The following is a 230,686-nucleotide window of genomic DNA, read 5'->3' as shown; positions in this document are numbered from 1 at the left end:
GCATAACGGCGTTTGATTGGGCGCAATCGGATATCGCGCATCATGAAGGGGACGACACGGTTTTGCTGGCCGGCAGCTTCAGCTTTGAAGCGTCGGATGCACAATTGCTTCTCGGCTCGCTGCCGCGTTTTCTGCTGATACCGGCCCGCAACCCTTCGGCATCGGTTATTCGCTCCACGCTGCAGATTCTCGACCATGAGATCCGGGGGACGCAGATCGGCACCGCCGTCCTCACCGACCGGCTGGCCGACGTCCTGCTCGTCCAGGTGCTGCGTGCAGCGCTGGATCAGGGAAACGGGGAGGATTTCGGCTGGCTGGGCGCGTTGGTGGATGTCAGGATCGGTAAAGCCATCGGACTAATGCATGGCAATGCCGCTTACCCCTGGACGCTGGAGGTATTGGCCAACACGGCGGCCATGTCGCGATCCGCATTTTCAAAACGGTTCAAATCCATAGTCGGCCTGTCGCCCCTTGACTACCTGCTCCGCTGGAGAATGCGGTTGGCGCGGGATATGTTGCGACGCGGTTCAACGGTTGCCGCGGCGGCCTTCCGGGTGGGATACTCCTCCGAGAGCGCATTCGGGCACGCGTTCAAACGCGTTTATGCCCTCGCCCCGAAGCAATATTCGCGCTCAAATATTCTTTCTAACACACCACGCCGACGGTAATAATAAGATTAGCGAATCGTTTCGCTTCTCCCGAGGCGATAACCAGCAGCGTGTCCGGCGATTTGGCGGCGGCGTAAAATTCATTTCTGCCGACGTAGGCAATATCGGTCCCCGCCGGCAGAATGGCTTTATATTCCGCTTCAATGGTATTGTCAAAATCGGCGGGATATTCCATGAAGGTCACCGTTTCGATATTAATGTATTTTAGGATTTTCTCTAGGATCACGGTGCTTCGTATCATTCCGGGCGCAAAATTAAGATAGATAATGGTGGCATGAGGCGCCGAATTGGTGACAAAGGAATAATTACTGTCGGCAATGACAATATTGGTTTTATGTCCGCATTTTGCCAGGCAGCTTAATAATTCAGGATGCAATATTTCAGATTTGATCATGATTTTTCCTAAGGCAGATGCCAGACGTCATACCGTCTGGCATAGGGTAGTCTTGTCCGTTCCGCCGGCGATACATCACATACGGTAAATGCCGCCGTTAATATCTATCGTGGCCCCTGATACGAAACCATCGTATTCCGCGGCCAGGAATTTAATCACCCGCGCAACATCTTCGGCAGTGCCGGCCCGGCCCAGCGGAATCGCGCTGATGGTTTCGTCGGCGGATTCTTTGGTGGTGTGCTGATTGTGGAACCGGGTACCCAGAATCAGTCCCGGCGCAACCGCGTTAACCCTGATGCCATACTGGCCCAGCTCGGCTGCCAGAGAGCGGGTCCAGGCCAGCACGGCGCCTTTGGTCGTGGAATATGCCAGCGAGCCCGAGTGGCCGCCCGACCGCCCGGCCAGCGAGGCCAGGTTGACGACGCTGGCGCCGTCCGGCGCCTGTTTTAAATAAGGCAGCGCGCTTTGCGTAACGTTCAGCATGGTGGTCATATTGACGTCAATGACCGTTTTCCAGAACTGGCTATCTATTTCTCCCAGCCATTTCCTGGCGATAATGCCGCCGACGTTATTAACCAGAATGTCGACGCCGCCTAAAAACTCCGCCGCCGCCAATACGCATTTTTTCGTGTCGTCTTCATTGGTTAAATCAGCATAACCATAAGCGGCCCGTTGCCCTAAAGAGGTGGCCAGGCTAACGAGTTCTTTGGGGCCCTCTTCATTGCTGAAAAAATGGATATAAATATCACAGCCCGCTTTGATCAGCTCTATTGCCGTCGCTTTGCCAATGCCTTGTTCGGCGCCGGTAATAAATACTTTTTTTCCTGACAAACTGCCCATACCGATCTCCTGTTTTTCAGTGTGAAATGTGTTCGAATGACGTAGTGCTTGCGAGTGAATCCGTTATTGTCTCAGGTGCGTTCTCCTGCGCCGGGCAATAGGAGACCCTGCCATAAATGGCTGAATAAATTTCCCCGGGCCGGCGACATTATTGTGAGCCCGGGGGCCTGCTTAAAAAATCAAGGTTCAGTGCTATCGATTACCGAATGACGAGTAATCAACCGGGGCGGAAATAAAAACTCTCCCGGCGTAATCGACGGATTTTCTATTCTGGCCAACAGCCTTTCCACCATTACCGCCACCATTTCCGTTAATGGCGGCATGACGGACGTCAGCGCGGGGTGGACGAGATCCGCAAGGGGAATATTATCGATGCCGATAACGGAAATATCCTGCGGAATACGGACGCCGGCGTCCCGCAGCCCGGCCATCAGCCCGATACCCAGCGCATCGTTGATCGCCACAATGCCGTCGGGCCGGGGAGCTTGTTGCAATACTTTGGCCGCCAGGGTGCGCCCTAGCTCGGTCATTTCGGTATCGCCATAAGCCGCCAGGGCTTTCCCTTCGATCACCCTGGCGCTGTCCGTCAGACCGTGGTCCCTGACCGCGGAAAAAAAGCCTTCGATTTTATGCGCGCGGCTGATGGTCAAGAAAGCTTCCGTGACGAATGCCAGCTGCCGGCATCCTCGCTCTATCAGGTGTTCCGCCGCCATCCGGCCGGCCGCAACGTTATCCATCGATACGCTGTCAAATGGTAGGTTCCCCAGCAGCGCGTCGCTCGGCATCCGGCTGTCGTAGTTCACCATTACCAGCCCGAGCCTGGCGGCATTGGCGAAGTGCGGGCGCTCCATGGCGCTGGCCGCCACAATCACTCCCTGCACGCCGTGCGCGAACATATCTTCCAAAAAGGCCTGTTCTTCGTCTTCCTGGCGATAGGTATTGCCTAACAGCACCCGGTACTGGCGCGCTTTGGCGGCCCGGTCCACTTCACGCGTCAAAACCGCAAAGCTTGGGTTGACGATGGACGGAACCAGTAAACCAATCATTTTGGCCTGCCCGGTTTTAAGCTGCTGCGCCACCCGGTTGGGATGATAGTTTAACTCCTGCATGGCCTGCCTGATGCGTTCCAAGGTCGCCAGGCGCATTTGATCGGAGCGGCCGTTCAGCACATTGGACACGCTGCTTACTGAAACCCCGGCGTGACGCGCGACATCCCGAATATTTGCCATACCTTCCCTCATGACTTTGCAATTGATTCTCTGCGTATCCTGGTTAATCCGGCTTCAATAACCGGCCAATCGGGGCAGCCAGGTGCTGATGGTTGGCACCATGGCGACGACAATAATCCCGAACAGCGAGACAGCCAGGTATTTAATCATCGGCGGAATAACATTTTTCATCTCCACCCCGCAGATTGCGCAGGTGGTGTATAGCCCTAAACCGATGGGCGGCGAGAACAGGCCGAACCCCATGGCGAGAATCATCACAATGCCAAAGTGCAGCGGGTTAAATCCAAGCTGCGTGGCGATAGGCACCAGAATAGGCGCGAAGATGATCAGCGCCGGCGCGCCTTCCAGCACGGCGCCGAATACGATCAGCAGGACAATCGTCAGCATCAGGAATACCCAGGCGCCCTGCTTCACACCGATGCCCACCAGAAATTGCGCGATTTCCTGCGGGATCATCTGGATGGTCAATACATAGGAGAGACTGGTGGCGCAGGCCACGATAAACAGCAGGACCCCCGACATGGCGGCCGTATCCACAAACATCTTCACCGTTGCCCGGAAGGTCAGTTCGCCAAAGGCCAGCCGGCCGACGACGATGGCGTATACCACGGCAAAGGCGGAAATTTCGGTGGAGGTGGCAATGCCCATCATCACGCCGCGGCCAATCATGAAAATCATCGCCAAACCGACAATGGCGCCAATCCACAGCTGCAGCAGCGGGCGCATCTTCGGGTAGGCTTCCCTGATATTGATTTTGCCGCCGAAGCGGTTAGCCGCTATCAGCATCAGCACCAGCAGGCAAGCGGCCGGAATCAGTCCGGCGAGAAACAGCGCGCCTATGGAGATATTCGCCACGAACCCAAGGACAATCAGGTTGACGCAGGGGGGAATGGTCTCGGAAATCACCGCGGAAGCGGCAAATACCCCGGCGGCCTCTTCACTGTTCTGATTAGCGCGGCGCACGGCCGGCATCAATACCCCGCCCACGGCGGCGACATCCGCCAGCTTGGAGCCTGAAATCCCGGAGAAGAACGCCATCGACAGCACGGTGGTCATATTCAGCCCGCCGCGAAAGCGGCCCATGCCGCGCACCACCAGCTCAACCAGCCGGGTCGACATGCCGTTGATTTCCATTGCGGCGCCGGCCAGCAGAAAAAACGGAATCGCCAGCAAGACAAAGTGATCCACGCCGGAGATAACCTGCTGGGAAAAGAATACGAACGGCAGCGACGGATCGCAGATAAAAAATACCATCGCCGACATACCGAGCGTAAAGGCGATCGGCACGCCGGCAAAGATGCCGAGCACAAAACAGATCAGCATGAATCCCGCCGCTGCGCTTGAAGGATCGGGCATCATGGAAAGTTTCAAGTAGCCCAGCAGTGCCAATACCACAATCCCCGCGCCGCTGACCAGCACCACTTTGGCGCGCTCGCGCAGGGCGTGTTCAAGGGCCGCCACCATCATGACCACCGAACCAATGATGACCGGGATCACGTAGATGACCTGCGGCAGGCCGGTTTCCGTGGTTTGCAGCCAGGACGCCTGGCCCAGATCATAACTGGAAATCACCAGCCCGACGGCCACCAGAAACAGCACCCAGCGGCTGGCGTGTACGATATAAGGGCGTATTTGTTCAGGGATAAACCGCAAAAACAGGTCGACCCCGATATGCCCGCCGCGGCCGGTAGACGTGGCGACCCCGAAGAACACCAGGGCGATCATCATGGCGCGCGCCACTTCTTCCGCCCACTCGATGGGGGAATGCAACATATAACGCCAGATTACCGAGAGAAACACCACCAGCACGTTAATCAGCAAAACCAGGGCGCCCGCCCAGGAGGTTATCATTGTCAGGAATTTACTGAGCCGACCGAGATGAACCAGCGGTCCCGTATGCCCTTTTGTCGCCATAGATGTGTCTACCATGTTGAACCCCTCAATGGTTCCTGTCAGAAGAAGGCCGGCCTAAAGCACGGGGTACAGGAACGTTACTGCGCGCCGGCAGACGATCCGGCAGCATTGATTTCATCCACCACGGGCTTCATTTGCGGGTATTTGGCCAGAAAATCATCCCAGACCGGTTTGACTTCGCCGCGCAGATAGTTCCGGTCGATTTCGCGGAAAACCATGCCTTGCGCTTTCAGTTGTTCCACCGCCTTCTGTTCGATCAGGCCGGATTGCCGGCGTTCATACTGGGTGGCTTCTTTCGCCGCCGCCAGCAGTTCGGGGCGCAGCGGTTCCGGGATCTGCTGGAAGCTGCTGTTATTCATGGCGATCATGATGGGGTTGTAGATGTGCTGCGTCAGCGTGGCGTTTTTGGCGATTTCATAATATTTGTTGGCCAGCACGGTTGCGGAATCATGTTCCAGGCCGTCGATCACGCCCATTTGCAGGCTGGAATAGACTTCCCCGCCCGGCATCGGTACGGCGACCGCCCCCATGTGGTTGATGGTGGCGATAAAATTGGGCACCGGCAACACGCGTATTTTAAGGTTTTTAAGATCCTCGGGTTTCTCAATGGGTTTTTTGGTGTAGATATTTCTGGCGCCAAGGTTGTATGCGTAGCCAAGCACAACGACGTTGGATTTTTTAAGCATCAGATCGGACAGCGTTTTGCCCGCCGGCCCGTCCAGCGCATTGCCCACCTGGTCGAAGTTCTTAAACAAATACCCCAGGTCCAGTACGCTGATTTCCGGCACCAGCGTCGCCCAGATGGAGGTTCCGGAGATCATTACGTTAATGGCGCCGATGCGCACCTGTTGGATGGCATCGGCCTCTTTGCCCAGCATGCCGTTTGGAAAATAGCTAAGTTTAATCTGGTCTTTCAGTTTCGCATTGCTGTCGATATTGGCCTGAAAACGCTTAAACCAAATGTAGTGCGCCGAGTTATCGTCCGCCGTCAGTGACGAGTAGACGCGCAGATTGACCGCAGCCTGCGCCTGGGCCGCCGCGCCGCCCGCGGCGAACAGAACCGAGCTTAAAAAGGTACAGACCAGTACTTGGTGTAACATAGGGTGCCGTTGAGTGTTCATCATCATGATCCTTCAGCGTGGGCATGCAAAATTATCGTTCCCGACGAGTCAAAAAGGGGGATGGCGGGAGCAAGGGATTTTAATAATCGTTTTTTCTGTAACGTTACACTAAAACGTCACAGCGGACGATATAGAGGAATTTTTACCCGATCAACATCTGGTTGGGCTTAAGGGGCAGTGAAAGCGTGATTTTGTGAGACAAGCCGGAGCGGCGATGATGTAATGGAAAAAAAGATACAACGTCTAGTTGGTGTTTAGTCACAGTTTATTGTGTGCCGTGATTTCATGATAGGCGGCTATGTCAAGATAACGCCGGCGGCTTGCAATCTCCATGGCCGTCAACGGCACATTTGAACAACTGAGGGAAAACCGATGAAAAAGTCACTTGGCTGGGGCGTTCTTGCTACCGGATGGATTGCTGAGTTATTTACCCGCGATCTTGTCGCGTCCGGACTGAACGTTGCGGCGGTCGGGTCGCGATCCGGGAAAACGGCCGATGCTTTCGCCCGGCGGTTCGGCATCCCCCGCGCACATGGCAGTTACCAGGCGCTTGTCACGGATCCGGACGTTGATATCATCTACGTGGCGACACCCCATCCGCAACATGCCCAAGCCGCCCTGCTGGCGCTGGAAGCCGGCAAGCACGTTCTTATCGAGAAGCCGTTCACGCTGAATGCCGATGAGGCCAGGACGGTAGTCAAGCGCGCGCGCGAAAAGAACCTGGTCGTACTGGAGGCCATGTGGACGCGCTTCCTGCCGCACATGAAGCGTATCCATGAAATCATTGATTCCGGTGTCTTGGGTGAATTGCGGTCGGTCACTGCCGAACACCGCCAATTCCTGTCGACGGACCCAAAGCATCGTCTCAATGCGCTGGAACTTGGCGGCGGGGCCCTCCTTGATCTGGGCATTTATCCCCTCTCTTTCGCCTTCGATATTCTCGGTGCTCCCACCTCGATAACGGCGACGGCCCGATTCAAGGATACGGGTGTCGATGCTGAAATCGCCACCATCATGCAGCATCGGGGCGGCGCTATTTCAACGAGCGTGTCCGCCCTTGACTGCGCCGGTCCCAATGCCGCCGCCATCTATGGCTCCAAGGCGCGCATCGTCATCGCACCGGTCTGGTACGCGCCCACCTCATTTCGCCTTGAGGACTATCAGGGCAACGTACTCGAAGATTACGCCGAGACGGTGGCCGAACGCGGCATGCAGTTCCAGGCATTTGAAATGGAACGCCTGGTGAGAACAGGAACAGCCTCGGCGATTATGCCCCCTGACGAAAGCGTACTCATCATGGAAACCCTGGATACGATAAGAAAGCAGATCGGGCTCGTCTATCCAGGTGAAGATCCAGGGAAAGATCGCCAAGTTCAATAAAAAGGTCAGTGAAAAAGGTCAGGGAGCCAGCGCACTACCTTGAGTCGGCTCACTTCAGCCGCAGCGAGAGCTCCACGTCTCCGGCAAAGGGGACGGACAGATAACCCGCCGCCGGCGAACGCACGTAAGCCAGGTAGTCGGGGCTGAAGTCGGCGTCGTCGGCAACGATGAACGCCCCGGGCCGTAAGCGGCTTTCCACCAAATTCAGAATGTCCGGATACAAAGACTTGGCGCCGTCGAGCAGCAGCAAATCGATGGAATCAGGCAGATCCGCGGCCAGCGTGCGCAGCGCATCGCCTTCGCGGAATTCCACCAGATCGATGAGGCCGCCGGCGGCGAGATTTTTCCGGGCCCTGGCGACTTTCGACGGCTCAAACTCTGTGGTGATAAGACGACCGCCGCCGTTGTCCCGCAAGGCGGCGGCAAGATGCAGGGTGGAAATGCCAAACGAGGTACCGAATTCAACAATGGTCCGCGCCGCGCCGCCCCGTGCGAGCATATACAGCAGCGCGCCGGTTTCGCGGGAGACGGGAAGCCAAAGGTCCTTCATTTTCCCATAAAAATCAAGATACTCCGTTTTGCTCCGCATCAGGCGCATCCGCTCTTCACGGGGAATACTCATCGCTACGGGGCTGGTCGCGGCGGCGGCTTCGTCGAAAAGATGGGCCAGCAGCGGGGCAAGGGGGGATGTCGTGAGTGTAGTCATTTTAACGCCTTTAACGTTGTGATGTGCCTGGACGACGCGTCATGACAAAAAAGATACCCGCTAACCATGGTTGCATACAGTGCATCTTTATTATTATATTAATGCATTATTTGCATTCCATTCCGAGGCGCACCCCATGACACCGCCCTCCTCCACGCCGGCCCTCGACCTTAATCTGCTGGTCGCCCTGGATGCCCTGCTGTCCGAAGGCAGCGTTGCCGGCGCGGCTAACCGAATGAATCTCAGCCCCCCGGCCATGAGCCGGCAACTTGCCCGTATCCGCCATCTGCTGGACGATCCGGTGCTGGTCCGGGCAGGCCGGGGACTGGTGCCCACACCGCGCGCCGAAGCCCTGCGCAGACAGCTGCGACAGCTTATCCAGGACGCGGAAAACCTGGTGCGCGGCGATGGCGAACTCGTTCCGGCGCAGATCGATCGCACCTTCACCCTGCGGGCCAGCGACGGTTTTGTCGGCACCTTCGGCGCCGCCATCGCTCAGGCCATGATTGAACAGGCGCCGAAAGCCCGGCTGCGTTTCGTAGCCGAAGGCAACGAGGATGTCGACTCGCTGCGGGATGGGAGCATAGACCTTGACATCGGGGTCATTGACGCCGCCATGGGACCGGAAATCCGTTTACAAACGCTCTTTCGCGATCGTTTTGTCGGCGTGGTGCGCCCCGATCATCCGCTGGCGCGGCAGGCGGTTACCGTTGAAGCCTTTATCGCCTACCCCCATGTGTCCATTTCGCGACGCGGCCGCTTCGAGGGCCCTGTGGATGCGGCCCTGGCGTTGCAGGGCCTGCGCAGAACCATCTCCGTCGCCGTGGCGAACTTTGCCGACGGGCTCGCCATCGTTGCCAAGTCAGATCATATTGTACTGGTGCCGGCCCGCTCCTCGGGCTGGTATCGCCGGGATTTCCACGCCTTCGAGCTGCCGGTGAAGATCGATGCGCCGCCGCCGATCTCCATCGCCTGGCACCCGCGCTACGAGAAAGATGCCGCCCATCGCTGGCTCCGGGCCCGCGTGCGAAGCGCTTGCCCGGACTTATAAATGCATATGATGCATTAATACTCTTCGTGATATGCACTGGATTGCATCTATCAGGAAGAAGATGATATCCCCCCAAAAGGAGATCATCATGCATACAACTAATCGAGGGGCGCCCGTGGTGCGCAACCCATCGACGCCCGACATCACGGAGGCGGATGCGCCGCCCGCCTCGCCGGAACCCGTCGCCCGGCGCAAGGCTTTCCTTGCGGTCATGGTCGGGTGCGCCGCCCTGGTTTTCGGCCTCGGCGCCAGCCTCAACCTGGCCATCGGACGCATCGCCACCAGCCCGCTCCATCCTTCCGCCACGGCGGTCCTGTGGATCGTCGATACCTACCTGGTGGTCTTCGGCTGTCTGCTCATCCCCGCCGGCGCCATTGGCGACCGGTATGGCCGCAAGCAGACCATGCTGGCGGGCCTGGCCTTATTGGCGTTCGGCTCCCTGCTGTCGGCCGCGGCCGCCGGCGTGCCGGCGCTGCTGGTTGGCCGGGCGGCGGCCGGCGCGGGCGCGGCATTGATTCTGCCTAACAGCCTCGCGCTTCTGGTCCAGGTCTATCCGCCGCACCAAAAATCCCATGCCATCGCCATGTGGACCGCCATGACCGGCTTGGGCGGCGCGCTGGGGAATATCCTCGGCGGATTGGTGCTGCAGTTCGCACAATGGCAAGCCATTTTCACGGTAGCGGTACCGCTGGCGTTGGCCGGTCTGGTCCTTACGGCATGGCTGGCCCCGAGGCTGGCCGGTCATGAACATCCCTTGGACCTTATGGGCGCGGCCATCCTCATGCTGGGTATCTTCTCCCTGCTGACGGGCCTGATTGAAGGCCAGGAGCTTGGCTGGCTTTCAGCAAAGGTTATCGGCGCCTTTTGCTTGTCGGGGCTGTTCCTGGCTATCTTTGTCTGGATGGAGGCGAAGCGAAAGCATCCCCTGCTGGATCCCGGCATCTTCCGCGCCCGCGGCCTGTGCGCCGGCATGCTGGGCATGGCGGTTTCCTTTATCGGCATGTATTCGATGTTCTATCTCAACGGCCAATATCTGATGAGCATCAAGGGCTACCCGCCGGCGCTGGCCGGCCTTGCCATCCTGCCCCTGGTGGCGGTCGTGTTCTGGGTGTCGCCGCGCAGCATCAAGCTTGCCCAGCGTATCGGCCCACGGCCGGTGGTGGCGGCCGGACTGGCCGCGCTCGTTGCCGGGCTGGGCCTGCTTCGCCACTGCGGGACCGACTCGCCCTACTGGTTTTTCGCACTGAGCATCGGCGTCGTCGGCATGGGATCCGGTTTATCCAATCCTCTTCTTTCGAGCGCTATCATCGGCTCGCTACCGCCGCGCCAAGCCGGCGTCGGTGCCGGCATCAACAGCTTCACGCGTGAAATCGGCGGCGCGTTGGGCATTGCCCTTTTCGGCAGCCTGCTGGCGACAACCTTCCCGTCACGTCTGCCCCCCGCCCTGGCGCAGGCGCCCGGTGCGACGACACAATCCATTGGCGCGGCGTTAGCCTACGCCCGGTCAACACCCGGATTGAGCAGCCAAATTCCCGCGGTGCGGCAGGCATTCGTCGCGGCGACGGCGCAGTCCCTTTTGCTGGTGATGCTGGTGCTGGCCGTTGCCGTTATTCTGGTGACGCTTTGGTATCCGGCCTCGGCGAAGGCGACTGAAAAATAGCGCCGCGTTTCCTACCGGTTCCCGGCCGCCAGATCCGGGACCGGCGGTATCGCCTCGGCGTGTTCAAGGCTGTCGGGGTTTAAGCGAAACGCCGGCGGATAGTACTCAGGATCAGACCGGCGCGGCGGCTCGGTCGTGCGCCAGGTGTACAAACAGCTCTCGCACTGAAACACGGTCCATACCCCCTGGACCGGGCTTTCATACAACACGCCCGTCTTAGGATGCCTGCAACGAGGACAAATCATCATGTTTTCCTTATCTGTATCGGTTCAATGGTTTTTCGCCATCAGCGCATTCAGCCGGCCGATCCATTGCGCGGTCTCGGGCAGATCGCGCACCGGCAATCCGTAATTGCCCCGCGTGTCCGGAGCGACCGGGGTGGTGGCATCAATAACCAGCTTATCGGTCACGCCGGAGGGCGATGATCCGGGGTCCAGCGCGACGACCGACATATTGGGCAGTTGCACCAGGTCCCCGGCGGGGTTCACCTTGGTGGACAGGGCCCACATGACCTGCGGCAGATTAAACGGATCCACGTCCTCATCCACCACGATCGCTATTTTCACATAACCCAGCCCATGGGGCGTCGTCATGGCGCGCAGCCCCACCGCTTTCGCGAATCCGCCATACCGTTTTTTGGTGGAAATTATCGCCAGCAGGCCGTGGGTATACATGGCATTGACGGCCTGCACCTCGGGAAAATCAGCCTTGAGCTGCTTGTAAATTGGGACGCAGGTCGCCGGACCGATCAGGTAGTCCACTTCCGTCCAGGGCATGCCGAGATACAGGGACTCGAAGATCGGCTGTGTTCGGTAAGAAATCCTGTCGATCCTTATCACCGGCATTCTGTGTCCGCCCGAATAATTTCCGGTGAATTCGCCGAACGGCCCCTCCAGTTCGCGCTTGCGGCCTTCTATCACGCCCTCGATAACGACCTCCGAGCCCCACGGCACGTCGAACCCGGTCAGCGGAGCCGTCGCTACCGGATAAGGCGCCTGCCTAAGCGCCCCGGCCATCTCGTATTCCGACTGGTCATAGCGCAAAGGCGTCGACGCCATCAGCGTAATGATCGGATCGTTACCCAGCGTGATTGCCACCGGCAGGTCCTCGCCCCGTTCTTCCGCCGCCTTGAGATGAATAGCGATATCGTGGACCGGCACCGGCTGGATGGCGAGGCGGCGCTTGCCCTTGACCTGCATGCGATAGATGCCGACGTTCTGTTTGTTGAAATTGCCGGGATCTGCCGGGTCCCGCGAGACGACGGCGGCTTTATCCAGATAAAAGCCGCCGTCGCCGTCATTAAGGCGAAACAGCGGCAATATCTCAAAGAGGTTGATATCGTCGCCTACGACGCAATTTTCCCGCCACGGCGGATTTTCACGGTGCTGCACGGGCACGGGGAATTCGTCCCAGCGCCGGATGAATTCCGCCACCTGGTCCTTGGTTGAGGTGCCGGGATCCATGCCCATGGCGATAGCGTGATTAGGCCATGAACCCAGGGTATTAAGCGCCACCCTGGCGTCGGTAAAACCCTCGATATTATCGAAATACAACGCCGGCGCCTTATCCCCGATCCGGCCGGCGGCATTGGCCGCCGCCGCCAGATCCGGCTCGGCCTGGACCTGTTCTTTCACATGCAGCAGTTGGCCGTTTTCATCAAGCGCCTTCAGGAATTGGCGCAAGTCGTCGAATATCATGTTAAACCCCTATTCATTATGAAGAGGCGATCGGCGCCAGAGATAACGCAGGGGGCCGCGCGATCGAAGTAAAGAGATAGATTATTGTTCGTATACGTTCTATATATGCGAGCATGCTTTTCTTAAAGATACTTCCCGGCCAGTGTATTTAGTTCGTATACGAACGTCAAGCCGGCCCAGCGGTCATCCCGGGATATGCTTGTGCCGGCCGCACGCAGCGGCAATAATACCCCTCCGCCGCCGCACGGGCGTAAACGGAAACATACTGGATAGGATAGAGTGGATGTTTGACAAGACGTTGTTTCACCTTATGCGCGTCGTCCTGCAGGAGCATACCGCCAGGTGGACCTCGCTGATGCCCGATCTCACCAAACCGCAATATGCAGTGCTGGAGGCGCTGGCCCTCTCGCCGGACGGACTCGATCAAGCCACGCTCGGACAGGCGAGCGCCACCACCAAGGCGACCCTGGCGGAAATGCTGGGGCGCATGGAAGCACGGCAGCTCATCGCCCGGCGCGCGGATCCCGCCGATAGCCGCCGCCGTCTCGTCCAGCTCACCGAGGAAGGCCGCGCTATGCTGGCTATAGCCCGGCCGGTGGCCGAACGGGTCTCGAACAGCTTGCTGCAAACGCTGTCCGCCGAGGAACGGGAGGCCTTGGTTCAAGTAATGGCAAAGATGCGGCGAGGCATCCAATCTAAGGATGTCTAGAATGGAACAGCTGGGGTAACATTGGCTGCATAAGGAGCCTTTTGGGGAGCACGTCTCACGGCCTGGACAGAAATCGGCTCCCTGCTGACATCCGTAAAGACAGGTTTCGGCAAGGTTTACTGTTGAATGCGGATAAATGTATGATTATGTTAATAGAACATTAAAAGGACAAAAGGTTATGGAAGTTCGCGCACTTAAACTCACTAACCTGGGACCATTTGACAAGCTCATGGTTAAGTTGGCGCCGACCGACGAAATGAAGAGCAATGTCACGGTATTTATCGGGAATAACGGTGCTGGCAAAACCTCAATATTAAAATCTCTGGCGACCAGCTTAAGTTGGTTTGTTGCAAGGCTGCGTAGCGAGAAAGGCAGTGGAAGTCCTATCCCCGAAGAGGTCATTCTGAATGGCCGGATTTCAGCCTTCATTGAGTTAAGTATTTTTGACGAACGGGGAGATGAAACCAGCCCTGAAGATGAAAACTGCAATTCTCTTTATGTCTGGGGGCTTGCGAGAACGGTCAAAGGTAAAAAAGCAGCTATAACGTCCAATTTGCATGAGGCCAGCAGGTTAGCTGAATTTTATAAAAACAAATTTACCGCACAAAATAATGCATCCTTCCCTCTTATCGCGTTTTATCCCGTTGAACGCGTGGTATTAGACGTTCCTTTAAAAATAAGAGAACGTCACAATTTTTTGCAACTGGATGGTTATGATAACTCCCTTAATCAGGGTATCGATTTTAGACGTTTTTTTGAATGGTTTCGCGATCGTGAAGACTCTGAAAACGAATCCGGATTGCCACAGGATGTGTTGGAGAAATTACTTGAAACACTGAGCGATAATCAGGAAATTTGGAGCAGGTTGCACACATTAATGGCCTCTTCTAGAGATAGACAGTTAACGGCTGTCAGAACCGCCATTGCCAATCTAATGCCGGGGTTTAGCAATCTAAGAGTACGACGTAAACCGCGACTGCATATGTCAATTGATAAAGATGGCCAGACGCTGAATGTCCTGCAATTATCACAAGGTGAAAAGTCTCTGATGGCTCTGGTTGGAGACATCGCACGACGTCTGGCTATGATGAATCCTTTACTGGAAAATCCATTGCATGGTGATGGTATAGTCTTGATTGATGAAGTGGATATGCATTTGCATCCAACATGGCAGCGCAATATTATTGAGCGCCTGACGACGACGTTCCCGAATTGTCAGTTTATCTTAACCACCCATTCGCCTTTAGTGATCAGTGACTGCAAGGATGTACTGGTCTACTCTCTGGACGATGGCGAGCTTGCCCTCGTTCCTTCGCAATATGGCCAGGATGCCAATGCGGTTCTTTTGAACGTAATGAATACCCACATTCGTAATGCCACCATTACTGAAAAGCTTAACGACCTTCTTGATCTGATTCAGGGTAACCAGCTTGAAAAGGCTAAAAATATATTAGCTACTCTTGAGGCCGAACTTCCTTCAAATAATCTTGAACTCGCGAAGGCTAAAATGCTTTTGCGTAAACAGGAAATCAAACATGCGAAAAATCACTAAAGGACAGCCGCCTGATAGTTTTCTGAATTGGGTCAGATCAAAACCCGCCAGCAAAAATGAAAACCAATGGTTTCAGGAACTTTATACACAAAAGCAATGGGGAATTATTGCTGACCTGAGTAATAAATGTGCACAGGAGCAATTCTATATCTGTGCTTATTGTTGCGATCACATAACAGGAGCAAGTACCGATACAGTCAACGAGCACGTTGAAGCAAGAGCAATAGCTCAGGCAAGTAGTCTGAAATACACAAATATTGTCGCTAGTTGCAAAACCAAAGGTCAATGTGATGCATCGCATAAAAGCCAACACCTACCGCTAACGCCCTTGATGGCTGAATGCGAAACAGAGTTCAAGTTCAAAATTAGTGGCCGAGTGGAAGGGACAACATCAAGAGCCGAAAAAACCATTGAGGTTTTAAACCTTGGTGACAATGAACGTAACAATAAGGCCCTGATCGAAAAGCGCAAACAGCTTACCGATAATTTGCTGTGGACAAATGGCATTAATCCCGAGGAGGGGCTGGAAGATGATGATTTACTGCAGGACCTGGTAGAAAATTTATTAATCCCAAAAGAGGGAAAGCTGGATCCCTTTGCACCCGTTGTTGCCAATATCTTAAGAAGCTGGATTGCAGCCTGATGTATTTTGTCAGCCGCCGCCGTCTCGTCCAGCTCACCCAAGAAGGACGCGCTATCCTGAACATTGCCCGGCCGACAGGAAACAACGCATGCCATTCCGGACAACATGCCATTCCGGACAACATGCCATTCCGGACAATCGGAAATCTACGCTTTAACGCTACGCCTGGATTCGTTTTGCCCATTCGCTGATATCATCGCCGCTGCTGATATCCGGCTGCACAAGTCCGTTTATCATAAACGTGGGCGAAACATGGATACCGTTTTGCCGGGCATATTTGCAGTGCCATTTGACCTCGGCTTGCAGCTCGGGCCGGGCGAAAGGCGCATAGGCATCCACGCCGCTGTAGCGCTTCAACCGGGCCAGGATATCATTGGGCGTGGCGTCCATATTGGGGCCGGCGCAATGATCGGTGAACTCGAACTCTTCCCGGTGTAAGGCCACGGCCTTCAGTACCGCTTTGGCATCGGCTTTACCCGCCGGCAGCGTGGAAGCCGCCAGGATATAACGAACGATAACGCCGGAATACATATGCCATGGCTGGGATTGAAGGCGGATTTTAAGCGTCATCTGGTCTTCGCCCACTGCCGCCAGCAAAGCATCGAGCTTGTTAAACGCCTTCACCGAGAACGGACAGGTAGGCTCAAGGAAAACTTCGAAAACCTTCGGTCCGTGTCCCCAGACCAGCGGGTCGGCATGGAGTGTTACTGTGTTATTCATGGTCATTTCCTATTAGCGTGTTTATTGCGTGAAGAGTTTTAACCGCTATTTTACCCTAAGGCAAAAGAAACGCACTCCGGGGCCGGCACCGCCCCGGCCAAGCCGCCGATGGGTGCGGGTACGATGAAACAGGCGCTAGGGGACAGCAAACCAATCAGCAGGAATGACTCCGCCGGGGCAATACCCATGCGCTCGGCAGAGGACTTATGGCTATTAGACTGTAATGCGCGTTCCGCACCCTGATGACTGTTCAATAGCCGTTAATAAGCGGTGCAATCGCACCGCATCACCAAAATCGGGGGCGGTGTGCCTGCCGGTCTGTAGATCCGACGCCAGCCTGCTGTACATTCTGGCCACATTACCCGGAATCACATCCGCGGGACAGCCCTGTAAAAAGGTTTCCGGCACCGGCACCGGCTTGAACGCGGTATCGCCAAGCAGGCAGCATTCAATCTGCAGAGGGACCATTTGCGTATGTCCCGACGGGCCGGTAATCCTGATAACGCCTTTTGTCCCGTTCAGTTCCCAAATCAGGCCATGGCCGTCCGGCGCTGTTCCGCCGCGATAGTGGAGAGAGAACAGGATATTTTTTTCAGTCACGCCGTTAACCAGCACTTGATCCGGGGCGGTCATGGCGATGGATTTTCCATCCTGTAAAGAAAGCACTGTGTTGCGCCGGTTACCGATGATGGATGAAACCTGTTTGATGCCGCCAATGATATCCTGCATCGCCGCCAGCGTATGGCCCATCGGGATGGATAACATGGTGGCACCGTTGGTTTTATCCAGCAGGTAGCTTTCCCTTTTCTCGTCGCTGATGGTGGCGCCCCAGCCCCTGCCATAGGCTAAAACAGCAGACGAAAGTATTTCGCCCAAATATTCCTGGTCCATAAGCCCGCGCAGGTAAAGCATTTCGGGCGCCAGTCGTGCCTGGGTACCGATAACGGTTTTGATCTGGTGTTCCGCCGCCATTGCGGCGAGCTCTTCGGCTTCACTAAGATCCCTGCCAAGAGGCCATTCACAATAAATGGACTTACCTGCCTCAATGGCTTTTCTGACCACCTCTTTATGATTGGGAACCCTTACCGTCACCGTGACGATATCCACATCCGGGGAATTCACCAGCTCATCCACGCTGGAAAAAGCATGGAGGTTATAGGCTTTTCCGGCCTCTTCGGCGCTTGAGCGACTTCTATTAGCCACTCCCGCAATGTCGAACCGGTCCGGCAAGGCCCGCAGAGCGGGTATATGGGCCCGTGCGGCCCAGCTTTGCCCGGGCTGTAATCCGATAATACCGACCCGCAACCGATGTTCACTCATTGCCCCTTCCTTATTCAAAAGCGTACCTGACCTTTATGAAGTCTAAAATAGCCGCTGTACAGTCCGTGATAAGGCCAAAAAATGCTGTCGCGGCAATTTTTAGCAATCAGCAATCAATAAAACGCACGATGACTTTTCATCTGGGTTAACAAGTTAATTTCCTCACTACCATTTGAAATTAATGAAATTTTTATTATTATAATTTAAGTATTTTCTCAAAATAGATTAAGCGCAATGTATTCTAAAAGTCGCAATTGCTACTTTCGATAATGAGAGGTAGCTTAAAACGATACCGGTGATAAATAAACTTTTAAATATATTCTAAAGCGACTTTATAAAACATAATGATTTTAATTTTATCAAACTTTTTTATCTCGCTGGTTTTTATCATACCGAGATTATAAAACACACAGCTCATTATTAGGTATACATATTATGATCAGAAATTTAACTTCAATTATTTTTGGCGTTTTTATCATGCTTTTTTCCGGTTGCGCCTATTTTAATTTCACCCCTGGCGATAAGCCCTCTGCGACTTCGCCTAAGCTTGTTAGCCCGCCGGGTCAAAAACAGTTTTGGAATAACGCAAAATTATTTGGCCCCGTCCCCGCGATGTATCAGGATGAGGGAAATAAAGAGTGTGCCGCACAAGGCGACGGTAAAGCCATCGGTTACCATCCCGATCCGAAAGATTATTACGGGAAGTCCATGGGTAAGAGAGGATACCTGTGTGCTGTTTTCTAAAAAAGTCCTGATGATTTCCGGCTCCCGTTGCGGGAGCCGGAGAGGATGGTCCTAACCTGGCAATGTGTACAGGACAATGCCGCGGACAGGCTTAAGGCAAGGCATAAGCCAGAACGTAATCCCCCGAGCGGGTGCCCAGTCCGGCATGGCCCCCCGCCGCAATCACGATGTACTGTTTACCCCCCACCGTGTAAGACATGGGGGTGGCTTGTCCGCCGGCGGGTAAACGCGCTTTCCATACCACCTTGCCCGTGCGTTCATCAACGGCGCGCAGATAATCATCCGCCGTGGCGCCGATAAATACCAGCCCGCCTTTGGTCACCATATTGCCGCCGATATTAAAGATACCCGTTGGCAATGGAACATTGGTGTGGGTGCCGAACAAGCCGGTATCGCGGGTGGTGCCGATGGGATGCTGCCAGATGATCTGGCGTTTAACCAGATCGATGGCGGTCAGGGTGCCCCACGGCGGCGGGTTGCAGGGGACACCTATGGGGTCAAGCCAGGGATGGACTTTACCAATATAAGGCGTGCCGTACTGGGGGGAAAAATTCCCCTTCACCGGCGGTTCATTGCCGCTGCCGTTCCATTTCTGTACCAGGCCTTGCTGTTCCGCGGGACCGCGGGGCGCCAGGCTTACCATAAAGGGTATGTAATTGGCATTGGCAATCAGGATCTTGTGCGTGGGATCGATGCTTGCGCCATGCCAGTCGATCACGCCGTCGAAGGCGGGATAAACAATGGTATTTTTCAGCTGCGGCGGAGTGAACTGGCCGTGATAGACGGAATTACGGAACTGGATCCGGCATACCATCTGATCAATGAGGGTCGCGCCCCACAGCGAGCGCTCGGTCAGATCCTTTGGCGCCAGAGAAGGCATGCCCACCGAGAAGGCTTGGGTCGGCGAGGTATGATCCCCCGGCACCGCGCCCTGGGGCACTTTTTTCTCTTCCACCGGCGCAATGGGCTGGCCGGTCTCGCGGTTCAGCATGAAAAACTCGCCCCGTTTGGTGGTTTGCACCAGCGCAGGAACCGGGTTGCCATCCGGACCGGGCAGATCCACCAGCGACGGGCCCACCGGAACGTCAAAATCCCACAGGTCGTGGTGAACGTTCTGGAAATGCCAGCGAGGGGCGCCGGTGTTGATGTCCAGTGCGACGGTGGAGCTGCTGTATTTTTCGTCAAACGGACGGCGTTCGCCGCCGTAGTAGTCAGGCGTGGCGTTGCCGGTGGGCAGATAAACCAGCCCGAGTTTGGGATCCGCCGTATATACGCCCCAGGCGTTGGGCGTACCGCGCGTCAATTCATCATTCGGACCCGGTGTCCAGTTTTCCGGATTATGACCTATGTCCCAGGCCCAAATCAGCTGTCCGTTGATGGGATTAAAAGCGCGTACCGCGCCGGAGGGCTCATTGGTCGCTCGATTGTCAAATATCCATCCGCCGAGAATGACCCGATCGTTTACCACCATCGGCGGCGACGTGACAAAATGGTAGCCGGCGGGGACATGGCCGAGATATTGCGTCAGCGAAACATAGCCGTGATCGCCGAAATCCTGGCAAAGCCGGCCGGTCTTGGCGTTCAGCGCCATCATGCGCGCATCCAGCACCGGGGCGATAATACGCTCCGGACAATCCGTAACCGTCCCTTCGGGAGCCTTGTAGTAGCTGACCCCGCGGCAGGCCAGATAGACATCCGCCTTGGTATCGGCGTTAGGATTGAATTTCCAGTTAACTTTGCCGGTGGCGGCATCGATGGCTTCAACCCAGCTGTGGCCGGTACAGACATAGAGGGTATTGTCGACTTTGATTGGCGTGTCTTCAAAGTTAAATTCATGCCCGGCATCGGTGCCGCCCTGATCTTCACCGGGCTGCATGGTATCGCCGGTGCGCATGCTCCAGGCGAGCTTGAGGTTTTGCACATTGCCGGCATTGATTTGATCGAGGGGGGCAAAGCGATCGCCGTGCGCCGTGCGGCCATAATAGAGCCAGTCGCTGTCGGGCACCGATGTATCATGGGCATCCTGTGTCCGGGCGGTGAAGTCCGCCGTGCCGGAAACGCCTACCGGCCGGGTTGCGGCAAAGATCATCACCAGCACGGCGGCGACCACGGCTATCCCCAGTGCCAGTCCCGCCGCCCGGGTGGCGGGAAATAATTTGCGGCGCACCCAAGGAAGCAGCAGCAGGATGCCGAGCACCGTCACCATGACCAGGCGCGGCTCAAGCTGCCAGAAGTTGAAGCCCACCTCATAGAGAGACCAGATTATGGTGGCCAGCAGAATAAGCGCCATAACCCACAGCGCGGCGCTATGCCTGCGCCAGGCCAATCCCGCGTCTATCAGCAGTGCGATGCCGGCCAGCAGGTAAAACGGCGAGCCGCCCAGCGCGGTCAGCCAGACACCGCCAATCGTCATCGCCAAGCCTATTAACAGCAGTAATAACGCGATGAGCCAGGGGCGTTTTGGATGTATTGTGTTCTCCATAGAATAACCCTGTATTTGAAAATGTGTATGAAGGAGCAGACAGCCTTTAAGAGTGATCCGGGCCGACGGTTTGCGGTTGTCTTTCTTTTTATTTACATCAGAAAATATAAGGATTAATGAGAAGCAGGCACGAGAACCTTGCGATGCTCCAATCCCTTTCTCTGACAAATCCTTGCCATAAAAATATAGACTTAAACCGCCGGCCGGGAATCGACGACGGGGCGACAGTCATATTTAATTACGATTAATCAATAAATTTTACTTAACTGACTTCAACCGCCTAGGGGGCCTTAGGAGGGACGGTGATGGCCAGCAGGCTGCCGGCGCGGTATGTGGCGGAGTCGGTAAATACCCGGTGCCAGCCCCTGAGCCTCTTTTGGTCCATGTGTGCCAGGCGCGCTTGTGCCTGCGGCGTGGTGAGCGCCAGGTCAAGGGCGAAACACTCCTGGCCGGCGCGGATAAAGCGGTTTGCATCCCGGTGGGCCAGCATCCGCCAAAGCGTGGAGCGCCGCTCTGCCAGCCGATCCGCCGGCATCTCGCCAAGCCGCTGTTCCATTCGCCGCAAAAATGACAGCGTGCGCTGAAACAGTTCTTCACCGTTAAGATGCGGTGACTGCAGCGCAAACAGTACGCCTTCATGCCAGACCGTATTATAAAAGCCGCAGCTGGCCACATAGCCGATATTCTGTTCCACGCGCAGCTGTTGGAAGAACAGCGGCTGGTAAATCAGCGCCAGCAGACGCCAGGCCAGCCGGGTGTCGACGTCGGCGGCCGGCGGCGGGCAAAAAAGTATCATGGCGTTATCTCCCCGGTCCTGCGTCAGCGTATAGCGCGCCGCGGCCGGTTGCCCGCGGAATGCGCGAGCCGGCGCATCGCCGGATGCAAGCGCGGCGAGGGGAGGAAATGCGGCAGCGGATGAACATGCCGCATCCGCCGTGGCCGGAAACGACACAGCCGTAAAGGCGCCGGGGAAACGGCGCAGCATGCGGGACAGCGTTTGGCGCAGCCCGTCGGACCCGCCGTAGAGCGTCCCCTGCCAGGAGATTTCCGTCAGCCGGCGGGAGGCGCCATCCTCTTGCTCCGGCCCCTGCTCCGCCCCGGCACCGTCCGCCGTCCGCAGCCAGCGCGGCAGTTGGCTCAGCAGCCGGCGCACCGGGATTTGCCCTTGCTCGTGCCGCAGTTCATGTTGCCGGGCGCGCCGTCCCTGGCGGATGACCGCCTGGGTCAGAACCCGCAGCCGTGCGCTTATCGCCTCCAGCGCGGCGGGCATTGTCCTCTCATCGGCACCAAGCTGTAACAGCCAGACATCCTGCCGCCGCTCGATGCGCAGCTCTCCCCCGATATGCACCAGGTTCCCCCCTTGCGCCCGCAGCGCCGCCTGCAGAATATGCCCCTGCACCTCGGTAAAATCACTGCCGGGCGCCGGATAAAGCATCAGTACCGGAGCCTCATCCGCCGCTATGTGCCGCAGTGGGACGGACTCGGCCGGCAGGGCGTTCGGCGATACCGGGGGCGTCCATGGCAAGGGTGGCGTCCGGGGGGAGGCGTTGCCGGCATAAAAACGGAGCGTCGGCGGCCGAGCGGGCGTCACGGCAGGCAAAATGAACGGGGCGAGCCGCAGGTCGAAACCCCGGCTACGCACCGGATCCCCCCTTACCTGCCCGGTTATCCACAAACGGCTGACGCCGTCCGGCCGGAATCGAGATAGCCAGCGCTGCCAGGCAGGAGGGGCGATGCAGCGCAGCGCGGGGGCATCAAAAGCCAGGTCCCGCAGCTGATCCAGCGGCGTTTGGCTGTTCAAGCGCCGCTGCGCCAGCCGGGCATAATGGCGCAGCTGTTGATCCGACAGGGCGGACAACTGTTGTAGCCAAGACAAAAACCCCCGCTCCACCTGCGCGCCGACGGCGGGTTCGTCCCGGGTTAAGGTAAATTCCACCGCCGCGATGGCCGCATCCTGACCGCGCCAACTGAGAATAAGGCGTGCGCCGTCGCACCACTCGCACTCTCGCAGCCAGGCCATCAGGCTGCCGTCCGCCTCGTCATTCAACAGCACGCGCAAAACGCCAAACCAGCCGGCATCACAATCCCGCCAGCCGTTCAGGGCAAAACTCAGCCGCAGCCGCGGGGGACCCGCGGCATTCAGCATGGCGTCGCCCCGCGCCGTCAGCCGTAGCGCCGCCGGGGGGTCGGGCGGGCAGACGCTGCCACTGCCGGACCCGGTATTCAGCATGTCATCGCCCGGCGCCGTCAGCGCCGGGGCGGCGGTCCGGGCCGCGGGCAGTTGGACGCCGCAGCTGCCGGCCAGGGCGCGCAGCTCGGCCAGCGGCTGCGGCCCCTGCAGCCACAGCGTCATGCTGCCGGCGTGGTAATGGTTTTGATGAAACTCCCGCAATCCGCGGAGCAAAGACGGCAGGTCCGTGCCGAACCCGGCGCGGCTGCCCACCTGAAAACGCGCCAGGGTCGGCGTCCCCTCGAACAGGGATAACTGCGCCGCGTCGCATAGGGTATCCGCATCGTTCATCAGCAGCCGATACTCGGCCTCGATGACGTTTATCTCCTGTTCGAGGGCGGCAGGATCAAACAACGGCGCGGCCAGCATATCCACCAGACGCGCCAGGCCCGGCGCCAGCTTCGGAGGATCGACGGCAAAAAAGAAGGCGGTCCGGTCGCCGCGGGTGGTGGCGTTCAGCCGGCCGCCCTGCGCCGGAATCCAGGCTAACAGACGCTGCTGCTGCTGATAGGCGCCGCTGCCGGCGAAAAGCAGATGTTCCAGCAGATGGGCCAGGCCAGGCCAGGCCGGCGGTTCGTCATCGCTCCCCGCGTCCACCCGCAGCAGCGCGGCGGCCTCTGTCGCCTGCGCTTCATGCCGCAGGCAGAGGCGTAAACCATTCGGCAGCCGAAGCTGCTCTTCCTGCCGGTCCCCGTTCACGTTCATGGGCTGTTTTTGAAGATCAACTGCGAGTTGACGCGGTTGCGGAACTGCAGCTCATGGATCTGCGTCCGCGTGCGGTTGGCCGCCTCGCGCGCGGCGAGGATTTTGTCGTGGTGAGATGATTTTGCACAGACCGGATCGGCATTGTCGGCACTGCCGGTCAGCATAAATGCCTGGCAACGGCAACCGCCGAAATCCTGCTCCTTTTCATCGCAGGAGCGACACGGCTCCGGCATCCAGTCGAAACCGCGATAGCGGTTAAAGCCAAAGGAGTGGCGCCAGATATGGTCCAGGTCATGCTCCAGCACCGAAGGGAATTTCACCGGCAGCTGGCGCGCGCTGTGGCACGGCAGCGCGGTGCCCTCCGGCGTGACGCTGAGGAAGATGGCGCCCCAGCCGCCCATGCAGCCCTTGGGGCGTTCTTCGTAGTAATCGGGCGTAACGAACAGCAGATTGGTCAAACTGCCGCTCTGCGCCATGCGTTCACGATAGCGCTTCACGACCTGCTCGGCGCGCTCGATTTGCTCCCGGGTCGGCAGCAATCCTTCCCGGTTCAGCTGGGCCCAGCCGTAGAACTGGCAGGTGGCCAGCTCGACATCATCCGCTTCAAGCTGGATACAAAGCTCAATGATGCGGTCAATCTGATCGATGTTATGGCGGTGCAGCACGAAATTGAGCACCATGGGATAGCCATGGGCCTTTACCGCCTTTGCCATCGCCAGCTTCTGCCGGAAGGCTTTTTCCGACCCCGCCAGCGCGGCGTTCAGGCTTTCATCGCTGGCCTGGAAACTGATCTGGATATGATCAAGGCCGGCGTCGGCGAAGGTCTGCAGCTTTTTCTCCGTCAGGCCGATACCCGACGTAATAAGGTTGGTATAGAAGCCGAGACCGCGGGCGGCGCCGATAAGCTCCGCCAGATCTTTGCGCATCAGCGGCTCGCCGCCGGAAAAACCGAGCTGTACGCTGCCCATGGCGCGCGCCTGCTTGAACACCTCGATCCACTGGGCGGTGGTCAGCTCGTTATCCTGCGACGCGAAATCGAGGGGATTAGAGCAGTACGGACACTGCAGCGGGCAGCGGTAGGTGAGTTCCGCCAGCAGCCAGAGCGGCGGATTAACCGCCGGTTTTTGATCATTCACGAAAGATAATCCATTTTTGCCGGTAGGCCTGGCCGAAAAATTCGCTGACGTCATCGCCGAGCCCCTGCGCCTCGGGAAACCGGGCACAGAGATCGGCGATAATATCGCCAAGGGTGCGCTTGCCGTCCACCAGTTGCAAAATGGCGGCGGCGCTGTCATTGAGCTTCGCCATGCCTTCCGGGTAGAGGATCACATGGCTTTGCTGCGTCTCTTCCCACTGCAGGCGAAAACCGCGCCGGAACACCGGCGTCTGCGATAGCGTCGGCTCCATCATACCAGCCTCGTTTTGTGCCAGGCCGACCCGGTGGTGACGGTATGGTAAGGGGGACGTTTCAGTTCATACGCCATGCTCATGGCATCCAGCATGCTCCAGAGAATGTCCAGTTTGAACTGCAGGATTTCCAGCATGCGCTGCTGTTTCTCCACGCTGTCGCAATACTCCAGCGCCAGCTGCAGCCCATGCTCCACGTCGCGGTTCGCCTGGCTCAGCCGGCTGCGGAAGTAGTCATAGCCTTCCGCTTCGATCCACTGATAGTGGCCAGGCCAGGTATCGAGGCGCGCCTGGTGGATCTGCGGCGCAAACAGCTCGGTGAGGGAGCTGCACGCGGCCTCCTGCCAGTTGGCGCGGCGGGCGAAGTTGACATAGGCGTCCACGGCAAAGCGCACGCCCGGCAGCACCATGTCATCGGACAGCAGCGCTTCGCGCTTTAGGCCTACGGCCTCGCCGAGGCGCAGCCAGGCCTCGATGCCGCCGTCGCCGCCGCCGTGGCCGTCATGGTCCAGGATGCGTTGCACCCATTTGCGGCGCACGTCCGGATGCGGGCAGTTCGCCATGATGGCCGCGTCCTTCAGCGGGATGCTGGTCTGATAATAAAAGCGGTTCGCCACCCAGCCCTGGATCTGTTCACGGGTCGCCTGGCCGTTATGCATGGCGATATGGTAGGGATGGTGGATATGGTAGTAGGCGCCTTTGTCCCGCAGCGCCTGTTCAAAGGCCCGGGGAGACAGCGGTTGCGTCTGTGTCATGGCTATACCTCAATCAGCATCCCATCCCGGCTCACTTCGATGCCTTGCCGCGTCAGACTTTGCCGTTCAGCGGAGTCTTCATCGAGGATGGGATTGGTATTATTGATGTGAATCAGAATCTTGCGCTGAGCGGGCAGCGAGGCCAGCAGCGCCGCCAGCCCCTGCTCTTCCCCCAGCGCCAGATGCCCCATGTCTTTGCCGGTATGCCGGCCCACGCCGGTGAGGGCGAGTTCGTTATCACGCCACAGCGTGCCGTCAATCAGCAGACAGTCCGCCTTGCGCAGCCACGGCATCAACACGTCGTCCGGGTCGCCCAGGCCGGGCGCGTAAAGCAGGGTTTTGCCGCTGCGGCCGTCTTCAATAAACAGCGCGATGTTATGGCCCGGCAGCGGACGGTCGCGGTACGCGGAATAAGGCGGAGCATTGCTCAGCAGCGGAATAGGCGTAAATTGCAGCGTCCGGCTCACAGCGACGCTGAACGGCCGCCCGGGCACTATAAGGTGATGCTCAAGCCCGCCGTTCCAGTGCGAAAGAATATTGAACACCGGAAAACCGGAGGTGAGATCCTGATGGACCTCGTCGGTGCACCATACCTGGTGCGGGCAGCCTTCCCGCAAATTGAGCAAGCCCGCGCTATGATCGATCTGGCTGTCGGTAAGGATAATGGCGCCGATGCCGGTACCGCGCAGCACGCCGGGCGGAGGCGACAATTCCGGGGTCGCCAGGATTTGATGGCAAATATCGGGGGATACATTGCATAGCACCCATTCCGTGCCGTTATCGCTTACGGCAATGGAAGATTGCGTCCGCCGGGAGGCTTTTATCGTGCCGGCGCGTACGCCCCGGCAGTTTTCACAATTGCAGTTCCATTGGGGAAATCCTCCGCCCGCGGCGGAGCCTAACACTTTTATCTGCATAAGCTGACCGGGAATTAAAAAAGAATATGCCCGCAGCAGCGCGGGCATCAGAGATTAACGGTTGGAAATGTACAGAGTCACTTCCAGACCCAGACGCAGGTCTACGAACGTCGGTTTTGTCCACACAGTCATCATGTTTCTCCTCTTAGCGTTAAAATGAAGGATCACTGACCCCCGTACTCTGGGGGGTAATCCGAAGAACAACAAAAATTCTATTCCCTGCTAAGACCAGGTGCGCTTCAACACCCTGAGCCAGTTGCGCCAGGCGAGCTTTTCGCGCAATGCGTCATTGATCCCCGCACGGGCCATCGCCTCCAGCAGCAGCGGCATGCCCGCCACATCACCCAAGGCGTTCGGCACGTTGACGCCGTCGAAATCGGAACCGAAGCCCACCCTGTCTTCACCCACCCGGTCCATGAGGTAGCACAGATGCGTGACGATGTCGGTTATCGGCGTATCGCCTTCGCGCTTGCCGTCCGCCCGCACAAATGCCGTGCCGAAGTTGACGCCCACCAAGCCATCGCTGGCGGCGATGGCCGCCAGTTGGCCATCGGTGAGATTGCGCGGCTGCGGGCAAAGGGCATGCGCATTGGAATGGGTCGCCACCAAGGGCGCGTCGCTCAGTTCGGCGGTTTGCCAGAACGCCTTTTCATTCATATGCGACAGATCGATCAGAATCTTTTTCTGATTACAGGCATGAATCAGCGCCTTGCCTGCCGGCGTCATGCCGGGACCGCTATCAGGCGATCCGGGGAAATCCCCCGTCACGCCGGCGCCAAACTGGTTTTGTTCATTCCAGAACGGGCCGATGCTGCGCAGGCCCTGCTGGTAAAATTGATCCAGCAACAGCAGGTCCGGATCGAGGGCTTGCGCCCCTTCAATATGCAACACCATCGCCAGCACGTTGTGCCGCAGGCAATATTCAATTTCATCCGTTGAACCACACAGACGGGCCCGGCCCGCGGAACCCTGCGCCAGTTGATGCAATATCGCTATCTGCGCCGTGGTAATGGCCAATGGATCGCTCTGGGTTGCAACGGCGGCTGACGCCCGTTTGCGCATCTGGGCCAGATAGGCCGCCGGCGGTACAAATACCGCGAACAAGCCGCCGGCAAAACCGCCGCGGCCCATGCGCGGATAATCGAGATGCCCCGGCGCCAGGCCGGCGAAAAAGGCCTCCGCCGGGTTGGCGCCATGATGCAGCCACAAATTCAGCAACAGATCGTTGTGACCGTCAAAAAAACGTTGGGGCTTATCAGCATTCATTGAGCCAGGACCGCATCTTTACTTTCACCAGAAATTATTCATTAGTCACAGTATTACCTTTCAGCGTGATTTTTGCGCCGGTCCGGCGCCGAAATTTTGTAACAAAATTGCTGTTTATCAGTGGCTGCTATGTTAAAGCGCAGGTCAATACACGCCATTTTCATTTAACGGGACTGCTCAAAACCCCCCTGATAATCGCGGCGATTTTGTCCTTAAATAGATAGAAATTGTCTCCATTTAATAAATAAAGACAGATCAATTGCATGATAATAAGCCCCAGTTCTTTGGCGCATTACTTTTGGTAAAAAAACGTCATGTCTCTATTCATCACCCGTTTTTCTCAGCTGCTCCGTGCGTTTTTACTGATTTATGCTTGTTTATATGCCGGAATCGCTATTGCCGCCGTATTACCCGTCACGCTGCCGGGCAGCATTATCGGCATGCTTATCCTGTTTATGCTCTTGTCGTTACAAATCATCCCAAGCCAATGGGTAAAACCAGGATGCCATCTGTTGATCCGCCATATGTCGCTGCTGTTTGTGCCCATTGGCGTCGGCGTCATGCAGTATTTTGATTTATTACGGGCGCAATTCGCCCCGGTGGTCGTTTCCTGTTCCGCCAGCACCCTGATTGTACTTATTACGGTGAGTTGGTGTTCGCACGCCATACACCGGGAAAAAGCATCGCTGGTCAAAGCCGATGGCAAGAAAGGAATAAAACATGCTTCATGATATCTGGTGGTCGCTACCGCTGACGCTGGTAGTGTTTTTCCTGGTTCGCCGGCTGGCGGCACGGCTGAATAATCCGTTATTCAACCCGTTGCTGATTTCGATGATCATACTGATAGTTTTATTAATACTGGCAAAAATACCCTACACCCGTTATTTCAAAGGCAGCGAGCTGCTCAACAGCCTGCTTCAGCCCGCCGTCGTGGCGCTGGCCTATCCGCTGTATGAGCAATTGCACCAGATCAGGCGGCGGTGGAAGTCACTTATCAGCATCTGCTTCCTCGGCAGTCTGGTGGCGATGATCTCCGGCACATGGATTGCGCTGCGGCTGGGCGCCACACCCGCCGTTGCCGCGTCCATCATGCCCAAATCCGTCACTACGCCCATCGCAATGGCGGTGGGCAACAGTATCGGCGGTATTCCCGCCATCAGCGCGGTTTGCGTGATCTTTGTCGGGATACTGGGAGCGGTATTCGGACATATTCTCCTGAACGCGATGCATATCCATACCAAAGCATCGCGCGGCCTGGCGATGGGCTCGGCCTCCCACGCGCTGGGTACCGCCCGCTGCGCCGAACTGGATTATGAAGAAGGGGCGTTCAGTTCGCTCGCGCTGGTCATTTGCGGGATCATTACCTCGCTGGTGGCGCCCTTCCTGTTCCCGCTGCTGATTGCCATGCACTGATGGCAAAGGCGGCGGGTCAACCTCTAATAGCGGGTCGGCGGTACGCCAAACATCTGCCGGAAAGCATAGGAGAAAGAGGCGGTGCCGGAGTAGCCGAGGTCCAGAGCCACTTGGGTTACGCTGCGATTATTTTTCAGCATGATCACGGATTCCAGAAGCCGCATCCGTTTCTTCCATTCTCCGAAGGCGACGCCGGTTTCTTTCTTGAAACGGCGCGAAAAGGTCCGTACCGACATGCCGGTGTTGGCCGCCCACTTATCAATATTGTGCTCCTCATCCGGCTTTTCCTGGATTTCCCGGCACACCCGCATCAATGTCTGGGAGACCGGCCACGCTAGTGAAAAACCGGCATCCGGCAGTTTCTGGATCTGCGCGCTCAGCACATTGACCAACATGCCGTCATCCCCGGCGCTGTCGTACTGTTCCGGCACATGTTCCGTCGCATGATGGATGAATTCCCTGACGAAGCTGCTGATCACCACCACCCGGCAGTTATTGGGATTGATCGTGACGGAATCCTGTTCGATATAGAGGCTTTCCAGCAGCACATCGCTGGTGGTCAGAAGACGATGGGGTACATTCGCCGGGATCCAGATGCCGTGGAAGCCCGGCACAATTAGCGCCTTTCCTTCGATCTCTACGCGCATCCCGCCTTCGCGGGCGTAGAGAAACTCGACAAATGGGTGCTGATGCTGGCTGATGAGCACGCCTTTTGGCAAAAAGCAGGTGCGGAAAAAAACGGAACGGGGCAGAGTCAGTCGGTCAGGCACCGCGACCAGCTGAATCATCGCGTCCTCATGGAGGGGCAAACGGGACGGGTATGGCATGGAATGGCCGTTAATCTACATAGATTGTCCTTTTATGATAACACGGGCCTGCGTGATTTGTTCGATAATAAATCCGTCGCATCCGCGATTGCAAATAGCCTCTAATTTATGGCCTGTTACCGTGAGCGGTTAGCGTCGTCATTTAAGATTGAACCAGGATGACATTATGAATGATATAAGCGTGGTCAATAGCCGCGGTAATAAAAACGAATGGCGTCGTATTGCGGACAGTATGCTTAACCAGGCCGGCATTAGTATCAATGGCTCAGAGCCCTGGGATATTCAGGTCAACAATTCGCTGTTTTTCAAACGGGTATTACAACAGGGATCCGTTGGGCTGGGCGAAAGCTATATGGACGGCTGGTGGGAGTGCCGCAGGCTGGATATATTCTTTCAACGACTATTAAGCGCCCGTCTCGATAAAAAAATGCCGTCTCGCGTTCATGATATACTGCGCATTGCCATTGCCCGGCTAACCAACCTCCAGTCAAGGAAACGCGCCTGGATCGTGGGAAAAGAGCACTATGATCTGGGCAATGACCTGTTCTGCCTCATGCTTGATCCCTACATGCAGTATTCCTGCGGGTACTGGAAGCGGGCCGACAACCTGTATGATGCCCAGCGGGATAAACTGGATATGATCTGTCACAAGCTCCGGCTCCGGCCGGGTATGACGCTGCTGGACATCGGCTGCGGCTGGGGCGGACTGGCGGCCTACGCGGCGCAAAACTTCGGCGTCACCGTTCATGGCGTAACCATCTCCGCCGAGCAGCAAGCTTTTGCGGCCAAGCATTACGGCGGACTGGACATCCGGATTCTATTGCAGGACTACCGTGATATACGGCAGCAATATGACCGCATCGTGTCCGTGGGCATGTTTGAACACGTCGGCCCGAAAAATTACGACGCTTATTTCAAGGTTGTCGACCGCTGCCTGAAATCGGACGGTATTTTTCTTCTGCATACTATCGGCGCCAATCAAACAACCCATAATGTTGATCCTTGGATTAATAAATATATCTTCCCTAATGGGTGCCTTCCCTCGATAAAACAAATTGCCAACGCCAGTGAAAAACGCTTTGTCATGGAAGACTGGCATAACTTCGGTTCAGATTACGATAAAACATTAACGGCTTGGCATGAGCATTTCCTGGCGGAATGGCCTCAGTTGAAAGTGAATTATTCCGAACGATTCAAAAGAATGTTTATCTATTATCTTAATGCCTGCGCAGGGGCATTTCGGGCCAGGGATATTCAATTATGGCAAGTGGTCTTTACCCGTGGTCTCCAGCCAGGGCTAAGGGTCCCGCATTAACGTATATACCCGCCATATTTCCCGTTGCCGGCGCGTTGGCAATACCCGCCCCCAGGTCCTCGCTCCGACGGGGCCGCTGCAAGCAGCGTTGAAATCCGCTCCAGGCAGAATTGTCGCTGCGTCGCCGCCTTCCTGCAAATCCAATTGTTCAGGGGATAAAATATGGCGATTATTGGCGGCTGGGTACCAATTTTGGCGCCGTCGTCTTGGTTGCGCCGGTGGTTATTGGTTATCCTTGGGTGGCGATGACGTTCTGATAAACGGCCGGGCCGCAGATACGCAAGCACGAAGGCATAGGTCATTATCCATCACCGCAGCCGGCCCGTCGAAACGGCGGCCTGGCCGCGGCAAAATGAACAAGATGTCGCCATTGATATTTCCCGAGGATCCCTGGATGAATGGCGACAATACAATAACGGATGAAGTGAGCGAAAAATGTCGAATAAACCGTTCCATTACCAAAACCCTTTTCCCTCTTCCCACGAGGACACCGAATACTATCTGTTAAGCCGGGACCATGTTTCCATCACTGAGTTTGAGGGGGTGGAAATGCTGAAGGTTGCCCCCGAAGCCCTTACGCTGCTGGCGCAACAGGCGTTCCACGATGCCGCGTTTATGTTGCGTCCTGCCCATCAGCAGCAAGTGGCGTCCATTCTTGATGACCCGCAGGCGAGCGAAAACGACAAATACGTTGCGCTGCAATTTCTGAGAAATTCTGAAATCGCCGCGAAAGGCGTGCTGCCCACCTGCCAGGACACCGGCACCGCGATTATCATGGGTAAAAAGGGCCAGCGCGTGTGGACCGGCGGCGGCGATGAGGCCCGCCTGGCGCAGGGTGTCTATAACACTTACATCGAAGATAACCTGCGCTACTCACAAAACAGCGCGCTGGATATGTATACAGAAGTGAACACCGGCACCAACCTGCCGGCGCAAATTGACCTCTACAGCGTGGATGGCGACGAATATAAGTTCCTGTGCATCGCCAAAGGCGGCGGCTCGGCGAACAAAACCTATCTCTACCAGGAAACCAAGGCGCTGCTGAGCCCCGGGAAGCTGAAAACCTATCTGGTGGAAAAAATGCGCACATTGGGAACCGCCGCCTGCCCGCCATATCATATCGCGTTTGTGATTGGGGGCACTTCAGCGGAGAGCACGCTGAAAACCGTCAAACTGGCATCCGCCCATTATTATGACGGTCTGCCGACCGAAGGCAATGAACACGGACAGGCCTTCCGCGACGTGCAGTTGGAGCAGGAATTGCTGGCGGAAGCGCAGAACCTGGGGCTGGGCGCACAGTTCGGCGGCAAATACTTTGCCCATGATATCCGCGTGGTCCGCCTGCCGCGCCACGGCGCCTCCTGCCCCGTGGGCATGGGCGTGTCCTGCTCCGCCGACCGCAATATCAAAGCCAAAATCAACCGTGACGGGATCTGGATTGAAAAACTCGAACACAATCCGGGCCGCTACATTCCGCAGTCCCTGCGCCAGCAGGGTGAAGGCGACGCGGTGAAGGTGGACCTGAACCGCCCCATGAAAGACATTCTCGCCCAGCTTTCCCAATACCCGGTATCCACCCGCCTTTCACTGAGCGGTACCATTATTGTGGCGCGGGATATTGCCCACGCCAAGCTCAAGGAGCGTATCGATAACGGCGAGGACCTGCCGCAGTACATCAAGGATCATCCGGTGTATTACGCCGGCCCGGCCAAAACCCCGACCGGATATGCTTCCGGTTCGTTGGGGCCGACCACCGCCGGGCGGATGGATTCCTATGTGGATTTGCTGCAATCACGGGGCGCAAGCATGATCATGCTGGCCAAAGGCAACCGCAGCCGTCAGGTGACGGACGCCTGCCATAAACACGGCGGCTTCTACCTGGGCAGCATCGGCGGCCCGGCGGCCGTGCTGGCCCAGCAGAGCATCAAGAGCCTGGATTGTATTGAGTATCCGGAGCTGGGAATGGAAGCCATCTGGAAAATTGAAGTGGAAAATTTCCCGGCATTCATTCTGGTTGATGACAAAGGCAACGATTTCTTCGAGCAAATTCAGCGCAACGCCTGTGCGGATTGCCTAAAGTAACCGTCAGACTGCAGACCCGAGGCTTGCCTGAAAGAGCAAGCCTTTTTTATTGGGAGACGTAGCCAGCCTGTTCAATGCACCGCCCCGCGCTTTCCCCCCGCTTCCGGATATTTCCTGCACGCCATGATTATCACAGCAGTGATCGCGGCCATATATTTGCAACTGACGGGTCGACAAATACTAATGTAAAATATAGCATACTTATGTATGTGCTGAGCGGTGGATTTCCGGACCGGCGCAGCGTAAAGAGGGCGCCGTTAGGAGGAGATGATCGATGCGTAACATTCTGTCGGACCGTCAGCTCAATTTTCTGGCCGCGGCCAACGTGCTGGTGTTAGCGGCCGGCGTGGCGTTTGCCGGCGCCAACTTTATCACCCTGTACAACTTTCAATCCATGTCGGCGCAGGTGCCCGAACTGGGGTTGCTGGCCCTGGGCGTCATGCTGGCGATGATTTCGGGCAATGGCGGCATCGACCTGTCCGGCATCGCCCTGGCCAATCTGGCCGGCGTCCTGTCCTATCTGCTGGTGCGCCACTGGGTGTCGGCTGATGACGCCCCGCTGCTGTTCGTTTGGGCCTTCGCGGCCGTCGCCCTGCTGGTGGGGCTGGCGGGGGGCATGCTTAACGGCTTTTTGATAGCCCATGCCGGCCTGACGCCGATTATCGCTACCCTGGGCACGCAGATGTTCTTCACCGGCATCGCGGTGGTGCTGACCAACGGGTCGGCCATCAGCATCGGCTATATCGAACCGCTGGACGATTTCGGCAATTCGCCGGTGCTGGGCCTGCCGCTGTGCTTTTCGCTGTTTCTGGCGGTGGCGCTGCTGCTGGGCATCGTATTGCGTTTTTGCCCCTTCGGCCTGCGGCTCTATCTGATGGGCAGCAATGCCAAGGCCGCGCGGTACGCCGGCATCGCGCTGAAAAAGATGCTGTTTCTCACCTACACCGCCAGCGGCGTTCTGGCCGGTATCGCCGGCATCGTCATCGCCGCCCGCACCTCCAGCGTGAAGTGGGACTATGGCAGCTCCTATGTACTTATCGCCATCCTGATTGTGGTGATGGCCGGCGTGCGGCCGGACGGGGGCTACGGGCGCATCGTCTGCGTCGTGCTGTCGGCCACCGCGCTGCAGATGCTGGCCAGCCTGTTCAATTTCCTGAATATTTCCAACTTTTTCCGCGACTGCGCCTGGGGCCTGCTGCTGCTGCTGTTCCTGGCGGTGTCGCGCGTCGATATCCGGTCTTGGCTTGCGTCACGAACGTGACGCGTTTTATCGCCGCCGGCGTCTTATCGGCGCCGGCGGCGAACTCTTACCCTACGTGCAACACAACCATAATGAGGAAACGTTGATGCCAATGATACGTAAACTTACCGCCCTCGCCGTTGCGCTGGGCGCCCTGTGCGCGGCGCCGCCCCTGCTCGCGAAAGACGCGCCGTCCATCGTGACGGTGGTAAAGATAACCGGCGAGAACTGGTTCACCCGCATGAATGAAGGCGTCGTTGCCTACGGCCGGGACAATCCCGGCGTCACCACCAGCGAGATCGGCCCGGCCAAGGCCGATGCCGCCCAGCAGGGACGCCTGATAGAGGATCTGGTGGCCAGGAACGTCAGCGCCATCGCCGTGGTGCCGATGGACCCCTCGGCCATTGAAGGCGTGCTCAAACGCGCCATGGATCGCGGCATCAAGGTCGTTACCCATGAGGGGGACAGCCTGAAAAACACGCTGGTGGATATCGAGGCGTTCGATAATACCGCTTTCGGCGCCCACTTCAACGAACAGCTGGCGCAATGCATGGGCAAAAGCGGGAAATGGACGTCGTTCGTCGGTTCCCTCGGCAGCCTGACCCACGTGCAGTGGGCCGACGGCGGCGCCGAGAACGCCAAGAAGTACCCGCAGATGCAACTGGTGTCCCCCAAGAATGAATCCTTCAACGACGCCAACAGAGCTTACGAAAAAGCGCGCGAAATCCTGCGTAAATACCCGGATATCAAGGGTTTCCAGGGCGGTTCCGCTATTGATGTCATCGGCATCGGCCGCGCCGTGGAAGAAGCCGGCCTCTCCGGCAAGGTGTGCGTCATCGGGCTCGGCCTGCCGAAGGACACCAGCAAGTATCTGGAATCCGGCACCGTGCAGAGCATCTCCTTCTGGGATCCCAAGGATGCCGGCTACATCATGAACAAGGTGGCGCAGATGCTGCTGGAGGGCAAGCAGGTTACCGACGGCATGGACCTGGGCGTACCCGGCTATAACAAGGTGTCGGTGAAAAAAGGTCCCGGCAAGGGCATCATCGTCACCGGTCAGGCCTGGGTTGACGTGAACAAGTCCAACTACCGGCAATACCCGTTCTGAGTCTCAAAGTCCATAGAGAGTGCAACGGATCGGCGGCCGGCCGCCGGTCTCAGACTGCTGACAAAGTACTCAGAGTTAATAGGGAGGGATAGGCTGCCAGAAGAGTAAACCGTCCGCGCCAGGGATGGCGCGGATCGAGCCTCCAGGGATGGATTCACGGCGTGTTTACGATCTGGCAGCCTATCCCGACCAGGCACTTTGTCAACAAACTCGGATCGGCGGCCAGTTGCCGATCCCCACCCGTAAACCTGCCTGGATAAAAGCCATGCCCGTGACCGTTCAAGCCGATACCTCGCCCGCCGGCAACCCGGCGCAGACCGTGCCTTTTCTCGAGGTGCGCGAACTGCAAAAACACTTTGGCGGCGTCAAGGCGCTTAAAGGCATCAGTTTTGTTATCGAACGCGGCCGCGTCTATCACCTGATGGGGGAAAACGGCTGCGGCAAAAGCACGCTGATCAAAATCATTTCCGGGGCGCAGCCGTCCGACGGCGGCGAATTGCTGATTAACGGCCGGCGGGTGGACAAGCTGACGCCGGTGGGCGCGCTGGCCGCCGGCATTGAGACCGTCTATCAGGATTTGTCGCTGCTGCCCAATCTCAGCGTGGCCGAAAACGTCGCGCTGACCCGCCAGCTGGTGGCCGCCGGCGGCAGTCTGGCGCGGCGCCTGGACCTGCGCATGCTCAAGGACACCGCGGTGCGCGCGCTGGCCAAGGTCAACCTGCCCGCCGATGCGGCGTTTCTCGACACGCCGGTGGAAGAACTGCCGATAGCCACCCGCCAATTGATTGCCATTGCCCGGGCCATTGCGTCGGACGCCGGCCTGGTCATCATGGACGAGCCCACCACCGCCCTCACCCGGCGCGAGGTGGACAACCTGATTGCGGTGGTGGGCAAACTGCAGGCGCAGGGCGTATCGGTGCTGTTCGTCACACACAAGCTCGACGAGTGCAAGGCTATCGGGGGCCGGGCCATCATCATGCGCGACGGCCTGAAGGTCACCGAATGCGATGTGGCCGGACAGTCAAAGCAGCAGCTCGCCTTCTGGATGACCGGCAAGCAGCTGGATGACACCCGGTACCGCGCCGCCTTTGACGGCGGCGAGGCGCTGCTGGGCGTCGACGGCCTCGGCCGGCGCGGCGGCTACCGGGACGTGTCCTTCCAGCTGGCGCGCGGTGAAATCCTCGGCATCACCGGGCTGCTGGATTCCGGCCGCAATGAACTGGCCCTGTCCCTGGCGGGCATTTTACCGGCGGACAGCGGCCGGATAGCGCTGGACGGCGCCGCCATCACCCTCGGCAGCCCGGCGCAGGCCATCGGCGCCGGCATCGGTTATGTGCCGGAGGACCGGCTGTCCGAGGGGCTGTTCCTGGAGAAATCGATTAAGGAGAATATCATCGTGGCGATGCTCGACCGCCTGCGCGGCTCGTTCGGCCTGCTGGACGGCAAACGCAATCACGCCGCCGCCCAGCGGACCATCGATGACCTGCAGATTGTCACCCCCGACAGCGACAACCCCGTCATGTCGCTCTCCGGCGGCAATCAGCAGCGCGTGCTCATTGGCCGCTGGCTGACCATCGAGCCGCGGCTGCTGATTTTGCACGGGCCCACGGCGGGGGTGGATGTGGGCTCGAAGGACACCATTTATCGCATCATCCAGCGGCTCGCCGGCGACGGCATGGGCGTCATCATCATCAGCGACGACCTGCCGGAACTGCTGCAAAACTGCGACCGCATCCTCGTGATGCGCCGGGGGGCCGTGGCGGCGACGTTCGCGGCGGATAACCTTGAGGAAGGGGCGCTGTACCGCGCCATGGCGGCGGAAGAGCGCCCGGAGACGCCACAATGACCGATATCGCAACACAGCATCGCCGCGACGGCACGGCAAGCCACGGCGTACGCCTCAGCCGCTGGTTCATTCATCATCCGCCGGCGGTGACGCTGCTGCTGATAGTCCTGGTCTGCCTGGTGGTGGGCACCCTCAACCCCGCCTTTTGGCAGGTGTCGAACCTGTTCGACATGGCGCGCTCCTCCGTGGTGAGCGGCCTGTTTGCGCTGGGCGTCCTGGTGGTGCTGGCGGCGGGCGGGCTTGACGTCTCCTTCACCGCCATCGCCGCCCTGGTGATGTACGTCATCACCAAACTGGTGACGGACCTGGCGCCCGGTATGTCCATGGCGCCCATCCTGCTGATGGCCGCGGCGGGCGGCGCGCTGCTGGGGGCGGCCAACGGCCTGCTGGTCAGCGCCCTCAGGGCGCCGTCGCTGATTGTGACCATCGGCACGCAGTATGTGATCCGCGGCTTCCTGCTGACCTTTGTCGGCACGGCGCTGTTTATGAACATCCCGGCATCGATGGACGCATTCGGCAAATATGCGCTTTTCCATCACCAGAGCGCCGGCGGCGGGACGTCGGCGCTTCCCGCCTACGTGCTGGCGCTGGCGGTTGCCGCCGTCGCCACCTGGTACCTGCTGCAGCGTACGCTGATGGGCCGGGCCATCTATGCGGTGGGGGGTAATGCCGACATTGCCCAACGGCTTGGCTATAACCTGCGTAACGTGCGGGTGTTTGTGTTCGCCTATGCGGGCCTGCTTGCCGGCATCGCCGGCATTATGCATGTCGCCAGCAACCGCCTGGCCAATCCCTTCGACCTGGCGGGTTCCGAACTGGAGGTTATCGCCGCCGTTATTCTCGGCGGCGCCCGCATCACCGGCGGCTCCGGCAGCGTGCTAGGCACCCTGCTCGGCGTCATCCTGATCACGCTGGTGAACAACGTACTGATCCTAGTGGGCATCCCGAGCACCTGGCAACTGGCCATTATCGGCGCCTTTATAGTACTGGCCGGTATGCTGTTTTCCATCAAACGCACCCGGTGAACCATCCGGTGGCGTTCCCAGCGTATGCAAAGGCTATCATTTCCGCTGGCACGCCCCTGACAGAATTCGAACGGCAATGAGGCATGTTCCACGGAGGCCCCACGGCAGAGGGCCATCAGCCGGCGCTTTGCAGCAGTTTGATGCCTTCTTGCATATCGCGCAGCACAAATTCATCCGTTTGCTCAAACGGATAGATGATTTCCAGCAGGTATGTCTGATGGGTTAAACGCTGATCGCGCCAAAATGCGCTGAGGCGCTGCGGCGTGACAATGCCCGGTTGGGTAAAACTCCAGTGGCGATCGAGCAGGCCATCCGTTTGCTGGATATGGTAGGCGGAGATATAGTTTCCGCACTGCTTAATCCAATGTTCCATATTGGCGTCTTCGCCGAAGATCGGTTTAAACAGCGCATGGCCCCAGTCCACCAGCAGCCGCACGGGAATATCCGTCGCGCCGTCAAGATCGGTCATCAAACGCAGCGCATCCCGGGCGGATGACGGGAACTCGGTGGTCAGCGGCACCGGCTCAATCAGCAGCGTCGACAGACCGCGGCTTTTGGCATGACGGGATACATCCACCAAGGATTGCAGCGCTCGCTGATAAATGTCTTCCCGCCGGCCCGGGTCAAGGGCGTCCTGCGCCGAATAGGAACCCAGGGGCATGCCCGCCGCCGGAACCCCCATTTCAGCGGTCATGTCGATAGCGCGCATGAAGTGTTCCTTGCCCAAATCGCGAAGGGTCTCGGTGGGCGCCAGGAAATGGTTATAGGTATAGGAAGCCAACCCGCCGAAGGTGCTTTCGATGGTGATGCCCGCGGCGCGAAAGGCATCGGCATACTCTCGCGCAACGGCGTCGCGCGCTGCCGCCGGCCACCAGGGATCCACCAAATCCCAGGTAAACTGGACCCGATCCATGCCCAGTTCATGCTTCACCACGTTTGCCAATTGCCCGCCGCCAAGCCAACGCTTGATGGCAAAAGAGAGGTTTAATCCGAGTTTCATCTATTCCTCCTCGTATTCGTCAACGCCTGGGACCAGACCCGCTGCCGCGCGGGTCGCCAGGTCGAATCACTCTTCTTTACGGATATAGCGCCGTGAAACGGCATCAAATGAAATGGCGACCACCACCAGAACGCCGCTGACGATGCCTTGCCAATAGGGCGATACGCCGTAAAGCACGATAATGTTTTCGATAATGCCGATAATGGTGGCGCCGATAATGGCGCCAAAGGGAGTACCCACGCCGCCGGTAGTGGCGACACCGCCGATTACCGCCGCGGCAATCGGCGGCAGCACCCAGCTTTCACCGATGGAGGGCTGTGCGGTCCCCAGGCGTGCGACCATCAAAATACCCGCCAATGCGGCCAGAAAACCGGCAAAGGTGAAAACCCAGATACGCACCCGATCGACTTTGATTCCCAACATCCGGGCTGCCGGGCCGTTATTGCCGATGGCATACATATAACGGCCGAACGGCGTCTTGAGCGTAATAAAGGTCGCAATCGCCAGCACCGCCAGCATGATGACAAACGGTAAAGGCAAGCCGAGGATATCCCCGCGGCCGAAATACTGGATACTGGGCGGAATGCCGGTGATGGCCACTCCCTTGGTCAGCACCAGATTCGCGCCGCCGAAAATTCCGGCGGTACCGATGGTCAGCACCAAGGAATGCAGCCGCAGCTTGGTTACCAGCAGGCCGTTCAGAAAACCGAGCACGGCGCCAAGCGCCAGCGCCATAACGCAGGCGACGGCGGGTTCAATGCCGAAGTTCACCATAAAGATGCCGGCGATAACCCCGCATAGCCCGCCAATTACGCCAAGCGACAGATCAAGCTCGCCAAGAATAAGCAGCATTGACTGCCCGACGGTTATCAGTCCGATAAAAGCCAGGGTTCTCGCCACCACCGACATATTGTAGGGCGAGAGGAAATAGGGCGAGATTAACGACGACAGCACAAAAATGATCACGAGGGCCACCATGACCCCGGCCAGGGGATTGGTGGCGAGAATGGAAAAACGGCTACGCTGCATAATGGTTCTCCGTACCAAAAATCGCCCGGACAAGCGTTTCGTTATCGGTGGTGGCGGTGGGGAAATCGCCGGTAATCGCACCGTTATGCATGGTGATAATCCGGTTCGCGCATTTATATAACTCCTCCATTTCCGATGACACGAGAATAATGCCGACGCCGCTTTCACACAGCGCCCGCATGATTTTGTAAATCTCCGCCTTGGTCATGACGTCAATACCTTTGGTGGGTTCATCAAAGATAAGAACGTCCGGTTTGGTGGCCATTGCGCGTCCGATAATGGTTTTTTGCTGATTGCCGCCGGAAAGAAAGGCAATTTTGGTTTCCATATCTGAGGTTTTGACGTCATAGGCCTTGATCACCTCCAGCACCAGCGATTTTTCCTTGCCGGCGGAGATCCCAAGCCATGAGAGCGTTTGTTTGATGACGGAAATACCGATATTTTCCCGTACGCTCAGCATGGGCAGAATGCCGTGCAGTTTTCGCTCTTCCGACAGGTACAGCATACCGTTTCGCACCGAAAACGGTGGGCTGCCCAGCTTCCATGCACGGCCGTTAACCGTAGCGCGCCCCCCGGTGGCCGGCAGATAACCGAATAAGGTCTGCATGACTTCGCTGCGCCCGGCCCCCACCAGTCCGGCAAACCCCAAGACTTCCCCGCGCTTAAGCCGGAAGGAAATGTCGTTGAAACGCCGCCCGCAAAGATGTTCAACCTCGATAATCGTCTCCCCCTCCCCAGGGCCGACAACAGATGACGGACGGAAATGTTCGTTGGTTTTCATATCGGCGCCGGACATTGCTTTGATAAGGCCGGCTTCGGTGGTGTCTTTTATCTTGCCGCTTTCAATTTTTTCGCCGTTGCGCAAAACGGTATAGTCGTCGCCAATGGCGAACAGCTCATCCAGTTTATGGGAGATAAACAGGATGGCGTGGTTACGCGCCTTCATGTCGGCGATAACCCTGAATACCCGCTCGACTTCGGTCTTGGTCAGCGAGGAGGTGGGTTCATCAAGAATCAGCACCTTCATCTGCTTGTTGGTGGATGCCCGGGCGATTTGCAGTAATTGCCTGTCGGATATCGAGATATTGCGCACCAGCTCATCCGGTCGCGCTTCTATGGAGAAGGTGTCCAGGTAACTCTGCGCCGCAAGGTTGATAGCCTTATAATCCACATACCGGCCGGCGAACCCCGAGCGCGCGTAGGGGATAAACAGATTTTCCGCCACGCTCATATGGGGAAATAGATTGAGCTCCTGCGGAACATAGGCGACACAGTTAAACAACTCTCTGTTTTCCAGCGGATCCCGGCCATCGATCCTGATCGTGCCGCGGCTGGGGGTATAGGCGCCGGTCAGCACCTTGACCAGGGTCGATTTACCCGCGCCGTTTTCCCCGGCAAGGATATGTACCCGGCCGAGGTCAAAGGCCAGATTGACATTATTCAGTGCCGTGACGCCCGGAAAGTCGCGGCCCAGGTTTTCAACTTCCAAAATAGCCATGCTGTAAGGTTCCTTGGTCAGGGAATAATCAACGACATCCTGAAAGGACTGTCCGGCGGCCGGGTTATTTCCCAACGTTGTCCTTGTTGATTATCGCGATACCGGTATCGATATATTTGGGGGTGGGAATGCCCATGGCCTTTTGCCACATGGTCATGACCGCCCAATACCCCTGCATTTCCGGCTTGGTGGACGAGGTGCTGTCGGCGACGCCGTCGCGGATCAATTGCAGCATTTCCGTCAAATCATCCAAACCCACCATCAACACCTGATGCGCCTTATTGGCTTCTTTGATTGCCTGGCCGATACCGATGGGACCCGCCGCATCCGATGCCACCCACCCCTTGAGATTCGGATGTGCCTGCATGATGGCGGCGGCCTGTTTTTGCGCCGTTTCTATATCGTCGTTATCGATACCGGTAGCCACCACCTTGATACCGGGATAGGTGGCAAAGGTTTTCTGATGGCAGTCGGCGCGGATGGCATGGTTCGGCGCGCTGGGGACGCCCATCATGATCGCCACTTCCCCTTTACCGTTCAGCAGCTCGGCCAAACGACGGGAGGCGATTTGCGCCTGTTCGCAAAAATCATTGCCGATGCTGGTGAGGTTCATATCGGCCGGGGCGACGGAGTCAAATATCGTCACGGGAATCTTCTGGCCCACCGCTTCCTCCAGTGAAGCCCGATTGCCCTTCTCGTCCAGCAAATCGATGGCGATACCGTCCGGGCGTGTAGCAATGGAGCTTTCCAGAATCTGGTTTTGCAAAACCACATCGGCCTGCTGCGGCGCGCTGTAGATAATCTGGACATCGGAACCGGTCTGAGCCTTGATGACGGCGGCCGCCTGCTTGGCGCCGTTATTCACCTTGTCGAACCAAGGGTGGACGACTTTGGGGATGATAACAAATCTGTAACTATCTTTCTTTTTAAGGCCGGCCTGATCGTCCTGCGATGAAGCCACGAACGGTAACATCAAAGCGGCGGCGGCCATAATACCCAGAGTAATTTTATTCATAGTTCACTCCATAGAAAAAACGTTATCCGCATGGGGAGGTTGAACAACCGATGATCGATAAAGAGCGTCTTAAGCTCTGCGAAAAAACCCTGCTCAGATGCCTGGAGATAAAAATCGTACATTTGTAAAATTTAAAATACATTTATCTCTTACCTTCGTTTTCTCATTTTATTTAGGCTTAATCTGCGGCCAAGCTCACATAAACCGCATTGTCAACGCATTCGGCTTAATAGATTTGAACTCTTCCGCCAAATAAAAAAATGCAGGGAAATTTATACTGGGAGGTGAATCGATTCCGCCGGTGGCTGAAAGAAAGAAGCCGCGACAAAGGTGAGTTTAATTAGCAGGTTAATAATAACGTGATAACAGAGAGATGGGGCGCTATTACCCTTTGAAAAAGAAGCCATTCAGCGTTGCCTATTAATAACGGCAGCGCCGGCAACGGCGCCGAAGGATAATCTTCCGGTGGGCTTACATTGCACCGATCATTATAGAATGTTAATCATCCCGTTCTATTAATAGCTGGCGGGCAACATCTTCATCCGTCACCAGTCGGTTGATATATTTACCGCGCAGGATAGCGCGAATGATTTTGATTTTATTGCGCCCGCCAGAAGCCAGAATGGAAACGGGTTTTTTCCTTAATTTCTCCAGCGGAAGCGCCATAATGGATTCATTGACATGGTGGGAAATAACGCCGCCATCCTTATCCAGGAAACACCCCAGGATTTCCCCGATGCTGCCGAGCTCGATTAATTCGGCCAAATGTTCGCGCACAATGTTTATCGGGGTAATGGGCGACCGTTCCGACAAATCGCCGCAGGAAACCAGCACCACCTGCGCATCCTCGGCCCGGCGCATCACCTCGGCCAGTTCCTCATGCATCAGCAGCGTCGCGCGGCTTTCCATGGAGTGGCAGTAGATAGGCGCGGTGAGATAGTGGCATTCCACATCCAATGCCCGTGCCAGCGCGGTGGAAACCTCGAAGGTATTGGTGCCGGATCCACGGGTTACGCCGCCCATCAGCCCCACCACCCAGGACCCCGCCGGCAGTTTGGCGGTAATGCGGCGCACGCTGAAGCTCAGGGTCCTGCCCCAGCCGACGCCGATTCCTTTATAACCCTGGATCAGCGTATCGAGCATCATGCCCGCCGCCTCGCCGATGGTGCGCTGCTGTTCGATATAATCCGGCATGGAGGGCGTCACGCTCACATCCTCGAGATTGAATTTTGCCTTGAGTTTTTCTTCGAGGTCGATACAGTCCACCAACGGCATGCGCAGTTCCACCAGTACGCTGCCGTCAGCACGGATTTGCCCAATGGTTTTATTTACCCGCAGGCGCGTGATACGCAGTCGGTCGGCAATTTGCTGCTGCGTGAGCCCGCCGACAAAATAAAACCAGGCGATACGCGCCCGCAAATGGTCATTTTCCGTTTCTCCGCTGAATTCTCCCTGCACGCTTCCCCCTTTGAACGCAATAGCAAACGGCGACATTATATCACTGATGAATGGCAAACTCGCCAGGCCAGGAGGTTAATCCCCCGACGACCCGGCTTTCACTCGAGGTTGGTATGGTTGCCGGACATCACGGCAGAGGAAACGGCCAGTTTTTGCTGCAAGTGGACAATCATGCCCTCAAACAACAGGTATAACGCGCCTTCATATAAAGACCCCAAGGGCAACACCGATTTCGCGGCGCTCTGCCCGTCGGCCATGGTTTGCGCCGGCAGGGTAATCACCCCGTCGGCCTTCGCCGCACAGGCGCCGGTGCCCTGGGCGGTGATACAAAGCGTCGCCGCGCCCGCCCGACGGGCGGTGGTCAGCAGCGCATCAACGGTGGAAAACCAGCCCGGCCCGGCCGAAACTATCAGCAAATCGCCTTGGCTAAGAGGGGGCGTGGTCATATCCCCCACCACCGCGGCGTGGAGTCCAAGATGATAAAGACGCATGGCAAATCCCTTTATCTGGAGTCCCTCGCGACCGACGCCGTAGAGGGCAATACGCCGCGCCTGTTGGATAAGATCCAGCCCCTGCTGCACCGAGTTTCCATTCAAATTTTCAAAGACGATTGCCAGTTCCCGCAGCGCCCGTTCATAAAATGACGTCATGGCTTGCCTCTTCTGAAATCTTCCGAAAATGATATCGCCCGCGGTGCTGTTTATCGCTGTCTGTGAGGTGGGCGCTTGCCTGCCGGCGGCGGAGGCTGGATCTGATAATACATATGGATAATTTTTTTTACAATTGTTTGGGCGGGCTTTTTTAGACAAACGTGATCTTTATCAGGATTTCTGGCGCGGCGACAGCACTCTTTTCTTCGGTCCTTGGTTATCGATGATATGTGATAAATACCGCATTCTTATTTCATTATATGTGTTTTAGTAACCAAACATAAGTTCATGCATTGAACTTATGAACAACTTAACGATGCAATAACTACCATAGATTTCGAATTAAATCGAGGGTGGACCATGACTCATTCCATAATAAGCCCGTCAACACCGCCACAAAAACCAACCCATTTTCGCTGGGTTATATTTACAACAATGTTTTTCCTGTTGGCGGTTAATTTAATGGACCGTATTACGCTATCAATAGGAATGCCTTATATAAAAGAGGAATTTAGCCTTTCTCCTACCATGCAAGGTCTTATCCTCAGTAGCTTTTTTTGGACATATGCATTATTGCAGGTTCCCGGCGGATGGATGCTGGATCGCTTTGGACCTCGGAAAGTTATTACCGGCGCGCTGATAGGCTGGGGATTTTTTCAGGCAATCATCGGTTTGGCCACCGGCGGAATATCCCTGATAATTGCCCGGCTCGGCTTGGGCGCAATGGAAACCCCCGTCTCGCCGAGCGGCGCTAAACTCAGCTCGACCTGGTTAACTCAATCGGAAAGAGGACGAGGCGCCGTTATCATGGATGCGGGCAGCCCGTTGGGCGTGGCGGTGGGCGGTATAGTGGTGGCGCACCTCATTGTATTATTCGACTCCTGGCGTATCACGTTTGTTATTGTCGGCCTTTTTACCATGTTATTAGGCGCCGTCGCCTGGAGAATTCTAAGGGACCGTCCGTCACAGCATGCCAAAGTCGATAAGGAAGAATTGGCTTATATTACAGCGGGGAATATCGTCGCCGGTGATGACCCGAATGATACGACACCGACAAAAGGGTTGGGTATCAGCTGGTTTACCATGATCGCTATTATGGTGGGCCGCGCATCATGGGGTATGGTTTATTGGGGATTGCTCACCTGGGGACCAAGTTATTTGGCACAGGCGCAAGGTTTGAATCTGGCGTCTATCGGAAACTCGACTTTCCTCATTTTTATTCTGGGGGCATTAGGGTGTTTATTCAGTGGCTTCTTTGTTGACTATCTGGTTAAACGGGGCGTAAGCCATAACGTGGCGTTAAAGAGCCTGTTGTCCCTATCCGGTATTGTGGGTTTGGGTGTGTTATTTGCCTTGTCCACCATTAAAGATCCGGCGCTCGCCGTCGGTTTATTATCAGTCGCCGCCTTCTTTATGATGTTCGGTAGCCTGTATTGGAGTTTCCCCGCCATTCTGGCCCCCAAGGACCGCGTTGGGTTGATCGGCGGAATAATGAATATGGCTAACAGCTGCGCCGGCATACTGGTCCCTATTTTGGTCGGGGTCATTCTGCAGGCCACGGGCAGCTATGAGAGCGTGCTCGTCTACTTCGCGGTTTGTGCCGGGTGTTATACGTTAGGAACGTTATGCATCAATTTTAACCGACTGCCGACGAAAAAAGGCCAATTGCTTTATCAGAAATAGCCAAGGGGTCACAGCGACTTTTCAATATTACGTTGATTTTTTATAAACAACACAGCGGGATATCACTATGCCGAACGCCATTTTACGAGTAAACAAAGTGCCTGATGCGTTAGCGGAGCTCGTGTCATCGCATTACGATCTCTATGAGTATCTTAAAATGGGCGCGGAAGAATTCAACGCGATCGCCAATGATATTCAGGTCATATTGGCCAGCGGGGAATCAACGGTTGACGCTGTGCTGATTAACCAATTACCCAATTTGCGACTCATCGCTGTTTTTGGCGTCGGCTATGACGGCGTGGATACACATGTTGCATTCCAACAACAGATACAAGTGACCAACACGCCGAATGTATTGACTGATGATGTTGCCGATTTAGGAATGGCGTTAATGCTTGCGGCGTCCAGACAAATCTTCGGCGCGCAGCGGTTTATTGAAAACGGAGAATGGCACGGCAAACCCTATAAATTGGCGGCCAAAGTCAGCGGACGCCGCTTGGGTATTGTGGGATTCGGCCGGGTGGGCCATGCGGTCGCCAAACGGGCAAAAGGGTTTGATATGCCTGTGGGTTATTACGACAAATATCCCGCTGACGATCCGGAATGTACGTTTTTCCCCTCTATTATGGAATTAGCGGATAATAGCGATTTTTTAATGATCTGTGCCAGCGGCGGGCCGGATAGCCTGAAATTAATCAATCACGAGGTATTAGCCGCGCTGGGTAAAAACGGCATTCTCATCAATATTGCCCGCGGGAGCATTATCGATGAACCCGCGCTGGTTGCCGCCATTGAGAACGGAACCATCGCCGGGGCCGGATTGGACGTATTTGCCAGTGAACCCGACGTACCGCAGGCATTATTAAAACGGGACAATGTAGTGCTGACGCCGCATATCGGCAGCGCAACACAGCATACGCGCAGGGCGATGGCCGAACTGGTCTTAGGCAATATAACGGCTTTTTACGCCGGCGAGCCCCTGCCGACCCCCATCGGCAAATAACCGCAGCGGCCCGGCTTTCGGGATCAGCCGGGGTTTTCCGCGGCGGCCAACGCCCTCTGCAGAAATGCGCGGCATTGCCGTTCGTTATCCCATAAATCATCCCCTTCACCCGTTCGCATCTCAACGGCGATGGAAATTGCCTTTAGTTCCGGCGACAGCGGGAGCGCCAGAGCAGTCCGGATGATGCGCTCCGCCACCCCGGCGGTTAAAAATCCCGGTTCACCGAACTTCATATGATAATCCCCGTATCCCTGCGCCTGCGGGTCGAGGATGGCATTGGCCAAATGCATCTGCGACATGATAGGGGCGGCAAGCTTCAGGGAGTCCGCCAGGTCCTCCTGGTTCAGCGCGACATGGGCACTGTCCCAGGCCAGATAAAGACGCGGACAGTCGGGGCGCAGGCGCATCATCCATTCCACCGTCTCGCCGGTGGGCCCTATCAGCTGGCGCTTGTGGGCGAAGCGATCCAGCGACTCCACCTGAACCAGCATGTCCGGGTATTGCCGGGCGGTCTCGCCTACCCGCACCAGCGCTTCGGCAAATCCCTTTTTGGCCTCTTCCCGTCGCTCCTCTCCCGGATCGTCGCCGCTCACCAGCGACAGCTTACTGGTGCCGCAGGCCGCCGCCAGATGCACCAGTTCGCAGGCCCGCTTAATGGATTTTTCCCGCAGGGCGGTATCGAGGCTGCTAAGGTTAAGCCGGTCTTTCAGCAGCTCAAACGTCAGCCATTGCGTTACGTTTAACCCATGTTGCCCGGCGATGGCGCGGATCGTTTCGGCAACAGGCGGCTGATGGATGATGCCGGTTTCAAATCCACGATAATACCCCCCGTCGGCGATGCGCCGAACCACCTGAGCCACGGCGTTTTCATCCCGGGTTAAGGGGAAAAAAAGCTCGGCGATATGCGCGGAAGGATACAGCCTGTGGGTTTTGGTCATGGCGCCCCCCTATAAGGTAAAACACGCGGCTATATTCGTCATACTTCAAGTTGCAGGCGCATTGGCTTTCCCGTAACTCGAAGGATTGAAGTATATATACATATGTTATATGCATGAACATGTGTATAAAAATGACATGGAACGTAAAAAATAAACTTGAGGCACATCTCGTTTTGATTTTTGCGGCGAAGGCAGCCGCGGCGAAGCCGCTCTATAAAAAAGAGCATTTGTCCGGAGATGGCGTCCAGCAAGAACTTTTGTTCAATGATTGATATTTTTATTAAGCCTATTGATACGTTTCAGTTAACAATTACGTAGCTTCCATGCCCTCCACAGCCGGTTTTTGCGACTTATCTCAATTTTTTAATAATAAAAATTAACTATAAAAATGAACAAAAGTATCACATATGTTCTTTTGTTTTGGCCGAGTATCGGCGTGTTATTCATCAATCAGGGCTGCGATATACCGGAGCAGCTCAGCCTTCTGGAGAAGCCATGCTACCTATTGCTATCGGCGGCGATGATGCCGCTACGGGATTAAAAGATACCCTGGTGGAATTCCTGCGTAATAAAGGACTGGAGGTAAAAGACTATAGCGATACGGGTAATATATATCCGGATATTGCGGTTTACCTGGCGGAGCAGATCGTTAACGGCGCGCATGAGCGAGGTATTCTCTTGTGCGGCACCGGTATCGGCATGTCTATTTCCGCCAATAAAGTGCCGGGTATCCGTGCCGCCCTTTGCCACGATAATTATTCCGCGGAACGCGCGCGCAAAAGCAACAATGCGCAAATCATCACCCTGGGGGCCCGGGTGATCGGCCCCGAACTGGCAAAAAGCATCTTAACATCCTGGCTGGCCTCGGAATTCGAAGCCGGCGGCTCGGCGCCGAAGGTGGAACGCATCCAGTATTACGACAAAAAATTTCATAAGCACACCGCTACCGGTAATTAAGTCATTGAATACAGGGACAGGTTAATTGGCCGCATATTTAAGATCGTCGGGTTTTCATTATTAAAACCTCGTTAATGTCATTAACGATAAACCTGACGCGAATATCTTTGGACCTCTGTGGAGTTGGTTATGAGAAAACCCAAAAAATTACTGAATAACCCCATTGATGTTTGCCGGGAGCAGTTGGAAGGGCTGATCGCCGCCTGCGGCGGCAGTCTGCAAAAAATCGATGGGATCAGCGCCGTGGTGCGCGCGGGATTACGCGATGAACAGGTGCTGGTATTGACCGGCGGCGGCAGCGGGCATGAACCGATGTTCGCCGGCTATGTGGGCGACGGGCTGGCGGACGCCGCCGCCCTGGGAGACATATTCACCTCCCCGGCCCCTAACGTCATCATGGACACGGTAAAGAGCGCCAATCGCGGCAAAGGGGCGCTTTTTATCTACGGCAACTACGCGGGCGATAACATGAACTTCGATATTGCCGCCGAATTGCTGGAAGAAGAAGGCATTCCAACACGCACGGTGCGGGTCAATGACGATATGGCCTCGGCTCCCGCCCATCGCATGCAGGACAGGCGCGGCGTGGCCGGGGACATGATGGTGCTGAAAATCGCCGGCGCCGCCGGGCGCCATAGCCGCGAGCTGGATGAAGTTTACCGGCTGGCGGCAAAGGCCAATGATAATACCCGCACCATCGGCGTGGCGTTATCCCCCTGTTCGCTGCCGCAAACCGGGGAGTTTAACTTCGACATCCCGGAAGATGAGTTTGAGCTGGGCATGGGCATTCACGGCGAGCCCGGCGTACGCCACCAGAAAATGGTTCCCGCCGACCAACTGGTGACCGAACTGGTGGACAGCCTTTACGGGGATCTGGCCCTGGCCACCGGTGATGAAATCTGCCTGTTGGTAAACAATCTGGGGGCGTCAACCTACAGCGAACTGCTTATCGCCAACCGCAAGGTCCATCAACTGCTGGCGGAGCGCGGTATCCGTATCCACGATACTTTGATAGGCAGCTATTGTACCTCGCAAGAAATGTCCGGCTACTCCATTACGTTTTTCAAGCTGGATGACGAACTGAAATCACTCTATGACGCACCTTGCCATAGTTTTGCCTGGAGGAAATAAGCATGAACGCCACTGAAATGTCATCCTTGCTTCGGTTTGTCGCCAATAAAATGATTGCCAGCGAACCGGAACTCACCCGCCTGGATATGGCGGTGGGCGACGGCGACCATGGTGTCGGCATGCAGCGCGGTTTTACCGCGGTGGAAAAGCTACTGTCCCAGGCGCCGGGGCAGGCCGAGGATATCGGTGTGCTGTTGACCCGCGTGGGCACCGAACTGATGTCCAGCATGGGCGGCGCATCGGGGGCTATTTTCGGCACCCTGTTCCGCGCCGGCGGCAAAAGCCTGACCGGAGAAACCTTCCTGACCACGCCGCTCTTGACCCGTTTTCTGAGCAGCGGATTGGACGCGGTATGCAAACGCGGCGGCGCCAAACCCGGTGATAAAACCATGGTTGACGCGCTGGCGGCGGCGGCGGCGGCCTCGCAGTCGCTGGGATCCGAACCGCTGTATGCCGCACTGCCTAAAATCGCCCGGGCGGCCGGCCAGGGCGCCGAGGGGACCAAACAGATGGTGGCGGCATTCGGCCGCGCGAAAGCCCTCGGCGAACGCTCCATCGGCCATCCCGATCCCGGCGCCGTTTCCATGTCGCTTATCCTCTCTTTCATGGCGGAAGGCATCAAACGACATGAACCGGTTGCCCTGTAACAACGCCGTGGCGATCCCCAATGCATTGGCCAGCCACCGCCGGATCATGAGGAATTATCTATGACACACCCGTTAATCGTCGGCGTAAATACCGCCATGTTCGACGGTATCGACCAGGAAACCACCTTTCGAATCGTGCATGAAACAGGCTTTAACATCATTGAACTGGCCTATAACCAAGGTTATGTCGGCAATCTCGACCCGGCGCTGTTCGGCGACGAGAACGCCGCCAGGGTCAAGGCGCTGTTTGATAAATATCGGTTACGCTCCGTGGCGCTGGGCTGCACCATCAACCTGGCGGGAGAGGATGCGGTGGCGCAATTTAGCAAACGTATTAGCTTCGCTTCTAAAATCGGCGCGACCTATTTGAATACCTGCACCGCCAAACGAGGGGATTATGACCGGCTGGTGCATAATTTACGGGCCCTGGCCCCCGAAGCCGCCGATCACGGCTGCGTGATATGCGTGGAGAACGGCGGCGATCCCGATTACGATGCGTTTTCAGTCGCCCAGGAAGGGCGGCAACTGCTGGAAGATGTGGGACACGACGCCGTCGCCTTTAACTTCGACGCCGGCAATATGGTCTCGCTGCGGCCGGACGTGGCGCCCATTGAGCACGGATTTGAGATGCTGGGAAACATGCGCCATTGCCATATCAAAGATATACGGACCCAAAACGGCGAGTTCTTCTTCACGGCTATCGGCCGGGGACAGTTGGACTACCGGCCGCTGCTGCCGGCGCTGGCGCAGCACAATATCCCATGCAGCCTAGAGATCCCGCTGCGTATGCACCGCCAGGCCAACACCATGCCGCTGCGCGGCGCCAACCCTGTTCCGGTGGAACAAAGCCGCGAAGTCTTGCTGCAATCGCGCCAGGCGCTGGAAACCATGCTGGGCCGAGCGTTCGGATGATTCGTCTGTGCCCCGCCCCTCCGATGGGGGGGGCGGCACGGCGGCGCCGGGCACCGTGGGGGCAATCTAACAACGCGTTGCGATAGTTTTCAGCAGTTGCAGATAAGACGCCCCGTCCCACGCGGCCCGGCCGATAAACAGGCCGTCCACGTGCGGCAAAGAGAGCAGCGCCGGCGCATTGTCATGGTTAACGCTGCCGCCATAGAGCAGCGGTACCCGATGGGCAATCTTCCCGCCGTAGCTCTCCTCCAGGGCGCGATACAGGCGCTGATGCATTGTCCGCGCCTCGTCGTTTGTCGCCGGCACGCCATGCTCCCCGATGGCCCAAATGGGTTCGTAAGCGATTATCACCCGCGCCACGCTTTCGGGCGCCAATCCCGCCAGCGCGGCTTTCATCTGGCGGACGACCGTCTCTTCGGAAACGCCCCACTGTTTCTCGCGCAGGCTATCGCCGATACAAATAAGCGGCGTCAAACCGTGGCGCAGCGCGGCGGCGGCCTTAAGCTGCACCGTCTCATCGGTTTCGCCGAAAAATTCCCGTCGCTCGGAGTGACCTATCTCCACAAGGGTAGCGCCGGTGTCTTTCACCATCAGGGGTGAGATCTCACCGGTAAAAGCCCCTTGATCGGCAAAGTGCATATTCTGCACACCTGTTAAACAATTGATGCCCGCCTTTTTGAACGCCTGGGTCACCTCTCGCACCAGGGTAAAAGGGGGAATAACAAACGGCTGCAACTGATTGGGCAGCGGCGCGCCCTGCGCCAGAGCAGCACAGTAATCCAACGCTTCAGGAAGCGTTTTGTTCATTTTCCAACTGGTACCGATTAATTTTGCCGCCATGTTCGCTCTTCAATACTTGTTCATATGAACAAATATTGAACTATTGCTCAAAAAAATTATGCGCCATAAATCACAGGATCAAAAAACATCCTGGAGCGGTCTTCACCGCCTCGCTCCTATTTTGAATACTAAAAAATGAGACAGGCTTGATGGGAAAATAAAAGTTGGTATCAGGTTAAAAAGCCGTGAAAGGGACCGGTTGACGTGGCGTGCCACACTGGCAACATCGACATGGTTGTCTGTCAAATATTGCCGCCCCGGATAATAGATCACGCCCTCACCGCGTAGGGTGAAATTAAGCACCTACCCCTTCATTGCTGCCGGGGGATCGATGAAATCATCTTACGGCCCCTGCTCATCAATCTCATCAACGGAGGTCAGTCCGGCCATCAGGCCGGCGGCAATCCGGCCTGTCTTCCCTCAATAGCCAAGCGCATTGCCCATGATAATCGCGGTGATCACGCCGGTGGCGGCGGCGACCATGACATAGCGTCCATCAATATAAGCCCAGTAATGCCCGCGCGGCGGCGACTGAAGACCGCGGTGGCGCCAGTCGTGCACGCGATAATAATCTCCCCGATAAGGCGGCGGCAGCGGATAACCTCTTCTGAACTCATGCCCGCGCCAGGCAAACCTGTCATGATAGCCGCCCCGATAGCCGTGGCCTCTGAAATCCCCGCGATCGTGGTGCCAGCCGGGCCCGCCATGGCCATGGCCCCGGTCCCACCGCGGTCCGTGACCATCGTGATCCCGACGTCCGTCGGCATAGGACCCGGTTGAAAACACGCTGCCGGATGCAAAGAGGGTGAGCACCAGCATCAATGTTGTCTTTTTCATCATGCCTTCCTTAATGGATAACGGCATAAGCAAGCCCGTTTTCCTTAATATCGCCTACTCTGCGCCAACCCCCTATAGCTAATTGTCTCAAAGAAGCGTTCCTGACGATTATTTTTGCCTAAGGCAAGCCTTTTTATGACAGCATAAATATAATCACCCTTTTGGTTACAATCCCCGCCACCGCGGCAACGGTAAATCAAACGGGGCCGCTCACCGACTGATTGTGTCCATAGCGAATCAGCAACCCCTCGATGAGGTCTTGCCGGAAGGTGTCATCCAGAACCAAATGCGCCGCGCCGTACAGCGCGCTGTCGCCGTTGGGTTTCGCGGGCAGGATTTGCAGTTCCCGGGTGGCCAGGGGCAGGCATCGCTGGTAGACAAGCTCGCGCACCCCTGAAAGAAGAAATTCACCGGCCGTGGCCAGCGTCCCGCCAACCACGATCAGGGCCGGGTTAAGAATACTGACGACATCGGCGATGACTTCGCCGATGATCTGCCCCGCCCGCCGCACCAGCATAATCGCTTCAGGACGGTTGTTTTCCACCAGTTCAACCACGTCCAGAGCGTTGCCGGCGGTGTAACCCATCGCCGACAGGTCGCGGGCAATGGCCCAGCCGCCGGCCCGCGCCTCCACGCAGCCGAACTTGCCGCAGCGGCATAGCGGCGGCGTCTCCATGGTGAACTGGATATGGCCCACATCTCCCGCCGCCCCCTGCGCGCCCCGGAAAATCCGGCCATCGGTGATGATGCCGCTGCCGATGCCCGTACCCATTTTGATATAGAACATGTCTTTCACATGGGGGAAGTTATGGCGATGTTCGTAGATAGTCATGAGGTTGACATCGTTTTCCACGTAAATGGGGGCATCATAAAACTTCCCCAAATAGCTTTTTATATCAAACTCGTCCCAGCCGGGCAGCACTGAGGGGCCGACAACGCAGCCGCGGTTGAAATCCACCGGGGTCGGCATACTGAGACTGACGCCGAACAGCAGCCGGTGGGCCAACCGGTTGGCCTCCAGCAATTGCCTGAAGGCGTCATGAATCTGATCAAGGGCGCCGCCGGGACTGCTCTTGGCGGTAAACGGCAGCGTGGTTTGCGCCAGAATTTCAGGCCGCAGATCCATGACGGCAAGATGGATAAAGGCCTCGCCGATATTGGCGACGAGGATAATTCCGGCGGCATCGTTCACCGTAAGCACCCGTGTCGGACGCCCGCCGCTGGGTAATGTCTTTTGCGACTCTTCAACCAGTCCGGCGGCAAGCAGCGCATTCAGGCGATGGGTGACGGTAACGCGGGATAGCCCCGAGGCTTCAAGCAGCGCCGCGCGGGATGATGCCTTGCCGTGGGCAATCAGCAGCAGGATTTCTGCGGAATTGACCAGCGTCGCCCCCTCGGTATTTCCTGCTTTTTTCATGTTTTCAGTCGGCCTTTGGGAGGTATTCATATTTATGTTTAATTTTATACAAAATTAAGCAGCCTATCAACTTTTACAGCCAAGAACACCGATGTGGCCGCAGCGCGAATTTTTGCTCATATAGCAGGCAATATGGCGCTCTAAGCCCGATGAATAGCTGCCGGATTTAGTGTGATCGCCGGCACATATTAAGGATAATTTTATACATATATATTGATCCTTTAAGATAAATATAAATATTATAAATCTCCAGAGTATCAATGTGACGATGCATCATAATGCAGGCCGAAGCCGTTAACCGTGCGGCAGCAAGGTTTATTTTGGCTGCTCAACGATTCCACGGGAGTGATTTATGCCGAATTTAAGATTGATAGCCGCAGCGTGCGTTATGGTGCCCTCCCTGATGGCGCCACTACAGGCCATAAGCAAGGATAAAATTGAACTGACCTTTATGAGCTGGGAGGCAAGTCCCCTTGAATCGGCCAGTATTCGCGCCGGCTTGAAGGATTTCGAGCAGGCCAATCCCGATGTGCGGGTGAAATATGTGACCTCGCCCTTTGCCCAGCACCATTCCAAGCTGCGAACAATGATGGCGGCGGGCACGGCTCCGGATGTCTTCTATCTCAATCCCGACTACCAAAGGGATTTCGTCGCCAATGGTCAACTGCTCGATTTAACCGATGCCTTCCCGAAATATTGGGACCTCAAAGATTTCACGCCGGGCTCGCAGAAAAAGATCCAGCTTGAGGTGGACGGGAAAAAACATATATACGGCGTGGATGTCTGTAATGTCGGCCCGGTTTTCTTCTACAACAAAAAGCTGTTTGACGAAGCCGGCGTGCCCTACCCGCCCACCAAGCTTGCGGATCAATGGAGCTGGGATCAATTCGTCGGCTATATGCGAAAACTGACCAAGGTCCAGAATGGCAAGACGCTGCAGTACGGCACGGCAAATTTCGAAGAGGGGATGAACCTTTACACCACCCAGGAGATGCTGGCGTCCAACGGCGCCACATGGTTTAACGCCGATTTCAGCAAAGCCGAGGGAATGGATTCCCCGCAAACCAAGAACACGCTGGAAAAAATCAAGGCCCTGCGTACCGACGGCCTGGCGCCCAATCCCGCATCCATCGGCCTTGATACCACCAACTCCCCGACCCAGCTATTGCTCACCGGCCGGGTAGCGACGCTGTTTATGGGCTCCTATGGATTGCAGGAACTGGCCGCTTCCCACATGGAACTGGGCGCAGGCCTGCCGCCGAAAATGTCCGGGACCTTTACCCCGATGAGTTCCTGCAATATGGATGCCGTCTGGTCCGGCACCAAGCATCCGGAGGAAGCCATCAAACTGGTGACTTTCCTGACGTCGATGAAATTCGCCATCCCGCTTTACAAGGCCGGCCTCTGGATGCCGAACCGGCTTTCCATGTATCAGCCGGATAATCTCAAAAGCTGGTATGACCCGGCGGTTTATCCGAAAGGCTGGATTGATATGCAGAGCCTGTGGACCCATAGCGATCTCCGCTGGTTCGATCAGATAAGGCATACCGACGAAGTCTACAACATCATCTCCGATTCGCTGCAATCCTACCTTTATTCGGACGCGAAGCTGGATGACGTGCTGCCGGCCATGCAATCAAGGGTCAACGAGGCGATGCAGCAGCAGTAACCCCCGGGTCTTCATCTGCGGCAGGATACCCATCGTCCGGTCCATGACCGGTCCCCGTAACCGGAGGAAAAAAAATGCACAAAGCAGCCAAAGCATTACCAAGGGGCGCTCCCACCGTGCTCCCCTCCCGTATCGGCGCACGGCGAAGCAAAAGCATCACCCGGCGGCAATGGTTCTGGCCGGCGGTTTTTCTGGCCCCGGCGCTGGTGGGCTTTTGCGCCTTTACCCTGTTCCCGGCCGTTGCCTCGCTGGCGCTGAGTTTCACCAGTTGGAACCTTAATACCCTGCCCAAGTGGATAGGCCTGGACAACTACGTCAAAATGGTCAGCGATCCCACCGCCATCAAGGTGTTCTGGAACACGGTTTATTTCACCGTGGTCACGGTCCCGGTGCTGTTGGTCATTCCGCTGCTGCTCGCCATCGCGTTGAATCAAAAGATTGCCGGAGTCCGTTTCTTTCGCGCCGCCTATTTCCTGCCGGTGATCTCCTCGATGGTGGCCATGTCCATGGTCTGGCAGTGGATGTACAACGCCGACTTCGGCCTTATCAACTACTGCCTCGATCTGGTGGGCATTAACGGCCCCAAGTGGATGACCGATGAACGCTGGGCAATGCCGGCGGTAATGATCACCAGTATCTGGAAGAGTATCGGTTTTAACATGATGCTGTTTCTCGCCGGCCTGCAGGGCATCTCGTCGTCCTATTACGAGGCGGCTGAGATCGACGGCGCGAACGTCTTCCAGAAGTTCTGGAACATTACGCTGCCGTCGCTGCGTCCCACCACGCTGTTCGTGACCGTTATCACCATCATCAATTCGTTCCAGGTATTCGACCAGGTAATGGTCATGACCGGCGGCGGTCCCAACAGAAGCTCCTCGGTGCTGGTGCACTATATCTATCAGAATGGTTTCCAGTTTTATCGCATGGGTTATGCCAGCGCGCTGGGCTGGGCGCTGACGATTTTTGTTCTGATATTGACCCTGGTGCAGTTTCGTCTCAACAAGTCTCAAGGGGATTGATTGATGACCACGATAGATACACCGCCCCGCCGCCGCTACTCCAGTAAAAAACGCAGCCGGCGTATCGGTAACGCCGTATCGCTGGTGGTGCTCAGCATCGGCGCCGTCGTGATGCTGCTGCCGTTTGTCTGGATGATAGCCACATCGTTAAAACCGGCGGGCGAAGTGTTCCAGTATCCGCCGACCTTTTTCGGCAGTGCCGTCAACTGGAACAACTACCGGACGGTGTTGAGCGGTTCGCCGTTTCTCTCCCAGCTGTGGAACACCGTGTTCATCTCGGTGGTGACGCTGATTGGAACGCTGGTCACCAGCGCCATGGCGGGCTTTGCCTTCTCCTGGGTATTTCGTTTTCGCGGCAAGGACGCGCTGTTTGTGATCGTGCTGGTGTCCATCATGATCCCTTACCATGTGCTGCTGGTGCCTACCTTTGCCTTGTTGCGGACCATGGGCCTGCTGGACTCTCCCTGGGCGATCATTTTGTCCACCATGGTGTCGCCGTTCGGCATCTTCCTGATGCGGCAGTTCTACATCGGCATACCCAAAGAACTTGCCGAAGCCGCTACCCTGGACGGCTGCTCGCCCTGGGGTATCTTCTGGAAGATCTTCCTGCCGCTTTCCAAGCCGTCGCTGACTACGCTTGCCATCTTTACCTTTGTCGGCACCTGGAATGATTTTCTGCGCCCGCTGATTTTCCTCAGCAGCAATGAAAACCAGACGCTGACGCTGGGGATTTATACCGCGCAGGGCCTGTTCGCCACCAATTGGCCCGTGTTGATGGCCACGGTGGGTCTAAGCCTGCTGCCGGTGGTCATCATGTTCCTTTGCCTTCAGGATCTGTTTGTCAAGGGCGTTGCCCTGACCGGCCTGAAATAACGTCCGGAGAATACCTGTGTCTGAAGATCTGCAAAAGCTTGTCGATACCGCCGAGGCATCCATCCGCGCCGCGGCCGTGGTTGCCGAACAGGATGCCAGCCGCCCGCTCTATCACTTCAGGGCGCCTTCGCAGTGGATGGACGATCCGAATGGGATCATATTCCATGACGGCATGTACCACATGATGTACAGCCTGAATCCGCACAGCGCCGAGCACCGCGCCGGCATGGTCTACAAGACGGCGGTGCGGGTATGGGATGTCAACAGCGAAGACTGGACCGGCGGCATTACCGTTTGGGGGCACGCGCGCAGTAAAGACCTGGTGCATTGGGAACATCTGCCCATCGCGGTCTACCCCTCCATCGACAAAGGCGAACATTTCGTCTGGTTCGGCTGCACGGTAATCAATGACGAAGGCGTGCCGATGGCGGTCTATACCGCCATCGGTCCCGACATGCGTCCGGAAGACACCGCCGAGCAATGGGCCGCCCTCGGCAGCCCGGACCTGATGACCTGGCGGCCGCTGCCGTCCAATCCGCTGTTGACCGGCGCGGTGCACGGCGATCGGGTGATTGGCGAGTGGCGCGATCCCTTCCTGTTCAAGGACGCCGGCCGAACCTTTATGGTGCTTGGCGGGCGTTGCGACGGTAAACCCGTGGTGGCGCTGTATGAAGCCACCAACCCCGGCTTCACCGCCTGGACCTATCGCGGCATTATCTTCACCCATCCCCGCGGCGGCGTGCCAAGCGCCGAATGTCCCAACCTGTTCAAGCTCGGCAACAAATGGGTACTGCTGGTATCCCCTCATGCCGAGGTGGAATATTACGTCGGCGAACTGGATCCGGACCGTTGCACCTTCACCATAGAGAACTCCGGGATTGTTGATTACAGCCGCAATTTCTACGCCACCAACGTGCTGTTTGACGATCGGGGACGCGCCCTGGCCTGGGGGGCGCTGGTGGGTTTCAAAGAGACAAAGGGCTGGAACTGCTGTGTATCGCTGCCCCGTGAATTCTCCCTGAGCGCCGACGGCAAGCTGCTTCAAAGCCCGGCCGCGGAACTGCGGGCGCTGCGTGGCCCCCGCCTTGATATCCATCATTCCACGGCCAAGGGCCCCGTTGTCATCGGCCGCTTGGCGCAGGGCCAGTGTCTTGAATTCGAGGCTGAATTTGACCATACGGCAACAGCGTCCTTCGGGCTGAGCATTATCCACCAGGACGGCAGGCTGGACATTGAACTCTCACCAGACTCGTTTCGGCTGGGCGGCTTCACCGCTCCGCTGGCGCGCCGGGAAAAAAAGACGAAGCTGCAGTTATTCATCGATCGCACCGTGCTGGAAATCTTTATCGACAACGCCGCCTGTGCGGCGCAGGTCATTCCCCTGGTGAGGGGCGCGGTAGAGATAGGCCTCTACAGCAACGGGGGCGAGGTGGCGTCCGCACATGGCAGCGTCTGGCAGTTGCAGGCAGAGGATCTTTTCACCCGTTTCCAAGGGTGAGCGGGTTGATGCCGGTCCGGTGCCGAACCGGACGGCAAATCGGAGCAAAAAGAGGCCGGTATGGCAAATGTATCTATCAGGAATGTACGCAAGGCATACGGGAACGTTGAGATCATTCCACAGCTGTCGGTTGATATCGAGGATGGGGAATTCGTGGTTCTGGTAGGGCCGTCCGGCTGTGGTAAATCCACGCTGCTGCGCATGATAGCCGGCCTGGAAGATATCACCGCCGGCGAAATCGCCATTGACGGCGACGTCATTAATGACGCGCCGGCGAAAGAACGCGATATCGCCATGGTATTCCAGAACTATGCGCTTTATCCCCACATGACGGTGGCCGAAAACATGAGTTTCGCCCTGAAGCTGATGAAGCGGCCCAAGGCGGAAATAACCGAGCGTGTCGGCCGTGCCGCGGACATCCTGGGATTGACACAACTGCTGGCGCGTTATCCCCGCGAGCTGTCCGGCGGCCAGCGCCAGCGGGTCGCCATGGGGCGCGCCATCGTGCGGGATCCGAAAGTGTTTCTCTTCGACGAGCCGCTGTCCAACCTCGATGCGAAACTGCGCGTGCAGATGCGAACGGAGATCCGGGCGCTGCACCAGCGATTAAGGACCACCACGGTTTACGTTACCCACGACCAGATCGAAGCGATGACCATGGCGGACAAAATCGTGGTGATGAACATGGGCAATATCGAGCAGGTGGGATCGCCCCTCGCGCTTTACGACCGGCCGGATAATCTGTTTGTCGCGGGATTTATCGGTTCTCCCGCCATGAACCTGTTTGAGGGGAACGTCTGTGGCGACGCAGCCTGCGTGCGCACCGAACAGGGTCTGGAATTGCCCATCCCGGATAACCTTCGCGTCGCCGCGGGGCAGTTGGTGGTTTATGGCGTCAGGCCCGAACATTTTGCGATAGCCGAACGGGGCGGATTCGTCTGCCATGTTGAGGTTATCGAACCCACAGGCTCCGAAACCCTGGTGACGCTGAGATCGGGGGAGAGCCAGATCGTTGCCACCTTCCGCGAGCGGCTGAATCTCGATCCCGGCGCCGCCGTCCGGCTGCTGCCCAACGTGGAGGCGGTCCATCTGTTTGATGCCGCCAGCGGCCGGCGCATCGAAACCACCGCCGGCAAAGCCGGGTACACCCTTTGAGAGCGGCCTTGCCACAGACAGCGTCCTACGCCTACGGTGAACCTATATGAGTGACAATTATCTTATCGGACTCGACTACGGGTCTGAATCGGCGCGCGGAGTGCTGATCGACACCGTCAGCGGGCGCCAGATCGCCAGCCACACCCATGCCTACCGCCACGGCATCATGACCCGGCAATTGGCCGGCGGCACCCTGCTGCCCCACGGCTGGGCGCTGCAAAATGCGGCGGATTATCTGGAAGCGGCCGAGATTATCCTGGGGAAACTGGGGCGCGGTCGCCGGGTTGCGTCAATCGGCGTGGGATTCACCGCCAGTTCGCCGCTGCCGGCGACCAGGACGGGCATTGCCCTTTCCCGACTTCAGCCCGATAACCCCCATGCCTATGTAAAACTCTGGAAACACGGGGCGGCGCAGCAATACGCCGACGCGATTAATGCGCGCGGCGGGGCCTTTCTGGCGCATTTTGGCGGCCGGCTTTCCGGGGAGTGGCTGCTGGCAAAGGCGGTCCAGATAGCCACAGAATCCCCCGCTACGTGGAAGGCGACCGATAAGTTTATCGAATCCGGCGACTGGCTGGTCTGGCAACTCACCGGCAACGAGGTAAGAAGCCTTGGTTTCGCGGCATATAAAGCTCAGTACCTCGACGGTGAAGGGTATCCCGACGGGATCCTGCCCGATCTCGGCTCCCGGCTAACGGCCCCGAAGCGTATCGGCTCGCCCGCGGGTAGCCTGACCGAGGCCTGGCGCAAGAAAACCGGCATAGAGGGTAATGCCGTGGTGGCCGTGGCCGTTATCGATTCTCACGTCGTCCTGCCCGCTATCGGGGCGGTGAAGACCGGAAGCCTGGTGGGGGCGCTGGGCACCTCGGCGGCCTATCTGTTGCTGAGCGAGCAGTATCAGCCGCTGCCGGAGGGCATCGAGGGAGTGGCCAGGGATGGATCGATTCGTGATTTATGGTGCTACGAGGCGGGTCAGGCCAGCTTCGGCGACACGCTGAGCTGGTTTGTTAAACAGTTTCCCCGCGCGGACACGCCCAGTGAAAGCTTTCGGCTTTATAATCACGAGGCGGCATCCTATTATCCGGATAAAAACCCACTGGTGGCGCTGGACTGGTGGAACGGCAATCGTGTTCCGCTGGCGGATTCCCGCCTCAGCGGCATGCTGGTGGGCATCGGCATGGACACGACGGCAACAGCTATCTATCGCACCCTCATGGAATCCCTCTGTTTTGGCGCGCGGTCAATCGTCGAATTGTTTGAAGCGGGAAAAATCGAAATCGACAGAGTGTTGATGACCAGCGGGCTGGCACAGAACAATCCCCTGCTGGTGCAGATCATGGCGGACGTCATGGACCGGCACATCGACGTGCCGGCGCTGGACAATCCAACGGCGGTAGGCGCGGCCATTCACGGCGCGGTCGCCGGCGGGGTGGTGGCCGACTATCACGAAGGCGCCGCTCGCTTCGGTGCCCGCGGCTACCGACAGTACAAGCCCGATAAGACCCAGGCGGCGGCCTATGCGCCGCTTTACCGGATTTACCGGAATATGGCCGCTTCCACCGACGTCCGCCGGGCTATGCACAGCTTGCGTTCCGCTGATGTTTAGCTTGATAGCAACGCGCGCGCGTTCGCCCCTGATGTTGTTTAGCAGCGTGCGCGCCGGGTGGATTGGCTGGGATAACAAAAGGTTAGATTATAGCTAATTTCACATAAAAGACGGAAAATACTGAAATGGCAATATTCACTACTTCATCTTAACCTAACTGAAATATGACAAAGATGATTTTGAAAATCATATAAATCCGACCCCCAGATAAGTCCAGCATCTTCTCCTATGTAAAACGCCGCCCCGTCGCCGCCCGCCCAACGCCTTTAATTCGCAGGCTAAGTATGTCAACCTTCGAAAGCAAACGATCCCAACCCATTGATGGGAATGGTTATTTTCCCATCTCTCTAACGTTATCGAATATAAGGAAAAGTAATGAAACGGTTAGTGATTGGTACTTTTACGTTATTATTTTTAATGACTGCCGCAAACGCTGCTGAAACCACAGCCACAGCGCCGGTAAGCGGCGGAACAACGTCCGGCGCGGTGGGCGGTTCCGCCGCCGGGGTCTCCGGCGCGGCAATGTCGGTAGGCACCGCCACGGTAATCGGCGTCGGCGCCGTTGCCGCTGTTGCCGGGGCTGTCGCCATAGCATCCAATACCGGTGATGATTCCCATGGCGGGAGTTCATCCTCATCGCCATCAACCACCACCTCAACGGCTCAATAAGCGGTTTCACCGAGCCGGCGGCACCAGAGTTTCATCAGCAATTCCCACCGGTCATCTTATGTATGACCGGCTTTTTTTCAGGATCCATGACACCGAAACCTGCCCATTGGCCGCGATGGCCATCGCGGTTCCCATAATCAGCTACGATCTTATTATCTCAGGCAAAAAAACGGACTATTAAAACCATATACTAGTATGGTACTATGGCAAAAGATCATTACCCGTTTAGCGATAAAAGGTGGACGTAAACATGCAAATGACAATGCGCTGGTTTGGGCCGGATGAAGATAAAGTCACTCTGGATTATATACGCCAGGTGCCCGGAGTGGAAGGCGTGGTAGGTGCGTTGTACGACGTGCCGGTAGGCGAGGTCTGGCCAAAGGATAAGATTGAAAAATTGGTTTCACTGGCGCATCAGGCCAATCTGACGATGGAAGTCATCGAAAGCGTCAACATCCATGATGATATCAAAATCGGATTACCGAGCCGTGACGGATATATTGCAAATTATAAACAAACCATCCGTCATTTGGCCGAGTACGGCGTCAAGGTTATCTGCTATAACTTCATGCCGGTCTTTGACTGGATGAAGACCGATATGAACTATGTGCTGCCCGATGGTTCCCTAACCATGGCCTTTGAGAAAAAGGGCATCGACAAGTCGCTGGAAGAAGTGGTTAAAGAGGTCCTGGACAACTCAAACGGCTTTGCCCTTCCGGGCTGGGAACCGGAACGTCTGGCCCAGGTGCAAACGCTGTTTGCCAAATATAAAGATGTGGATGATAGCAAGCTGCGTGAAAACCTGGCCTATTTCTTAAAAGAAATCATCCCCGTCTGTGAAGAAGTCGGCGTGAAGATGGCCATTCATCCCGACGATCCGCCCTATTCCATTTTCGGGCTGCCCCGCGTAGTCAAAAACCGCGACGACCTGGACTGGATTTGCAACGCCGTCGATTCAGAAGCCAACGGTATTACGCTCTGTACCGGCTCCATTGCCGAAGACCCGACCAATGACGTCTACCAGATTCTGGAAGAATTCACGCGCCGCAAACGTATTCATTTCGCCCATGTCCGCAATATCAAGCGAATCAAGGATAAAGACTTTTATGAGTCGGCCCATTTATCCCGCTATGGTTCGCTGGATATGTTCAAAATCATGAAAGTCCTGCATGACAACGGGTTTGATGGTTATATCCGTCCCGATCACGGGCGCTTTATCTGGGGTGAAACCGGCCGTCCCGGTTACGGTTTATATGACCGCGCCATAGGCCTGAGCTATTTGCTCGGCATGTGGGAAGCCCTTGAGAACAATGCCTGATTGGCGGTAAACATCCTGCGGGGGTTTTCACCGGTTTGCCGGAAATAATCCCCCCGGTATGGGGGCTGTTGATATTAATCGCCATGTCATGCCCTTGCGGGGCGCTCCGTGGCGAGGCAGCGGATAAAATCAGCCGCCGCTCCCGGTATGCAGCGCATTCACCGCCGGGGCGGCCTGCTCCGCCTGGTACTGCTTCAGCAGGCGGGGAATCATCAGCGCGCCGGCCAATCCGCACAAGGCCGAGAGGGTTAGCCATACCCCCGGCATGGATTTATCCCCGGTGACGTGAATAAGATAGCTGCAAACCGCCGGCGTAAATCCGCCGAACAGGGCCGTCGCCAGGCTGTAAGCCATGGAAAATCCACTGGCGCGCAGCTGTACCGGCATCACCTCGGTCAGATAAACCACCATGGCGCCGTTATAGCCGGCATACAGAAACGACAGCCACAGCTCCACTTCCAGCAGATGATCAAACGAGGCATCCTTTACCAGCCAGCGCAGCGACGGCCAGGCGGTAAACACCATCAGCAGGGTAAAGAAAAGCAGCAATGGCCGCCGGCCGACCCGATCGGAGAAAGCGCCCATCACCGGCAGCCAGAAAAGATTGGAAATGCCCACCGCCATGGTGACCAGAAAGCTCTGCCGGTCGCTCATCATGAGCACGGTCTTGCCGAAGGTGGGGGTAAAAGCGGTAATCATATAAAACATTACCGTGGTGGTGACCACAATCAGCATGCCCGCCAGCACCAGCGCCCAGTGACCCGCCACCGAACGCATAATCTCTTTCATGGAGGGGTGATGGGTGCGTTTGCTGAACGCCTCCGTTTCCTCCAGCATGCGCCGGATCCAGAACAGAAACGGCACGATAAGGCAGCCCACCACGAAGGGAATGCGCCAGCCCCATTCCGTTACCTGATCCCTGCTTAGCAGGTGATTAAGCATCAACCCCAGCAGGGCGGCGAAAATCACCGCTACCTGCTGGCTGCCGGACTGCCAGCTGACATAAAATCCCTTGCGGTTTTTTGGCGCGACCTCGGCCAGATAAACCGACACGCCCCCCAGTTCCACCCCCGCTGAAAAGCCCTGCAGCAAACGGCCGAGCAGAATCAGAATCGGCGCGGCGATGCCCAGGGTGGCGTAACCGGGAATGCAGGCGATGGTCAGGGTGCCCAGGGCCATCAGTCCCAGCGTCAGGAGCAGGCCCTTGCGACGCCCGTGATGGTCAATATAGGCTCCCAGCACGATAGCCCCCAGCGGCCGCATCAGAAAGCCGGCGCCAAAGGTCATCAAGGTGAGCATCAGGGAGGCGAAGGGATTTGTCCCGGGGAAAAAAGTCTTGGCGATGGCGGTGGCGTAATAGCCAAACACCATAAAGTCATACATTTCTAGAAAATTGCCGCTGGTGACGCTGAAAATCGTTTTGGCCCCGCGTTGAGGCAACTTGGCCGATGCAGACATTGAATTCATGGTGGTTTCCTTGGAAGGCGCGACCTCGTAGACCGAATCATCAGATAAAATGTGGCACGTTTTTCAGTGTAGTTTACAAATCCCTGACAAAGGCAACCGCATATTGCCTTTGTTGTTACGGGCTGAGAGCTGGCGCACATTTTTATGTCGACGCGCCGATGGAGCGCTATGCCTGATGTCTGGCTGCAATACTGAAATAAAAAAACATTGCACCACATGCCTAATCCATTACCGCTTATAATCAATTAACATCCCAAGATTTATTGATAAAAGGTTTAAAATGAAAAAAGTCATACTGTGTCTGGCTATCATGTTGGCTACGCTGCCGGTCGCCACGGCGAGCTTCGCCCAAAACATACATAATGAACGGGTAGTGGTTGCCCATCGGCATCACCATTACGTCAAAAAGCACGTCATAAGAAGGCATCATCCGATTCACCATCGGGTTGCTATCCGCGAAGCCGGGCGCAACCACTAACAGAACGTCCATCGCGGGCAAAAACAACTGTTCGCTAACGAATATCGCGATATTCCGATGTGGCGGGTTTATTGCGGATTGCCTCGGACATAAAGTTGATGACATAACGAATGGCGGTAGTGACGAAGCCTTCTTCTTTCAAGCGGCGCGCCGAGGTTTCCATGACCATTTCCAGATCGAATTGCACCCTGCCCTCGACGGACAGCCGCCGGGCGATATTGGTATCTTCCCCGTAAAAGGGAATGGACGTATCGAATCCGCCGATACGCAGCAGGGCCTGTTTACTGGCGGCGAAGTTGCCGCCCACCGCCATATAGCCGGTGAACCAGTAGGTAGGTTTGGCCAGCAGCAGCCAGTAGAGCTTCACCAATAAGCCTTTCACGCCCGGCAGATCGAAATAGCGATACGGGCCGCTGATACACACCAGATCGCTCCTTTTCTCATAGGCATCCAGCACTTTACCCAGCCAGCCGGACGGCATACGCGTATCGGCGTCGATAAAGGCCAGGATATCCCCCGAAGCCGACTCCAGCCCCTTTTGCCGGGCGCGGGTCAATCCTTTAATGGGCTCGTATACCACGCGTACATTGTCAAATCCGGCCGCAACGGCCGAAGTCCGGTCAGTGCTGGCATTATTGACGACGATAATTTCAAACTCACCGGGTGTTGCGTGCGCCGTCAGCTCCTTCATCGCGCATTGCAGGCAGGTCGCAAGATACAGCTCTTCGTTATAAGCAGGTATTATCAGACTGAGTTTCACGATTACGCTCCTGAGATACGCGACATTTCCTCGGGTACTGCCAGACTGATCCGGGCATAAATCTCTTCCCAGCGGCTTGTCACGGTAGTGATGGAAAATGGTTTAGTCTTTTGGGCGGCATGCTCGCCCATTTGTTTGCGCAACGACGGCGAACGCAGCAGGTGGGTCAGCCTGCGGGCAAAATCTTCACTGTCTCCCGGCTGCGCCAGAAAACCCGACTGTGCGTCAATGTATTCCGGCAAAGCACGCCAGCGCGCCCCCACCACAGGCAAACCGGCGCTCATTGCCTGAATCAATACCATACTTTGTGTTTCAGACGTGCTGGCGATGGCGAAGATATCCGCCGCATGAAAAACGTCGGCCAATGTCGCTTTATCCAGGGTGCCCGGAAATCTGATCCGTTCCCGCACCCCCAAATCCCGCGCCAGCTGTTCAAGGTGATGGCGCGCGGAACCGTGCCCCGCCAGCACCAGCATCACATCGGGCATCTCTATTGCGATAAGGGGCAGAGCGCGAATCAGCACATCGATTTTTTTTTCGTCCGCCAGGCGGCCGGCATAGACGATGGTTGAATGACTGAAACCGTATGAACGCTTGAGGGCCTCGCGCTGGGCATCCGGCATCAGGCAAAACCGAGCCGTATCCACCGGGTTGGATATGACACAGTGCGGACGGCGCAGCCCGAACGCGCACATTTCGTCGATAACGGAATGTGAAGGGCCTGTCACCATATCGCAGCGGTTGTAATACCGGGTGACCCCCCGGACGCTGATTTCGCGGAAAAAATTGGCTGAAAAAGGAGTGTATCCGCTGAATTCGCCGATAGCCCAGTGATTGGTCCCTACCACCGGGACATCAAGGCGGCGAGCGGCGCTGAGCGCCTCAAGGCCGGCCCCCAGAAAGGTATGGGTGTGGATGATATCCGGCGAGAAAGACAATAGCTGGCGCCAGCGCCGCCCGGTAGGCACCAGCAGACGGGACTGCCCGGTGGAGCTGGGCACCGGCAGCGAAAACAGCCGCCGGATCTCGACATTGCCCCCGGCGTCCACTTCCCGCTCGGGGACGCCTGCTACGCTAAAATCATGGCGGGTGGCGCGGGGAGCGAAAATAACCACCTGATGGCCGCGTTTGCCGAGCTCCCGGCATCCGGACAACACCGAGTCCTGGATCCCTCCCAGCTCAGGATAAAAACTGTCTGTAAATACAGCGATACGCATGCAATTACCCTCCTGGCAGCACCGAACCGGTGATCCTACGCAGATAAACGACAAGAGTGATGCAGAACACAGCCAGGAACGAACAGGAAAAGATCCACAGCCATAAATCGATACGCTGCCACGCGGCGCCGGCAAAGAACCCCAGCAATACAAATAAACCGCTTTTGGGTAAGGTCGCCAGCAGGTTAAACCCCAGGAAACGCCAGAGCGGAATTCTCGCCGCGCCCGCGCTCACCAGCACGACAAATCCCGCCGCGTGGGTCAGCTTTGCCGTGACCAGGATACGTCCGGGGTGGGCGCGAAACCGCTCCAGAAGCGGCGCCGGCTGCCAGCGGCCAAAGTCGATACGGCGGCGCCACGGCAAAATCGCGATGCGGCCGCTCATGCCAAGCCCATAAAGAATCAGATCCCCGGCCAGATCCCCCGCCACGGCGATAGCGTAGACGCCGCCGAGATGCAGCAGCCCTTGGGACGCCAGAATCGCGCCAAAGAGCGTCGCCATCGGGCCTTCAATCAGAGCGGCCACGAACAGTGCTGCGTATCCATAGTTGGAAATGGCGGACAACATCCATTCCGGCATAATCCCTCCAATATCCTTGTTATCCGCAGGTTGCGAAAGATGCGTTCAAGGCTGGGGTTATTCGCTCAGGCGGCCGACATTCCCCGGATCCAACCTTTTACTGGCATCCTCAAACTCCCAGGTCACGGAACCTGCTCCGCGTTATAGATGCTGAAATCATACGTTCGGGATGTGACTAGAATCTTACTGAAAATCTGAATTTGAATATTTGGTATATACGACTTGTGTCTAAAATCAAAAGGAAATATGTGTAACATTATGATAAATAATTTGTTTAAAGATATTGATTTAATCAATGCCCGCTCGCCTTCGGTTGCCTTCAGTATAGGCGCCAGAAACATTCCTGCCCATACTATTGCCGGCGGCTAAGAAGGCACACATATCCGGCAAAAAAGGACATTGCCTGATAATAATCATATATTTTAAAATTTGTTTAATGAATGAGCCGCGCAAGGGCCCTCTCACGCTAGCCGCCGGGCAAGTTAATAATCTGCGGGCCAAGCTCATCAAGGGCGGACTCGAAAAAACACGCAAATATGAATCATCAATCTTCGTACTGTTTACTATAAACTTCACCATGTAATAGGTGTTGATAATAACTCCATTGTTAAATGCGTCGGCGTGGTATTTTAACCGTCCATAGGCTATTTTTAGCAAAGACTGCCTATTCCATAACCGAGTCTGATTACGTCGTTGGCAGCCTGTCTGGCATGGTCTGTACGGCAATGCCCTTCCTGTGCCTATCCAGAGAGCTCTCATCATGACAACGAAAAAAATTTTAATGCTGATCGGCGATTACGTCGAAGATTATGAAACCATGGTGCCTTTCCAGGCGCTGCAGATGGTCGGCCATCGCGTGGATGCCGTCTGTCCCGATAAACGTAAAGGCGATTATGTTTTAACGGCCATTCATGATTTTGACGGCGCGCAGACCTATAGCGAAAAGCCCGGCCATCGTTTTGTGCTTAACGCTGATTTTGCCCAAGCGCGGGCGCAGGACTATGACGCCCTGGTTATCCCCGGCGGACGCGCGCCGGAATATTTGCGTTTGAATCCGAATGTGATAAAGCTGGTGCAGGATTTTGATGCCGCCGGTAAACCCATCGCCGCCGTATGCCATGGACCGCAAATACTGGCGGCGGCCGGTGTATTAAAAGGACGAACCTGCAGCGCCTATCCCGCCTGCGCGCCCGAAGTTCGCTTGAGCGGCGGCCAGTTTGCCGATATCGGCATCGACCAGGCCTATGTGGACGATAATCTGGTCACGGCGCCGGCCTGGCCGGCCCATCCGCAGTGGCTGGCAAAGTTCAATGAACTCCTGTAGGCCGATACGCTAAGCCGCACTGTTATCCGGCCTGCCGCACGGCGCCGATAATCCCGCTTAACAGCTGAGTGAGGCTCTCCCGATGCCCGGTACGGGCGGCGGGGGCGGTGTCGTCAGAGGTCATCACCACGGTCAGAGCCAGGCGCGGCACGATATACAGCATCTGGCCGCCATACCCCCAGGCGTAATGCACCTCCTCGCCGCCAATCTGTGTCTGGAACCAGCCGTAACCGTAGCCATCGCCGGTATGGGGCGATTGGGTGCGGGAGTGCCAAGACGCGTCAATCCATGCCTGTGATATCAGCCGCTTGCCTGAAGCCGCTACTCCGCCGTTACGGTAAAGTTCGCCAAAAGCCAGCAGCGAACGCGGGCTCATCGCCATTTCGTTGCCCCCCAGATATATTCCCTGCGGATCGCGTTTCCAGCCGGCAATGGCGAAACCGTCCTGCGGCCCGAGCCACTCGCGCGCCAATTGCAGCGTAGGGCGCCCGGTTCGCCGGGTAAGGATAGCCGACAGCAAATGGGTGGAGCCGGTGGAATAGATCATGCCTGCGCCGGGGGAGTCTGCGAAAGGCCGGGCCAGCGCCGCCCGGACCCAGTTCCGGCTGTGGGCCCAGGCTCCGTAGCCGGGACCGGAGGTGGAGGCCAGCCCGGCCTGCATAGACAGCAGATTGCCGATGGTTATCCGGCGCAGGCGGGGGTCGGGTCTGGCGGGAAGCTGGTCCGCCAGAAGCGGCGCCGCCGCCTGATTGGGGCCGGTGAGAAAACCTTTATCGATGGCAATGCCCACCAGGGCCGATATCACCGATTTCGATGCTGACTTGATATCGGTGGGCGCGGTGGTTGAATGGCCGCGATAGCCGCGCTCGGCAACAACATCACCTTGCCAGGAGACAAGCACTGTCTCAAGCGGCCGGAGGCCTTGCGCCTCATCGAGCAGCGGCGCTAACGCCGGCACCGGCTTTGCGACGCAAACCGGCGTTGGCAAAAAAAGCAACATGATGCATAAAACCAGCCCCCGCCTGATGCCTAACCGCCCGCTGGCGGCGGCAATATTGCCGCGGGATTGCCTATGTCCGGCGTTTATATCGTCCGCTATCCGTTCATTCATACAATTTTTTTACTGTCCGCGTCGGTACGATTTGTATGAATTGTATCCTTTGCCGGCGCTGTTTCAATGGCTCCATAGTCTGCTTTAGTAAAAACGGCAGCACATGCGCCGACGTTTTCCTATAGTGGTAAGAGATGCCTGCCGGGGATAATATCCCTCTCATTAAGGCGAATCCCGGTTAACGTTTAACGCAGGGGGTGATGGGATGGCAAGTCTCACAAGACGGCAATTCTGCCTGGCGGGCGCGGCCATAAGCCTGCTGGGCGGGCGGGCGATGGCGCAGCCGGAGAGGTCCGGCGTGCCGCTGCCGGACGGCAGTAAAGCGCCGGCCCTGGGCCAGGGCTCCTGGCATCTGGCCCAGGGCCGCCACCCGGCCGAAGAGGAGGAGAATGCCCTGCGAACCGGCATCGCACTGGGTATGACGCTCCTTGATACCGCCGAGATGTATGGTAACGGCAGCGCCGAGCGGCTGATCGGACGCGTCATCGCCGGGCAGCGCGACAAGGTGTTTCTGGTATCCAAAGTCCTGCCCTACCACGCCACGACCGCCGACGGGATCCGACAGGCTTGCCAGGCCAGTCTCGCCCGGCTGGGCACGCATTATCTGGACCTTTACCTGCTCCATTGGCGCGGCGGCGTGTCGGATCTCGGCGTGGTGGTCAATACCTTCGAAAGCCTGCGCTCGGAGGGACGCATCCGGCACTGGGGGGTGTCGAACTTTGACGTTGGGGATATGGAAGACCTGTTCCGCGTTCCCGGCGGCAATGCCTGCGCCACCAACCAGGTGCTTTATAACCTTACGCAAAAAGGCATCGAAGGGGATCTGCTTCCCTGGTGCGTACAGCACAAAATGCCGATTATGGCCTATTCGCCCCTCGGCATGACCGGCGGACTCCTGGGCAATACCACCCTCAGGCAGGTCGCCGCCAGGCACCAGGTCGGCCCGGCCGCGGTGGCCCTCGCCTGGACGATGCGCAGCGGGCATGTCATTCCCATTCCTGAATCCGGTTCGCCGGATCATGTGAAAGAAAATGCCTTGGCGCTGTCGCTGCGGCTGACGGAACAGGATGTCAACGAACTGGCACAGGCTTTTTGACCAAAGGCTAAACAGAGGGTAAATAGCATAATGCCTTTTAAAACCAGGGTATCCGGCCTGTTGAATCGGCTCGTTTCGCAACCCCGGCGCTTCATCAACGTCCGCCCGGCGGAGATGCGCATGCTGGCCTGGTCCTGGCTCTATATTTTCGCCCTGTTCCTGGCCTACTATGTGCTGCGTCCAATCCGGGATGAACTCGGCGTTGCCGGCGGCGTGCGGAATCTGCCCTGGCTTTTCACCGGCACGCTGCTGGCCATGCTGGTGACGAACCCCGCCTTCGCCTTCGCGGTCCGGCGTTGGCCGCGCGAGAAGTTCATCGCCATGACCTACCGCTTCTTTATGCTGAATCTCGTGGTTTTCATGCTGCTGCTGGCCCTGGCCACGCCGGCGCAACATGTCTGGATCGGACGGATATTCTTCATCTGGGTATCCGTATTCAACCTGTTTGTGGTGTCGGTGTTTTGGTCCTTCATCGTGGATGTGTTTGACGCGGAGCAAGGCAAGCGGCTGTTCGGTTTCCTGGCCGGGGGGGCCACGCTCGGGGGCATCGCGGGCTCGGCCCTGACGTCCGGCTTTGTGGAGAAGCTGGGACAAAGCGCCCTGCTGTTCGCTTCGCTGGTGCTTCTCGAGGTGGCGGTATTCGCCTCAAGGCGTTTGTCGCGGCTAAACGATGCCTTCAGACGGCCGCTGCCCGGCGACGATCCCGGCAAACCCGTGGGCGGCGGCATCTTCACGGGGATGACGCACACTTTTCGTTCGCCCTATCTACTGGGTATCGCTTTTTTCATTCTTTTTTACTCCACCACCTCTACCATCCTGTATTTTCAGCAGGCGGCCATCGCCGCAGCGCATTTTGCCGATCGCGGGGCGCGTACGGCCTTCTTTGCCGATATCGATTTCTGGGTGAACGTGGTCACGCTGGTATTTCAGCTTTTTATTACCGGACGATTGATGAAATGGGCCGGGGTTGCGGTGACACTGTGCGCGCTGCCGCTTTTCAGCGTGGCGGGATTTACCGTGCTATCGGCCTCCCCCGCCGTCGGCGTATTCGTGGCGGTACAGGTGGCGCGGCGGGTGAGCAACTTTGCCCTGGCCCGCCCGGCCAGGGAAGTTCTGTTCACTTCCGTGCCCAAGGAAGATCGCTACAAGACAAAAAACTTTATCGATACCGTTGTCTATCGCAGCGGCGATCAGCTGGCCGGCTGGTCCTATGCCGGGCTGCTTGCCCTGGGACTCAGCATCACCGGTATTGCCATCCTGGCCATACCCCTTTCCGCCCTGTGGCTGGCGTTGAGTTTCTGGCTGGGCCGCAGGCAGGAAGATTTGGAGCGCATACGACGAGAGGAAATCGCCTTGCTATCTCCGGGCAAAGAATAGAATCCGCCTTTCGCACCAGCGGATAACGGCCAAAGGGATCATAGGCCCCATGCACCGGATTGTTGCGTTGCTTGGAGCTGCCCCGAAGGGGCGATGCTTACGGATGAGCCGAGTATTGCCGACACATGCGCAACTTGAAGAATGGCGGGTATATCGTTAATAGGCTAACGGCATTACAATAAGGCTTCCTGTCATCGGAGCCTTTATTTTTATTATGACCGAGCCTTTGAAAACCCTGCCTGTTGATGTGATATCCATCCAGTCGCAGGTCGTCTACGGATGCGTGGGCAACAGCGTTGCCGTCCCGACGCTGCAGAAAATGGGGTTGAACGTTGTCCCTGTTCCCACGGTTATGTTCAGCAATACTCCGCATTATCCCACCCTCTACGGCGGCGCGCTGTCGGATGACTGGTTCAGCGGCTATTTGCAGGGACTGCACGACCGCGGCGTCACCGAGCAGGCCAAAGCCATCCTGGTGGGATACATGGGCGGCCCCTCACAGGCCGGGATTCTGGCCGAATGGTTAACCCGCCTTATCGCCGTCCGTCCCGATATACAGGTCATCATTGATCCGGTTATCGGCGATTACGATACCGGCATCTACGTCAATCCTCTGATGACGGCGGCCTACCTTGACCGTCTGCTGCCCCTGGCCCGGGGTATGACGCCCAATTGTTTTGAGCTTGAGTTGTTAACCGGACGGCAAATCACCGATATAAACAGCGTGATTGCCGCCGCCCGGACGCTGCTTACCGGCAGGACGCAGTGGGTCGTGGTCACCAGCGCCGCGCCGGGGAGCAGCGGCGGCAGTGAAAATGAACTGCGCGTCATTATGGTGACCCGGCAAAAGGAGCAGGTCTTTTCGCACCCGCGCATCGCCATTTACCCGAAAGGGACCGGAGATTTGTTCAGCGCGGCGCTGACGGGCTATCTGCTGAAAAATCAAACCCTGCCGGCGGCAATCGAAGGCTCATATGGTGACGTCATGGCCACCCTTGAGCGCACCCGCAGGTATGGCTACGGCGAGCTGTTGCTGCACGATCGCTGATATTTACCGGCCGGCATGCCGGTCAAACACATTCATGCGTCCAGATAAGACAACCCGGCGGCCACGTTGCGAGCGCAGTTCGTCCGCCGGAATGGCTTATACACATTTCTTTACACTTTACGATGTGTTTCATTACTCTTCACGTTATCTCTACTTCCTGATTTTGAATGTTAATGGTATTAATATTCATTCGTATTTTACCCCTAAAAATAATTGAAAGAGGTCCAAAACGTTAGCCACTCTCGTGATAGGCCTGCGTGAAGGCCTGGAAGCCGCGCTGATAGTCGGCATTATAGCGGCGTTTCTGCGCAAGAACGGGAAACGCCTGACGGCCATGTGGATAGGCGTTGTTTTAGCGGTGATACTTTCCATCATCGTCGGCGTCGCCCTGGACCTGGCCGAGCAGTCTTTGCCCCAGGCCCGCCAGGAAGGTATGGAGTCGGTTATCGGCGGCATCGCGATCTTTTTCGTCACCGGCATGATAGCCTGGATGAATGCCCACGCGCACAACATGCGACAGCAGTTGGAGGCGGAAGCGGCGAACGCCTTAAGCCAGGCCAGTGCCTATGCCCTGGCCAGCATGGCGTTCCTGGCGGTGTTGAAAGAGGGTTTCGAAACCAGCGTATTCCTGCTGGCGACGTTCTCGGTGGCGCAATCGGCGCAAATGGCCGTCGTGGGCGCCGTGATCGGACTACTGATGGCCGTTATTATCGGCTGGGGCATCTATATCGGCGGCGTGAAAATCAATCTTTCACGCTTTTTCAGCCTTACCGGCGCCTTCCTGATTCTGGTGGCCGCCGGGCTGGTGATCTCTTCCCTGCGCACGGCCCATGAAGCCGGCTGGCTGAATGTCGGCCAGCAGACGGCGCTGAACCTGTCATGGCTCGTTGCCCCCGGCACCATACAGTCGGCGCTGATTACCGGCGTACTCGGTATACCGGCTGACCCCAGACAGATTGAGGTCGCGGGCTGGCTGATTTATCTCATCGCCGTCGCCCTGTTTGTCTATTGGCCGTTATCCCTGCGTCCAGGGCCGCGTTTATCCGCCCGGCTCCGGATCACCGCCGCCGCCGCGCTCGCCGCCGTGGCGCTGGCTATGTTCCTGCTTTATCCGGAACCCCGTCCCGCTATAGCCGACCAGGCCACGATAGTCGCCGTGGCGGACGCCGATCCCCAGCCCATCGGCACCCTTCGCCTGGACGCGGCATCCGCGGATTCACCGGCCACCCTCGAAATCTCTACCCGCGACGGGCAAAAGAAAACGCTGATCTTACGGTTAGACCAACGCCAGCAGGAGAACTATGAAGGCATCGAGGCCTCCGTATGGACCCTTAGCGACGCCAGCCGGATGCCGGATTCGCCCTCCTCGGTAAGTCTCGATGACGTCGTCGCCCTTAATGGCGGACGGATCCCCATCGGTCTCAATCCCCAGCAGCATCCGGGGCCTTACCGCGCGGATCTGTCGATGAACTGCTCCACGCGGGTCTGGATTGCCGATGGCGTGCTGCTGGACGCGAACACCAGCGCCAGTAACGTACTCACGCTGTCCGGCAGCGGTCTTCAGACACCTCGTACGCTGATGATCAACGATACCGGCGCCCCCTCCTCCGCCTGTCACTGGCAGGTGGAGGAGGCCTACCGGGACCAGGCCGTCGCCGCGCTGAATCTTCTTGCCTCCGCGCGGGATGAGCGGCAGTTCTGGGCGGTCGCCGTGCCGGTCGCGCTGGCTATCGCCGCGATCCTCCTTATTGTTTCCGCCGGCCGTATTCTAATCCGGCTGTGCCGCGTCGCCAAAGCCGACACCGCCGATTCAAAACCACCGTGCAGTCTTAATGCCGATAATCTCGATTAATAAAGGAGCAACACATGCCGCGTACCCACCTTCCGTCACGTCCGTTCATCGCCACTGCCGGTCTTACGACGCTTATCCTGTTTTCCAGCGGCATCTATTCCATTGATGCCTTAGCGGATACTTCCCCGGCGCCGGTAAAAAACGGCGTCTCCCAGGTGAAGATCACCATGACCGGGGACAATGACGGCACCTGTGTTCTCGACCATAGCGTCGCCAAGGCCGGTCCGGTGACCTTCTCGGTCACCAACAAGACCGCCACTTCCATCACCGAGGTTGAACTGCAAAGCAACAACCGCATACTGGGGGAGAAAGAGAATCTCGCCCCCGGGCTGCCCACCGTCAGCTTTACGCTCACCCTTGACGGCGGCGCTTATCAGATTTATTGCCCCGGCGCCAAACAGGAAATGGTGAACTTCAAAGTCACCGGCAAGAGCGCCGCGCGGCCCACCGGCAGCACGGCATCGATTCTCGCCGTCGGCACCAAAGGCTATGCAACCTACGTAAACGGCGTGGTGGATGATATGAAGACGGCGGTGGACCGGCTGAAAACCGACATTGACGCCGGCGACCTCGACAAGGCCAAAACGGATTATCCGCAGGCCCGTCCGTTCTATGAACGCGTTGAATCGGACGTGGACGGTTTCGTTCTGCCCGGCTTCAAAGCCACCGACAATGCGGGTAATCTCGATTACCTCATCGATATGCGCGCCTCCAACCTTGATCCCAAGGTAGGCTGGCACGGCTTCCACGCCATCGAACGTGACCTGTTCCAGAACGGTAAGATAACCGACGAGACCAAACAGCTGGCGGCCGAATTGCAAGCCAATGTCATCAAGCTCGACAATGTCGTGAAGTCCCTGAACTACAAGCCCGAAGATCTCGCCAACGGCGCCGCCGACCTGCTTGAAGAGGTACAATCCACCAAAATCAACGGCGAAGAGGAAGCCTTCAGCCATTACGACCTGGTGGACTTCGCCGGTAACGTCGAAGGGGCGCAGCAGGCCTTCGCTTTTCTGCAACCCGGTATGGAAAAAATTGACCCCGACCTGACCAAACAGGTCAACGCCCAGTTTGCCGCCGTGCATACTCTGCTGGAAACCTATCGCGACCCGAGCGTACCCGGCGGTTATAAACTCTATACCGACCAATTGAAAGCCTCCGATGCCACCAAACTCAGCAAGAGCATCCAGGCCCTGCAGGAACCCTTGTCCAAAATTTCCGAAAAAGTCGCCACCGCAGGCAAGGAGCATAAGCTATGAGTGAAAAAGACGCCCCGGCCGATAAGCCGGCCGGGGAGTTTTCACGCCGCGATGTGATCCGCGGCGCCGTCGTCGGCGCCCTGGGCATATCCAGCTACGCAGGCGCCGCGCAAGCGGTGCCGTCCTCTTCGGAGGACAGCGTGGACCTGTCCCGGTCCCACGCCTTTTACGGCAACGCCGAACAGGCGGGCATCCGTACGCCCCCCCAGCGCTACACCTTCTTTATGACATTTGATTTGACCACCACGCAGCGCACCGAGCTGCAGGTGCTGCTGGCGCGCTGGTCGGCGGCCATCGCCCAGTTGACGAAAGGACAAACCATCGGACAGGTGGAACCGGTGCGGGATTATGGCGTCGGTTTCGATACCGGCGAGGCCTTGGATCTCGGACCCGCCTCCCTGACGGTGACGGTGGGCCTCGGGCTCAAGGTCTTCACCGATACCTATGGTCTGGCGCAGCATAAACCCCCGCTCCTGCGCGAGCTCAAGCAATTGCCCAGCGATGCCATGAAGCCGGAACTCACCGGCGGCGACCTCTCATTGCAGGCCTGCGCCGACGACCCCCAGGTGGCTTATCATGCCATCCGCGATCTGGCCCGTATCGCCAAGGATACCGGCGCCGCGTCAACCCGCTGGACGGTGATGGGATTCGGCCGCGCCTCCGCCGGTAAAGGCCAGTCCACCCCGCGCAACCTGCTGGGATATAAAGACGGGACGCGCAACATTATGGAAACCGCCGACTTTGAAAAATTTGTCTGGATTAAGGATGGACCGGCCTGGCAACGCTATGGCAGTTATCAGGTGGTGCGCAAGATTCAGATGCACATCGAGAACTGGGATACCGACCGGGTCAGCAACCAGAATGACGTCTTCGGCCGCCACAAGGTTTCCGGCGCCCCGCTCTCCGGCGTCAAGGAGTTCGACACGCCGGATTTTCAAAAGACCGGCGCCGACGGCAACCTGGTGATCCCCGCCACCGCGCATATTGCGCTGGCCGCCCATGAGAATAACAACGGCTTGAAAATTCTGCGGCGTTCATACAATTACACTGACGGCATCAATAACGTCGGGCTGCTGGATGCGGGACTGCTGTTTATCAGCTACCAAAATGATCCGGCCGCCTTCGAGACGCTGCAAACCAAGCTGGGTGCTTCCGACGGCCTGAATGAATATATCTCCCATATCGGATCGGGGATATTTTTCGTCCCCCCCGCCCCGCCCGTGGGGTCCTATATCGGCGGTAGTCTGTTTGCATAACGGCTGGCGGCCCTCTCAGGCCGCCAATCTTTCTGACCACGCTTACGGGCCCGGCGCCACAAGGCAGCCGGGAGGCGAATGTTCAACCACCATTGTCATCCCGCCGCCGGATTCGCCGCCGATGCCTTGCAAACGGCGCAGCAGCAGCAACATATATTCCTTGCTGTTCATAACCAGGCCTCCCTTTGAGCAGCCGTAGACAGGGAATCATGAGATACAGGTTCCAGGCGCTTAATTTTCATCCAGGGAACACCCCCCGCCCCCGACGGCACACATTCCCTTGCACCCTCCTCACCCATCCACATCATCCTACAAAATCCCGTTCTGTGCGCTTGATCTAAAATCTGTTCCGAATAATAAGATATATCTACTTACGCGATATATCTTAAAACGTCGCTGCGCGTTGTCTTAGTCAGTAGTGGCAACGCCATATCCCTATAAAGGTGAACCGGCCCGAGATATTCGCCGGATCCGAAAACTGACGTTGTATTCACTGAAAGAGAGAGCCTAACCATGCAGCAGATCATGCAGCAGATCGACGATGTGGTCCTGAATCCGCCCTTTAATGTGACACGGGCCAGTCACGTGGTACTTAACGTCCGCGATCTTGAGGCCAGCAAGCACTTTTACACCGAACTCGCCGGCCTGGCGGTAAGCGACGAGGACACCTCGGCCGTCTACCTGCGGGGTCTGGAGGAGCGCGGCCACCACAGCCTGGTGCTGCGCAAATCAGCTGACAACACTTGTTCCCGCATCGGCATGCGGGTCCAGAGCGACGACGACATTCTCAAGGCGCGTGACTATTTCGGCAGCCGCGGTATCGAAGCCCGGCTGGTGGAGGTGCCCTTTCAGGGAAAGACACTGCATGTATCCGACAGCATCGGCGTTCCGCTGGAGCTGTGCGCCGCCATGGAACCGCGCGAGCGCCTCTTCAAGCAGTATTACCGCTACCGGGGCGCCGGCGCCCAGCGCCTGGACCATTATCAGCTTCAGGCCGCCGATGTGCGCAAGGCCTTGCAATTTTACCAGCCCCTGGGATTTCGCGTCAGCGAATACACCTACTCGAAGACGGATGACGGCGGCGAACATCTCTGGGGAGTCTGGCTGCAGCGCAAAGGCAATCCCCATGACATTGTCTTCACCCATGGCCTGGGACCGCGTCTGCACCACTTCGCCTATACCCTCCCCGACACCAACGACATGATCCGCGCCTGCGACGTAGCGGGGTCGCTGGGGTATGCGGCCCGTCTTGAACGCGGCCCCGGCCGCCACGGCATCAGCGGCGCTCTGTTTATCTATTTTCGCGATCCGGACGGACACCGTATCGAACTGTTCAATACCCACTATCAGCACATTGACCTGGAACCGGCGGTGGGCTGGGATCTGGCCAACCCGAAGCGCGCTGATCAGTGGGGCATGCCGGCACAGAATAAGTGGTTCGCCGAAGCCACGGCGTTTACGTCCGTCACTCCCGAGCAACCCGACGTCAAGGTGGATCCGCCGACGCTGGAGCGGTTCCTTGGCATGGCCAGCGATGCATGAGCATCCCGCACCGGGATCTATAGCCTGGATAATTCGATGACGGGTACCAACGGAGCTGAGCGCTTTCAGCTGCTTATCATGATCTCTATACGGCGGTGGAAAGCGGGCGCAGATAATAGCAACGGGGATAAAAGATCATGGCGACGTTAATAAAGAGTCCGATTTTCAGAATACTGGTGGCCTACGCTCTGGGGGTAATGGCCGCGATGACCGTGAGCGAGGCCGTTACCGAACTGGGCTCTATCGCCCGGGAATTCCATGTCTTTGAACACGGCCAGATTGGCCTGGTTATGTCGCTGCCGTCGCTGATGGTGGCCTTGGGCGCCTTATTGGCCGGTTATATCGTGGACCGCGCCGGTGACCGCATCGTGCTGCTGTGCGGCGCCATGGTTATGGTCATCGGCAACGTCTGCGTAGTCTCGGCGCCGGCCTTCAACCTGCTGCTGGCGGGCCGGGCCATCACCGGCATCGGCTATGTGCTGACGGCGGTGGCCGCCGTTACCCTGCTTATACGCATCACCACGGGCAAGCAGCGCACCATGGCCATGGCATTGTGGTCTACCTTCGTCCCCGCCAGCTTCCTGTTGCCGTTTCTCTCGGCGGGTCTGGCGGCGCATTTCGGCAATTGGCGGGCCGCCTTTATCGCCCACTCGTCGCTAACACTGATACTGGCTTTTTTGGCCCTGATAAGCCTGCCGCGCCGAACGGCGGAGGAAAAAAACCAGTTCTCCCGCACCCGGGGCCTCAGAACGGTATTGAAAAGCCCCCTGCCGTATCTGCTGGGGATCTCCTTTGGCGCCGACGCCTTTTTACAAACCGGCATGATCTCCACCCTGACGCCTTACCTGTCGAGGATTTACGGCGTCAGGGAATTGGAAGTGGCCCATTGGAACGCCGTGGCCATGGTATGCAACGGCATCGGCTGTCTGATGGTGGGCGCCTTGCTGAACCGTGGCATTCGAGCCGTTGCGATAGCGTCTGCCGGCCTTTTGCTGGCTTGCCTGTCGGGGCTGGCCCTTTATACGCTGCAAACGGGCTTTATCTTTTCCATTGTGGCGTCCTGGGTATTCATGTTCGGCAGCGGCCTGCTGGTGGGCATGTGGGCCCTGGTGCCCGTTGTCGCCCCTTCCCGTGAAAGCATCGGCGCCACCAGCGGTCTTATCACCCAGCTCACCCTGGTGGGCGTTTTCCTGGGGCCGCCATTGTTCATTGCGGCGCAGAATGCCGAGACCCCATATGCCTCGGCGATACTGGTTATCGCCGGCCTGGCGGTATGCCTGACGGGCATACCCATCTGGCTGCGGGATCTCCGCTACGGCGTCCCCGCCGGCGGCAATGCCCCTGAGGGGGGAACCCTTAAAGGGCACAGCTGACCGCGCCGAGTTTCATCCGTGCCTGGTCTTATAAAAGACGTGTTTCATAAGCCCTGTCTTTCTTGAGCAAGCGCTCTTTCAAGACAGCGCCTATCAAAAAACCACAAGAGGAAGCCATCATGTTGGATATCGCCATCATCGGCGCCGGCCCGGCCGGCCTGGCCACGGCCCTGCGTCTGCATCAGAAGGGTTTTCGGCCCCGGATTTACGAAGCCGTCCCCGAGCTCAAGCCCTTGGGGGTCGGCGTTGACATCAAACCTTATGCCGTCAAGGAAATCACCGAGATGGGCCTGTTGGAAGAGTTCAAGGCCGTCTCGGTGGAGGCCAGGGAGTCGATCTTCTACACCGGCTACGGCCAGCAGATTTTCAGCGAACAGTGCGGTCGCTATATGGGCTACGAACATGATCAACGCTTCGTGCACCGCGGCCGGCTGCAGATGATGCTTTACCAGGCGGTGCTGGACCGGCTGGGCAAAGATGCGGTTACCCTGGGCTGCCGCTGCACCGACTTTGAGCAGGACGGCGGCGGCGTGACCGTCCATTTCGACAACGCCCTCAATGCCGCGGCGCCGAAAAGCCTGCGCGCCGACGTGGTGATAGGCGTTGACGGCATTCGATCGGTGGTGCGCGGCAAGCTGCTGCCGGAGTCAGAACGCACGTTCTTTTCCGGCCTGACGCTGTATCGCGGCGTCACCGTCATGCCCCCCATCAAGACCGGTGGCAGCATATTGCATATCGGCGATCCCATCCGCCAAGGCACTCTAATAGTCTATCCAATCCAGGATAACGTCGACGGCAATGGCAGCCAGCTCATCAATTGGGTGGTGGAGCAGGACGAGAAACCCCAGAGCGAGGAGGATTGGAACCAGGAGACGGGCGTTAAGGACATCGAACATGTCTTTGACGACTGCAAACTGGATTTCCTGGATATTGGCGAAATGATTCGCAACGCACGGGAATGCTATTTATTCCCGCTTATCGATCACGACCCGTTGCCGCAATGGACCTTCGGCCGCATTACCCTGCTGGGGGACGCCGCCCACGCCATGTATCCCCGCGGCGGCAACAGCGTCTGCCAGGCGTTTGTGGATGCCCGCGTGGTGGCTGAGAAGCTTGCCGACATCACCGACCCGGCGCAAGCCCTCAAAGCCTACGAAACCGAACGCCGCGAAAAGGTGAACTGGCTGGTAATGGCCTCTCGCGGCGAAGGCCCGGAAGTGGTGCGCCGTATCGTTGAAGAGCGCAGCGGCGGTAAGCCTTTCGACGACATCGAGAACATCTTCCCGTACGAAGAGGCCCTGTCCATATTCAGCGAATACCACGCCAAGGCGGGGATGAAGATTCCCACCCTGAAAGACGGCGTTGAGCCCGGCAAATACAAATCGGTTTTTAACACACAACAATAAAACAAAAATTTCAATGGATTTCCCAAAGGTAAATCAGTCATTCACTCAAGAGAAAGGATGTTGTTATGAGCAAAATTGTAGATTCCAACATGCACTGGCTGCCCGGCGACCTGTTCTCCGATAAGAACCTGCTCGACTCGTTCCTCGATTGCGTGCCCAAGCAATACGGCGTGCATACCCGGGTGGAGCAGATAGAAGGCAAAAATCTTCGCCAGCTTATCATTGAGCAACCCAAGGGCTACCAGAATCTGAACTATGCTGAAGGCCAATACACGTTGGAAAGCCAGCTCGCGGATATGGAAAAGGCCGGCGTGGACCACGCTATTTTCCGTTTGCCGGTGTGGCAGGAATGGCTGGATCTTGAGACCTGCAAAAAGGTCAACGACCGCATGGCGGAATACGTCAAACGCAGCGACGGCAAGATGTCGGCCCTGGCGGTGGTGCCGCCCTGGGGCACCGACGGCGCCCTGCGCGAAGTTGACCGCTGCCTGAATGAGCTGGGCTTTCGCGGCGCGCAGATAGTCGCCCACTATGGCCAGATCTACCTGGATGATCCGGTATTCAGGCCCTACCTCAAGTACCTCAACGATCTTAACGTGACGACGGTGGTCCATCACACGCCGCTGCCGGTGGATTATCACTCGGTGCTGCCCTATACCAACCAGCGCCGCCAGTTCGGCCGCTGCATCGACCAGGCAACCGCCGTAGGCCGCGAGCTGTTCAGCGGCATGTTTGACGAACTACCCAACCTGAAATTTATCCACTCCATGCTGGGGGGGGCTTTTTATGCCTTCGCCGATATGCTGGTGCCGCCGAAGAAAGAAGAGTTCAAAGACGCCGTGGATCGCTTCCAGGCAGGCACCGGCAATCTGCGGGATCATCTGAGCAACAACATTTTTTTTGATATTTCCGGCGCGCCGCAGTGGGGCAAAGCCCAATTGGAAGCCGCGGTAAAAGTGATCGGCGGCAAGAATATCCTCTACGGCAGCTCCTATCCCATCCGTAAGGACTGGTTCTTCCAGGGAATCGAAACCATACAAGGACTGGATATTTCTGAACAGGACAAGGCCGACATCCTTGGCGGCAACGCCGTGCGCATGTTCAATCTGTAAAGGCCCCTCCCGCCGCCAGGCGGCGGGAGGGGATGCCTAATGGCATCGCCACGGATCCTGACCGGTACAGCACCTCACTATGGAGGCTTATTTTGCAGCAGCCCAAATTCGCTACCTTCTCCTGGGCCAATGGCCGTTATACGGGTTATGGCCTGGTCACCCGCCAAGGAGTGATTAATCTTTATCAGCGCGTCGGCAAGCGCTGGCCGACGCTCAAGGACGCCATCGCCGACGGCGCCCTGCCGCTGCTGGCCGGCGAGGCCATGGGCATGAGCCCGGATCACGCCTTGGACGATATCCGGTTTGACAAACCTATTCCCAACCCAGGTAAGATTTTATGCGTCGGCGTCAATTACCCCAACCGCAATGCCGAATACAAGGACGGCCAGGCCGCGCCGGACTATCCGTCGCTGTTCGTGCGTTTTCCCAGGTCTTTGACCGGCCACCTGCAACCGCTGCTCAGGCCGCCGGAAAGCGAACAGCTCGACTATGAAGGGGAAATCGCCGTCATCATCGGCAAGGGCGGCCGCCGTATCGCCGCAGGCGAGGCCCTTTCCCATATCGCCGCCCTGACGCTCTGTAATGAAGGTACCGTCCGCGACTGGGTGCGCCACGCTAAATTCAACGTGACCCCGGGCAAGAATTTTGAAAGCTCCGGCGCCATGGGGCCCTGGCTGGTGCCCTATTCCGACCCGGCCCAGCTCGCGGATATCCGCCTCACCACCAAAGTAAACGGCGAGCTGCGTCAGGATGACCGCACCAGCCGCATGACCTTTTCCGTTGCCTGGATTATCGCCTACATTTCCGCCTTCACCACTCTTGAGGCGGGGGACATCATCATTACCGGTACGCCCGCCGGCGCCGGCGCCCGCTTTGATCCCCCCCGCTGGCTCAGGCCGGGCGATGTGGTGGAGGTGGAAGCCGAGGGTATCGGCGTGTTGCGCAACACCGTTAGCGACGAGGAGTAGGACATGCTGAGCCAAATCCAGATCCAACGCGCCGTGGAAGCGCTGGACCATGCCGAAAGGAGCCGGGTGCAAACCGGACTGCTCTCCCTGCAGCACCCACAGATGACCCTGGACGACGCCTACGCCATCCAAGGGGCCTGGGTGAAACAGAAAATGCTTGCCGGCCGCAAGGTTTTCGGCTGGAAGATAGGACTGACTTCCAAGGCCATGCAATCTGCCCTGGGCATCGACACCCCGGATTCCGGCGTACTGTTCGACGACATGCTGTTCGAGGACGGCGCCGCCATTGCGCCGGAACGCTTTATCCAGCCGCGCATCGAGGCGGAAGTGGCCTTTGTGATGAAAGCACCCCTCAAGGGGCCCGGGGTCGGCATTATCGATGTGCTGAACGCCACGGCCTATGTGGCGCCGGCTCTTGAAATCCTCGACACCCGTATTCTGAGAAAAGATCCGGCCACCGGCCGGACCCGCACCATTATGGATACGGTGTCCGACAATGCCGCCAACGCCGGCGTCGTGCTGGGAAGTCAGTCCTTCAGGCCGGACAGCGTGGATATGCGCTGGATGGGCGCCATTGTTTCACGGAACGCCGCCGTGGAGGAGACCGGACTGGGGGCCGGGGTGCTGAACCATCCGGCCCGCGGCGTTGCCTGGCTGGCAAACCGCCTGGCCCGGTATGGCGATAGCATCGAAGCCGGACAGTGGGTGCTGGCCGGCTCGTTTATCCGTCCGGTGGAAGCCCGCCGCGGCGACACTATCATCGCTGACTTTGGCCCCCACGGCACCGTCAGCTGTTTTTTCCAGTGAGGTCTCCCATGTCAGCCCCCATCAATACCTTCAAACAAGCCTTGGCGGAAAAACGCCCCCGGCTGGGACTTTGGCTGGCCCTGGCCAGCCCCTACACCGCCGAAATTTGCGCCGGCGCAGGATTTGACTGGCTGCTGCTGGACGGCGAGCACGCCCCTAACGATATACCTCTGCTGATGGGCCAACTGCAGGCCCTGTCCGGCGCCCCCGTCCACGCCGTGATCCGCGCCCCCATGGATGCGCCCTGGCTTATCAAGCAACTGCTGGATATCGGCGCCCAAACCCTGCTGATTCCCATGGTGGAAACCGCGGAACAGGCCCGTGCGCTGGTGCGGGCGGTGCGCTATCCGCCGCTCGGGATCCGCGGCGTCGGGGCGGCCCTTGCCAGGGCATCAGCCTTTAACCGACTTCCCGATTATCTGCAGACCGCCAATGATCAGATTTGCCTGCTGGTGCAGATTGAGAGCCGCGCCGGCCTGGAGAATCTGGATGACATTGCCGCCGTCGAGGGGGTGGACGGAGTGTTTATCGGCCCGGCAGATCTCGCCGCCGACATGGGCTATCTGGGCCGGCCCGGCGCGCCGGAGGTACAGGACGCGGTGGAAGCGGGCTTGAAACGCATTTTATCCCGGGGCAAAGCCGCCGGTATTCTCACCGCCGACCCGGAATTGGCGGAGCGCTATCTGGCGCTGGGAGCCACCTTTGTGGCGGTGGGCAGCGACGTGGGCCTGCTGGTGAAGGCCACCGGCGCCCTGGCCGCCTATTTTCGGGACAGACTGAGCGCGTAATCTTCTTGCAGACCATCTCATGCCGGCGGCTCGCCGGCCATTCCGCCCTACGCTTTCGGCATGGTCCGGCTTTGGCGCCAATTCACTTCCAGCACCTCGCGCACCGCCGCTTCCTCCAGGTGGCGCACCATGATCTCCTGCATCTCCTCCAGTTTTTCCTGCCGGGAGGAGGTGACCGTTATCCTGAAGACGCCGTCCATCGCCTCCATGCGCACCTCGCCCATGCTCATCCGGAACTGGCCGCTGGTTTTATCGGTTACCACCGGCGTACGGTGCTGGAAGTGGCTGCTCAGGCGGCGCAGGAAACGATCGGCATTGGGAGTGGCGATATCGGCAACGCTCATAAGGGTGGCCTCGCCCAGCGGCGGGGCATTGAGCAGCTCTTCGAGCTGATCGGCGGCGGCATGAATGACGGCCGCCATTTTCTCCACCACCCCCTCGCCCACCGGCGCCAGCTTGATGCGCAGACTCAGGGCCCGTTTGAGGTGATCCATGGCATCGACGATCTGCTCGGGGGATTTGCCGTTGCCCTTGGGCACCACCCGAGCCAACAGCATTTCGGTCACCGCTTTATTGGCGGCGAGAAACGATCGGCCGCCGTCGGTAATGGTGTAGCGCTTGCGCCCGCCCTTCTCCAGATCGATAACCGTATAGCCCCGGTCATAGAGCCAGGTCAGCGTCGGGTAGATTACCCCGGGACTGGGCTTGTACAGACCGCCGAAGCGCTCTTTTACTTCATGGATAAGCTCGTAACCGTGGCTGGGCTGCTCGGCCAGCATGGCCAGCAGCAGCAGGCGCAGTTCCCCATAGTCGAAAACCCGGCCGCGATGGCCGCTTTTGCCGTTCTTTTGTCCTGCCGCAATGGCTTCCTCATCGCCCTGACCGGGTGTGGTCATGGCGGAGCGGCTTGTCTGCACCATCTTGCCCTCCCTTTAAAATCCTTAAAATATAACTGGATATTAAATATATCTAAAGGCTGTGTATACCTTGTTATAGCCTTTTCAGTCATTTTTCGAGATTTCACTCCCTTGTTTGACGATAGCTCAGCGGGCCAGCACCGCGATAAAATCACATTGGAACCTGATATTGCCGGTAAAAGTACCGTCCAGGGCATGGCGCGCCGGACGCGATTGAGGGTCGGGAAACAGTTGTTCCCAGTGGCGGTTGACGATGTCTCGCTGGGATTTGTCCTGCATCCACAGGGTGACCTTAACGATATCTTCCAGGCCGCCCCCCGCCGCCTCAACGATGGCGCGCACGTGCCCGAACATCAGGGCGCACTGCCGGTCCGCATCCGCCGGCACTTCCTGGGTCTGCGGGTCCCGACCGTAAATCACCGCGGAATAAAGCATCTGTTCGACCCGGCAGGCGGCGGGAATGGGGTTGGCATGGGGAAACCCGTCCACATAAATACTTTGTCTTCTCGGCATACTCGCTTTCCTCCAGTGCAAAAGGCTCCGCTTCCCCCCGATGAAAATAAACCGCGGCGCAAGCGGAACCGGTGCGGGCGTCAGTAATCGCCCTCGGACATCATCTTGCCGAATTTATATACCAGCCTCAAACGCTCGGAACGGTAATTACCCGTGACTTCGTTGGGCGAATGGACGATGTCATATTCGAACTCCAGATGCAGCCGTTCGGTGATGTTGTAGCCGAGGATCATAAAGGCGGCATTGACGTTCATGGCCGGCAGCGGGTAATAGATGCCGGGGGAATCCTTCAGCTCCAGCCGGGTCACGCCCAGTACCGCCAGGGCTTGACGGGTATGGTAGGCGTAGCGTAACGCCAGGGCGGTTCCGGGCTGGTTAACGGTGACCATGGACACCAGGGGCTGTCCGCTTTCCAACGGCGTATTGTCGTAGATACCGAAGGTGTAGGGCGCGAAAAAGCCGCCGTTCAGGAAGGCGCCGTCCCTTTCAGGCACCCGGCTGGCGACAAAATAGACATCATGGCTGCCCGATCGCGCTCCTATCCTGGCCGAATAAAGACTGGTATCAATGTTCTCGTAGGGAAATGCCTGATCCGAGGCATCCCATTCATGAACATATTGGGCGCCCCAATAGGGCGTCCAGGAACCGACTTTCAGGCTTTGCACCGGGATTTCGGCGCCGGCGAAGGCCAGCTGGGCGCGTTTGTCGAAGTTGTAATACCAGGCTTCGGCCTTGGCATGATAGAGCTGTCCATAGCGCAGCCCCAGGGTGGTAAAGCCATTACTGTCCACTGAAGGGATGCTGGTATCCGTGATTTCCGGCGACCCGGTATCCCCCCGGCCAAAGTAATCGGCGCTAAAAGGCTTGAAGCGATAAATTCGATAGCCATAGAATTTAATGTCCGGATTGATGGGCAGGCTGTAGCTGCCGCCAAGCCCCTGATAAAGGGCCGGGATCATGGTCCACCCCTGCCCGCTGTTGGCAAAGGGGGTATCCAGATTCATGCGGCCGGCCTTCAGATCCAGGCCATAGCCCTGATAACGGAGGTAGGCCTTGCCCAGCACGGTGACATTATCCGACGGCAGGTAAGGTTCCACCTGGGCGGTGTCCGACGGATTCAAGCCCAGGTTATAGGCCCCATACCCCGCCAGACCGAAACTGAATCCCTGGAACGCGGGGCTTTGATATTGAATATCACCGCCGAAAGAATGGGTTCTCCTGTTTGACATCTCGCTGCTGCCGTATTCCTGGAAAAAAGTCATGGTCTTCCCCTCGCCATACAGCGATCCTTGGGATAACCAGTCGCCAAAGGAATCAGCTTCTGTCGTGGGGGGTGACGCCTCGGCAAAACAACGACCGCAAAACAGTGCCAGAGGAAATATAATCAATGCCGCAACCTTGGATACTCTTTTAATCTCCATTGCCTGAACCTCGTTAATGGTGGTTTTGGTGATTTTCAGCATTCATTTCTTCATTACTGCCCGGTCTTTTTGCGGCATGGGGAAGCCGCCAGCTTCGTTATGGAAACTGGGTTTTCCCTTATAGTTGTTATCCGGACAAAACGGCGTCGTCCGGTACGGCATTGAATTTCAGGCCGTCCCGGCCTGGGATCATCCTCGGTAACGGGACAGCAAGGCCTTGCCGTAGTCGTTGCCGTTGGGGATGCGGGTAATGGTATGAATATGGAACCTGGCCGGCTCTTGGTTGGTCAGCCACATGCCGCTGTGGTGGTCAAACTCCAGCATCACCACGGGACTCTGGATGCGGTAATAAAAAACGTCGTCATCCCGGCATCCGCCGATCCAACTCCACCATGTTTTATCCAGGTAGGTGTTTATCAGCGCCAAACGCGCGGCCCGAGGGCCATCCGGCAGGAAGTCGAGAAAAGTTTCCATGGCCGCCAGCAGCTTGCGGCGCTGTCCGGCATTGAATTCCGCCGCGCAGATCCCTTCCAGGGGAATAATCCGGTTATCCTGGAAGGCGCCCCCCAGGTGGCGCTGGTCGGCAAAGTTGAAGCGATCCGGCGGCATGGCCGGGTCTTCCATTAGCCTGTAGACGGTGGCCCGCTCCTGCTGGTCCCGGCTCAGGGACTGCATCAGCGCAAGTCCCAGGCGCTCCTCCTCGGTAAAAAGAGTACAGTCGGAGCCGTCGCCCCGATCGATGACGTTGGGCTCCACCCCCATGAACGTGGGGGCTATCACCAGCTGGCGGCCCAAAATAAAGCAGCAGAAAGCCACATGGTGGCCATAGATGCTCCATCCCCAGGGCCGCGAGGCGGAGGGCTCGCCGAAAATCATGAAGTGGAAACTCCAGCGGTTCATGATGTTGTTAAGATCGTAGAGTTCCCCCAAGAAATGGTTGGCGTCCATTAATTGCCGTACCTTCTCAAAGCCCCTCGCGCTGGTGCAGCTTTGCAGCAGGCCCCAAAATGCCTCCTGCGTTCGTCGAGAGGTGAATTCCAGACGCACCCCGAAATCATTAAAGGGGATTTCCGGGTTGTACCAGGCCCGCCACTCCCGAGCATCGATGGGATGGAGGATTCGCGTGCGCTGGCTATCATTGAGGGTAGCCAGCAGCGCCTCGGCGGCGGCCACCGCCCCTTGCGCCGCAAAACCCTCATCCCTTAATTCAAACAGGTCCGGCCGCACGCGTCCGTCGGCGGTAATGCCGCGGAAGGTCTCGTTCAACAAGCCCTGCCAGTGCGCCATAAGGTTCCTGGCTTTTTCCGTGGCCAGCATCCGCTCGCCGTAGGTGTATACATCGACGCCGCGGGCGGCGGCGATACGCGGCGAATCGTCCGGCATCAGGTAATCACGAAAATTCTGGCTGACCATGAAAGCTCCTTGCATCTTACTGATGCCGGGCGGGTTCCGCCCACGGGTTGTTGTTTATTCCCAAGCGGATTCCGCCGCCACAAAATTCTCTATAAATCCCAAGCCTTCAATCTCCAGGCGCATCACATCACCTTGTTTTAGAAAGGTGCCGGTAGGCGCGCCGATACCGGACGGCGTGCCGGTGGTTAAAATATCCCCCGGCTCCAGGGTCATCACCGTGGACAGGTATTCAATCTGCTGATAAATGTCGTAGATCATATCGCCGGTGCCGGATTGCTGGCGCAGTTCGCCGTTGACGGTGAGTTTCATCTCAAGGGCCATAGGGTCCGCCACCTCGTCGGCGGTAGTCAGCCAGGGGCCGATGGGTCCGTGAGTATCGAAGGATTTCCCCAGGGTGAAGGTGGGCGACCTGTGCAGCCAGTCCCGCGCCGAGACATCGTTGACAACAAGATAGCCGGCGATAACCGCCGCCGCGTCGCCGGCCTTGACGTGGCGGCAACGGCGGCCGATCACTACCCCCAGCTCGATTTCGTAGTCCACCTTGTCGCTGGCGCCGGGTTTCACCACCGGATCGAAAGGCCCGTTGATGCAGGAGACTTGCTTGTTGAACCACAGCTGGCTTTCAGGAATGGGAATGCCGGCAAGGCGGGCCTCTTCGGCGTGCTTGCGGTAATTCATGCCGATGCCAAGGAACTTCTGCGGGTCGTTAACGGGCGCCTCTAGACGTACCGCTGACAGCGCAAAGGCCGGCGCTTGAGCCTTCTGCAACGCCGGACGCAGCCGCGGCAGATCGGTAAGCAAGCGGCGCATGGAGTCGCCTACGCCTTCGATGCCCGACAGATCGATAACCCATTCGCCGTCCACTTTACCGATACGGGTTCGTCCATTCTCAGTAAAACGCGCAAGTTTCATGGTATTTCCCTCTATTAAAAAATATGCCGGCTCAAGGCTGATGCGGCGTGAGCTGCGATAACACTATCTGCCAGCCCGGGGCCGAACGGCGCAATACCAGGGTCAGGAAGCCGAAACGGGTCATCACTTCGCCGGTCTTAAGGGAGCGGACGCGATTGCGGGTATCGCCGGTGAGAATAGCCACCCCTCCTTCCAGGCGGATTTGCGGATCGTCCCGGTCAATGGACACAAATCCCCCCATTCGCCGCACATGCTCCAATAGCTGCTGTTTGCCGTGTACCATGCCGGTGCTGTGCACATGCACCAGATCATCCGCCAGCATGGGGGCCAGGGCGGCGATATCGCCGGCCACCAGCGCCCGCTGCCGCTGTTTTTCAAAGGCCAGCAGTCCGGCGCGGCTGTCATCGTGGTCATAGGTCATGGTGCTGTTCCCCTGGTTCAAAAAAGACAACCTGATTCAAATCAGGCCGCCGTAGGAGCCGCCGTCCAACTGCAGGTTCTGGCCGGAGATAAAAGACGCCTGCCGGCTGCATAAAAAAGCGCAGGCAGCGCCGAATTCCTCAGGCCGGCCATAACGCCTGGCGGCAATGGACCGGGCGTTGCGTCGGCGCGCTTCTTCCCGGTCGATGCCCTCTTTATCCATCAGCCGTTGCAACATGAATTCCTGGCGCGGGGTATCGATCCGTTCGGGCAACAGGTTGTTGATGGTCACATTATCCGCCGCCACTTCATGGCTGATGGCTTTGCACATGGCGGTCAGGGCGGTGCGGGCCGAAGTGGACAGGCCCATCATGTAGTGCGGGGATTTGACCATGGCCGACGTGATGTTAATCACCCGGCCAAAACCCCGTTGCTGCATACCGGGCAGATAAGCGCGGATAAGCTGCACGGCGGGGATGAAGTTGGCTTCCATGACGGCGCGCAGGGCGTCTTCGTCCCAGTCCCTGAGCTCTCCCGGCGGCGGACCGCCGTTATTGGTAACCAGGATATCCGCCTCAGGCAGCGCGGACAGGATGACGGAACGCCCCGCCGGGGAGCCGAGGTCTGCGGCGATATGCGCTACGCTTATCGCCGGAAAGTCCCGGCGCAGCAGCCGGGCCACCTCCGCCAGCTTGTTCCCGTCACGGCCATTGAGGATGACATCCACCCCTTCAGCGGCCAGCGAACGGGCGCACGCCAGCCCCAGCCCCTGGGATGAACCGCAGATAAAAGCCTTTCTCCCCCTGATCCCCAAGTCCATTCTTCTCTCCCGCCGGTAGGTTCAGCGCCTGCGGCGGCAGAACCATAAGAGGTTTGTATGTAAGTCGGTTCAATATAGATATATCCACAATTACGATATGTCTAGATACCCTCTGTCCCATTGTGATAAAAGTCAGAGGCGTGTCACGAAATAAATGCAGTGCGGTACCGGACACAGCGCTTTAGATAAGCGCCCTGTCCGCAGGCGGTTAATGGAAGGGGTTTTGCAGGTAAACTCGCCGGGAAATTAACGGGGAGAGGCGCGATGGCGACGCTCGTTCCCGAGCGCCATGGCCGCCGCATGGGGGGACGTTAAGGCGTATGCACGGCGGCGGCGGTTCAGATAAACCGGCTCAGGAAAGCGCGGGTGCGGGCGTGCCGCGGGTGCACCAGCACATCGTCGGGGCTGCCCTGCTCAATGATGTTGCCGCCATCCATGAACACCACCCGATCCGCCGCCTCACGGGCAAAACCGATCTCATGGGTCACCACCACCATGGTCAATCCCTGTTCGGCCAGGTTGCGCATGGTGGAGAGCACCTCCCCCACCAGTTCCGGATCCAGCGCCGAGGTCGGCTCGTCAAACAGCATCAGTTTGGGACGGATGGCCAGGGCGCGGGCTATGGCCACCCGCTGCTGCTGGCCGCCGGAGAGATGACGCGGGTAGGCATCGGCCTTATCGCTCAGCCCCACGGTGCGCAATAATTCATGGGCATACCGCTCCGCTTCGCCTCGGCTGTGCCCGTGCACTCCTACCGGCGCCTCGATGATATTCTGCAACACCGTCATATGTGGATAAAGATTGAATTGCTGGAAGACCATACCGATATCACGGCGCTGCCGGGCTATCCGCTTAGGCGGCAGATGATAGAGCTTGCCCCGCCGCAGCTCATAGCCTATCTGCTGATCCCCTATCATAATCGTCCCCTGGTTCATTTCCTCCAGGTGATTGATACAGCGCAAAAAGGTGGACTTACCGGAGCCGGACGGCCCGAGGATGACCACCACCTCGCCGGGATAGACATCCAGATCGATGCCTTTAAGCACCTCGTGATTGCCGTAATTCTTATGCACGTTGCGCGCTCGCACCAGAGGCTGGTCATTCATCGCCGTTCTCCTCCTTGCCGGCCGCCGGCGCCGGCGCCGTTTGCTGGCGGCGGGTGCCACGGGCGTAATAACGTTCAATGGCCGATTGCGCCACGTTGAGTACCGTGGTGATAATCAAATACCAAATCACCTCCACCATAAGCATGGGGATAATTTCAAACGTGCGGTTATACACCGCCTGGGCGGAATAGAGCAAATCTCCCATGGCGATAACGCTGACAAGGGAAGTGGCCTTGATCATGCTGATAAGCTGGTTGCCGGTGGGGGGAATAATCGCGCGCATGGCCTGGGGAATAACGATGCGCCGCAGGGCCCGTGCGTGACCCATGCCAAACGCCTGGGCGGTCTCCATTTGGCCGCTGTCAACCGAGAGCAAACCGGCGCGGATAATCTCCGCCATATAGGCCGCCTCGTTCAGCGCCAGGCCGGCGATAGCCGCCGTCAGCGGCGTGATCAGATCGTTAGTGTTCCAGTGGGCAAAGAAGGGGCCGGTGACGGGAATGCCGAGGGAAAGAGTGGGAAACAGGGTGGACAGGTTATACCAGAAAATCAATTGCACCAGCAGCGGCGTACCGCGAAAAAACCAGATATACAGTCCCGACAGCCACTGCAACAGCCGACTGTTCGACAGCCGCGCCACCGCCAGCGCCAACCCCAACGCCATCCCGATGGCAATGGAAACCAGGGTCAGGCCGAGGGTTACCCCCAGTCCATGGATGATACTCGCCTCGGTAAACCACTGCGCTACCACGTTCCATTCGAAATTGGCGTTAGTGCACAACACCCAGAGCATATTCAGCGCGATGACCAGTACCACAACCCAAGACAGCCAGCGTCCGTAGCCCGGTGAATGGTGAGCGCCGGCGACATCGCGCAGCCGCCACTCCGGTGACTCATCGGAAGCTGTCGCGGCGGCGGCCCGTTTCATTTAGCCGCTCCTTTCGCCAGATTGACCCCCGGCGCCGGAAGCTGGTTTCCTTCCAGATGCCATTTTTTCATAATGGCGGCATAGGTGCCGTCGTCAAAAAGCTTCTGGTACGCCGCCAGCATCACTTTACTTAAAGCGGAATTCTTCGGCACCACCGTGCCCTGGTAAATATCCCCAAAACCGTTGGCTTTGCCGGTGCCGGTCAGCTCCAGCTGGCCGTGGGATTGCTGGACAAAATAGACCAGCGGCGCCTGGGATGAGAAAAAGGCATCGGGGCGCTTTGAACGAACCGCCAGTATAGAGGAAGGCTGATCGGTGAAGGACTGGACGGTGACCGCCGGCTTGCCGGCGCCGGTACAGGCCGCGGACTGGCGGCGAATGACCTGTTCGGCGGAGCCGCCGGCCATGACGGCGATACGCTTGCCGCAGGTATCTTCCAGGCCGTTGATGCCCGCGGGATTTCCCTTGGGTACCGCGAACACCACATACTCTTTCACAAAATCGATAAAATCGTTTTTCGGCTGGCGATCGGGATAATCCCCAATGGGGCCGATGGCCAGTTGATAACGGCCGGACTGAATACCGCTTAACAGCCCCGATAAACCGCTGACCGAGGCGTCTTCGATTTTAATACCCAGCAATTACCCCAGCGCCACGGCCAAATCCGCGCTGGCGCCATCCTCGGAATGAGAACCGGTAACGATTTCATAAGGCGGGAAGGAACCGTTATTCACCGAAATCATGCGGCCGGACTGTTTAATCCCGTCCGGCAACTGGTCATGCAGCGCCTGATCCATTTTCGGCACCGGCAGCGGGTCAGCTCCGTACGCGCCGACGCTGCACAAGGCCATCATCGTTGCCATTATCATTTTTTTCATCAATTGCTCCCTGGTTTATTCAGCATTGAGCCGCGGAGGAGAAAAACGGCGGTTTTCCAACACCGGCAGATGATGCCGCGCATGCGCAATACGCGCGGCATCGAGACAGGCAAACACCAGCGCCGGCGCTTCCGCCCCACGGGCGATGGCGACGCCCAGCGGATCCACCGTCAGGCTACAGCCGATATTGCGCGGGCCGCATTCCCCCACCGCCACCACATAACAGGTGTTCTCCAGCGCCCGGGCGGTCACCAGCACTTCCCAATGCATCTCTTTTAGCGGCCCTTTAACCCAGGCGGAGGGCAGCACCAGCACATCGGCGCCGTCCAGCGCCAGCCGCCGTGCCAGCTCGGGGAACCGCACGTCGTAACAGGTCATTAGCCCCACGCGCATTCCGGCCACCTCCACCAGCGGCGGCACCTCGTTGCCGGGGGTGACGTTGTCAGACTCCTGCATGGAAAAAGCATCATATAAGTGCAACTTGCGGTAACCGGCGATAATTTCGCCGTTGCGCAGCGCAATCAACAGGTTCCAGGCCTTTCCCCCCGGCGCGGGAACATGCACGCTCATCATGGTGGTCATGCCGTTGCCGCGACTGGCGGCCAGCAGCTGCGTGACAAACGGACCGTCCAGCGGCTGCGCCGCTTTAAGCACCAGATCGGGATCGGCGATATCCCGCGCCAGCACGCCTTCCGGCAAAACCAGCAAATCGGCGCCGCCCTGACGCGCCTGGTTCATCAGGGCGATACAGGTTTCGGCATTGGCCTGCCATTCGCGGGCGACCATAAACTGACCCATGGCGACTTTCATCATCGAACTCCTGTGGCAATGGACGGAAACCGTTCCGCCGGTGTGACGCCATTATACCCGGCCTCCGGAGGAGGCGGAGTCCTTTCTGGCCACCCGGCTGCCGGACAGGCTGGATGACATCGGCGCGAGGCGCTGCCGATCTCGTTGCCTATTGATATAGCAACACTAAAACAGATGAATATTACTACAAATAAGTAAACTAATAATTACAATATAATTATTTCACCATGTTTATGTTATTCAACCATTGTCAAAGTAAAAAAGTTATTATTTAAGCGTTTGTTTAGAAAACTTAAATAAAAAAACGCGTATCCTGTTAATTCACGTTTATTTATTTAGGACACCATTATGATTCCCTGCATTCAAGCGACCAGCGCCGCGCACCATACCATTTTTAACAATCAGAGCGAGACGCAAAAAATCGCGGATATCGGCTTCATCCGCGTGAAAAATGTTCTTATTGAACTGACGTTAATAGCGCCTCAAATTATTGAAAAAATATTTTTTTATTTGGGAAAAGACGATTATACGAATTTACGTGAATCAATTTTATCCGACAACATTGAACCTCCTATGCGCGCCTACGGCGAGCTTGAGCGCTCATTGCAGGAAGGCAATTACGATATCAAAAGCCTTAAGCCGAAAGAAAGGGGATTTTATCATGAACTGCTCGTAAAGCCTGATAATGACAGCGCCAGTGTCATTGCTTTGCTTAATGAGAAACTGGCGGTGGGCAATAATATCCACAAAGACTTTTTTTCTGGTAGAAGTCATAAAGAGATCATGATAGCGTTTCCGTCCTTTTCCGATGAGAATATTTTTCCTCGTTTGCATAACCTTCTTTATAAAATTAATACAGGCCTTCATGCAATGGAGCCTAGCAAGACGATTGTCTTCCAACAGGGTCCGGATCCGACTTACAGATTTAAAGCCATAGACAAACTCATTTTTCCCCGAAATTTATTCAATGAGCAGATCACAGCTCATAAATCCCTTCGATGTATCTTGGAAGCCGCAGATAGCATTATCAAAACCCAGAGCGGCAACGCCAGGTTTATGTGCGCCTTAAGTATCCATCATTTGCTTGATTGCTTGAAAAATGAAAAGTTATCATCGCTAACCAGCGAGACAATTGATGCTGTCTCACAAGAATTCCCCTATATAGCTAATCTGGGCAAGGCGCTGGTAACGCTTTATCCAGAACTGCAGACAAATAAGGAAAATAACGCCAAGGCATAAGCGTCATGGTTGGCCGTGAGTCTTATCCGGAATGCGGCGCCACCCGAATTTCCTGCCTGGTTGACCCAGCGCAGGATTTTTGAGCCGGCGACCCGTGAATACACTCGCACCCCGGATATCCTGTTGTCTACCCCGTACAATGATTACCCCTTGAAGAAGCGCCAGCCTCGTCGTTCATCATCCTATTGGTGAAAACTCACGGGCAAAACCGTGGGAAACATAATTTTCCGATTATAAAATCCAATATAATTCATAACGATAATACACCTCAACGCACGTTTCTTGCGCTTTATCCCTCTCCCCTCTGGCTAATCCTTAGCTATCTTAGTAATGTCTTATATAACAGCGTGCAGGCTTGCTCATGAAAAGCATTTATCTATACTGACATATCTTGTTTATGAGGAGTAGGTTATGAAAAAGATCGGTATCAATGGTTTCGGCCGTATCGGACGTCTGGTGTTGCGCCGGATTCTGGAAACCAACAGCGACGTGGAGATCGTTGCCATTAACGACCTTACCTCGCCCAAGGTTCTGGCCTATTTATTAAAGCACGATTCAAGCTACCGTGACTTCCACGGCACGGTGGATTACACCGATAACGCCATCATCGTCAACGACAAGAAAATCGCCGTCTATGCCGAAAAAGAGGCAAAAAATATCCCCTGGGGCACGCTTGGCGTCGAGATTGTGGTGGAATCCACCGGCTTTTACGCATCAGAGGAAAAAGCACAGGCCCATTTAGACGGGGGCGCGAAGAAAGTGCTGATTTCAGCCCCTGCCGGCAATATGAAAACCATCGTTTTCAACGTGAATTGCGACACCATCACCGCTGAGGACACCTTCCTTTCCGTGGCATCCTGCACCACAAACTGCCTGGCGCCCATGGCCAAGGTCCTCAATGACAGTTTCGGCGTCAAAATCGGTACCATGACTACCATCCACGCATACACCGGCACCCAGTCGCTGGTTGACGGACCGCGGGGCAAGGATTTGCGTGCCTCGCGCGCGGCGGCGCAAAACATTATCCCCCACACCACCGGGGCGGCTAAAGCCATCGGCCTGGTTATCCCTGAACTCCAGGGCAAGTTGAAAGGGCATGCCCAGCGCGTGCCGAACCTCACCGGTTCCGTCACCGAGCTGGTTTCGGTACTGGATAAAAAGGTCACCGTCGATGAAGTGAATGCAGCGATGAAAAAAGCCGCCGAAGGCAATGAATCATTCGGCTATACCGAAGAAGAAATCGTCTCTTCCGATATTGTCGGCACTCATTTCGGGTCGGTTTTTGATGCCACCCAAACCGAAGTCTCAGAGGTAGGCGATCTGCAGTTGGTGAAGACCGTCGCCTGGTACGATAACGAATACGGCTTCGTTACTCAGCTGGTGCGCGTATTAAATAAAGTCGCGGCCTATTGATTGCTGGCCGCCTTGCGGTAAATCGCGGCGGCCGGTAAAAACGCCGCGGTCTGCATGGCCTTCTCTGCGTGGAGAAGGCCGTACGATGAAGCGGATTCATCATGTTGTTAACCCCAACATACCTTAATTAAGCAGACAAAATTACTCTCAACCGGTAATGTTTATAACCAGCTTTCCTAAGCTACGAAAATTAAATACTGCTCCAGAAATAATTGATTCCATTCGGTATATTATTTAAAAATTAACAATTAAATACCGAATACATTCTTTAGAAAAAAATTAAATTTTCCGCAAAATAATAATGTAAAAACTATTTTTCCTTATAAAAGAATAAACTTTGCCGAAGAAATATATCACTTCAAGCAAATATCTACCATTAATAATTGGAAATAAAAAATGTATTAATCATATATTTATAGGAGTCAGGAAAATGAAAAGCCTCTCATGCGCCAACAGCGCTTACCCAACCACCGCTATCCCCCTGCAGCAACTCGTCGAAACTCGGTTAACACAGCCATCCATAGCAAAAAGCAGCGTCGGCAACGCTTATGTAGCATACGGCAAAAAAAAGTCGTTTAATAACATAGCATCCTGCTCCCCAAATAATGTCTCTCAACATCTCGATGCGGAAGAGATAAAAGCGGATAGATTATTTTCCTGCGTAGAAGAGTTAAATCGCCATCCCGATAGCCTGCTAAGAACGCATGGAAGCAAATATATCACACTGCATTTTGAAGAAAAAAGACGTTCGGTATTTACCAAAATCGTTGCCCTACCCAGCGGCCGGGAAATATACGTGGGGAACCTTTCAGGCAAGATGATAATTTCCGACGGCGAGATCTATCATTTGCCGCCAAGCAGCGTCAATCATTACAACTTAGGCTGTTCATTGATGCTGGCCTGGGCCGGCTTAAGCACGGCGTATTGCCAGCCTGCGCTACAATACGGTTCACCTTTGCGCGAGACCGACGGTCATCCGGGAGGTTATCCTCGCCGCCAGACAGAAACCACGTCATTGTTCGCCACGCTACAGTTCGCCGGCAGGTCTTGGATCCCTTTATTGACGGTTTGGAAAAATATACTTGCGGGGCCCGTCGATAACCTGCTCAAGGCCTTTACCCTGCCCGGGGCGGCTGCGCAGGAGACACCGGTAGACCAGAATGATGTTTTTGAAGAGGAGTGGCCCAATGACATTAAAGATCTCATCAATGATGAAATTACGCCTGTCCCCATGCTCAACGGATGCAATCCATCCCCGGGCGAGCCTTACGACGAACAGTACTTTCTTGTCCATAAAACGTTGACCGTGGTTATCGATGAAATCAAAACCCGGATCTCCATGCCCCATCATGACGCTCAGCGGGAATTAGAGCATGTGTTGTCCGTGTTTCAACTAAGCACCGGCTCCGCTTCCGAATCTCTCGACATGCTATTGTCTTTTGATAAATATGTAGGGGAAAAAGTCCAAGATATTTTTGATAAAGGTAATATATACGCAAAAGAGACTAAATGTGTTCATCTTATCTTGCTAAAAGGAAAAATTGAAAAAATCATTAATGAATGCAAGGAAAGACAACAAGCCAGCGTGGCTACCCGCGATGCGATAAATAAGTATGAAAAAAGTCAGATTAAAATAAGAAATTTTCTCAAGCTTGATATTGATAAATTAATGTTTTTACATGATGATCCAGACAAGGAGAGAATTTATGAAACAATAGAGTATAAAAAAGGCGTCACATTTTCTGAAGCGAAAAACAATATACATATGTTATATAAAAATGTTATTTATGAGCAAAAAGAAAAATATGTAAAGTATTATAAAACGTTGCTATTGATGGAACACGCCAAGCTTGATTATTGCAATGAGCTTTATGTCGTTCCAGGGTTTACCGTCCTGGAGCGAATCCTTTACAAGAACGACATGCAATTACTGAAGTCGTTATTGCAGGAAAACAATGAAAGAATTGACAATTTAATCAAAAAAAGATATTTCTACAAATTATATGATTTTACCAGAGAAAATGGCGTTAGTTTACAAGGCGAAAACCTTCTCATCCCTGGCGAATTATCAAAATTCAATGTGCTATTTGATGTACCGGAGCATGAAATTGATGAAATTGAATTTTTAAACACGTTTACAAGCGAAATTACCAATTATTTGAGCCTACGCACCGAACATGGCTCCATTTTAGGTATAACGCTAAAAGTTATCGAACTGCTCAGAATAACCGACGATCCAGAAATGGAGCAGCATCAGTGGTATGAGGTAAATATCAAGCCATTTTACCAGGCTAAGAAATTATTTCAAGACATTATACATCTCAGCTTAAATAGAAATATATACACACGTATGCCGGCAACATGGAATAACGACCACACTTCACAACTAATAAAAGACAAAATGTCTTTTATTTATTCTGATATTTTAATATCTTTTCAAATGGACTTTAATAAAATCGTAAAGAATATATTACAAGAAAACAGGTTCATTGTGGTGGAAACTGAAGAACAGCGAATAACCGAAGCAAAGTTCGCCGCGGTAGCTCAGTTTGCGCCAATAGATTTTGAGAATGACGATTATGATTCGCGCCTGATATATTACAAGAACATGATTGACCAAGGGTATATCATTTTGTTGCTATGGGCATCAGCTTATTGGTATATATCAAAGATCAAAGCAGAAAAAGTGTCTCATCGACTGCTTGATGTTCATGCTCTGAACGTCGCCCGTCAATTTATTGAGCAAGAGAACAATATTGCCGCAGAGCTCAACATGGCCGGTAAGGCAACATTTTCCAGCCTGTATACGTTAAAACCTTCCAGTGAATTTGATGATAAGCGTGATTATTATGATCAATTCATTTATTATAAAATACTTACGATTAATAAAGAATCAAAGTTCAAAAGTTTTTTCGCCATTAAGAATTCCCTTATAGGCTATTATGATCTCCTTTACCCCCCCCAAGAGGCCTATACTTTCAAGGTTTATTCTCGAAAATATTTACAAAACACCTTGGCCAATGCCCCTAGCGTATCGATACCCGTGACTAACCTGGGTTTCCTGTCTATCGTTAAAACAAAGACTGACAGGCTGGTCCTTATTTCTACCTTAGCGGATTTCACCTATATTTCCATCATTGACGAGCTTTATAGTACTGAGTTGATCTCAAGGCTTATGTCTCAATGGAAGAGCGCCCCTAATGGGCTGCAAGCGAGAAGCCGCGCCAAATTTTCAGTTAGTATGAGCGAGTTGCAGCTGCTGTTTTTTTTAAACCAGCCAGACGACCGTGATAACCCTTTGGATATGTTACTGGTTACGCCGGAAGAAAATGATTACTCCAACCCAACGCCTGAAATCACCTTTGCGGCTTTTAAGGAAATCGATCTCGAACAAAACCTGCGAAGCTTCATTGATACACTGAATTTTAAAACATTGTTGGAAGTTAGTATGGGATTGAAAACCTCTTTATTGAGGCCGACGTGGATTGATTTTATTACAATGCATATTCCATTTTATCGGACTATCGAGCGTTATTGGCAGGATAACGATATGACGTTGAAATTCGAAGACGTCGTTTTTGATATATTTGATCTCATAATAGCTCTTATTCCCACGGGAATTTCATTGAGCAGAATTCCGCAAAATTTTATAGCAATGATACTCAAATCGGCAAAAGATCAAAATATCCCCAAGCACATGTTAAAACAGTTTTTTATCGGTGAATTCATAAAATTGGCACCACAGATGTCTTTTTCATCAGCAAAGAAAATTTCAGGCGATCTCTTGAAATTTATCAATCCATTGCCTTTAACCGTAAGAGGCGTGGGTAATTTACCAACGCTATGTTATAATGGTATAAAGAAAAACATACAATTCGTCAACTCCCGTACCAAGGCACAAAAATTTTTTCAGCAAAATTTGCGAAAAGAATGGAGTATGAAGATCGGCCCCGATAAATTAAAACCCCTTTGGGATGGCATCTATACGGACAGTGCATTAATTAAAAATACCCGGCATTATATAAAGGATAGAGATGACATATTCCAAGTACAGCGCGATGAGATAAAAGAAGTTTGGCGAGTACTGGATCCCAACAACGACGATATTATGGGCACTGCCATAGCGGTTGTGCCGCACGGTAAAGATAATTGGGAAATCAGCCCGATAGACGTAGGCATCGAATCCCCTATGATTTTAGACCAGTTCTCCCCCCTGGCGACACAAAACGTCATACCGGATATTCGATTTGAAAGCGCGGTCTCCTTGCAAATGCCGTCAGCAGACGAAGATTTTCATTCGGAACAGTGCCAAAAGATACTGACCTTTTTTATGACTGAAAATGAATATTTCCTGAATGATATGTTATCTTCGCATTTCAGCAAGGATGATATTCTCTTGGCACTGGCCGACCGTCTAACGGGTAACGTCCCAAAAGACGATGTTTTTTCGCGAGGAGGCTATACCACGCTACAAGATCTCATGATTCATGAATTTTACAGTCTCCCTGCCAAATTCGAGACCGCTATCAGTTATCGGGCAATCAATTTCTGGGTCGACAAATGGGATAACAATCCTATAAATCATTTTTTAATAAAATATATCATCGGTAAGAATGCTTATATTATTGACCTGCAGGCAATCAGACCACCAAAGAATTTAAATAACAGTAATTCCCAGGTATATTCAGAACAAGAATGGTTACGAAAATACAAAAACGACGTACCACCAGAGTTTGCTTTGATAAAATACAAAGATTACAGCGATATTAAAGATGCCTTGCAGTTTTCACAAAATAAAGACTTATCGCCATCCGCGACAACCGAGGACAGTTATTTGATCAGAGAGCCGGCGTGGTATCAAAGCACGGTACTCCAAAATAGTCAATACGCACTAAAAATGAAATATCCTATTTTCTCCGTGGATACGCCTTCATTTCGTGTTATTTGCCGGAAGGCTATCAGAAGGCTTTATGGAAAAACGCCCTTTGAAGCCCTTCCGCCCAAGATTTTAGCAGAGGCAAACCATATTGATGCTGAACAGGCGGAAGCGCTTTTAAATCATTTGACTGTTTCCAAATCCAGCATCCTGCCGGCCGGCACTATTCTGGACTCTGGCTTGCTGGTGCCGAACCTTGACATCCTCACCCGCATTAATCCGGGCAAATTGGTACTGTTTTATGATCAAAAGGGCCTACTGATGCATTCCCAGGTCAGTATCGGCAATGGGCGTTTCGCCAGCGCGGACAATACTTTTTTTGATCCCCGGTTACCCGATCATCCGGCCATTCTCGTGGCTGAGGAACTAGGCATATTTCGAGGCGTAAACTTAAAGCTCAGGCATAATGATATGGAATTGAGCGTTATAACCGGTAATGTAAAAGGGGTTGAGGAAACATCCTCAACGATCGCATCGCCCCTTATGAAGAAAAAAATTCTGGCCGTAAAAGGCGATGACCCGGAACCGGTTGAGAAATGGGTCCCTGTGTCAAGGGAAGAGTCATTACTGGGTGAACATTGGGAAATTATCCCCATGGGCGGGCTAAAAAGCCATATTCAAATCAAGGTACATGGCATGCCGTTCAATGTTAATTACATGGACGCCACCGAGTTCTCCCATGTAGTCCGCGGCCTGATGTTGAGCAAGCCTGAGGTGTATAATCTGTCTCAATTAAAACATATCGATCTTTACTCTTGTTTTAGCGGATTTGGCGGCAAGTATTCCATGGCGCAAGTTCTGGCGAATGAACTGCAGGTTCAAATTAAAGCCTATCCCTATTATATCAGTCAAGCCATCGAACGAAGGCATCCTTCCTGGTTTACCACCTACCGGCCTATGGGCGCCGACGACGCCGGCAATAAAAACCGTTACGTTTACGCCCGGCACAATACTCAGTTGCAAAGCATTATCACCATGCACACCCATCTCCATGACTTTATCGCTTATCTGGCGCACTTACGAAGAAAATTCCGGGCTCTCCGGCAAAAACGCTCACGCGCAGGCGATCCGCCGTCCGCTAGCTTACCCTATATACCCAGCATACAGACCGATTTAGCCAAATTGATCCTAGGAGAACGGCCTTTGCATGAATTCATTATTGATTTTGACATCGGCCGGGAAACGGAATCGGCCCTGCGAGAATTGTTAACCGAATACCTATTCGATGAAGAGAGAACGGATGACGTTTTTTTCCAGGTTTATTTTGATATCATTTTTACCATTGAACGCTTCAGGGATATCGGCAACGTCTGGCAAAGGTTTACCACTGACTGACCGGCCCAAGCCGGCTCGCCTCTTTTACCCTGGCGTATAGGATAGCTGAGATGGGAAAAGGGGGCGCAAGCCCCCCGACACTTTCGCAGCAACGGATATGCGCTTTACGCGACCTCGCTGGTCGCCTCGGCCTCGGAAACAGTCCCCTCTGCCACGCCGTTAACTATTGTGTCTGCGGGAGAGCTCTCCCCCATTGCGTTGCCGGTTACCACGCCGGCCGGCACGCCGCCGTCTATTGCACCATCAATGGCGCCCTCCCCGGTCTCGCCGCCGGGCGCCACAGCCTCCGGCAAGCCGGCTGGTATCGTGTCGGCAGCAACTCTGCTGATTATCGGATTACCGGGTACTGCCCCTGCCAGCGCGCCGTCAACCACTCCGCCGGTGATCGGATTGCCGGGCACTGCCCCGGCCAGCGCGCCGCCGGTAGCTCCGCCGATTATCGTACTGCCGGCTGTTCCACCCGCCGTTCCGTTGCCGATGAACCCGCCGATAATCCCTGTTGCCAGCACGCCCCCCGGTAGCATACTCAAGGACAAGGCTCCACCGGCCTGCAAAACGCCGGGGTACAGCTTCTCAATCAAGCCTGCCAGCGGAGTATTGGCAATGTACAGCTTCAACGTGGCTGATAAATTGGCGGGCAAAGCCGCCAGTTGGGTATTGTTGGCTTGCAAAATCTGAAGACCCGCGGGCAAAGGCATCGGAAGTTCGCTCACTTGAGTGTTGTTCACATTCAGGTTTGTTAATGATGAAGGCAGCGTGGGCAGGCTGGTCAATGGCGAGCCGCTCATGCTGAGAACTTCCAAGCCTGCAGGCAGAGCGTTCGGCGACAGGCTGGATATCTGGGTACCGTCTAGGCGCAACGCCTTCAGCCCGGGGGGCAGCGGGCCTGTCAGGCCGGTCAGTTTGGTCCCGCCGGCAAATAGCGCTTGCAGGCCATCCGGCATGGCGGGCAGGCTATCCATAGGAGTGTTATCCAGATGCAGCGACTTCAATTCCGGCGGCAGGCTGTCAGGAATGGTTTGCAGCTTGGTACCGCTTAAATGGAGGTGATGCAATGTCGGCGGCAGATTGCCCGACAGTTCCTCCAAGGGTGTATTATCAACATCTAATTCCTCGAGACCCGGCGGCAGTTCTTTGGGCAGGGAGGTGAAAGCGTTGCCGCTGGCCTTTAGATTCAGCACGCTCGGGGGCAGTTCATCCGGCAGGCTTGAAAGATGCAGACAGTTCAAATTCAAATAGGTGGCGCCCCGTTCCATACAATCGCGCAGGCGTTTTACCGCTGTGTCGCGCTGTTCCGAGCCGCCTTCTGGAGCCTGCTTAGCCCAAGTGTCCCACTGGTTGAAAATGTCTATATTTTGTCTATTGTCGTGGTCAATTGTATTTACTGTGTTTGGAGAAAGGGTTGAGGTTGGGGAGATATCCATATATTTCCTCTTTTAAGTCCATCGAATGTTTGGCACTGAAGAACTCTCAGCTCTGTTTGTATTTAGCGATTCACCCGAAGCCATTCACCGGGGATATATTGCACCGTCTGCCGACCCGGCCTCGGGACTCATTCTCCGGCCATAGGCGTCGCTAAACACACAAAGCGTAGATAGAAATTTATGGAGTAGTTAAGTCATTATAGTGAAAGAGATAATAAACATTTATCGCTTTAAAAATCGGAGTGATTTCCATACCCTTCATGGGAATCCCCACCTCATTGCCCTACCTGAAACCCCGGGGCGCCATGGCGTTTATGTCCTCACATCGCGGCAGCATTGAAAAAAATGTTGAAGCAGGGCTCGGTCTGGAGTTATACAGGACCAGTAAAGCCGCTCTCAAAATTCCGGCAAGAGGTATTTATGCCCATATCAGGGAACTGAGCCATAGCGTTTTGTCCATTCATCCGGGCTGGGTGCCACCACAATGGGCACCCTGGACGGCGCTGTTGACGCGGAAATCGACGTTGCTGCCAGCGTGAACGGCATGGCCAGGGTAATTGAACGCTATCGCGATTCGGGGCGGCACCATTATCTGGACTATCTCGGTAACCGCTGGCCCTGGTAAAGGCGATGATTGGCATCGCCTGCGCTACTGCCCGCGGACGGATTTTAATAAGGAAAAATGATGGATTTGAAGATTGCGGGCAAGGTGGCTTTGGTGAGCGGCGCCAGTACCGGTATCGGTTTTAGTATCTGTGCCGAGCTGGCTGATAATGGCGTGCATCTCGTCATGGTGGCGAGAAACGCACAGCGATTGCTGTCCGCCGCCCAAACGCTGGAAAATAAATATGGGGTGAAAACCCTGGCCATTGCCGGCGACGTGGCCGAGCCGGCATTTCCCCGCGCGGTCGTCAGCGAGGCGCTGCGCCATTTCGCCGGCATCGATTTACTGGTCAACAATGCCGGGCGGGCGCACACCGGCACCTTGCTTACCACCTCGGAGGAGGATTGGCACAGCATGACGGAAGTGAAATTTTCGGCGATGCGACGATTTTGCCGCGAGGTTATCCCCGGCATGCAGCAGCGCCGGTGGGGCCGTATCGTGAATATTTCCTCCATCGGCGGCATTTTTCCCAATCCGCCGCTGACGGTGTCTCACGCGCTGAGCGCCGCCATCAATAACCTGACGCGCAGCCTGGCGCTAGATGTCGCCGCCGACGGTATTCTGGTGAATGCCATCGGCGTGGGCGCGGTGGCCACCGAGAACTGGGCGCATAATATGCTGCCCGGCGTCCGGGCGCGCAGGCCGGAGCTCAAAGGGAGCGGCGATGAGGAGATCATCGCGCGGCTGGGCCGGGAGAGAACCCCGGTTGGCCATTTTGGCCAGCCGGAGGATATTGCCGACATTGCCGCCTTTTTGCTGTCGGCCCGCAATAATTTCGTCACCGGGCACACGGTGGAAGCGTCCGGCGGGGCGGATCGCTTTATGTGATCCGTTTCCGTAACATCGGGCCTTGGAACAGCCGTCATGCCCGAGGGCACAGTATCAGCGCGGCAATCGGCCGGAGCTTAGGCCGGTTATGATGCGGCCTCGGCCAGCGCGGTTCAGAACACCAGCGCCTGGCCGTCCTTGCGGGATTCGCTGGCGGCGATGTAATGCCCCTGGGGATGTCGCTGTATTATTTGCGAACCGCCGAACAGATGGTTAAGCTGCGCGTCCTCAACTTCAACCTGGTGGCCGAGGGCGCGCAACGCGGTAAGCAGATTACGGCCCAGGGTATTTTCCACCATCACCCGTCGGCCCCCGACTATGCGCCAGCGCGGCGCGTCGATGGCGGCCTGGGGATTCTGTTTGTATTGCATCACCCTCAAGGCTACCTGCAGATGGCCCTGCGCCTGCATCGGGCCGCCCATCAGGCCAAAGGACATCAGCGGTTGGCCGTTTCCATCCAGGGCAAACGCCGGGATGATGGTATGCAATGGACGTTTGCCCGGCGCCACGCAATTGGGGTGGCCGGGTTTCAGTACGAAACCGGCGCCCCGGTTCTGCAGGCTGATACCGGTTCCCGGCACCACGAGCCCCGACCCGAACCCTTTGTAATTGGATTGAATATAAGACACCATCATGCCATTACCGTCGGCGCTGGCGAGATATACCGTACCGCCCTCGCGGGGGGTGCCGTAGCTGAAATCCCCCGCCTGCCGGGGATCGATTAACGCCGCCCGCTGTCTGAGATACTCATCGCTCAACAGCATATCAGCGGGAAACCGCATATGGTCGATGTCGGCGATATGGTTATCCAGATCCGCCAGCGCCAGCTTCATGGCTTCAATGGAAAGGTGCAGCACCTCAATGGAATCGGGAGAGTACCGGCCGATATCCAGCTGCTCCAGGATACCCAGGGCGATAAGCGTGGCAATGCCCTGGCCGTTGGGAGGCAGTTCGTGTACCGAACCGCCGGCAAAGGCCCGGGACAACGGTTTGACCCAATCGGTCCGGTGGCTGTTCAGGTCCTCGAGCGTCATGGCCCCGCCGCACTGACGGATAAAAGAGACGGTTTTTTCGGCCAGTTCACCACGATAGAAGGCCTCACCCTGACTTTCGGCAATCAGCGACAGCGAGCGTGCCTGATCGGGATTTTTAAAGCATTCTCCGACGCGGGGAGCACGGCCATCAGGGGCGAAGCAGGCGCTGAATCCCGGTTGGTCTTTGAGCACCGCCAGATTTTTGTGCCATAGAAAACTCACCAGCGGCGAGACGGGAAACCCCTGTTGCGCATAATCTATTGCCGGCTGGGCCAGCGTGGTCAGCGGCAGGGAACCAAAGCGCCGCGCCAGTTCCACCCAGGCGGACACCACGCCGGGTACGGTTATCGAATCGTAGCCCCGCATCGGCATCTCGCTTCGGCCGGCGAAATAGGCTTCGCTCCAGGCCGCCGGTGAGCGTCCCGAGGCATTCAGGGCGTGCAGCTGCTTACCGTCCCAGACCATGGCGAATGCGTCGCTGCCGATACCGCAGCCGGTAGGCTCCACCACCGTTAACGCCATGGCGGTGGCAATGGCCGCATCCACGGCGTTCCCCCCCTGCATCAGCATTCTCATCCCGGCCTGCGCGGCCAACGGCTGAGATGTCGCCACGGCGTTACGGCCCATCATGGCCGGCCGGTAAGAGGGATAGGCAATATTGAAATCAATTTCTTTCATCGTATTATCCTGATTTATTCAGATCGGGGATCGAGAGCATCGCGCAGCCCCTCGCCCAGTAAATTAAAGCCCTGTACCGCGAGGAAAATAGCCACCCCCGGTACGATGGACATCCATGGCGCCTGTTCAAGAAAGCTTTTTGACGAATTGAGCATCGCGCCCCAGGACGGCTGCGGCGGTTGTTGCCCCAGCCCCAGGAATGACAGGCTGGCTTCGGTAATAATGGCGTGGGCTATGGACAGAGCGGTCTGGACCAGTATGGGGGACAACACGTTCGGCAAAACGTAACGCGCCAGGATCCAGCGATCCGGCAAGCCAATCGCCCTTGCGCCTTCGATATATTCCTCATTACGGATAGCCATGACCTGGGAGCGTGTCAGCCGGGCAAATATGGGCATTGCCGCCACGCCGATGGCAATCATGACATTTCCCAGGCTGGGTCCGAGAAATGCGCCCAGGGCAATGGCCAAGACCAAAAAGGGGCATGACATCAGGGCATCAATAATCCTTGAGATCACGCTGTCATAAAATCCCTGCCAATAGCCGGCTATCAATCCCAGCGGCACGCCGATGGCAATTGCCAGGGCTATGGAGAGACAGCCGGCGAGCAGGGAGGATCGCGCCCCCCAGATTACCCTGGAGAGAATATCCCGGCCCAGTTCGTCGGTGCCGAGCCAGTGGATAAGGGACGGCGCCTTGCGTATCGCCATGAAATCGGCTTTAACCGGATCGAAAGGGGCAATCAGCGGCGCCAGTAATGCCATCAGCACGAAACACATGATGATTACCGCCCCAACGATGGCTCCTTTGTTGGCGAAAAATTTATCAACTACCCGCCCACGGCGCTTTTTCTTGCCCAGGCCAATAGCCACGGCCGTCGTCAATTGGCTCACGTCAGGCCCTCCTCATGCGCGGATTGATGACGATATTGAGCAGGTCGGCCAATAAATTAAGCAGGATAAAGCCCACCGCCACCACGATCACCACGCCCTGCACGACCGCGTAATCCCGGTTAAATACCGCATCAACGATGAGTTTGCCGAATCCTGGAATGGTAAACACCTGTTCGGCCAGTACCGCCCCCCCCAGAATTTCCCCGAACAGCAGGGTACAAAGGGTGATGATGGGAACCAATGCATTGCGCAAGGCATGTTTCAGTACGATCCGCAGCGGCAGCAATCCCTTGGCTTTCGCGGTGCGGATATAATCCGCCCTTAGCACGCCAAGCATCGCCCCGCGGGTGTGGCGCATCAAAATCGCCCCCAGGCCGGAACCCAATACCAGCGAGGGCATCAATAGGGTCCTGAGATTCTGCGCAAGATCCATCGACGGCGGGACATAGCCTGAGGCGGGCAGCCAGCGTAGCTTCACGGCAAACAGCAGGATCATCAGCATACCTAGCCAGAAATGCGGAATGGATATACCGGTGAGAGAGAGCGCGTTCATCCCATGATCCAGCCAGCTCCCCTTGCGCACCGCGGCCAAAATGCCGGTGGAAATGCCGATAATCATCGCGATCAGCAGCGACAACACCGATAACTCCAGCGTGACGGGCAATTTGCTGGCAATCAGGCTCAGCACCGGCTCCTGATTACGCAGCGAACTGCCCAAATCTCCCCGAACCGCACTGGTAAGCCAACGGTAATATTGCACCGGGAGAGGATCGTCCAGATGGTATTTCGTCCGCAACGCCTGAATAACCTGGGGATCCCGCTCCTCGCCGGCCATGGCCAGCACCGGGTCGCCGGGCAGCAATTTTTGCAGGCAAAAGGCCATCACGGTGACCAGCAACAGTGTCGGTATCGCCAGGATCAGGCGTTTACAAATGATCTCTAACATAAGGTATCCTCGGCAGTACGCCCGTGATTCGCTGCACTCATTGACTCAGGGTCACATCCGCCAGTCGCAATAAGGCATCGGGATAAGGAACGAATCCCTTCACCTTGGCGCTGATGGCAAATATGCGCGGTTCAAAATAGAGATAGGCCACCGGCATGTCGATTTGCAGTTGCCGAACCACGTTGGTGTACAGCGCTTTTCGCTGGTCCTGGTTATTGATTTGCCGGGCCGCCAGCAGCCATTTGTCCACCTGTTCGTTGCTATAGCGGCCGTCGTTCAAGGCGCCGTGGCTTGAAATAAACGAATAGATATCGCCGTCCGGATCCGGGCGTCCGGACCAGGAAGACAGCGCCAGCTGGAAGTCGCCGGAGGAAAGCCGGCTCAGCAGCGTGGCATGCTCCGTCATCTGCAGGCTGACATCAAAACCCGCTTCGGCCTCCATGGACTGGATAACCTGGGCGACTTGCTGGGCCACGGGTTCGTTCGGCACCACCATGGTGACATGCAGCGGCGAGGTCACCCCCGCCGAGGCCAATAATGCCTTGGCCTTAGCCACATCACGGGACGGAATCGGCAGCGGTACATGATAGGGACTGGCATCGGTAAAGGGCTGGTTTGCCGGCGTGTACTGCCCGGCAAAAACCACTTGATTGAGGGCCTGCCGATCGATGCCCAACGAAAAAGCCTGCCTGACGCGCGCGTCGGCGGCCAGCGGACTGGTGGGTTTGTTTTGGCCATTGCCGATATTGAACACCACGCTCATGTATCCCAGCGGCGTGGGTTTGGCCAGGGTCAGGTGGCTGTCAGACGTCACCGTGCCCACATCGCTGGCCGAGACCCAATCAATGAGATCCAGGTCGCCGGCGCGCAAGTTGGCCAGCCGCACGGAAGCGTCGGGGACCGGTAGAAAGACAACCCGGTCAAAATGATAAGGTTTGGGGTTCCAGTACTGATTAAACTTTGTCAGTACTATGCGATCCTGCTGCACCCGACTGTCGAATTGATAGGGTCCTGAACATACCGGGTGGGCGGCGACATTTCCTTTGGCCGTGGCGCCGGGGGCCAGCATGGCGCCGGCACGATCGGTTAACTGGGATAACAGCGCCGCGTCGGGATTCTTAAGATGCAAGACAACGGTATAGGGATCCACCACCTCCACCGAACTGACGGAAGAAATTTCGCTTTTACGGGTTGACCCCGGCAAGGTGAGATCCCGTTCGATATTATATTTGACGGCGGCGGCATCGAATTTTTCGCCGTCATGGAACACCACGCCCTGACGCAAACGCAGGGTCAGCGCTTTATTATCCGCGCTCCAGGACCATTGGGTCGCCAGGCCCGGGACGATATCCAGATGCGCATCGATATCCACCAGCCGATCGCACAGCGCATTAAAGACGAATCTGCCGGTATAGGAGCGCGACGTTGCCGGGTCGAGCTGATCGGGATCGCTGCTAAGACCTACCCGAAGCATGGTTTCCGCCTGGGCAATGCCGCTCGCGCCGAGCAAAATCAAACCACTAAGACCAAGAAAAAACCGGGCACATATTTTCATCGGGAATTTACCTTTAGGATTGACTGTTGTTAATGGAAATCTGGCGTTCAAAAAGCTTATGGCGTCTTAAAAAAGCCTCGGATAAGGGGGCGGCCACGATAGTCCCCGGCTGCTGCAATTCCCGCCAACGATGGCATGAGACCTGGCGGCCCTCACCTACCGGCGTCAATACCGGTTCCCAGTTGCGGCAAACGTCGCGGACATGGGGACAGCGGGTGTGATACCGGCAGCCCTGGGGCACGGAGCCGGGGCCCGGCAACTCCCCCGTCTCTATCGGCAGGTCGCGCTGTCCTCCCGGGGCAAGCCCGGGCGCGGAACGTATCAGCGCCTGGGTATAAGGATGCAGCGGGCTGTCGAACAACGCGCCGGTGGGGGCCGATTCAATGATTTGTCCCAGGTACATGACCGCGGTGCGATCGCTCATATGACGAACAACCGCCAATCCATGGGCGACGATAATCATGGTCAGTCCAAACTGCTGTTTAAGTTTTGCCAGCAGATTAATCACCTGGGCCTGCACCGAAACATCCAGCGCCGAAACCGGCTCGTCGCCCAAAAGCAGTTTGGGACCGCAGGCCAGCGCGCGCGCGATGCCGATGCGCTGTCGCTGGCCGCCGGAAAATTCATGGGGATACCGGTCTTCAAACACCGCGGGCAAACCCACCGTGTCCAATAATTCCCTGACCCGTTGCCGCCGTTCCTCCTGTCCGACGTTTTCATGCAGCCAGATCGGTTCGCCGATAATCTCCCCTACCGTCATGCGCGGATTAAGGGAGGCGAAGGGATCCTGGAAAATAATCTGCAATTCGCGCCTGAGCTGGTTGAGCGGCTTTTTTTTCAAGGCACAGATATTGCGGCCCTGATACCAGACCTCGCCCTCGCTGGCGGGGAGTAACCCCAACAGCAGACGGCCCAGCGTGGATTTTCCCGATCCGGACTCACCCACTATTGCCAGCGTTTCCCCCGGGAATACGTTCAGTGACACCCGATCCACGGCCAGCACGCCGGATGAAGTGCGAAACAGCGTTTTGGCGGCGTTGAAGCGTTTGGTTAACGACAAAGCCTCCAGCAACGGCGGATGTGGACTATTCATTGTGCAACCTCCGCCGATATGTTTTCTTCCAGCGGGGCTTTGAAACACGCCACCTGATGTTCAGGGGTCAGATTTTCCAGCTGCGGGCGGTGATGGCGGCAATGATGATCCGCAAAGGGGCAGCGGGTGGCGAAACGGCAGCCGGCTGGCATCTCATGGAGCTGGGGCACAGTGCCGGGAATGGTGGACAGCTTTCCCCCGTGGGCGGAGAGCATGGGGATGGAACCCATCAAACCGATGGTATAAGGATGCTGAGGATCGTTGAAAATCTCCAGGACAGCCCCCTGCTCGACAATCTGTCCGGCATACATCACCGCGACATGATGGGCCATCTGTGCTACGACACCCAGATCATGGGTAATCAATAATATTGCGCTACCGGTATCCCGCTGTAATTGGCGTAACAGCTGCAGAATCTGCGCCTGGATGGTGACATCCAGCGCGGTGGTGGGTTCATCGGCAATGAGCAGACGGGGGCCGTTGATCAGCGCCATGGCAATCATGATCCGCTGGCGCATTCCTCCGGAGAGCTGATGAGGATAATTGCCCATACGCGCTAACGGATCGGGGATCTGGACTTTTTTCAACATGTCCAATGCCAACGCTTTTGCCTGCGGGCCGGTGAGCGCCTGATGGCGCAAGGCCGCCTCCATAAGCTGATTGCCAAGGGTAAATGACGGATTAAGGGACGTCATGGGTTCCTGGAATATCATGGCAACCTGCCGCCCCCTGAAATCGGCGAACTCACGTTCGGAAAGTTGGGTCAGATCCGTGCCGTCCAATTCCAGGTTGCCGGTGATGACCTTGGCGTTGGGCGGTAATAATCCCATTAACGCCAGCGAGGTAATACTTTTACCGCAGCCAGACTCTCCCACCACCGCAAGTGTTTGCCCGCTCTTGATAGCCAGAGATATATTATCCAGCACCGGCATTGGCGCATGGCTAAACTGAACTTGGAGGTTGTCGACATTTAAAACCATGGATTCCTGACACATTGAAGCTGTCATGAGCATTTCCTGTTCGTTATTCAAGACTGGCCTGCATTGACCAGATAACAACGTTATTCGCCAATTACCTGGTTCTGAAATAGTATTTACATGTGGCAGTTTTGATATCCATCTCACGAACTGCGCCGGCTATCTTATTTCTGTACGTTATCTGAAAAAAAGCAGCTTATTGAAATAACGCCAGCAAATAATAAAAAAATGATAAAAAAGGGATGAACGCTTTGATTAATAGTATCGGTGCAAACAGACGCTTTAAACGTCTTTCATAACTTTACACAAATAAGCATAAAACGTACCACAAAAAAAGAATTTATTAAAATAATTATTCCTTTTATAACAATGTAATAGCATTGAATCCATGGGCGGAGTAATAATACGTTATTGTCTGGTCAGAAACCTGCCCTAATTAAGTGCATAGGAAAAACAACATAGTGCAGTTATTTTAACATTCTTGGGGCTCTCTCGTTGAAAAGGTCGATGATTATATATAAAAAAACACTACACCGTTTAAAACACGCTCTTAATTCCGCAATCTATAGCATATATCAGCAGACATTTATCATATCGTTTTCTTATTGTATGACAATTTCCATCACACCTATTCCTTCATTATCGGTTTACGCGCGCCGGGTGTTTCGTACCCGTGGCCAATACCTGTTTCGCTTTATTTTTATATCTTCTTGCTAATACAGCGCACAGCATTAACTGAACCTGATGGAATATCATCAAAGGCAATACCATTACGCCTACGCTTGCGGCCGGGAAAAGTATGTTCGCCATAGGTATGCCATTGGCCAGACTCTTTTTTGAACCGCAGAATAATATGGTAATTTCATCTTCCCGGTTAAACCCCAAACGCCTGGCGCACCAGACATTGAAAATCATGATGATCGCCAGAAAACCCAGGCATGACGCCAGAATCAACGCCAGTGCGCCCGAACTGACGCGATGCCATATACCATGCGTTACCGCTTCGCTGAATGCCGAGTAGACCACCAGCAGAATCGAAGCCCGATCGGTTTTCCCGACGATGTTTTTATGACGTCCCAACCAGCCGGCAATCCAGGGGCGCATCAGATGGCCGGCGACAAAAGGCGCCAACAGCTGCAGCATTATGCTGCCGAACTCATGGAAATTGCCGCCGGCGCCGTGGACATGCATGACCAAACCCACCAGTAACGGAGAGATGAACACGCCGAGCAGGCTGGAAGCCGATGCGCTGCATACCGCCGCCGCGACATTGCCGCCGGCCAGGGAGGTAAATGCTATGGCTGACTGCACGGTGGCCGGCAAAATGGCCAGATAAAGAAAACCATCATATATTTCCCGGCTCATCGGTACCGGTCGCCACCAGCTAAAGAGCAGCCCCAACAGAGGAAACATGACAAAGGTGCTGCCCATGATCCATAAATGCAGACGCCAGTGCGAACTGCCGACGATGATGGCTTCTCGGGAAAGTTTAGCGCCGTGCATGAAAAACAGCAGCGCGATGGCGGCGGTGGTCAATGCCTGAAAGAACTCCACCAAATCGCCGCGGGCGGGAAATATCGAGGCAAGCAGCACGGTGCAGACCAGGGACAGCGTCATGGGATCTAAATAATCGGGCAGTTTCATCAAAAATCCTGTCGAAAAAAAAAGCATAAGCTATTGTGCTTAAGCTGCTTTAAGAAATAAAATTGATTTATCTAATCTACTTATGAATTTTATGCATGAACTATTCTCTACGTCAGCTGCGCGTTTTTGTCGCCATTGCCCGCCACGGCAGCTTCAGCCGCGCGGGCGAAACCATTGGTCTGAGCCAGTCGGCGGTAAGCCATAGCATTAAAGAACTGGAAAAAGAGGTGGGAGTCACGTTACTCGATCGCACCACCCGAGAAGTGGTGTTGACCGAAGCCGGACAGCGTCTGGTCAGTCGCCTGGAACGCGCATTGGATGAATTGAACACCACCTTGCAAGACGCCCGGCATTATGGGCAGCAGCGCAGCGGTAAGGTCCATGTCGCGGCAAGCCCGACCATCTCCGCCCATCTGATGCCGCAGTGCCTGTCGGTGAGCGAGAAGCTGTACCCCGGCATCAAGGTGCGGTTACGAGACCGGCCTCAGCAGTGGGTGCTGGAGAGTATCCGCAATGCCGAAGTGGACTTTGGTATTGTCATCGACCCGATCCAAACCGCGGACTTATATTGTCAGCCGGTGTTGCTGGAACCTTTTTTGCTTTTATGCCGCAGCGATCACCCGTTTGCCGAGCAAAAGCAGGTCTCCTGGCAATCCCTGAACGGCTGCCGTCTGGTCTTACAGGATTATGCCTCCGGCAGCCGCGCCCTGCTGGATGAAGCCCTCAGGCAACAGGGCATCAACGCCGAGATAGTGCAGGAGATAGGCCATCCCGCCACGCTGTTTCCCATGGTGGAAGCAGGTATCGGCATCAGTATCGTACCGGCGCTGGCCCTGCCGCTGCCGGCGGGCAGTTCCCTGGTGGTCCGGGCGCTGCAACCGGAAATCAATCGTTCGCTCATGTTGGCCCGGCGTAAAAACCGAACGTTATCACCCGCCGGGGAAGTGATTTGGGAGGTCGTTCAGCAACAGGCGGCATTGTTGACGCAACGGCGCGCGCGGCATCCTTTTTATTAGGCTAGCGCTGCCTGAACCCTTTCCTCGGGCATCACGCGGATATATTTCCCGTGCGGTCCGTACTGTCCGTTTTCATTCGGCCGGTTAAAAATAATTACCCCCTAAAGCTATTATTCCACTATCTTATGCCGGCTTACCGGCGTTCGCGCCGCACAGATATCGGCCAGCAGAGCCGAAACAATATCACCGACAGGAATAAGTCTATATGGTTGAGCAATCAACAGAAAATCTATTAGCTGAACAGAGCCCGGAGAAACTGCAGCGCAATCTCCATAATCGCCATATACAGCTGATTGCCATCGGCGGCGCCATCGGCACCGGACTCTTTATGGGTTCCGGCAAGACCATCAGCCTGGCCGGCCCGTCCATCATTTTCGTCTATCTGATCATCGGCTTTATGCTGTTTTTCGTGATGCGCGCCATGGGGGAACTGCTGCTTTCCAATCTTGAATACAAATCTTTCAGCGATTTCGCCGCCGATTTGCTAGGCCCCTGGGCAGGTTATTTTACCGGCTGGACCTACTGGTTTTGCTGGATAGTCACCGGCATCGCCGATGTGGTGGCCATCAGCGCCTATTTTCAGTTCTGGTTTCCCGATTTTTCAATCTGGATGAGCGCACTGCTGTGCGTTGGGGTGTTTGTTACCTTGAATATCGCCACCGTCAGGCTGTTTGGCGAAATGGAATTTTGGTTTGCCATTATTAAAATCGTGGCGATAGTCGCCCTGATTGTCGCCGGCTTCGTGCTGGCGGCCCTGCATTATCCCTCACATGCCGGCGATACGGCGGCCCTGTCCAATCTCTGGCGGCATGGCGGTCTGTTTCCTAAAGGTCTCAGCGGCTTTTTTGCCGGTTTCCAAATCGCGGTTTTTGCCTTTGTGGGTATCGAGCTGGTGGGAACCACCGCGGCGGAAACCCGCGATCCGCACAAGGTATTGCCGCGCGCCATTAACGCCATCCCTCTGCGCGTCATTATGTTTTATGTGCTGGCGCTGATAGCCATTATGGCGGTAACGCCCTGGGACAGCATCGCGCCGGATCATAGCCCGTTTGTGTCCATGTTCATGTTGACGGGGCTGCCTGCCGCCGCCGGCGTGGTGAACTTTGTCGTGCTGACCTCGGCGGCCTCTTCGGCCAACAGCGGCATGTTTTCCACCAGCCGCATGCTCTACGGCCTGGCGGAACAGGGGTCGGCCCATCGCCGTTTTGCCCATCTGTCGCGCCGCGCCGTGCCCACCAACGGTCTGATGTTTTCCTGCCTTTGCCTGTTAGCTGGCGTGGCCCTGATTTACCTGATTCCCAACGTCATGACGGTCTTCACCCTGGTGACCACGGTGTCGGCAATACTGTTTATGTTCATCTGGACCATTATCCTTTGCTCTTACCTCGCTTATCGTAGGAAATACCCGGAACGGCATCGGCAATCGCGCTTTAAAATGCCGCTGGGTAAAGGGATGTGCTGGGTATGCATGGCGTTTTTTGTGTTTGTCCTGATCCTGCTGGCGCTCCAGGAAGATACCCGGGAAGCCTTGCTGGTCACGCCGCTCTGGTTCATTATCCTGGCCGCCGGCTGGGGGCTGAGAGGCAAAAAAGCGGCGTAATGCGCGCCGGCGGGCCGCGTATTGTTCATACATGCTCTAGACGAGGATATTATGAAGAGACTGACGGGAAAGTGTTTGTGCAAAGATATCCTTTTTTCGGTGATGCTGAATGAATACGGGGATGCCCCTGAAATCAGGCCAACGCAATAAGCTCGCGCAATTGGGCCGGGGAGAGCGCCGGGCCGGAAGCCGCCGCCGCGTTTTCCGCCATGTTCTTCGGATTGCCGGTACCCGGTATCCCACAGGTTATGGCCGGATTGGCCAATATAAATTTCAGCGCCAATTGTGCCCATGAAACGGCCCCCGCCTCCCCGGCCCAGCCGGGCAATGGCGTTGAAGCCAGGCGGCGCAGCAGGCCTCCGCCGCCGAAGGGGGTATTGCAGATGACAGCCACGCCTTTATCCCGGGCCAGCGGCAACAGCCGCTTTTCGGCGGCGCGGTCATCCAGTGCATAATTGATCTGCAGGAAGTCCAGAGGCGTGGTATTCAGCACTGATTCAAGGGCATCGTAGGCCGAGGAGGAATAATGCGTGACGCCGATATAGCGGATGCGGCCGGCCGCTTTCATGTCGCGCAGCGTCGGCAGGTGCGTCCGCCAATCCAGCAGATTGTGAATCTGCATCAAATCAATGATGTCGGTTTGCAGCAACCGGAAAGAATCATTCATCTGCCGGATACCGGCCTCCCGGCCGGAGGTCCACACCTTGGTGGCGATAAACGCCGCTGGGCGGGGGTGCCGTTCGCTTAATAGCGCCCCCACCGTGCGCTCCGCCAGACCATACATGGGGGAACTGTCGATAACCGTGCCGCCCGCGGCGAACAGCGCATCCAGCACCGCCGGAAGCCGGGCATAATCGGCGCCGCCGGGACTGACATCGAAACCGCGATAAGTACCGAGGCCGATAACCGGCAGCGCCTCGCCGGAAGAGGGTATTATTCGGGTCGGCATGGTTTTTCCTCCGGGTAAAGGTTGCCCGCCGGCGGCGGCCGATGCGCCGACGGAGACAACACTGCCCCCCAGGACGCCGCAGGCTGCCCATGCGGCCCCCAGGCGCAACATCCGGCGGCGGGATAAGGATATCATCGCCGGCCGGACGGGTTGCTGCAGCGCATAACTGGAAAACCGGGCCGTTTTTTCATTGAACCCCCCCGCCCCTCTGTCGGCCCAACGGCCTGAAGAATGATAATCCTACCTATAAAATAGCCGACAATGCCCCCTCAGCCAAGGCGATATGTTGTGGTCCGCGTGCCGTTGATATAAAGAGGGCGATCCTCGCCGGCGGGCAGTTGAAGCGTCAAGACATCCCAGGCCGGGCGGTAATCTCCCTCTTGCTGGAAACGGATATCTATCCGGTCAGCCTTGCTGTGCATTTCCCAGCGCAGGCAAAGGGCATGCCCGTCCCGCCAGCCGAAGCTCTCTCCGTCATCCTCATACAGCAGCCCGGTACCTGAGCCGATGCCCGACAGGGGGAAAAGCGCCAGCCGGCGCCGGTCATCCGCCGCGCTGTCCTGGCAGTGATAATGGCCGGAAAGGGGAATCGCCGCGCCGGCCCGCACCAGCAGCGGCAGGCGTTCAAGGGGGGCATCCAGCACAATCTCCTGCCCGCCGGTGAAGTACTGTCCGCTATGCCAATCGTACCAGCCGCACTGATTGTCGGGCAGGTAGACCCTGCGCCGACGCGCCCCCGGATCGACAACGCTTGCCACCAGCAGGTCTCGCCCCAGCATGAAATCGTCGGTTTCCGCAAAGGTACGTTCATCCTGTTCATGATCGAGAAACGTCGGGCGCAGCATCGGCTCATCTTCACTGCAGGCCAGCCAGAACAGGGTATAAAGATATGGCATCAACCGGTAGCGCAAGCGAATGGCTTCGCGTACCGCCGGGGTGGCCGCCGGATACATCCAGGGTTCGTTGACGGTGCCGTCATCGTTCCAGGAGTGAATGGTAAAGCGCGGGTGCATCACGCCGTTTTGCACCCAGCGGACGAACAGCTCCGCATCCGGCCGTTCGCCGGAAAAACCGCCGACGTCGTGACCGACGTTATATAACCCGGACAGGCTCATCCCGATGCCCATGCGGGTATTGAAACGCAGGGTTTGCCAGCTGGTGCGATTATCTCCGCTCCAGGTCTGTACATAGCGCTGCATTCCCCCACAGCCGGAACGGGAGATCAAATAGGGCCGTTTATCCGGCGCGAACCGCAGCTGTGCCTCAAACGACGCCCGCATCATCAGCAGCGGCATCACCGGCCGGATGTGCTTGATGGCGATTTCCCGGCCAAATCCATGGCAGCGGGCTTCCCCGTCCCACAGTTCATACTCGTTGTTGTCATTCCACGTAGCATCGATGCCCATGTCCAGCAGCTGTTGCCGGACATTTTTTTGCCACCAGGCGACCGTGTCGGGATTGGTAAAATCCAGGCTGGCCCCCTCGTCATCCCAGAAAACCGAGCGCGCCGGGCCGTCAGACTGCGAATCGCGGATAAACAGCCCTTGCGCCGCCGCTTCGTCGTACTGCGGATGATCCAGCAGCAGGCAGGGTTTGATATTGGCCGCCAGTTTCAGCCCCGCCTGATGGAACGCACGGGTCATATCCCGGGGCCGGGGAAATTTTTCAAGGTTCCAATTGAAGACATAACGCTTGTCATTAATAGAGGTATAGCCGGAGGAAAGCTGAAACGAATCACAGGGGATAGCGTGTTCCCGGCACAGCGCGATAAATTTCATCAGTTGCCGCTGGGCATCCGGCGCGTCGGTATAATGCATGGTGGACCCGCTGTAACCGAGGCTCCATTTCGGACCAAACAGGGTTTTACCGGTCAGCCGCACGAATGCCTTGGTGACATCCAGCACGCGCGGGCCAAGGAACAGGTAATAGTCAAGATCCCCCGCCTCGGCGCGATAGCGGCGGTAAGCCGGATGGTAATTATCCAGTTCATTGCCCAAATCAAACCAGCTGCTGCTGAGGTTATCGTAGAAAACCCCGAAACTGGCATCGCTGCGCTGGGTGATGGTGAAAGGGATATGCTTGTACAGAGGATCGGTTGAGGCGGCGTTATAGCCCATGGCATCCAGATTGCGCATTTCATAACGCCTGCCGAGGCGATTGAGGTCGCCGGCCTTTTCTCCCAGTCCGTAATAACGTTCCTGCCCATGGCGCCGCTGGTAATGTTCAATGCCGTCGCCGTGGGCATTGAGCAGATAGGCCCCGGTGGGACGATCGGCGGCCAGCGGCATCCACCGGTCCTGCAGGCGGTATTCCCATTCCAGCCATAGCGGCTGATGTACCGTCACCCTGAGGGTCTGGGTACAAACGCGCAGCGTATCGCCGTCCTGCTCAAGCTGATAGCCCGGCCGGGAGAAATCGCCGACATATTCGCGCTCGCGTCCTTCCCAGGGGACGTCCTGCTTTGGCGCGATACTCCAGGTGCGATCCAGCGCCAGCGTGCCCTGCCGTTTGATCAACACCCGGAACAGGCCGTTTTCCAGCACATACAGGCGAAAAATATGCAGAAAGTCCACCTTAAGCTCAACGAACGCATCGGTTTGCCGCGACAGTATCCAGTTCTTCAATGTTTTCATGTCATTTTGTTCCTTTTACGTCAGGCCGGCACGCCGGCGCGGCGCTGCGCAATAAACATCACCAGAAAAATAGCGCCAATCAGGTCAAAAAAGCCCATGGCAATAAAAAGCGGTTTAAAACCGAAGGTATCGGCGGTAACGCCGATAATCAGGGAAAAGGCGAAACTGGCCACCCAGGCGCATGAACCCCGCATGCCGTTTACCGTCGCCATTTGTCCCTTGTCGAACGTTTCCACCACCAGCGCGCTGAGCATGCAGGAGATAACCTGATGGCCGAAACCGCCCACCGAGATAAGCAAAATAGCCAGCCAAGGGGTTTGCACCAGCGTCATCAACGCCAGCGACAACATCAGAAACGCGCCGGTCATTGAGCTGGCCACCACCGAATTAATGCGGGTGCAGCCAAATAAACGGATATAGAGATGGGTGAGATAACCGCTGGCGATACTGCCTAAATCGGCGGCGAGAAACGGCATCCAGGCAAACAGGGCAATTTGTTTGAGATCCATGCCCCGTTCGTTCGCCAGGTAGAGCGGCACCCAGAAGCTCAAGACCCCCCAGGCGGGTTCCGCCAGAAACGCGGGAATGGCGATGCCGTAGAAACGTCTGTCCTTTGAGATATTTTTCATTGACCGCCAAAACGGCTGCCTGACGGGGACGGGATCGTTATCCTGCAGGATGAAGGCGCGCTCGCTTTCGGTCAGGTTAGGATGCGTGGCCGGCGATTGATACAGCCACCACCAAAGCCCCACCCACAGCAGGGCCAGACAGCCCGACAGGAAGAAAGCGCCGTGCCAGCCGAAAGAGGCGTGGGCGGCATAGATAATCGGCGGCGCCAGCATAGCCCCGATGGAAAACCCGACGCCGGCCCAACCCGCCGCCACCGGGCGCTCGTTTTTCGGAAACCAGTCGCCGATGGCCTTGGCATTGGCGGGAGTGGCCGCTGCTTCCGACGCCCCCATAAAAAAGCGCAGCACCGCCAGTTGAATCCAACTGCCGGCTCCGGCATGCAGCAAACACATCAACGCCCAAATTACAGCACAAATCAAAAAACCCAATTTCAGGCCGATCACATCAATGAGCCAGCCGCAAAACGGCTGAAAAATGGTGTAGGCCAATTGAAAAGCGGCAACGATCCACGAATATTGCTCGGTGGTCATATGCAGGGAATTTTTTAATTCAGGAGCAAGTATTCCCAGGGCATTACGCGTGATGTAATTAACGGTAACCCCGAGCAGAAATAAGGCCAGCATCCACCAGCGTAAATGTTTTACCGCCCGTTTACCTGCCTGGGTTACCGCTTTGGAATGATTAACGAGACTCATGACTTCCTCTACGTATCGGTTGGCTATCATCCCGACAGTAAAAGAGCCAAAAATGCGAGTCTATGCCGTTTTTTGCAAAAATTTTCATGACATAATAAATAAAGCGTTCTATTTCCCCGCGGGCCTGCTAAAAAACGGCAAATAAGCTCATGAAAATTTTTGCATGGGCAAATATGATGAAGATCACAAAATGAAAGAAAAATTAAATATCACCGCCCTGGCCCGTGAAACGGGGCTTTCCATCAGCACCGTTTCACGGGTTTTGGCGGGAAAGGCCAATACCAGCGCCACGGCGCGCAGTCGGGTATTGGCGGCCGCCCGCCAAAAAGGCGTGATGAACGAACTGTCGAACGGCCGGCTGCTGCTGAACGGATTGCTGGTCTTTGCTCCGCCCCGCGCCTTCGACGTGCGCACCGATATTTTTTATTACAAGGTCATCCAGGGCATCAGCCAGGCGCTGACGCAGCACGAGGTACGATTGCGCTATTGCGGACTGGAGGAAAACGACAGCGACGCCGCGCTGTTTCTGGAAAAAATGAGCCTGCCGGAAACCGAGGCCGCGCTGATTATCGGCATTGACGACCCCAGAATACATACCTTAGCGGCCGAGCTGCATAAGCCCTGCGTGCTGATTAACTGTCGTGACCGCCGTATGAGGCTGCCCTCGGTTTCGCCCCATCATCAGCTCATCGGCGAATTTTCAATAAATTATCTGTTCGAGCAGGGGCATTGCAATATCCTGACGCTGCATTGCCTGCGACGCTACACCATGGAACTGCGAATGTACGGTGTGCGGGAGGCCTGGAACATGCGCAATCTCGCTTTCAGCGAAGAACGGCATCAGCTTATAGCGCAAGGTTTCGGCGCCGCGGAATCCGAGCGCCTGATGAGCGCCTTTTTGTCGTCCTGCCCGCCTTCGGAGCGGCCGAGCGCTATCCTCGCCGGCGGGGACTTTATGGCGGTAGGGGCGATGAATGCGTTGCAGAAGGCCGGCTTACGCGTGCCCCAGGATGTATCAGTGATGAGCATGGACGGTTTCAACCTCGCCGCCATCCATGATATTCCCCTTACCTCAGTGCATGTGCCGCGGGACGAGCTGGGCGCAGAGGCCGTCAGAATGCTCCAGCAGCGACTGCTACGGCCTGACGCCCCGGTGGGTAGCCTATTGCTGAACGGCACGCTGATAATCAGGGACTCCGTACGCCGGATCCGTGGTCGTAAAAACTACTGTGCGGTGGATCGGGAGGGCTTATATGATTAACGGATTTGAACCGGCGGTTCAGTACAGCCCATTGTACTCGCTGCTTAAAAAGCCGTGCGTAATCTCACAGAATTGATCTGTGACCGTCCCATTATTCTGCCGAAATAGCCATTTTTGATATTGCTCACATAATTTAACCCCCCGCAAGACAACACTGATTCCATTACACAAGACCGGAGTCCAGCATAATGGAAAACAGCAAAGTCCCGGCGTTGACACGCGCCATTGATATCCTGAATGTTATTGCCCGGCGCGGCCCCTGCTCCGCCGCCGATATTATCGCCGAGCTGGGACTGCCTAAAAGCACCACGTATTTAATATTGGCTGAATTAAAAAGGCAGCGTTTTATTACGCTTGATGTTCGTGATAATTATTGCCTGTGGACTAAATTGGTGGAATTGTCCGAGCAGGCGCTAGGCAAAATGGATTTACGGGATATCGCCAAACAGCGGCTGACGGAATTAATGGAAGATACCGGATTATTATGCCATCTGGGTATTATCGACGATCAGAATGCCTATTATATTTTAAAAATAGAATCTACTTCCACCATTAGCGTCCGGTCCCATGAAGGCAAAAGTCTCTCCCTGTATCGCTCCGGAATAGGCAAATGTTTGCTGGCCTGGCAGGACGAGCGCCAGCAGCAGAAGATCATGAATAATATCCGGTTCATCAGCAAAACCCCCAGCACGATTATTACCCTGGCCGCCCTCAAAAAAGAGCTGGACGGCATCCGCCGCCAGGGATGGAGCTTTGACAACGGTGAGGATTACGCCGATGTACGCTGCGTGGCCGCGCCGGTATTCAATGCCCGCAATGAATTGGCCGCCGCCATCTCGGTGGTGGGAACCGGCCAACAAATCACGACGGATAACCGCGATCTGCTGGCCGGCAAAGCCATTGCCTGCGCCAAAGATATTTCCCGGCGGCTGGGCTGGAAAAGCCCCTTCGAACGCAAGGCTTCCTAACCCCTTTTAAGGAGACATTCTCATGATCCTACCGAAAATCAAACATGTCCGCGCCTGGTTTACCGGCGGCGCAACCGCGGCCAAAGGCGCCGGCGGCGGCGATTACCACGACCAGGTCGGTCAGCACTGGATTGACGACCATATCGCCACGCCGATGAGCAAATATAAGGAGTATGAACAATCCAGGCAGTCGTTCGGCATCAACGTGCTGGGCACGCTGGTGGTGGAGGTGGAAGCGGATAACGGCCAGACCGGCTTTGCGGTTTCCACCGCCGGCGAAATGGGCTGTTTTATCGTGGAAAAGCATCTGAACCGTTTTATCGAGGGGAAATGCGTCAGCGACATTAGGCTTATCCACGACCAGATGCTCAATGCCACCCTCTATTATGCCGGTTCCGGCGGCCTGGTCATGAATACCATTTCCTGCGTCGATCTGGCGCTGTGGGATCTTTTCGGCAAAGTGGCCGATCTGCCGGTATATAAGCTGCTGGGCGGCGCGGTCCGCGATGAAATACGGTTCTACGCCACCGGCGCCAGGCCCGATCTGGCGCAGCAGATGGGCTTTATCGGCGGTAAGATGCCGACCCATCGCGGGCCCCATGACGGCGATGCCGGGATACGCCAGGATGCGGCCATGGTGGCGGAATACCGCGAGAAATGCGGTCCGGACTTCTGGCTGATGCTGGATTGCTGGATGAGCCAGGACGTCAATTACGCCACCAAACTGGCCTACGCCTGCGCCCCTTACAACCTGAAATGGATCGAGGAGTGCCTGCCGCCGCTGCAGTTTGAAGGCTACCGGGAGTTAAAGCGCAACGCGCCGCCGGGAATGATGGTCAGCAGCGGCGAACACCACGGTACGTTGCAATCATTCCGGACCCTGGCGGAAACCGGCATCGATATCATGCAGCCCGATGTGGGCTGGTGCGGCGGCCTGACGACGCTGATTGAAATCGCCGCCATCGCCAAATCCCGCGGCCAGCTGGTGGTGCCCCATGGCTCATCGGTCTACTCCCACCATGCGGTTATCACCTTTACCAATACGCCCTTCAGCGAATTTCTGATGACCAGCCCGGACTGCGCCACGCTGCGTCCGCAATTTGATCCGATTCTGCTTAATGAACCGGTGCCTGAAAACGGCCGTATGCATAAATCAGTGCTGGATAAACCCGGTTTTGGCGTTGAGCTTAACCGCGAATGTAATTTGCAGCGGCCTTATACCCATTAATGGCGATATATACCCGACATACTTCAAGTTGAAGGTGCGTAGGCTTTCCCGCAACTCGAATTATTGAGGGTATAAGACCTTGGCCGGTAATGTTTATTTGCCGGCCAAGATAATAACGAAAACCCTCCGCACAGGAAGACACGGCCATGAATACGCTCCTTGAAAGCGCGATAAAAAAGAACCGCGCCAGATTAATTCCTTTTATGCTGGCGCTGTATATATTGGCTTTTCTGGATAGATCGAATATCGGCTTCGCCAAAGAAACCTATCAGCTCGACACGGGGCTCAGTAATGAGGCCTATGCGCTGGGAGCCGGCATATTCTTCGTGGTCTATGCAATTCTGGGCGTGCCCGCCAATTTATTGATGCGTAAATTCGGCGCCCGCAGCTGGATTGGCGGCACGACGCTTATTTGGGGATTGTTATCCGCCGCCATGGGGTTTGCCGATAGCGAAACCAAGTTCCTGGTGGTGCGCACGCTCTTGGGGGCGGCCGAAGCCGGTTTTTTCCCCGGTATGATTTATCTGACGTCCCAGTGGTTTCCGCAAAGTAACCGCGCGGGCATTATGGGACTGTTTTATATGGGTGCGCCTTTGGCGTTGACCCTCGGCTCCCCTTTATCGGGGGCGCTGCTGGAAATGCACGGTTTCATGGGCCGGCCAGGCTGGTTCTGGATGTTTATGATTGAAGGAATATTGGCGGTGATCGCCGGCATATTCACCTTCTTCTACCTGGACGACACCCCCGCCGCCGCGCGCTTTTTAACGCCGCAGGAAAAACAGACGCTGCAAACCCAATTGGAAAGCGAGGAGAAAAACAAAACCGCCACCCATTTGCGCGATGCCGTCATCCACGGCCGGGTTTGGCAACTGGCCCTGATCTATATGACCATCCAGATTGCGGTTTACGGCCTGATTTTCTTCCTTCCCAGCCAGGTGGCGCAACTGATGGGCACCAAAGTGGGTTTTGTCGCATCCCTGGTCACCGCCATCCCCTGGATAGCCGCCCTGTTCGGCACCTGGTACATCCCGCGTTATTCCGATAAAACCGGCGAACGCCGCCTGATTGCGGCAGCGACCCTGCTCTGCGCCGGGCTGGGCATCGGCATCTCCGGGCTGGTCAGCCCGCTGGCGGCCATTATTGCGCTCTGCGTGGCCGCCATCGGCTGCATTGCCGTACAACCGGTGTTCTGGACCATGCCGACCCAGCTTCTGTCCGGCACCGCGCTGGCGGCGGGCATCGGTTTTGTCAATCTGTTCGGCGCCGTGGGAGGCTTTCTGGCCCCGCTTATCCGAGTGAAGGCGGAATCCGGTTTCGGCAACGGCGCGGCGGGCCTGTTGACGCTGGCGGCCATTGCCATTGTGGGCGCGCTGGGCATCCTGACGCTGAAAGTGGCCACGACCAAACCGGGCATCAATACCGCCAATAATCTCTCCAGTAAATAACCGCTAGTAAGGATTTTACATGAAAGATATTTTAGCCAACGCCTTTAAAGCCGGATTACGGCGCGGGGAAGTCCAGATAGGACTCTGGTTAAGCAGCACCAGCGCCTATATGGCGGAAATCGCCGCCACGTCCTCTTACGACTGGCTGTTGATTGACGGCGAGCACGCGCCGAACACCGTGCAGGATTTATATCATCAGCTGCAGGCCATCGCCGCCTATGACAGCCAGCCGGTTATACGCCCGGTGGAAGGCCAGCGGGCGCTGATAAAGCAGGTGCTGGATATCGGCGCCAGAACCTTGCTTATCCCCATGGTGGATACGGCGCAACAGGCGCGGGATGTGGTGGCGGCCACCCGCTATCCGCCGGACGGGACGCGCGGCGTGGGGGCGGGGGTGGCCCGCGCCGCCCGCTGGGGACGGGTGGATGCCTATATGAAAAGAGCGAATGATGAGCTCTGCCTGCTGATTCAGGTGGAAAGCAAGGCTGCGCTGGATAATCTGGATGAGATTCTGGCGGTGGAAGGTATCGACGGCGTGTTCATCGGACCGGCGGATCTGTCCGCCTCCCTGGGCTACCCGGACAATGCCGGGCATCCCGCCGTGCAGCGCATTATCGAAGACAGCATCCGGCGCATCCGCCAGGCCGGCAAAGCCGCCGGTTTCCTGGCGGTGGATGTGGACATGGCGCGCAAAAGCATCGAATGGGGCGCCAATTTCGTGGCGGTCGGGGTGGATACCATGCTGTATACCGAGGCCCTGGACCGGCGCCTGGCGCAGTTCCGGTCGGAATCAACGGCGGGACCAACGGATAAAGGCAGCTACTAACACCCGGCGGTTCTCAGTCTCCGTGCCGGCATTGACACGTTGCAGCGATAAGCCGGCGCGGGCCGGCAGACGGCCCATGGACATGGGCAGGCATGAAATAGCTGACTCGAGTTAGCGAATACGTTACACTTTTTCTACGATGACATTTCAGGATCGCATTATTCATGGTAAAAACGGTCGAGCAGATTGCCACGGCGTTACATCTCTCCATTACCACCATTCGCCTGGTGCTGAACGGTAAGGCTGAGCAGTATCGTATCAGCGCCAAAACCCAGGAACGTATCCATAACTATGTGGCCGAGTTCGGCTACAAGGTCAACCACACGGCCCGCAGCCTGAAACTGAATAAAACCGATACGCTGGGACTGATTGTGCCGCGCCTGTCCAATCTGTTTTTTTCCACCCTGGCGGAGAAGCTGGAAATACGCTGCCGTGACGCCGGGTACCAGTTGATGATCGGCTGCACATACAGCGACGCCCGCCATGAAAATAAACTGGTGGAGGCGCTGCTGCAGCGCAATGTGGACGGTCTGTTTGTCGTGCCTTCATCCCTCCAGTCGCAGAATCACCATGCCAAACTGGTGGAAAGACGGCCGTTGGTGCTGCTGGACCGCGACTTTGGCGAGACGGGGGTCGCATTGGTGGTGAGTGACAATTGCCAGGGCGCCGAGCAGCTCACCCGCGTCATGATGGCCGCCAACGGGTCGGCGCCGCTCTATTTTCTGGCGGGAGATACGGAACAGCCGGCGATTAAAATGCGTTTGCAGGGTTACCGGCGGGTCATGGGCGAAAACCCCGGCCAATGGATACTGGAGGCCGGCCATAACCGCCAGGAAGACGGGAGCTTGATGATGCGACAGTTTTTCCAGCGGCACCATCGGGCGCCCCAGGGTTTTATCGCCTCCTCGCTGCCGATACTGGAAGGCGCGCTCAGCGTTTTGCGTGAACAATACGGCTATATACCGGCGGAAATCAATATCGGCACCTTTGACGAACATGCCATGCTGGGGTTTTTATCCAACAATGTCTGGTCGATGCGGCAAAATGAGGATGCCTGGGCCGAACACGCGTTTACCGCGATGCAAACCGCGCTGAGCGGTGAAGCGCCGCCGTCGGGTAAAGTGATGATCCCCATGACGATGATCCATCGCCAACGGGCGTTTGCCGGCGAATAATCGCCATAACCGGGACGGGGGATGGAGTGGCCGTCATCGCCGGTTGGCGGCATGTTTATCCGGGTATCACGCCGCTGGATTCGGACGCAAACTCGCCGAATAGGGGATCCCACTCGGAGATGGTCAAACTGACGATGAGCCGTTGGATCGAAAAAGGATCTTTTTCAATAAGGGCCTCCACTTCCTTACGGGAATCAGCTTTGAATATGAGAAACCCGGTGCGCAGCGGTGAATTTTTCACCGGACCGGAGGCACGGAGAACGCCCGTTTGAACCAGCGTTTGCAGATAGGCTATATGGGCGGGAAGACGTTTTTTCCAACCATCGCCGTCGGGGTGCGTCATGGTCACGATAAAAAAGGGCATTGCGATAGGCTCCTGATCGTATGTTAAGACCCAAGGGTTACCGGACAAGAATATAGGATAAAGGTATGGATGCCTGCTGTTTGTTCATTATTTTAACAAAAGCGATTTACATCCGATGGTTATCCTGAAGACAATTCCCCACCCCGGAACTTCCCTTGTCATCACGGCCATGGTTAAACTGGTGGCCGCCACGTTGAAAAACTTGCGGCGCGGATTCTTTTAGGCTCGAATACAGGGAATGGCCATCCGGACCGTTTCATCGAAGAAATCATGGATGCGTTTTTCGGTTTACCGTTCTCACAAGCGCGACTGAAGGTATAAATGGGTGACAACAGCAGTAACGAGAAGCTTAGGGGCAAACACCCTACGGAAGAAATTATTTACCAGCGCCTGGTTAATGCCATTATCGATAAACGGCTTCGCCCCGGCCAGCATCTTAACGAGGTGAAGCTGGCGGAAAGCTACAATATTCCCCGTTCACGGGTACGGCGGGTGCTGGAACGGCTGCGAGACGAGGACGTGGTGGAAATCCGCCTGCATCATGGCGCTTTTGTTTGCCGCCCGACGGTGGAAGACGCCAAATATGTCTTCGAAGCGCGTCGCCACCTGGAGGATGTGGTCATCAGCCTGGTGTGCGAACGGGCCACCGCCGAGGATATAGAATCGCTGCGGGCGCTGCTGGTGCAGGAACGGTCCGCCTTTGAAGCCCATCGCAACGACGTTAACCGCATGGCGGCCGAGTTCCATATCCTGCTGGCGCACATTGCGCGCAATCCGGTGATCGAACGCATGGTCGGGCTGCTCATCCAGCGGTGCATTCTGGTGCAATCGGTTTATGAAACCAAGGAGGGGGTGCTCTGCCTGACCAATGAACATGCGGATCTGGTGGATAGCCTGGCCGTGGGCGATATCGGCGGCGCCCAGGAAAAAATGCACCATCATTTCGATCATATTATTTCCAGTCTCGATCTGAGCGAAGCCCGCCGCAGCGACATCGATATCTACGACTTTATCTGACCGGGTATAACCGGGCAATCGGGACGGTGGCCCTGGCTGGGCAACGACCGGCGGGCCGTCCGCCGCCGGGTGCGCCTTTTGCTCGCTCCCTGGCTTGCCTCTTCCCCGCCGGCTGTTTCATCCCCGTTCCACGGCCTTGATGCATCGTCCTGCCACGCCATATCCGCATCTTACTCTTTGCCGCTTTTTTAGCCATTCAGGCGCAACGCGGGCGCTTTTATAGTGCATCGCGTTCGGCTTCGCCGTCCCCCATTCCTGGCTATTTTTTATTTAATTAATTGTTTTTATTTGTTTTTATCTAAAAATCGGTCGGCATTTAAAAAGTGGCGGAAAAATTGCACACATTAATGTCTGCATTTATTCGTTACCCATCACAGGAGCCCCATCCATGCAAACCCATGATCTGGTGATCCGTCATGCCCGGGCCGTCACGGCCAGCGATATCTTCCACTGCGACATCGGCATCAGCGACGGCCGCATTACCACTCTGGGGCAACACCTGCCGGCTGGCACGCAAGAAATCGACGCCGCCGGACGTTTCGTCACGCCCGGCGGCATCGACAGCCATGTGCATCTGGATCAGCCTACCGGCGACGGTTCGGTTATGGCGGACGACTTTGCCAGCGGTTCGCGCTCGGCCGCCTGTGGCGGCACCACGACCCTTATTCCGTTCGCCTGCCAGCAAAAAGGCGGCAGCTTGCGGGACGCGGTGGAAGACTACCATCGGCGCGCCGGTACCGATAAGGCGCTTGTCGATTATGCCTTCCATATGATTATCACCGATCCGACGCCCGCCGTGCTCAACGAGGAGCTACCCCGGCTTATCCAGGAGGGTTACTCCTCATTCAAACTCTATATGAGCTACGCCGCCCTGATGCTCAACGATCGGCAAATCCTGGAGGTGCTGGCGCTGGCCCGCCGGGAGCACGCCATGGTCATGCTGCATGCGGAAAATCATGACTGCATAGGCTGGCTCACCGAACAACTGCTGGCGGCCGGTCTTACCGCCCCGCGCTTTCACGCCGCATCCCGTCCCCGGCTGATTGAACGTGAAGCGGCGCACCGCGCCATCTCTCTGGCGGAGCTGGTAGACGTGCCCATTCTGCTGGTGCATGTCTCGGCCGGGGAAACCATCGAGCAAATCCGCTGGGCCCAGGGCAAGGGCCTGAACGTATATGGCGAAACCTGCCCGCAGTACCTGTTCCTGACCCGTGAATCCCTCGGGCTGAGCGACGATTTCGAGGGGGCCAAATGCATCTGCAGCCCCCCGCCCCGGGATAAGGGCAGCCAGGAAGCGGTGTGGCGCGGCCTGGCCAACGGCACCTTTTCGGTATTTTCTTCGGATCATGCGCCCTTTCGCTTCGCGGGCACCGACGGTAAGCGGGCCCATGGGGATAACCCCGGTTTCCATCAGGTGGCGAACGGCATACCCGGCGTGGAAACGCGCATGGCGCTGCTATGGTCCGAAGGAGTCTGCCGCCGGCGCATTACGCCGCAGCGTTTTGTGGAGCTGACCGCCACCAATGCCGCCAAGCTGTATGGCCTTTATCCCCGGAAAGGCAGTATCGCCGTGGGCGCCGATGCGGATCTGGTTATTTGGGATCAGGACAAAAAGGTCACGGTCACCAACGAGATGCTGCACCACAACGTGGATTATACCCCGTACGAAGGCATGGAATTGTCGGCATGGCCGGCCATGACGCTATCCCGGGGCGAGGTGGTATGGGACGGCTCCCCACGGGGAACGCCGGGACGCGGCCAATTTTTGCGCTGCGATCGTCCGCTGCTGCCCGGAGCCGATGACAGCGATCGCGGATATACCGATTATGCCCCGCTGTTCGACAGATAGGGCCGGATCGCCGGTTGCGGCAAAAGGGTTGCCGGCGCTGCGCATACCCAAAATGGGGCAACGCGCACCGAAATCGCGCGGCCCGGACCGGTATGCCCCCCTGATTTCAATCGGTAACCCGCTGATTTTAAACCGTTGCGGGAAGCCGGCACTCTTGGCCCGGCAATTGCTTTATTATTGTATCAATAATTGCATGCAATATTGCAGACAAAAAAATGAGGTTATCATGTCCGCTGACGCAAAACCCTATCCGCCGCGTGATTTAATCGGCTATGGCAATCGCCGGCCTTCGGGACGCTGGCAAAATGGCGCCCGTCTCGCCATCAATGTCGTGGTGAATTATGAAGAGGGTTCCGAACGCTCATTCGCCATGGGCGATGGCGATCAGGAACCGATGACCGAATGGGGCAGCTACGCCTTTCCCGCCGATATCCGCAATATGGCCATGGAATCCATGTATGAATACGGTTCCCGGGTCGGGGTATGGCGCATTCTGGAAGCGCTGGATGCCGCGGCCGTGCCCAGCACTTTTTTCGCCTGCGCCCTGGCCTTTGAACAGAATCCCGACGTGGCCCGCGCGGTGGTAAACAACGGCCACGAGGTTTGCAGCCATGGCTACCGCTGGGAAGAGGTGTTCCGGCTGACCCGCGAACAGGAAAAACACCATATCGACCTTGCCGTCGCCTCGTTCGAAAAAACCTGTGGTAAACGCCCGGTAGGCTGGTACTGCCGTTATGGCGCCAGTATCCATACCCGCGAATTGATTAGCGAGGAAGGGGGTTTCCTGTATGACTCCGACGCCTATAACGACGACATCCCTTTTTTTGTCGATGTCAAAGGCCAGTCGCGGCTGGTACTGCCCTATACCTGCGATGTCAATGATATCCGCTTCTGGAATTCCCCCGGATTGATCCAGGCGGAAGATTTTTTCCAGTACATGAAAGAGAGCTTCGAGGTGCTGTACGCCGAGGCGGCACAGGGCCCGCGCATGATGTCAATCGGCCTGCATCCCCGGATGGTGGGCCGTCCCGGGCGGATCCGCGCCCTGAAGCGGTTTTTCGATTATGCCGGCCAGTATAGCGATGTCTGGTTTACCACCCGTGAGGCCATTGCCCTGGACTGGCTGGCCCGTCAAGGCTCCGCGGATGCGTAACATCATTGCGCTGCCCATAACCCCGGCCCTCTTCGCCCCGTTCGGCATCCTGCTGTCGACGGACGGGCTGCGGGCGGAGCACCGGCACAACGCACCGCAAAGCCAGACCTACATCGAAACCCTGTGGGCGCCGGCGCAATCGGGTCATTGCGACATTCAACGGATGGAAAGGCACGGGTTTTCCACCCAGACCTTCTTTCCGCTGGATGTGAGCCGGTACCTGGTGGTGGTGTGTCCCGGCGGCGACGGGGATCGGCCGGATACCGCCCGCGCCCTGGCGTTCGTCGTGGACGGGCGCATGGCTCTCCAATACCACCGGGGAACCTGGCACTGCAATATGGCGGCCCTGGACCGGCCGGGGCTGTTTGCCAATCTGGTGCAGAAAAACCACGGCGAGGATGATTGCACCGTTATCACTGTCCCCCCCTTTCGGGTGACGTTACCGAGCTGACCGCTCACGGCAAGGCCCAACGGTCTCTCAACCCATTGTTTAGCCGTTTTACGACTGAGGGAAAGTAACATGACCATTTTGAACAAGCATTCATCCATCCTGTCGGCCGCCGCGCTGCTCTGGCTGGCCTGCGCCGGACCGGCAAACGCGCAAACGGCGGCTGAAACGCTGCTGGTGGGCGGGCCGCGCACGCCGGAATCGCTGGATCAGGAATACCCGCCCACCGAGGCCGGACACGAAGCACGCCGCAATATCTTTGAACGTCTGCTGGCCTACGGCAGTAAAACCGACCCGGCCAGCGGCGCACGGGTGGAGGATTTCAGTAAAATCGAAGGGGACCTGGCGGAAAGCTACGCGCTGTCGCCGGATCATCAATCCATAACCTTCCATCTGCGTAAAGGGGTGAAAAGCGCCGCCGGCAATGAAATGACCGCCGACGATGTGATGTGGACCTTCGAACGGGGCTGGAATATGAAAGCCACCTTCTATTGGTATATGACCCAGATACTGAAGGTGGCCGATTTCAGTTCATTCCAGAAAGTGGACGCCTATACCGTCAAGGTGAGCATCCCCCATCCGTCGCTGTTGCTGGATCGCCTGTGGGTCAATAACGATTTGGGCATCATCGACAGCAAGGATATCAAAAAGCACCTGACCGCCGAGGATCCCTGGGGCGCCCGCTACCTCTCCTCCCATTCCGCGTCCTTCGCCCCTTACTTTATCAGCCGCTTCGCGCCGGGCCAGGAAGTGGTGTATGAGGCTAATCCCTACTACTTCCGCGGTCCCGCCGCCATCAAGCGCGTGGTATTTCGTGAAATGCCCACCTCGTCCAACCGCCTGGCGGCGCTACAGGCCGGTTCCATCGACGTGGCGGAATGGCTGACGCCTAGAGAGATAAGTCTGGCGGACAAGATACCCACGGTAAAAGTATGGAAGGTTTACGGCAATTACACCCACCGGCTGGAAATGAACAACAATACGCCGCCGTTCGATAAGGTGGAAGTCCGGCAAGCCATGAACTACCTGGTACAGCGGCCCGAGCTGGAACAAAGCGTATACATGGGTACCGCCCGTCCCACCAAGAGCCCGGTGGCGGAGATCTACCCGGCCTATACCGGCGACTATTTCCCCTACACCTTCGATGTGCAAAAAGCCAAGGCGCTGCTGGCCAAGGCCGGCTATCCCAACGGTTTCAAGACCCAAATCGGCTACCGCACCGGCGAGCCCATCGAAGAACAACTGGCGGTGGCGCTGAAATCCACCTTCGCCCAGGCCAATATCGATGCCCAGTTGGTGAATTTGCCCTCTTCCAGCCTGGTGGAACGTTATTCCAAAGGCCAGATGCCGATGTTTTTCATCCGCGATATGGCAATCGTGCCGGACGCGGCCTACGGCGCCAATTTGTTTATCAATAGTAAATCCATGGTCAACTACTCGCACTACAAAAACCCGCAGGTGGACCAGATGATCGATAACGCGTTGATCTCCACCGATAACGCCGCCCGCGATGCGGATATGAAAAAAGTGCAGCGGACCGTGATTGAAGAAGCGCCCTGGGTTTTCCTGTTCAATCCCGGCTATCAGCTGGCGGTGAGCAAAAAAGTGACCGGCTTCTCCTGGTATACCCCCAACAGCAATAGTTGGTACGACTTTCGCAAGGATTAACCAGCGTTAAGCGGGCCCGGCGCTGCGCTGGCGCGCCGGGATGTTTTTTATATTGCAGAAGGTGCAGGTGATGCTTGCCACTATTCAGAAACAGTGGGATATCCTCCCGCGTTGGCTGCAGATTATCCTGGGGCGACTGGTGCTGGTGGTGCCGCAGATGTTCGGGGTGCTGCTGGTGACGTTTTTCCTGATCCGGCTGTTGCCCGGCGATCCGGCGGTGCTGCTGCTGGGCAATATGGCGACCCCGGAAGCGGTGGCGCAGCTGCGCGACCGGCTGGGATTAAATCACAGCATATGGGTCCAGTTCGCCGACTATGTTCGGCATATTTTCCAGGGCGATCTCGGCATCTCTATTTTTACCTCCAACCCGGTTACCGTCGATTTGCTCGACCGGGCGCCGGCCACCCTTGAGCTGATAGGTTATGCCCTGGTGCTGATGGTGGTGGTGGCCATCGCGCTGGCCATCGCATCCGTGGTGTGGCGCGGCGGCTTTATCGATCTCTTTGCCCGCGTATACGGTCTGGCGGCCGGGGCGATACCGGATTTCTGGATCGGCCTGCTGCTGATCTTCTTTTTCTACAGCGTGCTGGGCTGGGCCGCGCCGCCGTTCGGCCGCCTGGACGCCATCCTTTCGCCGCCGCCCTACGTGACCGGTTTTTATACCATCGACAGCCTGCTGGCCGGCTCACTGGAAACATTCCGTTCCAGCGTCGGCCGGCTGATCCTGCCGGTTATTACCGTGGCGGTGGTGAACGCCGGCGCGCTGATGAAAATGACCCACAGCGTGTTTTCGGGCGTATGGCGCAGCGAATTCGTACAGCACGGCCGCGCCAGCGGCCTGTCGGAAGCGCAGCTGGTGCGCATGGCGCTGCGCAACAGCCTGCCGCCCATTATCACCATTGTCGGTTTCATCACCGGCTTCCTGCTCGGTTCGGCGGTGCTGGTGGAGACCATTTTCTCCTGGGGCGGCCTGGGACAATATGCGGTACAAGCGGTGATCAACAGCGACTACCCGGCCCTGCAGGGATTTATCCTGGTGGCCGCGGTGTTTGTACTGCTGGTTTACCTGGCGGTGGATATTCTGTATGAACTGGCCGATCCGAGGATTCGCACATGAGACGCCTTCTTTTCATCCTGCACCGCCCGGCGGCTCTGTTTGGCCTGCTGCTGATGGTATTGCAAATCGTACTTATCCTGTTTGCTCCGCTGCTGATGCCGTTCGACCCCATGCAGGCCGATCCGTTGGCCAGCCTGCAGGCGCCCTCGGCCGCGCACTGGTTCGGCACCGACATCAACGGCATGGACGTGCTGTCGCGCGTTATCTATGCCACGCGCATTAATCTGCTGATAAGCGTTGTCTCGGTGTTTATCGCTTTTGTCGTCGGCGTGCCCCTGGGGCTGCTTATCGGTTATTACCGCAACCCTTTTTCCCATTTTGCCATGCGGGTTTTCGATTTTATCCAGTCTTTCCCGATCTTTGTGCTGGGCATGGCGCTGGTATCGGTCACCGGCCAGGAAATCTGGAACGTGGCCATTGTGCTGGCGGTACTGTTTATTCCGGTCTTCGCCCGGCTGATCCGGGCCGAAGTGCTGTCGCTGCGCGATCGTCCGTTTGTGGCGGCGGCCCGCTGCAGCGGCGCCGGCGACCGTCATATCATGTTTTCCCATTTACTGCCCAACGCCATGCTGCCGGCCATGATCCAGGTTTCCATTTCCATCGGCATGGCGATCCTGCTGACCGCCGGACTGTCGTTCGTCGGCGCGGGGGTGCGGATGCCCACCCCCGAATGGGGGCTGATGGTGGCCGGCGGCGCACAGCAGATGATCCTGGGGGTATGGTGGGTTTCGCTGTTTCCAGGCGTGGCCATTGTCTTTTCGGTGCTGAGTTTCGCCCTGCTGGGAGACGCAATCCGCGATTGGCTTGATCCCCATAAAGTCCGCCGCAGCGGCAGCCTCGGCGGCAAGGGGATTGCAAAAGCCGTTCCTCTGCCGGAAGAGACCCGGCAGGCCGCGCCCCGGCAAAAAGCGCACCGCCCGACGGAGGCCCTCCATGATTCGTCGCCAAACTGATAACCCGGCGGTCATGACCGTTGAAGACCTGACCGTGACCATCGGCGCAGCGCCGTCCGCCGATACCGTCCTGGACGGCGTCAGCTTTGAATTGCTGCCCAACGAAATACTGGGCATCGTCGGCGAAACCGGCGCCGGTAAATCGATGCTGGCCCGGGCCCTGATGAACCTGCTGCCGGAGGGGGCCGTACAGCGCGCCGGTCGTATCGCCCTTGGCGGCAAAACCATCGGGGAGATGAGCCCCCGGGAACGGCAAAAAGTGCGCGGCGGCAACATCGCCCTGATAGGCACCAACGCCAAGGCGCTGCTGGATCCGGTACAGACGGTAGGCCGGCAGATCGTGCGGGTCTTGCAGCGCCATCGTCCGCAGCCGAAGGCCGATGCCTGGCAAACCATGGTAAACCTGCTGACGGAAGTGGGCATTGTCGATCCCGCCAACCGGGCCAACGCTTACCCCCATGAGCTCTCGGGCGGGATGGCGCAACGGGTGGTTATCGCCATGGCGCTGGTGGCCGAGCCGGCCATTTTGCTGGCCGACGATGCCACCCTGGGCCTGGATGCCACGGTATCGGTCCAGGTATTGGATATGCTGGTATCGCGCTGCAAGGCCCGCGGCCTGTCGGTGGTGCTGATAACCCACGACCTGGGCATTATCGCCCATTACTGCCAGCGGGTGGCCATTATGCGCCGGGGACGCTTCGTGGAAATCGACGACGTCAACCGTTTCCTGGCCGGCCCGGCCCTGCCCTACAGCCAGGCATTGCTGGCCGCCGCCCTGGCCCGCCCGTTGCCGGCCACGCACCGGGACAGCGGCGATCGGCGCCCGCTGCTGGAAGTCACCGGGCTGGTCAAACTGTTCCCGGGCAAACGGCCGGGGCAAACGGTACGCGCGGTGGACAATGTCTCGTTTGTTATAGAGCGCGGCCAGACCTTGGCGCTGGTGGGTGAAAGCGGCTCCGGCAAAACCACCATCGGACAATGCCTTATACAGCTACTGCCCATGACAAGCGGTATCGTGACCTTTGACGGCCAGCATATCAGCGCCATGGAGCCCAGGCTGTTCCGGCCGCTGCGCAAGCGTATCCAAATGGTATTCCAGGAACCCTACGTAGCGCTCAATCCCCGTTGGCAGGTACGCCGTCTGATGGATGAACCACTGCGTATGCTGGAAAACCTGTCGGCGCGGCAGCGGCGGGAACGGGTCGCCCAGGGATTGGACCTGGTCAATCTGCCGGCCCATTACGCCGAATGGTATCCCCATGAACTCAGCGCCGGCGAGCAAAAACGGGTGGGCATCGCCCGCGCCCTCATCTCCCGGCCCGATTTTGTGATTTTTGACGAACCCACCACCGCCCTGGATATCCGGGTACGGGCGCAGATTATAGATCTTATCCGCGAACTGCAGTCCAGGATGCATCTCACCGCGCTGTTTATCACCCACGATCTCAATTCGGTGCGGTCGCTGGCCCACCACGTGGCGGTCATGAACAAAGGCCGCATCGTGGAACAGGGTCCGGTGGACACCATCTTCAACGCGCCCGCGGATCCCTATACCCTCAAGCTGCTGTCGGCGGAACTGTCCATCGAGGGTAAACCACCGGCGGCAGTACCGCTGCCGTCTTCCGGCGAGACTTTATCATGACTGACGAATCCATCCTGATCACCGGTGCCAACGGTCTGATTGGCCGGCATCTGCTCAACCGCCTGGTACGGGAAGGCCGGCGGGCAATCGGTATCGATCTGGCCGCCCGTGACGCCCCGGATCGGGTGTTGGCCTGCGATATTACCGATATCCATCGCCTTTACGGCCTGGCCCGGCAATATTCGCTGACCGATATTATCCATTGCGGCGCCATCTCGGGTCCGATGGTAATGCTGGACAACCCTTACGGCATTATCCGCGCCAATGTCGACGGCACCGCCAATATCATGGAAATGGCCCGCGTCATGGGCCTGAGCCGCCTGGTGTTCTGTTCCTCCACCAGCGCCTATGGCCCCACCGACGATACCGGCGCGGGGATCACCGAACGGGCGCCGCTGCGCCCCGGCAGCGTCTACGGCGCCAGCAAGGTGGCCTGCGAGCAGCTATTGGCCGCCTACCGCCGTCAGCACGGCCAGGACAATGTCGCCATCCGGCTGTCCTGGGTCTATGGCCCCGGCCGTACCACCGATTGCGTTATCCGCTCCCTGATTACCGCCGTACTGCGGCGCCAGGCGGTGGAGTGGCCGTGGGGCGCCGATTTCCACCGCCAGTATATTTATGTGGACGACGCGGCTTCGGCGCTGCTGGCGGCGCTGGATGCCCCCCGCTGTCCCGACGGCGTTTATACCGCTACCGGAGGCAGCTACCTGACCCTGGCCGAGGTGGCGGAAACCGTACAGCAGGTGTTGGGACAGGGGCAGATCCGGTTCGCCGACGGACCCGACCCCCTGGATGATGTCCAGCACCGTTTTGATATTTCCGCCATCGCCGACGGGCTGGGATTCGTTCCCCATTATTCATTGTCACAGGGCATCCGTGCCTATGCCGACTGGCTGGCACCGCTGATATCACAGGAGATACACCCATGAATGTCTTTAGTCTTGAAGGACGCCGCGCGCTGGTGACCGGCGGCAGCCGCGGCATCGGAGCCGAGATCGTCGCGCTTTTCGCCGAACAGGGCGCCAGCGTGGGGTATTGCCAGTACGGCGACGACGACAATGCCCTCGCCCTGGCGGAAAATATGGCGCGGCGCGGCCTGCCGGTAGTCCACACCCGTTGCGACGTCGCCGACGAAGACCAGGTCGCGGCCATGGGCCGCTGGGCCGGCGAAACGCTGGGGGAGGTGGATATTCTGGTCAACTGCGCCGGCATCGGCGGTGATTTGCTGTTCCATGAGCTTAGCGTCGCGGCTTTCGACCGCATGATTGCCGTTCACATGCGCGGGACCTTCCTGGTGACCCGCACGTTTTTCCAGGGCATGATCGACCGGCGCTGGGGCCGGGTGATTAATTTTTCCTCGCAGCTGGCGTTTAAAGGCGCACCCGGCCAGGCCCACTATTGCGCGGCCAAGGGCGCGATAGTGGGTTTCACCAGGGCCTTATCCTATGAAGGCGCCCCCCATGGCGTCACGGTGAACGCCATCGCGCCCGGGCCGGTGGAAACCGATATGCTGATGGGATTGTCCGACGCATGGCGCGCCATGAAACAGGCGCAGCTTCCCATCGGCCGTTTCGGTTTTCCCCGGGAAATCGCGCCCACCGCCCTGCTGCTGGCTTCCGAAGCCGGTTCCTATTATGTGGGGCAAAACCTCTCCCCCAACGGCGGCGATGTGATGATCTGAAACAGGGTCCGCCGCGGAGGAACGTGGGTGTCTAACGCGTGAGGGGAGAGATTAAAAAGCCGGCCAATAGAGGCTATTGGCCGCAGACTGCTGACAAACGTACTCGGCGTTGATAAGGAGGGACAGGCTGCCAGAAGAGTAAACCGTCCGCGCCAGGGATGGCGCGGATCGAGCCTCCAGGGATGGATTCACGGCGTGTTTACGATTTGGTAGCCTGCCCCGACCGGACACTTTGTCAACAAACCCCGGCCAATAGAGGCTATTGGCCGGCTCCGCTGTGAAGGTGGCGGGACTGTTAACGGACGGGTTAAAACTCGGCGTTGATATCCACCACCGACACCAGCTTGTGGTTAACGAACTCCTTGATGCCGAGCCCGATAAGCTCGCGTCCATAGCCGGAGCGCCGAACGCCGCCGAACGGCAGGTCCGCTTTCACCCGGGTGGGATGGTTGATATAAACCATGCCGGTGGAGAATTTCCGCGCCAATTCCGCCCCATGCTTGGCATCAGCGGTAAATATCGAGCCGCCCAGGCCGAAGGGGGAATCATTGGCGATGCGCAGGGCATCGTCCTCGTCTTTGGCGCGAAAGATCATGGAGACCGGGCCGAAATATTCCATGGAATAGGCCGGGTTATCCTCCGCCACGTTGGTCAGGATGGTGGGCTGAACAAACGCGCCCTGCGCAGGGACCTTCGGGCCGACTTCCGTGGCGGTAGCGCCATGTTCCACCGCCAGACGGATTTTTTGTTTCACCTCATCGGCGGCTTCCTGCGACGACAAGGGCGCCAGGGTGGTGTTTTCCAGCAGGGGATCGCCGGCGCGCAGCGCCGCCACGCCTTGGGTATAGCGGGTCAGGAAATCATCATAGACGTCGTCAACCACGATCATGCGTTTAGATGAAACACACACCTGGCCGCCGTTCCAATGCCGTCCGAAGACCGCCCATTTCACCGTAGGCTCCATGTCGGCATCCGCCAGGACAATAAAGGCATCCGCCCCGCCCAGTTCAAGGGTGGATTTTTTCAGTGCTTTCGCCGCCTGCTGGGCCACCAGCGCGCCGGCGCCTTCCGAGCCCGTCAGCGCCACGCCCTGGACATGGGGATGGTTAAGGATAAGCTCGATCTGCGAGCGGGTGGCATACAGATTGGTAAACGCGCCGTCCGGCAATCCCGCTTCATGCATAAGCTGCTCAAAAATAGCCGCCGCCTGGGGAACGTTGGAGGCGTGTTTCAGCAGCAGGGTATTCCCGGCTGAAAGCTGCGGCGCAATGATACGGGCTATCTGGTAATAGGGGAAATTCCAGGGTTCGATGGCCAGCAGCACGCCCAGCGGCTCATGATAAACCACCGACTCCGCTTCTTCGGGTTTCGCTACGGTGAGTTTTTCCGGTTCCAGCAGGGTTTCGGCATTGTTGGCGTAAAACTCGAAAATCTGCGCCGACAGTTCCACTTCGGCTTTCGCCTCGGACAGTATCTTCCCCATTTCCAGGGTCAAGATTTTGGCGTAACGCTCGCTGTTGTCGCGCAGAATATCCGCGGCGCGCTGCATGATTTTACTACGCGCCTGGAAAGACTGGTCCTTCCAGGAGAGAAAAGCTTTGTGCGCATGCTCTATAGCAGTCAACACTTCTTCATCGGTTGCGTCGGGAAAGGTTTTCACTACCTGGCCGGTAAACGGATTCTTGGTTGCATAAGCCATTACTGTATTCCTTCACATTTTATTTACATCACAGAAGCATTTGATAATACTCCTCGCAACTTTATTTTACAGCAACGTTAATATTTCGACACAAAATAGCGGTTAATTTGGCTGGAATGCTGAAAACAACTGGCATATCGGATGGATGTTGGCACAAAAAACTTTTGGATGGTGGTCCCCCCGTGCATCGCTTTGACACCGTCCGGGGGGACCCTGGTATTACGCGAAGCCGTGCCGCCGTTTGCTGGCCTGCTCCTGCGCGCTGAATTGATTAAAACGCGGCAGGAACTTGTCCCAGTCGATAAGATGTCCGTCGATTTCCGGACCATCGATACAGGCGTGTTTGCGCACCAGCCGGCCATCGATGTTGACCGGCACCATACAGGCGCCGCACATGCCGGTGGCATCCACCATGATGGAGTTCAGACTGGCAACGGTCTTGACGCCGTACGTGCGCGTCAAGTCGCACACCGCACGCATCATCAGCGGCGGGCCGATGGTGACGACTTCGGCTATCTCCCTGCCGCTCCCTTGCCGATTGGCTTTAAGCAGCTCTTCCAAGGGGCCGGTAACGAAGCCTTTGACGCCGTAACTGCCGTCGTTACTGGTATAGATGACGTCCAGCAATCCCGGATAACGCTGCTGCAGCTTGCCGATGCGTTCGTCGCCGCGGGTCCAGAACAGCAGGGAATCATTGCGGAAACCGGCAATAAGCGTGACATGGTTACCGGCGCGTAAATGCTCCCGCATAATGGGATAGACCGGCGGCAGGCCGACGCCGCCGGCGGTGAACACCACCGTTTCGCCGGTCCCATAGGCGTGCAGGACGCTGGGCCGGCCGAGAGGACCGGCGATGCCGGCGAAGGCATCCCCTACCTGCATCCGGTTAATCGCCATACTGCTGCTGCCCAGCCCCTGCACCACCAGGCAGAGGGTGCCTTTCTCCGCATCCCAGTCGGCCAGGGTCAGGGGGATCAGTTCGCCGTTGGCCCACGGCAGTACGCGGACAAATTGTCCGGCGCGGGCGGCGCGGGCGATAAGCGGCGCATGGACGATAAACTCGACGATACCCTCCGCCAGTTCAATTTTCTCCAGAATGGTTTTCGGGGCGGCGCCCAGCTTGGAGTAGCTCCCGGCCAGGCTTACCCTGGACCGGATATCCCCGGCGGACAGGTTCATGTCGCCGAGAATTTCACGGGCCGCCGCCTGGCCGTCGCCGGCGGCATTGATGGCGGTGGAACCTCCCCGCGACGCATCGCCCCCGGAATATACGCCGTCGAGGGAGGTTTGCTGCGAGCCCCGGCCAAGCTCGACGGTGCCCCAGCGGGTGGTATGCAGATCCGGCTCCGCGTCTTTGATAATGGGATTGGGGGAGTTGCCCAGGGCCATAATCACCAGATCCACCGCCATAGGCTCTTTCTCACCGGTGGCCGCCGGGCTGCGGCGGCCGGAGGCATCCGGATCCCCCAGGGCCATGACATCGAGCATGGCCTGCCGGACGAAATGGGTCTTATCGTCGCCGATAAACTCGCAGGGAGCGCGCAGGACCTTAAGCACAATGCCCTCCTCCTGCGCATGCCGCAGCTCTTCCACCCGCGCCGGCATTTCACTCTCGGTGCGGCGATAGACGATGGTAACGTCGCCCCCCAGGCGCAGAGCGGTACGGGCCGCATCCATAGCGGTATTGCCGCCGCCGATAACCATCACCCGCTTGCCGCGTATTTCCGGTAGCGGCGTTTCATAGCCTTCACGGGCCCCCTGCATCAGGTTGACGCGGGTGAGAAACTCGTTGGCCGACATCACGTTAAGCAGATGCTCGCCGGGCACGTTCATAAAGCGCGGCAGCCCGGCGCCGGTGCCGACGAAAATCTTCCAGAATCCGGCGTTCTTCAGATCTTCGAGGGTGGCGGTTTTACCCACCACAAAATTGGTGACAAATCTGCCCCCCAGCAGCGTTATCTTGTCCACCACATCGTTAATCAGTTCATTGGGCAGCCGGAACTCCGGAATGCCATACCGCAACACCCCGCCCAGGGCGTGGAACGCTTCGAACACCGTCACCGGAAATCCCTCCGCCGCCAGCAGATAGGCATTTATCAGTCCGGCGGGCCCGGAACCCACCACCGCGATAGGGGGTTTCACCGCCTGCAGCCAGGGATCGGAAGGCGGGAGGGAATCCTCGGCGGCGCCGCCGGCGAACAGCTTATCCCGCTGGGGCAGGTACCATTCAAGCTGGCCGATTTCAATCGGCCGCTTTTGGTGGGTGCATACCCCCTGGCACTGCAACTCCTGCGGGCAGACCCGTCCCGTGACGTTGGGCAGGGGATTGCAGCTTTGTATCAACTCCATGGCCTGGCGAAAGCGGCCGGTACCCAGCAGGCTGAGCATTTGCGGAATATGGATTTTTACCGGGCATCCGCCTTTGGGCTCCGGCCGGCCGGGCTCCGCGAGACCGATTTCACAGGGTTTTTCCTCGCACTGCTTGTCGCGCAGCGCTTCGAGCCAGACCAGCAGTTCCACTTCCCGTGCGCTGTAGCCCACATTCATATACCCGAGGTAACCCTGATTCACCAGTTCAAAATCCCGCGCGCGCAGCTGCGGGTCGCGAATATAGGGCGGAATGGCGTTTTCCGCCGGCCAGTTCTCCGACAATCCCAGGAACACCGGATATCTCTGCGACAGATGCCGGTCAAGGGCGCGAATGAATTTACGTTTGAGCTTCAGGGGAACATCCCAGATAAAACGCATCAGCACCCTGCTGGCGTCATCGTCCCGCAACAGCAGTTCCCATAAGACATGGGTAAATTCAGCGCCCAGTTCCTCCTGCCGGAACTCCCAGGCCACCGCCTCGGTCCCGTCGGCGATGAACATGTCGCGAAAAACCCGCGGATCGTTTTGCAGCCGTCGGCCCAGGAGCTCCATTTGCCGGTGGTAGGTCTCCACCGGCTCCGTCTGTTCCAGCGCCTCCAGCTGCGCGCGCGTATTTTCCAGCGCGCTGCCGGCCTTGAGATAGCGGTGCAATACGCTCTGCGGCGAACCTTCCTGCGTTGATGAAATCGTGTTTTCGCTGCTCATTGTATGATCTCCGCATCGCAGTTGGCCGCCACCCGTTCAATACGGCGTTTCAGCTCCGGCGTGATGGTTATGCGTTCCAGCACGCCGGGGATCATATGGGCGACTTCCCGGCTTTCACCGTTGAAAGCCACCAGGGTTCTTTCGAAGATCTCGGGCAAATCCTGATAGCAGGTTTTGCAATTGGTGCATTTCTCCTGATCTTCCGGGGAGAGCGTTACCGGCGCTTCGCCGCCGGCCGCGGCCGCGGGAGACGCGCCGGGGGATGAAGCATCGTCCACCATACTGATGGGAATGGTACCGGCGCCCGCCGCCGGCGCCTTGCTGGACGTCGCCAGCCGGGACATGGCGCGGGCAATGACGTCCATGGCCGTGTCCCGTTGCCGCAGGGAAGCCTCATATTGCGACTGTAGCGCACTGATGGCGGCATCATGTTCAGCCGCCATTTTTCCGGCATGCCGGCCGGCAAGATATTGCAGCATCCGCCAGTACTTACGCCGCTCCTCCACCAGTTCGATGAGGGACGGCGAGACACCCAGCTTGATCAGATGCCGATTGGCGTCAACGGAATAGACAAAGGCAATGCTTTGCGCCCGTTCATCCGGCGGTAGATCGATATAGTCCTCCACCGCCACCGTAGACCGGCCATCGGTATTATCGATAGCATGGAATTGCTTCCTGAAGCGGTTTTCCCCCAGGGCGAAGACCGCCGGCGTCAGCGCCATGTTGAGCAGTTGCAATCCGCCGTTTTCATCAAGGTATTCCAGGGTGGTGCCGGCCCAATCCTTGTCCGTATCGGGATTACCCTCCAGGGAGAACCACTCGTGCAGTGAAGCGCCGCGGCGCGTATCGTGCACAAACACCGGGTTCATCCGGCTTTCCACCGCCAGCCGGCCATGCCGGGCGGCGGCGGCGTCGGTAATGCCGTGTTCGCTCTGGCAAGGGGTATAGATATCCATCACCGCCGGTCCCCCGCTATAGCGGAGGAACTCCAGCGTATTTTTGAGGAAGTGCCCCGGCAGCGCGGTGGTGCTGGAACAGACAAACACATCCGGATGGAAGGAGGCAATCAATCCCAGTTCCTTGCGCGCTTCATGCTTGCCGCCCTGGGCCTTGCCGATACGGGCCAGGTCGGCGTCCTGGCCGATAAAGCTGGACGTGGAGGCCTGGCCGCCGGTATTGGAATATACGCCGGTATTGAGCACTACTACCTTGAGCGGCGTGCCGCTGGTTAAAATGCGCGATAGCGCGCCAAAACCGATATCGTAGGTGGCGCCGTCTCCGCCGATGGTCATGACCGTCGGCAGCAGGGCCAGTTCGTCAGCGGTGAAGCCGGTCCAGTCCAGGTAGCGGAGCGCCGCATCGTGCTGCTCCGGCAGGTATTGATCCGCCAGCTCAAGACGGGCCAGGCGCAGCGCGCGGATATCGTTCACCGACTGCGCGGCAAGCCCTTCGAACATCCCTTTGGCCAGGGGCTGGGCATCCTGGAACAGGCTGTTGACCCAAGGATCGTTATAGCAGTTGTACGGGAAGGTCGAGGCGTAAACGCTGCTGCAGCCGGTGGAATTGGCGATAACGGCCCCCGCCGGGCCATTGCCGCCGGGGCCGCCTTCGTAGAGATACAGCCTTTTTTCCAGCGTGCCGATAAGACCGTCCAGGCGCTCGCGCCGGGTTTCTTCGGCAGCGGGCAGCGCGCTCCGTTTTTCGTTCAGACGGGAAATAAGGTCTTCCAGCTCACGCCGGTGATCCTGCTGACGCTTATGGGTGACGGCATGGTTGGCGGATACCACCAAACGGATGGCCGTTACCTCGCCGCAGCCGCGGCACCCGCCGTGGCCGCCGGTGGTGGCGTAATAATTACCGGGATCAAGCAGCAGCCGCTTGATGTCGCCATCGGGCTTGAGCGCGTCGGCATAAAAACGCGCCGGCGTTTTCGGCAGCGTGGTCATAAATTCAAAGCGGGCCTGCAGAGTCTGCTGCAACGGCGCATCCTGGAAACGCTCACTCAGCGCGCCGGGCCCGCAGACGCTGATGCATTCAAGGCAACCGGTGCATTTCCACGGATCGATGACGGCGGCATACAGGCCGCCGCCGGTACCGTTTTTTTCCGCCGCATCAAAGAACGGACGGGTCCGCGCCACGGGATAGGCCGCCAGTACGTCGGCCAGTTTGGCAAAGTCGGTTCGCAGGGCCGCCGCGTCGATGACCAGACCCGCCGCCGCATCGGCGACGACTTCATGAAAAGGCCGCGGCGTTTTGCTTTGACGATAGGTTTCCCGCACCGCATCCGCCAGCGGATAAAGATGTGCCGCCATGGCCTCGCGCCGGCTTTCGGCCAGGCCGAGGCGGCGGATACCTTCCAGCAGCAGTTCATGGATATCATGTACCGAATTCGGAATCGCCGCATCCGGGCAAACCAGCGCACACTCCATACAGCCGGTGCATGCCTCGGCGTGAAACTCGGGCACGGAACGGCGGAACAGTCCTTTATCCTTCGCGCTCGCGGTGCCGGCGGGCATAAACAGCCCGGCGCCGGGCAATACAGGCGCTTCGCCGATGGTGCCTTCCCGGAAGGGACGCGCGACGGTTTCTTCATAATAGTCATGGTCGAAAAGACCGTTCAGCACCGATGTTTGTGCCGAGTGTTCCCCATCGGCGGACAACGACAGCCCATACGGATTTGCCGACAGACGTTGGCCGTCGGCGTCGGCAAATTCAGCCGAGGCGTAATCGACGCGTTGGGTGGCTGCAATGCCGTCGTGGATTACCGCCATATTGCCTTCAACCACCGCGCCGCCCTTGGCGCCGAACTTCTTGCCGATTTGCTGGCGGATTTTCGCCAGGATGGCGTCGGCGGATGATCCCGCCGAGACCCGCTCCACATGCCCCACCACCGCGCCGATAAAGGCGATGCCCATCATGCGGGTTTCCAGTTCCGGCGTCGGCGCGTGTTTTTTTGCGACGGCAAACGCATCGATTATCAGAAAACGGATAGCCTTGTCCCGCAGGGTCTTGCGGGCCGAAGCCGGCAATTCCCGCCAAACCTCTTCGGCAGCAAGATTGGATTGCATGATAAACGTGCCCCCGGACGTCAGACCGCGCAGGGGGTTGGTATGACTAAAGACCTTATGGTCCGGCGAAATAACGATTTCCACATCTTCCAATTCAGCATTGGTGATTTTTACCGGCTCCGGACTGAGGGTGATGTAATAATTGGTGGGCGCGCCGCTCTTTTCCGAACCGTATTTCGGCGCCGATTTGGAGTGCATGTCCAAAGCGCCCGCCAGAATGTCGGTTAACAGTTTACCGGTGGCGATGGTGCCATAGCCCCCCACCGAGTGGAAACGGATACGGAAAGCGCCTTCCGGCAACAAATTCGGGTTCGGCCCGGTATTAAGCGCCATCCGTTCGGTTTCAGGATATGCCCCTTTCAGGCGCGCCTGGAGTTTATCCAAATAGGGGGACGGCGTCGGGGAAAAGAACTGTGAACCCAGATAGATCAAAGGCGCACCCTGCCCGTCCGACATATTCTTGAAGGCGGCAATCAAATGCCGCGGCTGCAAATCGTGCCCGCCAAGGCCGAAAATGGCGGTGGTAAGCGTCGGCATGGACTGGAGAGCGGGAATTCCCGCGTGGCGCACCCCATCGGCATTTTCCCGTGCCTGGAACAGGGCACGGGTCACCCGGACGGTAAGTTCCGTCTGATCGGAACGTTCCAGCACCGTCACGGCCCGCTTGCCCCGCAGGGCCGCCACCACTTCCGCATCCGGGAATGGCTGCAGCAGCTTAACGGCCACCAGCCCCACTTTTTGTCCCTGGCGGCGCAGATACGCCACCACGGCTTCGATGTCATCGGTAACGGATCCCAACGCCACCATGACGTCCTCGGCGTCTTCACACATAAAGGTCTTCACCGGCTGGTAGCGGCGTCCGGTCAACTCGCCGTATTCCGCCATCGCCTGACGCACCAGCGCCGGCACGTCGCTGGCGAAATGCGTGCGGTGATCCGCCGACCCGGCCTGGAAATCCGGCTGGTTCTGCACCCCGCCTGTCAGACCCGGATTATTGACGTCGATTAACGCCGGCACTCGCTGCCGGGTACCCCGTTCAAAGGCGTTCAGCCACTGCCGCCGCCAGGGAGCATGCAGCTCAGCGGGCAGCCAGTCCAGGGTCGGCGCCATCAGGAGGCCTTGCAAATCCTGTTCGATGGATTCCCCGTGAAGCTCCAGGTAGCTTTGCAGCATAGTCCGCTCATCGGCGGCAATGTCCGCCTGGTGACGGGAGAGGTACGCTTTAAGCTGAAATACGCGGCCTTTGGCGCCATAGAGCATCTCCTGCGCCGCGGTCGGCGCCTTGATGCGCCCGGCCGGGTCCCCCAGATATTCCGCCAACAGCGCCGGCTCCGGCAGCAGCGCTTCGCACAGCATATGGCTGGTGGAAAATCCGTCCATGGCGTTGGCGACCGGAATGAGGGACAGTGAAGAGACCCGGTAGGCTATGGCCGCCAGATCCGCCGCTTCCTGGGGATTCGCGCCGAAAAGGATAGTGTATCCGGACGGGAGCAGCGCGTAGACATCATCATGGCCGGCCATCACGTTTAACGAATGTTTTGACACCACCCGCGCCGCCACCTGCAGTACAAAACCCCCCACCTTCTTGCCCACTGTGACGTAGTGGGATTCCATCGCATAAAGAATGCCTTGGCTTGACGAGGCGTTCGAGATGAATTGCCCGCCGGTCAATGCCGCCCCGAGCGCACCGCTCTGGGCCGAATGCTCCCCTTCCGGGCTGAAGAAAAACGGATGCTTGCCCCAGACGTTGACGCCGCCCTCAGCGCGGGCGGCTTCGAAAATCTCTGCAATTTCCGTCGACGGGGTTATGGGATAACCGATAACGCCGCCACAAACGTGATTCATGATGTAGGCAACAGCGCCATTGCCATGAATCACACTGGGAATGCCTGGATATTTCACTTTATTGTTTTTCATAATGACTTGTCTGTAGGGTGGGTAATATATTAAGCCGTGCTAACCTGCGGCGGCGCCTTTATAAAACATCACGTTTTGATATCGTATCTCTGCGTTACATTAAATACGTTTAGGCTACCGGCTACACTCACAAGACCTTAATACATCATACGAAACTAATGTCCCGTTTCCCCTCTATCCCCCGCGGGTTATAACCCCAAGGGAAGACCGGCAGACGCTTTCATGTCCCTCTCCCCGCCGCTGAAAGAGACAGCGCCGCCGGGACGTGCATCCGGGCAACGGCTTTTCAGATACGGCGGCAGAGCGTAAAAACCCTTCTTCTTATATGGTTATACCCAGAGAATGTAGCCGATTTTTGCCGATAAAAAGCGGCCTTATATCACGCGGCGACGCTTTTCCCGATCGCAACTGAACTGCCCCCCAAACCGTGGACAGATCCTGTCCTCACGATGAGGCTCGTTCAAAGGACTCGGGATTGATTTTGCCCAGATGGCTGTGCCGGCGGGCGCCGGTCTTTGGCAGCGGGGAAAGCGAGTTCGACGGCATGCGGGGCACGCCCGTACCGTTCCAACGTCGGAGGGAAAGGGGGCGGGCCAGGGCGAATGCCGCAGGTAGCAAAATTCAGAACGTGAAAAAACGAACTAGAAGGCAGCGCTGTTTAGTTTTCTCGCCTTATTGATACCGGTAACGGCAAAACCCACTTTTTTATAGAGATTACGCGCCGCCAGATTATCCGGATCTACGCGTAACGTAATGGCGGTATTACCGTTTTGCGCCAGCTGATAGAAGAGTTCCGTCAAGGCCTCGGTCCCCAGCCTTTGCTTTCGATACTCTGGCAAGATATAGAAATCCATGATGAATGCGGTATTATCCTTCGCAGAAGACAAAATCCAGATATATCCCACGTTATGCTGGGCACCCTCAAGGCTTTTTACGATACGGTATAAGACATTGTTATTTTTTCCGGCCTCAGCCAAAAATGAAGAATCGATGATATTGACCGCTTTTTCATGGGCGTCATAGTCGCTGAGCTTGTGATTCCGTACCAAATCCATTTCATATTCATAAATAAATAGGGTCCGATAAGCTTCAAATTCTTTTCCGTGACCTTTTATAGGGACTAACATATCTGTGCCTTTTTCAATCTTGCGAATTATTTGTCCTTAAAATACTCGCAAAAGTGTAAAAAAAGTACCTAAAATATTTATCACCCCCCTGGCTGCCATGCTGTAGCGCAGCAGGAGAAACGCCATCATCTCGACCGCGCTGGACTGGTGCTCGATGAGGCAATAGACATATCCCTCTCCTTCCGAGGTTTTCATACTGTAGAGCATATCTGAGTACTGGGTGATCGTCCTCGACAAAAGAGCCAAAGGAAATGGACAACGAGCCAGAATATAAATGCCATCTGGAGCGAACAGCATAGAGAATAAATTTTCATGGAATTTCACAATTCTATGAAATACGACCTTTTGTTTCTTTATATTGGCAGCCACAATTGATTTATGACAATAAACTGAAACCCATGCGGTATTTGAAAAGAATAATTATCAGGATTGGTTATTCTTCTCCCGTTTAATTTATATCACACTCTTTTACTGTTAAATATTCTGTGGAGACCCAGCGATTAGCTTCTTAACGGACAACACTCAACGCAGAGAAGCGCGGCGATAGCGGGTTGCGCCCCGCTACCGCCGCCGGCAATTCTGGATAATCAATGGATTAGAGCGTATCCGCCGCGCCCTCTTTAAAGCCCGCCTCGTTATCCAGCCGCTGGCGGCGCCGCAGATTGGGGAACCAGGCCATCCACAGTCCCACCACCAGCAGGGTGCCGATCCCCCCCAGCGCCGCCGCCGGCACCGCCCCCAGCCACGCCGCCAGCATGCCCGATTCGAATTCGCCGAGCTGGTTGGAGGTATTGACAAATATTGAATTAACGGCGTTAACGCGACCGCGCATCTCGTCGGGAGTATCCAGCTGTACCAGCGCGCCGCGAATCACCATGCTTATCATGTCAAACGCGCCGAGGGCGAACAATGCCACCAGCGACAGCCAAAGCACCGTGGATAACGCAAACACCAGGGTGGCAATGCCGAAACCCGCCACCGCGCCGAACATAATCATGCCCACGCGATGCTCCAGGGAACGGCGGCTCAGCCAGAAACCCATCAGCAGCGCCCCTACCGCCGGCGCGCCCCGCAGCAAACCCAGGCCCCAGGGGCCGGTATGCAATATGTCCTTGGCGAAGATCGGCATCAGCGCCGTGGCGCCCCCCAGCAGCACGGCAAACAGATCCAGCGAAATCACCCCCAGCACATCGGGGCGGGCGCGGATAAAACGCACGCCGGCGAACAGGGTAGAAAAGCTGGCCGGCTCGCGGCGCGGCGGCGACTGTTCATAGCGCAGCAGGCCCACCATCACCATCGACACCAGATAAAGCAGACCGGTTACCAGATAGACCATACCGGCCCCCGCCACATACAGCAGGCCGCCCAGCGCGGGACCGGCTATCATCGCGGCCTCGCTGGAGACAGAGGTCGCGGCGGTGGCGCGCGCCAACATGGACGGCGGCACCAGCGCCGGCACCATTGACTGAAGGGCCGGCGCCTCGATGGCCTTGGCCACCGACATAAGAAACACCAGCCCCAGGATAATGATTTCATCCACAAAGTGCAGCAGGGTTAACGCCGCCAGCATGATCACGGCGAGCCACTCGACGACTTGGCCGAACAACACGATACGGCGGCGATCGTACTGGTCCGCCATATGGCCGGCGGGCAATGCCAGGGCCACCGAAGGCAGGAACTGCGCCATACCTATCAGCCCCAGATCCAATGCGCGGCCGGTGGTGGCGTATATTTGCCAGCTCACCACGATGGACAGCATCTGAAAACCAAAGCTGGAACCGGTACGGGCCAGCCAGAAAGCGACAAAAGAGCGATGGTGCAACAGCGAATCCGCGCTGGCGGAAGCAGAAGAAGACATAACCAATCCTGATATCTATTATTACGGTCTTGCCTGACACGCGGCGCTGTGCATTCTGCCGGTTAGCAATTTACCCCTTTTCACCGGTACTTTTCACAAGTGCTTAACAGCAACTTATCATACATACCGGTATTGCTACCATACCAACCAATGCTGTCGATACCAATAGTCTTCTAATCAAATATCACCACATTCGCGAGGAACATGACGCCAACATGGCCTTACTCCCGAAAAGATGGTTTTGCACCATGAGATTGCCACAGGCCGCTACATCCAGGCAATGATAAGCAAGCAGATGATACGGTTCATCCCCGATTTGATCCTTTTTGCGCGCTTTTCCCCAATAACAAAGATAATCTGGTGTTGAATTGTTAATCATTTTTATTTACACCTGATAACGAATATCACTGAAAACAAAATAACTAATACTTAACAATTGTCATAATAGTAAGTAATCAATAGTATATTGAACACTACTTAATTTTTTATTGTTGAGTATATTATTTAAGCTGGTTTTGCCTTTGTATTTTCAATGACGCTTAGCGCTGTCATGTCGCTAGTGAATACTATAAAGAATAGAATATGCTAAACATTGAAAATAATGTCGGGCGTCTTAAAATCAATATACGCTACTTGATTAACAAATAAATAATTTGTGATAAAAAATATTTTCAGCGCCAGGGATGTCGCCACGATGCCACCTGAGCAAAGTTTGAGCTGCCACGACTATGTTAGGGTAAGGCTTTTTCAGATTATGCTATCGTTGACATTGAACTATCCCCAAGTTAGGGATATTCTATCTTCAGCTTAGGAGCAATTTTCACATGGATGCTGTTTTTATTGAGCTGCCGCCATTCGAACGGCTGCGCAAAACTTATCTTGCTGATGATGAGTATCGGTCTTTTCAGCAAATGCTGCTCAATAATCCACAATGCGGCGTGGTTATTCAGCACACGGGGGGTTTGCGAAAGGTGCGTTTTGGCGATGTTCGGCGCGGCAAGGGAAAACGTGGCGGCATCAGGATGATATATTATTGGTGGATAGAGAAAAGCCATTTTTTACTTTTCACACTTTATGACAAGGATGAATTGGATGATCTTAGCAAGCCGCAGCGAGAAACCTTGCGGGAGATGCTGGAAAAACTGAAACGAGAGGCAACACTATGAGTAAGCGCGATATTTTTAATGAGCTTATCGAGGGGATGCAGGCGTGGAGCGATATGAACGCCGGCAAAATAACCCTCAAATCCCATCGTGTCGCGATCAATAAACATACTTCGATGAGCCCCGATGAGCTGAAGGCAATCCGCGATAAGCTTCATTTGTCCCAGTCAGTTTTCGCTCAATATCTACGCACCGGTACCACGACCTATCAGAATTGGGAACAAGGCAGAGCAAAACCAAATGCCCAAGCTGTCTTGCTTATTAAAATGATTGCGCATAATCCAGAGAATTTGCATACATTGGCAGCGTTGTAATCGCCTACCTTTCTACCCCCTCTGGCCCTTGGATAAGTTTATCCCCGCATTCGCGGGGAACAGGGGCAAAATCTATGTCGGCTACGAGCCAAAAACGCTTTATCCTCGAGTTCGCGGGGAACAGATGATCTGCTGGGCCGCCACAAATCCGGCGCCGGTTTATCCTGTTGACCCAGGGTAACAACCTATTCGCCTGCGACGCCACCAGCTCTGGTCCATCATTCTCTGCCGGGATGAACCCCTATAACCACTGCCCCTGCTTTTTCCTTTCCATTATCCCCTCTTTTTATGCTAAAAAGTCACCCCAACCCCATGCTTAACGGATCAGTCCCATGCCATCGTCTCTCGCCCACCGGCTTGTCCCCTTTCTGCTGGTGCTGGGCTCCATCGTTTCATTGGGTATCGGGACGTCGCTGGCGAAAGAGTTTCTGTTTCCCTTGATTGGCGCAGCCGGCACTTCGGCGCTGCGGACGGGATTTTCCGCCATTATCCTGTTGGTGTTGTGGCGGCCCTGGCAGGCGGCCATGACCCGCCGGGAGCTGGCATTTACCGCCCTGTACGGCATGACGCTGGGAGTGATGAACCTGTGCTTTTATCTCGCGTTGAAGACCATCCCCTTCGGCCTGGCGGTAGCGATTGAATTTATCGGTCCGCTGACGGTAACGGTGCTTTATTCGCGCAAATTAACCGATTTTGTCTGGATCGTGCTGGCGGTTGGCGGCATGTTGATGATATTGCCCCTGCGGGGCAACCAGAGCGGCCTGGATTTGACCGGCGTGATATATTCCCTGGTCGCCGCCTTTGGCTGGGGGCTTTATATTGTCTTCGGTAAAAAAGTAAGCCATCGCCACTCCGGGCAAACCGTGGCCATCGGACTGGTATTTGCTTCCGCCGTAACGATCCCGGTGGGTATGACGGATGCCGGCGCCATTATCTCCCACCCTTACCTGCTGCTGGTGGGATTGCTGGTGGCGGTGATTTCAAGCTCGTTGCCCATGACGCTGGAAATGGCCGCCTTGAAAAGATTACCCCACAAGACCTTCGGCATCCTGGTGAGCATGGAGCCGGCGGTGGCGGCTGTCGTGGCCTTTTTCCTGCTGGCGGAAAACCTGACGCTTATCCAGATACTGGCCATTGCCCTGTCGGTGACGGCGGGAATAGGCAGCGCGATAACGGCCCGCCCTAAGACAGATGCGCTGGTGAATTAACGGAAATTGCGTTGCGCGATCCTGGCAAGCCATTCATTTCAATGAGCTCGATTAACATGGTTTAGGCGGTTGATCCGTTGACCCGGTTAATTGCGTTGACGGTCAATCCAGTATGCAGGGCACGATGATATTGCCCTGCGCCGGCTCGCCGTTGAGCAGGCTCACCAACTGGCGCGCCGCCGCTTTACCGGCGTTGGAATAGCCGAGATCCACCGACAGGGTGTCGGGGAATAAAAAGCTCAGCAGCGGCGTATGGCCGATACTGCACATCTGCATCGGCGCGATGCGGTGCTGTTGCAGATATTTGATCGCCCCAAGGGCGATGGTGTCGGTGGCGCAAATCAGCGCGGTGGTGTCGGCGGTGATAACCTCGCCGGCCAAATGAAAGCCGCTTTGATAGCCCAGGTCTCCCAGCGCCGCCGCCGGGGGGATTTGCATGTCGCCGCAGGCCCGCAGATAGGCCTCGTAGCGCAGTCGTCCGGTGGTCTCATCGCTGACGTTCACGCCGATGTAACCGATATGGCGATGCCCCTGCCGCCGCAGGCGCTGCATCAACAGGGTGACCGCGCCGGCATCGTCATAGCGGACCGAGGAGAGCCCGGCGTACTCCCGCACCATCACCACCATTTTATCCTGCCACTGTGCGAGCATATCGTTTTGCAACCCGGTGAAGCCAAACAGGATCACGCCGTCGACGTTGCGCTGGAAGAGTACCCGCAAATGTTCTTTCAAACGGTCGAGATTGAGCAGGCTTTCCATCAGAATGGAGTCGTAGCCCTGTTCGTACAGCAGCGGCAAAATGGCCCGCACCGCCTGGTTCTCCGAGGGGGAGTCGAGGCGGGTGACGATAATGCCGATAATTTTGTCGCTTTGTCCCCGCATCACCTGCGCCGATTTTGACGGCACAAAACCGTATTCGCGTATTACCGCCTCCACGCGCTCGCGGGTTTGCCGGCTGACCTTGCTTTCATTATTCAGCACCCGTGAAACGGTGGATTTACCGACGCCGCTCAGGCGGGCGATATCCTTGATGGTGAGACGGTTCTGTAGAGGTTCCATTCATTAACTGCCAAGTATCATCCGAAAATGGGCTGCTTATCCTAGTGTAACACCATAGCGGCCCGCCGGTGCCTTCCCGGCGTGTTTCGGCAGGCTTTGCCCCCTGCCCTGCAGATTTAATGTGATCATAGTCGAAAATGGGAACGTTCCCACTTTATCAATAAGGCTATTAGCGTTATTTTCCCGTTGCTCACCAATACCTCGGGATTCCATAACAATAAAGGTCGCCGAAATGAAGAAAATAAACCCACAGGATATCGACCGTTTGATAACGCTGGTTGGCGGCAAAGAGAACATTGCCGCCGTCAGCCACTGTATTACCCGCCTGCGTTTCGTATTAAACAATCCGCAGGCGGCGCAACCGAAAGAAATTGAGCTGCTGCCCATGGTAAAAGGCTGTTTTACCAATGCCGGTCAGTTTCAGGTAGTGATCGGCACCGACGTCGGCGACTGGTACCAGGCGCTCATCAGCGCGGCGCAGCTTAACGCCAGCGACAAGGAGAGCGCCAAACGCGCCGCGCGCCAGAACATGAGCTGGCATGAGCTGGCCATTTCCCATTTTGCCGAAATATTCTTTCCTCTGCTGCCGGTACTGATAAGCGGCGGTTTGATACTGGGGTTTCGTAACGTTATCGGCGACGTACCGCTGTTCGGCCATCAGCCGCTGATTAAAAACTCGCAGGTCTGGCAAGCCATATACGATTTTCTCTGGCTGATCGGCGAAGCGATCTTCTTTTATCTGCCGGTGGGCATCTGCTGGTCGACGGTTAAAAAAATGGGCGGAACGCCCGCCTTGGGCATAGTGCTGGGGGTTACCCTGGTATCGCCGCAGCTGATGAATGCCTATCTGCTCGGTCAGCAAACGCCGGATGTGTGGAATTTCGGGCTGTTCAGCATCGCGAAGGTGGGTTATCAGGCGCAGGTGGTGCCGTCGCTGTTGGCGGGCATGGCGTTGGCGTTTATCGAAACCCGGTTGAAACGGCTTGTGCCGGATTATCTCTATCTGGTGGTGGTGCCGGTGGTGTCGCTTTTGCTGGCGGTTTTCCTGGCCCATGCGATTATCGGCCCGTTCGGCCGGATGATTGGCGATGGCGTCGCCTGGGCGGTGAAGGGACTCATGACCGGCGGCTTTGCCCCCATCGGCGCGGCGCTGTTCGGTTTCCTCTACGCGCCGCTGGTGATTACCGGCATCCATCAGACCACCCTGGCCATCGATCTGCAGATGATCCAGACTCTCGGCGGTACGCCGGTTTGGCCGCTTATCGCCCTGTCCAATATCGCCCAGGGATCGTCGGTGCTCGGCATCATCCTTATCAGCCGCAAGACCAATGAGCGGGAAATATCGGTACCGGCCGCCATCTCCGCCTTCCTCGGGGTGACGGAACCGGCCATGTACGGTATCAACCTGAAATACCGCTACCCCATGCTGTGCGCCATGATCGGATCGGCCTGCGGGGGGCTTATCTGCGGACTGTTCGGCGTGATGGCCAACGGCATCGGCGTCGGCGGACTGCCGGGTATCCTGTCAATCCAGCCGCAGTACTGGCAAATATACTCCATCGCCATGATGGTGGTGATTGTGGTGCCGCTGGCGCTCACCATGGCCATTTATCGGCACAAGACCCATGTGAATACCCTACCGGTGGTATAGGACTGACTTCGCACGGGCCTGACGGACCTCACGGCAACGGGGTCCGCCATTGTCCCGCGGATTAAGGATAATAGGCATGAACAATATCGACACTCCCTGGTGGCAAAACGGCGTCATCTATCAAATCTATCCCAAGAGCTTCCAGGACAGCACCGGCAATGGCATCGGCGATTTGCCGGGCATTATCAGGCGGCTGGATTATCTGCAGTGGCTGGGGGTCGACGCTGTCTGGCTCACGCCGGTCTATGTCTCGCCCCAGGTGGACAACGGCTATGATATTGCCGATTACTGCGCCATCGATCCGCTGTTCGGCACCCTGGGCGACTTCGAGCGGCTGGTGGCCGAGGCGCGCCGGCGCCATATCCATATCGTGATGGACATGGTATTCAACCATACATCCACCGAGCATGCCTGGTTCAAGGCGGCGGAAGATCCGGCGAGTCCCTATCGCGATTTTTATATCTGGCGCGACGGCGTCAACGGCGGACCGCCCAATAACTGGCGCTCGAAATTCGGCGGTTCGGCCTGGCAGCTGCATGACGCCAGCGGGCAATACTATTTGCACTCCTTTGCCGTAGAGCAGGCGGATCTCAATTGGGAGAACCCCCGCCTGCGGGCCGAACTGAAAAAAGTGTGCCGGTTTTGGGCGGACAAAGGCGTCGAGGGGCTGCGGCTGGATGTGATTAATCTGGTCTCCAAACACCCCGGCTTCCCGGACGACGATGAAGGGGACGGCCGGCGTTTTTATACCGACGGTCCGAATATCCATCAGCTATTGCAGGAATTCAGCGAAGAGGTGTTTACGCCCGGCGGACTGATGACCGTGGGGGAAATGTCCTCCACCACTCTTGAGCATTGCCGGCGCTACGCCGGTCTGGACGGAAAAGAGCTGTCCATGACCTTCAATTTCCATCACCTGAAGGTGGATTATCCCGCGGGCGCCAAATGGACCCGGGCAAAGCCCGATCTGATCCTGCTCAAACGCCTTTTCAGAGAGTGGCAACAGGGCATGCATGGCCAGGCCTGGAATGCGCTGTTTTGGTGTAACCACGATCAGCCGCGCATTGTTTCGCGGCTGGGGAACGACGGCGAACGGCGGGAGGTCTCGGCCAAAATGCTGGCGATGGTGCTGCACGGCATGCAGGGCACTCCCTTTATTTATCAGGGCGAAGAAATCGCCATGACCAACCCCTGTTTTGAGGATATCGGGCAATATCGCGACCTGGAAAGTCTGAATATGTTCTCTGAGCTGCGCGTCCAGGGGAGGACCGATGGAGCACTGCTGGCAATCCTGGCGCAAAAATCGCGAGACAACGGCCGTACGCCGATGCAGTGGGACGCTTCACGCAACGCGGGCTTCACCGAGGGCGACAGCTGGATAGATCTGGCGGCGAACTACCGGGAAATCAACGTGGAACGTGCGTTAAATGACGGGAATTCGGTCTTGCATACCTATCAGCGGCTGATTGCCCTGCGTAAGCGGTACCCGGTTATCACCTGGGGGGATTATCTGGACCTGGCGCCGGAACACCCCGCCTTGTGGTGCTATCGGCGGCACAGCGGGGAACAGACGCTGCTGGTGATGGCCAATCTGGGTGCGGACGATCTGCGGCTGGAAGAGGACTACTTCGCCGGCAAGACGAAATGGTCGCTGCTGCTGAGCAACTACGGCGACATTGACCGGACGCCGGACTCCGGTGCGCTGCGTCCTTATGAAGCGGTCTGGTGGCTGCTGAACGAAACAAAATAAACCCGCCGCCAACAGAAAACCGGCATGACATCTCCATCCCGTCACTGCCGGTTTCCCACGGTTTGCGGTGCGAAAATCAGACTGCCGGCTATTGCCGCATTTTCAGCAGGCTATCCGCGTTTTGCGGCGTCACGACGGTCCAAGGGATTTCATACATTTTTGCCTGGCCGTCCTGCCACGCTACCTGGTCTTTATATTGATCCCAGATGGCGGACATGGGTTTGTAATCCTTGCCCTTGACCGCGCGCAAGGCAACATCGATGGCGCCCTGCATCTGCGCGTTGCCGTCCTGGAGGATTGACATCATATCACCGGTTTTGACCAGACGCAGCGCATCGGAAACGCCGTCCACCCCGGCAATGGCGAAGTCCTTCACATTCAGGCCCGCGCCCTTGATAGCCTCAATGGCTCCCAGCGCCATTTCGTCGTTCTGGCCAATAACGCCGTTGATTTTGCCGCGGTGTTTCTGCAGCCAGTTTTCCATAAGCGGCATGGCTTCGGCACGGGACCAGTTGGCGGTCTTTCTTTCCAAGACGGTGATTTTGCCCGGGCCGCACTCCTTAATGGCCTGGTCGTTACCCTGACCGCGCTGTATCTGACCGGATATGCCGATGGGGCCTTCGATAATGACCACATTGCCCTGGCAGTGCATTTTATTCAAAACCGCTTTCGCTTCCAGATAACCGCCCTTGACGTCGTCGGAAACCACTTCGGGCGCCAAATCGGTATTCAGGCGGGAGTTGGAGACGATGACCGGGATGCCGGCTTTTTTCGCCATGGTCACCACATCGACATTGGCCTCGAAATCCACCGGGTCGATGATGATGGCGTCGTAGCGGGTCCGGATCGCCGTTTCAGCCTGGTTATTCTGTACCAGCGCATCATAGCCGCCGTCAAAGACCGTCAGCGTGGCCACGCCCTGCTTAACCGCGGGATGCTCCCGCCCGGATTTCTCCATTAATTGTACGAATTCGGCTTTCATGCCGTACATCAACACGGCAATTCTGACAGGGGCGGCCTGGACGGCGGCTGAAAAGGACAACGCCAGCGTCGCCGCGAGCAAGCCTATTTTGAATTTTTTCATGTTATCTCCTTTGTAGGGCAGCTGTCTTATGATTAGTATTAAATTGCAGGGGAAGTCATTCCTGCGTTAGTCACGCTGTTGTTTACGGGATGGATCGAGCATTACGGCAAATACAATCAGGGCGCCTTTGATAATTTGCTGGTAATAGGATTGCACCCCGAGTAAATCAAGTCCGTTGTTCATCACGCCGATGATCAGTACGCCGAACAGGGTGCCCCGCAGGGTGCCTATCCCCCCCACCATGCTGGTGCCGCCGATAACCACCGCCGCAATGGCGTCCAGTTCATAAGAGGCGCCCGCGCTGGTCTGCGCGGAACCGGTGCGGGCCGTCAGGATAATACCCGCCATGGCCGCCAGAACGCCGCACAGGGTATATACGATGACTTTGACCCGCAGCACGTTGATACCGGAGGTGCGCGCGCTTTTTTCGTTGCCGCCCACGGCGTAGACATAACGGCCGAACGTCATTTTGTTCAGGACAAACCAGGCGATGGCGAACAGTACGACAAAGATCAGCACCGGTACCGGAATACCCAGTACGTAGCCGTTGCCCAGCCAGCGGAAATTGTCACGCAGTTGTGAAACCGGGTTGCCGTCGGTGGTCAGAAGGGTAAGTCCCCGCGCGGCGGAGAGCATGCCCATGGTGACGATAAAGGGCTGCAGGCGGTATTTGCTCAGCACGATTCCGTTGAGAAAACCGCAGACCAGGCCGATGCCCACCGCAACGGCAATGGGCATCAGCAGCGGCCAATCATTGCCGCCGATGGCCATTGAATTGCTGGTGGTGGCGAAACGCGCCGCCACTATACCCGCCAGCCCCAGAACCGAACCAACGGAAAGATCGACGCCGGCGGTAATAATGACAAACGTCATGCCGATGGCTAAAATACCGTTGATGGAGATTTGACGTAACACAATCAGCGTATTCTCTTGGGACAGAAAATAGTTCTCGGTCCAGAGTCCGGTGGCCACCGCCCATTCTCCGGCGACGGCAATAACAACGCATAGGGCAATAAAGGCTAAAATAATCCCGTATTGAACCATTGCTTTTTTAAATTTTCCGCCACGGGCCTGGTGTAGCGTAGAGGATGAATAACTGCTCATATTGTTTTCTCTCAGAAAATTATAAAAATATGAATCAGGAATTAAATTACACTGCCAATGACATTAATTTCGCCTGGGTCGCTTCGCTTCTTGCCAGCTCACCCACAACCTTTCCTTTATTGAAAACAAGTATTCTATCGCTCATGCCGATAATTTCAGAAAGTTCAGAGGACACCATCACTATGCCTTTTCCCTTGAGCGCAAATTCAGACATATAACGATAAATCTCTTTTTTTGCGCCGACATCAATACCGCGGGTGGGCTCATCCAGCAATAATATTTCAGGGTCCAATAATGCCCAGCGACCTAATACCACTTTCTGCTGATTACCGCCGCTGAGATTCATGACCTTTTGCTGCTGTCCCGGCGTGCGGATATTAAAGGCGCGAATCATCGCATCGGCACGGCGCCGCAGCTTGCCCTCGTCAATAAACCGCAGTCGGCTGATGGCCCGCAGGGAAGAGATATTGATATTCTCGGAAACCGAACTGCTTAACACCAGCCCGGTATCCTTGCGATCTTCAGTGACATACGCCATGCCGGCGCGGATGGATTTTCCCGGATTATGGCGCAAAAGAACCTTGTCGCCGATTTGTATACTGCCGCTTTCGGCGTGCTCAATGCCAAAAATCAAATTCAGCAGCTCACTGCGCCCTGAACCCACCAAGCCATAGATACCTAAGATTTCCCCACGCCTTAACGACATGCTGACATTATTAACCCGCCCCTTCCAGTTCAGGTCGGTGACCTTAAATATCACTTCATCGGTGGGCTCATTGTATTTGGCGAATTCGCCGTCAATTTCCCCGCCGATAATTTGTTCAATCAAATGCTCGCGGCTGATAGAATCCGTGGGGCCTTCGCAAATATAGCTACCGTCGCGAAATACCGTATAGCTATCGGCAATCTGAAATATTTCAGAGAGCCGGTGGGAAACATAAATGATCCCTTTGCCCAGGGAAGCCAGCCGATGGATTGCCTGAAAGAGTTTCTGCACATCCTCTTCCCCCAGGGCGGACGTCGGCTCATCCATGATAATGATATCGGCGTTGGTATGGGAAAGCGCCTTGGCGATTTCCACCAATTGCTGTTCGGCCACGCTGAGATTACGCATCTTCGCTTTGGGTGAAATGGCAAAACCCAGCTCATCAAGCAGCGCCTGCGCCCGTTGATTCAGCTGCTTGAAATCCACCACCCCGAAACGCCTCGGCTCGGCGCCCAGATAAATATTTTCCGCCACCGACAAATCCTGCACGCCGCTCAGTTCCTGCTGCACGATGGTAATGCCGGCGGCCAAGGCCTGGCGCGGTGAATAAAAATCACAGCGCTCGCCGTTAATGAAAATATCCCCTGCATCCGGTCGGATAAACCCCATCAACAGACTGAGAAACGTTGACTTCCCGGCACCGTTACAGCCGCAAAGCGCATGGATGGAACCGCGCTTAAGGCAAAATTCCGCATTTTTCAGCGCGACAACATCACCAAACGTTTTTTTCAGGCCGGTCACCTCTAACAGATAAGCCGGCTCTTTAGCTAACGACGCACGTTGACTCATATCCGCACACTCCACATGAACATCAATGAAACAAATGCACACTACGGACTACGTCTTATATCGTCTACAACTACGCATAGAATTCGTTACATGAGTCAAATAAAAAATAAATAATGGCAAAAATAGCACGATCATCGCATCATTTTTTTAAAAAACGTTTCATGGCCCTATGTAACGAGTGGTAAAAAACAAATCATATGATTTACATTTGTTCATTTGAACATCCAGGGGCGGCACGCATTATGCCATTGTGCGAATGGCATCGAGAGGACAAGGACGGTAGGCGCAGGCGTGCAGCGGCTAAGCGATCCGCAGGAAAATTTGCCGGTAGGGCCAAGCCGGGAGGCTTAGATTACCTGTTTAAAAATACAGATCCGGGGTTGGCGGCTCAGCCGTACAAGAAGTTTTCCAGGCATCCAGGGTTAACCGCGCGAGCTTCGCCACCCCCAGGTACAGCGAATGGCCGGCGTGAATTTCCAGCAGTTCAAGAAAACGAAAGCACCAGGGGAAAAGATGCTGCGCCAGCAAAATATCCAGCGATTCGTCCTGCCGCTGTTCCGCCAGCCAGGCGCTTAATAACAGCAACATGCCGATATGGTCTTCCGGCTCATTGCCGGATTGCTGCATGGTTATGCCGTTTTCCCGCAGCCAGCGCCGCAGGTTGAGCGTGGATTCACCGAACAGCACATTTTCTTTATCCAGATAAACCGAGCCCCAGGGGGGGGCCGGCAGTGCATAAGGACCGATAAACAGGCGCTGGTAGGCCTCGGCCGGGGATTCGCCCACGCCTTGCGCCAGGCCCGCGGCCACCAGGTCGGCAATAGTCTGCAGTTCCCCGTGCTCCCCATAAGGCCATTCATCGATCCAGCCCGGCGCCGCCATGGCGGCGAACAACGGACGGTCTTCCGCGCCATCAGGGGATAGGGACAGCAACGTTCCCAGCACGCGTCCGGTGAGGGCAATTTGCGATAAACGCGCTTGAGTCGTTTTGGTCATAAACAGGTTCCTTAGGGCATGTCGGCACTGTCATGGCGGGGAAAATCCGTCCGGCCCATTGGCAGAGGGTCATAATATAAACAAATATCGCCGCCAGAGCCATGGGCGTTAAAAATTGACCTCAAACCCAGGCGCACCTTCTGTTAGCAGATTAATCTGCATCTATCGCATTTTCTTATAATTAATAAAAGTCAAGAAAGAATTCTTGACCAAAAAAAGTACATGTGTACCATATGTAACATCACTGTTGCTATATATGGAACATTTATGAGTTCTCTCGATACCGGCCTGCGAATTTTATCCCTGTTTAATAAAGAACGGCCGGTACTGCGGGTCGGTGAGGTCTGCCGTGAATTGGATGTGCCGAAAAGCACCGTATCCCGTCTGATGAAAACCCTGTGTGACGCCGGCTTCGTGGAACGCCGCCACAACGAAAACGGTTATGTCGTGGGGCATGGGGTTCTCGCCCTGGCGGAGCTCTATCTGGAAGGTAGTTCATTGATTGATGAACTCGACGCCGCCCTCGAAAGGCTGTCCGAACAGTACCATTTCGTCGGTTACGCGGCGGCGCTGTCGGATATCGATATCGTCTTGCTGAGAGTCAAAATTGGATCCCATCCCCTGCGTTTAGTGCATGAAGTGGGCGCCAAAATGGCCGCGATGCCCACCGCGCTGGGATTGGCCTTGTTTGCCTGTGAGCCCGATGAAGAGGTGTTGGCTAAATTGGGATCAACCTTGACCAAAGGCGCCGAGCAAAAAAAGTTTCTCAATGTGCTCAGCAGCATCCGGGAAAAGGGGCTGGTCAGCCTGGTAAACGGTTTAAATCCGAGTATCTCGGCGATGGGGCTCGCCATACATGACATCTGGCATAACGAAAAGATCGCCATGTCCATTTCGTACCCGGTTGCCGCTGCGGACGCGGATTTAATCAAAAGCATGCAAAGAAGTCTTTGGCAAGAAGCGTGCGCCATCGGTAATCGGGTGGGGGATCCGTTCTGGTCAAGACAGACGGTGTTCCCGGACATTGGCGCAACGTCGATTTCCATGGACTCTGCGTATCTTATTTAATTTATTTAATCACACTCAACAGGGGGGAATTAGCGATGGGAATGACCAGACGATCGTTCAGTAAGTTATTGGCCGGGTCGATGTTTTTAACAACGCCGCTGGCATCCATGAAGTTGGCGTTTGCCGCCGAGCCGGGAGTATTGACCATCGCCCAGGGTTTCGATCCGGTTTCGCTGTGGCCCAATTTCTCCACCACCCAGGAACAGATCAATGCCGGGAATCTGGTCGTCGAACCCCTGTTTTGGATTGAACCTACCGCCAGCCGCTGCGTGCCGGTGCTGGCGGAAAAATATGAGCAGATGGATCCCCTGAAGGTAAAAATCACCCTGCGTAAAAATATTTTGTTTTCCAATGGGGAAAAATGTGATGCGGATGCGGTGATGTTCTCTTTTCAAACCTTTATGAACGTGACTGTCACCCCCGCCTATGGCCAGTATTCGCAACTGATGGACAAGGTGGAAAAAGTTGACGACCTGACCCTTATCCTGCATATGAAATTCCCCTACCCGGCCCTGGAGCTGGCGCTGAGCCAGGTCTTTATCCTGCCGCCAAAATACTGGGCGCAGGTGGGGGGCGCGGATGGTTTTGGCGCAAAACCCATCGGCACCGGTCCTTTCCTGCTCAAAGAGTGGGTTCGCGACAGCCGGATTACCTTTGCCGCCAACCCGCACTATTGGGGCGAGGCGCCGAAAGGAATAAACAGCGTTGTGCTGCGCACCGTGCCGGATGATATGTCCCGTGCATCCAGCCTGCTGAACGGCGAATGCGATATCGCCACCAATGTGCCCATTATGGCTGCCGCGCAGATCAAGAATCAAAACGGTTTGAGCCTACAGGAAGTGCCGAGCTACCGCATTTTTACCCTGGATCTGTCCAGTTTGCCCAATCAAAAAAGTCCGGTGCAGGATCGCCGGGTTAGGCAGGCCCTCAACTATGCCGTGGATAAGAAGGGCATTATCGACGGCCTGTTCCAGGGCAACGCGCGCTTGCTGCACGGTCAGCTGCTGCGGGCCAACGAATTGGGCTACAACCCCCATCTTGACGACTATCCCTTTGATCCGAAAAAGGCCAGGCAACTGCTCGCCGAAGCCGGTTATCCCAACGGATTCCAAATTGACTTCAAGTTCCCCACCGGGCGTTACGCCCAGGACAAGGAAGTGGCGGAGGCCATCGCCGGGATGTTCGCCGATGTCGGCGTGAAGACCAATATGATTTCACTGGAACCGGGAGAATTTCTGCGTCAGTTGAGTAACCGCGAGCTGGAGCCAATCGGCCTGGTGGGACTGGCGCCGGGCGACGATCCCGACTTGCAGATGGCGCAGTACCGTTCGGACTGGCGTTATTCCTACGTGGATAATCCGCAGCTCGATAAGCTTATCAATGCGGGGGCCCATGAAACCGATCGCGGCAAGAGGGCTGAAATCTATCAGCAGGCCTCGCAGGTGATGTTCGACGACGCGTCGGTACTCTATCTGTACCAGGCCACGGACCTGTATGGCGTGGCCGGCAGGATCAAAGGCTTCACGCCACGGGGCGATCAGCGTTGGGTCATCACCGGCATGTCCATAGGCTAAAAAAAGTGCTCTTGCCGTTGAGGGCAAGAGCACCATCCGCGTCTTCTCACTGACTTTACGCAGGTTAATCATGGCAAATTATATCCTGCGTCGGATCCTTTATATTATACCCTCATTGCTGGGCATAATTGTAGCCTGCTTTTTTATTACCCGGTTAAGCGGCGATCCGACGACACTCTTCCTGCCTGTGGACGCAACGGAGCAGGCCAAACAGGCGTTTCGCATCAAAAACGGCCTGGACCGCTCGCTGTTCGAGCAGTTCATCACCTTTGTTTTCAAGGCGTTCCACGGCGATTTCGGCAACTCGCTGCGCTTTGGCGAGCCGGCCGTCAGCCTGCTGTTCGAACGGCTGGGGGCCACCCTGGAGCTGGCGGTTACCACCCTGGCCATTGCCCTGGCGGTGGGTATCCCGGCGGGGATCGGCTCTGCCTATTATCGCAACAGCTGGATAGATTATCTTATCCGCGGCATTGCCGCGCTGTCACAGGCGGTGCCGACCTTTTTTCTTGATGTGGTGGCAATCCTTATCTTCTCCGTCACCCTGCATTGGCTGCCCACCGGCGGCATGGGCGGGGTACTTCATTTGATCATGCCGGCGGTTACGCTGTCCGCTACGCTGATAGCCCTGCTGGCGCGCGTGATGCGCTCCACCACGCTGGATGTTTTACGCCAGGATTTTGTCCGCACCGCCCGCGCCAAGGGATTGAGCGAATTCCTGGTGGTCACGCGCCACGTGGTGCGCAATGCCTTTATCCCGGTGATGGTGGTTATCGCCCTGCAGTTCGGCGTCCTGATGGGGGGCGTCATCATCACCGAAACCGTGTTCTCCTGGCCCGGTATCGGCCGCCTGGCTATCCAGGCGATTTATGCGCGGGATTATCCGGTGGTGCAGGTGGTGGTGTTCTTCTTTGCGGTGATTTTTATCCTGGCGAATTTTGCCGCCGATGTGCTGTCCGCCCTGCTTGACCCGAGGATCCGCCTGAAATGAGCACTGAACCCATGGTCAACGCCATCGCGCCATCCCCGAAACCGGCAAGGTTTACCGGCACCCGGCTTTGTTCGCCCCTTAACCTCATCAGCGTGATTATCCTCCTTATCGCGGTGATATGGGCCATCACGCCGGGGCTTTTCGCCCCGCAGGACCCTTTCCAGCAAAGCCTGCTGCGCCGGCTGCTGCCGCCGGCATTTCTGGGCGGCAAGGAGGCCTGGTGGCTCGGTACCGATCAGTTGGGGCGCGATGTCTTCAGCCGCATTGTCTATGGTGCGAGAGCCACGTTATTCGTCAGCGTGTCGGCGGTGGTGATCTCCTGCGTTATCGGCACTTTCGTCGGGCTTATCGCCGGCTACAACGGCGGCTTTACCGACGCGCTGGTATTGCGCCTTATCGATATGCAGCTGGCCTTCCCCATCATCCTGCTGGTGATTGCCATTGTCGCCGTCATCGGCGCCTCCCTGCCGGCCCTCATTCTTATCATGGGCATCTCGGGCTGGCCCCAATTTGCCCGTATCGTGCGGTCATCGGTGATGTCGGTACGTAACCTTGAGTATGTGGACGCCGCGGTGTCCATCGGCGCCAGTCCGCTGCGGGTGATTTTTCGCCATATCGGGCCGAACGTCCTGTCGGCCAGCATCGTGATGGCCACTTTTCAGCTTTCGGACATGATTCTCACCGAAGCCACCCTGAGCTTTCTGGGACTGGGCGTACAGCCGCCCACCCCCACCTGGGGCGGCATGGTAAGCGAAGCCCAGAATTATCTCAGCGTTTCCTGGGGTGCTTCGGTATTTCCCGGCATCGCCATTGCCGCCGTGATCCTGGCCATCAATATCCTGGGGGATTTTATCCGCGATGCCCTCGACCCGCGCTTGTCCGGCGAAGGGAGGAGATAACCATGCATGCTTTAACCCCATTACCCGCACCTGGGCAACCGGGCGACGAGGTCATACTGGACATCAAGAATCTGCGGGTGTCGTTCGGCGGACGGGAAAACCCGGCGGTTATTCTCGATGATATCAACCTCTCGGTCCGGCGGGCTGAAACCTTAAGCATTGTCGGGGAGAGCGGCTGCGGCAAGTCGATGCTGTCGCTGGCCATCATGGGATTGGTGCCGCCGCCGGGGGTGACGACGGGCACGATCGAGTATGAAGGCGCAAACCTGCTGGCCCTTCCGTCCGCCCGGATGCGCGGCATTCGCGGCGGCAAGATAGGCATGGTGTTCCAGGAACCGATGACCAGCCTCAATCCTCTGCTGCGCGTCGGGTTCCAGATAGTGGAGGCCATGCGGGTTCACGACCGGGTATCCTCGAACCGCACGCTGAAAGAACGCGCCATCGCGGCCATGGAGCAGGTGAGGATCCCGGGGGCGGGGCAGCGTTTCAACGAATATCCCCATCAGCTATCCGGCGGCATGCGCCAGCGTATCGCCATTGCCATGGTGATTGCCTGTGAACCGGATATTCTTATTGCCGATGAACCCACCACCGCCCTGGATGTCACGGTGCAGGCGGAGATTCTTCAGCTGCTGCGTGAACTGCAGCGAAAAAACCATATGGCCATTATCCTTATCACCCACGATCTCGGCGTGGTGGCCCAGATGGCGGATAACGTTGCGGTGATGTATGCCGGCCAGCTGATTGAATACGCCTCATGCCGGGCGCTGTTCGACGATCCCCGCCATCCCTATACCCTGGGCCTGCTGGGCAGTATTCCCCGCATGGAAGAGAAAGAGACCCGGCTGCTGGCCATCGAGGGTTCCGTCCCCCCGGCGGCGCAAATGCCCGCCGGCTGCCGTTTTCACCCCCGCTGCGTCTTTATGGAACAGGACTGCGTTCACCGCCGCCCCTTGCCGGTATCCCGGCAGGATGATCATTTGACGGCCTGTTTTCACATTCCCCTCGCAGGAGAACTGCCATGAGCCGCGCCATTTTGCAGGTCGACAATCTCAAAAAGTATTTCACCCTGGCGAAGGGCCGTTTCGGCAAGGAGGATACCGTGGTCAGGGCCGTGGACGGCGTCTCGTTCGAGATGGCCTACGGTGAAACCCTGGCGCTGGTGGGGGAAAGCGGCTGCGGCAAGTCCACCACCGCACGCCTGGTGATGAAGCTGCTTGACCCCACCGCGGGAACCATCCGGCTGGCGGATACCGAGCTCAATGGACTTCGCGGCGGCGCGCTGCGGGATTTTCGCAAACAGTTCCAGATAATCTTCCAAGATCCGTTTGCCTCGTTAAACCCGCGCATGATAGTCCATGACATCCTCGAAGAGCCGCTTATCATCAACCGCATCGGGGCAGCGGAACGGCAGCGGCGCGTCGCCGACGTGCTTCAACAGGTGGGGCTTTCCCCCACCCATGCCCGCCGTTATCCCCATGAGTTTTCCGGCGGCCAGCGGCAGCGGGTGGGCATCGCCCGGGCGCTGATGCTAAAGCCGTCGCTGATTGTCTGCGATGAACCGGTATCGGCCCTGGACGTTTCCATCCAGGCGCAGATCATCAATCTGCTGTCGGATCTGCAGCGGGACCTGAACCTGTCTTACCTCTTTATTTCCCACGACCTGTCGGTGGTGAAACATATCTCCGATCGCGTAGCGGTGATGTACCTGGGCAAAATCATCGAAATCGCCCCGAAAGAGGTCTTTTTCAACGCCCCCGCCCACCCCTACTCCCGGGCGCTCATCTCGGCCATTCCCCGCCCTGATCCCGGCAATCGTCCCGCTAGGCAGGCGCTGTCCGGCGATGTCTCCACCACGGTCAACCTGCCGGAGGGATGCCGTTTCCATCCCCGCTGTCCCTACGCCGTGGATAAGTGCCGCCATGATGAGCCCCTATTGAAACCGGCGGGAGACGGCTCGGCCGTCGCCTGCCATCGACGCCTGGAATTGCCTCTATGGCAGGAGGTGTTCCAGGACCCCAGTAAGCTCTCTCCCATCGCGCAAGCACGGCTGCGGCTTTATGCCGACCGCCGCCGGGAAAGACTTAACGTAGTAAATCTATAAAAGAGGTTATCCATGTCTTCTCACACAACATCCTCGCGCCCGCTGGTTATCGACGGCCTGAATTGCGCCGGCCTGACCCGCGAACAGCTTATTCGTACCCGCGAGGGGGGCGTATCCGCCATCAACCTGACCGCCATCCATCCCGATGCAACCCTTGCCGATGCACTGGTCCAGCTGGAGGAAGCCCGCGGCATTATCGAGGCCATGCCCGATGTCGCCACGGTGGTGAAAAGCGTCGCCGAGATACAACAGGCCCACGACGAGCATCGGGTGGGCGTGATATTCGGCGCGCAGAATACGCTGATGGCCGAGCCGGACGTGCGCATCCTGGCCTCGTTCAAACAGTTGGGCATGCGGATCATCCAGCCCACCTACAACGAAAAAAACCGGTTCGGCTACGGCGCGCCCTTTGTGGGGGATAGCGACCAAGGCATGACGGACGATGCCTATGACTGGCTGGGGGAGATGGAAGAACTACGCCTGCTGGTGGATCTTTCCCATTGCGGGCACCGCACCAGCGCCGATTTCGTCAAGGCGGCAAAACGCCCGCTGGTGATAAGCCACGGCAATGCTTACGCCCTATGTCCCAGCCCGCGCAACAAACCCGATAGCTTGATCCGGGCGGTGGCCGAAAACGGCGGCCTGGTGGGGGCCGTGTCATGGTCCCCCATTGTCCGTTGGGATAAGCGCCCTACCCTGGACGATCTGGTGGCCCACATCGCTTATATGGTGAAGATAGGCGGTATCGACCATGTGGCGTTCGCCAGCGATCTGCCGGAAGCCAACGGGGAAACCGAGGAGGAGTGGGAAGCCCGCTGGGGTAAAAACGGCCTGTATCCCAACATTACCGGCTCGCTGGGACCCTGGTATCGGTTCGGCACCCATGTGACGCAGGGATACGAGTCCATGGCGAAAACCCCGGCGGTTTGGGATGCCATGAGCAAACAGGGTTTCCATGAAGGGGAAATCGAAAAAATCATGTCCGGCAACTGGCTGCGGGTACTCAAAGAGGTCTGGTAACGCGCGTTTCCCCAGTGTCCGGCCGCCTGTTCCGCGGCAAAAGACATGCCTGTCCCATTATGACATTCCCACCATGCATCACGGGGGCGGAATCGAATTCGCCATCGCCGCGGCAACCGTTTTGCCTGGAGAATGATAAGGATCGCAAACTAAAATGAATATTGAAATCGATGTGGTCTCCACCGCGCCTGAAGAAGATGCCTTCGGCCTGCAAATCCAATGGGACCGCCTGATTGCCATGATGGACGAGGTGGACGCCATTTTGCTGCGGACCGCCTTTTCCACCATTGTCAGTGAATCCCGTGATTACGCGGTGATTTTATTGGACAGTCAGGCGCGCTCCATCGCCCAATCCCAGATATGCGTGCCCGCGTTCACCTGCTCGTTGCCGTCGGCCACCCGTTCGATGCTGGACATCTTTCCGCCGGAGACCTTGCGGGAAGGGGATATCCTCATCACCAACGATCCCTGGCTTTGCCATGGCCATCTACCGGATTTTTATATTGTCATGCCGATTTTCCATCGGGGCGGCATCGTCGGCTTTATCGCTTCCGCCGCGCATATCTCCGATATCGGCGGCAGCCATGACGAATTAAAAGCGCGGGATCTGTATGAAGAGGGGCTGCAAATCCCCCCCAGTAAACTCTATGAAGCCGGCGCGCCCAACGTGCAGCTGATTCGCATCATAGAAGCGAACGTGCGCTATCCCAAGCTGGTGCTGGGGGACGTCGGGGCCATTGTCGGCGCGGCGCGCATCGGCGCCGAACGCTATAACGCCATGCTGGAGGAGTACGGCAGGGAGAAAATGGATGCGGTGGCGGATTTCATTTTGCGCCGCTCCGCCAACGCGATGCGCGATGCCATCGCCGCCATCCCCGACGGCGAGTACCTCGGCAAGGCGCTGTGCGACGGGGTCACCAGCCCGACGAACATTGTGCTCAAGATTACCGTCGCCGGCGATACCCTGCATCTGGATTATACCGGCACCAGTCCGCAGAACCCGGACACCGCCGTCAACGTGGTGATGAATGCCACCCATGCCCACTCGCTGCTGGCGCTCAAATGCAGCCTCTGTCCGGAATTGCCCAATAACGAGGGCCTGTTCGTCCCCATCACCAGCTATGCGCCGCCGGGCTCTATTCTTAATGCCCAGCGTCCCGCCGCGGTGCAGGCCCGGTCGCGCACCAGTTTCCATACCCATACCGCCATTTACAACGCCCTGGCCAAGATCATCCCGAACGCCGTGCAGGCCACCAGCGGTTCTTTCTGGTTTATCCGCTTTATGTGCCAGGACGATGAAGGGGCGCCGTTCGTGGTGCATATGCTGCCCAACGGCGGCGAAGGCGCGTCCATTGGCATGGACGGGCATTCCACCATCGCCTTTCCCGGCTGCTCGATGGTAACGCCGATGGAAATCATCGAAGCCAACGGCCCGGTATTGATCCGCGAGCGCGCTTACCATCCGGATTCCGGCGGTCCCGGCAAATATCGCGGCGGCCTGGGCTCCATTATGCGCATCGAAACCAAATCCGATAAGCCGGTGCATGTCGCCGTGCGGCCGGACCATACCCGCTATCCCTCGGACGGATTGCTGCAAGGACATCCGGGGGGATTAGGCGCGGTGCTCCTTGACGGCCGGCCTATCGAGCCGGACCCCTTCGCCCTGCAGCCCGGCCAGATGCTGACCCTGCACCTGCCCGGCGGCGGCGGCATCGGCAATCCCCTTGAGCGCGACCGCGCCCTGGTGGAAACCGACATCGAGCTGGGTCTGGTGAGCCGTCGGGCCGCCGGCGACATATATGGTTACGCCGGAAAATAATCCGGTCTCCGTTAATGGTTATGAGGATATTCCCTAAATAATTCGAGTTGCAGGAAGGCGGCGACGCAGCGACGAATCTGTCTGGAACAGATTTGAACAGCGCCTGCAACTTGAAGTATGACGGGTATACCGTTCGTATTAGATAATATGGGACAACATGATGACAGCCAAATATCGCCTCGGTTTTGATATCGGCGGCACCTTTACCGATTTCGTCCTGACCAACGAAACCACCGGAGAAATGTTACTGGAGAAGTGCCTGACCACCCCGGACGACCCGGCGCGGGGCGTCAACAAGGGTCTTGATTTGCTGTTCAGGAAAAGCGGCCTCGACGGCGCATCCGTTGAAGTGGCCATTCACGCCACTACCCTTATCACCAACGCCCTGATTGAGCGGCGCGGCCTGAAAACCGCCCTGGTGGCCACCAAAGGCTTTCGCGATACCCTGGAGATGGGCAGCGAAGTCCGCTATGACCTGTATGATCTGTTTATGGTTAAACCCGCGCCGCTTATCCCGCGGGATCTGCGCTTCGAAATAGACGAGCGCATCACCAGCGACGGAGAGGTTCTCACCGCGGTGGATGAAGTGCAGGTAGTGGCCCTGGCCCGGCAGCTGGCCGCCCTGGAGGTCCGTTCGGTGGCCATTGCCTTTATGCACGCCTACCGTAATCCCGCCCATGAACGGCAGACGGCCGCCATACTGGCGCGGGAACTGCCGGGTATCGCCATCAGCACGTCTTCGTCCGTGGCGCCGGAAATCCGCGAATACGAACGCACCAGCACCACCGCGGCCAACGCCTATGCCAAACCCATTACCGCCAACTATCTGGACCTGGTGTCCCAGACCCTGGCCGACGTCGGTTATCGCAACAAGCTCTATATGATGCTGTCCGCCGGCGGGGTGACCGGCGTGGACGTCGCCAAGGAATACCCCATCCGCATGCTGGAATCCGGGCCGGCGGCCGGGGTGCTGGCGGCGATTTTCTACGCCAGGCAGATGGGCATCCCGAGCCTGGTGACCTTCGATATGGGCGGGACCACCGCCAAGGTGGGATTGGTCAAGGACTACGAAGCGGCCAAGTCGGGCACCTTCGAATTCGGCCGCGTGGCCCGGTTCAAGAAAGGCAGCGGCCTGCCGGTGAAAATGCCGATTATTGAACTGATTGAAATCGGCGCCGGCGGCGGCAGCATCGCCGCCATGGATAAAATGGGCCTGCTTAAAGTGGGACCGCGCAGCGCCAGCGCCCAGCCCGGGCCCGCCTGTTACGGGCAGGGCGGCCGGTTGCCCACGGTGACCGACAGTAACCTGGTGCTGGGTTATCTTAATCCCGGCTATTTCCTCGGCGGCGCCATGACGCTGGATGAGCAGGCCGCCAGGAGCGCCATAAAGGAAAATATCGCCAATCCCCTGGCTATCTCCGTGGAGAAGGCCGCCGCCGGCATTTATGAAATTGTTAACCAAAGCATGATATCCGCGATGAAAGTGCACATTGCCGAACGGGGGGACGACCCGAGAAAGTTCTATCTGTTTGCCTTCGGCGGCGCCGGTCCGGCTCACGCCTACGAGCTGGCGCGCTCGGCGGGCATGAAAGGCATTATCGTGCCGAACGGCGCGGGCGCAGCATCGGCCATGGGACTGGTGACCTCCGGCATCTCCTTTGATTATGCGCGCTCGCTGGTGGTGGAGGTCACCGGGCAAACCTGGCCGCATATCGCCGCGCTGTTCGAGGAAATGGTGACGGAAGGCACGGCGCTGCTGGCCGGGGTCAAGCTGAGCGCGCAACCCGAGGAGATAAAAGTCCAGTATCAGCTGGATTTGCGTCACAAGGGCCAAGGCCATGAGATGACCTTGGATATCCCGGAGGAATTGGTAAAGGCCGGGGATTACCGTGGCATTTGCGAGCTGTTTTATACCACCCATCGGGAAAAGTTCGGCCATGAACACCGGCACCTGGCGGTGCAGTTGATCACTTGCCGCGCTACAGTGAGCGGCCATGATCCCGATATTCGCCTGCCCAAACTGCATGCCCCCCGGAATACGCAAAGAGAGAAAGGCGCGCGCCGGGTCTATTTCCCGGAACTGAAGGACTTTATCCAGACGCCCATCTACGATCGCTACGCGCTGGGGGCGGGCTTGTCGTTCGACGGCCCGGCAATTATCGAGGAGCGGGAATGTACGATTGTCGTCGGCCCTTCCGGTCGGGTGAGAGTGGATGAATTCGGCACTATTTTCATCGATATCGTCTCATCGAAAGCATAATCATCATTCGGCCTCTGCCTCTATAGTCGCTGCGACAGCGACTATAGAGAATAGATGTCAGAACTGATACACCAGGGCAACAGCTACGGTGTCGCCCGAGGAATAGCCCAGCGGGTTGTCTTTATTGAGCACATTGATGATGTAGTCAACATAGGTGGAGAGGTTTTTGTTGAAGAAGTACGTCGCGCCGAGTTCATAATATTTGAACAGGTCGGCATCGCCGATGCCTTCCACATCTTTCGCTTTGGACTGGCCGTAAGCAATGGATGGACGCAGACCCCAATCGAACTGGTACTGGGCCACAATCAGGGTATCCTGGGTTTTGTTGGCGAAACCGGACAGGTTATCGCCGGCGGCATTGGTTTGCAGATTATTCGACAACCAGGTTGCATTGTGGGTTTCAGCATAGGTAGCCGCCAGATAGATGTTGTTGGCATCGTATTTCAGCGAGGTCGACCACACCTCCGCCCGGTCGCCCCGGCCGTAATCACCGGCATTCTGGGCATCGGTGCGATCGGATGACGCATACGCCCCTACGATACCCACGCCGATAGGTGAAACGTACGAGATTGAACCGCCGTAGCCATCGCCATTGGAGCGTTTCGGGTCGTCGGAACGGTCATTTTTGCCTTGATATTGCACCGCAAAGTCAACGCCTTTAACCAAGCCGAAGAAATCGGTGTTGCGATAGGTGGCCAGTCCGGTGGAGCGGGCGGCCATGAAGTTATCAGTGTAGGCGGTATCGCCGCCGAATTCCGGCAACATATCGGTCCAGCCAAGAGAGTCGTATACCACGCCCCAGTTACGGCCGTAATCCACAGAACCGTAATTGGCGAATTTCAACCCGGCGAAGCCCACGCGGGTATGGTCGCCGTCAACGTGATCCGGGCCGCTTTCGGTATCATTGCCGGCGAACTCGTAAATCCACTGGCCGTAGCCGGTGAGTTGGTCGTTAATCTTGGTTTCGCCCTTGAAGCCGGTGCGGACATAGGTTTGATCGCCATCGCCGGCAAAACCGCCGTCGCTGGCGCTGGAGAAGTAGTGCATGGCGTCGATTTTGCCATACAGATCCAATTTGTTGCCGTCTTTATTATAAATCTCCGCCCCATGAACAGCTCCCGCGGTCAACAAGGCCGGAATTACCATTGCTATCACATTGCGCTTCATCATTATTACCCCATCGATTTATTTAGACATTTACCTCTACCGTATGCTCTTCGGGTTGATGTTCCATTCAAGCTGTTGGTGCCCAAACCGGCATAGCAGCGCCGGCTGGACGCCTCTCCTGCGAACGCGGCGGTTACTGTTTCAACGTGCCGGTCATTTTTTGCATTATCTGATTGATATCCTTAACCCCTTCCAGGTTCCAGCATTGCTCAACCAATGCCACCGCGCTCGCCGGGTCCATCAGACCGCTTGCCGCCGTGGCAAGTTTGTCCGTCAAGTCATGATCAAGCAGCGGTGCGTCCGGCGTTCCCCGGTTACGCTGCACTTCATAATCGGAACTCGTGCCGTCGGCCCAGTGAATGACCAGCTTGCAGCCGCGTTTATCCATGGTCGTCTCCGAGACGATACGCACCAGGGAACGCAAATGGGTGATAAAGGGATCCCGCAGCGTGGCATCGTCGAAATCTCCCAATCCCAGGCCATGATGCGCCAGGGCCACCGCCACGCAATGGGGGGTGCTGAAACGGGCTTCCGGCCCGGTGGCCGGATGCACCAGCGCCGTCACCGCGGAGGAGAAAGGATGCAGGTGCAGTTCAATGCCGACAATGTCCCCTTTGGCCGCCAGATCTTTCGACGCCGCGATTCCCGCCTCAATGGGCGCATGGGTCAGCGACGCCGTGGGATACAGCTTGTGGCCGTTATTCGGCAACTGCCACTGGCTGTTAAGCCCCGCCACCAGCATCTCGTTGTCGGGATCTTTGCTCACCGCCTGCAGCAATCCGCGCTGGCCTTCGATAGCTGTATCCGTGGAGGTGAATCCCGCTTCGGCCAAAAGCGCCGACATGACGCCGTCCATCGCCGCTTTTGCCGGATGCAGCGCTTTGGAATCGCTGCCGTAGATTTCGCGCACGCCGGCGGCCTGGGTGGCGCTGCAGCCCAGGGCATGGGTGGCGGCTTCCGGTGAGAGCTTAAGGGCGTTGGCCGCCGCCGCCGCCGCCGCGACGTGGCCCATGGTGCCGGTTACATGCCAGGCGCTTTGATAATGGCTCGGTCCCGCCGCCTTCGCGACCCGCGCGCCGGTTTCAAAACCGGCGACATAGGCGGTGATCATGTCCTGGCCGCTCAGCCCGCGCAGTTGAGCGATGGCCACCACCGCCGGCCAGACGCATGAGCTCAGGTGAATGGTGGTTTCGATGGGATTGAACACATCGTCATAGTCCAGCAAATGAGAGGCATAGGCATTGCACAGCGCGGCATAAGGCGCATTGGCGGTCAATAACGTACCGATAATATTCGCCGGTCCGCCCTGCCCAAGGGCCGAAATGACTTTCTGGAGCTTGCGCGCTCCCGGCTCTCCCGCGCCGGCAATTGCCGCGGCGCTCCAATCCACAAAGGCGCGTTTGGCATAATGAATGACTTCCGGCGGCAGAGCGGAAAAGCTGAGCGAAGCCGCAAATATACCCAGTTGACGCGTTTTGGTGACTGGCCGCGATACTTCAGTCATATCAACAGACATATCATTTATTCCCCTTGAGCAGCTTGATCAATTGTTGAATGTCCTGGCTGTATTGGTCTAACGTCTTGTTTAAATCATCGCCGGTCACAAACAGCGTCCTATCGCCTTCCTCTTGCATGTACTTATCCCAGTCGGGGGTCTTCACCAGTTTGGCGAAGATATCCCGGTAATAGGCCACGGTTTCCGGTTTCATGTTTGCCGGTCCCGCGATACCGCGAAATTGCAATTGATCGGGAATGCCCTGGGTGGGGATGCCCTGCTCGGCCAATGTCGGCACGTCCGGATACTGCTTGCTGCGCGCGTCGCCCAATACGCCTATCAGGCGCATCTGGCCCGCCGCCACCTGTTCGGAGAAATCGGTTTGCGCGCCGATCATGATCTGCGCGTCTCCCCGCAGCAAAGCGGTGATACGCGGACCGCCGTCGGCAAAGGAGAGATATTTCCAGCTGGTGCCGGTATTCTTCTCAATCTGCAGCGCGGCGAGGTTATCCACGGATTGGTAGGCGCCCCCCACCTGTACCAGCTGGCCGGGGTTTTGTTTGGCCCCATCAAGGAATTCCTTGAAGGTGTGATAGGGTGAATTGGCCGGCACCGCCACGATTTGCTGCTCATCCGCCAGCAAGGCGATAACGGTCAAATCCTTGACGGTGGTGGTAGCGTTAGGTTCGGTATAACCGCTGGAAATCCATTTTGAGGTAAAGGCCGCAATGAAGTTGGGCTGCCCTTTCTTTTCCCCCATGAAATTCATGGCCCCTAATCCGCCGCCCTGCGGCCGCGACAGCACCGGCCAATTGTCATCCATAATTTTGTTCTGACGGGCTATCTTCACTATATTACGGGCGAACAAATCACTGCCGCCGCCGGGGCCGGTATCTACCACAAACTGCACATTGCTGGGTTTAGCCGCATCATTATCATCATTACACGCCGCCAGGGTGGTCATCAGTAAACCCGCGACGGCAAGATAGGCAACTCGACGTAATATCATCATTTTAATTCTCCTGTTATTCAGGCGGCTCTGCGGACGCCCGTTAATACGACCCATTGCTCTAGCGCGGGGACAAGACCTTGCTCCGCTGTTTCATCCGACTGTATACAGAGAACAGCACCACCAGGACGATGGCGCCGAGAATGCCGGCGGATATCGGCCGTTCGACAAAAATCGACAATCTGTTATTGGAAAGCATCAGGGATTGCCGGAAAGCGAGCTCCGCTTCGGGGCCCAAGACAAACGCCATCAGCATGGGCGCCGCCGGTACTCCCAATCGCCTGAACAGGTAACCGAAAGCGCTAAAGCCCATCAGGAGCCACACATCAAAGATGGAACCCCTGACGCTATAGGCCCCCACCACCGCCAGCAGCAGAATGATGGGATAGAGCAACCAGTAGGGAATACGCAGTATCTGCACCCAGACCGGAATCATCGGCAAGTTAAGGACCAACAGTGCGATAGTGCCCAGATAGAGACTGGCGATAACCGGCCAAACGATTTCCGGGTGATTGGTGAACAGCAGCGGTCCGGGCTGAATGCCGTATAACAACAGGGCGGCCAGCATCACGGTGGTGCTGGCGCTGCCCGGCAAACCCAGGCTTAGCAGCGGGATCATGCTGCCGCCGCATTCGGAATTGTTGGCCGCTTCGGGACCCGCCACGCCTTCAATCACGCCGGTGCCGAATTTTTCCGGATGTTTAGAGGTGTTTTTTACCATGGCATAGGACACAAACGAGGCGATGGTGGAGCCGCCGCCGGGCAGCGAGCCGATGAAAAACCCCACCAGGGTGCCGATGGCCATGGCCAGGCGCGACTGTTTAATGTCGGCCCAGGTGGGTAAATATTCCCGCAGGTGTTTGGGCGCCGCCATCGGATTGGCCTTTTCCATGGTTTTGCCGGTATTGATTAATACCTCGCCCACCGCGAACAGACCCAAGGTCACGACCAAAAATTCGATGCCGTCATACAAATTCACGCTGCCGAAGGTGAACCGCTGGGCGCCGGAGAATATATCCGCCCCCACCGTGGACACCAGCAGTCCGCAGAACATGGAAATAAGCCCCTTTACCGGGGATTTGCCCGCCAAGGAGATAACCAGCAGCAGGCCGAAAATCATCAACATGGCGAATTCCGGCGGACCGAACTGTACCGCCAGCCGGGCGGCTACCGGCGCGGCAAAGGTCAGGCCGATCACGCCGATGGTGCTGGCAATGAATCCGGAAATGGCGGACATCCCCATCGCCGCGCCGGCCCGTCCCTGCTTGGCAAGCTCGTGCCCGTCATAGCAAAGCACCACCGACGACGTCTCGGTGGGGATATTCAATAAAATCGCCGTTGTGGCGCCGGCAAATTTCGAACCGTGATATATACCGGCCATCATGATAAGGCCGGTGGTGGGCGGCAGCCGCAACGTCAGGGGCAGCAGAATGGCCAGCGTCGCCGCCGGATTGCCCAAACCCGGCAGGATGCCGATCAGGGTACCCAATAATGCGCCGATCACTATCCACATCAGATTCGTGAAGGACAAGGCCGCCACGAAACCGTCGAGCATGTTATAGAGTAGGGACATGATAGTTCTCTCTTATTATCGCGTCAGATGCCAAGAATTCCGGTATTGAGCAGGCCGGTTGGCAGCTCAATGCTGAGGACCTGGACGAATAGGAGGTAAATTGCTATGGGTACGGCGACCAGAGCGATATACGATGCGACGCTGCGCCGTTTTTCCACATAGAGCAGCAGATACGCCATCAGCAATACCCCCGTCAGGACGAACCCGATTGAAGCGAAGAGCGGAACTGCGACCACATATCCGATAAATACAGCCACCGTCTTTTTGGGGAAAAAATGCGGCGCGATTTCTTTAGGATCCGGTTTGCCGTGGGTTTTGGTTTCGATAGGATTTACCACCCCTATCGCACGGACTTCCGGTATTGAGGGACGCAGGCTTTGCGCCACAAGAATCACTCCCAGTATCAACAAGACAAAGGCGATGATTCTGGGCAGAAAACCTGGACCAGGGACATTGTTCAAATAAAAAGGCATTTGCCAGGCCATTATCAATACGGCAGCCGCCACTATTGCAACCACGCTTCCGAACGCAACATCAGCACGACGCATTCCATACCTCCGTATACCAGACATTATTTCTTTTCTATAGACATCATTGCCGAGATATAAGAGAAATTGAAGCGGGCGTCAAGAATAGTTGCAGGTTAACTTTCCACAATGTGATGGAGGAATCTTTTCCGTTGCCGGAAGGACCAAAATCGGGCCGGAAGGTGTCAAAAATGTTACAAAAAAAAACGGCATCACCGATATGTCATCCAGTCATGCCGTCCCGGGCACAGGGCGATAATCCCGCCTTATGCTGATTCATATAAAATAAATCAAACCGGCAGATCGCGGAACTGCTGCCGTACCTCCTTCAAAGCCTTGACAATATTGGCCTGCATCTCAGGCACCAGCCTGGTCACGGGCACCGCTACCGCCATGGAGGCCACAGGCCGATTGGCCGCGTTCACCAGGGCGATGGCCACCGAACCCACTCCCTCTTCGCTTTCTTCATAATTGGTGGCGTAACCCAGGCTGCGCACATCGTCCAACGCGCTTTCCAGGGCATCCATGGACTTGATGGAGCTGGAGGTTTGCGGCAGCAGTTTCTTATTAGCGTACAAAGTGCGAACCTGTTCCGGCGTCAGTTCCCCCAGCATCGCTTTGCCCGCCGAGGTGCAGTGGGCATAGAGGATCTGGCCTGTGCGGGCTATCACCCGCAGCGTCCGATCGCTCTCCACCGCGTCGATATAACGCACCTTGTCCCCCTCCAGTGTCACCAGATGGACAGTTTCTCCAAATTTGGCCGCCAGTTTTTCCAGAAACGGACGCGCATGCATCCTGACATCCATTTTTTGCACCACCGCCAGCCCGATCTCAACCAGCATCGGCCCCGGCCGGTACGCCCTGGTATCGTCCTGCCGGACGAACCCCCGATGAATCAGCATCGCCAGCAAACGATGAGCGGTGGAATGGGCCACCCCAAGATAGTTGCAGGCCTCGGTTAGGCGCATACTCTGTTGCTCGCGGAACAGCAGCAACAGGCGAAGCGCATTATCTACCGAAGAGATGGGGTAGCTAGGCTCGCTGCCACCGCTGGAATTTGGACCGTCGCGCACATATCACCCCTTTGTTATATTCTGTATGCCAGACAATATTGTCAATTTTGTGATCTTTTGTCCACAACAAGAACATCTCAGTCTTGACTTCATGCAAAGTACGTTGCAATATCCAGCTTGTCCTTACGGAGGACATAGTTTCCTTATAGAAGACATTGTCAGTATAGAGGAGAGATGGGATGCGTATTCGCCATATAGGTGTAGTAACCAAAGATCTGGAAAAAGCCGCCACTTTTTATGAAAAAGTGCTCGGCTTCAAACGACTGGGTCCAGCACGTACTCCAGGTCATTATCCGGGCAGAGCTATCGACATGAGCGACGGTGAAGTTAACTATTCGCTGCTGTGTCCGGATGAACGCGTGGAATTCGCTCCATGGGCTCAAGGTACTTTAGGCCCAAATCACATCGGTGTCGAAACCGATAACATCGTCGGCGTCATGGAAGCATTAAAGGAATACGGCATCCAATGGTACGGTGAAGATAAAGAGCAAGTGCCGCCGCGTTTCTTCAAATTCCTGGATCCGGACGGCGTTGAAATCGACATCGCCACCATCGATCGTAGCTGGAAATTCTAGGTTTAAACATCGCCGACAGTAGTCACCTGGATAAGAGAGGGGGCAATGCAAAGACGACGGACCCAGCATCGTCACCCCTTGTCCGGTGCCTTGGCAGTGTTGGTCGTCTTTGCAAAAATAGGCTCGACCGCGTTTGGCGGCGGAAGCGCTACCATCGCCGCCATGCGCCAAGCCTGCATCCGCCACGGCTGGATGAACGAACAGCAGTTTCTCGATATCGTGGTGCTGTCGCGCCTGACTCCCGGCATCAGTATCCTGGCGCAAACCCTGCTTGTCGGCCGCGCGGTGGCCGGTGTCCCCGGCATGTTCGCCGGACTGGCGGGACTGCTGACGCCCGCACTCGCCATCACCCTCGCCCTGTCGAAACTTTATCAATTCATCAACGGCCTGCCCTCCACCGTCACGCCCCTGCACGCCATCGTTGCCGCATCGGCCGGCTTCGCCATTGCGATGACGCTGCAACTGCTGCGGGACTCTTTTGCCGGGCGCCGTGTTGTGCTCACCACGGTCATCGTGATGGCTTACACCGGCCTGGCGTTTCTGGTGGCCAATCCGCTTATGGTCATGGGAATAGCCATCGTACTTGCATTGCTGTTGCCCGGCCTGTTCAATAAACTGGAAAAACACCCCCCGGAGGAGTCTTCAGGGGAGCGACCTGAACCATGAGCCTGGAGCGGATTTTTCTGGTAGTACTGGCGGCAAATCTTATCGGCTTCGGCGGTCTTAGCTCCCTGCCCATCCTGCGCGGCCAGATCCAAAGCGCCGGGCTGCCGGCCGACAACCTGCTGCTGCATGCCCTCGCCATCGGCAATATTTCACCCGGTCCCAACGGTCTCTACCTGGTGGTGGCGGGTTACTTCATCGGCGGTATCAAAGGTGCCGGCGCGGCCACGCTGGCGCTGGTTATTCCCCCCTTTCTGGTTATCATACTTGAAAACCTCCGCAGCCGACTGTTACATCTGCCACGCTTTCGCGCGGTTATGCACTCCCTGAGCCTGTCGGTCATCGCGCTGCTCATTCCCTCCAGCGCGGCCCTTGCCGCACATGCCGCCACGGATCTGCTGGGCGTGGCGATGGTTATCATGGGCGCGATAGTGTTATCGTGCCGCGCCTCGCCTCTGGTGGGCATCGGCATTGCGCTGGTCATCGGACTGGTGGTGAGGTAACGGCTAAACCCCGCTATCCGGTGATCCCGCAAATTTAATGACATGAAGCATCGTTTATTCGTTTCAGATCATCTCTTTTTCTTGCGGGAACGAACTGCTTAATAACACAAAGCGCTCCATATTCAACATCATTTTATTATTCTTATTACAATCATATTACTTAATATCAAAAATATTGACGGCCGGTCTGGCTGGCGGAGATATGTGATTTATTTCACATAACCCGCAATCTATTTTATTTATAACCTCACCTAACATTAATTATTGTATTTTATTAATACAATACTGTATCAGCGTCAAAGCTCCAGGACATCCATGCCGGCTCCAGGTCCTTTGACTTAAGACAGGATTTTTTCTCAATCAAGTTTTTCATGAGGGTCACCATGTCCAGCGGAAATTTTATTCAATCGGCTAACGAGACCGCCATTGATTTCAAAAAAATCGTCGACACCCTGGAGTGCCCCATCTACATCACTGACTCAAGCGGCGTCACGGAATATATCAACCAGGCTTACCTACGTGAAAATCCCATCATAGACGCTGAGGCGATCCTAGGCCGAACTATCGACGATATCATTAAAGAAGGAAAATATTTCAAACATGCGATTACCACAGAAGTGTTGAAACAAAAAAAAGAGGCAATGGCTTTTTTCGTCCATCATCTTTTGCCCGAAAAAATGGCTTTTGTGTCCGGCATGCCGGTGCTCGATGAAGAAAACGAGATTGAGCACGTGGTTTCCATTCTCTATGCAGAATCCTTTTTTCAAAAATTACACGCCAAATTTAATTATCCAATTTATTCCTTCGATTCTTATCATGATTTGCTGGGAAAAAAGCGTTTACCTGCCCCCCCGCCCGTTGACAATTTAATCGGTATCAGCAAGCCCATGGAAGAGCTGAAGCGGATCATGTTAAGAGTCGCAAGAACAGACGCGACTATTTTAATTAGTGGGGAATCCGGCACAGGTAAAGAAGTGGTTGCCGAGAATATCCAAAGATTGAGCTCACGAGCGGGCAGACCCTTTATCAAACTCAATTGTTCGGCGATACCGACCGCCCTTATAGAAGGAGAACTGTTTGGTTATGAAAAAGGGGCGTTCACCGGCGCCACGTCAAGCAGAGCCGGCTTTTTCGAGCAGGCGAACGGAGGAACAATATTCCTTGATGAGATTGGCGATTTGCCTTTTGAGGCCCAGGCAAAACTATTGCGCGTCTTGCAGCAAAAAGAGATCGTTCGTTTGGGCGGCACGAAGCCTATCGGCTTAAACATACGGATCATTGCCGCGACTAATTCAGATCTGGATAAAAAAATTGCTGAAAAGCAATTTCGTGCGGATCTATTTTACCGACTTAGCCTTATTCCCATCCACCTTCCTCCCTTACGGGAAAGAGCGTCTGACATTCCGATATTGATTGAATACTTTCTGCATAAATTTGATGCCGTTTATAACAGAATCATCAGATTCACACCACAAACATTGAAAACATTAGTTGATTACCCTTGGCCTGGAAATATCCGAGAATTGGAAAATATCATTGAATATTTGTACATTTGTTCCGAGGAAAACTTTATCACGGAAGAGATGATCTCGCCGCTGTTAAATAAAAACAATCACCTATCGTGCACCGATAGTATCGACGATGAGCTATTCGATTTTTGTGCAAAACAAATGCAGGATAACAAATCCCTGGCGGACATTATGTCGTCCGTCGAAAGGACCGTGCTGATGTTGGCAGTGGAAAAATATAAAACCACCTATCTTATTGCCGCCGCCCTGGGGGTTTCCCAACCCACAATCGTCAGGAAACTGCAATCCCTGGGCATCGGGCGCAGACGATCCAGCCATGATACGGAGCCGGTCTGCTATCAGGGATGATAGCGGTAAACATGCATTGCCGGCGCCAGGCCGCGCCGGCAATATCGCTGTCCGCCCCGGTCACAAACCCAGCAGTTTATCCAGCATCACGTTGACCTGAAGCCAGAATGTGTAGCCATTCTCCGATTTGACGTTGGTATAGGGATACTGGAAGTTGGTGTTGTTCCAGACACGAGAGCCGGTCATCGTCAAATTGACCTCCGGCGTCACCATAAAGGACGCATCAATGCTCAACTGCTGCTCGTTGCGCGGCACCGACCAGCCCGTTCCGCCCTGGGAATCGAACATATCCTGCAAGTAGCGGTGTTCTCCGTCCGTCAGCCTGCCCCAGCGGAACGTCAAACCATAGCTGTCAAAGGGGCGGCTCTGCCAGGGTCCCGACCAGATAAGCCCGGCGTCGGCCAGCGTGGCTATCCCCGTGTAGGCATCCGATTGCAAGGTTTGCGACCAACTGCCGTGCAGGCTCACGGCGCTGGGCGCGGGATTGCGGAGATCGGCTCCGCCGTCACGCCGCCATAAGGCTTTTTTTGCCGTGAGATAGAAGCCGGAGACGTTTTTGTGGGTGAGCACCGCGGCGCTGCTGTCGTATACCTTTGAGGTGCCGTTCACCGTGGAGTAGGCGTCGTTGTATTGCAGATTGTTGTGAAACGCCAGCGCCTCCCAGTTGAAGGGATAGGGTTCCTGCTGCCAGCTAACGCGCCGCGCTACGTTGGCGACCCACAGGGTACTACCGGAATCGTAGTCGTCGTCCCATCGTTCCCAGCCGTTGGTGAACGGAAACGCCTGATAAGTGCGCCAGACGCCAATGTTAGACTCCAGCTCCGGCGTAAAGTGGTAGCTGGCATGTGCACCCCAGCCGGCATAAGGCGCGGGTGCAAAACCCGCCGTTTTATTAAGTACGGTATTGACGCAGGACGACTGTACATTACAGTTGGTGAAGCCGACAAACTGGCCGGGGTTGCTCTTGCCGACCTCAATGGACAGCCGGTCGTTGAACAGTTTCTGTTCATAGCCAAAACGCAGCAGGTGCGCCACCTTGGGGATATAGGGCGGCGGATCGCCGGCCAGCATGCCGCCGGCGTTATTGCCATATAAGGTATTACTGCTAAAGGGCACCCACAGCTGCATGAAGTGGACGGTGCCGCCGGGAATCAGCCCCATGCGGTCCAGATCGAAATCCGCGCCGGCGAAAAACATCGTATATGATTGCTGCTCATTGGTTGAGGTCCCCGCGCTGGGATTGCCCAACCAAAGCTGGGACGCCATGATATGCGGGGTGACGCCGTGCTCAGACAGCCATGCCCCCGCGTCGGACAACGGGCGGTCAGAAGATTCCGCGTCGCCGGCGGCAAGCGCTGTGCTGCTCGTCAGCACCATGCCGCACAGGATCGCGCCGGAACATAGCATTCTGGTAAATATATTATGATGTGTGATTTTCATTGTTCTATCCCATTGAGGTAATAGGACGGAAACGGCCGAGTTATCAGCGCGTTTTTATCCGACTCTGGTTATCATTTATAAGGTACGTCTTGCTAAAATCATTAGGTCATCATGCCCAGCCGGTGTTACCGGCAGGCTGGATTATTTATTGTATTGCCGCATTTTTTATTTCTGCGTCCTTTGAATAAAAATATCGCCATCATTTTTATCCAATCGTAAAAAAATGAAGCAACATAAAAACAGCCCCAGGCTCATTAATAAAAATGACACATGGTAATTTTCTAACCCCCTTGCATTATCTGCGTAATTAACATAACGAAGCAACGCGAATGTTAACGTAACGCTTATTATGATTGAAAGTAATTGACTCAATATAAGCAGGCTATTGCCGTCGTTATAGGTTTCATCCGTCAACTCACTGAACGTCAAAGTATTCATGGTGGCATACAGCACAGAGGTAAAAATCCCCAGCACAAATATCAATACAACAATACTATCCAGCGAACCGTTCAAAGGCGAAAGGGTCAAGGCGTAAATCAATGTCGCGCTGGCCGTCGTCGCAATAAGCAATAAACACCGATAGCCGCACCACGCCAATGCCGGTCGCAACAGGAACCTGGCGCTCAGCGATCCTGCCGCCAGTGACAGCATAATGATACTGACCCCCGCCGGTGAATATTTAAATTCCAGTTGCAGCATCAGCGACAGCACCAAGGGTATCGACGCTAAAAAAATCCGTACGCAAATATTACTGGCGATGCCCACGGCAAAGGTTCTGTGCCTAAACAACGAAAGCGTAAATAAAGGCTCAAGTGTTTTGTCCTGGTGATTTTTATAACTGTATAACAACACCACTGCCAGCAAAAAAAATGTTATTACCCATATGCTGGTAAAATATTGTTTACCGATACCCAATAAACCCAGCAAGATAAATAATAATGCCGGCACCACCAGCATAAATCCTATCGTATCGAAGCATCCCCGCCCTTGTGACCTTATTTGTTCCGGCATATATTTTTTTGCCAGGACAAAACAAATCAGGCACAAGGGTATATTGATCAGGAAAATCATTCGCCAGGAGAAGGCGGTGATCAGGAACCCGCTTAACGGCGGTCCCAGCAGCGTGCCCCCCAGTCCCAATAAAGTGATTTTATTCAAGGCAGATAGCTTTTCCGCCGGCAAGGTTGTTTTCAAAATGACAACCCGCATCACCGGCAGCATTAACGCCCCCCCGATGCCCTGTAAAAAGCGCGCCAGAATAAGACCGGTTAACGTATTAGCCGAGGCGCACAAAAAAGACCCCAAAGTAAACAGGCCCAACGATAATAGATAGATTCGCCGATAGCCATAGGTATCCGCCAGCCATCCGCACACCGGCGTCAATATCATCACCGTCAGCATATAAGAAACAACCACTATCCCCATGCCCAGAGAGGACTGGTGTAATGCCTCCGCTATGGAAGGGATAGCCAGATATAGCATGGTGGTATCCAGTGATTGCATGAAAAAAGTTAATGATGCAATGCTCAGAAGCCAGGTTGAGTTATTCATCTATGCCATTACCATCTGTCCCGCATACAATATAAACATGCGGAGTATGAACACGCTGCAAAGTCCGATAGCGGACATCGTCACCAGGTAGGCCTTATTGAATTTGATACGTTCGCTGCACAACAATTTTAGGGCGATGGGTAATAAGATCCCCAGCCCCATAACACCCAGCCAAAAAACGGCGCCCCAAAATCCCCTTAACGCGGTGGCGGCCGCCACTTCCTTCTGCCCGCCGCCAAAGATCAGGCCAATAAAAAAAACCGCCAGCAGACCGAACTCCATAATGATAAGCGGCAGTTCCAGTTTATGAATAAAGGCCAGTGACGGTGAATGGACCGATTGTTTATAAAACATCAGGCCGCATAAAATCGCCATGGCAACGGCCGACGTCAGGCCGGAGGCCAGAAAAAGCAAAGGCAATACCGGATTGTTCAGTAACGGGTAGGATTTTAAGGCCAACAGGAGAAAGCCGGTATAGACGCCTAACAGGACGGCCAAAAAGATCATAATGATATCCAGCCCGCGTTCCCCTTTGGCGATGAGGCGCACCAGCCGGCTTACCCAGGCTAGATTGATGATATCGCTGATCTTTGCCTGATAAATGGCGATTATCCACAATATCAACACCGCCATATAAATCTGAAACAGCATCACCCCCAGAGACATAATCGAATGGGGATTATAAAACACCATCAAATACCAAAAGGTCCATGAGCGCGCCAAATGGAAAATAAGGATCACCAGCCCCAAAATGACCGTCAACGGCGCGATAATGGTCGTCGCTTTGATAACGCCATCGTCGGCGGCATTCGCCACGAGGATATATCTTTTAAGCAAAACGGCTATTATCACCATGCCGGATGAAATACCTATCAATAACAGGTAAACCGCTATCGGCCAATCCCAGACCAGGGTATCGAAATGAAAGGCAGTGTTCATCCTCGTATCTCTCCGAATTTACCGGCAATATGATAAAGCTTGGGGGAAGTGCCTAAATACAGCTTGTTTCGGTATACGGTTTTGCTGGCGATAAGTTTGGCGATATCACTGTCGGGATCGTCCAGATTACCGAAGGTCAACGCTTTCACCGGGCAAATCGCCACGCAGGCGGGCGGTTTGCCAGCGGCCAGATTGGTATCCCGGCAGAAATTGCATTTATCAGCCGTTTTCGATAGCGGATGGATAAAACGCACATGATAGGGGCAGGCGGCCAGGCAGTACCGGCACCCGACACAGCGATCGTGGTGGACATCCACAATGCCCGTTTTGGGATCCTTGTAGGACGCGCCGGTGGGACAGACCGCCACGCACGGCGGGTTATCGCAATGCTGGCAGGATTTACGCACAAACTGCCGCGAGTTCTTGTTCAGCTCCCGGTATGTTCCGTTATCCAGGATATCCAGCCGCGTGACCTCCGCCGGAACCTTGTTCACTCTGTGGCAAGCCAGAATACAGGCACGACAGCCGATGCATTTTGTTTCATCATGCACCATGCCGTAGCGGATATTACCAATGACGAGAGTTTGCGGATTAATGACCTCCGCCAGAATACGGTTAATAGGATTGGCCGCCAATGCGGCCCCGCCTATTCCCATAATAAACCCGCGACGCGAAACGCCCATACCAACCCCTTTAATAGAAATAACGCGGGAGCAATACGACATCTTTTCACCGCACTCCTGCGGCAAACGATATTGCAGCCAATTTCAATAATAAATTTTTCAATAAAACAACGTTATATTTAATAACTGGCCGGGGCCGGGGAAATCAGCCATTCCCCGTTTTTTTCCCTATTGCGCTAAGCGCGTCCAAGAGCACCCCGGCTAATTATCAATGCGCCATAGCGACGGCTTTAGCCGCGTTTTCTCCGGCAATACGACCTGAGTTCAGGGCAAAGCCGTTGGCTAAGCCTTCATAGGGGGGATAGCCCGGACCACTGTAAAAACCTGCGGCAACATTCCCCACCGCATATAATCCCGGAATGGGTTTGGCGTTGATATCGGTGACCTGTAATTTGGCGTTCACCCTCACCCCGCCGATACTGCTTAAACTGACCACCTGGGTTTCGAACGCATAAAAGGGACCGGATTTCACCGGATAAACCAGATATTCGGGCTTTTTGCCAAAATCCGGGTCTGCTTTGGCTTTGATCAAATCATTATAATGTGAAACGGTTTTTTCCAATTGCCCGGCTTCCACACCCATATTTTTCGCCAATTCTTCGATAGTCTGGCCTTTGAAGATATTTTTACTTTTACCGCCGTCAACCGCGGCATCCGCCAGCGCCACAAAATCCCCGCCTTTGGGTGGATTGGCCGGTCCCGCGCCGGATAAAGCGAAGGGGAATGATTTCTTGGTATAGGCATTCAGCGTCTGGCTATCGAGGACTATGTAATATTTACCGCCCACCGAATACGACACGTTGGCCCAATAGGCCGTATCGTAGACCAGGCCTTCATCGCCAAAGCGCTGACCATTGGCGTCCACCCATAATAGCGGTGATTTCAAGAGCCAGATAAGCGGACTGTCGTTTTCGGCATTTCCTTTATCCGCCGTAGCGGATGAGGTAATGCCCACCAATTTGCAGGCATGAATTAATGCGGAATGCAGGTTCCATTGCGCTCCGCCCGCCGCCCAGGCCATCCTGGTGCCTTCACCCTGATTCGGCCAGGCCAATACGTGAATATTCGGCGTATTCATGACTTCCCGCACCATTTTTTCATTACCGCCGAATCCGCCGCTGGCAATAATAACCGCTTTGGCATGAACGATTAACTTGCCGCCGTCCGCTTTCTTGGCAATGAGGCCGGTAACCTGGCCGTCCTTTTCCTGAATCAGCGACGTCGCGGCGGTATTCTTCAGCAATTCCCCGCCGGCCTTCAGGAAACTGTCGTACAGACTTTTATATGCGGCGTTGGTATCGAGATAGTGATGATATATATCCGACTTAATGGGATCATCCCGATGGGCCTGCTGTTCCTGATTGGTATCTTTAGCCGCCGACTTGATATCAAACTTGACGCCGTGCTTTGCCATCCAATCGGCCGTTGAACCGGATTTATTCACAATGGCTTCGGTGAGGGGGCCATCGGATAGATAGTGGTTGTATTCCAATAGCCTGTGCGTCAGCTCCGAGGCGGTATACTTCATGCCTTCGGATTTTTGCAGCGAAGATTCCACGGCAAAAAAGCCGCTGGCCATATTGCCGCTGCCGCCCACTACCGCTGATTTTTCCACCACCAACACCTTGGCGCCTTTTTCCTCCGCGGCCAGCGCGGCGGCGGTGCCGGAAGTCCCGCCCCCCATCACCACGACATCCACCGTTTTCTCTTCATCGGCCACCGGAGCGGCGGTTCTAGCCGATACGCTGGTATATTTGCCGATATCCGCGCCGGCCTTTAGCAAGGCGGCCTTGGCGGCTTGCTTTACGGCATCGCTGGTTTCGGTGGCGCCGGTCATGCCGTCTACGTCCAGGCTTTGATGATCAACGATGGCCTTGGCGACCTGGGGTCCGGCTACGCCCCCCAATTCAGGCGTTTCTCCGGACGCATCGGCGACGACATTTTTAATCGTTCCCGCTTGATCAATGGAAACCGTGACCTTGACATCGCTTTCCAGGCCTCTGGCCGACGCCGTATAATCGCCGGCGGTAACGGCCGCATTGGCAAAAAAAACCTCGGAGCAGCCCAGAATGAGCGCAACAAAAGCCGGTAATCTTTTTTTCACATAATCGTTTTTCATAGAATATCGATCCGCTTATATATGTTTTATTTACCAACGATATTGAGCAAAGTTGGTGCCAATATTAATCCGCATCCGATTTTATCGGCTACATAAGGTAAAATAATTGCAATTAGTTCTATTTCACGCCATTTCCAACTTCACCGCGCCTATTATGCTAGGTCGGGCGTCTATCCCGGATATAAAAAGACTCGTCAAGATCCGGATATAACACTGGCCCGCAAAAATAATAACCCTGTATTTTTGAATTAATAATGCATTTATGAATTAAAGCCTGCCCATTTGCCTGGCAATATTCCCTCTATCATTATTTTTTAAAAGCCAAAACCTTTCCCTTTAACGGCAAGTCTGCAGTCAAAGGCGTTCCACCACCACCGCCACACCTAATCCCCCGCCGACACACAGGGTCGCCAGACCGAAGGTTTTGTCCCGGGCCGCCAGGGCATAGAGCAGCGTTACCAGGATCCTGGCGCCGGACGCGCCGATAGGATGGCCCAGGGCAATGGCGCCGCCATTGACGTTGGTCTTCTCCTCGTCCAGCCCCAGCTCATGGCCCACCGCGGCGAACTGCGCGGCAAAGGCTTCATTGGCCTCGATCAGATCAATATCACCCATGCCCAGGCCGGCCTTCTTCAGCGCCGCGCGTACCGCCGGCACCGGCCCGATGCCCATAAAAGCCGGATCGACCCCGCAGGTGGCATAGCCCCGGATCCGCGCCAAGGGCCGGATATCCAGCGATCGAGCACGGGCTTCGCTCATGACCACCAGCGCGGCCGCGCCGTCATTGATGCCGGAAGCATTACCCGCCGTGACGCTGCCACCCGGCGTAAAGGCCGGACGCAGTCCGGCCAGGCCCTCGGCGCTGACATCCCCGCGGGGATGTTCATCCGTATCGAAAATGATGTCGCCTTTTTTGCCGTGCAGGATAACCGGCAGGATTTCATGGCGAAACGCGCCATTGCCAATGGCCGCCACCGCCCGCTGCTGCGAGCGCAAGGCAATGCTGTCCTGTTCAAGCCGGCTGATGCAATAACGGGCGGCGACATTTTCGGCAGTGATTCCCATATGGTATTGATTAATACTGCAAAATAGTCCGTCATGCACCATGCTGTCGGTAACCGTCCCTTCCCCCATCCGGTATCCCCAGCGGGCTTTATCCAGCAGATAGGGCGCCGCCGACATATTTTCCATCCCCCCCGCCAGAACAATCTGCGCATCGCCCGCAGCGATAACCTGCGACGCCAGGATCACGCTTTTCAAGCCGGATCCGCAGACAACGTTCAGCGTGGTCGCCGGGGTCTTTTCATCGATGCCGGCATGCAACATAGCCTGGCGGGCCGGGTTTTGGCCCAATCCCGCCTGCAGGACATTGCCGAGGAAAACCTCGTCGATCATACCGGGCTCGATACCGGCACGCCTGATACTCTCACGCGCTACCAGCGCCCCTAGCCGGGGAGCCGCCAGCGAAGCCAGACCGCCGCCAAAGCTGCCGATTGCGGTACGTACGGCGCTGGCAATAACAATTTCCATCATAGCGACCTCTTGATGAATAGCATTTCATTGCTCCCGGGAAACCTGACTGGTAAACGACAGAGTTTCCACGGGCGTCACATCGGTTTGCCAAATCAAAATCAGCGTCACGGCGCCTACCGCCACCAGCAGGAAATAGGCTCCGGCATATCCCCCCAAGTAGGTCAACCCCACCGCCAGAATGGAAAAAGCGAAGCAGCGCACAATGGACTGGATCGGCGCGATAATGCCGATAGCCCGGATATAGGTTCTGCGCGGAAATTTAGTGGCTATCAGCGCGGTGCTTAAATTAGTGGCGCCCGCCAGGCTAAAGCCGATCATCAGCAGGGAAATCCACAAGGTCAGCGCGTTGTACTGGAAGATGTTGATAACCACCGATACCATCCACCACAGGGTGTAAATCATGATGGCCGCTTTGATCCCCACCTTTTGGTTCAGCCAGCCCCAGCCATAGGCGCCCAAGGTACCGAACAGCGCAGAGAGGGTCATATAGAAGATGGCTGTGCTCAGTGCAAAGCCCATGCCCATCAATCGGGGCACTATCTGGCTCACCACCCCCACCAGCATGATATAGATACCGCCGGTGGCGATGCCCATAAACCAGACATCCTTCATGCGCAGCAATTGGCCGGTGGTAACCGGACAGATATAGTCTTTATGCTCGCGGACCCGTTCGGCCAGTTCCTCGGCGGTAATGGGCGCATTGTCCGGCGCACAGCCGATATCTTCCGGTTTGTTGGCGGCGAATAGCGCCACCAACAGCGCGGTGGCGAACATCAGCAGCGACACGCCCCAAAATCCATTGTGAACGCCGAACCACGAGAAGAAACCGGCCAGCACCGGCACGAAGAAGGCGCTGGAAAAGGTCTGTCCCATGGTGCACCAGCCCAGCGCCAGGCCCTGTTTACGGATAAACCAATTGGCGATAAGGGCGGTGCCGCCCATATAGGCGAAGCCGGTACCGAAAAAGCAGACCCCGGCAAACAATACGGTGAATCCGGTTAGCGTCCCCCAGTAACCCAGCAGGCCAAAACACAGCCCGCAGGCGACAAGGCAAAAAACGATATTGAATTTGGGACCCTTCTTTTCACACAATCTGGCGCACAGGGGACCCGCCAGGATTGAAGCCCAGGAGGCGGGGGTCGCCAGCGCCAGCAGCGCGTTGTAATCCAGCTGAAAGGTTTTGGACAAGGCGGGCAGGATCACGTTCAGACCGTGGGTGACGGCACCGGCGGCAAGCCAGAACATCAGGGCCTGAAAAAAAATAATGGTCCATCCATGGGGCCCGAAACTGCTTTTGGTGGCGGAAAGATGATCGTCTCTACCGGTGCCGCGTTCGATGGCCTTTGGTGGCAGCGCCAGATATTTTTCTTGACCAGTCATAATGGTAAGCTCGTTGTACGCAGTCGGGCCACGCCCGGAGATGCGTAATGGGTTTATCGGGATGGTCCGCAGGTTTTCCAACATTTCGGCATAGGTTTGTCGCTATCCCCCGCGCCGCAAGCCAGCGCTGGTTTACCGAAAGCGTCTTTCGCCATGAGATCCTCCTGGCATCATATTTCCATGATTTTCAAGGAATCTGACACAATCAGCTTCGGTTCCACCTGGCGCTGGATGTCCTTCGGGGTCAAGCCTTCCAGCAGCTCCACCAGCACCAGTCCGTCCGCGGTCACGTCAATTACGCACTGTTCCGTGACGATATGGTCGACACAGTGTTTGCCCGTCAGGGGATAACTGCAGGCGTTGACGATTTTCCGCGCGCCGTCTCTGGCGCACAGCTCCATGGTGATAATCACCTGCCGGGCGCCGTTCACCAGATCCATCGCCCCGCCCATGCCGAAAACCCGGCCGGGCTGCGCCCAATTGGCCAGATCGCCGTTTTGCGCCACCTGCAGGGCGCCCAGCACCGAGGCCGCCAGTTTGCCGGAGCGGACCAGCCCGAAGGATTCCGCGCTGTCGAATGCGCAGGCACCGGGCACCGGCACAAAACGCATGCCGGTGGCATTGCAGAACCCTTCCACCGCCAGCAGTCCCGACGTCAGCGGACCCATGCCCACCAGACCGTTTTCGGTATGAAACATCACGCCGGGGGCGGCATAGTCGCCGCACAGGCTGGGAATGCCGATGCCCAGATTGACCACATCGCCGGCGGAAAAATACCCGGCGGCGCGTTTTGCTATCCTCAGACGGGCATTCATTTGTTTTCTCCTTGGGTTGTCAGGATCTTGTCCACATACACGCCGGGGGTAACGATGCGATCCACGCCGTACTCATCCACATCCACCAGCATGTCCGCGTCTACCAGGGTCATCTGCGCCGCCTTGGCTACCAGGGGATTAAAGTTACGCATGGTGCCGCGATAGGTCAGGTTTCCCAGCGGATCGGCGGTGCGGGCGCGCACCAGGGCGATATCCGCCCGCAGCGCGGTTTCCAGCAAATACACTTCACCGTTCACGACCACCCGGTGTTTCCCCTCCTCCACCATGGTGCCCAGGCCGGTTTTGGTGAGAACGCCGCCCAATCCCGCGCCGCCGCAGCGGATGCGCTCCGCCAGGCTGCCCTGGGGCACCAGCTCCAGTTGGATTTTGCCGGTCTCCACCAGCGCCACGGTTTCGGTATTGCGGCCGATATGCGAGGCGATGAGCTTATCCACCAAACCATGATGAATCAGACGGCCGATGGTGAGATCGGCGTCGCCGGAATCATTGGAAATCAGCGTAAAGTGCCTGGCGCCGCTGTCGATCACGCATTGGATAAGGTGATTGGGCACACCGCAATTGGCGAACCCTCCGCAAATCAGCGTCTGGCCGTCTTCAAACAAGCCGGTGATTTCATCGGCGAAAGCAAATTTTCCCGGCATGATCAGCTCCTCGTCAGCAATACCGCCACGCCCTGGCCGCCACCGACACAGAAGGTGATTACGGCGTTGTTCAGGTTGCGGCGTTTCATTTCATACAGGGTTTTCGCCGTCAGGATCGCCCCGGTGCCCGCCAGGGGATGCCCCAAGGCAATGGCGCCGCCGTTGGGATTGACCCGCGCGGGATCCATGCCGATTTCCCGGATACAAGCAATGGATTGGGCGGCGAAAGCCTCGTTCAACTCCCATAAATCAATATCGCCCACCGCCAGACCCGTCTGCTTCAAGAGCTTGGCGGTAGCGGGAACCGGCCCCAGCCCCATCAGGTTGGGATCCACTCCCGCCGCCGCATAACCGCGAAAGGCCCCCAGGATCCGGCGGCCGCTTTTCTCCGCCAGCGAACGCTCCATCAGCACCATAGCCCCGGCGCCGTCGCTCATGGGAGAGCTGTTGCCGGCGGTCACCACGCCGTCCGCTCTGAAACTGGGCCGCAGGGAAGCCAGGGCTTCCAGGGAACAATCGGAGCGCAGCGGCTCATCGCGGGATACCGTGGTTAACCGGCCTTTTTTATCGGTTACGGGCACCGGTACGATCTGCTCGTCAAACCGGCCCGTCTGCCAAGCGGCGCTGGCCAACCGGTGGCTGCGCAGCGCGAACTCGTCAAGCTGGCGGCGGGTCAAACCATACTTGGCGGCCACATTTTCGGCGGTGATGCCCATGGGCGGATTGCCCAGGCTGTCCGGCGAGGTATGGATATCCACAAACCGCGGCGGTTGTACCGAATAAGCGCTATCGGTTTTTTCCAGCGACCAGGTACGGCGGGAATCGCTTTCCACCCCGCCGGCGATAATCACCTCGGCAAAACCGGCCATGATCTGGATGGCGCCATAGGCCAGCGCGTTCAGCGACGCGGCGCACTGGCGATCGAGGGTAATTCCCGGCACGGAAACCGGCAGCCCGGCTTCCAGCGCCACCATCCGCCCCATGTTATTGATTTCGCTATTCATCAGGTTGGCAAATATGACATCATCAATGCTTTCCGGCTCGATGTTTGCCCGCTTCACCGCTTCTTTGACGGCAAGGGCGCCCAAAATATGCGCCGGTACCGGCGCCAGCGCGCCGCGGCATTTGCCCACCGGGGTACGGACCGCGGATACTATGACTGCTTCTCTCATAACAACCTTCTTTTGCATGCCTGCGAGCCCCTCAGGAGGGGTCCGGCGATGGCCTTGTTCATAACGGCCGGAGCCCCAGCAGTTTCCTTGCCCGTTCCGGTGTAGCCACCTCTTTGCCGAACAGTCGGATCGCCTGTGCGGCGCGTTCCACCAATTGCGTATTGGACGCTTTTACGCCCTTGCTGAAATAGACGTTGTCTTCCAGACCCACGCGGACATGTCCGCCCAATGCTATGGCGGCGTACAGCATGGGCATATGGGCTTTGCCGACGCCGAACGCCGACCAGGTGGCGTCGGGGGGAATATGCCCGCAGAGATAAAGCAGGTTCTCCACCGTGGCGGGCATTCCCCCCGGCACGCCCAGGCAGAATTGGTAATGCAGCGGCCTGGACAGCTTGCCCTGCTGGACAAAATAGTCGGCGATGCCCAGCATGCCGGCATCGAAAATTTCCACTTCCGGTTTGATGCCCCGGCCGGTGAGCACCTCCCCCAGCGCACCTAAAAACTGCGGGGAATTGATAAATACGCCGCCGGGCATCCAGTTAAAGGAGCCCGCGTCCCAGGAAGCCATTTCGATTCCGTTCAGGTTGGCCACATGTTCCTGCCGCTGCTTATCGCTGGCCCGATGGTCGCCGGACGTGGTGCAGTTGATAATCACATCGCAGTCATGGCGGTCGCGCAGCAGACGGATGGTTTCGGCGAATTTATTGCTGTCCATCGTCCCCAGGCCCCCGTCGTCGCGCATATGGAGATGAACGATGGCGGCGCCCCGCTGCCAGCAGCGGTAAGCATCGGCGGCGATCTCTTCCGGTGTCAGCGGGATATTTTCATTGATGTCTTTTGGTGTCACCGCGCCGGTCAATGCGGCGGAAATGATGACGTCGTTGCCAATATTCATGAACCTGTCCCGTTTACGAGTTGTATGAATTTTCTGCCGGTAAAAGGCGGCCCGGATGCACCGGCATCCGGGGCGTTACGCCCCGTTCCGGCCGATGACGGCCCGGTTACTTGATCTCATCTTCTTCCTGGCCGCCGTTGACACGCGGCCGGATAACCTTACCTTTCTTCTCCGCCGCCTTGACCAGTTCGGCTTCTTCGTGCGCCCAATGCCAGTAATTGACTTCGTGGGGACTGTGCTCGGTAGCGGTCACGAACATTTCGGTGGAGAAGGCATTGCGAAGCTCATTGGCGATATCCTCCTTCCAGGCCTTCCGCAGCTGCTGGGTGGTGATGCGGCGGGTGACACGGGTACCGGTCCGCATGATGAGCTCGGCTATTTCCCTTGCTCTGGCATAGCAGGATTCCGTATCGGGGCAGATTTCGTTGACCATACCAAGGGCAAGGGCCTTGCGGGCGGTGATGATCTCGCCGGTCAGTTCCGCATAGGCATACCGCTTGCGGCCCATCAGCTCCCGCCAGGCAATGCCGATGCCGTCGCCGGGAACCATGTTGACCCGGAAGTGCATATCCGTGGTCCACGCATCTTCGGTACAAAGGGTAAGATCGCTGAAAAGCACCAGATCGGTGTGGAAAGCGGCGCCGTTCCATACGCCGATAGTGGGCACTTCCACATCGAACACCTGGCCTTCGATGTCATTGGTGCCGTCATAATATTGATATTCATACATCTTCCAGGCTTCTTCCGGCGCGGAGTTAAACTCGGTTGCGGGACCCCAATTGCCCTTATCGTCAAGCCGGCCGATACCCTTCATAAAGTCCTTTCCCGTCCCGCCGAGGATGATGATCTCGTTGTCCGGATCCCTGCCGGCCCAGTCGAAAAAGTAATGAAGAGCCTGGTGCGCAGGCGCGCCCCACTGCAGGCTGTCGCCGTTGGTATGCAGCCGGGCTTCAAGAATTCCGTTTTCCCGTTTCATGGTGAAGCAGTGTTTTAATTTTTCCGAATACTCCTCAAAACGCATATGGGGAATAGTGCCCAATTCCTTATGGGACATTTCTTTGCGTTTTCCGGCATCGGATTCATAATTGGCTTTAATCGCCATGGTTTACTCCTTTATGGCTTAACGAGAATTTATTAAAAGCAATCCAGGTTTAAGTGGTGTGAGTCACATTTTTGCCCTGATGCTTTCTGGCAATAAAAACGTACCATCGCCCCCTGAGCGGGGGAAATTCTTTTTATATTTTCGGTTATGCATTTCCCACATAACCATTTTTTTCGGCGTTTGATGAAACCGGAAATTTTCAATGAAAATATGTGACATCACTCACAAAAAATAAGATAAAAATTATCCAAATATTATTCACAAGGGGACCACTGGCCTTCTAATATAATTAAACCACCCTGTAAAAATTCGGCTTAATGTAGTCTAAGGTATAACCGTGGAGTTTTAATTGAGAATGGCAATTACATATATATACGGCTGAGTTATTAAAATATATATATAATAAAAACTTTAATCAGAGTTTGACTGCAATCGATAATTTCATTTATATAAATCTACGGAGGATGAGGGAGCAATATCTCAATTTATTGCTTTAAAAAATTCTTAAACTCTTTCAAAAATATGGCCACCGTGGGATTGGTATTTTTATTATCCCAGACCAGTTCCAGATTGAACCAGCAGTCCTCTTCGGCAATGTCCAGCATGACGCAGTTCTGGCCCGCCAGATATCCCCGGTGCCTGGGCATCAGGAGCACCGCACGATCGGTGAATTCCAGGTTGAAACAGCAGGTCTTCAGATTGGGGTATTCCCTGTCCAGGGTGAAATTAATGTTATGGATGGTTAAAAATCGGGTGCTGTATTCATCGGACAGGGTAAACTCACGGGGATCAACCCGCATTATCGGCCATTCACCCACCTCACGCAGGGAGACGCTGCCGCGCCCCGCCAAGGGATGACATTTATTGACCACCGCACACAGCGGATCGGTTTGAAAAGGCAGCGTGCAAAATTTCGATTCATTGATCATAAAACTGGGCCGGATTAGAAATCCCATATCGCTGGTGTGGTTATCCAGTAAAGCAAGGGCTTCATCCAGCTCGCTGTCACGGCATTCTATAGCGATATCGCTATGTTTGGCGCGAAATTGCGTCAGGAAAGTTATCAAGACTTTCTGGATGGCTTCTCCCAGAAAAGTAATTGAGAGCCGGCGTCGGCTTTTACCGGTAAACGATTGGATCGCTGAAACCGACGTTTCATATTGGAATAATATTTTGCTCGCTTCCTCAGAAAATAATTTCCCGGCGCTGGTCAGTTCAACCTTATGCGTGTCGCGTTTAAAGAAACTGACTTCAAAATATTCCTCCAAATATTTCATATGCCTGCTTAATACCGGCTGAGTAATATTCATTTTCTGCGCGGCTTTGCTAAAATTCAGTGTTTTCGACAATAATACAAATTCATGCAAAAGTTGTATTTCCACGATCGTTCTCTTTTCACTGAATAATACCTATTTTTATCATACCGAAAATTGACCGGCTAAACCGTGAGAGCCATCAAAAGGCTTGGCGTTAATGACGCTTTAGCCATGCTGTCTTGATAGCATGGCGCTGTCGCGGCGGCCCGGCGTGCATGGATCGTTATAATGTGGCCCTTAGCTAAAACAGGGCCTGATTGCCGCTGTCAGCGTAAAAACTTTCCTTCGATACGGCGCATGCGGGCATCATCCTGCAATTCAATAATCTCTTTTACCGCGGGCAGCGTTTTATCCACTTCACGGATACCGCCGTCCCGGCGGATTTGCGCAAAAACGCTGCGCATGGCGCCCACCGCCGCGCGGATGGCGTGATTACCGTAAATCACGATACCCACCTTGCCCAGGGCGGCAATGTCGGCTTCGGTGAGCTGCGGATAGGCGGTGGGTACCAGCACCAAGGGAATGCTCCCCTGCCAGGCGGCGATAAAAGAGAGGATTTCATCCGGCGTGGTTTGCTTTGAGTGAATCAATACCGCATCGGCCCCCGCTTCCTGGTAGGCCAGGCCGCGTTTTTGCGCTTCCGCCTGGCCCAGGCCGGCTATCAGGGCTTCCACCCGGGCGATAACCATAAAATCCCGGTCATGCCGGGCGCTCACCGCTGCGGCCACCTTGCCCTGGAACTCGTCAACGCGCACCAGCTCCTGGCGGCCCCCGGCGCGCAGGCTGGTATCCTTGGGGAAGGTTTTGTCTTCAATGACGACAGCCGAGGCGCCGGCGGCCTCATACTGCGGAACCACATAGCTGACGTTTACCGCATTGCCGAAACCGGTATCGATATCGGCTATCAACGGAATGGCTGTTACCGATGCGATGGCGCGCATCATCTCCAGATGGGTACCCATGGAAAGAATATTGGCATCGGGTACCGCATAGCTGGCGGACAGTTCGAAACCGCTGCCCCAAACGGCGTCGAAGCCCGCTTCTTCCGCCAGCTTCGCCGCCAGGGGATTATGAGCCGCCATGGCGGTAAGGAGTTTCCCGCCCGCGAGGGCATCACGCAGGATACGGTTTTTGGTCATCTGTCTGGCCGCTACATCGCTAACAATGAAAAGTTTTTTATCATCCCGGCGAGGAAAGCGCAATGAAGTTAAACCCGCTGCGACAATATCACGTCCAGCAAGCCGGGGAAGCGGGTCTGCATATCTTCACGGCGCAGCTGATTCATATGGGTGGTGCCGACGTTTTGAGTATGGACCAGCCCGGCATCGCGCAAGACGCGGAAATGGTGGGAAACGCTGGATTTAGGACGGCCGCCGTCCAGTTCGCCGCAGCTGGCCTCCCCCTGGAGGGCCAGGCGCCGCACGATGTCCAGACGCAACGGATCGCTCAGGGCGTATAGCACGCGCTCGAGGACGAATTCATCGGCGGTAGGATGTTTGAAAGGTCTCATGGGCTAACTATACCTAAAAGGTTGCCTGAAATCCATTATTCGATTAATATCGAAATATAGAATTATCAGTAAATGCGATCCCACTTTTAAAAAGGAAGTCTTTATGTCAGCACTTTTTCAACCCTTCAAGCTTAAGGATGTCACACTTCGCAACCGCATCGCCGTCCCGCCGATGTGCATGTACTCCGCCGATGACGGCCTGATCAACGATTGGCATCAGGTACATCTGGCCGCCCTGGCCCGCGGCGGCGCCGGACTGGTCGTGGTGGAAGCCACCGCCGTTGCGCCGGAAGGCCGTATCACCCCCGGATGCGCCGGCATCTGGAACGACAAGCTGGCGCAGGCCTTTGTCCCGGTGGTAAAAGCCATCAAAGCGGCGGGAGCGGTACCCGGCATCCAGATAGGACACGCGGGGCGTAAAGCCAGCTCCAATCGTCCCTGGGAAGGAGACGATCATATCGCCGACAGCGATCCACGCGGCTGGCAGACCATCGCGCCCTCCGCGATTGCCTTCGGCGCCAATTTACCCAAGCAACCCAAAGCCATGACCCTGGAGGATATCGCCCGGGTACGCAACGATTTCGTCGCGGCGGCCCGCCGTGCCCGCGACGCCGGTTTTGAATGGCTGGAGCTGCATTTCGCCCATGGCTATCTGGGCCAGAGTTTCTTCTCCACGCACTCCAACCAGCGCCACGACCAGTACGGCGGCAGCTTGGAAAACCGCAGCCGTTTCCTGCTGGAAACCCTGGCGGCAGTGCGTGAAGTCTGGCCGGAAAATCTGCCGCTCACCGCCCGTTTCGGCGTCATCGAATTCGACGGCCGCGACGAGGAAACCCTCACCGAGTCCATCGAACTAACCCGCCGGTTCAAAGCCACCGGGCTGGATCTGCTCAGCGTCAGCATCGGGTTTTCAACACCTGACGCCAACATTCCCTGGGGACCGGCGTTTATGGGCCCCATCGCGCAGCGGGTGCGGGAAGAAACCGGCATTCCGGTAGCTTCCGCCTGGGGGTTCGGCACGCCGGAACTGGCTGAAAAGGCGGTCGCCGAAGGCCAGCTGGATCTGGTGCTGGTGGGCAAAGCACATCTGGCCAATCCGCACTGGGCCTACTATGCCGCCCGCGAACTGGGTATCGATCGACCGTCCTGGACCCTGCCGGCGCCTTATGCCCACTGGCTGGAAAGATACTGATCGTCACGTCCCGGCGCGGGCTTTGCCCGTTCAGCTCAACTCCCCCACGTCGGGGGAGTTGCTCAGATGATGACTCAACCCTCACCTTTCATTCGCCGGGATATTGTGCCCATATCTGGCGCCAAACGATGGACCTGTCTCGACGAAAACTTTGCGCTATCGCCTGAACCAATGCTTAACCGGACTTATCAAAGAGTGTTTTCTGAAAGAGCACTACCCTTCATCATGTTAACTTCATTTTGTCATTTCAGAGGTTGAAATAAGTCAGCCGCAATGGCATTGGCAAGGAGTGTCATCAATGAATTTTACCATTGATCGTGCAAGCTCGATGGCGGAACACCTTTCCGGTATCGGCACCGGTTTGGCAAGAGACGAAGCCACCTCACCTCAAGGTATCCTTGAGCATATTCTCAATTTTTTTACCTTTGGCTACCTGAGCAGGCAGCGCGCCGAGGCATATGATGCGTTCGCCGAAGCCTTGGCCACCTCACTTTACCTTGCGTCCCCGGACAGCGCTTCCTGTAAAATTCCGGCAAGGCTGGTGGTGGATTTCGCCGGCTATACCGTTACGTTCACCCTGCCGGATGACGACCCTTGTGAATTAAATCCCGTCATTATCGACGTGAGCAAGGACGGCAAATGTATCCGGTCGGAAGTAAACAGAAAAATGTATTGCCGCAGCAGCACCGGTTTAATGATACGACGGCGGGCCGGTCTTCCCCATAACGCCGTAGTCTTAACGGACCGAGGGCATATAGACCTCAGGGACGCTAATCTGATGAATGCCAATCTGCACGAGGCTGACCTGCGCAGCGCCGACCTGAGCCATACCATTCTGCGCGGCGCCTGCCTGCGTCAAGCCAACCTCTTTGCCGCCAATCTGGAAGGGATTGATTTGAGGTGGGCCATCTTGGCTGAAGCTGAACTGGGTAATACCGATCTGAAAGGGGTCGACCTGCGCGGGGCCGATTTGAGAGACGCTAAATTGGGTAACACGATTCTGAGGGAGTCGAACATGAGCGGTATTGCCCTGGATAACGCAAACCTGAGTTGGGCTGATTTGAGAGGGGCTAACCTGAGCGGGGCTGACCTGAGCGGCGCCAACCTGCGCAAAGCCGACCTGACCGGAGCTGACTTGACCGGAGCTATCCTGACCGGAGCCGACCTGACCGGAGCTGACCTGACCGGAGCCGACCTGACCGGAGCTGACCTGACCGGCGCTATATTGACCGGCGTTGTTCCCTGCGCCGCCATAGAGGTAATCTTATCGGGCCCTTTGGCGGGAGGATCATTGTCTCAAATTCATCCATGAGGAATAATCAGCGATAATCCCGCCGGAAAGGGGCCTGGATAGGGCGATGAAATGATAAAATCAGCATAACGCCTGCTGATCTATGGCAAATAGCCATAGATCAATTGCTGTATCGGTAAAACCAAGGAGATAACGTGGATAATAATACATCCGGCATTAACTTTACCGCCGCCCAGGCCCTGGATAAGCTGGAGTCGCTGTATGACGGCGCGGTAACGGCGCTGCGCGAAGCCATCAAGGATTTCATCAAGGACGGCCGGCTACCGGACGAACAGGCGCGGGCCGCGGGACTGTTTGCTTATCCCGAACTGCGTGTCAACTGGGACGGGGTTTCCCAAGGCCATCCCAAGAACCGGGCTTACGGCCGTTTCGCCCGTCCGGGCTGCTACACCACCACCATTACCCGTCCACGGCTGTTTCGGCATTATCTGACCCACCAGTTGGAGATGCTGGAGGGCGAATACGCCGCCAGTATCGAGGTGCTGCCGTCGCATCATGAAATTCCCTTTCCTTATGTCATCGACGGTTCCGACCTGGCTCTTGACCGCTCCATGAGCGCCGGCATCGCGCAGCATTTTCCCACCACGGAGCTGTCGCAAATCGGCGATGAAACCGCCGACGGGTTATTTACCTATGCCAAGAACTTTCCGTTATCCCATTTCGACGCCCTGCGCACCGATTTTTCCCTGGCCCGTCTTAAGCACTATACCGGCACGCCGGTGGACCATTTCCAGCCGTTCATCCTGTTCACCAACTACACCCGCTATGTGGATGAATTCGTACGCTGGGCCTGCAGCCAGATTGCCGACCCCGACAGCCCGTATGAGGCGCTGTCCTGCGCCGGGGGCACCTATGTCACCGCCGAGACCTTGAATCCCGGGCAAGCGGTTTCCGATCTGGCCTGGAAAAACCATCAGATGCCCGCTTACCATCTTATTTCAAGGCGGGGACGGGGCATCACGCTGGTGAACATCGGCGTCGGCCCGTCCAACGCCAAGACCATTTGCGATCACCTTGCGGTCCTGCGTCCCCACGCCTGGCTGATGATCGGCCACTGCGGCGGTCTGCGGGAGAGCCAGATGATAGGCGACTATGTGCTGGCGCACGCTTACCTGCGCGACGATCACGTGCTGGACGCGGTGTTGCCGCCGGATATTCCCATTCCCAGCATCGCCGAAGTGCAGCGCGCCCTGTATGACGCGACCAAAACCATCAGCGCCATGCCGGGGGAGCAGGTGAAGCAGCGCCTGCGCACCGGCACCGTGGTCACTACCGACGATCGGAACTGGGAGCTGCGCTATTCCGCCTCGGCGCTGCGTTTTAACCTTAGCCGCGCGGTGGCGGTGGACATGGAGAGCGCCACCATCGCCGCCCAGGGTTACCGCTTCCGGGTACCTTACGGCACGCTGCTGTGCGTTTCGGACAAGCCGCTGCACGGCGAAATCAAGCTGCCCGGCCAGGCGAACCGTTTCTATGACGGCGCCATCTCCGAGCACCTGCAGATAGGCATCCACGCCATCGAACTGCTGCGCGCGGAAGGCGATCAATTGCATTCCCGCAAGCTTCGCACCTTCAACGAGCCGCCGTTTCGGTAGAGGCCCGATATTACCACCCGCCGGAAAAGCAACGTGATGATATTCCGGCGGGGAGTCCCCCCAGCGTTAACCCCGCCCGCGAAAGAGAACTGCGGTAATTCTCCGGCATTCAATCCAGCCTGATACCCGACGCCTGCTAAATGTGTGACGGGCGTCTTATTTCCATTCAAGAATACTTGTATGGAAGAATGGAAGTAGTATTTTTAACCTATTGCTCTAGGTTAATAAAGTAAGGAAAGCGACCCTCATGAAAAGTGTAGTCATCAATAAGCCGGGCGAGCTGGTTTTGCAGCAGCGGGACATACCGCAACCCGCCGCCGGTGAAGTCCGGATCAAAATTCGTTCCGCCAGTATTTGCGGTTCCGATGTGCATATTTGGCGCGGGCATAATCCCTTCGCCCGCTATCCCCGGGTTATCGGCCACGAATTTTTCGGCGTAATTGACGCGGTCGGGGCGGGAGCGGACAGCCGGCGCATCGGCGAACGGGTCGCGGTGGACCCGGTGGTCAGCTGCGGCCACTGCTACCCCTGTTCGGTGGGCCGCCCTAACGTCTGCGCCTCTTTGCAGGTGATTGGCGTACACCGCGACGGCGGTTTCAGCGAGTATGCCTGCGCCCCGGCGGAAAACGCCTATCTCCTGCCCGCCGCCATTCCCGATGAGGTGGCGAGCCTGGTGGAACCCTTCACCATCGCCGCCAATATCACCGCCTTTCTCAAGCCCACGACGCGGGACGTGGCGCTGGTATATGGCGCCGGGCCCATGGGGCTGACGGTTGTCCAGGTGCTAAAAGGCGTCTATGACGTGAGCCGGGTGATCGTGGTAGACCGCATTCCGCAGCGCCTGGCGCTGGCCCGTGCCAGCGGAGCCGACCTGACGCTGGATAACGGCACCACGCCGCTGGCGGAACTGCTAAACGGCGAGCAGCCGACTCTGATAGTGGATGCCGCCTGCCATCCGTCCATTCTGCCCGAAGCCGTGGCGCTGGCCTCCCCCGCCGCCCGCATCGGCCTGCTGGGGTTCTCCGGCGACCCTTGCACGGTGACGCAGCAAAGCCTCACCAGCAAGGAGATTTCGCTGTTCACCTCGCGGCTGAACAGTAAGCGATTCCCGGCGGTCATCGACTGGATGGCGCGCGGCATTATCGCGCCGGCCAAGCTGGTGACCCATTCCCTGCCCCTGGCCCAGATAGAAGAGGCGATGACTATCTTTGAACAAGATCCGCAGCGCTGCTGCAAGGTGATTCTTACTGTCGGCTGATACGCTTCGTACGGTATACGCCGCCTCGGTGCCCTAAATTCTTCATAAGAACCGGAGTTGCTATGTTTCGTAACTTACGCTGGACGATCGTTTTCCTGTTATTCCTGGTCTACATGATCAATTACATCGACAGGGTTGCATTGTCGATCACCGTTCCGATGATAGAAAAAGACCTAACCATTAACGCTGAACAGTTCGGCCTGATCTTCGGCAGCTTCTTTTTTGGTTATGCCTTATTCAACTTTCTCGGCGGCCTGGCGACGGACCGATTCGGTCCCAAACTGGTGATGGGACTGGCGGTGACGCTCTGGTCCATATTTTGCGGATTGACCGCCTTCGCCACCGGCTTCTGGTCGATGATGATCCTGCGGGTACTGTTCGGCATGGCGGAGGGGCCAATCTGCGCCTCCGCCAATAAAACCATCAACGGCTGGTTTCCGAAAAAACAGGCGGCAACGGCCATGGGCTTTCTCAGCGCCGGTTCGCCGCTGGGCGGCGCGGTAAGCGGGCCGATCGTGGGTTATCTGGCCCTGGCGTTCGGCTGGCGTCCGGCTTTTATAGCGATTTGCGTCATCGGCCTGGTGTGGATGGCCGGCTGGCTGTTCTTCGCCGCGGACAATCCGTCCCGCAGCAAACGGGTCAGCGAAGAGGAACGGCTGCTGGTAAACCAGATGAAAGCGGAAGTCATCAGCGCAGACGAAGAACTGGCCCAATCGGCCCACGGCCTGGGATATTACCTGCGCCAGCCGATTATCCTGGTCACCGCCTTCGCCTTCTTCTGTTATAACTACATTCTGTTTTTCTTCCTGAGCTGGTTCCCCAGCTATCTGGTACAGGCCCATAACCTGAACATCAAGGAAATGAGCCTCACCACGATGATTCCTTGGATTGTGGGGTTCGTGGGTTTGGCGCTGGGGGGATGGATTTCCGACAGAATTTTTCAGTTAACCGGCCGCCTGCTGCTCTCGCGCAAAATCGTGCTGGTAGTGTCGTTATTCGCGGCGGCGATTTGCGTGGCGCTGGCGGGCATGGTGAGCAGCGTGGTGCCGGCAGTGGTGCTGATGTCGGTGTCGATTTTCTTTCTTTATATCACCGGCGCCATTTACTGGGCCATTATCCAGGACGTGGTGCATAAAAGCCGGGTCGGGGGCGCAAGCGGTTTTATCCATCTTATCGGCAGCGTGTCCGGTATCGTGGGCCCGGTCGCCACCGGCTATATCGTACAGCATACCGGCAAATTCGACAGCGCCTTCGTGCTGGCGGGGGTGGTAGCCGCTCTGGGCGCCTTGCTGGTATTGGTGGTTATCAAATCGCCAAAGCATCAGGGCAACCCGGTCTCCGCCTCCTGATCCCTATGGGCGAACGGCTCCCGTCGAGCCGTCCGCCTTTCGCCTGATCGCTTCCCGTCCACCCTAAACGTCAAAATGACTGGCGCTGGCCTTCACTCCTCTTTAGACTTATCGAATTCTTCTACGCCTACATAAAAATGAAATACTTATGCCCCTTAGTCGAGACATCACCGCCTACGAATCAGTGAGTAAACAGATCTACCGTTTCTTACGCCTAGATATTGTCTCCTGCACCATTCATCCTGGCTCGACCTTGTCGGAAAACGAGATTTCCTCCCGGTACAAAATTTCCCGCCAGCCGGTGCGCGAAGCCTTTATCAAACTGGCGGAAACCGGCCTGGTGCAGATACTGCCGCAGCGCGGCACCTTTGTACGCAAGATATCCGCCCGCCATGTGGCCGACGGCCGCTTTATCCGTGAAGCCATCGAAACAGCGGTGGTCCGGCGGGCGGCGGCGGAGGCCAGACCCGAGGACATCGCCCGATTGAACGGGATGATACATCAGCAAACATTGGCGGCGGAAAAAGACGATCCTTACGAATTCCTCCTGCTGGATGATGAATTCCATCGCGGACTGGCGCAAAGCGTTCACTGCGAACTGGCCTGGGAAACCATTGAGAATATCAAAGCCGGCATGGACAGGGTGCGCTTTCTTACCCTGAGCAAGGAGTCGCCGCCGGCGAGCCTGATTAAGCAGCACAGCCGCATCCTCGATGCCATTATCGCCGGCGACGCCGACGCCGCCGAGCTGGCGATGCATCAGCACCTAAAAGAGATGATTTTCTCCCTGACCCAGGTCGCGGAGCGCTATCACCACTGGTTTGAAGAAGACCCGCAAGACCTGTAACCGCAGGCCAGGCCCGCCATCAACGAACGCGCACCGGGCCAGTTACAGGTAGCGTGAGGCGCCGCCAAACGATTATACTCGTGTTTTATTTATACTAGCGGGCAATATGTAACATGCGATTAAGCCAGGTTGTACGGAGCGGTCCGGGGCAATATATCTGCGAAGAGGGGGCCTTACGGTATTTACCGGAAAAATTAACCCATTTCCAACGCCCCTATATCATAGCCGGCAAACACGCCTATGCCGCGTTCCAACGGTTCATGCCGGAAAAATTGACTATCCCGGTGCTGTTTTATGATGAAACCGCCAGCCATGAAGATATGCAGCGGCTGTCACAACTGGCGCCGGACGCGGATGTGATTATCGGCATCGGCGGCGGACGCGCGCTGGATACCGCCAAAGGCACCGCCGAACTCCTGAACGTGGAAAATATCCTTATTCCGACGGTCATGGGCACCTGTTCAGCCTATACCCCTCTCTCCGCGGTCTATCACCCCGACCACACCTTCAAACAGGTGGATTATTACCACCGCGCCGCCCACCTGGTGCTGCTGGATTTATCGTTACTGATAGCCTCCCCCAAAGCGTACTTTGTCGGCGGAATCGGCGACACCCTGGCAAAATGGTACGAAGCCGAAGCCATTACCCGCAAATACCCCCGGGACAGTTTGCCGCTGTTCGTCACCATGGGACTGGCGGCGGCGAAAACCACCCTGGATACCCTGCTTGCGGACACACCGGCGGCATTGGCCGACATGGATGCGGGCCGGGTTACCCCCGCCTTCCAGCGGGTTGCCGAGGCGGTGGTTGCCGTCGCCGGCATGGTGGGCGGCTGCGGCGGAGAATATGGCCGCATGGCGGGTGCCCACGCCATTCACAACGCCCTGAGCTATCTGCCGGAAACGCATGAAATACTGCACGGCGTGAAAGTGGCCTACGGCATACTGGTGCAACTGGTGACCACCGGCGATGCGGACGTGGTGAAAAAACTCATGCCCTTTTATAGAAAAAACGGATTTCCCTACAATTTTGCCTCATTGGGCATTACCACCGATCGTGAAACGGCGATAGCCACCCTGGCGGAATTCGCCGCCGGCAGGCAGGAAACCTTCGTGCTGGCGGTTGACGCCGTCTCGCCGGAGCACATCGCGGCGGCCATCCGCCAGGTAGAGGAAATCGCCCGGCAGGTTTCTACGGAATAACCCCGCGCACGGGCGGCTGACAAGCCTACCCAGCGTCAACAGGCCCGGCCCGCGGAACCGGGCCGTTATTGCGACAGGTTGATAATGGTCCGCACGTTCTGGGCGCTGGTGGCGATGATATTGATGGCCCCGGTACGCAGGGCGCCCAGTATCGCCAGCGCCTTGGTATTCTCTGAAGCAATGGCGATCACGCAGGGAATATTCCGTAGCTCCTCGATGCTCAGGCCGATCACCCGATCGCTCATCACCGTATCCACATGAATCCCCTGGGCATTAAAGAAATCATAACCGGCAATATCGCCGATAACGCCCTGGTTGAGATTGGCATCGATAATCTCATGGGGAGTAAACCAGCCCAGCTTGACCATATAGCTGTTTTCATTCATATCACCGATGCCCACCAGGGCGATATCGGCTTTACGAGCGCGATCGAGAGTATCCTTGATCGTACCGTTTTGCATGAACGCCTGTTTAAGGGCGCGATTTTCCACATAGGCCGGCGCATAAAGCGTTTCGCTGATGCCGCCGAATTTCCTGGCCATCCGACGGCTGATATGATCGGCGTTAATGGCATCTCCGGGCCGATGGGTCCCGCCGATGCCGCAGATAAACCGGCAATTTTTTTCCGGCACCTGCCCGATATGATCCGCCACGGCTGAAACGTTACGGCCCTGTCCCACCGTCAGCACCATATTGTCTTTCAACGTCAGCGCCAGAAAATTCGCCACCAGGGCCGCCACCTGGCGACGCTGTTCGTCCTCGTCCTGGTAATCAAGCGCAATCAGCGCGCGGCTGATGGGGAAACGCTCCTTCATCTGCTGCTCAAGCCTGGAGCTGAACACCGGATGATAGCGGACGGTGATTTCGACGATGCCCTCTTCCCGGGCGCGTTTAAGCAGACGACCAACCTTGATGCGGGAAATGCCGAATTTATTTGCTATCTCTTCCTGGGTGATCTCGTCTTGATAATAAGCAACGGCAATCTCGGTCAGTAGTTCATTATCTTGGAATATCGTTTGTTTTTCCATCTATCACCCGTTTCCTCATGACAAGCCTGCATCTTCTAATCCCTCATCCATTGTGAAAGAGGGAATAGAAAATCACAAGCCCGCTTTTATACCGACGCTACACCGCCACCGACGCCAATCGTCGCTCCACCGTATCGGCCAGCTGGGTCAACAGCAGGCAACAGGATACCGCACCGGCATCCAGCACACCGCGCGAACGCTCGCCCAAACGGCTGGCACGGCCTATTTTGGCCACCAGATCACGGGTGGAGTCGCGTCCCTGGGCCGCGTTGAGTTTCAGCTGCGCCAGCGCCTGGCTGAAGCTGTCGCCCTGCAGCACGGAACGTTCAAAACCGTCCACCGCCGGGATCAGGGTATCCATCAGGCATTTATCGCCGACGCCGGCGCTGCTGATATCCTGCAATCCGGTCAAGCCGCCGCGCAGCATCGCCGCAAACGCCGCCTTATCCAGAAACGGCTTATCCCGCACGCTGTCCGCCATGCCCATAAAGAGACTGCCGTACAGCGGCCCCATGGATCCCCCGATACCTTCCATCAGCGCGTCGGACAGGGCATCGAAGGCCTGCGCCAGGGTCAGCGCTTTGCCGTTGATGGCCTTGCCGCATAAGGTGAAACCTTTGGACATATTGATGCCGTGATCGCCATCGCCAATCGCGCCGTCGATTTCACTGAGGTACTCCCGGTTACCGACGATCACATTCACCAGATCCGCTACGATCTCGCTACCATACTGCGTTGAAATCTGCTCTGCCATGATTTATTCCACCTGGGTCAAACCCAACGATTGGACCGGTACGTCGATAAGGGCTTTCAGTTCATCATCCAGCTTCATCACCGTCAGCGTCACCCCCATCATTTCCAGCGAGGTAAAATAGTTGCCCACATAACGGCGATGGATAGCCACCCCGCGAGCGCTCAGACGCTTTTCAATCTCGGCGTAGTAAATATACAGCTCCATAACAGGCGTTGCGCCGAGGCCGGAAATCAGCAGCGCCACTTCATCCCCTTTGCCCAGGGGCCGGTCGTTGAGCACCAGATTGAGCATGGTCTCCGCCATGGCGGACGCGGATTGGATGGGAGAAATTTCCACCCCCGGCTCCCCGTGATGGCCGATGCCGATCTCCATCGTGCCGTCTTCGATAAAGAAATTGGGCTTACCCACCGCCGGAATGGTGCAGGAACTTAAGCCGATACCGATGGAGCGGCACTGGTCAATGGCTTTCTGCGCCGCCGCTATTACCCCGTCCAGGTCATAGCCTTTCGCCGCCGCCGCAGCGCCGACTTTCCACATCAGGATTTCCCCCGCCACGCCGCGCCGTTTTTCCTTTTCACTGGCGGGCGCGGACGCCACGTCGTCGTTGGCTACCACGGTCTTGACCGCGATGCCCGCCGCGGTGGCTTTTTTAATGGCCATTTTGACGTTCATGTTATCGCCGGCATAGTTGCCGTACAGGCAGGCGACCCCCGCGCCGCCATCGGCGGATTTGAACGCATCAAGAAAAGCGCCGGCGGTGGGAGAGGAAAAAATTTCGCCTATGGCCACCGCATCAAGGAGATTTTTGCCCACATAGCCCAGGAAAGCGGGCTCATGGCCGCTGCCGCCGCCGGTTACTATACCCACTTTGCCGGCAATAGGCGCGGCCGGCGTTTTCAGCACCCGGGGATTTTCGGTGGCGGTGTAATATTCCGGGTAGGCTTTCAGGAATCCCTGCAGGGCATCTTCCACCACCTGATCCGGATCGTTAATAATCCTGTTCATCTTGACCTCATCTTTGCCTGAAGGTTAACTCATTGAATGGTATAGCCGCCGTCCACCACCAGATTGGCGCCCGTGATCATACTGGCGGCATCGCTGGCGAGAAACAGCGCGCTGGCGGCAATATCCTGCGGTTCGGCGAAACGCCGCAGCGGGATTTTCCGCTTCATTTCTTCCGCCACCTCTCCCGACCAGGCTTTACGCCCCAGTTCGGTGAGCACCACGGTGGGAGAAATGGCGTTGACGCGCACGTTATGCGGTCCCCATTCCAATGCCAGCACCTGGGTCAGGCTGATGACCCCGCCTTTACTGGCGCAATAGGCCAGATGATTAGGCAATGCCACTACGCCGGCCTGCGACGCCATGTTGATGATGCTGCCGCTGCCCTGAGCGATAAAATGGGCGCCCACCGTCTGGCTGGCGAGAAATACCCCTTTGAGATTTACCGCCATCGTGCGGTCCCAGAACTCTTCCGACAGGTCTTCCGCCGGTTGCAGCGCGACAATCCCCGCGCTGTTCACCAGAATATCGAGGTGGCCGAAATGTTCCTTGGCCTGGGCCACTGCCTGTTGCACCGAAGCCTTGCTGGTAACATCGGTATGAATGCCGATGGCATGATGTTCGCTGAGCTGCTGTGCTATACCGGCGACGTCCGCCGCGAAGTCCAGCAGGGCCACCCGGGCGCCGTTTTGCAAAAAGCGTTCGGCGATGGCGTGTCCGATGCCCGCCGCTCCGCCGGTAATAAGGGCCACTTTGCCCCGCAGTGATAATTCACCTTGTCTTTCTTTTTGACCGTTCGTCATATGTTCCTCCTAGAAACCAGGCCTATACCCGTCATCTTTCAGCAACGCGAAATCGCTTGGATATATTCATTATCCGGATGTTTTTTCCCGACCGGTATAACGCGTTTTTCCCGTCGCTATCCGTTCATTCGTTACTCGAGTGAAATCCATTAATACAAGCCGGTATCCTTGCTGGCCCAGCGTCAGGATACCGGCATATCATCGCACTCTTTTCTGAATCGTTACGTTATTGGCGTCCCTCTTTTATCACGCACGTCCGTTACGCCCGCGCGGCGGCTCCTTTATATCCCCCGCTTATGATTCCGGCTGTAATAGCTTGCGCTCGATGAGCATAAGAATACTTACGGAACAAATGAACAATAAACCCCTTACTGAAAATTACCTAGTTGGGACGTTTGAAAGTGTGACTCTGTTCAAAAAGCATTTTAAAAAGAGGTTAATGGCTTATTAAAGGATTATTTTTGCGATAATTATCACTCAATGAGTTAAATCACTGGTCAAATCGTAAAAAATAAATGAACATGTATTGAACATATGATTGATTATGGTTATGGTAGAAAAATGATCTTCCATTACTGGTTTAAACCCTTTTTATTACAAATAAGGAGTATTTTATGCTGCCAATAGCTATTGGAGCAGATGATGCCGCCATTGAGCTGAAAGATGTGTTGGTTAAATTTCTTCAAGACCGCCAGATACCCGTCACGGATTTCACCGGCAAAAGCGAAGGGGAAACCTATCCCGACGTCGCTTTCCAGGTCGCCAGCGCCATCAGGGATGAAAAACACCAGCGCGGCATCTTGCTCTGCGGTACCGGCATCGGCATGAGTATCGTCGCCAATAAGGTTCCGGGCGTCCGCGCCGCGCTGTGCCACGACACTTACTCCGCGCAACGGGCCCGCAAGAGCAACGATGCGCAAATCATCACTCTTGGCGCGCGGGTCATCGGGCCGGAGCTGGCGAAAAGCATTATCGAATCCTGGCTGGGATCCGAGTTTGAAGGGGGTCGATCGGCACCGAAGGTGGCGAAGATTGACTATTACGAACAGCAGGGGGCGGAAAAATAAGCGTTCTCACTCTTCCTCCTCCTGAAATAATCAGACCGGGAAGTCTGATTAAGGAGCATAAAAATGAACCAGTTAGAGGCACTCAAGCAACTGACCGTGGTAGTCGCCGACAGCGGCGACATTGAATCCATCCGGCAATTCGAGCCGCAGGACGCCACCACCAACCCCTCCTTGATCCTGAAGGCAGCGGCGCTGCCCCAATACCATACCCTGATTGACGACGCCCTTGATTATGCCCGCAAGCAGGGGGGAAACAGGGAAACCCGGCTGATTAACGCCTGCGATAAACTGGCGGTGAACATCGGCGGGGAGATACTCAACATCGTCCCCGGCCGTGTTTCCACCGAAGTGGATGCCCGGCTGTCGTTCGATCGCGGCATGTGTATCGCCAAGGCGCGCAAGCTTATCGCCCTTTATAAAGAGCAGGGCATCGACCGTTCCCGTATCCTGATCAAGCTCGCCGCCACCTGGGAAGGGATCCGGGCCGCCGAAGAGCTCGAAAAAGAGCACATCAACACCAACCTGACGCTGCTGTTTTCCTTTGCCCAGGCGCGGGCCTGCGCCGAGGCCGGCGTATTCCTCATATCGCCCTTCGTCGGCCGCATCTATGACTGGTATCAGGCCAGGCAGCCCGCCGCCGCGTACGACGCCGAGCAGGACCCCGGCGTTAAATCGGTACGGGCCATCTATGAATATTATAAAGAGCATCGCTACCCTACGGTCATCATGGGCGCCAGCTTCCGCCTCGTGGAGCAGGTACTGGCCCTGGCGGGCTGCGATCGTCTGACCATCTCCCCCGCATTGCTGGATCAGATGAAGAAATCCGACGCTTCCCTTGAACGAAAACTGACGCCGCCCGCCCGCTGCCTGCCTCATCCGGATCTGCTTACCGAAACGGAATTCCGCTGGCAGCACAATCAGGACGCCATGGCGGTGGAAAAACTGGCTGAAGGCATCCGCCTGTTCGCCGTGGACCAGCAAAAGCTGGAAGATATGCTGGCCGCTGAACTATAACCACCCAGGAGCAAGATTATGCTACCCCGTAAAGAGTTGGCTAACGCCATTCGCGCACTGAGCATGGATGCGGTACAAAAAGCCAAATCCGGACATCCCGGCGCCCCGATGGGCATGGCGGATATCGCCGAGGTCCTGTGGCGCGACTATCTGATACACAACCCGCAAAATCCCGGCTGGGCCGATCGGGATCGCTTTGTGCTGTCAAACGGCCACGGTTCGATGCTGCTCTATAGTCTGTTGCATCTTACCGGCTATGACCTGCCCCTGACGGAACTGGCCGGCTTTCGCCAGCTGCATTCCCGTACGCCGGGTCATCCGGAGTTCGGTTATACCCCCGGCGTTGAAACCACCACCGGACCGCTGGGACAGGGCATAGCCAATGCCGTGGGTTTCGCCATCGCCGAACGCACCCTGGCGGCGCAGTTCAATCGTCCGGGACATGATATCGTCGACCATCGCACCTACGTCTTTATGGGCGACGGTTGCATGATGGAAGGCATTTCCCACGAAGCCTGCTCGCTGGCGGGCACACTGCGCCTGGGCAAGCTGACCGCCTTCTATGACGATAACGGCATATCCATCGACGGCGAGGTGGCAGGCTGGTTCAAGGACGATACCGCCGCACGTTTTGCCGCCTATGGCTGGCATGTGGTGGACGGCGTGGACGGCCACGACAGCGCGGCGATTAAAGCGGCTATCGAGGAAGCCCGCGCAGTGGCCGATAAACCGTCGCTGATTATCTGCAAAACCATCATCGGCTTCGGCTCGCCCCACAAGGGCGGCACCAGTGAGGCCCACGGCGCTCCGCTGGGGGAAGAGGAAATTCTGGCTACCCGCGAGACATTAAACTGGCCGTGGCCGGCATTCCAGATTCCGGCGGAAATTTACGCATTATGGGATGCCAAGGCCAGGGGCCGGGAGCTTGAGTCCGCCTGGGATGAAAAATTCGCCGCCTATGCCCGGGCTTTCCCGGAACCGGCCGCTGAATTCAAACGCCGAATGGCGGGTGGATTGCCCTCCGGCTGGTTCGCGGCGGCCCAGCATTACGTCGAAACGCTGCAGGCCCATCCGGCGAATATCGCCAGCCGCAAGGCGTCGCAAAATGCGCTGGAAACCTTCGGCAAGATGCTACCGGAATTTTTGGGGGGATCCGCCGATCTGGCGCCGAGCAATCTGACCATATGGTCCGGTTCCAAGGACATCGCCGAAGACCCGGCTGGCAACTATCTCCATTACGGCGTACGCGAGTTCGGCATGACGGCCATCACCAACGGTATCGCACTGCACGGAGGGTTTCTGCCCTATTCCGCCACCTTTCTGATGTTTATGGAGTATGCGCGCAATGCGGTGCGCATGGCGGCGCTGATGAAACTGCGCAATGTATTGGTCTATACCCATGATTCCATCGGACTGGGAGAAGACGGACCGACCCATCAGCCGGTGGAACAGTTGGCCAGCCTGCGACTGACGCCGAATGTCAGTACCTGGCGGCCCTGCGACCAGGTGGAAACGGCCATTGCCTGGCAGCATGCCGTGGAGCGCGATGACGGCCCCACCGCGCTGGTGCTTTCCCGCCAGAACCTGGCGCAGCAGCCGCGTTCCCCACGGCAGTTGGCGGATATTCGCCGCGGCGCCTATGTGCTTAAGGACTGCGGCGGTATACCGGAGCTGCTGATGATCGCCACCGGTTCGGAAGTGGACCTGGCGGCGCGGGCCTGGGATCGCTTGACGGCACAGGGACATCGCGTGCGGTTGGTGTCGATGCCGTCCACCGATGTCTTCGACCGGCAGGACGAGGCGTACCGGGAGTCGGTGCTGCCGTCCGGGGTCCCTGCCCGGCTGTCCATTGAAGCCGGCATAGCGGATTACTGGTATAAATATGTCGGCCTGCAGGGCGCCATTATCGGTATGACCCGGTTCGGCGAGTCCGCCCCCGCGGAGCAGCTGTTCGAGGAGTTCGGTTTCACCGTGGAAAACGTAGTGGCGAAAGCCGGCGCATTGCTGAAAGCATAATGGTTAGCCTTACCCGATGGGCTTGATAACAATGTGCCCGGTCGGGACAGGATGCTAGATCGTAGTAATTTACTCCTCTATCATCCTGTCCCGCCATAATGGCCCCGAGATTGTTTGCCAGCCCTCCCTCAAGTATCAACCTATCTTTTGGATCCCATTGCCACGATCCGATAGACTTCCGGGACGGAGATCTAGTAGATTCTTTGCTATTTATAGCAGGGTATACATTGTGCAATTGTCTTCATTTCACGGGTTCACCCCGGCAGGGCTGGGGTTTTTACAGCAGATCGTTACCGAAAACAGCAAAGAGTGGTTCGAGTCCCACCGCGGCATCTACAATGAAAATCTGCTGATGCCTTTTCGGGCCTTGGTGGAAAGCCTGGCGCCGGCCATGCTGAAAATCGACGATCGGTTCGAGACGCGCCCGGCCATCGGTAAAACCCTGTCGCGCATATACCGCGATACCCGCTTTTCCAACGACAAATCCCTGTTTCGCAGCCGCATGTGGCTCAGTTTCAAACGTCCGTCCAAAGAGTGGACCGATGCCCCGGTCTATTTCTTTGAGCTCTCGCCGGAGTGTTTTCGCTACGGACTGGGCTATTATTCCGCCAGCAAGGCCACCATGGATCGCTTCCGCCATCTGATGCTGCGCCAGCCGGAAGAGTTCGCCAAAGCGGCGGCCTGCTGCCGCGCGCCCCTGGTATTGGAGGGAGATCGCTACAAACGTCCGCTGATTAAAGATCAGGACCCTCGCCTTGCCGCCTGGTACAACCTTAAATCCTTCGCGGTCATGGCGACGGATACGGCGGTGGAGTCGCTGTTCTCACCGGAGCTGGCGCCGCGCCTGCAGCGCGCTTTCCAGCAGTTGGAGCCGCTTTACCATCTCCTGATGCGGGTGGAGATAATGAAGCAGATTCCGCTGGAAGACCTGTGACAATCGCGACGAATCAGGGGTCATCCATTGAAACGGGCGGATTGAATCTTGCCGGCGACGCAATGCAAAAGGAGCGAGCCGTATAGCGCGGATTGGAACGGCGCGCCGGTTCATTATTTCTGCCGCGGATCCCGCCTCTCAATCTGTCCCAGCGGCTCATCGAAACGCAGCAGGCGGCCGGCGTTGCCCAGCACCACCAGCGTGCTGAGGTTATGCAGCACCGCCGCGATCATCGCGCCGGCGGCCCCCAGCAGGCCGAACGCCGCCGCCGCGACGATGAGCACCGTCCAGCCCAGGCCGATCAGCACGTTGATATGCAACGTGCGCCGGCAACGGCGGCTAAGCCGCACGCAGGTGCCCAGACGGCGCAGGTCGCTGCCAATCAGCACCACGTCCGCCGAGGCCAGGGCGATATCGGCCCCGCCCGCCCCCATGGCGACCCCTACCACTCCGGCCTTTAACGCCAGCGAATCATTAATGCCGTCCCCCACCACCATCGGCCGGAAACCGCTGCGGATTTCGGCGGTGACGCGGGTGAGCTTATCTTCCGGCAACGCTTGGGATATCACCTCGCCGATGCCCACCGCCCCGGCGATGCTCTGCGCCACGCTCCGGCGATCGCCGGTGAGCAGCATCTGCCGGCCGAGGCCGAGCTGTCGCAGTTCGTCCAGCGCCTCGGCGGCCTCCCGGCGAACCGTATCCGCCAGCAGCAGCCAGGCGAGAAAGCGTCCATCCAGAGCCAGCCCGACGATGGGACCGTCATGCTCCGGCACCGGCAACGTGACGATGCCCTGTTGGGCAAAAAGTTCAGGACGGCCGAGCACCGCCTCGCCCTGGGCGGTGATGGCGCCCACTCCCAGGCCCTGCCGCTCGGCGATATCCGTTAACGGGTAATAATCCTCCTGCGGGACCAGGGCGGCCAGCGCGCGGCTGACGGGATGATTGCTGGTGGCGCCAAGGCTGGCGGCCAGTCGCCGGACAGGCTCCGCCTGTTCTGCCGATGCCGTGCGAATTTCCTGCAAACGCAGGGCGCCGTGGGTCAAAGTACCGGTTTTATCGATAATCAGCGAGGTGAGATCCGCCAGTTCTTCCAGAAAAGCGGAGCTGCGAATCAGGATGCCGTGGCGCGCCGCCACCGCCAGGCCGGCGATGGCCGTGGCCGGGGCCGAAAGCACCAGCGCGCAGGGACAGGCGGCCACCAGCACCGCCAACACCGCCTGGGCGTTATTGGTGACGAACCAGGTGGACGCGGCGATAAGCAGCACCAGCAGCAGATATTGTCCGGCGTGTCGTTCCAGCAGACGGGTGATGGGGGGTTTGGACCCCTCGGCCTGCTGCATCAGGGCAATGACCTTGCCCAGGGTGGATTCTTCGCCGATGCGGGTCACCTCAATACGCAGCAGTCCGTCCAGATTGATGGAGCCGCCGAACACCGTCATACCGGGCCGGACCTCCAATGGCACCGACTCGCCGGTGATGGGCGCGGTATCCAGGCTGGCCTGTCCTTCCAGTACCCGTCCGTCCGCCGGCACGCGATCCCCGGCCCGCACTTCCACCCGATCGCCGGGACGCAGATGATCGTTGTCGATCTCAAGCACGCTGCCGTCGGCCGCGATTTTTCTTGCCTGGCTGCGGGTCAGCCGGCCCAGGGCGTCGATGGCTTCCTGGGAGCCGATAACGCTGCGTTCCTCCAGCACGTGGCCGAAAATCATGATGATCGGCAGCAGCGCGGCGGTGAGCAAATCGCCGGTCGCCCAGGCGCCGAGCATGGCCAGGGCTATCAATTGGTCGGTAATACCGTGCAGGGTGGGATGCAGCAGGCTGTACCAGCCGGAGCGGAATACCGGTATGGCCACCAGCAGCGAGGAGACGCCCAGCAGCAGCTGGCCGACCCCTTCTTGATCCGGGGCAAGCCAGCGCCAGATCAATCCCAGCGCCAGCAGGCCGAAGGCTATCATGGCCAGGGTTAATTGACGGGCTATGGCGCGCTGTTCATCGCGGGTCAGCATGGTGCCGGTAATGGGGGCATGATGGTGTCCATGATGCCCGTGATGTGCATGATTACCGTGCTGCTCATGGCCATCATGATGTTCGTGCCCGGGACTATCATGATGTCCATGGCCGTCATCGTGCTCGTGAGCATCGTTGCGATCGTGAACATCGTGATGTTCGCGGGAATGTGGAGTCATGGCCGGATCGCTCATTTTTTCACCGTTGTAGCGTTGTCGACCCCTTGCAGGATCAAGTGCGCATCCTCGTGGGGATCGATGCCGGTTACCGAACCCGCCTTGGCAAAGATTGTCGCAATGCGATCGCGATACAGGCGCCAGAGGATATCAGGATCCGTACCGCTGTCCAGGGTGGTGGCCAGGCTGGTGATGGCGGCGGTATCCGCCCGCGCTTTGGCCAGCCGCTCGCTGGCGCTGGCCTGGGCGATTTGGAGGGTACGGTCGGCGGACTGATTGGCGGACTGGGTTACCCGCGCCGCATCGTTTTGCGCGCCGGCAATCACCTGCTCCGCCAGCTGGCTGGAGGTGAGCACGGCATTAAAGGCGCTCACCGCCTTGTCCGGCAGCGACGATTGCACATCCACCCGCTCTATCTCGATTCCCAGTCCGCTGCCGGCAGCCTTCAGCGCGATCAGACTCCGGTTGATGCTCTGCTGCAAATCGCCGCGCATCCGCTCCCGCCGCGCCACCACATCGCTGTCGTTGCTTACCAGCTCGGGGCGGGCCACCAGGATGGTGTCCAGATCCCGCGAGGCGCATACCACCACGGCGGCGCGTTCCACCAGCCGATCGAGGGCCGGTGCGATATGCACTCCCTGCAGGACATAATCATAAGGATCGCTGATTTTGTAAAACACCCGCACATCCAGCTGCACCACGCCCGCATCGCCGGTGAGCAGATAGCCGGAACCCGCCAGCGTATCGCTGGTGAGGGCGTCGCCGTAATCCGCCTGCTGCGCCTGCGACGAACGCAACAAGGCCGTGACCCGGCGTTCGATCACCCGGTCGGCGGCGGGCAGCACCACCACCCGTTCAAAGGGTTGCGGCCAGGCCAGCAATAGGCCGGCGTGCTCGATACGGTGCAGGGCTTCAAAACGCAGCACTACCGCCTGGCTGTCCGGACCGATTTGCCGCACATTGCTCAGCAGCCAGGCGCCGGCGGTGAGCAGAGTCACCCCATAGAGGACCAGGAAAGCCACCCGTCCGGCCTGAAGCCAGGGGCCGCCCCGGCCGATATCGCCTATCATCGGCCGTCTCATGGCTGCCGCGACCCGGTAGCGGGCGCCGCCGGCGCAGGCGGCACCACGGGAGACAACGGTGGTTTGACCGTAGGAGCGGGCGTTAAACGCGGCGGCCCTTCCACCAGCACCCGGAACGGCGCGGCATCGGTGCGCAGCACCAAACGGGTACCGCTGTTAACGATACTGCTTAGGGTATCCAGCGAGCGCAGCAGGTCATACAGGGCCGGCGAGCTGGCATAGGCCTTGCCGTAGATCTCCGCCGACGCCACCTGGGACTGGGCCTCGATGGCCGCGGCTTTCACCGAGGCGTCCGCCTGGATAATGCGGGCATCGCGCTCGGCGGCGGAGCGGATTTCCGCCGCCCGCCGCTTACCTTCCGCGGTACGCTCGGTGGCGA

At 56.7% G+C, this 230,686-nt stretch carries 194 protein-coding genes and 2 pseudogenes (2 of these 196 cut by a window edge); 97 read left to right on the top strand and 99 right to left on the bottom strand.

The window, feature by feature from the left end; all coding sequences use genetic code 11:
- Positions 1–668: the 3' portion of an AraC family transcriptional regulator gene (locus tag ACL2XJ_RS18725; protein WP_413724099.1), read on the top strand. It extends 256 nt beyond the left edge of the window; 668 of the gene's 924 nt are visible here — the last part of the coding sequence; its start codon lies beyond the left edge, outside the window; the stop codon is at positions 666–668.
- On the opposite strand, the gene ACL2XJ_RS18720 is transcribed toward ACL2XJ_RS18725, so the two are convergent.
- The 5 genes from ACL2XJ_RS18720 to ACL2XJ_RS18700 form a co-directional block, all read right to left on the bottom strand.
- The gene (locus ACL2XJ_RS18720; protein ID WP_413724098.1) at positions 646–1,062 is read right to left on the bottom strand and encodes an RbsD/FucU family protein; all 417 of its coding nucleotides are present in this window, start codon (positions 1,060–1,062) and stop codon (positions 646–648) included. The genes ACL2XJ_RS18725 and ACL2XJ_RS18720 overlap by 23 nt on opposite strands.
- A 75-nt stretch (positions 1,063–1,137) precedes the next feature.
- A complete protein-coding gene (locus tag ACL2XJ_RS18715) occupies positions 1,138–1,902 on the bottom strand; it encodes an SDR family oxidoreductase (protein ID WP_203521851.1) in 765 nt (254 codons plus the stop codon).
- Positions 1,903–2,081: 179 nt separating this feature from the next.
- Positions 2,082–3,131 (bottom strand): LacI family DNA-binding transcriptional regulator, encoded by a 1,050-nt coding sequence (locus ACL2XJ_RS18710; RefSeq protein WP_413724097.1) that lies wholly within the window; start codon positions 3,129–3,131, stop codon positions 2,082–2,084.
- A gap of 54 nt (positions 3,132–3,185) precedes the next feature.
- Positions 3,186–5,060 carry a TRAP transporter large permease subunit gene (locus tag ACL2XJ_RS18705; protein ID WP_413724096.1) on the bottom strand — a complete coding sequence of 625 codons (1,875 nt, stop codon included), beginning with the start codon at positions 5,058–5,060 and terminating at the stop codon, positions 3,186–3,188.
- A gap of 62 nt (positions 5,061–5,122) precedes the next feature.
- Entirely contained in the window at positions 5,123–6,145 is a 1,023-nt protein-coding gene (locus ACL2XJ_RS18700) for a TRAP transporter substrate-binding protein (RefSeq protein WP_132922160.1), read from the bottom strand.
- Between the two features lie 393 nt (positions 6,146–6,538).
- On the opposite strand from ACL2XJ_RS18700, the gene ACL2XJ_RS18695 reads away from it, so the two are divergent.
- Entirely contained in the window at positions 6,539–7,546 is a 1,008-nt protein-coding gene (locus ACL2XJ_RS18695) for a Gfo/Idh/MocA family protein (protein WP_413724095.1), read from the top strand.
- 49 nt (positions 7,547–7,595) lie between these two features.
- On the opposite strand, the gene ACL2XJ_RS18690 is transcribed toward ACL2XJ_RS18695, so the two are convergent.
- The gene (locus ACL2XJ_RS18690; protein ID WP_413724094.1) at positions 7,596–8,252 is read right to left on the bottom strand and encodes an O-methyltransferase; all 657 of its coding nucleotides are present in this window, start codon (positions 8,250–8,252) and stop codon (positions 7,596–7,598) included.
- 136 nt (positions 8,253–8,388) lie between these two features.
- Here ACL2XJ_RS18690 and ACL2XJ_RS18685 point away from each other — a divergent pair, with 136 nt between their 5' ends.
- Positions 8,389–9,303: a LysR family transcriptional regulator gene (locus ACL2XJ_RS18685; RefSeq protein WP_413724093.1), complete on the top strand. Its 915-nt coding sequence runs from the start codon at positions 8,389–8,391 to the stop codon at positions 9,301–9,303.
- Positions 9,304–9,391: 88 nt separating this feature from the next.
- Positions 9,392–10,963 carry an MFS transporter gene (locus ACL2XJ_RS18680; RefSeq protein WP_413724092.1) on the top strand — a complete coding sequence of 524 codons (1,572 nt, stop codon included), beginning with the start codon at positions 9,392–9,394 and terminating at the stop codon, positions 10,961–10,963.
- Between the two features lie 11 nt (positions 10,964–10,974).
- Here ACL2XJ_RS18680 and ACL2XJ_RS18675 read toward each other — a convergent pair whose 3' ends face one another.
- Entirely contained in the window at positions 10,975–11,208 is a 234-nt protein-coding gene (locus tag ACL2XJ_RS18675; protein WP_413726919.1) for a non-oxidative hydroxyarylic acid decarboxylases subunit D, read from the bottom strand.
- A gap of 24 nt (positions 11,209–11,232) precedes the next feature.
- On the bottom strand, positions 11,233–12,660 hold the full coding sequence (locus ACL2XJ_RS18670; protein WP_413724091.1) for a non-oxidative hydroxyarylic acid decarboxylases subunit C: 1,428 nt from the start codon (positions 12,658–12,660) through the stop codon (positions 11,233–11,235).
- A gap of 283 nt (positions 12,661–12,943) precedes the next feature.
- Here ACL2XJ_RS18670 and ACL2XJ_RS18665 point away from each other — a divergent pair, with 283 nt between their 5' ends.
- The 3 genes from ACL2XJ_RS18665 to ACL2XJ_RS18655 all read left to right on the top strand — a co-directional run bounded on the left by ACL2XJ_RS18665 (position 12,944) and on the right by ACL2XJ_RS18655 (position 15,564).
- A complete protein-coding gene (locus ACL2XJ_RS18665; protein WP_413724090.1) occupies positions 12,944–13,369 on the top strand; it encodes a MarR family winged helix-turn-helix transcriptional regulator in 426 nt (141 codons plus the stop codon).
- 178 nt (positions 13,370–13,547) lie between these two features.
- Positions 13,548–14,921, top strand: coding sequence for an AAA family ATPase (locus tag ACL2XJ_RS18660; protein ID WP_413724089.1), 1,374 nt, complete (start codon positions 13,548–13,550; stop codon positions 14,919–14,921).
- Positions 14,905–15,564 carry a hypothetical protein gene (locus ACL2XJ_RS18655; RefSeq protein WP_413724088.1) on the top strand — a complete coding sequence of 220 codons (660 nt, stop codon included), beginning with the start codon at positions 14,905–14,907 and terminating at the stop codon, positions 15,562–15,564. The genes ACL2XJ_RS18660 and ACL2XJ_RS18655 overlap by 17 nt, the downstream gene beginning before the upstream one ends.
- A 159-nt stretch (positions 15,565–15,723) precedes the next feature.
- On the opposite strand, the gene ACL2XJ_RS18650 is transcribed toward ACL2XJ_RS18655, so the two are convergent.
- Both ACL2XJ_RS18650 and ACL2XJ_RS18645 read right to left on the bottom strand, forming a co-directional pair.
- On the bottom strand, positions 15,724–16,284 hold the full coding sequence (locus ACL2XJ_RS18650) for a DsbA family protein (protein ID WP_413724087.1): 561 nt from the start codon (positions 16,282–16,284) through the stop codon (positions 15,724–15,726).
- Between the two features lie 213 nt (positions 16,285–16,497).
- Positions 16,498–17,604 (bottom strand): Gfo/Idh/MocA family protein, encoded by a 1,107-nt coding sequence (locus ACL2XJ_RS18645; protein WP_413724086.1) that lies wholly within the window; start codon positions 17,602–17,604, stop codon positions 16,498–16,500.
- 435 nt (positions 17,605–18,039) lie between these two features.
- Here ACL2XJ_RS18645 and ACL2XJ_RS18640 point away from each other — a divergent pair, with 435 nt between their 5' ends.
- Positions 18,040–18,348 (top strand): hypothetical protein, encoded by a 309-nt coding sequence (locus tag ACL2XJ_RS18640; RefSeq protein ID WP_132922168.1) that lies wholly within the window; start codon positions 18,040–18,042, stop codon positions 18,346–18,348.
- A 91-nt stretch (positions 18,349–18,439) separates the two neighbouring features.
- Here the strand turns inward: ACL2XJ_RS18640 and ACL2XJ_RS18635 are convergent, their stop codons facing one another.
- The 8 genes from ACL2XJ_RS18635 to ACL2XJ_RS18600 all read right to left on the bottom strand — a co-directional run bounded on the left by ACL2XJ_RS18635 (position 18,440) and on the right by ACL2XJ_RS18600 (position 28,110).
- Positions 18,440–20,830: a membrane-bound PQQ-dependent dehydrogenase, glucose/quinate/shikimate family gene (locus tag ACL2XJ_RS18635; RefSeq protein WP_413724085.1), complete on the bottom strand. Its 2,391-nt coding sequence runs from the start codon at positions 20,828–20,830 to the stop codon at positions 18,440–18,442.
- A 280-nt stretch (positions 20,831–21,110) separates the two neighbouring features.
- The gene (locus tag ACL2XJ_RS18630; protein ID WP_413724084.1) at positions 21,111–23,765 is read right to left on the bottom strand and encodes an insulinase family protein; all 2,655 of its coding nucleotides are present in this window, start codon (positions 23,763–23,765) and stop codon (positions 21,111–21,113) included.
- Positions 23,762–24,901, bottom strand: coding sequence for a pyrroloquinoline quinone biosynthesis protein PqqE (gene pqqE, locus ACL2XJ_RS18625; protein ID WP_203521867.1), 1,140 nt, complete (start codon positions 24,899–24,901; stop codon positions 23,762–23,764). The genes ACL2XJ_RS18630 and pqqE overlap by 4 nt, the downstream gene beginning before the upstream one ends.
- Positions 24,894–25,172 (bottom strand): pyrroloquinoline quinone biosynthesis peptide chaperone PqqD, encoded by a 279-nt coding sequence (gene pqqD, locus ACL2XJ_RS18620; RefSeq protein WP_413726918.1) that lies wholly within the window; start codon positions 25,170–25,172, stop codon positions 24,894–24,896. Before pqqD ends, pqqE begins: the two co-directional genes overlap by 8 nt.
- Positions 25,172–25,927: a pyrroloquinoline-quinone synthase PqqC gene (pqqC, locus tag ACL2XJ_RS18615; protein WP_132922173.1), complete on the bottom strand. Its 756-nt coding sequence runs from the start codon at positions 25,925–25,927 to the stop codon at positions 25,172–25,174. The genes pqqD and pqqC overlap by 1 nt, the downstream gene beginning before the upstream one ends.
- Before the next feature lie 2 nt (positions 25,928–25,929).
- On the bottom strand, positions 25,930–26,844 hold the full coding sequence (gene pqqB / locus ACL2XJ_RS18610) for a pyrroloquinoline quinone biosynthesis protein PqqB (protein ID WP_132922174.1): 915 nt from the start codon (positions 26,842–26,844) through the stop codon (positions 25,930–25,932).
- 54 nt (positions 26,845–26,898) lie between these two features.
- Entirely contained in the window at positions 26,899–26,970 is a 72-nt protein-coding gene (pqqA, locus tag ACL2XJ_RS18605) for a pyrroloquinoline quinone precursor peptide PqqA (RefSeq protein ID WP_071789594.1), read from the bottom strand.
- A gap of 96 nt (positions 26,971–27,066) precedes the next feature.
- Complete coding sequence (locus ACL2XJ_RS18600) at positions 27,067–28,110, bottom strand: dipeptidase (protein ID WP_132922175.1); 1,044 nt, start codon at positions 28,108–28,110, stop codon at positions 27,067–27,069.
- A 314-nt stretch (positions 28,111–28,424) separates the two neighbouring features.
- Here ACL2XJ_RS18600 and ACL2XJ_RS18595 point away from each other — a divergent pair, with 314 nt between their 5' ends.
- Together ACL2XJ_RS18595 and ACL2XJ_RS18590 are read left to right on the top strand one after the other, a co-directional pair.
- On the top strand, positions 28,425–28,841 hold the full coding sequence (locus ACL2XJ_RS18595; RefSeq protein WP_132922176.1) for a CidA/LrgA family protein: 417 nt from the start codon (positions 28,425–28,427) through the stop codon (positions 28,839–28,841).
- Positions 28,831–29,523 carry a CidB/LrgB family autolysis modulator gene (locus tag ACL2XJ_RS18590; RefSeq protein ID WP_413724083.1) on the top strand — a complete coding sequence of 231 codons (693 nt, stop codon included), beginning with the start codon at positions 28,831–28,833 and terminating at the stop codon, positions 29,521–29,523. Before ACL2XJ_RS18595 ends, ACL2XJ_RS18590 begins: the two co-directional genes overlap by 11 nt.
- 23 nt (positions 29,524–29,546) lie before the next feature.
- On the opposite strand, the gene ACL2XJ_RS18585 is transcribed toward ACL2XJ_RS18590, so the two are convergent.
- Positions 29,547–30,311 carry a helix-turn-helix domain-containing protein gene (locus ACL2XJ_RS18585; RefSeq protein WP_413724082.1) on the bottom strand — a complete coding sequence of 255 codons (765 nt, stop codon included), beginning with the start codon at positions 30,309–30,311 and terminating at the stop codon, positions 29,547–29,549.
- Between the two features lie 205 nt (positions 30,312–30,516).
- Here ACL2XJ_RS18585 and cfa point away from each other — a divergent pair, with 205 nt between their 5' ends.
- The 6 genes from cfa to ACL2XJ_RS18555 all read left to right on the top strand — a co-directional run bounded on the left by cfa (position 30,517) and on the right by ACL2XJ_RS18555 (position 38,966).
- Entirely contained in the window at positions 30,517–31,665 is a 1,149-nt protein-coding gene (gene cfa / locus ACL2XJ_RS18580) for a cyclopropane fatty acyl phospholipid synthase (RefSeq protein WP_413724081.1), read from the top strand.
- Positions 31,666–32,100: 435 nt separating this feature from the next.
- On the top strand, positions 32,101–33,747 hold the full coding sequence (fumA, locus tag ACL2XJ_RS18575; RefSeq protein ID WP_132922180.1) for a class I fumarate hydratase FumA: 1,647 nt from the start codon (positions 32,101–32,103) through the stop codon (positions 33,745–33,747).
- A 274-nt stretch (positions 33,748–34,021) separates the two neighbouring features.
- Positions 34,022–35,008 carry an ABC transporter permease gene (locus tag ACL2XJ_RS18570; protein WP_413724080.1) on the top strand — a complete coding sequence of 329 codons (987 nt, stop codon included), beginning with the start codon at positions 34,022–34,024 and terminating at the stop codon, positions 35,006–35,008.
- Complete coding sequence (locus ACL2XJ_RS18565) at positions 34,992–36,095, top strand: autoinducer 2 ABC transporter substrate-binding protein (RefSeq protein WP_243701428.1); 1,104 nt, start codon at positions 34,992–34,994, stop codon at positions 36,093–36,095. The genes ACL2XJ_RS18570 and ACL2XJ_RS18565 overlap by 17 nt, the downstream gene beginning before the upstream one ends.
- Positions 36,096–36,243: 148 nt before the next feature.
- The gene (locus ACL2XJ_RS18560) at positions 36,244–37,941 is read left to right on the top strand and encodes a sugar ABC transporter ATP-binding protein (RefSeq protein WP_413724079.1); all 1,698 of its coding nucleotides are present in this window, start codon (positions 36,244–36,246) and stop codon (positions 37,939–37,941) included.
- A 95-nt stretch (positions 37,942–38,036) separates the two neighbouring features.
- Entirely contained in the window at positions 38,037–38,966 is a 930-nt protein-coding gene (locus ACL2XJ_RS18555) for an ABC transporter permease (protein ID WP_413726917.1), read from the top strand.
- A gap of 115 nt (positions 38,967–39,081) precedes the next feature.
- On the opposite strand, the gene ACL2XJ_RS18550 is transcribed toward ACL2XJ_RS18555, so the two are convergent.
- The 6 genes from ACL2XJ_RS18550 to ACL2XJ_RS18525 form a co-directional block, all read right to left on the bottom strand.
- Complete coding sequence (locus ACL2XJ_RS18550) at positions 39,082–39,966, bottom strand: sugar phosphate isomerase/epimerase family protein (RefSeq protein ID WP_132922184.1); 885 nt, start codon at positions 39,964–39,966, stop codon at positions 39,082–39,084.
- 66 nt (positions 39,967–40,032) lie between these two features.
- Entirely contained in the window at positions 40,033–40,995 is a 963-nt protein-coding gene (locus ACL2XJ_RS18545; RefSeq protein ID WP_132922185.1) for an ABC transporter permease, read from the bottom strand.
- Positions 40,985–42,493 carry a sugar ABC transporter ATP-binding protein gene (locus ACL2XJ_RS18540; protein ID WP_413724078.1) on the bottom strand — a complete coding sequence of 503 codons (1,509 nt, stop codon included), beginning with the start codon at positions 42,491–42,493 and terminating at the stop codon, positions 40,985–40,987. The genes ACL2XJ_RS18545 and ACL2XJ_RS18540 overlap by 11 nt, the downstream gene beginning before the upstream one ends.
- Before the next feature lie 64 nt (positions 42,494–42,557).
- Positions 42,558–43,508 (bottom strand): substrate-binding domain-containing protein, encoded by a 951-nt coding sequence (locus ACL2XJ_RS18535; protein WP_132922186.1) that lies wholly within the window; start codon positions 43,506–43,508, stop codon positions 42,558–42,560.
- A gap of 498 nt (positions 43,509–44,006) precedes the next feature.
- The gene (locus ACL2XJ_RS18530; protein ID WP_413724077.1) at positions 44,007–45,002 is read right to left on the bottom strand and encodes a sugar-binding transcriptional regulator; all 996 of its coding nucleotides are present in this window, start codon (positions 45,000–45,002) and stop codon (positions 44,007–44,009) included.
- A 62-nt stretch (positions 45,003–45,064) separates the two neighbouring features.
- On the bottom strand, positions 45,065–45,616 hold the full coding sequence (locus ACL2XJ_RS18525) for an SIS domain-containing protein (RefSeq protein WP_413724076.1): 552 nt from the start codon (positions 45,614–45,616) through the stop codon (positions 45,065–45,067).
- Between the two features lie 360 nt (positions 45,617–45,976).
- Here ACL2XJ_RS18525 and ACL2XJ_RS18520 point away from each other — a divergent pair, with 360 nt between their 5' ends.
- Both ACL2XJ_RS18520 and ACL2XJ_RS18515 read left to right on the top strand, forming a co-directional pair.
- Positions 45,977–47,299, top strand: coding sequence for an MFS transporter (locus ACL2XJ_RS18520; protein ID WP_413724075.1), 1,323 nt, complete (start codon positions 45,977–45,979; stop codon positions 47,297–47,299).
- A 67-nt stretch (positions 47,300–47,366) separates the two neighbouring features.
- Positions 47,367–48,302, top strand: coding sequence for a 2-hydroxyacid dehydrogenase (locus ACL2XJ_RS18515; protein WP_413724074.1), 936 nt, complete (start codon positions 47,367–47,369; stop codon positions 48,300–48,302).
- A gap of 23 nt (positions 48,303–48,325) precedes the next feature.
- Here the strand turns inward: ACL2XJ_RS18515 and ACL2XJ_RS18510 are convergent, their stop codons facing one another.
- On the bottom strand, positions 48,326–49,240 hold the full coding sequence (locus tag ACL2XJ_RS18510; protein WP_413724073.1) for a sugar phosphate isomerase/epimerase family protein: 915 nt from the start codon (positions 49,238–49,240) through the stop codon (positions 48,326–48,328).
- A 131-nt stretch (positions 49,241–49,371) separates the two neighbouring features.
- Here ACL2XJ_RS18510 and ACL2XJ_RS18505 point away from each other — a divergent pair, with 131 nt between their 5' ends.
- The 5 genes from ACL2XJ_RS18505 (at position 49,372) to ACL2XJ_RS18485 (ending at position 52,887) form a co-directional block, all read left to right on the top strand.
- Complete coding sequence (locus ACL2XJ_RS18505) at positions 49,372–49,512, top strand: hypothetical protein (protein WP_413724072.1); 141 nt, start codon at positions 49,372–49,374, stop codon at positions 49,510–49,512.
- A 223-nt stretch (positions 49,513–49,735) separates the two neighbouring features.
- Positions 49,736–50,197, top strand: coding sequence for an RpiB/LacA/LacB family sugar-phosphate isomerase (locus ACL2XJ_RS18500; protein ID WP_132922191.1), 462 nt, complete (start codon positions 49,736–49,738; stop codon positions 50,195–50,197).
- 129 nt (positions 50,198–50,326) lie between these two features.
- On the top strand, positions 50,327–51,328 hold the full coding sequence (locus ACL2XJ_RS18495; protein WP_413724071.1) for a dihydroxyacetone kinase subunit DhaK: 1,002 nt from the start codon (positions 50,327–50,329) through the stop codon (positions 51,326–51,328).
- Positions 51,329–51,330: 2 nt separating this feature from the next.
- Positions 51,331–51,975 carry a dihydroxyacetone kinase subunit DhaL gene (gene dhaL, locus ACL2XJ_RS18490; RefSeq protein ID WP_413724070.1) on the top strand — a complete coding sequence of 215 codons (645 nt, stop codon included), beginning with the start codon at positions 51,331–51,333 and terminating at the stop codon, positions 51,973–51,975.
- A 60-nt stretch (positions 51,976–52,035) separates the two neighbouring features.
- The gene (locus tag ACL2XJ_RS18485) at positions 52,036–52,887 is read left to right on the top strand and encodes a sugar phosphate isomerase/epimerase family protein (RefSeq protein WP_413724069.1); all 852 of its coding nucleotides are present in this window, start codon (positions 52,036–52,038) and stop codon (positions 52,885–52,887) included.
- 66 nt (positions 52,888–52,953) lie between these two features.
- On the opposite strand, the gene ACL2XJ_RS18480 is transcribed toward ACL2XJ_RS18485, so the two are convergent.
- From ACL2XJ_RS18480 to ACL2XJ_RS18470, 3 genes are all read right to left on the bottom strand, one after another.
- Positions 52,954–53,727 (bottom strand): triose-phosphate isomerase, encoded by a 774-nt coding sequence (locus ACL2XJ_RS18480; protein ID WP_413724068.1) that lies wholly within the window; start codon positions 53,725–53,727, stop codon positions 52,954–52,956.
- 420 nt (positions 53,728–54,147) lie between these two features.
- Positions 54,148–54,564 carry an RcnB family protein gene (locus tag ACL2XJ_RS18475; protein WP_413726916.1) on the bottom strand — a complete coding sequence of 139 codons (417 nt, stop codon included), beginning with the start codon at positions 54,562–54,564 and terminating at the stop codon, positions 54,148–54,150.
- Positions 54,565–54,760: 196 nt separating this feature from the next.
- Positions 54,761–55,981, bottom strand: coding sequence for an ROK family protein (locus ACL2XJ_RS18470; RefSeq protein WP_413724067.1), 1,221 nt, complete (start codon positions 55,979–55,981; stop codon positions 54,761–54,763).
- Between the two features lie 352 nt (positions 55,982–56,333).
- Between ACL2XJ_RS18470 and ACL2XJ_RS18465 the strand changes: the two genes are divergently transcribed.
- The 8 genes from ACL2XJ_RS18465 (at position 56,334) to uxuA (ending at position 65,788) form a co-directional block, all read left to right on the top strand.
- Positions 56,334–57,650: an ABC transporter substrate-binding protein gene (locus tag ACL2XJ_RS18465; protein WP_413724066.1), complete on the top strand. Its 1,317-nt coding sequence runs from the start codon at positions 56,334–56,336 to the stop codon at positions 57,648–57,650.
- 74 nt (positions 57,651–57,724) lie between these two features.
- The gene (locus tag ACL2XJ_RS18460; RefSeq protein WP_413724065.1) at positions 57,725–58,669 is read left to right on the top strand and encodes a carbohydrate ABC transporter permease; all 945 of its coding nucleotides are present in this window, start codon (positions 57,725–57,727) and stop codon (positions 58,667–58,669) included.
- Between the two features lie 3 nt (positions 58,670–58,672).
- Entirely contained in the window at positions 58,673–59,542 is an 870-nt protein-coding gene (locus ACL2XJ_RS18455; RefSeq protein ID WP_413724064.1) for a carbohydrate ABC transporter permease, read from the top strand.
- Between the two features lie 16 nt (positions 59,543–59,558).
- Positions 59,559–61,040 (top strand): glycoside hydrolase family 32 protein, encoded by a 1,482-nt coding sequence (locus ACL2XJ_RS18450; RefSeq protein ID WP_413724063.1) that lies wholly within the window; start codon positions 59,559–59,561, stop codon positions 61,038–61,040.
- 60 nt (positions 61,041–61,100) lie between these two features.
- Positions 61,101–62,195 (top strand): ABC transporter ATP-binding protein, encoded by a 1,095-nt coding sequence (locus ACL2XJ_RS18445; RefSeq protein WP_413724062.1) that lies wholly within the window; start codon positions 61,101–61,103, stop codon positions 62,193–62,195.
- 46 nt (positions 62,196–62,241) lie between these two features.
- Positions 62,242–63,801, top strand: coding sequence for an FGGY-family carbohydrate kinase (locus tag ACL2XJ_RS18440; protein WP_413724061.1), 1,560 nt, complete (start codon positions 62,242–62,244; stop codon positions 63,799–63,801).
- Positions 63,802–64,176: 375 nt separating this feature from the next.
- Positions 64,177–64,470: a hypothetical protein gene (locus ACL2XJ_RS18435; RefSeq protein WP_413724060.1), complete on the top strand. Its 294-nt coding sequence runs from the start codon at positions 64,177–64,179 to the stop codon at positions 64,468–64,470.
- Between the two features lie 250 nt (positions 64,471–64,720).
- A complete protein-coding gene (uxuA, locus tag ACL2XJ_RS18430; RefSeq protein ID WP_132922211.1) occupies positions 64,721–65,788 on the top strand; it encodes a mannonate dehydratase in 1,068 nt (355 codons plus the stop codon).
- A 129-nt stretch (positions 65,789–65,917) separates the two neighbouring features.
- On the opposite strand, the gene ACL2XJ_RS18425 is transcribed toward uxuA, so the two are convergent.
- The 5 genes from ACL2XJ_RS18425 to ACL2XJ_RS18405 all read right to left on the bottom strand — a co-directional run bounded on the left by ACL2XJ_RS18425 (position 65,918) and on the right by ACL2XJ_RS18405 (position 70,290).
- Positions 65,918–67,255: an MFS transporter gene (locus ACL2XJ_RS18425; RefSeq protein WP_413724059.1), complete on the bottom strand. Its 1,338-nt coding sequence runs from the start codon at positions 67,253–67,255 to the stop codon at positions 65,918–65,920.
- Between the two features lie 241 nt (positions 67,256–67,496).
- Positions 67,497–67,685, bottom strand: coding sequence for a hypothetical protein (locus tag ACL2XJ_RS18420; RefSeq protein ID WP_413724058.1), 189 nt, complete (start codon positions 67,683–67,685; stop codon positions 67,497–67,499).
- A gap of 82 nt (positions 67,686–67,767) precedes the next feature.
- Positions 67,768–68,493: a glycosyltransferase family 2 protein gene (locus tag ACL2XJ_RS18415; RefSeq protein ID WP_165934128.1), complete on the bottom strand. Its 726-nt coding sequence runs from the start codon at positions 68,491–68,493 to the stop codon at positions 67,768–67,770.
- A gap of 2 nt (positions 68,494–68,495) precedes the next feature.
- Positions 68,496–69,710 carry a glycosyltransferase gene (locus ACL2XJ_RS18410; protein ID WP_413724057.1) on the bottom strand — a complete coding sequence of 405 codons (1,215 nt, stop codon included), beginning with the start codon at positions 69,708–69,710 and terminating at the stop codon, positions 68,496–68,498.
- Between the two features lie 4 nt (positions 69,711–69,714).
- A complete protein-coding gene (locus ACL2XJ_RS18405; protein WP_132922216.1) occupies positions 69,715–70,290 on the bottom strand; it encodes a DedA family protein in 576 nt (191 codons plus the stop codon).
- 760 nt (positions 70,291–71,050) lie between these two features.
- Between ACL2XJ_RS18405 and ACL2XJ_RS18400 the strand changes: the two genes are divergently transcribed.
- Positions 71,051–71,614, top strand: a complete 564-nt coding sequence (locus tag ACL2XJ_RS18400) for a DJ-1/PfpI family protein (RefSeq protein ID WP_413724056.1) — start codon at positions 71,051–71,053, stop codon at positions 71,612–71,614.
- Between the two features lie 22 nt (positions 71,615–71,636).
- On the opposite strand, the gene ACL2XJ_RS18395 is transcribed toward ACL2XJ_RS18400, so the two are convergent.
- Positions 71,637–72,725, bottom strand: a complete 1,089-nt coding sequence (locus tag ACL2XJ_RS18395) for a serine hydrolase domain-containing protein (protein ID WP_413724055.1) — start codon at positions 72,723–72,725, stop codon at positions 71,637–71,639.
- A gap of 205 nt (positions 72,726–72,930) precedes the next feature.
- On the opposite strand from ACL2XJ_RS18395, the gene ACL2XJ_RS18390 reads away from it, so the two are divergent.
- From ACL2XJ_RS18390 to ACL2XJ_RS18365, 6 genes are all read left to right on the top strand, one after another.
- On the top strand, positions 72,931–73,821 hold the full coding sequence (locus tag ACL2XJ_RS18390) for an aldo/keto reductase (protein ID WP_413724054.1): 891 nt from the start codon (positions 72,931–72,933) through the stop codon (positions 73,819–73,821).
- A gap of 30 nt (positions 73,822–73,851) precedes the next feature.
- Positions 73,852–75,198 carry an NTP/NDP exchange transporter gene (locus tag ACL2XJ_RS18385; protein ID WP_413724053.1) on the top strand — a complete coding sequence of 449 codons (1,347 nt, stop codon included), beginning with the start codon at positions 73,852–73,854 and terminating at the stop codon, positions 75,196–75,198.
- A 214-nt stretch (positions 75,199–75,412) separates the two neighbouring features.
- A complete protein-coding gene (gene pdxK / locus ACL2XJ_RS18380; RefSeq protein ID WP_132922222.1) occupies positions 75,413–76,246 on the top strand; it encodes a pyridoxine/pyridoxal/pyridoxamine kinase in 834 nt (277 codons plus the stop codon).
- 244 nt (positions 76,247–76,490) lie between these two features.
- Positions 76,491–78,098, top strand: a complete 1,608-nt coding sequence (gene efeU, locus ACL2XJ_RS18375) for an iron uptake transporter permease EfeU (RefSeq protein ID WP_413724052.1) — start codon at positions 76,491–76,493, stop codon at positions 78,096–78,098.
- 14 nt (positions 78,099–78,112) lie between these two features.
- The gene (gene efeO / locus ACL2XJ_RS18370) at positions 78,113–79,357 is read left to right on the top strand and encodes an iron uptake system protein EfeO (protein WP_203521912.1); all 1,245 of its coding nucleotides are present in this window, start codon (positions 78,113–78,115) and stop codon (positions 79,355–79,357) included.
- Positions 79,354–80,613: a Dyp-type peroxidase gene (locus ACL2XJ_RS18365; RefSeq protein ID WP_413724051.1), complete on the top strand. Its 1,260-nt coding sequence runs from the start codon at positions 79,354–79,356 to the stop codon at positions 80,611–80,613. The genes efeO and ACL2XJ_RS18365 overlap by 4 nt, the downstream gene beginning before the upstream one ends.
- A gap of 42 nt (positions 80,614–80,655) precedes the next feature.
- Here ACL2XJ_RS18365 and ACL2XJ_RS18360 read toward each other — a convergent pair whose 3' ends face one another.
- Entirely contained in the window at positions 80,656–80,784 is a 129-nt protein-coding gene (locus tag ACL2XJ_RS18360) for a hypothetical protein (RefSeq protein WP_413724050.1), read from the bottom strand.
- 342 nt (positions 80,785–81,126) lie between these two features.
- Here ACL2XJ_RS18360 and hpaD point away from each other — a divergent pair, with 342 nt between their 5' ends.
- The 7 genes from hpaD (at position 81,127) to hpaI (ending at position 88,609) form a co-directional block, all read left to right on the top strand.
- Entirely contained in the window at positions 81,127–82,155 is a 1,029-nt protein-coding gene (gene hpaD, locus ACL2XJ_RS18355) for a 3,4-dihydroxyphenylacetate 2,3-dioxygenase (RefSeq protein ID WP_413724049.1), read from the top strand.
- 137 nt (positions 82,156–82,292) lie between these two features.
- On the top strand, positions 82,293–83,528 hold the full coding sequence (locus ACL2XJ_RS18350; protein ID WP_413724048.1) for an MFS transporter: 1,236 nt from the start codon (positions 82,293–82,295) through the stop codon (positions 83,526–83,528).
- 119 nt (positions 83,529–83,647) lie between these two features.
- On the top strand, positions 83,648–84,934 hold the full coding sequence (locus ACL2XJ_RS18345) for an FAD-dependent monooxygenase (protein WP_413724047.1): 1,287 nt from the start codon (positions 83,648–83,650) through the stop codon (positions 84,932–84,934).
- Positions 84,935–84,999: 65 nt separating this feature from the next.
- Complete coding sequence (locus ACL2XJ_RS18340) at positions 85,000–86,046, top strand: amidohydrolase family protein (protein ID WP_413724046.1); 1,047 nt, start codon at positions 85,000–85,002, stop codon at positions 86,044–86,046.
- Positions 86,047–86,138: 92 nt separating this feature from the next.
- Complete coding sequence (locus tag ACL2XJ_RS18335; protein WP_413724045.1) at positions 86,139–87,014, top strand: fumarylacetoacetate hydrolase family protein; 876 nt, start codon at positions 86,139–86,141, stop codon at positions 87,012–87,014.
- Between the two features lie 3 nt (positions 87,015–87,017).
- Entirely contained in the window at positions 87,018–87,821 is an 804-nt protein-coding gene (gene hpaH / locus ACL2XJ_RS18330; RefSeq protein ID WP_413724044.1) for a 2-oxo-hept-4-ene-1,7-dioate hydratase, read from the top strand.
- Between the two features lie 8 nt (positions 87,822–87,829).
- Positions 87,830–88,609 (top strand): 4-hydroxy-2-oxoheptanedioate aldolase, encoded by a 780-nt coding sequence (gene hpaI, locus ACL2XJ_RS18325; RefSeq protein WP_413724043.1) that lies wholly within the window; start codon positions 87,830–87,832, stop codon positions 88,607–88,609.
- Positions 88,610–88,656: 47 nt separating this feature from the next.
- Here the strand turns inward: hpaI and ACL2XJ_RS18320 are convergent, their stop codons facing one another.
- The 11 genes and pseudogenes from ACL2XJ_RS18320 to ACL2XJ_RS18270 all read right to left on the bottom strand — a co-directional run bounded on the left by ACL2XJ_RS18320 (position 88,657) and on the right by ACL2XJ_RS18270 (position 98,747).
- The gene (locus ACL2XJ_RS18320) at positions 88,657–89,529 is read right to left on the bottom strand and encodes a DUF2218 domain-containing protein (RefSeq protein WP_413724042.1); all 873 of its coding nucleotides are present in this window, start codon (positions 89,527–89,529) and stop codon (positions 88,657–88,659) included.
- A gap of 123 nt (positions 89,530–89,652) precedes the next feature.
- Positions 89,653–90,039, bottom strand: a complete 387-nt coding sequence (locus tag ACL2XJ_RS18315) for a RidA family protein (protein WP_413724041.1) — start codon at positions 90,037–90,039, stop codon at positions 89,653–89,655.
- A gap of 80 nt (positions 90,040–90,119) precedes the next feature.
- The gene (locus ACL2XJ_RS18310; protein ID WP_413724040.1) at positions 90,120–91,502 is read right to left on the bottom strand and encodes a hypothetical protein; all 1,383 of its coding nucleotides are present in this window, start codon (positions 91,500–91,502) and stop codon (positions 90,120–90,122) included.
- 147 nt (positions 91,503–91,649) lie between these two features.
- Entirely contained in the window at positions 91,650–92,873 is a 1,224-nt protein-coding gene (locus ACL2XJ_RS18305) for a DUF3500 domain-containing protein (RefSeq protein WP_413724039.1), read from the bottom strand.
- Between the two features lie 54 nt (positions 92,874–92,927).
- Complete coding sequence (locus tag ACL2XJ_RS18300; RefSeq protein WP_413724038.1) at positions 92,928–93,785, bottom strand: fumarylacetoacetate hydrolase family protein; 858 nt, start codon at positions 93,783–93,785, stop codon at positions 92,928–92,930.
- Between the two features lie 31 nt (positions 93,786–93,816).
- Positions 93,817–94,206 (bottom strand): nuclear transport factor 2 family protein, encoded by a 390-nt coding sequence (locus ACL2XJ_RS18295; RefSeq protein ID WP_413724037.1) that lies wholly within the window; start codon positions 94,204–94,206, stop codon positions 93,817–93,819.
- A gap of 36 nt (positions 94,207–94,242) precedes the next feature.
- The gene (locus ACL2XJ_RS18290; RefSeq protein ID WP_413724036.1) at positions 94,243–95,025 is read right to left on the bottom strand and encodes an SDR family oxidoreductase; all 783 of its coding nucleotides are present in this window, start codon (positions 95,023–95,025) and stop codon (positions 94,243–94,245) included.
- 338 nt (positions 95,026–95,363) lie between these two features.
- On the bottom strand, positions 95,364–96,131 hold the full coding sequence (locus ACL2XJ_RS18285) for an amino acid ABC transporter ATP-binding protein (RefSeq protein ID WP_132922226.1): 768 nt from the start codon (positions 96,129–96,131) through the stop codon (positions 95,364–95,366).
- On the bottom strand, positions 96,124–97,059 hold the full coding sequence (locus tag ACL2XJ_RS18280) for an amino acid ABC transporter permease (protein WP_413724035.1): 936 nt from the start codon (positions 97,057–97,059) through the stop codon (positions 96,124–96,126). Before ACL2XJ_RS18280 ends, ACL2XJ_RS18285 begins: the two co-directional genes overlap by 8 nt.
- A pseudogene (locus ACL2XJ_RS18275) lies at positions 97,056–97,937 on the bottom strand (ABC transporter substrate-binding protein). The gene ACL2XJ_RS18280 and the pseudogene ACL2XJ_RS18275 overlap by 4 nt, the downstream one beginning before the upstream one ends.
- 15 nt (positions 97,938–97,952) lie before the next feature.
- Positions 97,953–98,747, bottom strand: coding sequence for a deaminated glutathione amidase (locus ACL2XJ_RS18270; protein WP_413726915.1), 795 nt, complete (start codon positions 98,745–98,747; stop codon positions 97,953–97,955).
- Positions 98,748–99,095: 348 nt separating this feature from the next.
- Between ACL2XJ_RS18270 and ACL2XJ_RS18265 the strand changes: the two genes are divergently transcribed.
- The 3 genes from ACL2XJ_RS18265 to ACL2XJ_RS18255 all read left to right on the top strand — a co-directional run bounded on the left by ACL2XJ_RS18265 (position 99,096) and on the right by ACL2XJ_RS18255 (position 107,670).
- Positions 99,096–99,986 (top strand): hypothetical protein, encoded by an 891-nt coding sequence (locus ACL2XJ_RS18265; protein WP_413724034.1) that lies wholly within the window; start codon positions 99,096–99,098, stop codon positions 99,984–99,986.
- Between the two features lie 411 nt (positions 99,987–100,397).
- Positions 100,398–101,399 carry a type I glyceraldehyde-3-phosphate dehydrogenase gene (gap, locus tag ACL2XJ_RS18260; protein WP_132922231.1) on the top strand — a complete coding sequence of 334 codons (1,002 nt, stop codon included), beginning with the start codon at positions 100,398–100,400 and terminating at the stop codon, positions 101,397–101,399.
- 430 nt (positions 101,400–101,829) lie between these two features.
- Entirely contained in the window at positions 101,830–107,670 is a 5,841-nt protein-coding gene (locus tag ACL2XJ_RS18255; protein ID WP_413724033.1) for a hypothetical protein, read from the top strand.
- Between the two features lie 104 nt (positions 107,671–107,774).
- Here the strand turns inward: ACL2XJ_RS18255 and ACL2XJ_RS18250 are convergent, their stop codons facing one another.
- Positions 107,775–109,094 (bottom strand): hypothetical protein, encoded by a 1,320-nt coding sequence (locus ACL2XJ_RS18250; protein ID WP_413724032.1) that lies wholly within the window; start codon positions 109,092–109,094, stop codon positions 107,775–107,777.
- Positions 109,095–109,578: 484 nt separating this feature from the next.
- On the opposite strand from ACL2XJ_RS18250, the gene ACL2XJ_RS18245 reads away from it, so the two are divergent.
- On the top strand, positions 109,579–109,719 hold the full coding sequence (locus ACL2XJ_RS18245) for a hypothetical protein (protein WP_413724031.1): 141 nt from the start codon (positions 109,579–109,581) through the stop codon (positions 109,717–109,719).
- 57 nt (positions 109,720–109,776) lie between these two features.
- Positions 109,777–110,586 carry an SDR family NAD(P)-dependent oxidoreductase gene (locus ACL2XJ_RS18240; protein ID WP_413724030.1) on the top strand — a complete coding sequence of 270 codons (810 nt, stop codon included), beginning with the start codon at positions 109,777–109,779 and terminating at the stop codon, positions 110,584–110,586.
- Positions 110,587–110,699: 113 nt separating this feature from the next.
- Here the strand turns inward: ACL2XJ_RS18240 and ACL2XJ_RS18235 are convergent, their stop codons facing one another.
- The 7 genes from ACL2XJ_RS18235 to ACL2XJ_RS18205 all read right to left on the bottom strand — a co-directional run bounded on the left by ACL2XJ_RS18235 (position 110,700) and on the right by ACL2XJ_RS18205 (position 119,406).
- Positions 110,700–112,298 carry a gamma-glutamyltransferase family protein gene (locus ACL2XJ_RS18235; RefSeq protein WP_413724029.1) on the bottom strand — a complete coding sequence of 533 codons (1,599 nt, stop codon included), beginning with the start codon at positions 112,296–112,298 and terminating at the stop codon, positions 110,700–110,702.
- A gap of 14 nt (positions 112,299–112,312) precedes the next feature.
- Positions 112,313–113,191 carry an ABC transporter permease gene (locus ACL2XJ_RS18230; RefSeq protein ID WP_413724028.1) on the bottom strand — a complete coding sequence of 293 codons (879 nt, stop codon included), beginning with the start codon at positions 113,189–113,191 and terminating at the stop codon, positions 112,313–112,315.
- Between the two features lies 1 nt (position 113,192).
- Positions 113,193–114,137 (bottom strand): ABC transporter permease, encoded by a 945-nt coding sequence (locus ACL2XJ_RS18225; RefSeq protein WP_413724027.1) that lies wholly within the window; start codon positions 114,135–114,137, stop codon positions 113,193–113,195.
- A gap of 37 nt (positions 114,138–114,174) precedes the next feature.
- Positions 114,175–115,692, bottom strand: coding sequence for an ABC transporter substrate-binding protein (locus ACL2XJ_RS18220; protein WP_413724026.1), 1,518 nt, complete (start codon positions 115,690–115,692; stop codon positions 114,175–114,177).
- 13 nt (positions 115,693–115,705) lie between these two features.
- Positions 115,706–116,785: an oligopeptide/dipeptide ABC transporter ATP-binding protein gene (locus tag ACL2XJ_RS18215; protein ID WP_203521927.1), complete on the bottom strand. Its 1,080-nt coding sequence runs from the start codon at positions 116,783–116,785 to the stop codon at positions 115,706–115,708.
- The gene (locus ACL2XJ_RS18210) at positions 116,782–117,792 is read right to left on the bottom strand and encodes an ABC transporter ATP-binding protein (protein WP_203521928.1); all 1,011 of its coding nucleotides are present in this window, start codon (positions 117,790–117,792) and stop codon (positions 116,782–116,784) included. Before ACL2XJ_RS18210 ends, ACL2XJ_RS18215 begins: the two co-directional genes overlap by 4 nt.
- Before the next feature lie 609 nt (positions 117,793–118,401).
- Positions 118,402–119,406, bottom strand: a complete 1,005-nt coding sequence (locus tag ACL2XJ_RS18205) for a bile acid:sodium symporter family protein (RefSeq protein WP_413724025.1) — start codon at positions 119,404–119,406, stop codon at positions 118,402–118,404.
- A gap of 95 nt (positions 119,407–119,501) precedes the next feature.
- Between ACL2XJ_RS18205 and ACL2XJ_RS18200 the strand changes: the two genes are divergently transcribed.
- Both ACL2XJ_RS18200 and cycA read left to right on the top strand, forming a co-directional pair.
- Positions 119,502–120,422, top strand: coding sequence for a LysR substrate-binding domain-containing protein (locus tag ACL2XJ_RS18200; RefSeq protein WP_413724024.1), 921 nt, complete (start codon positions 119,502–119,504; stop codon positions 120,420–120,422).
- A 205-nt stretch (positions 120,423–120,627) separates the two neighbouring features.
- On the top strand, positions 120,628–122,022 hold the full coding sequence (gene cycA / locus ACL2XJ_RS18195; protein ID WP_203521931.1) for a D-serine/D-alanine/glycine transporter: 1,395 nt from the start codon (positions 120,628–120,630) through the stop codon (positions 122,020–122,022).
- A gap of 133 nt (positions 122,023–122,155) precedes the next feature.
- Here cycA and ACL2XJ_RS18190 read toward each other — a convergent pair whose 3' ends face one another.
- The 3 genes from ACL2XJ_RS18190 to ACL2XJ_RS18180 all read right to left on the bottom strand — a co-directional run bounded on the left by ACL2XJ_RS18190 (position 122,156) and on the right by ACL2XJ_RS18180 (position 126,929).
- Positions 122,156–123,106, bottom strand: coding sequence for an aldo/keto reductase (locus tag ACL2XJ_RS18190; RefSeq protein WP_413724023.1), 951 nt, complete (start codon positions 123,104–123,106; stop codon positions 122,156–122,158).
- A 134-nt stretch (positions 123,107–123,240) separates the two neighbouring features.
- Positions 123,241–125,604, bottom strand: a complete 2,364-nt coding sequence (locus ACL2XJ_RS18185; RefSeq protein ID WP_413724022.1) for a TIM-barrel domain-containing protein — start codon at positions 125,602–125,604, stop codon at positions 123,241–123,243.
- A gap of 20 nt (positions 125,605–125,624) precedes the next feature.
- The gene (locus tag ACL2XJ_RS18180; protein WP_413724021.1) at positions 125,625–126,929 is read right to left on the bottom strand and encodes an MFS transporter; all 1,305 of its coding nucleotides are present in this window, start codon (positions 126,927–126,929) and stop codon (positions 125,625–125,627) included.
- Positions 126,930–127,119: 190 nt separating this feature from the next.
- Between ACL2XJ_RS18180 and ACL2XJ_RS18175 the strand changes: the two genes are divergently transcribed.
- The 6 genes from ACL2XJ_RS18175 to ACL2XJ_RS18150 all read left to right on the top strand — a co-directional run bounded on the left by ACL2XJ_RS18175 (position 127,120) and on the right by ACL2XJ_RS18150 (position 133,832).
- Positions 127,120–128,190 (top strand): LacI family DNA-binding transcriptional regulator, encoded by a 1,071-nt coding sequence (locus tag ACL2XJ_RS18175; RefSeq protein WP_413724020.1) that lies wholly within the window; start codon positions 127,120–127,122, stop codon positions 128,188–128,190.
- Positions 128,191–128,375: 185 nt separating this feature from the next.
- A complete protein-coding gene (locus tag ACL2XJ_RS18170) occupies positions 128,376–129,158 on the top strand; it encodes an IclR family transcriptional regulator (RefSeq protein WP_413726914.1) in 783 nt (260 codons plus the stop codon).
- 22 nt (positions 129,159–129,180) lie between these two features.
- The gene (gene rhmD / locus ACL2XJ_RS18165) at positions 129,181–130,386 is read left to right on the top strand and encodes an L-rhamnonate dehydratase (protein ID WP_413724019.1); all 1,206 of its coding nucleotides are present in this window, start codon (positions 129,181–129,183) and stop codon (positions 130,384–130,386) included.
- Between the two features lie 146 nt (positions 130,387–130,532).
- Positions 130,533–131,831, top strand: a complete 1,299-nt coding sequence (locus ACL2XJ_RS18160) for an MFS transporter (RefSeq protein ID WP_203521937.1) — start codon at positions 130,533–130,535, stop codon at positions 131,829–131,831.
- 19 nt (positions 131,832–131,850) lie between these two features.
- Positions 131,851–132,657, top strand: a complete 807-nt coding sequence (gene yfaU / locus ACL2XJ_RS18155; RefSeq protein WP_413724018.1) for a 2-keto-3-deoxy-L-rhamnonate aldolase — start codon at positions 131,851–131,853, stop codon at positions 132,655–132,657.
- Positions 132,658–132,821: 164 nt separating this feature from the next.
- Positions 132,822–133,832 carry a LacI family DNA-binding transcriptional regulator gene (locus tag ACL2XJ_RS18150; protein WP_132922246.1) on the top strand — a complete coding sequence of 337 codons (1,011 nt, stop codon included), beginning with the start codon at positions 132,822–132,824 and terminating at the stop codon, positions 133,830–133,832.
- Positions 133,833–133,887: 55 nt separating this feature from the next.
- Here ACL2XJ_RS18150 and ACL2XJ_RS18145 read toward each other — a convergent pair whose 3' ends face one another.
- Positions 133,888–134,196 (bottom strand): YciI family protein, encoded by a 309-nt coding sequence (locus tag ACL2XJ_RS18145; RefSeq protein WP_132922247.1) that lies wholly within the window; start codon positions 134,194–134,196, stop codon positions 133,888–133,890.
- A gap of 321 nt (positions 134,197–134,517) precedes the next feature.
- Between ACL2XJ_RS18145 and ACL2XJ_RS18140 the strand changes: the two genes are divergently transcribed.
- From ACL2XJ_RS18140 to ACL2XJ_RS18095, 10 genes are all read left to right on the top strand, one after another.
- Positions 134,518–135,213 carry a GntR family transcriptional regulator gene (locus tag ACL2XJ_RS18140; protein WP_132922248.1) on the top strand — a complete coding sequence of 232 codons (696 nt, stop codon included), beginning with the start codon at positions 134,518–134,520 and terminating at the stop codon, positions 135,211–135,213.
- Between the two features lie 388 nt (positions 135,214–135,601).
- Positions 135,602–137,062 carry a dihydropyrimidinase gene (gene hydA / locus ACL2XJ_RS18135; protein WP_413724017.1) on the top strand — a complete coding sequence of 487 codons (1,461 nt, stop codon included), beginning with the start codon at positions 135,602–135,604 and terminating at the stop codon, positions 137,060–137,062.
- Between the two features lie 226 nt (positions 137,063–137,288).
- Entirely contained in the window at positions 137,289–138,215 is a 927-nt protein-coding gene (locus tag ACL2XJ_RS18130) for an allantoinase PuuE (protein WP_203521947.1), read from the top strand.
- A complete protein-coding gene (locus tag ACL2XJ_RS18125) occupies positions 138,208–138,666 on the top strand; it encodes an ureidoglycolate lyase (protein WP_413724016.1) in 459 nt (152 codons plus the stop codon). Before ACL2XJ_RS18130 ends, ACL2XJ_RS18125 begins: the two co-directional genes overlap by 8 nt.
- Positions 138,667–138,735: 69 nt before the next feature.
- Positions 138,736–140,331, top strand: a complete 1,596-nt coding sequence (locus tag ACL2XJ_RS18120) for an ABC transporter substrate-binding protein (RefSeq protein ID WP_132922251.1) — start codon at positions 138,736–138,738, stop codon at positions 140,329–140,331.
- Between the two features lie 70 nt (positions 140,332–140,401).
- Complete coding sequence (locus tag ACL2XJ_RS18115) at positions 140,402–141,448, top strand: ABC transporter permease (protein ID WP_203521949.1); 1,047 nt, start codon at positions 140,402–140,404, stop codon at positions 141,446–141,448.
- Positions 141,445–142,401, top strand: coding sequence for an ABC transporter permease (locus ACL2XJ_RS18110; RefSeq protein ID WP_413724015.1), 957 nt, complete (start codon positions 141,445–141,447; stop codon positions 142,399–142,401). The genes ACL2XJ_RS18115 and ACL2XJ_RS18110 overlap by 4 nt, the downstream gene beginning before the upstream one ends.
- The gene (locus tag ACL2XJ_RS18105; RefSeq protein ID WP_413724014.1) at positions 142,382–144,043 is read left to right on the top strand and encodes an ATP-binding cassette domain-containing protein; all 1,662 of its coding nucleotides are present in this window, start codon (positions 142,382–142,384) and stop codon (positions 144,041–144,043) included. The genes ACL2XJ_RS18110 and ACL2XJ_RS18105 overlap by 20 nt, the downstream gene beginning before the upstream one ends.
- Entirely contained in the window at positions 144,040–144,972 is a 933-nt protein-coding gene (locus tag ACL2XJ_RS18100) for an NAD-dependent epimerase/dehydratase family protein (RefSeq protein ID WP_413724013.1), read from the top strand. The genes ACL2XJ_RS18105 and ACL2XJ_RS18100 overlap by 4 nt, the downstream gene beginning before the upstream one ends.
- On the top strand, positions 144,969–145,724 hold the full coding sequence (locus tag ACL2XJ_RS18095) for a 3-oxoacyl-ACP reductase family protein (protein WP_132922254.1): 756 nt from the start codon (positions 144,969–144,971) through the stop codon (positions 145,722–145,724). The genes ACL2XJ_RS18100 and ACL2XJ_RS18095 overlap by 4 nt, the downstream gene beginning before the upstream one ends.
- Positions 145,725–146,031: 307 nt before the next feature.
- Here the strand turns inward: ACL2XJ_RS18095 and ACL2XJ_RS18090 are convergent, their stop codons facing one another.
- From ACL2XJ_RS18090 to ACL2XJ_RS18060, 7 genes and pseudogenes are all read right to left on the bottom strand, one after another.
- Positions 146,032–147,423, bottom strand: coding sequence for an NAD-dependent succinate-semialdehyde dehydrogenase (locus tag ACL2XJ_RS18090; protein WP_413724012.1), 1,392 nt, complete (start codon positions 147,421–147,423; stop codon positions 146,032–146,034).
- 219 nt (positions 147,424–147,642) lie between these two features.
- Entirely contained in the window at positions 147,643–150,498 is a 2,856-nt protein-coding gene (locus tag ACL2XJ_RS18085; protein ID WP_413724011.1) for a sulfide/dihydroorotate dehydrogenase-like FAD/NAD-binding protein, read from the bottom strand.
- A complete protein-coding gene (locus tag ACL2XJ_RS18080; protein WP_413724010.1) occupies positions 150,495–155,483 on the bottom strand; it encodes a 2-oxoacid:acceptor oxidoreductase family protein in 4,989 nt (1,662 codons plus the stop codon). Before ACL2XJ_RS18080 ends, ACL2XJ_RS18085 begins: the two co-directional genes overlap by 4 nt.
- A 641-nt stretch (positions 155,484–156,124) precedes the next feature.
- Positions 156,125–156,610 carry a GNAT family N-acetyltransferase gene (locus tag ACL2XJ_RS18075; RefSeq protein ID WP_413724009.1) on the bottom strand — a complete coding sequence of 162 codons (486 nt, stop codon included), beginning with the start codon at positions 156,608–156,610 and terminating at the stop codon, positions 156,125–156,127.
- Positions 156,611–156,700: 90 nt separating this feature from the next.
- Positions 156,701–156,860 (bottom strand): annotated as a pseudogene (locus ACL2XJ_RS18070) (Rpn family recombination-promoting nuclease/putative transposase); the annotation flags it as partial.
- Positions 156,861–157,205: 345 nt separating this feature from the next.
- Positions 157,206–158,468 (bottom strand): MFS transporter, encoded by a 1,263-nt coding sequence (locus ACL2XJ_RS18065; protein WP_132922259.1) that lies wholly within the window; start codon positions 158,466–158,468, stop codon positions 157,206–157,208.
- A 184-nt stretch (positions 158,469–158,652) separates the two neighbouring features.
- Positions 158,653–158,847, bottom strand: coding sequence for an HD domain-containing protein (locus ACL2XJ_RS18060; protein ID WP_413724008.1), 195 nt, complete (start codon positions 158,845–158,847; stop codon positions 158,653–158,655).
- Positions 158,848–159,292: 445 nt separating this feature from the next.
- Here ACL2XJ_RS18060 and ACL2XJ_RS18055 point away from each other — a divergent pair, with 445 nt between their 5' ends.
- The 3 genes from ACL2XJ_RS18055 (at position 159,293) to ACL2XJ_RS18045 (ending at position 161,153) form a co-directional block, all read left to right on the top strand.
- Complete coding sequence (locus ACL2XJ_RS18055; protein WP_203521958.1) at positions 159,293–159,634, top strand: toxin; 342 nt, start codon at positions 159,293–159,295, stop codon at positions 159,632–159,634.
- Positions 159,631–159,945, top strand: a complete 315-nt coding sequence (locus ACL2XJ_RS18050; RefSeq protein ID WP_203521959.1) for a helix-turn-helix domain-containing protein — start codon at positions 159,631–159,633, stop codon at positions 159,943–159,945. Before ACL2XJ_RS18055 ends, ACL2XJ_RS18050 begins: the two co-directional genes overlap by 4 nt.
- 332 nt (positions 159,946–160,277) lie before the next feature.
- Positions 160,278–161,153: an EamA family transporter gene (locus ACL2XJ_RS18045; RefSeq protein WP_413724007.1), complete on the top strand. Its 876-nt coding sequence runs from the start codon at positions 160,278–160,280 to the stop codon at positions 161,151–161,153.
- A gap of 102 nt (positions 161,154–161,255) precedes the next feature.
- Here ACL2XJ_RS18045 and treR read toward each other — a convergent pair whose 3' ends face one another.
- Positions 161,256–162,212: a trehalose operon repressor TreR gene (gene treR / locus ACL2XJ_RS18040; RefSeq protein ID WP_413724006.1), complete on the bottom strand. Its 957-nt coding sequence runs from the start codon at positions 162,210–162,212 to the stop codon at positions 161,256–161,258.
- Between the two features lie 232 nt (positions 162,213–162,444).
- Between treR and treB the strand changes: the two genes are divergently transcribed.
- Positions 162,445–163,863 (top strand): PTS trehalose transporter subunit IIBC, encoded by a 1,419-nt coding sequence (gene treB / locus ACL2XJ_RS18035; protein WP_132922267.1) that lies wholly within the window; start codon positions 162,445–162,447, stop codon positions 163,861–163,863.
- 76 nt (positions 163,864–163,939) lie between these two features.
- Entirely contained in the window at positions 163,940–165,613 is a 1,674-nt protein-coding gene (gene treC, locus ACL2XJ_RS18030; RefSeq protein ID WP_413724005.1) for an alpha,alpha-phosphotrehalase, read from the top strand.
- Positions 165,614–165,701: 88 nt separating this feature from the next.
- Here the strand turns inward: treC and ACL2XJ_RS18025 are convergent, their stop codons facing one another.
- The 4 genes from ACL2XJ_RS18025 to dmsD all read right to left on the bottom strand — a co-directional run bounded on the left by ACL2XJ_RS18025 (position 165,702) and on the right by dmsD (position 170,352).
- Complete coding sequence (locus tag ACL2XJ_RS18025; protein ID WP_132922269.1) at positions 165,702–166,697, bottom strand: substrate-binding domain-containing protein; 996 nt, start codon at positions 166,695–166,697, stop codon at positions 165,702–165,704.
- A 66-nt stretch (positions 166,698–166,763) separates the two neighbouring features.
- Entirely contained in the window at positions 166,764–167,801 is a 1,038-nt protein-coding gene (locus ACL2XJ_RS18020) for an ABC transporter permease (protein WP_132922270.1), read from the bottom strand.
- 46 nt (positions 167,802–167,847) lie between these two features.
- Positions 167,848–169,356, bottom strand: a complete 1,509-nt coding sequence (locus ACL2XJ_RS18015) for a sugar ABC transporter ATP-binding protein (RefSeq protein WP_132922271.1) — start codon at positions 169,354–169,356, stop codon at positions 167,848–167,850.
- Positions 169,357–169,716: 360 nt separating this feature from the next.
- Positions 169,717–170,352, bottom strand: coding sequence for a Tat proofreading chaperone DmsD (gene dmsD / locus ACL2XJ_RS18010; protein ID WP_413724004.1), 636 nt, complete (start codon positions 170,350–170,352; stop codon positions 169,717–169,719).
- 267 nt (positions 170,353–170,619) lie between these two features.
- On the opposite strand from dmsD, the gene ACL2XJ_RS18005 reads away from it, so the two are divergent.
- The 9 genes from ACL2XJ_RS18005 (at position 170,620) to ACL2XJ_RS17965 (ending at position 182,084) form a co-directional block, all read left to right on the top strand.
- A complete protein-coding gene (locus ACL2XJ_RS18005; RefSeq protein ID WP_413724003.1) occupies positions 170,620–171,420 on the top strand; it encodes an IclR family transcriptional regulator in 801 nt (266 codons plus the stop codon).
- Between the two features lie 35 nt (positions 171,421–171,455).
- Positions 171,456–172,994, top strand: coding sequence for an ABC transporter substrate-binding protein (locus ACL2XJ_RS18000; RefSeq protein ID WP_413724002.1), 1,539 nt, complete (start codon positions 171,456–171,458; stop codon positions 172,992–172,994).
- A 70-nt stretch (positions 172,995–173,064) separates the two neighbouring features.
- Complete coding sequence (locus tag ACL2XJ_RS17995) at positions 173,065–173,982, top strand: ABC transporter permease (protein WP_413724001.1); 918 nt, start codon at positions 173,065–173,067, stop codon at positions 173,980–173,982.
- On the top strand, positions 173,979–174,881 hold the full coding sequence (locus tag ACL2XJ_RS17990) for an ABC transporter permease (protein WP_413724000.1): 903 nt from the start codon (positions 173,979–173,981) through the stop codon (positions 174,879–174,881). The genes ACL2XJ_RS17995 and ACL2XJ_RS17990 overlap by 4 nt, the downstream gene beginning before the upstream one ends.
- Before the next feature lie 2 nt (positions 174,882–174,883).
- Positions 174,884–175,906: an ABC transporter ATP-binding protein gene (locus ACL2XJ_RS17985; protein ID WP_413723999.1), complete on the top strand. Its 1,023-nt coding sequence runs from the start codon at positions 174,884–174,886 to the stop codon at positions 175,904–175,906.
- On the top strand, positions 175,903–176,985 hold the full coding sequence (locus ACL2XJ_RS17980) for an ABC transporter ATP-binding protein (protein WP_413723998.1): 1,083 nt from the start codon (positions 175,903–175,905) through the stop codon (positions 176,983–176,985). The genes ACL2XJ_RS17985 and ACL2XJ_RS17980 overlap by 4 nt, the downstream gene beginning before the upstream one ends.
- 12 nt (positions 176,986–176,997) lie before the next feature.
- Positions 176,998–178,005 carry a dipeptidase gene (locus ACL2XJ_RS17975; protein ID WP_413723997.1) on the top strand — a complete coding sequence of 336 codons (1,008 nt, stop codon included), beginning with the start codon at positions 176,998–177,000 and terminating at the stop codon, positions 178,003–178,005.
- A gap of 154 nt (positions 178,006–178,159) precedes the next feature.
- Positions 178,160–179,824 carry a hydantoinase B/oxoprolinase family protein gene (locus ACL2XJ_RS17970; protein ID WP_413723996.1) on the top strand — a complete coding sequence of 555 codons (1,665 nt, stop codon included), beginning with the start codon at positions 178,160–178,162 and terminating at the stop codon, positions 179,822–179,824.
- A gap of 157 nt (positions 179,825–179,981) precedes the next feature.
- A complete protein-coding gene (locus tag ACL2XJ_RS17965) occupies positions 179,982–182,084 on the top strand; it encodes a hydantoinase/oxoprolinase family protein (protein WP_413723995.1) in 2,103 nt (700 codons plus the stop codon).
- A 57-nt stretch (positions 182,085–182,141) separates the two neighbouring features.
- Here the strand turns inward: ACL2XJ_RS17965 and ACL2XJ_RS17960 are convergent, their stop codons facing one another.
- From ACL2XJ_RS17960 to ACL2XJ_RS17935, 6 genes are all read right to left on the bottom strand, one after another.
- The gene (locus ACL2XJ_RS17960) at positions 182,142–183,254 is read right to left on the bottom strand and encodes a porin (RefSeq protein ID WP_413723994.1); all 1,113 of its coding nucleotides are present in this window, start codon (positions 183,252–183,254) and stop codon (positions 182,142–182,144) included.
- A gap of 130 nt (positions 183,255–183,384) precedes the next feature.
- Positions 183,385–184,767 (bottom strand): MmgE/PrpD family protein, encoded by a 1,383-nt coding sequence (locus ACL2XJ_RS17955; protein WP_413723993.1) that lies wholly within the window; start codon positions 184,765–184,767, stop codon positions 183,385–183,387.
- A 1-nt stretch (position 184,768) separates the two neighbouring features.
- Positions 184,769–185,758, bottom strand: coding sequence for a Bug family tripartite tricarboxylate transporter substrate binding protein (locus ACL2XJ_RS17950; RefSeq protein WP_165934135.1), 990 nt, complete (start codon positions 185,756–185,758; stop codon positions 184,769–184,771).
- Between the two features lie 58 nt (positions 185,759–185,816).
- Positions 185,817–187,328 (bottom strand): tripartite tricarboxylate transporter permease, encoded by a 1,512-nt coding sequence (locus tag ACL2XJ_RS17945; RefSeq protein ID WP_413723992.1) that lies wholly within the window; start codon positions 187,326–187,328, stop codon positions 185,817–185,819.
- 23 nt (positions 187,329–187,351) lie between these two features.
- A complete protein-coding gene (locus tag ACL2XJ_RS17940; RefSeq protein ID WP_413723991.1) occupies positions 187,352–187,876 on the bottom strand; it encodes a tripartite tricarboxylate transporter TctB family protein in 525 nt (174 codons plus the stop codon).
- Positions 187,877–188,145: 269 nt separating this feature from the next.
- Entirely contained in the window at positions 188,146–188,928 is a 783-nt protein-coding gene (locus tag ACL2XJ_RS17935; RefSeq protein WP_203521975.1) for an IclR family transcriptional regulator, read from the bottom strand.
- A gap of 179 nt (positions 188,929–189,107) precedes the next feature.
- Here ACL2XJ_RS17935 and ACL2XJ_RS17930 point away from each other — a divergent pair, with 179 nt between their 5' ends.
- From ACL2XJ_RS17930 to ACL2XJ_RS17915, 4 genes are all read left to right on the top strand, one after another.
- Positions 189,108–189,503, top strand: coding sequence for a VOC family protein (locus ACL2XJ_RS17930; RefSeq protein ID WP_132922276.1), 396 nt, complete (start codon positions 189,108–189,110; stop codon positions 189,501–189,503).
- A gap of 45 nt (positions 189,504–189,548) precedes the next feature.
- Entirely contained in the window at positions 189,549–190,169 is a 621-nt protein-coding gene (locus ACL2XJ_RS17925; protein ID WP_413723990.1) for a chromate transporter, read from the top strand.
- Complete coding sequence (locus ACL2XJ_RS17920) at positions 190,166–190,669, top strand: chromate transporter (RefSeq protein ID WP_413723989.1); 504 nt, start codon at positions 190,166–190,168, stop codon at positions 190,667–190,669. The genes ACL2XJ_RS17925 and ACL2XJ_RS17920 overlap by 4 nt, the downstream gene beginning before the upstream one ends.
- 383 nt (positions 190,670–191,052) lie before the next feature.
- Entirely contained in the window at positions 191,053–192,546 is a 1,494-nt protein-coding gene (locus ACL2XJ_RS17915) for a sigma-54 interaction domain-containing protein (RefSeq protein WP_413723988.1), read from the top strand.
- A 60-nt stretch (positions 192,547–192,606) separates the two neighbouring features.
- Here the strand turns inward: ACL2XJ_RS17915 and ACL2XJ_RS17910 are convergent, their stop codons facing one another.
- From ACL2XJ_RS17910 to ACL2XJ_RS17840, 15 genes are all read right to left on the bottom strand, one after another.
- Positions 192,607–193,986 (bottom strand): carbohydrate porin, encoded by a 1,380-nt coding sequence (locus ACL2XJ_RS17910; protein WP_413723987.1) that lies wholly within the window; start codon positions 193,984–193,986, stop codon positions 192,607–192,609.
- A 165-nt stretch (positions 193,987–194,151) separates the two neighbouring features.
- Entirely contained in the window at positions 194,152–195,537 is a 1,386-nt protein-coding gene (locus ACL2XJ_RS17905) for an MFS transporter (protein WP_413723986.1), read from the bottom strand.
- Positions 195,538–196,476, bottom strand: coding sequence for a cytochrome c nitrite reductase subunit NrfD (nrfD, locus tag ACL2XJ_RS17900; protein ID WP_413723985.1), 939 nt, complete (start codon positions 196,474–196,476; stop codon positions 195,538–195,540).
- Positions 196,473–197,159, bottom strand: a complete 687-nt coding sequence (locus ACL2XJ_RS17895; protein WP_203521981.1) for a 4Fe-4S dicluster domain-containing protein — start codon at positions 197,157–197,159, stop codon at positions 196,473–196,475. Before ACL2XJ_RS17895 ends, nrfD begins: the two co-directional genes overlap by 4 nt.
- A 208-nt stretch (positions 197,160–197,367) precedes the next feature.
- Entirely contained in the window at positions 197,368–199,278 is a 1,911-nt protein-coding gene (locus tag ACL2XJ_RS17890) for an FAD-dependent oxidoreductase (protein WP_413723984.1), read from the bottom strand.
- Positions 199,279–199,632: 354 nt separating this feature from the next.
- Positions 199,633–200,811, bottom strand: a complete 1,179-nt coding sequence (locus ACL2XJ_RS17885) for an acetyl-CoA C-acetyltransferase (protein ID WP_413723983.1) — start codon at positions 200,809–200,811, stop codon at positions 199,633–199,635.
- Between the two features lie 24 nt (positions 200,812–200,835).
- Entirely contained in the window at positions 200,836–202,191 is a 1,356-nt protein-coding gene (locus ACL2XJ_RS17880; protein ID WP_132922285.1) for an MFS transporter, read from the bottom strand.
- A gap of 170 nt (positions 202,192–202,361) precedes the next feature.
- Complete coding sequence (locus ACL2XJ_RS17875; RefSeq protein WP_132922286.1) at positions 202,362–203,006, bottom strand: CoA-transferase; 645 nt, start codon at positions 203,004–203,006, stop codon at positions 202,362–202,364.
- Complete coding sequence (locus tag ACL2XJ_RS17870; protein ID WP_413723982.1) at positions 203,003–203,668, bottom strand: CoA transferase subunit A; 666 nt, start codon at positions 203,666–203,668, stop codon at positions 203,003–203,005. The genes ACL2XJ_RS17875 and ACL2XJ_RS17870 overlap by 4 nt, the downstream gene beginning before the upstream one ends.
- Before the next feature lie 2 nt (positions 203,669–203,670).
- Positions 203,671–204,840, bottom strand: a complete 1,170-nt coding sequence (locus tag ACL2XJ_RS17865) for a thiolase family protein (protein WP_413723981.1) — start codon at positions 204,838–204,840, stop codon at positions 203,671–203,673.
- A gap of 58 nt (positions 204,841–204,898) precedes the next feature.
- Positions 204,899–205,738, bottom strand: a complete 840-nt coding sequence (locus ACL2XJ_RS17860; RefSeq protein WP_203521986.1) for a 3-keto-5-aminohexanoate cleavage protein — start codon at positions 205,736–205,738, stop codon at positions 204,899–204,901.
- Between the two features lie 106 nt (positions 205,739–205,844).
- Positions 205,845–206,840 carry an enoyl-CoA hydratase/isomerase family protein gene (locus ACL2XJ_RS17855; RefSeq protein WP_132922290.1) on the bottom strand — a complete coding sequence of 332 codons (996 nt, stop codon included), beginning with the start codon at positions 206,838–206,840 and terminating at the stop codon, positions 205,845–205,847.
- Between the two features lie 485 nt (positions 206,841–207,325).
- Positions 207,326–208,222 (bottom strand): LysR substrate-binding domain-containing protein, encoded by an 897-nt coding sequence (locus ACL2XJ_RS17850; RefSeq protein WP_413723980.1) that lies wholly within the window; start codon positions 208,220–208,222, stop codon positions 207,326–207,328.
- A gap of 200 nt (positions 208,223–208,422) precedes the next feature.
- Positions 208,423–209,295, bottom strand: a complete 873-nt coding sequence (locus tag ACL2XJ_RS17845; RefSeq protein ID WP_413723979.1) for a phosphonopyruvate hydrolase — start codon at positions 209,293–209,295, stop codon at positions 208,423–208,425.
- Positions 209,296–209,363: 68 nt separating this feature from the next.
- Positions 209,364–209,666: an ArsR/SmtB family transcription factor gene (locus ACL2XJ_RS17840; protein ID WP_132922293.1), complete on the bottom strand. Its 303-nt coding sequence runs from the start codon at positions 209,664–209,666 to the stop codon at positions 209,364–209,366.
- Between the two features lie 103 nt (positions 209,667–209,769).
- Between ACL2XJ_RS17840 and ACL2XJ_RS17835 the strand changes: the two genes are divergently transcribed.
- The 7 genes from ACL2XJ_RS17835 to ACL2XJ_RS17805 all read left to right on the top strand — a co-directional run bounded on the left by ACL2XJ_RS17835 (position 209,770) and on the right by ACL2XJ_RS17805 (position 218,421).
- A complete protein-coding gene (locus tag ACL2XJ_RS17835; RefSeq protein WP_132922294.1) occupies positions 209,770–210,858 on the top strand; it encodes an NADH:flavin oxidoreductase/NADH oxidase in 1,089 nt (362 codons plus the stop codon).
- Positions 210,859–211,156: 298 nt separating this feature from the next.
- Entirely contained in the window at positions 211,157–212,170 is a 1,014-nt protein-coding gene (locus ACL2XJ_RS17830; RefSeq protein ID WP_413723978.1) for a pentapeptide repeat-containing protein, read from the top strand.
- Between the two features lie 134 nt (positions 212,171–212,304).
- Positions 212,305–213,765 carry an AMP nucleosidase gene (locus ACL2XJ_RS17825; protein WP_413723977.1) on the top strand — a complete coding sequence of 487 codons (1,461 nt, stop codon included), beginning with the start codon at positions 212,305–212,307 and terminating at the stop codon, positions 213,763–213,765.
- A gap of 247 nt (positions 213,766–214,012) precedes the next feature.
- On the top strand, positions 214,013–215,023 hold the full coding sequence (locus tag ACL2XJ_RS17820; RefSeq protein WP_132922297.1) for a Zn-dependent oxidoreductase: 1,011 nt from the start codon (positions 214,013–214,015) through the stop codon (positions 215,021–215,023).
- A 62-nt stretch (positions 215,024–215,085) separates the two neighbouring features.
- Positions 215,086–216,372, top strand: coding sequence for an MFS transporter (locus ACL2XJ_RS17815; RefSeq protein ID WP_413723976.1), 1,287 nt, complete (start codon positions 215,086–215,088; stop codon positions 216,370–216,372).
- A gap of 148 nt (positions 216,373–216,520) precedes the next feature.
- The gene (locus ACL2XJ_RS17810) at positions 216,521–217,219 is read left to right on the top strand and encodes a GntR family transcriptional regulator (RefSeq protein ID WP_413723975.1); all 699 of its coding nucleotides are present in this window, start codon (positions 216,521–216,523) and stop codon (positions 217,217–217,219) included.
- A gap of 113 nt (positions 217,220–217,332) precedes the next feature.
- Complete coding sequence (locus ACL2XJ_RS17805; protein ID WP_413723974.1) at positions 217,333–218,421, top strand: iron-containing alcohol dehydrogenase family protein; 1,089 nt, start codon at positions 217,333–217,335, stop codon at positions 218,419–218,421.
- A 65-nt stretch (positions 218,422–218,486) separates the two neighbouring features.
- Here ACL2XJ_RS17805 and ACL2XJ_RS17800 read toward each other — a convergent pair whose 3' ends face one another.
- The 4 genes from ACL2XJ_RS17800 to ACL2XJ_RS17785 all read right to left on the bottom strand — a co-directional run bounded on the left by ACL2XJ_RS17800 (position 218,487) and on the right by ACL2XJ_RS17785 (position 222,008).
- Positions 218,487–219,449, bottom strand: a complete 963-nt coding sequence (locus ACL2XJ_RS17800) for a sugar-binding transcriptional regulator (RefSeq protein WP_132922301.1) — start codon at positions 219,447–219,449, stop codon at positions 218,487–218,489.
- Between the two features lie 97 nt (positions 219,450–219,546).
- Positions 219,547–220,203, bottom strand: coding sequence for a dihydroxyacetone kinase subunit DhaL (gene dhaL / locus ACL2XJ_RS17795; protein ID WP_413723973.1), 657 nt, complete (start codon positions 220,201–220,203; stop codon positions 219,547–219,549).
- A 3-nt stretch (positions 220,204–220,206) separates the two neighbouring features.
- Positions 220,207–221,208, bottom strand: a complete 1,002-nt coding sequence (locus ACL2XJ_RS17790; protein ID WP_413723972.1) for a dihydroxyacetone kinase subunit DhaK — start codon at positions 221,206–221,208, stop codon at positions 220,207–220,209.
- A gap of 29 nt (positions 221,209–221,237) precedes the next feature.
- Positions 221,238–222,008: an SDR family oxidoreductase gene (locus ACL2XJ_RS17785; RefSeq protein WP_132922304.1), complete on the bottom strand. Its 771-nt coding sequence runs from the start codon at positions 222,006–222,008 to the stop codon at positions 221,238–221,240.
- 614 nt (positions 222,009–222,622) lie between these two features.
- On the opposite strand from ACL2XJ_RS17785, the gene rpiB reads away from it, so the two are divergent.
- The 4 genes from rpiB to ACL2XJ_RS17765 all read left to right on the top strand — a co-directional run bounded on the left by rpiB (position 222,623) and on the right by ACL2XJ_RS17765 (position 227,039).
- Positions 222,623–223,075, top strand: a complete 453-nt coding sequence (rpiB, locus tag ACL2XJ_RS17780) for a ribose 5-phosphate isomerase B (RefSeq protein WP_413723971.1) — start codon at positions 222,623–222,625, stop codon at positions 223,073–223,075.
- A 63-nt stretch (positions 223,076–223,138) separates the two neighbouring features.
- On the top strand, positions 223,139–224,089 hold the full coding sequence (tal, locus tag ACL2XJ_RS17775; protein WP_413723970.1) for a transaldolase: 951 nt from the start codon (positions 223,139–223,141) through the stop codon (positions 224,087–224,089).
- A gap of 18 nt (positions 224,090–224,107) precedes the next feature.
- Positions 224,108–226,105 (top strand): transketolase, encoded by a 1,998-nt coding sequence (tkt, locus tag ACL2XJ_RS17770; protein WP_413723969.1) that lies wholly within the window; start codon positions 224,108–224,110, stop codon positions 226,103–226,105.
- A gap of 229 nt (positions 226,106–226,334) precedes the next feature.
- Entirely contained in the window at positions 226,335–227,039 is a 705-nt protein-coding gene (locus ACL2XJ_RS17765; protein WP_413723968.1) for a DUF2461 domain-containing protein, read from the top strand.
- Between the two features lie 113 nt (positions 227,040–227,152).
- Here ACL2XJ_RS17765 and ACL2XJ_RS17760 read toward each other — a convergent pair whose 3' ends face one another.
- The 3 genes from ACL2XJ_RS17760 to hflC form a co-directional block, all read right to left on the bottom strand.
- Positions 227,153–229,048, bottom strand: coding sequence for a heavy metal translocating P-type ATPase (locus tag ACL2XJ_RS17760; RefSeq protein WP_413726913.1), 1,896 nt, complete (start codon positions 229,046–229,048; stop codon positions 227,153–227,155).
- 191 nt (positions 229,049–229,239) lie between these two features.
- Positions 229,240–230,295 (bottom strand): protease modulator HflK, encoded by a 1,056-nt coding sequence (gene hflK / locus ACL2XJ_RS17755; protein ID WP_413723967.1) that lies wholly within the window; start codon positions 230,293–230,295, stop codon positions 229,240–229,242.
- A gap of 8 nt (positions 230,296–230,303) precedes the next feature.
- Positions 230,304–230,686, bottom strand: the 3' portion of a protein-coding gene (hflC, locus tag ACL2XJ_RS17750; RefSeq protein WP_413723966.1) for a protease modulator HflC. It continues 643 nt past the right edge of the window; the window shows 383 of its 1,026 coding nt (coding positions 644–1,026); its start codon lies off the right edge, out of view — the gene reads right to left on this strand; it ends in the stop codon at positions 230,304–230,306.

Origin of the sequence: Sodalis sp. RH16 (assembly GCF_047324245.1) — a bacterium.
Lineage (GTDB): Bacteria > Pseudomonadota > Gammaproteobacteria > Enterobacterales > Enterobacteriaceae > Acerihabitans > Acerihabitans ligni.
Note: the sequence above shows the minus strand (reverse complement) of the source record. Positions and strands in the feature narration are given on the sequence as shown.

Coding starts and splice junctions, on each gene's coding strand:
- ACL2XJ_RS18315 (WP_413724041.1), bottom strand. CDS start 90,039: ATGCCGAGAAGACAAAGTATTTATGTGGACGGGTTTCCCCATGCCAAC.
- ACL2XJ_RS18250 (WP_413724032.1), bottom strand. CDS start 109,094: ATGGATATCTCCCCAACCTCAACCCTTTCTCCAAACACAGTAAATACA.
- ACL2XJ_RS17995 (WP_413724001.1), top strand. CDS start 173,065: ATGGCAAATTATATCCTGCGTCGGATCCTTTATATTATACCCTCATTG.
- ACL2XJ_RS18290 (WP_413724036.1), bottom strand. CDS start 95,025: ATGGACTTGGGGATCAGGGGGAGAAAGGCTTTTATCTGCGGTTCATCC.
- ACL2XJ_RS18720 (WP_413724098.1), bottom strand. CDS start 1,062: ATGATCAAATCTGAAATATTGCATCCTGAATTATTAAGCTGCCTGGCA.
- ACL2XJ_RS18360 (WP_413724050.1), bottom strand. CDS start 80,784: ATGAACAGCAAGGAATATATGTTGCTGCTGCTGCGCCGTTTGCAAGGC.
- ACL2XJ_RS18600 (WP_132922175.1), bottom strand. CDS start 28,110: ATGAATGCTGATAAGCCCCAACGTTTTTTTGACGGTCACAACGATCTG.
- ACL2XJ_RS18235 (WP_413724029.1), bottom strand. CDS start 112,298: ATGAAAGAAATTGATTTCAATATTGCCTATCCCTCTTACCGGCCGGCC.
- ACL2XJ_RS17910 (WP_413723987.1), bottom strand. CDS start 193,986: ATGAAAATCACACATCATAATATATTTACCAGAATGCTATGTTCCGGC.
- ACL2XJ_RS18635 (WP_413724085.1), bottom strand. CDS start 20,830: ATGGAGAACACAATACATCCAAAACGCCCCTGGCTCATCGCGTTATTA.
- ACL2XJ_RS18645 (WP_413724086.1), bottom strand. CDS start 17,604: ATGAGTGAACATCGGTTGCGGGTCGGTATTATCGGATTACAGCCCGGG.
- cycA (WP_203521931.1), top strand. CDS start 120,628: ATGGTTGAGCAATCAACAGAAAATCTATTAGCTGAACAGAGCCCGGAG.
- ACL2XJ_RS18595 (WP_132922176.1), top strand. CDS start 28,425: ATGTCTCTATTCATCACCCGTTTTTCTCAGCTGCTCCGTGCGTTTTTA.
- tkt (WP_413723969.1), top strand. CDS start 224,108: ATGCTACCCCGTAAAGAGTTGGCTAACGCCATTCGCGCACTGAGCATG.
- ACL2XJ_RS17830 (WP_413723978.1), top strand. CDS start 211,157: ATGAATTTTACCATTGATCGTGCAAGCTCGATGGCGGAACACCTTTCC.
- hpaD (WP_413724049.1), top strand. CDS start 81,127: ATGCAGCAGATCATGCAGCAGATCGACGATGTGGTCCTGAATCCGCCC.
- ACL2XJ_RS18640 (WP_132922168.1), top strand. CDS start 18,040: ATGATCAGAAATTTAACTTCAATTATTTTTGGCGTTTTTATCATGCTT.
- pdxK (WP_132922222.1), top strand. CDS start 75,413: ATGACCGAGCCTTTGAAAACCCTGCCTGTTGATGTGATATCCATCCAG.
- ACL2XJ_RS18255 (WP_413724033.1), top strand. CDS start 101,830: ATGAAAAGCCTCTCATGCGCCAACAGCGCTTACCCAACCACCGCTATC.
- hflK (WP_413723967.1), bottom strand. CDS start 230,295: ATGATAGGCGATATCGGCCGGGGCGGCCCCTGGCTTCAGGCCGGACGG.
- ACL2XJ_RS17885 (WP_413723983.1), bottom strand. CDS start 200,811: ATGATGGAAATTGTTATTGCCAGCGCCGTACGTACCGCAATCGGCAGC.
- ACL2XJ_RS18425 (WP_413724059.1), bottom strand. CDS start 67,255: ATGAATTCAATGTCTGCATCGGCCAAGTTGCCTCAACGCGGGGCCAAA.
- ACL2XJ_RS18090 (WP_413724012.1), bottom strand. CDS start 147,423: ATGGCTTATGCAACCAAGAATCCGTTTACCGGCCAGGTAGTGAAAACC.
- ACL2XJ_RS18455 (WP_413724064.1), top strand. CDS start 58,673: ATGACCACGATAGATACACCGCCCCGCCGCCGCTACTCCAGTAAAAAA.
- ACL2XJ_RS18535 (WP_132922186.1), bottom strand. CDS start 43,508: ATGAATAAAATTACTCTGGGTATTATGGCCGCCGCCGCTTTGATGTTA.
- ACL2XJ_RS18270 (WP_413726915.1), bottom strand. CDS start 98,747: ATGAAAGTCGCCATGGGTCAGTTTATGGTCGCCCGCGAATGGCAGGCC.
- pqqD (WP_413726918.1), bottom strand. CDS start 25,172: ATGGAGCCGACGCTATCGCAGACGCCGGTGTTCCGGCGCGGTTTTCGC.
- ACL2XJ_RS18245 (WP_413724031.1), top strand. CDS start 109,579: ATGGGCACCCTGGACGGCGCTGTTGACGCGGAAATCGACGTTGCTGCC.
- ACL2XJ_RS18440 (WP_413724061.1), top strand. CDS start 62,242: ATGAGTGACAATTATCTTATCGGACTCGACTACGGGTCTGAATCGGCG.
- ACL2XJ_RS18020 (WP_132922270.1), bottom strand. CDS start 167,801: ATGAGCAGTTATTCATCCTCTACGCTACACCAGGCCCGTGGCGGAAAA.
- ACL2XJ_RS18435 (WP_413724060.1), top strand. CDS start 64,177: ATGAAACGGTTAGTGATTGGTACTTTTACGTTATTATTTTTAATGACT.
- ACL2XJ_RS18105 (WP_413724014.1), top strand. CDS start 142,382: ATGATTCGTCGCCAAACTGATAACCCGGCGGTCATGACCGTTGAAGAC.
- ACL2XJ_RS17975 (WP_413723997.1), top strand. CDS start 176,998: ATGTCTTCTCACACAACATCCTCGCGCCCGCTGGTTATCGACGGCCTG.
- hydA (WP_413724017.1), top strand. CDS start 135,602: ATGCAAACCCATGATCTGGTGATCCGTCATGCCCGGGCCGTCACGGCC.
- ACL2XJ_RS18345 (WP_413724047.1), top strand. CDS start 83,648: ATGTTGGATATCGCCATCATCGGCGCCGGCCCGGCCGGCCTGGCCACG.
- ACL2XJ_RS17945 (WP_413723992.1), bottom strand. CDS start 187,328: ATGTCCCTACTCTATAACATGCTCGACGGTTTCGTGGCGGCCTTGTCC.
- ACL2XJ_RS17860 (WP_203521986.1), bottom strand. CDS start 205,738: ATGAATATTGGCAACGACGTCATCATTTCCGCCGCATTGACCGGCGCG.
- ACL2XJ_RS17915 (WP_413723988.1), top strand. CDS start 191,053: ATGTCCAGCGGAAATTTTATTCAATCGGCTAACGAGACCGCCATTGAT.
- ACL2XJ_RS18700 (WP_132922160.1), bottom strand. CDS start 6,145: ATGTTACACCAAGTACTGGTCTGTACCTTTTTAAGCTCGGTTCTGTTC.
- ACL2XJ_RS18510 (WP_413724073.1), bottom strand. CDS start 49,240: ATGACCAAAACCCACAGGCTGTATCCTTCCGCGCATATCGCCGAGCTT.
- ACL2XJ_RS18015 (WP_132922271.1), bottom strand. CDS start 169,356: ATGAGTCAACGTGCGTCGTTAGCTAAAGAGCCGGCTTATCTGTTAGAG.
- ACL2XJ_RS18655 (WP_413724088.1), top strand. CDS start 14,905: ATGCGAAAAATCACTAAAGGACAGCCGCCTGATAGTTTTCTGAATTGG.
- ACL2XJ_RS18445 (WP_413724062.1), top strand. CDS start 61,101: ATGGCAAATGTATCTATCAGGAATGTACGCAAGGCATACGGGAACGTT.
- ACL2XJ_RS18300 (WP_413724038.1), bottom strand. CDS start 93,785: ATGAAACTTGCGCGTTTTACTGAGAATGGACGAACCCGTATCGGTAAA.
- ACL2XJ_RS18590 (WP_413724083.1), top strand. CDS start 28,831: ATGCTTCATGATATCTGGTGGTCGCTACCGCTGACGCTGGTAGTGTTT.
- ACL2XJ_RS18520 (WP_413724075.1), top strand. CDS start 45,977: ATGACTCATTCCATAATAAGCCCGTCAACACCGCCACAAAAACCAACC.
- fumA (WP_132922180.1), top strand. CDS start 32,101: ATGTCGAATAAACCGTTCCATTACCAAAACCCTTTTCCCTCTTCCCAC.
- ACL2XJ_RS18500 (WP_132922191.1), top strand. CDS start 49,736: ATGCTACCTATTGCTATCGGCGGCGATGATGCCGCTACGGGATTAAAA.
- ACL2XJ_RS17895 (WP_203521981.1), bottom strand. CDS start 197,159: ATGGGCGTTTCGCGTCGCGGGTTTATTATGGGAATAGGCGGGGCCGCA.
- ACL2XJ_RS17840 (WP_132922293.1), bottom strand. CDS start 209,666: ATGAGACCTTTCAAACATCCTACCGCCGATGAATTCGTCCTCGAGCGC.
- ACL2XJ_RS18130 (WP_203521947.1), top strand. CDS start 137,289: ATGTCCGCTGACGCAAAACCCTATCCGCCGCGTGATTTAATCGGCTAT.
- ACL2XJ_RS18265 (WP_413724034.1), top strand. CDS start 99,096: ATGATTCCCTGCATTCAAGCGACCAGCGCCGCGCACCATACCATTTTT.
- ACL2XJ_RS17905 (WP_413723986.1), bottom strand. CDS start 195,537: ATGAATAACTCAACCTGGCTTCTGAGCATTGCATCATTAACTTTTTTC.
- pqqB (WP_132922174.1), bottom strand. CDS start 26,844: ATGCAGATAAAAGTGTTAGGCTCCGCCGCGGGCGGAGGATTTCCCCAA.
- ACL2XJ_RS18150 (WP_132922246.1), top strand. CDS start 132,822: ATGGTAAAAACGGTCGAGCAGATTGCCACGGCGTTACATCTCTCCATT.
- ACL2XJ_RS17960 (WP_413723994.1), bottom strand. CDS start 183,254: ATGATGAAGCGCAATGTGATAGCAATGGTAATTCCGGCCTTGTTGACC.
- ACL2XJ_RS18185 (WP_413724022.1), bottom strand. CDS start 125,604: ATGAAAACATTGAAGAACTGGATACTGTCGCGGCAAACCGATGCGTTC.
- treR (WP_413724006.1), bottom strand. CDS start 162,212: ATGGAACCTCTACAGAACCGTCTCACCATCAAGGATATCGCCCGCCTG.
- ACL2XJ_RS18125 (WP_413724016.1), top strand. CDS start 138,208: ATGCGTAACATCATTGCGCTGCCCATAACCCCGGCCCTCTTCGCCCCG.
- ACL2XJ_RS18210 (WP_203521928.1), bottom strand. CDS start 117,792: ATGACAGCTTCAATGTGTCAGGAATCCATGGTTTTAAATGTCGACAAC.
- dhaL (WP_413724070.1), top strand. CDS start 51,331: ATGAACGCCACTGAAATGTCATCCTTGCTTCGGTTTGTCGCCAATAAA.
- ACL2XJ_RS17880 (WP_132922285.1), bottom strand. CDS start 202,191: ATGACTGGTCAAGAAAAATATCTGGCGCTGCCACCAAAGGCCATCGAA.
- ACL2XJ_RS17855 (WP_132922290.1), bottom strand. CDS start 206,840: ATGGCGATTAAAGCCAATTATGAATCCGATGCCGGAAAACGCAAAGAA.
- ACL2XJ_RS18680 (WP_413724092.1), top strand. CDS start 9,392: ATGCATACAACTAATCGAGGGGCGCCCGTGGTGCGCAACCCATCGACG.
- nrfD (WP_413723985.1), bottom strand. CDS start 196,476: ATGAACACTGCCTTTCATTTCGATACCCTGGTCTGGGATTGGCCGATA.
- ACL2XJ_RS18695 (WP_413724095.1), top strand. CDS start 6,539: ATGAAAAAGTCACTTGGCTGGGGCGTTCTTGCTACCGGATGGATTGCT.
- ACL2XJ_RS17985 (WP_413723999.1), top strand. CDS start 174,884: ATGCATGCTTTAACCCCATTACCCGCACCTGGGCAACCGGGCGACGAG.
- ACL2XJ_RS17760 (WP_413726913.1), bottom strand. CDS start 229,048: ATGCTGACCCGCGATGAACAGCGCGCCATAGCCCGTCAATTAACCCTG.
- ACL2XJ_RS18495 (WP_413724071.1), top strand. CDS start 50,327: ATGAGAAAACCCAAAAAATTACTGAATAACCCCATTGATGTTTGCCGG.
- ACL2XJ_RS18420 (WP_413724058.1), bottom strand. CDS start 67,685: ATGATGCCTTCTTATGACGTGCTTTTTGACGTAATGGTGATGCCGATG.
- ACL2XJ_RS18475 (WP_413726916.1), bottom strand. CDS start 54,564: ATGAAAAAGACAACATTGATGCTGGTGCTCACCCTCTTTGCATCCGGC.
- ACL2XJ_RS17870 (WP_413723982.1), bottom strand. CDS start 203,668: ATGCCGGGAAAATTTGCTTTCGCCGATGAAATCACCGGCTTGTTTGAA.
- ACL2XJ_RS17875 (WP_132922286.1), bottom strand. CDS start 203,006: ATGAATGCCCGTCTGAGGATAGCAAAACGCGCCGCCGGGTATTTTTCC.
- ACL2XJ_RS18525 (WP_413724076.1), bottom strand. CDS start 45,616: ATGACGTCATTTTATGAACGGGCGCTGCGGGAACTGGCAATCGTCTTT.
- ACL2XJ_RS18000 (WP_413724002.1), top strand. CDS start 171,456: ATGGGAATGACCAGACGATCGTTCAGTAAGTTATTGGCCGGGTCGATG.
- ACL2XJ_RS18465 (WP_413724066.1), top strand. CDS start 56,334: ATGCCGAATTTAAGATTGATAGCCGCAGCGTGCGTTATGGTGCCCTCC.
- ACL2XJ_RS18310 (WP_413724040.1), bottom strand. CDS start 91,502: ATGCTGAAAATCACCAAAACCACCATTAACGAGGTTCAGGCAATGGAG.
- ACL2XJ_RS18395 (WP_413724055.1), bottom strand. CDS start 72,725: ATGAATGAACGGATAGCGGACGATATAAACGCCGGACATAGGCAATCC.
- ACL2XJ_RS18670 (WP_413724091.1), bottom strand. CDS start 12,660: ATGATATTCGACGACTTGCGCCAATTCCTGAAGGCGCTTGATGAAAAC.
- ACL2XJ_RS17925 (WP_413723990.1), top strand. CDS start 189,549: ATGCAAAGACGACGGACCCAGCATCGTCACCCCTTGTCCGGTGCCTTG.
- ACL2XJ_RS18075 (WP_413724009.1), bottom strand. CDS start 156,610: ATGTTAGTCCCTATAAAAGGTCACGGAAAAGAATTTGAAGCTTATCGG.
- ACL2XJ_RS18175 (WP_413724020.1), top strand. CDS start 127,120: ATGAAAGAAAAATTAAATATCACCGCCCTGGCCCGTGAAACGGGGCTT.
- ACL2XJ_RS18180 (WP_413724021.1), bottom strand. CDS start 126,929: ATGAGTCTCGTTAATCATTCCAAAGCGGTAACCCAGGCAGGTAAACGG.
- ACL2XJ_RS18545 (WP_132922185.1), bottom strand. CDS start 40,995: ATGCAGCGTAGCCGTTTTTCCATTCTCGCCACCAATCCCCTGGCCGGG.
- ACL2XJ_RS18400 (WP_413724056.1), top strand. CDS start 71,051: ATGACAACGAAAAAAATTTTAATGCTGATCGGCGATTACGTCGAAGAT.
- ACL2XJ_RS18665 (WP_413724090.1), top strand. CDS start 12,944: ATGTTTGACAAGACGTTGTTTCACCTTATGCGCGTCGTCCTGCAGGAG.
- ACL2XJ_RS18675 (WP_413726919.1), bottom strand. CDS start 11,208: ATGATTTGTCCTCGTTGCAGGCATCCTAAGACGGGCGTGTTGTATGAA.
- ACL2XJ_RS18585 (WP_413724082.1), bottom strand. CDS start 30,311: ATGATTCAGCTGGTCGCGGTGCCTGACCGACTGACTCTGCCCCGTTCC.
- ACL2XJ_RS18295 (WP_413724037.1), bottom strand. CDS start 94,206: ATGACCTATGACCACGATGACAGCCGCGCCGGACTGCTGGCCTTTGAA.
- ACL2XJ_RS18390 (WP_413724054.1), top strand. CDS start 72,931: ATGGCAAGTCTCACAAGACGGCAATTCTGCCTGGCGGGCGCGGCCATA.
- ACL2XJ_RS18115 (WP_203521949.1), top strand. CDS start 140,402: ATGCTTGCCACTATTCAGAAACAGTGGGATATCCTCCCGCGTTGGCTG.
- ACL2XJ_RS18715 (WP_203521851.1), bottom strand. CDS start 1,902: ATGGGCAGTTTGTCAGGAAAAAAAGTATTTATTACCGGCGCCGAACAA.
- ACL2XJ_RS18045 (WP_413724007.1), top strand. CDS start 160,278: ATGCCATCGTCTCTCGCCCACCGGCTTGTCCCCTTTCTGCTGGTGCTG.
- hpaH (WP_413724044.1), top strand. CDS start 87,018: ATGCTGAGCCAAATCCAGATCCAACGCGCCGTGGAAGCGCTGGACCAT.
- ACL2XJ_RS18205 (WP_413724025.1), bottom strand. CDS start 119,406: ATGAAACTGCCCGATTATTTAGATCCCATGACGCTGTCCCTGGTCTGC.
- yfaU (WP_413724018.1), top strand. CDS start 131,851: ATGAAAGATATTTTAGCCAACGCCTTTAAAGCCGGATTACGGCGCGGG.
- ACL2XJ_RS18110 (WP_413724015.1), top strand. CDS start 141,445: ATGAGACGCCTTCTTTTCATCCTGCACCGCCCGGCGGCTCTGTTTGGC.
- ACL2XJ_RS18560 (WP_413724079.1), top strand. CDS start 36,244: ATGGATTCACGGCGTGTTTACGATCTGGCAGCCTATCCCGACCAGGCA.
- ACL2XJ_RS17810 (WP_413723975.1), top strand. CDS start 216,521: ATGCCCCTTAGTCGAGACATCACCGCCTACGAATCAGTGAGTAAACAG.
- ACL2XJ_RS18340 (WP_413724046.1), top strand. CDS start 85,000: ATGAGCAAAATTGTAGATTCCAACATGCACTGGCTGCCCGGCGACCTG.
- ACL2XJ_RS17805 (WP_413723974.1), top strand. CDS start 217,333: ATGCGATTAAGCCAGGTTGTACGGAGCGGTCCGGGGCAATATATCTGC.
- ACL2XJ_RS17785 (WP_132922304.1), bottom strand. CDS start 222,008: ATGACGAACGGTCAAAAAGAAAGACAAGGTGAATTATCACTGCGGGGC.
- ACL2XJ_RS18145 (WP_132922247.1), bottom strand. CDS start 134,196: ATGCCCTTTTTTATCGTGACCATGACGCACCCCGACGGCGATGGTTGG.
- treC (WP_413724005.1), top strand. CDS start 163,940: ATGAACAATATCGACACTCCCTGGTGGCAAAACGGCGTCATCTATCAA.
- ACL2XJ_RS18470 (WP_413724067.1), bottom strand. CDS start 55,981: ATGAAAAAAGCAGGAAATACCGAGGGGGCGACGCTGGTCAATTCCGCA.
- ACL2XJ_RS18190 (WP_413724023.1), bottom strand. CDS start 123,106: ATGATATCCTTATCCCGCCGCCGGATGTTGCGCCTGGGGGCCGCATGG.
- ACL2XJ_RS18080 (WP_413724010.1), bottom strand. CDS start 155,483: ATGAAAAACAATAAAGTGAAATATCCAGGCATTCCCAGTGTGATTCAT.
- ACL2XJ_RS18550 (WP_132922184.1), bottom strand. CDS start 39,966: ATGAAACTCGGATTAAACCTCTCTTTTGCCATCAAGCGTTGGCTTGGC.
- ACL2XJ_RS18160 (WP_203521937.1), top strand. CDS start 130,533: ATGAATACGCTCCTTGAAAGCGCGATAAAAAAGAACCGCGCCAGATTA.
- ACL2XJ_RS18095 (WP_132922254.1), top strand. CDS start 144,969: ATGAATGTCTTTAGTCTTGAAGGACGCCGCGCGCTGGTGACCGGCGGC.
- ACL2XJ_RS17815 (WP_413723976.1), top strand. CDS start 215,086: ATGTTTCGTAACTTACGCTGGACGATCGTTTTCCTGTTATTCCTGGTC.
- ACL2XJ_RS18630 (WP_413724084.1), bottom strand. CDS start 23,765: ATGAACGTGAACGGGGACCGGCAGGAAGAGCAGCTTCGGCTGCCGAAT.
- efeO (WP_203521912.1), top strand. CDS start 78,113: ATGCCGCGTACCCACCTTCCGTCACGTCCGTTCATCGCCACTGCCGGT.
- ACL2XJ_RS17820 (WP_132922297.1), top strand. CDS start 214,013: ATGAAAAGTGTAGTCATCAATAAGCCGGGCGAGCTGGTTTTGCAGCAG.
- ACL2XJ_RS17920 (WP_413723989.1), top strand. CDS start 190,166: ATGAGCCTGGAGCGGATTTTTCTGGTAGTACTGGCGGCAAATCTTATC.
- ACL2XJ_RS18540 (WP_413724078.1), bottom strand. CDS start 42,493: ATGGCTATTTTGGAAGTTGAAAACCTGGGCCGCGACTTTCCGGGCGTC.
- dhaL (WP_413723973.1), bottom strand. CDS start 220,203: ATGGCAGAGCAGATTTCAACGCAGTATGGTAGCGAGATCGTAGCGGAT.
- ACL2XJ_RS18405 (WP_132922216.1), bottom strand. CDS start 70,290: ATGCCGGAATGGATGTTGTCCGCCATTTCCAACTATGGATACGCAGCA.
- ACL2XJ_RS18485 (WP_413724069.1), top strand. CDS start 52,036: ATGACACACCCGTTAATCGTCGGCGTAAATACCGCCATGTTCGACGGT.
- ACL2XJ_RS18055 (WP_203521958.1), top strand. CDS start 159,293: ATGGATGCTGTTTTTATTGAGCTGCCGCCATTCGAACGGCTGCGCAAA.
- ACL2XJ_RS17790 (WP_413723972.1), bottom strand. CDS start 221,208: ATGAACAGGATTATTAACGATCCGGATCAGGTGGTGGAAGATGCCCTG.
- ACL2XJ_RS18120 (WP_132922251.1), top strand. CDS start 138,736: ATGACCATTTTGAACAAGCATTCATCCATCCTGTCGGCCGCCGCGCTG.
- ACL2XJ_RS18650 (WP_413724087.1), bottom strand. CDS start 16,284: ATGAATAACACAGTAACACTCCATGCCGACCCGCTGGTCTGGGGACAC.
- ACL2XJ_RS17845 (WP_413723979.1), bottom strand. CDS start 209,295: ATGACCAAAAACCGTATCCTGCGTGATGCCCTCGCGGGCGGGAAACTC.
- ACL2XJ_RS18085 (WP_413724011.1), bottom strand. CDS start 150,498: ATGAGCAGCGAAAACACGATTTCATCAACGCAGGAAGGTTCGCCGCAG.
- cfa (WP_413724081.1), top strand. CDS start 30,517: ATGAATGATATAAGCGTGGTCAATAGCCGCGGTAATAAAAACGAATGG.
- ACL2XJ_RS18140 (WP_132922248.1), top strand. CDS start 134,518: ATGGGTGACAACAGCAGTAACGAGAAGCTTAGGGGCAAACACCCTACG.
- ACL2XJ_RS18505 (WP_413724072.1), top strand. CDS start 49,372: ATGACATGGAACGTAAAAAATAAACTTGAGGCACATCTCGTTTTGATT.
- ACL2XJ_RS17865 (WP_413723981.1), bottom strand. CDS start 204,840: ATGAGAGAAGCAGTCATAGTATCCGCGGTCCGTACCCCGGTGGGCAAA.
- rhmD (WP_413724019.1), top strand. CDS start 129,181: ATGATCCTACCGAAAATCAAACATGTCCGCGCCTGGTTTACCGGCGGC.
- ACL2XJ_RS17890 (WP_413723984.1), bottom strand. CDS start 199,278: ATGAAAAACGATTATGTGAAAAAAAGATTACCGGCTTTTGTTGCGCTC.
- uxuA (WP_132922211.1), top strand. CDS start 64,721: ATGCAAATGACAATGCGCTGGTTTGGGCCGGATGAAGATAAAGTCACT.
- hpaI (WP_413724043.1), top strand. CDS start 87,830: ATGTCAGCCCCCATCAATACCTTCAAACAAGCCTTGGCGGAAAAACGC.
- ACL2XJ_RS18005 (WP_413724003.1), top strand. CDS start 170,620: ATGAGTTCTCTCGATACCGGCCTGCGAATTTTATCCCTGTTTAATAAA.
- ACL2XJ_RS17835 (WP_132922294.1), top strand. CDS start 209,770: ATGTCAGCACTTTTTCAACCCTTCAAGCTTAAGGATGTCACACTTCGC.
- ACL2XJ_RS18100 (WP_413724013.1), top strand. CDS start 144,040: ATGACTGACGAATCCATCCTGATCACCGGTGCCAACGGTCTGATTGGC.
- pqqC (WP_132922173.1), bottom strand. CDS start 25,927: ATGACACAGACGCAACCGCTGTCTCCCCGGGCCTTTGAACAGGCGCTG.
- ACL2XJ_RS18365 (WP_413724051.1), top strand. CDS start 79,354: ATGAGTGAAAAAGACGCCCCGGCCGATAAGCCGGCCGGGGAGTTTTCA.
- ACL2XJ_RS17980 (WP_413723998.1), top strand. CDS start 175,903: ATGAGCCGCGCCATTTTGCAGGTCGACAATCTCAAAAAGTATTTCACC.
- ACL2XJ_RS18685 (WP_413724093.1), top strand. CDS start 8,389: ATGACACCGCCCTCCTCCACGCCGGCCCTCGACCTTAATCTGCTGGTC.
- ACL2XJ_RS18060 (WP_413724008.1), bottom strand. CDS start 158,847: ATGATTAACAATTCAACACCAGATTATCTTTGTTATTGGGGAAAAGCG.
- ACL2XJ_RS18480 (WP_413724068.1), bottom strand. CDS start 53,727: ATGGCGGCAAAATTAATCGGTACCAGTTGGAAAATGAACAAAACGCTT.
- ACL2XJ_RS18280 (WP_413724035.1), bottom strand. CDS start 97,059: ATGAAACGGGCCGCCGCCGCGACAGCTTCCGATGAGTCACCGGAGTGG.
- ACL2XJ_RS17950 (WP_165934135.1), bottom strand. CDS start 185,758: ATGATGATATTACGTCGAGTTGCCTATCTTGCCGTCGCGGGTTTACTG.
- ACL2XJ_RS18410 (WP_413724057.1), bottom strand. CDS start 69,710: ATGCGTATCGCTGTATTTACAGACAGTTTTTATCCTGAGCTGGGAGGG.
- rpiB (WP_413723971.1), top strand. CDS start 222,623: ATGCTGCCAATAGCTATTGGAGCAGATGATGCCGCCATTGAGCTGAAA.
- ACL2XJ_RS18025 (WP_132922269.1), bottom strand. CDS start 166,697: ATGAAAAAATTCAAAATAGGCTTGCTCGCGGCGACGCTGGCGTTGTCC.
- ACL2XJ_RS18220 (WP_413724026.1), bottom strand. CDS start 115,692: ATGAAAATATGTGCCCGGTTTTTTCTTGGTCTTAGTGGTTTGATTTTG.
- ACL2XJ_RS18065 (WP_132922259.1), bottom strand. CDS start 158,468: ATGTCTTCTTCTGCTTCCGCCAGCGCGGATTCGCTGTTGCACCATCGC.
- ACL2XJ_RS18200 (WP_413724024.1), top strand. CDS start 119,502: ATGAACTATTCTCTACGTCAGCTGCGCGTTTTTGTCGCCATTGCCCGC.
- ACL2XJ_RS18350 (WP_413724048.1), top strand. CDS start 82,293: ATGGCGACGTTAATAAAGAGTCCGATTTTCAGAATACTGGTGGCCTAC.
- ACL2XJ_RS17990 (WP_413724000.1), top strand. CDS start 173,979: ATGAGCACTGAACCCATGGTCAACGCCATCGCGCCATCCCCGAAACCG.
- ACL2XJ_RS18710 (WP_413724097.1), bottom strand. CDS start 3,131: ATGGCAAATATTCGGGATGTCGCGCGTCACGCCGGGGTTTCAGTAAGC.
- ACL2XJ_RS18570 (WP_413724080.1), top strand. CDS start 34,022: ATGCGTAACATTCTGTCGGACCGTCAGCTCAATTTTCTGGCCGCGGCC.
- ACL2XJ_RS18215 (WP_203521927.1), bottom strand. CDS start 116,785: ATGAATAGTCCACATCCGCCGTTGCTGGAGGCTTTGTCGTTAACCAAA.
- gap (WP_132922231.1), top strand. CDS start 100,398: ATGAAAAAGATCGGTATCAATGGTTTCGGCCGTATCGGACGTCTGGTG.
- ACL2XJ_RS18460 (WP_413724065.1), top strand. CDS start 57,725: ATGCACAAAGCAGCCAAAGCATTACCAAGGGGCGCTCCCACCGTGCTC.
- ACL2XJ_RS18240 (WP_413724030.1), top strand. CDS start 109,777: ATGATGGATTTGAAGATTGCGGGCAAGGTGGCTTTGGTGAGCGGCGCC.
- ACL2XJ_RS18225 (WP_413724027.1), bottom strand. CDS start 114,137: ATGTTAGAGATCATTTGTAAACGCCTGATCCTGGCGATACCGACACTG.
- ACL2XJ_RS18660 (WP_413724089.1), top strand. CDS start 13,548: ATGGAAGTTCGCGCACTTAAACTCACTAACCTGGGACCATTTGACAAG.
- ACL2XJ_RS18690 (WP_413724094.1), bottom strand. CDS start 8,252: ATGACTACACTCACGACATCCCCCCTTGCCCCGCTGCTGGCCCATCTT.
- tal (WP_413723970.1), top strand. CDS start 223,139: ATGAACCAGTTAGAGGCACTCAAGCAACTGACCGTGGTAGTCGCCGAC.
- ACL2XJ_RS18530 (WP_413724077.1), bottom strand. CDS start 45,002: ATGTCGCCGTTTGCTATTGCGTTCAAAGGGGGAAGCGTGCAGGGAGAA.
- ACL2XJ_RS18305 (WP_413724039.1), bottom strand. CDS start 92,873: ATGGTCAGCCAGAATTTTCGTGATTACCTGATGCCGGACGATTCGCCG.
- ACL2XJ_RS17930 (WP_132922276.1), top strand. CDS start 189,108: ATGCGTATTCGCCATATAGGTGTAGTAACCAAAGATCTGGAAAAAGCC.
- ACL2XJ_RS17800 (WP_132922301.1), bottom strand. CDS start 219,449: ATGGAAAAACAAACGATATTCCAAGATAATGAACTACTGACCGAGATT.
- ACL2XJ_RS18050 (WP_203521959.1), top strand. CDS start 159,631: ATGAGTAAGCGCGATATTTTTAATGAGCTTATCGAGGGGATGCAGGCG.
- ACL2XJ_RS18705 (WP_413724096.1), bottom strand. CDS start 5,060: ATGGTAGACACATCTATGGCGACAAAAGGGCATACGGGACCGCTGGTT.
- ACL2XJ_RS17965 (WP_413723995.1), top strand. CDS start 179,982: ATGATGACAGCCAAATATCGCCTCGGTTTTGATATCGGCGGCACCTTT.
- ACL2XJ_RS17940 (WP_413723991.1), bottom strand. CDS start 187,876: ATGCGTCGTGCTGATGTTGCGTTCGGAAGCGTGGTTGCAATAGTGGCG.
- ACL2XJ_RS17955 (WP_413723993.1), bottom strand. CDS start 184,767: ATGTCTGTTGATATGACTGAAGTATCGCGGCCAGTCACCAAAACGCGT.
- ACL2XJ_RS18515 (WP_413724074.1), top strand. CDS start 47,367: ATGCCGAACGCCATTTTACGAGTAAACAAAGTGCCTGATGCGTTAGCG.
- ACL2XJ_RS18285 (WP_132922226.1), bottom strand. CDS start 96,131: ATGAATGACCAGCCTCTGGTGCGAGCGCGCAACGTGCATAAGAATTAC.
- ACL2XJ_RS18320 (WP_413724042.1), bottom strand. CDS start 89,529: ATGGTGCAGACAAGCCGCTCCGCCATGACCACACCCGGTCAGGGCGAT.
- ACL2XJ_RS18385 (WP_413724053.1), top strand. CDS start 73,852: ATGCCTTTTAAAACCAGGGTATCCGGCCTGTTGAATCGGCTCGTTTCG.
- treB (WP_132922267.1), top strand. CDS start 162,445: ATGAAGAAAATAAACCCACAGGATATCGACCGTTTGATAACGCTGGTT.
- dmsD (WP_413724004.1), bottom strand. CDS start 170,352: ATGACCAAAACGACTCAAGCGCGTTTATCGCAAATTGCCCTCACCGGA.
- ACL2XJ_RS17970 (WP_413723996.1), top strand. CDS start 178,160: ATGAATATTGAAATCGATGTGGTCTCCACCGCGCCTGAAGAAGATGCC.